The 221,789-nt window shown below is 28.8% G+C and carries 210 protein-coding genes and 1 pseudogene; 90 read left to right on the top strand and 121 right to left on the bottom strand.

Annotation, left to right across the window (positions count from 1 at the left end; translation table 11 throughout):
• Positions 1-34: 34 nt before the first annotated feature.
• Genes fabV through DS884_RS15170 form a run of 5 tightly spaced genes read right to left on the bottom strand, consistent with a single transcriptional unit; the run spans position 35 to position 4,142 of the window.
• Entirely contained in the window at positions 35-1,222 is a 1,188-nt protein-coding gene (gene fabV, locus DS884_RS15150) for an enoyl-ACP reductase FabV (RefSeq protein WP_113787350.1), read from the bottom strand.
• 19 nt (positions 1,223-1,241) lie between these two features.
• Positions 1,242-1,610, bottom strand: a complete 369-nt coding sequence (locus DS884_RS15155; protein WP_113787351.1) for a glyoxalase — start codon at positions 1,608-1,610, stop codon at positions 1,242-1,244.
• On the bottom strand, positions 1,603-2,550 hold the full coding sequence (locus DS884_RS15160) for a phosphoribosylaminoimidazolesuccinocarboxamide synthase (protein WP_093871609.1): 948 nt from the start codon (positions 2,548-2,550) through the stop codon (positions 1,603-1,605). The genes DS884_RS15155 and DS884_RS15160 overlap by 8 nt, the downstream gene beginning before the upstream one ends.
• A gap of 40 nt (positions 2,551-2,590) precedes the next feature.
• Entirely contained in the window at positions 2,591-3,190 is a 600-nt protein-coding gene (locus DS884_RS15165; protein ID WP_093871610.1) for a hypothetical protein, read from the bottom strand.
• Between the two features lies 1 nt (position 3,191).
• Positions 3,192-4,142: a PhoH family protein gene (locus tag DS884_RS15170; RefSeq protein WP_093871611.1), complete on the bottom strand. Its 951-nt coding sequence runs from the start codon at positions 4,140-4,142 to the stop codon at positions 3,192-3,194.
• Positions 4,143-4,262: 120 nt separating this feature from the next.
• Between DS884_RS15170 and DS884_RS15175 the strand changes: the two genes are divergently transcribed.
• The 5 genes from DS884_RS15175 to gldG are packed head-to-tail and all read left to right on the top strand — an operon-like array spanning position 4,263 to position 8,316.
• On the top strand, positions 4,263-5,129 hold the full coding sequence (locus DS884_RS15175) for an S-adenosyl-l-methionine hydroxide adenosyltransferase family protein (protein WP_113787352.1): 867 nt from the start codon (positions 4,263-4,265) through the stop codon (positions 5,127-5,129).
• A gap of 2 nt (positions 5,130-5,131) precedes the next feature.
• On the top strand, positions 5,132-5,428 hold the full coding sequence (locus tag DS884_RS15180) for a putative quinol monooxygenase (RefSeq protein ID WP_113787353.1): 297 nt from the start codon (positions 5,132-5,134) through the stop codon (positions 5,426-5,428).
• Positions 5,428-5,970: a GNAT family N-acetyltransferase gene (locus tag DS884_RS15185; RefSeq protein ID WP_113787354.1), complete on the top strand. Its 543-nt coding sequence runs from the start codon at positions 5,428-5,430 to the stop codon at positions 5,968-5,970. The genes DS884_RS15180 and DS884_RS15185 overlap by 1 nt, the downstream gene beginning before the upstream one ends.
• Entirely contained in the window at positions 5,964-6,683 is a 720-nt protein-coding gene (gene gldF / locus DS884_RS15190) for a gliding motility-associated ABC transporter permease subunit GldF (RefSeq protein ID WP_113787355.1), read from the top strand. The genes DS884_RS15185 and gldF overlap by 7 nt, the downstream gene beginning before the upstream one ends.
• Positions 6,676-8,316 carry a gliding motility-associated ABC transporter substrate-binding protein GldG gene (gene gldG / locus DS884_RS15195; protein WP_113787356.1) on the top strand — a complete coding sequence of 547 codons (1,641 nt, stop codon included), beginning with the start codon at positions 6,676-6,678 and terminating at the stop codon, positions 8,314-8,316. Before gldF ends, gldG begins: the two co-directional genes overlap by 8 nt.
• Here gldG and DS884_RS15200 read toward each other — a convergent pair.
• Positions 8,313-9,071, bottom strand: coding sequence for an NAD(P)-binding domain-containing protein (locus DS884_RS15200; protein ID WP_113787357.1), 759 nt, complete (start codon positions 9,069-9,071; stop codon positions 8,313-8,315). The genes gldG and DS884_RS15200 overlap by 4 nt on opposite strands.
• Entirely contained in the window at positions 9,058-9,723 is a 666-nt protein-coding gene (locus tag DS884_RS15205) for an aquaporin (protein ID WP_113787358.1), read from the bottom strand. Before DS884_RS15205 ends, DS884_RS15200 begins: the two co-directional genes overlap by 14 nt.
• 102 nt (positions 9,724-9,825) lie before the next feature.
• On the opposite strand from DS884_RS15205, the gene DS884_RS15210 reads away from it, so the two are divergent.
• A complete protein-coding gene (locus DS884_RS15210) occupies positions 9,826-10,668 on the top strand; it encodes a DUF2911 domain-containing protein (protein ID WP_113787359.1) in 843 nt (280 codons plus the stop codon).
• A 90-nt stretch (positions 10,669-10,758) separates the two neighbouring features.
• Here DS884_RS15210 and DS884_RS15215 read toward each other — a convergent pair whose 3' ends face one another.
• From DS884_RS15215 to DS884_RS15230, 4 genes are all read right to left on the bottom strand, one after another.
• Positions 10,759-11,226, bottom strand: a complete 468-nt coding sequence (locus DS884_RS15215; RefSeq protein WP_113787360.1) for a GNAT family N-acetyltransferase — start codon at positions 11,224-11,226, stop codon at positions 10,759-10,761.
• Positions 11,213-13,018, bottom strand: coding sequence for a sodium:solute symporter (locus DS884_RS15220; protein ID WP_113787361.1), 1,806 nt, complete (start codon positions 13,016-13,018; stop codon positions 11,213-11,215). Before DS884_RS15220 ends, DS884_RS15215 begins: the two co-directional genes overlap by 14 nt.
• 120 nt (positions 13,019-13,138) lie before the next feature.
• A complete protein-coding gene (locus DS884_RS15225; RefSeq protein WP_113787362.1) occupies positions 13,139-13,882 on the bottom strand; it encodes a DUF6503 family protein in 744 nt (247 codons plus the stop codon).
• Positions 13,883-13,994: 112 nt separating this feature from the next.
• A complete protein-coding gene (locus tag DS884_RS15230) occupies positions 13,995-14,345 on the bottom strand; it encodes a 4Fe-4S dicluster domain-containing protein (RefSeq protein WP_093871623.1) in 351 nt (116 codons plus the stop codon).
• A 71-nt stretch (positions 14,346-14,416) separates the two neighbouring features.
• Between DS884_RS15230 and DS884_RS15235 the strand changes: the two genes are divergently transcribed.
• From DS884_RS15235 to DS884_RS15260, 6 genes are all read left to right on the top strand, one after another.
• Positions 14,417-15,478, top strand: a complete 1,062-nt coding sequence (locus tag DS884_RS15235; protein WP_113787363.1) for an acyl-CoA reductase — start codon at positions 14,417-14,419, stop codon at positions 15,476-15,478.
• 52 nt (positions 15,479-15,530) lie between these two features.
• The gene (serC, locus tag DS884_RS15240) at positions 15,531-16,595 is read left to right on the top strand and encodes a 3-phosphoserine/phosphohydroxythreonine transaminase (RefSeq protein WP_113787364.1); all 1,065 of its coding nucleotides are present in this window, start codon (positions 15,531-15,533) and stop codon (positions 16,593-16,595) included.
• A 70-nt stretch (positions 16,596-16,665) separates the two neighbouring features.
• Positions 16,666-17,619: an NAD(P)-dependent oxidoreductase gene (locus DS884_RS15245; RefSeq protein ID WP_113787365.1), complete on the top strand. Its 954-nt coding sequence runs from the start codon at positions 16,666-16,668 to the stop codon at positions 17,617-17,619.
• A 3-nt stretch (positions 17,620-17,622) separates the two neighbouring features.
• On the top strand, positions 17,623-18,861 hold the full coding sequence (locus tag DS884_RS15250) for a DUF1015 domain-containing protein (RefSeq protein ID WP_113787366.1): 1,239 nt from the start codon (positions 17,623-17,625) through the stop codon (positions 18,859-18,861).
• Positions 18,862-18,875: 14 nt separating this feature from the next.
• Positions 18,876-19,535 carry a YggS family pyridoxal phosphate-dependent enzyme gene (locus DS884_RS15255; RefSeq protein WP_410529733.1) on the top strand — a complete coding sequence of 220 codons (660 nt, stop codon included), beginning with the start codon at positions 18,876-18,878 and terminating at the stop codon, positions 19,533-19,535.
• Between the two features lie 29 nt (positions 19,536-19,564).
• Positions 19,565-20,662: a PolC-type DNA polymerase III gene (locus DS884_RS15260; protein ID WP_113787368.1), complete on the top strand. Its 1,098-nt coding sequence runs from the start codon at positions 19,565-19,567 to the stop codon at positions 20,660-20,662.
• A 48-nt stretch (positions 20,663-20,710) separates the two neighbouring features.
• Here the strand turns inward: DS884_RS15260 and carB are convergent, their stop codons facing one another.
• A complete protein-coding gene (gene carB, locus DS884_RS15265) occupies positions 20,711-23,560 on the bottom strand; it encodes a carbamoyl-phosphate synthase large subunit (protein WP_093871630.1) in 2,850 nt (949 codons plus the stop codon).
• Positions 23,561-23,666: 106 nt separating this feature from the next.
• A complete protein-coding gene (rpmH, locus tag DS884_RS15270) occupies positions 23,667-23,828 on the bottom strand; it encodes a 50S ribosomal protein L34 (protein ID WP_093871631.1) in 162 nt (53 codons plus the stop codon).
• A gap of 219 nt (positions 23,829-24,047) precedes the next feature.
• Here rpmH and DS884_RS15280 point away from each other — a divergent pair, with 219 nt between their 5' ends.
• The 3 genes from DS884_RS15280 to DS884_RS18480 all read left to right on the top strand — a co-directional run bounded on the left by DS884_RS15280 (position 24,048) and on the right by DS884_RS18480 (position 28,072).
• Positions 24,048-25,661 (top strand): CTP synthase, encoded by a 1,614-nt coding sequence (locus tag DS884_RS15280; RefSeq protein ID WP_093871633.1) that lies wholly within the window; start codon positions 24,048-24,050, stop codon positions 25,659-25,661.
• Positions 25,662-25,851: 190 nt separating this feature from the next.
• Positions 25,852-27,735 (top strand): membrane protein insertase YidC, encoded by a 1,884-nt coding sequence (gene yidC / locus DS884_RS15285; protein WP_113787370.1) that lies wholly within the window; start codon positions 25,852-25,854, stop codon positions 27,733-27,735.
• 163 nt (positions 27,736-27,898) lie between these two features.
• The gene (locus tag DS884_RS18480) at positions 27,899-28,072 is read left to right on the top strand and encodes a hypothetical protein (protein ID WP_158530854.1); all 174 of its coding nucleotides are present in this window, start codon (positions 27,899-27,901) and stop codon (positions 28,070-28,072) included.
• A gap of 60 nt (positions 28,073-28,132) precedes the next feature.
• On the opposite strand, the gene DS884_RS15290 is transcribed toward DS884_RS18480, so the two are convergent.
• A complete protein-coding gene (locus DS884_RS15290; RefSeq protein WP_158530855.1) occupies positions 28,133-29,779 on the bottom strand; it encodes a T9SS type A sorting domain-containing protein in 1,647 nt (548 codons plus the stop codon).
• Between the two features lie 870 nt (positions 29,780-30,649).
• On the opposite strand from DS884_RS15290, the gene DS884_RS15295 reads away from it, so the two are divergent.
• Positions 30,650-31,915, top strand: coding sequence for a S8 family serine peptidase (locus DS884_RS15295; RefSeq protein ID WP_093871636.1), 1,266 nt, complete (start codon positions 30,650-30,652; stop codon positions 31,913-31,915).
• 452 nt (positions 31,916-32,367) lie between these two features.
• Here DS884_RS15295 and DS884_RS15300 read toward each other — a convergent pair whose 3' ends face one another.
• Both DS884_RS15300 and DS884_RS15305 read right to left on the bottom strand, forming a co-directional pair.
• Positions 32,368-32,727 carry a hypothetical protein gene (locus DS884_RS15300; RefSeq protein WP_113787372.1) on the bottom strand — a complete coding sequence of 120 codons (360 nt, stop codon included), beginning with the start codon at positions 32,725-32,727 and terminating at the stop codon, positions 32,368-32,370.
• A gap of 51 nt (positions 32,728-32,778) precedes the next feature.
• Positions 32,779-33,051 (bottom strand): hypothetical protein, encoded by a 273-nt coding sequence (locus DS884_RS15305; RefSeq protein WP_113787373.1) that lies wholly within the window; start codon positions 33,049-33,051, stop codon positions 32,779-32,781.
• A gap of 533 nt (positions 33,052-33,584) precedes the next feature.
• Here DS884_RS15305 and DS884_RS15310 point away from each other — a divergent pair.
• Complete coding sequence (locus DS884_RS15310; protein ID WP_113787374.1) at positions 33,585-36,059, top strand: outer membrane beta-barrel family protein; 2,475 nt, start codon at positions 33,585-33,587, stop codon at positions 36,057-36,059.
• Positions 36,060-36,267: 208 nt separating this feature from the next.
• Positions 36,268-36,723, top strand: a complete 456-nt coding sequence (locus DS884_RS15315; protein ID WP_113787375.1) for a helix-turn-helix domain-containing protein — start codon at positions 36,268-36,270, stop codon at positions 36,721-36,723.
• Between the two features lie 95 nt (positions 36,724-36,818).
• On the opposite strand, the gene DS884_RS18590 is transcribed toward DS884_RS15315, so the two are convergent.
• Complete coding sequence (locus DS884_RS18590; protein ID WP_176974425.1) at positions 36,819-36,992, bottom strand: hypothetical protein; 174 nt, start codon at positions 36,990-36,992, stop codon at positions 36,819-36,821.
• A gap of 149 nt (positions 36,993-37,141) precedes the next feature.
• Between DS884_RS18590 and fumC the strand changes: the two genes are divergently transcribed.
• From fumC to DS884_RS15340, 4 genes are all read left to right on the top strand, one after another.
• A complete protein-coding gene (gene fumC / locus DS884_RS15325) occupies positions 37,142-38,539 on the top strand; it encodes a class II fumarate hydratase (RefSeq protein WP_093871640.1) in 1,398 nt (465 codons plus the stop codon).
• An 85-nt stretch (positions 38,540-38,624) separates the two neighbouring features.
• Entirely contained in the window at positions 38,625-39,098 is a 474-nt protein-coding gene (locus DS884_RS15330; protein WP_093871641.1) for a nucleoside deaminase, read from the top strand.
• A 249-nt stretch (positions 39,099-39,347) separates the two neighbouring features.
• A complete protein-coding gene (locus tag DS884_RS15335; protein ID WP_158530856.1) occupies positions 39,348-42,536 on the top strand; it encodes a LodA/GoxA family CTQ-dependent oxidase in 3,189 nt (1,062 codons plus the stop codon).
• A 98-nt stretch (positions 42,537-42,634) separates the two neighbouring features.
• Positions 42,635-43,756 (top strand): NAD(P)/FAD-dependent oxidoreductase, encoded by a 1,122-nt coding sequence (locus tag DS884_RS15340; RefSeq protein WP_113787376.1) that lies wholly within the window; start codon positions 42,635-42,637, stop codon positions 43,754-43,756.
• Positions 43,757-43,797: 41 nt separating this feature from the next.
• Here the strand turns inward: DS884_RS15340 and DS884_RS15345 are convergent, their stop codons facing one another.
• The 4 genes from DS884_RS15345 to DS884_RS15360 all read right to left on the bottom strand — a co-directional run bounded on the left by DS884_RS15345 (position 43,798) and on the right by DS884_RS15360 (position 47,399).
• Positions 43,798-44,559 (bottom strand): trypsin-like serine peptidase, encoded by a 762-nt coding sequence (locus tag DS884_RS15345; protein WP_113787377.1) that lies wholly within the window; start codon positions 44,557-44,559, stop codon positions 43,798-43,800.
• A gap of 174 nt (positions 44,560-44,733) precedes the next feature.
• The gene (locus tag DS884_RS15350; RefSeq protein WP_113787378.1) at positions 44,734-46,233 is read right to left on the bottom strand and encodes a hypothetical protein; all 1,500 of its coding nucleotides are present in this window, start codon (positions 46,231-46,233) and stop codon (positions 44,734-44,736) included.
• 229 nt (positions 46,234-46,462) lie between these two features.
• Entirely contained in the window at positions 46,463-46,846 is a 384-nt protein-coding gene (locus DS884_RS15355; protein WP_317047343.1) for a DUF6768 family protein, read from the bottom strand.
• Complete coding sequence (locus DS884_RS15360; RefSeq protein ID WP_113787380.1) at positions 46,839-47,399, bottom strand: RNA polymerase sigma factor; 561 nt, start codon at positions 47,397-47,399, stop codon at positions 46,839-46,841. Before DS884_RS15360 ends, DS884_RS15355 begins: the two co-directional genes overlap by 8 nt.
• A 133-nt stretch (positions 47,400-47,532) precedes the next feature.
• Between DS884_RS15360 and rlmD the strand changes: the two genes are divergently transcribed.
• The 10 genes from rlmD (at position 47,533) to DS884_RS15405 (ending at position 54,885) form a co-directional block, all read left to right on the top strand.
• Positions 47,533-48,984 (top strand): 23S rRNA (uracil(1939)-C(5))-methyltransferase RlmD, encoded by a 1,452-nt coding sequence (rlmD, locus tag DS884_RS15365; RefSeq protein ID WP_093872072.1) that lies wholly within the window; start codon positions 47,533-47,535, stop codon positions 48,982-48,984.
• 6 nt (positions 48,985-48,990) lie between these two features.
• A complete protein-coding gene (locus DS884_RS15370) occupies positions 48,991-49,476 on the top strand; it encodes a DUF6452 family protein (RefSeq protein WP_093871647.1) in 486 nt (161 codons plus the stop codon).
• Entirely contained in the window at positions 49,457-50,167 is a 711-nt protein-coding gene (locus DS884_RS15375) for a DUF6048 family protein (RefSeq protein ID WP_113787381.1), read from the top strand. The genes DS884_RS15370 and DS884_RS15375 overlap by 20 nt, the downstream gene beginning before the upstream one ends.
• A gap of 61 nt (positions 50,168-50,228) precedes the next feature.
• Positions 50,229-51,176, top strand: a complete 948-nt coding sequence (locus DS884_RS15380; RefSeq protein ID WP_113787382.1) for an isopenicillin N synthase family dioxygenase — start codon at positions 50,229-50,231, stop codon at positions 51,174-51,176.
• A 2-nt stretch (positions 51,177-51,178) separates the two neighbouring features.
• A complete protein-coding gene (locus tag DS884_RS15385) occupies positions 51,179-51,502 on the top strand; it encodes a translation initiation factor (protein ID WP_093871650.1) in 324 nt (107 codons plus the stop codon).
• Positions 51,503-51,660: 158 nt separating this feature from the next.
• Positions 51,661-52,605, top strand: a complete 945-nt coding sequence (locus DS884_RS15390; RefSeq protein WP_113787383.1) for a DUF1835 domain-containing protein — start codon at positions 51,661-51,663, stop codon at positions 52,603-52,605.
• Positions 52,606-53,475 carry a nucleoside phosphorylase gene (locus tag DS884_RS15395; protein ID WP_113787384.1) on the top strand — a complete coding sequence of 290 codons (870 nt, stop codon included), beginning with the start codon at positions 52,606-52,608 and terminating at the stop codon, positions 53,473-53,475. It abuts the gene before it with no gap.
• Positions 53,476-54,336: a substrate-binding domain-containing protein gene (locus DS884_RS15400; RefSeq protein ID WP_113787385.1), complete on the top strand. Its 861-nt coding sequence runs from the start codon at positions 53,476-53,478 to the stop codon at positions 54,334-54,336.
• 17 nt (positions 54,337-54,353) lie between these two features.
• A complete protein-coding gene (locus DS884_RS18485; protein ID WP_158530857.1) occupies positions 54,354-54,509 on the top strand; it encodes a hypothetical protein in 156 nt (51 codons plus the stop codon).
• Between the two features lie 73 nt (positions 54,510-54,582).
• The gene (locus DS884_RS15405) at positions 54,583-54,885 is read left to right on the top strand and encodes a hypothetical protein (protein WP_113787386.1); all 303 of its coding nucleotides are present in this window, start codon (positions 54,583-54,585) and stop codon (positions 54,883-54,885) included.
• Positions 54,886-55,306: 421 nt separating this feature from the next.
• Here DS884_RS15405 and DS884_RS15410 read toward each other — a convergent pair whose 3' ends face one another.
• The gene (locus tag DS884_RS15410) at positions 55,307-55,948 is read right to left on the bottom strand and encodes a protein-L-isoaspartate(D-aspartate) O-methyltransferase (RefSeq protein WP_093871654.1); all 642 of its coding nucleotides are present in this window, start codon (positions 55,946-55,948) and stop codon (positions 55,307-55,309) included.
• 187 nt (positions 55,949-56,135) lie between these two features.
• On the opposite strand from DS884_RS15410, the gene DS884_RS15415 reads away from it, so the two are divergent.
• The 3 genes from DS884_RS15415 to DS884_RS15425 all read left to right on the top strand — a co-directional run bounded on the left by DS884_RS15415 (position 56,136) and on the right by DS884_RS15425 (position 59,868).
• Positions 56,136-57,095 (top strand): Gfo/Idh/MocA family protein, encoded by a 960-nt coding sequence (locus tag DS884_RS15415; RefSeq protein WP_113787387.1) that lies wholly within the window; start codon positions 56,136-56,138, stop codon positions 57,093-57,095.
• 84 nt (positions 57,096-57,179) lie between these two features.
• A complete protein-coding gene (locus DS884_RS15420; protein WP_113787388.1) occupies positions 57,180-58,067 on the top strand; it encodes a 3-hydroxybutyryl-CoA dehydrogenase in 888 nt (295 codons plus the stop codon).
• Positions 58,068-58,083: 16 nt separating this feature from the next.
• Complete coding sequence (locus DS884_RS15425) at positions 58,084-59,868, top strand: aminopeptidase P family protein (RefSeq protein WP_113787389.1); 1,785 nt, start codon at positions 58,084-58,086, stop codon at positions 59,866-59,868.
• A 31-nt stretch (positions 59,869-59,899) separates the two neighbouring features.
• On the opposite strand, the gene DS884_RS15430 is transcribed toward DS884_RS15425, so the two are convergent.
• From DS884_RS15430 to DS884_RS15545, 24 genes are all read right to left on the bottom strand, one after another.
• Positions 59,900-60,355 carry an HAD domain-containing protein gene (locus DS884_RS15430; RefSeq protein WP_113787390.1) on the bottom strand — a complete coding sequence of 152 codons (456 nt, stop codon included), beginning with the start codon at positions 60,353-60,355 and terminating at the stop codon, positions 59,900-59,902.
• Positions 60,356-60,445: 90 nt separating this feature from the next.
• Entirely contained in the window at positions 60,446-61,003 is a 558-nt protein-coding gene (locus DS884_RS15435; protein ID WP_113787391.1) for a YbhB/YbcL family Raf kinase inhibitor-like protein, read from the bottom strand.
• Between the two features lie 97 nt (positions 61,004-61,100).
• Entirely contained in the window at positions 61,101-61,931 is an 831-nt protein-coding gene (locus DS884_RS15440; protein ID WP_113787392.1) for a helix-turn-helix domain-containing protein, read from the bottom strand.
• A 30-nt stretch (positions 61,932-61,961) separates the two neighbouring features.
• Positions 61,962-62,357 (bottom strand): ACT domain-containing protein, encoded by a 396-nt coding sequence (locus tag DS884_RS15445; RefSeq protein WP_113787393.1) that lies wholly within the window; start codon positions 62,355-62,357, stop codon positions 61,962-61,964.
• Between the two features lie 3 nt (positions 62,358-62,360).
• Entirely contained in the window at positions 62,361-62,615 is a 255-nt protein-coding gene (locus DS884_RS18810; protein WP_113787394.1) for a DUF3781 domain-containing protein, read from the bottom strand.
• A gap of 32 nt (positions 62,616-62,647) precedes the next feature.
• Positions 62,648-63,151, bottom strand: a complete 504-nt coding sequence (locus DS884_RS15455) for a GNAT family N-acetyltransferase (protein WP_113787395.1) — start codon at positions 63,149-63,151, stop codon at positions 62,648-62,650.
• Between the two features lie 109 nt (positions 63,152-63,260).
• Entirely contained in the window at positions 63,261-64,262 is a 1,002-nt protein-coding gene (locus DS884_RS15460) for an NAD-dependent epimerase/dehydratase family protein (RefSeq protein WP_113787396.1), read from the bottom strand.
• A 62-nt stretch (positions 64,263-64,324) separates the two neighbouring features.
• On the bottom strand, positions 64,325-64,894 hold the full coding sequence (locus DS884_RS15465; protein WP_113787397.1) for a Crp/Fnr family transcriptional regulator: 570 nt from the start codon (positions 64,892-64,894) through the stop codon (positions 64,325-64,327).
• Between the two features lie 20 nt (positions 64,895-64,914).
• Positions 64,915-65,313, bottom strand: coding sequence for an NUDIX hydrolase (locus DS884_RS15470; RefSeq protein ID WP_093871666.1), 399 nt, complete (start codon positions 65,311-65,313; stop codon positions 64,915-64,917).
• 142 nt (positions 65,314-65,455) lie between these two features.
• On the bottom strand, positions 65,456-65,872 hold the full coding sequence (locus tag DS884_RS15475) for a hypothetical protein (RefSeq protein WP_113787398.1): 417 nt from the start codon (positions 65,870-65,872) through the stop codon (positions 65,456-65,458).
• A complete protein-coding gene (locus DS884_RS15480) occupies positions 65,865-66,257 on the bottom strand; it encodes a hypothetical protein (RefSeq protein WP_113787399.1) in 393 nt (130 codons plus the stop codon). The genes DS884_RS15475 and DS884_RS15480 overlap by 8 nt, the downstream gene beginning before the upstream one ends.
• A gap of 4 nt (positions 66,258-66,261) precedes the next feature.
• A complete protein-coding gene (locus DS884_RS15485) occupies positions 66,262-66,813 on the bottom strand; it encodes a TetR/AcrR family transcriptional regulator (RefSeq protein WP_093871669.1) in 552 nt (183 codons plus the stop codon).
• A gap of 261 nt (positions 66,814-67,074) precedes the next feature.
• A complete protein-coding gene (locus tag DS884_RS15490; protein WP_113787400.1) occupies positions 67,075-67,737 on the bottom strand; it encodes an acyloxyacyl hydrolase in 663 nt (220 codons plus the stop codon).
• A 119-nt stretch (positions 67,738-67,856) separates the two neighbouring features.
• Complete coding sequence (locus DS884_RS15495) at positions 67,857-68,879, bottom strand: UDP-glucose--hexose-1-phosphate uridylyltransferase (protein ID WP_113787401.1); 1,023 nt, start codon at positions 68,877-68,879, stop codon at positions 67,857-67,859.
• A gap of 9 nt (positions 68,880-68,888) precedes the next feature.
• Positions 68,889-69,332, bottom strand: a complete 444-nt coding sequence (locus DS884_RS15500) for a YybH family protein (protein WP_113787402.1) — start codon at positions 69,330-69,332, stop codon at positions 68,889-68,891.
• 10 nt (positions 69,333-69,342) lie between these two features.
• A complete protein-coding gene (gene galK, locus DS884_RS15505) occupies positions 69,343-70,488 on the bottom strand; it encodes a galactokinase (RefSeq protein WP_093871673.1) in 1,146 nt (381 codons plus the stop codon).
• Between the two features lies 1 nt (position 70,489).
• Positions 70,490-72,073 (bottom strand): solute:sodium symporter family transporter, encoded by a 1,584-nt coding sequence (locus DS884_RS15510; protein WP_113787403.1) that lies wholly within the window; start codon positions 72,071-72,073, stop codon positions 70,490-70,492.
• 2 nt (positions 72,074-72,075) lie between these two features.
• Positions 72,076-75,228 carry a glycoside hydrolase family 2 TIM barrel-domain containing protein gene (locus DS884_RS15515; protein WP_113787404.1) on the bottom strand — a complete coding sequence of 1,051 codons (3,153 nt, stop codon included), beginning with the start codon at positions 75,226-75,228 and terminating at the stop codon, positions 72,076-72,078.
• The gene (locus DS884_RS15520) at positions 75,225-78,263 is read right to left on the bottom strand and encodes an aminotransferase class III-fold pyridoxal phosphate-dependent enzyme (RefSeq protein WP_113787405.1); all 3,039 of its coding nucleotides are present in this window, start codon (positions 78,261-78,263) and stop codon (positions 75,225-75,227) included. The genes DS884_RS15515 and DS884_RS15520 overlap by 4 nt, the downstream gene beginning before the upstream one ends.
• Before the next feature lies 1 nt (position 78,264).
• On the bottom strand, positions 78,265-80,265 hold the full coding sequence (locus tag DS884_RS15525; RefSeq protein WP_113787406.1) for an MGH1-like glycoside hydrolase domain-containing protein: 2,001 nt from the start codon (positions 80,263-80,265) through the stop codon (positions 78,265-78,267).
• Positions 80,258-81,133 carry an aldose 1-epimerase gene (locus tag DS884_RS15530; protein WP_158530858.1) on the bottom strand — a complete coding sequence of 292 codons (876 nt, stop codon included), beginning with the start codon at positions 81,131-81,133 and terminating at the stop codon, positions 80,258-80,260. The genes DS884_RS15525 and DS884_RS15530 overlap by 8 nt, the downstream gene beginning before the upstream one ends.
• 3 nt (positions 81,134-81,136) lie before the next feature.
• A complete protein-coding gene (locus tag DS884_RS15535; protein ID WP_093871679.1) occupies positions 81,137-82,132 on the bottom strand; it encodes a GntR family transcriptional regulator in 996 nt (331 codons plus the stop codon).
• Between the two features lie 78 nt (positions 82,133-82,210).
• Positions 82,211-83,278, bottom strand: coding sequence for a proline racemase family protein (locus DS884_RS15540; protein ID WP_113787408.1), 1,068 nt, complete (start codon positions 83,276-83,278; stop codon positions 82,211-82,213).
• Positions 83,271-84,230, bottom strand: a complete 960-nt coding sequence (locus tag DS884_RS15545; protein ID WP_113787409.1) for an ornithine cyclodeaminase family protein — start codon at positions 84,228-84,230, stop codon at positions 83,271-83,273. Before DS884_RS15545 ends, DS884_RS15540 begins: the two co-directional genes overlap by 8 nt.
• Before the next feature lie 137 nt (positions 84,231-84,367).
• Here DS884_RS15545 and DS884_RS15550 point away from each other — a divergent pair, with 137 nt between their 5' ends.
• On the top strand, positions 84,368-85,693 hold the full coding sequence (locus tag DS884_RS15550) for a S28 family serine protease (RefSeq protein WP_113787410.1): 1,326 nt from the start codon (positions 84,368-84,370) through the stop codon (positions 85,691-85,693).
• 12 nt (positions 85,694-85,705) lie between these two features.
• Positions 85,706-86,914 (top strand): M24 family metallopeptidase, encoded by a 1,209-nt coding sequence (locus DS884_RS15555; RefSeq protein ID WP_113787411.1) that lies wholly within the window; start codon positions 85,706-85,708, stop codon positions 86,912-86,914.
• Positions 86,915-86,980: 66 nt separating this feature from the next.
• Here the strand turns inward: DS884_RS15555 and DS884_RS15560 are convergent, their stop codons facing one another.
• Positions 86,981-88,627 (bottom strand): DUF6029 family protein, encoded by a 1,647-nt coding sequence (locus DS884_RS15560; protein WP_113787412.1) that lies wholly within the window; start codon positions 88,625-88,627, stop codon positions 86,981-86,983.
• 4 nt (positions 88,628-88,631) lie between these two features.
• On the bottom strand, positions 88,632-89,114 hold the full coding sequence (locus DS884_RS15565; RefSeq protein ID WP_093872073.1) for a TlpA family protein disulfide reductase: 483 nt from the start codon (positions 89,112-89,114) through the stop codon (positions 88,632-88,634).
• Between the two features lie 238 nt (positions 89,115-89,352).
• Here DS884_RS15565 and DS884_RS15570 point away from each other — a divergent pair, with 238 nt between their 5' ends.
• On the top strand, positions 89,353-90,414 hold the full coding sequence (locus DS884_RS15570; protein ID WP_093871685.1) for an Omp28-related outer membrane protein: 1,062 nt from the start codon (positions 89,353-89,355) through the stop codon (positions 90,412-90,414).
• An 84-nt stretch (positions 90,415-90,498) separates the two neighbouring features.
• Here DS884_RS15570 and DS884_RS15575 read toward each other — a convergent pair whose 3' ends face one another.
• From DS884_RS15575 to DS884_RS15585, 3 genes are read right to left on the bottom strand one after another with little or no spacing between them, the layout of a single operon-like run.
• Positions 90,499-90,945 (bottom strand): GNAT family N-acetyltransferase, encoded by a 447-nt coding sequence (locus DS884_RS15575; protein WP_113787413.1) that lies wholly within the window; start codon positions 90,943-90,945, stop codon positions 90,499-90,501.
• An 11-nt stretch (positions 90,946-90,956) separates the two neighbouring features.
• Positions 90,957-91,358 carry a rhodanese-like domain-containing protein gene (locus DS884_RS15580; protein ID WP_113787414.1) on the bottom strand — a complete coding sequence of 134 codons (402 nt, stop codon included), beginning with the start codon at positions 91,356-91,358 and terminating at the stop codon, positions 90,957-90,959.
• Positions 91,333-91,659, bottom strand: a complete 327-nt coding sequence (locus tag DS884_RS15585; protein ID WP_113787415.1) for an NIPSNAP family protein — start codon at positions 91,657-91,659, stop codon at positions 91,333-91,335. The genes DS884_RS15580 and DS884_RS15585 overlap by 26 nt, the downstream gene beginning before the upstream one ends.
• 75 nt (positions 91,660-91,734) lie before the next feature.
• Here DS884_RS15585 and DS884_RS15590 point away from each other — a divergent pair, with 75 nt between their 5' ends.
• A complete protein-coding gene (locus DS884_RS15590) occupies positions 91,735-92,679 on the top strand; it encodes a LysR family transcriptional regulator (RefSeq protein WP_233487168.1) in 945 nt (314 codons plus the stop codon).
• A 31-nt stretch (positions 92,680-92,710) separates the two neighbouring features.
• On the opposite strand, the gene DS884_RS15595 is transcribed toward DS884_RS15590, so the two are convergent.
• The 8 genes from DS884_RS15595 to DS884_RS15630 form a co-directional block, all read right to left on the bottom strand.
• Positions 92,711-93,100, bottom strand: a complete 390-nt coding sequence (locus DS884_RS15595) for a DUF4345 domain-containing protein (protein WP_093871688.1) — start codon at positions 93,098-93,100, stop codon at positions 92,711-92,713.
• 36 nt (positions 93,101-93,136) lie between these two features.
• Positions 93,137-93,550 (bottom strand): GNAT family N-acetyltransferase, encoded by a 414-nt coding sequence (locus DS884_RS15600; protein WP_176974429.1) that lies wholly within the window; start codon positions 93,548-93,550, stop codon positions 93,137-93,139.
• A 28-nt stretch (positions 93,551-93,578) separates the two neighbouring features.
• A complete protein-coding gene (locus DS884_RS15605) occupies positions 93,579-94,166 on the bottom strand; it encodes a 2OG-Fe(II) oxygenase (RefSeq protein WP_093871689.1) in 588 nt (195 codons plus the stop codon).
• A 155-nt stretch (positions 94,167-94,321) separates the two neighbouring features.
• On the bottom strand, positions 94,322-95,275 hold the full coding sequence (locus tag DS884_RS15610; protein ID WP_113787416.1) for an AAA family ATPase: 954 nt from the start codon (positions 95,273-95,275) through the stop codon (positions 94,322-94,324).
• Between the two features lie 84 nt (positions 95,276-95,359).
• Positions 95,360-96,736 carry a peptidylprolyl isomerase gene (locus tag DS884_RS15615; protein ID WP_233487169.1) on the bottom strand — a complete coding sequence of 459 codons (1,377 nt, stop codon included), beginning with the start codon at positions 96,734-96,736 and terminating at the stop codon, positions 95,360-95,362.
• A complete protein-coding gene (locus DS884_RS15620) occupies positions 96,699-97,505 on the bottom strand; it encodes a hypothetical protein (RefSeq protein ID WP_233487170.1) in 807 nt (268 codons plus the stop codon). The genes DS884_RS15615 and DS884_RS15620 overlap by 38 nt, the downstream gene beginning before the upstream one ends.
• A 60-nt stretch (positions 97,506-97,565) precedes the next feature.
• The gene (locus tag DS884_RS15625; RefSeq protein WP_113787418.1) at positions 97,566-99,176 is read right to left on the bottom strand and encodes a peptidylprolyl isomerase; all 1,611 of its coding nucleotides are present in this window, start codon (positions 99,174-99,176) and stop codon (positions 97,566-97,568) included.
• Between the two features lie 10 nt (positions 99,177-99,186).
• Positions 99,187-99,486 (bottom strand): DUF493 family protein, encoded by a 300-nt coding sequence (locus DS884_RS15630; protein ID WP_233487171.1) that lies wholly within the window; start codon positions 99,484-99,486, stop codon positions 99,187-99,189.
• 89 nt (positions 99,487-99,575) lie between these two features.
• Between DS884_RS15630 and DS884_RS15635 the strand changes: the two genes are divergently transcribed.
• The 5 genes from DS884_RS15635 (at position 99,576) to DS884_RS15655 (ending at position 104,305) form a co-directional block, all read left to right on the top strand.
• Positions 99,576-100,118, top strand: a complete 543-nt coding sequence (locus tag DS884_RS15635) for an AAA family ATPase (protein ID WP_093871693.1) — start codon at positions 99,576-99,578, stop codon at positions 100,116-100,118.
• Positions 100,111-102,003, top strand: a complete 1,893-nt coding sequence (locus DS884_RS15640; RefSeq protein ID WP_113787419.1) for an ATP-dependent DNA helicase RecQ — start codon at positions 100,111-100,113, stop codon at positions 102,001-102,003. The genes DS884_RS15635 and DS884_RS15640 overlap by 8 nt, the downstream gene beginning before the upstream one ends.
• A complete protein-coding gene (gene fmt, locus DS884_RS15645) occupies positions 102,003-102,947 on the top strand; it encodes a methionyl-tRNA formyltransferase (protein WP_199488221.1) in 945 nt (314 codons plus the stop codon). Before DS884_RS15640 ends, fmt begins: the two co-directional genes overlap by 1 nt.
• Before the next feature lie 187 nt (positions 102,948-103,134).
• Positions 103,135-103,407 carry an HU family DNA-binding protein gene (locus DS884_RS15650; protein WP_093871695.1) on the top strand — a complete coding sequence of 91 codons (273 nt, stop codon included), beginning with the start codon at positions 103,135-103,137 and terminating at the stop codon, positions 103,405-103,407.
• Positions 103,408-103,528: 121 nt separating this feature from the next.
• The gene (locus DS884_RS15655; RefSeq protein ID WP_113787420.1) at positions 103,529-104,305 is read left to right on the top strand and encodes a pentapeptide repeat-containing protein; all 777 of its coding nucleotides are present in this window, start codon (positions 103,529-103,531) and stop codon (positions 104,303-104,305) included.
• A 58-nt stretch (positions 104,306-104,363) separates the two neighbouring features.
• Here the strand turns inward: DS884_RS15655 and DS884_RS15660 are convergent, their stop codons facing one another.
• On the bottom strand, positions 104,364-105,539 hold the full coding sequence (locus tag DS884_RS15660) for a class I SAM-dependent RNA methyltransferase (RefSeq protein ID WP_093871697.1): 1,176 nt from the start codon (positions 105,537-105,539) through the stop codon (positions 104,364-104,366).
• Positions 105,540-105,652: 113 nt separating this feature from the next.
• On the opposite strand from DS884_RS15660, the gene DS884_RS15665 reads away from it, so the two are divergent.
• From DS884_RS15665 to DS884_RS15700, 8 genes are all read left to right on the top strand, one after another.
• Positions 105,653-106,381, top strand: a complete 729-nt coding sequence (locus DS884_RS15665; protein ID WP_113787421.1) for a class I SAM-dependent methyltransferase — start codon at positions 105,653-105,655, stop codon at positions 106,379-106,381.
• Positions 106,378-107,064, top strand: coding sequence for a ZIP family metal transporter (locus DS884_RS15670; protein WP_113787422.1), 687 nt, complete (start codon positions 106,378-106,380; stop codon positions 107,062-107,064). The genes DS884_RS15665 and DS884_RS15670 overlap by 4 nt, the downstream gene beginning before the upstream one ends.
• Before the next feature lie 104 nt (positions 107,065-107,168).
• Positions 107,169-107,720 (top strand): hypothetical protein, encoded by a 552-nt coding sequence (locus DS884_RS15675; protein WP_113787423.1) that lies wholly within the window; start codon positions 107,169-107,171, stop codon positions 107,718-107,720.
• A 5-nt stretch (positions 107,721-107,725) separates the two neighbouring features.
• Positions 107,726-109,435, top strand: coding sequence for a sensor histidine kinase (locus DS884_RS15680; RefSeq protein ID WP_113787424.1), 1,710 nt, complete (start codon positions 107,726-107,728; stop codon positions 109,433-109,435).
• 56 nt (positions 109,436-109,491) lie between these two features.
• Positions 109,492-110,133: a response regulator gene (locus DS884_RS15685; RefSeq protein WP_199488222.1), complete on the top strand. Its 642-nt coding sequence runs from the start codon at positions 109,492-109,494 to the stop codon at positions 110,131-110,133.
• 73 nt (positions 110,134-110,206) lie between these two features.
• On the top strand, positions 110,207-110,605 hold the full coding sequence (locus tag DS884_RS15690; protein WP_113787425.1) for a hypothetical protein: 399 nt from the start codon (positions 110,207-110,209) through the stop codon (positions 110,603-110,605).
• Between the two features lie 19 nt (positions 110,606-110,624).
• The gene (locus tag DS884_RS15695) at positions 110,625-111,518 is read left to right on the top strand and encodes a hypothetical protein (protein WP_113787426.1); all 894 of its coding nucleotides are present in this window, start codon (positions 110,625-110,627) and stop codon (positions 111,516-111,518) included.
• Between the two features lie 12 nt (positions 111,519-111,530).
• Positions 111,531-111,872 (top strand): hypothetical protein, encoded by a 342-nt coding sequence (locus DS884_RS15700; RefSeq protein WP_113787427.1) that lies wholly within the window; start codon positions 111,531-111,533, stop codon positions 111,870-111,872.
• Positions 111,873-111,923: 51 nt separating this feature from the next.
• Here DS884_RS15700 and DS884_RS15705 read toward each other — a convergent pair whose 3' ends face one another.
• Genes DS884_RS15705 through DS884_RS15715 form a run of 3 tightly spaced genes read right to left on the bottom strand, consistent with a single transcriptional unit; the run spans position 111,924 to position 114,463 of the window.
• Entirely contained in the window at positions 111,924-112,292 is a 369-nt protein-coding gene (locus tag DS884_RS15705; protein ID WP_093871706.1) for a cupin domain-containing protein, read from the bottom strand.
• 44 nt (positions 112,293-112,336) lie between these two features.
• Positions 112,337-112,897, bottom strand: a complete 561-nt coding sequence (locus tag DS884_RS15710) for a hypothetical protein (protein ID WP_093871707.1) — start codon at positions 112,895-112,897, stop codon at positions 112,337-112,339.
• A gap of 48 nt (positions 112,898-112,945) precedes the next feature.
• Positions 112,946-114,463, bottom strand: a complete 1,518-nt coding sequence (locus DS884_RS15715; protein WP_113787428.1) for a helicase HerA-like domain-containing protein — start codon at positions 114,461-114,463, stop codon at positions 112,946-112,948.
• An 86-nt stretch (positions 114,464-114,549) separates the two neighbouring features.
• Here DS884_RS15715 and DS884_RS15720 point away from each other — a divergent pair, with 86 nt between their 5' ends.
• The 5 genes from DS884_RS15720 (at position 114,550) to DS884_RS18595 (ending at position 120,172) form a co-directional block, all read left to right on the top strand.
• Positions 114,550-115,182 (top strand): 7-carboxy-7-deazaguanine synthase QueE, encoded by a 633-nt coding sequence (locus DS884_RS15720; protein ID WP_093871709.1) that lies wholly within the window; start codon positions 114,550-114,552, stop codon positions 115,180-115,182.
• A gap of 185 nt (positions 115,183-115,367) precedes the next feature.
• Positions 115,368-116,048: a carboxypeptidase-like regulatory domain-containing protein gene (locus DS884_RS15725; RefSeq protein WP_113787429.1), complete on the top strand. Its 681-nt coding sequence runs from the start codon at positions 115,368-115,370 to the stop codon at positions 116,046-116,048.
• A 12-nt stretch (positions 116,049-116,060) separates the two neighbouring features.
• Positions 116,061-117,065, top strand: a complete 1,005-nt coding sequence (locus DS884_RS15730) for a transglutaminase domain-containing protein (RefSeq protein ID WP_113787430.1) — start codon at positions 116,061-116,063, stop codon at positions 117,063-117,065.
• A gap of 49 nt (positions 117,066-117,114) precedes the next feature.
• On the top strand, positions 117,115-118,914 hold the full coding sequence (locus DS884_RS15735) for a DUF885 domain-containing protein (RefSeq protein WP_113787431.1): 1,800 nt from the start codon (positions 117,115-117,117) through the stop codon (positions 118,912-118,914).
• A gap of 85 nt (positions 118,915-118,999) precedes the next feature.
• Positions 119,000-120,172 carry a nuclear transport factor 2 family protein gene (locus DS884_RS18595; RefSeq protein ID WP_199488223.1) on the top strand — a complete coding sequence of 391 codons (1,173 nt, stop codon included), beginning with the start codon at positions 119,000-119,002 and terminating at the stop codon, positions 120,170-120,172.
• On the opposite strand, the gene DS884_RS15745 is transcribed toward DS884_RS18595, so the two are convergent.
• Positions 120,173-120,586 carry a hypothetical protein gene (locus tag DS884_RS15745; protein WP_093871713.1) on the bottom strand — a complete coding sequence of 138 codons (414 nt, stop codon included), beginning with the start codon at positions 120,584-120,586 and terminating at the stop codon, positions 120,173-120,175.
• Complete coding sequence (locus DS884_RS15750; protein ID WP_093871714.1) at positions 120,573-121,157, bottom strand: RNA polymerase sigma factor; 585 nt, start codon at positions 121,155-121,157, stop codon at positions 120,573-120,575. Before DS884_RS15750 ends, DS884_RS15745 begins: the two co-directional genes overlap by 14 nt.
• 143 nt (positions 121,158-121,300) lie before the next feature.
• On the opposite strand from DS884_RS15750, the gene DS884_RS15755 reads away from it, so the two are divergent.
• The 5 genes from DS884_RS15755 (at position 121,301) to DS884_RS15775 (ending at position 125,883) form a co-directional block, all read left to right on the top strand.
• Positions 121,301-121,684 carry a DUF6249 domain-containing protein gene (locus DS884_RS15755; protein ID WP_113787432.1) on the top strand — a complete coding sequence of 128 codons (384 nt, stop codon included), beginning with the start codon at positions 121,301-121,303 and terminating at the stop codon, positions 121,682-121,684.
• 94 nt (positions 121,685-121,778) lie between these two features.
• A complete protein-coding gene (locus DS884_RS15760; RefSeq protein WP_113787433.1) occupies positions 121,779-123,104 on the top strand; it encodes a hypothetical protein in 1,326 nt (441 codons plus the stop codon).
• A 3-nt stretch (positions 123,105-123,107) separates the two neighbouring features.
• The gene (locus tag DS884_RS15765; protein WP_113787434.1) at positions 123,108-124,442 is read left to right on the top strand and encodes a M28 family peptidase; all 1,335 of its coding nucleotides are present in this window, start codon (positions 123,108-123,110) and stop codon (positions 124,440-124,442) included.
• Positions 124,436-125,002: a YdeI/OmpD-associated family protein gene (locus DS884_RS15770; RefSeq protein ID WP_093871718.1), complete on the top strand. Its 567-nt coding sequence runs from the start codon at positions 124,436-124,438 to the stop codon at positions 125,000-125,002. The genes DS884_RS15765 and DS884_RS15770 overlap by 7 nt, the downstream gene beginning before the upstream one ends.
• Positions 125,002-125,883 (top strand): TIGR01777 family oxidoreductase, encoded by an 882-nt coding sequence (locus DS884_RS15775; RefSeq protein ID WP_093871719.1) that lies wholly within the window; start codon positions 125,002-125,004, stop codon positions 125,881-125,883. The genes DS884_RS15770 and DS884_RS15775 overlap by 1 nt, the downstream gene beginning before the upstream one ends.
• A 12-nt stretch (positions 125,884-125,895) precedes the next feature.
• Here DS884_RS15775 and DS884_RS15780 read toward each other — a convergent pair whose 3' ends face one another.
• The 8 genes from DS884_RS15780 to DS884_RS15815 form a co-directional block, all read right to left on the bottom strand.
• A complete protein-coding gene (locus DS884_RS15780) occupies positions 125,896-126,099 on the bottom strand; it encodes a YwbE family protein (protein WP_093871720.1) in 204 nt (67 codons plus the stop codon).
• A 55-nt stretch (positions 126,100-126,154) separates the two neighbouring features.
• On the bottom strand, positions 126,155-126,604 hold the full coding sequence (locus DS884_RS15785) for a YybH family protein (RefSeq protein ID WP_093871721.1): 450 nt from the start codon (positions 126,602-126,604) through the stop codon (positions 126,155-126,157).
• Between the two features lie 5 nt (positions 126,605-126,609).
• Positions 126,610-127,038, bottom strand: a complete 429-nt coding sequence (locus DS884_RS15790; RefSeq protein ID WP_113787435.1) for a nuclear transport factor 2 family protein — start codon at positions 127,036-127,038, stop codon at positions 126,610-126,612.
• Between the two features lie 32 nt (positions 127,039-127,070).
• Positions 127,071-127,817, bottom strand: a complete 747-nt coding sequence (locus DS884_RS15795) for a type 1 glutamine amidotransferase domain-containing protein (protein ID WP_113787436.1) — start codon at positions 127,815-127,817, stop codon at positions 127,071-127,073.
• Positions 127,818-127,907: 90 nt separating this feature from the next.
• Positions 127,908-128,948, bottom strand: a complete 1,041-nt coding sequence (locus tag DS884_RS15800) for a helix-turn-helix domain-containing protein (protein WP_093871724.1) — start codon at positions 128,946-128,948, stop codon at positions 127,908-127,910.
• 136 nt (positions 128,949-129,084) lie between these two features.
• A complete protein-coding gene (locus DS884_RS15805; protein WP_113787437.1) occupies positions 129,085-130,203 on the bottom strand; it encodes a nuclear transport factor 2 family protein in 1,119 nt (372 codons plus the stop codon).
• Positions 130,204-130,304: 101 nt separating this feature from the next.
• Positions 130,305-131,261: a helix-turn-helix domain-containing protein gene (locus DS884_RS15810; protein WP_158530859.1), complete on the bottom strand. Its 957-nt coding sequence runs from the start codon at positions 131,259-131,261 to the stop codon at positions 130,305-130,307.
• A gap of 163 nt (positions 131,262-131,424) precedes the next feature.
• Positions 131,425-133,584 carry a DUF5916 domain-containing protein gene (locus DS884_RS15815; RefSeq protein ID WP_113787438.1) on the bottom strand — a complete coding sequence of 720 codons (2,160 nt, stop codon included), beginning with the start codon at positions 133,582-133,584 and terminating at the stop codon, positions 131,425-131,427.
• Positions 133,585-134,060: 476 nt separating this feature from the next.
• On the opposite strand from DS884_RS15815, the gene DS884_RS15820 reads away from it, so the two are divergent.
• A complete protein-coding gene (locus tag DS884_RS15820) occupies positions 134,061-134,864 on the top strand; it encodes a sensor histidine kinase (RefSeq protein WP_158530860.1) in 804 nt (267 codons plus the stop codon).
• Entirely contained in the window at positions 134,864-135,565 is a 702-nt protein-coding gene (locus tag DS884_RS15825; RefSeq protein ID WP_093871729.1) for a LytR/AlgR family response regulator transcription factor, read from the top strand. Before DS884_RS15820 ends, DS884_RS15825 begins: the two co-directional genes overlap by 1 nt.
• A gap of 51 nt (positions 135,566-135,616) precedes the next feature.
• Here the strand turns inward: DS884_RS15825 and DS884_RS15830 are convergent, their stop codons facing one another.
• Positions 135,617-136,351 carry a DUF6263 family protein gene (locus DS884_RS15830; protein WP_093871730.1) on the bottom strand — a complete coding sequence of 245 codons (735 nt, stop codon included), beginning with the start codon at positions 136,349-136,351 and terminating at the stop codon, positions 135,617-135,619.
• Between the two features lie 208 nt (positions 136,352-136,559).
• Here DS884_RS15830 and DS884_RS15835 point away from each other — a divergent pair, with 208 nt between their 5' ends.
• Positions 136,560-138,560: a thiamine pyrophosphate-dependent enzyme gene (locus DS884_RS15835; RefSeq protein WP_199488224.1), complete on the top strand. Its 2,001-nt coding sequence runs from the start codon at positions 136,560-136,562 to the stop codon at positions 138,558-138,560.
• Positions 138,561-138,636: 76 nt separating this feature from the next.
• Here DS884_RS15835 and DS884_RS15840 read toward each other — a convergent pair whose 3' ends face one another.
• The 4 genes from DS884_RS15840 to DS884_RS15855 all read right to left on the bottom strand — a co-directional run bounded on the left by DS884_RS15840 (position 138,637) and on the right by DS884_RS15855 (position 142,990).
• The gene (locus DS884_RS15840; RefSeq protein ID WP_113787440.1) at positions 138,637-139,938 is read right to left on the bottom strand and encodes a dihydrolipoamide acetyltransferase family protein; all 1,302 of its coding nucleotides are present in this window, start codon (positions 139,936-139,938) and stop codon (positions 138,637-138,639) included.
• A gap of 295 nt (positions 139,939-140,233) precedes the next feature.
• Positions 140,234-140,791, bottom strand: coding sequence for a hypothetical protein (locus DS884_RS15845; protein WP_113787441.1), 558 nt, complete (start codon positions 140,789-140,791; stop codon positions 140,234-140,236).
• 106 nt (positions 140,792-140,897) lie between these two features.
• Entirely contained in the window at positions 140,898-141,599 is a 702-nt protein-coding gene (locus DS884_RS15850; RefSeq protein WP_093871734.1) for a response regulator transcription factor, read from the bottom strand.
• A 2-nt stretch (positions 141,600-141,601) separates the two neighbouring features.
• Positions 141,602-142,990 carry a sensor histidine kinase gene (locus DS884_RS15855; RefSeq protein WP_113787442.1) on the bottom strand — a complete coding sequence of 463 codons (1,389 nt, stop codon included), beginning with the start codon at positions 142,988-142,990 and terminating at the stop codon, positions 141,602-141,604.
• 294 nt (positions 142,991-143,284) lie between these two features.
• Between DS884_RS15855 and DS884_RS15860 the strand changes: the two genes are divergently transcribed.
• Positions 143,285-145,684, top strand: a complete 2,400-nt coding sequence (locus DS884_RS15860; RefSeq protein WP_113787443.1) for a DUF5916 domain-containing protein — start codon at positions 143,285-143,287, stop codon at positions 145,682-145,684.
• A gap of 38 nt (positions 145,685-145,722) precedes the next feature.
• Here the strand turns inward: DS884_RS15860 and hemF are convergent, their stop codons facing one another.
• The 8 genes from hemF to hemA all read right to left on the bottom strand — a co-directional run bounded on the left by hemF (position 145,723) and on the right by hemA (position 154,506).
• Positions 145,723-146,628 (bottom strand): oxygen-dependent coproporphyrinogen oxidase, encoded by a 906-nt coding sequence (gene hemF, locus DS884_RS15865; protein WP_113787444.1) that lies wholly within the window; start codon positions 146,626-146,628, stop codon positions 145,723-145,725.
• A 27-nt stretch (positions 146,629-146,655) separates the two neighbouring features.
• The gene (locus tag DS884_RS15870; RefSeq protein ID WP_113787445.1) at positions 146,656-147,402 is read right to left on the bottom strand and encodes an EI24 domain-containing protein; all 747 of its coding nucleotides are present in this window, start codon (positions 147,400-147,402) and stop codon (positions 146,656-146,658) included.
• A gap of 83 nt (positions 147,403-147,485) precedes the next feature.
• Positions 147,486-148,103 carry a TlpA family protein disulfide reductase gene (locus DS884_RS15875; protein ID WP_093871739.1) on the bottom strand — a complete coding sequence of 206 codons (618 nt, stop codon included), beginning with the start codon at positions 148,101-148,103 and terminating at the stop codon, positions 147,486-147,488.
• Between the two features lie 39 nt (positions 148,104-148,142).
• Positions 148,143-149,168, bottom strand: a complete 1,026-nt coding sequence (hemE, locus tag DS884_RS15880) for a uroporphyrinogen decarboxylase (protein WP_113787446.1) — start codon at positions 149,166-149,168, stop codon at positions 148,143-148,145.
• A gap of 91 nt (positions 149,169-149,259) precedes the next feature.
• Positions 149,260-150,549 carry a glutamate-1-semialdehyde 2,1-aminomutase gene (hemL, locus tag DS884_RS15885; RefSeq protein WP_093871741.1) on the bottom strand — a complete coding sequence of 430 codons (1,290 nt, stop codon included), beginning with the start codon at positions 150,547-150,549 and terminating at the stop codon, positions 149,260-149,262.
• Between the two features lie 81 nt (positions 150,550-150,630).
• Positions 150,631-151,596: a porphobilinogen synthase gene (gene hemB / locus DS884_RS15890; protein ID WP_113787447.1), complete on the bottom strand. Its 966-nt coding sequence runs from the start codon at positions 151,594-151,596 to the stop codon at positions 150,631-150,633.
• A 74-nt stretch (positions 151,597-151,670) separates the two neighbouring features.
• On the bottom strand, positions 151,671-153,257 hold the full coding sequence (hemC, locus tag DS884_RS15895; RefSeq protein WP_113787448.1) for a hydroxymethylbilane synthase: 1,587 nt from the start codon (positions 153,255-153,257) through the stop codon (positions 151,671-151,673).
• Complete coding sequence (hemA, locus tag DS884_RS15900; RefSeq protein ID WP_093871744.1) at positions 153,241-154,506, bottom strand: glutamyl-tRNA reductase; 1,266 nt, start codon at positions 154,504-154,506, stop codon at positions 153,241-153,243. Before hemA ends, hemC begins: the two co-directional genes overlap by 17 nt.
• 210 nt (positions 154,507-154,716) lie before the next feature.
• Here hemA and DS884_RS15905 point away from each other — a divergent pair, with 210 nt between their 5' ends.
• From DS884_RS15905 to DS884_RS15925, 5 genes are read left to right on the top strand one after another with little or no spacing between them, the layout of a single operon-like run.
• Entirely contained in the window at positions 154,717-155,607 is an 891-nt protein-coding gene (locus DS884_RS15905) for a helix-turn-helix domain-containing protein (protein WP_113787449.1), read from the top strand.
• 10 nt (positions 155,608-155,617) lie between these two features.
• Positions 155,618-156,466, top strand: a complete 849-nt coding sequence (locus DS884_RS15910; RefSeq protein ID WP_158530861.1) for an alpha/beta fold hydrolase — start codon at positions 155,618-155,620, stop codon at positions 156,464-156,466.
• On the top strand, positions 156,467-156,982 hold the full coding sequence (locus tag DS884_RS15915) for a TrmH family RNA methyltransferase (protein ID WP_093871747.1): 516 nt from the start codon (positions 156,467-156,469) through the stop codon (positions 156,980-156,982). It abuts the gene before it with no gap.
• Positions 156,983-156,988: 6 nt separating this feature from the next.
• Positions 156,989-158,011, top strand: a complete 1,023-nt coding sequence (hemH, locus tag DS884_RS15920; protein WP_113787451.1) for a ferrochelatase — start codon at positions 156,989-156,991, stop codon at positions 158,009-158,011.
• Between the two features lie 2 nt (positions 158,012-158,013).
• Positions 158,014-158,610: a CopD family protein gene (locus tag DS884_RS15925; protein ID WP_113787452.1), complete on the top strand. Its 597-nt coding sequence runs from the start codon at positions 158,014-158,016 to the stop codon at positions 158,608-158,610.
• A gap of 3 nt (positions 158,611-158,613) precedes the next feature.
• On the opposite strand, the gene DS884_RS15930 is transcribed toward DS884_RS15925, so the two are convergent.
• The gene (locus DS884_RS15930; RefSeq protein ID WP_113787453.1) at positions 158,614-159,279 is read right to left on the bottom strand and encodes a class I SAM-dependent methyltransferase; all 666 of its coding nucleotides are present in this window, start codon (positions 159,277-159,279) and stop codon (positions 158,614-158,616) included.
• Between the two features lie 304 nt (positions 159,280-159,583).
• Between DS884_RS15930 and DS884_RS15935 the strand changes: the two genes are divergently transcribed.
• The 6 genes from DS884_RS15935 (at position 159,584) to DS884_RS15965 (ending at position 163,681) form a co-directional block, all read left to right on the top strand.
• Positions 159,584-160,120 carry a hypothetical protein gene (locus DS884_RS15935; protein WP_147239417.1) on the top strand — a complete coding sequence of 179 codons (537 nt, stop codon included), beginning with the start codon at positions 159,584-159,586 and terminating at the stop codon, positions 160,118-160,120.
• 228 nt (positions 160,121-160,348) lie between these two features.
• A complete protein-coding gene (locus DS884_RS15940) occupies positions 160,349-160,903 on the top strand; it encodes a VOC family protein (protein ID WP_233487172.1) in 555 nt (184 codons plus the stop codon).
• A 179-nt stretch (positions 160,904-161,082) separates the two neighbouring features.
• A complete protein-coding gene (locus tag DS884_RS15945; protein ID WP_113787455.1) occupies positions 161,083-161,391 on the top strand; it encodes a hypothetical protein in 309 nt (102 codons plus the stop codon).
• Positions 161,392-161,572: 181 nt separating this feature from the next.
• The gene (locus tag DS884_RS15950) at positions 161,573-162,247 is read left to right on the top strand and encodes a DUF4386 domain-containing protein (RefSeq protein ID WP_113787456.1); all 675 of its coding nucleotides are present in this window, start codon (positions 161,573-161,575) and stop codon (positions 162,245-162,247) included.
• A 343-nt stretch (positions 162,248-162,590) separates the two neighbouring features.
• Positions 162,591-163,007 (top strand): hypothetical protein, encoded by a 417-nt coding sequence (locus tag DS884_RS15955; protein WP_233487173.1) that lies wholly within the window; start codon positions 162,591-162,593, stop codon positions 163,005-163,007.
• Between the two features lie 257 nt (positions 163,008-163,264).
• Positions 163,265-163,681 (top strand): hypothetical protein, encoded by a 417-nt coding sequence (locus tag DS884_RS15965; protein WP_199488225.1) that lies wholly within the window; start codon positions 163,265-163,267, stop codon positions 163,679-163,681.
• Here the strand turns inward: DS884_RS15965 and recR are convergent.
• Entirely contained in the window at positions 163,670-164,287 is a 618-nt protein-coding gene (gene recR / locus DS884_RS15970) for a recombination mediator RecR (RefSeq protein ID WP_093871798.1), read from the bottom strand. The genes DS884_RS15965 and recR overlap by 12 nt on opposite strands.
• 93 nt (positions 164,288-164,380) lie before the next feature.
• On the opposite strand from recR, the gene DS884_RS15975 reads away from it, so the two are divergent.
• The 4 genes from DS884_RS15975 (at position 164,381) to DS884_RS15990 (ending at position 169,064) form a co-directional block, all read left to right on the top strand.
• Positions 164,381-165,844: an aminoacyl-histidine dipeptidase gene (locus tag DS884_RS15975; protein ID WP_113787459.1), complete on the top strand. Its 1,464-nt coding sequence runs from the start codon at positions 164,381-164,383 to the stop codon at positions 165,842-165,844.
• Positions 165,845-165,910: 66 nt separating this feature from the next.
• Positions 165,911-166,495, top strand: a complete 585-nt coding sequence (locus tag DS884_RS15980; protein ID WP_113787460.1) for an ACP phosphodiesterase — start codon at positions 165,911-165,913, stop codon at positions 166,493-166,495.
• Positions 166,496-168,184 carry a gamma-glutamyltransferase gene (gene ggt / locus DS884_RS15985; protein ID WP_113787461.1) on the top strand — a complete coding sequence of 563 codons (1,689 nt, stop codon included), beginning with the start codon at positions 166,496-166,498 and terminating at the stop codon, positions 168,182-168,184.
• Between the two features lie 7 nt (positions 168,185-168,191).
• The gene (locus tag DS884_RS15990; protein ID WP_158530862.1) at positions 168,192-169,064 is read left to right on the top strand and encodes an MBL fold metallo-hydrolase; all 873 of its coding nucleotides are present in this window, start codon (positions 168,192-168,194) and stop codon (positions 169,062-169,064) included.
• A 247-nt stretch (positions 169,065-169,311) separates the two neighbouring features.
• Here DS884_RS15990 and DS884_RS15995 read toward each other — a convergent pair whose 3' ends face one another.
• The 30 genes from DS884_RS15995 to DS884_RS16135 all read right to left on the bottom strand — a co-directional run bounded on the left by DS884_RS15995 (position 169,312) and on the right by DS884_RS16135 (position 209,107).
• Positions 169,312-171,081 carry an FAD-binding oxidoreductase gene (locus tag DS884_RS15995; RefSeq protein ID WP_113787463.1) on the bottom strand — a complete coding sequence of 590 codons (1,770 nt, stop codon included), beginning with the start codon at positions 171,079-171,081 and terminating at the stop codon, positions 169,312-169,314.
• Between the two features lie 44 nt (positions 171,082-171,125).
• A complete protein-coding gene (locus tag DS884_RS16000) occupies positions 171,126-172,220 on the bottom strand; it encodes a hypothetical protein (RefSeq protein WP_113787464.1) in 1,095 nt (364 codons plus the stop codon).
• Positions 172,221-172,423: 203 nt separating this feature from the next.
• The gene (gene lodB / locus DS884_RS16005) at positions 172,424-173,530 is read right to left on the bottom strand and encodes a lysine-epsilon-oxidase maturase LodB (protein ID WP_113787465.1); all 1,107 of its coding nucleotides are present in this window, start codon (positions 173,528-173,530) and stop codon (positions 172,424-172,426) included.
• Positions 173,530-175,662 (bottom strand): CTQ-dependent lysine 6-oxidase LodA, encoded by a 2,133-nt coding sequence (gene lodA / locus DS884_RS16010; protein ID WP_113787466.1) that lies wholly within the window; start codon positions 175,660-175,662, stop codon positions 173,530-173,532. The genes lodB and lodA overlap by 1 nt, the downstream gene beginning before the upstream one ends.
• Positions 175,663-175,864: 202 nt before the next feature.
• Positions 175,865-178,123 carry an IPT/TIG domain-containing protein gene (locus DS884_RS16015; RefSeq protein WP_113787467.1) on the bottom strand — a complete coding sequence of 753 codons (2,259 nt, stop codon included), beginning with the start codon at positions 178,121-178,123 and terminating at the stop codon, positions 175,865-175,867.
• Positions 178,124-178,186: 63 nt separating this feature from the next.
• Positions 178,187-179,203, bottom strand: coding sequence for a glycosyl hydrolase family 17 protein (locus tag DS884_RS16020; RefSeq protein ID WP_113787468.1), 1,017 nt, complete (start codon positions 179,201-179,203; stop codon positions 178,187-178,189).
• 465 nt (positions 179,204-179,668) lie between these two features.
• Positions 179,669-179,857 (bottom strand): hypothetical protein, encoded by a 189-nt coding sequence (locus DS884_RS16025; protein WP_113787469.1) that lies wholly within the window; start codon positions 179,855-179,857, stop codon positions 179,669-179,671.
• 61 nt (positions 179,858-179,918) lie between these two features.
• Positions 179,919-181,343, bottom strand: a complete 1,425-nt coding sequence (locus DS884_RS16030; protein ID WP_199488226.1) for a DUF4157 domain-containing protein — start codon at positions 181,341-181,343, stop codon at positions 179,919-179,921.
• A 67-nt stretch (positions 181,344-181,410) separates the two neighbouring features.
• Complete coding sequence (locus DS884_RS16035; protein WP_113787471.1) at positions 181,411-181,911, bottom strand: SET domain-containing protein-lysine N-methyltransferase; 501 nt, start codon at positions 181,909-181,911, stop codon at positions 181,411-181,413.
• Positions 181,912-181,927: 16 nt separating this feature from the next.
• Positions 181,928-182,344 carry a hypothetical protein gene (locus DS884_RS16040; protein WP_113787472.1) on the bottom strand — a complete coding sequence of 139 codons (417 nt, stop codon included), beginning with the start codon at positions 182,342-182,344 and terminating at the stop codon, positions 181,928-181,930.
• Between the two features lie 49 nt (positions 182,345-182,393).
• Positions 182,394-182,903, bottom strand: a complete 510-nt coding sequence (locus DS884_RS16045; RefSeq protein WP_113787473.1) for a hypothetical protein — start codon at positions 182,901-182,903, stop codon at positions 182,394-182,396.
• A 178-nt stretch (positions 182,904-183,081) separates the two neighbouring features.
• Positions 183,082-184,434: an ATP-binding protein gene (locus DS884_RS16050; protein WP_113787474.1), complete on the bottom strand. Its 1,353-nt coding sequence runs from the start codon at positions 184,432-184,434 to the stop codon at positions 183,082-183,084.
• Positions 184,424-185,347, bottom strand: coding sequence for a hypothetical protein (locus DS884_RS16055; RefSeq protein ID WP_113787475.1), 924 nt, complete (start codon positions 185,345-185,347; stop codon positions 184,424-184,426). The genes DS884_RS16050 and DS884_RS16055 overlap by 11 nt, the downstream gene beginning before the upstream one ends.
• A 3-nt stretch (positions 185,348-185,350) precedes the next feature.
• Positions 185,351-186,127 (bottom strand): hypothetical protein, encoded by a 777-nt coding sequence (locus DS884_RS16060; RefSeq protein ID WP_147239418.1) that lies wholly within the window; start codon positions 186,125-186,127, stop codon positions 185,351-185,353.
• 88 nt (positions 186,128-186,215) lie between these two features.
• Positions 186,216-187,100 (bottom strand): hypothetical protein, encoded by an 885-nt coding sequence (locus tag DS884_RS16065; protein WP_093871817.1) that lies wholly within the window; start codon positions 187,098-187,100, stop codon positions 186,216-186,218.
• A gap of 6 nt (positions 187,101-187,106) precedes the next feature.
• Entirely contained in the window at positions 187,107-189,065 is a 1,959-nt protein-coding gene (locus tag DS884_RS16070) for a hypothetical protein (RefSeq protein ID WP_113787477.1), read from the bottom strand.
• Positions 189,066-189,117: 52 nt separating this feature from the next.
• Positions 189,118-193,278 (bottom strand): contractile injection system tape measure protein, encoded by a 4,161-nt coding sequence (locus tag DS884_RS16075; RefSeq protein WP_113787478.1) that lies wholly within the window; start codon positions 193,276-193,278, stop codon positions 189,118-189,120.
• On the bottom strand, positions 193,272-196,130 hold the full coding sequence (locus DS884_RS16080) for a hypothetical protein (RefSeq protein WP_113787479.1): 2,859 nt from the start codon (positions 196,128-196,130) through the stop codon (positions 193,272-193,274). The genes DS884_RS16075 and DS884_RS16080 overlap by 7 nt, the downstream gene beginning before the upstream one ends.
• Entirely contained in the window at positions 196,130-200,641 is a 4,512-nt protein-coding gene (locus DS884_RS16085) for a hypothetical protein (protein WP_113787480.1), read from the bottom strand. Before DS884_RS16085 ends, DS884_RS16080 begins: the two co-directional genes overlap by 1 nt.
• 3 nt (positions 200,642-200,644) lie before the next feature.
• Positions 200,645-201,076 (bottom strand): GPW/gp25 family protein, encoded by a 432-nt coding sequence (locus tag DS884_RS16090; RefSeq protein WP_093871822.1) that lies wholly within the window; start codon positions 201,074-201,076, stop codon positions 200,645-200,647.
• A complete protein-coding gene (locus DS884_RS16095) occupies positions 201,069-201,371 on the bottom strand; it encodes a PAAR domain-containing protein (RefSeq protein WP_093871823.1) in 303 nt (100 codons plus the stop codon). The genes DS884_RS16090 and DS884_RS16095 overlap by 8 nt, the downstream gene beginning before the upstream one ends.
• 27 nt (positions 201,372-201,398) lie before the next feature.
• On the bottom strand, positions 201,399-203,195 hold the full coding sequence (gene vgrG, locus DS884_RS16100; protein ID WP_113787481.1) for a type VI secretion system tip protein VgrG: 1,797 nt from the start codon (positions 203,193-203,195) through the stop codon (positions 201,399-201,401).
• Positions 203,192-203,869: a hypothetical protein gene (locus DS884_RS16105; RefSeq protein WP_113787482.1), complete on the bottom strand. Its 678-nt coding sequence runs from the start codon at positions 203,867-203,869 to the stop codon at positions 203,192-203,194. Before DS884_RS16105 ends, vgrG begins: the two co-directional genes overlap by 4 nt.
• Position 203,870: 1 nt before the next feature.
• Positions 203,871-204,038 (bottom strand): DUF5908 family protein, encoded by a 168-nt coding sequence (locus DS884_RS18490; RefSeq protein ID WP_158530863.1) that lies wholly within the window; start codon positions 204,036-204,038, stop codon positions 203,871-203,873.
• A 13-nt stretch (positions 204,039-204,051) separates the two neighbouring features.
• Complete coding sequence (locus DS884_RS16110; RefSeq protein ID WP_093871826.1) at positions 204,052-204,525, bottom strand: phage tail protein; 474 nt, start codon at positions 204,523-204,525, stop codon at positions 204,052-204,054.
• Positions 204,518-204,982, bottom strand: coding sequence for a phage tail protein (locus DS884_RS16115; RefSeq protein WP_093871827.1), 465 nt, complete (start codon positions 204,980-204,982; stop codon positions 204,518-204,520). Before DS884_RS16115 ends, DS884_RS16110 begins: the two co-directional genes overlap by 8 nt.
• Positions 204,983-205,038: 56 nt before the next feature.
• On the bottom strand, positions 205,039-206,622 hold the full coding sequence (locus DS884_RS16120; protein WP_093871828.1) for a phage tail sheath family protein: 1,584 nt from the start codon (positions 206,620-206,622) through the stop codon (positions 205,039-205,041).
• A 40-nt stretch (positions 206,623-206,662) separates the two neighbouring features.
• Positions 206,663-207,490, bottom strand: a complete 828-nt coding sequence (locus DS884_RS16125; protein WP_113787483.1) for a hypothetical protein — start codon at positions 207,488-207,490, stop codon at positions 206,663-206,665.
• Positions 207,483-208,058, bottom strand: a complete 576-nt coding sequence (locus DS884_RS16130) for a DUF4255 domain-containing protein (RefSeq protein WP_113787484.1) — start codon at positions 208,056-208,058, stop codon at positions 207,483-207,485. Before DS884_RS16130 ends, DS884_RS16125 begins: the two co-directional genes overlap by 8 nt.
• Before the next feature lie 209 nt (positions 208,059-208,267).
• Positions 208,268-209,107: a helix-turn-helix transcriptional regulator gene (locus tag DS884_RS16135; protein WP_113787485.1), complete on the bottom strand. Its 840-nt coding sequence runs from the start codon at positions 209,105-209,107 to the stop codon at positions 208,268-208,270.
• Positions 209,108-209,370: 263 nt separating this feature from the next.
• Here DS884_RS16135 and DS884_RS16140 point away from each other — a divergent pair, with 263 nt between their 5' ends.
• The 3 genes from DS884_RS16140 to DS884_RS16150 are packed head-to-tail and all read left to right on the top strand — an operon-like array spanning position 209,371 to position 212,468.
• The gene (locus DS884_RS16140; protein WP_113787486.1) at positions 209,371-210,231 is read left to right on the top strand and encodes an RluA family pseudouridine synthase; all 861 of its coding nucleotides are present in this window, start codon (positions 209,371-209,373) and stop codon (positions 210,229-210,231) included.
• Between the two features lie 29 nt (positions 210,232-210,260).
• Positions 210,261-210,938 carry a tRNA (guanosine(37)-N1)-methyltransferase TrmD gene (gene trmD / locus DS884_RS16145; protein WP_113787487.1) on the top strand — a complete coding sequence of 226 codons (678 nt, stop codon included), beginning with the start codon at positions 210,261-210,263 and terminating at the stop codon, positions 210,936-210,938.
• A 51-nt stretch (positions 210,939-210,989) separates the two neighbouring features.
• On the top strand, positions 210,990-212,468 hold the full coding sequence (locus tag DS884_RS16150) for a glycosyltransferase family 39 protein (RefSeq protein ID WP_233487174.1): 1,479 nt from the start codon (positions 210,990-210,992) through the stop codon (positions 212,466-212,468).
• On the opposite strand, the gene DS884_RS16155 is transcribed toward DS884_RS16150, so the two are convergent.
• A complete protein-coding gene (locus DS884_RS16155) occupies positions 212,458-213,963 on the bottom strand; it encodes an ArnT family glycosyltransferase (protein ID WP_093871834.1) in 1,506 nt (501 codons plus the stop codon). The genes DS884_RS16150 and DS884_RS16155 overlap by 11 nt on opposite strands.
• Complete coding sequence (locus DS884_RS16160; protein ID WP_113787488.1) at positions 213,964-214,653, bottom strand: phosphatase PAP2 family protein; 690 nt, start codon at positions 214,651-214,653, stop codon at positions 213,964-213,966.
• Positions 214,654-214,920: 267 nt separating this feature from the next.
• On the opposite strand from DS884_RS16160, the gene rplS reads away from it, so the two are divergent.
• Positions 214,921-215,271 carry a 50S ribosomal protein L19 gene (rplS, locus tag DS884_RS16165; RefSeq protein ID WP_093871836.1) on the top strand — a complete coding sequence of 117 codons (351 nt, stop codon included), beginning with the start codon at positions 214,921-214,923 and terminating at the stop codon, positions 215,269-215,271.
• 399 nt (positions 215,272-215,670) lie between these two features.
• Positions 215,671-217,896: an NADP-dependent isocitrate dehydrogenase gene (locus DS884_RS16170; protein ID WP_113787489.1), complete on the top strand. Its 2,226-nt coding sequence runs from the start codon at positions 215,671-215,673 to the stop codon at positions 217,894-217,896.
• A 73-nt stretch (positions 217,897-217,969) separates the two neighbouring features.
• On the opposite strand, the gene DS884_RS16175 is transcribed toward DS884_RS16170, so the two are convergent.
• Entirely contained in the window at positions 217,970-218,800 is an 831-nt protein-coding gene (locus DS884_RS16175; protein WP_113787490.1) for a mechanosensitive ion channel family protein, read from the bottom strand.
• A gap of 108 nt (positions 218,801-218,908) precedes the next feature.
• On the opposite strand from DS884_RS16175, the gene murQ reads away from it, so the two are divergent.
• From murQ to DS884_RS16195, 4 genes and pseudogenes are all read left to right on the top strand, one after another.
• A complete protein-coding gene (gene murQ, locus DS884_RS16180) occupies positions 218,909-219,724 on the top strand; it encodes an N-acetylmuramic acid 6-phosphate etherase (RefSeq protein WP_093871839.1) in 816 nt (271 codons plus the stop codon).
• On the top strand, positions 219,717-219,956 hold the full coding sequence (locus DS884_RS16185) for a DUF6095 family protein (RefSeq protein ID WP_093871840.1): 240 nt from the start codon (positions 219,717-219,719) through the stop codon (positions 219,954-219,956). Before murQ ends, DS884_RS16185 begins: the two co-directional genes overlap by 8 nt.
• Positions 219,957-219,959: 3 nt before the next feature.
• On the top strand, positions 219,960-221,009 hold the full coding sequence (locus DS884_RS16190; RefSeq protein WP_143032814.1) for a D-alanine--D-alanine ligase: 1,050 nt from the start codon (positions 219,960-219,962) through the stop codon (positions 221,007-221,009).
• Positions 221,010-221,112: 103 nt separating this feature from the next.
• Positions 221,113-221,789 (top strand): annotated as a pseudogene (locus tag DS884_RS16195) (hypothetical protein); the annotation flags it as partial.

Below are 221,789 nucleotides of genomic sequence, written 5' to 3' on the forward strand. Positions count from 1 at the left end.
ATCTATGAGGTTTTTATTTATCTATATTTTTTATCTATGAAATACTAGGCACTTTTACTACTTCATTTACATCTGCATTATAATCAACTCCTTCAACTTTAAATCCGAATAAATTAAAGAAATCATTACTATACCCTTCTAAATCTCCTATTTCTGATAAGTTTTCAGAAGTTGCTGTTTTCCATAATTCAGCGATTTCAGATTGAACATCTTCTCGCATTTCCCAATCATCAATACGAATTCTACCTTTATCATCTAGAGCTATATCTCCTCCATATAGTCTTTCACTATATAAACGTTGAATTTGCTCAATACAACCTTCATGAATTCCTTTTTCTTTCATTACTTTAAACAACAATGAAATATATAATGGAATTACTGGAATAGCAGAACTAGCCTGTGTTACTAAAGCCTTATTTACAGAAACATAAGCTTTACCTCCTATAGATTTTAAATCATCTGAAATTGTAAAAGCAGTTGCTTCTAAATGATCTTTAGCAGCTCCAATTGTACCTTTTCTATAAACAGCCTCTGTTAAAGATGGCCCTATATATGAATAGGCTACTGTTGTTGCTCCTTCAGATAATAAGTTTTCTGCTTTTAAAGCATCCATCCACATTTTCCAATCTTCTCCTCCCATTACAGTTACTGTATTTTCAATATCATCACCCTCAGCTGGCTTTATAGATATTTCAGATACCTTACCTGTATGGAAATCTACTGTTTTATTTGAAAACTCTCCACCTATCGGTTTTAATACCGATTTAAATCTTTTTCCACTAACTGGATGTGTTCTTACCGGAGATGCTAAACTATAAATAACCAAATCAATTTGACCTAAATCTTCTTTTATCAAATTAATAACTTCTTCTTTTATTTCATTTGAAAAAGCATCTCCATTTATACTTTTTGCATACAAACCGGCAGCATGGGCTTCTTTTTCAAAAGCTGCTGTATTATAAAACCCTGGTGAACCTGGTCTACCTTCAGTTCCTGGCTTATCAAAAAACACTCCAATTGTAGCTGCATCTGATCCAAATGCACTTGTTATTCTTGACGCTAAACCAAAACCAGTTGAAGAACCTATTACTAATACTTTTTTAGCTCCTTCTATTTTACCTTTTGACTTTATATATTCAATTTGATTTTTTACATTCTCCTCACAACCTGATGGGTGTGATGTTAAACAAATAAACCCTCTTGTTCTTGGTTCTATAATCATTATTGTTTGTTTTAAAATTTTATATTTCTGATTGGTTATCTTTTATTCTTTGACCAATCATTGTTAAAATTCGTTTGTTTACTTCTGAATCATTTTCTTTATAAAACTCAAATTCTTTTACTGTAAATTGACCAATAATTAAACCTAATAACTGATTTCTTAAAGTTATATTTTTTCTAGTTATTGTATTTACTGTATTATTGAACTTTTCTCTTTTTATGTTTAAAATATCTATTTTTTGTTTAGCACAAAAAAACATAAATAGTTCTACTATTAATTCATTTTGTAATTTTAAGATTGGACGTACAGTTCTATTTTGAAAATCTTCAATAGGAATTGATGATGACAAATTTAAAACGGGTCTAATACTTATTTTTTTACTATCCATTTAAGAAATCAACTACATTATCATTTATACGCTTTAATACATTATCTGTATTTGCTTTGATAAAAGTTTCTCCAGTAATTTGCTCAAATAACTCTATATATCTATTAGATATTTCAATAATTTTATCATCTGACATTTCAGGAATTTGTTGTCCTTCTTTTCCTTGAAAACCATTTTCAATTAACCATTGACGTACAAATTCTTTAGATAATTGCTTTTGCTTTTCACCTTTTTCTTGACGCTCAGCATACCCTTCTTCATAAAAATAACGAGATGAATCTGGAGTATGAATTTCATCAATCAGTACAATTTTTCCTTCTTTAGTTTTTCCAAATTCATATTTAGTATCAACTAATATCAATCCACGTTTTTTAGCTATTTCAGTACCTCTTTGAAATAATTTACGTGTATAATCTTCTAATACTAAATAATCTTCTTCAGAAACAATTCCTTTAGCTAAAATATCTTCTCTTGAAATATCTTCGTCATGTTCTCCATTATCAGCTTTTGTAGAAGGTGTTATAATTGCTGAAGGAAACTTATCGTTTTCTTTCATCCCTTCAGGCATATCTACACCACAAAGTGTTCTTTTACCAGTGTTATATTCACGAGCTGCATGACCTGACAAATATCCTCGGATTACCATTTCAACCTTAAAAGGTTCACATAAATGACCAACAGCTACATTTTCATCAGGGTTTGCTATCAACCAGTTTGGAACAATATCCGCAGTATCATTCATCATTTTAGTTGCAATCTGATTCAATATTTGCCCTTTAAAAGGAATTTGACGTGGTAAAATAACATCAAATGCTGATAATCTATCTGAAGCTATCATCACTAATAAATCATTATTAATGTTGTATACCTCTCTTACTTTACCTTTATAAACTGCTTTTTGATTAGGAAACTGAAAACTAGTTTCGTTAATTGTATTCATTATAGTTATTGTTGTGTTGTAGTGTGCAAATGTAAGTTTTTTACTTTTCTTTTTTTATTCTTTTTATTTGTTTAATATTATCTAAAATTGGTGTTGCAGTTACAACACTATCTTTTTCTTCCACATAAAAGATATAAGCACTGTTCTGACCTATTTTCTTAACCTTTAATTTACTATTATCTTTAAAAATTAATAAGCAATCACTTTTAAATTTAATATTGGTCAATTTCTTTTTATAATTAATTCCTGCACCTAATCTAAACCCTAAAAGTAAAGCAAACAAAAAGTACAAAACAACAAATACAAAACCACTTTTCTTACTTACCTTAATTCCTTTTTTATTAGCATCTTCTTTATATAATTTACGATACCATTTTTTATCTTTATTTTTTTCATGAATTTTAGGAAATCTAACAATCCAGAAAAAGGTTAATAACATAAAAAAAATAAAAACTCCAAATAACAATTTATTATTAATTAATAAGGAAATAGGAGAAAAAAGAGCATCTAAAATAGATACATATTCTAAATAATTAATATCTAAAAACCCATAAAAAATCGCTTCAGAAACAAGACCTAAAACAACTAAAAATAAGTATCCTAAAGATAAATGTTCTTGAAAACTTAATTTATTTAACATCTTATTCTGTTTCTATACTTTTATAAGCCTTAATAATTTTCTTTATTAAACGATGACGTACAACATCTTTATCATCTAGGTATACTTGCGCTATTCCATTAATATCTTTTAAAGCCAATAATGCTTGCTTTAAACCTGATATCTGCTTACGGGGTAAATCTATTTGTCCAGGATCTCCAGTAATAATAAACTTAGCATGCACTCCCATTCTTGTTAAAAACATTTTCATTTGGGCATGTGTAGTATTTTGTGCTTCATCTAATATAACAAAAGCATTATCTAATGTTCTTCCACGCATAAAGGCCAAAGGTGCAATTTGAATTATTCCTTTTTCTAAATGAGACTCTAATCGTTCATGCGGAATCATATCCCTTAATGCATCATATAACGGTTGCATATAAGGGTCTAGTTTCTCTTTTAAATCACCTGGAAGAAATCCTAAATTCTCACCAGATTCTACCGCTGGTCTTGTTAAAATTATTCTACGAACTTCTTTCTCCTTTAATGCTCTAACAGCTAATGCTACTGCTGTATACGTTTTTCCTGTTCCTGCTGGACCAACAGCAAACAACATGTCATTTTTCGTCATTAACGAAACCATTTTACGTTGATTTTCTGTTTGAGCTTTAATTTGTTTACCACTAACTCCATGTACCAATACATCAGATACTTTTCCTGACTGTGGCTTATCTTCTTTTCCTGTAGAGGTTATTAAACGTTCTATAACATTTTCATCAAGTTTGTTATACTTCATATAGTATTTGATTAGCATACCAACACGCTTTTCAAATTCATCTAAAATTTCGGGTTCTCCATAAATTTTTAATTTATTTCCTCTAGCAACAATTTTTATTTTTGGGAAGTATGTTTTTAATTGACTTATGGTGCTGTTTTGAGCTCCAAAAAAGTCGTTTGGATTAATTTCTGTTAATTCAATAATACGTTCGTTCAAATGATATAAGTTTTAATATTATTCACACTAAAAATAATGATTATTTTTATTGAATTGCTTAGTTTTGCTATAATTTTCAATATAATTTTTCACAATTTAATTAACAAGTAACTAATATTAATGTCTCTTATTACATTAACTACTGATTTTGGAACTAAAGACCACTTTGTAGGGGCTGTAAAAGGAGCTATTTATTCAGAGCTACCAAATGCTATTATAGTAGATATAACTCACGACATATCTCCTTTTAACATTACTGAAACTGCATATATTTTAAAAAATGCTTACAAGAGTTTCCCTGACAACACCATACATATTATTGGTGTAGATTCAGAGCTAAGTATTGATAATAAACATATAGCTATTGAATTAGATAATCAGTTTTTTATTTGTCCTGATAATGGATTAATTTCCATGATTGCATCAGAAGTAAACCCTACTCGAATTGTTGAAATAAACATCCATAATCATACAAATAGTAGCTTTCCTGTTTTAGATATATTTGTTAAAGTAGCTTCACATATTGCTCGTGGTGGTAATTTAAATGTTATAGGTAAAGAAATTTCAAACTATAAAAAGATTACTGAAATTCAACCAAAAGTAAATCAACAACAAACTATTATTAAAGGTGGTGTTATTTATATTGATAATTATGGTAATGCAATTACAAATATTAATAAGAAGTTATTTAGCTCAATTGGTAAGGGGCGTAACTTTATTATAAACGCTAGTAGGTATCAATTTAAAAAAGTACTTAATGGTTATAATGAAATTGTTGACTATACATTACCTGAAGAAAAAAGACAATATGATGGAGACAAGCTAGCTCTTTTTAATTCAGCTGACTTTCTTGAAATTGCTATTTATAGAAGTAACTTAAAAACTGTTGGAGGAGCCTCTACCCTACTTGGTTTAAAGTATCGAGATACTATTACTATTGAATTTGAAGATATTGTTAAGCCTGAATTTGTAACAATAAACCAATAATTATGTTTGTACGTATTGTGAAAATGAGTTTCCACTCAGAAAAAACTGAAGAATTTCTTGCTAATTTTAATGAAAAGAAAGAATACATACGAAAATCATCAGGTTGTCGTTTATTAGAGTTGTATAGAGACAAAACGAACCCTAATATATTTTTTACCTATAGTTACTGGGAAACAGAAGAAGATTTAGAAAATTACAGAAACTCTGAACTGTTTAAAGGAGTTTGGGCAAAAACTAAAATTCTTTTTAATGATAAACCAGTTGCATGGAGTGTTGATAAATTAGCATCTTTGCTTTAATGAAAGAATTATTTAATCCTTTTCCTATTTTAAAAACCGAACGTTTAGTTTTAAGGAAGCTTGTTGATAGTGATCAAAAAGCTACTTTTGAGATACGTTCTAACAAAGAAGTAAATAAATTTATTGACAGACCTGTTCCTAAAAGGATTTCGGATATAGAAGACTTTATAAAAATGATTGACCAATTAATTAACGCCAACAAAGGTGTGTATTGGGCTATTGAGTACAATAATATTTTAATAGGCTCTATTGGGTTGCGTCATTTTAATGAAGTCTTTACATATGCCGAAGTTGGATATGAATTACATACTGATTTTCAAGGAAAAGGCTTTATGAGTGAAGCTTTAAAAGAAGTTTTAAACTATGGTTTCAACAAACTCCTTTTAAATGAAATTGAAGCTTATACGCACAAAAAAAACAAGAACTCTATAAGCTTATTAAAGAAACATAATTTTAACATTCGATCTGAAAAAAAAGATGTAGATTTTGAAAATAATATTATTTTAGGATTAATAAAAACAGATTATAATCATATATGTTAGCCATACTTAAAAAAGAATTTAACTCATTTTTTTCCTCACCCATAGCTTATTTAGTTATTGGTGTATTTTTACTTGTAAACGGATTGTTTTTATGGGTGTTTAATGACAATTTAAATATTTTAAATGCTGGCTTTGCTGATCTTAACAGCTTTTTTTACTTGGCTCCCTGGTTACTATTGTTTTTAATTCCTGCTATCACCATGAAAAGTTTTGCAGATGAATTTAGCAACGGAACTATTGAAATATTAAAAACAAGACCTTTGACAGACTGGCAAATTGTACTTGGAAAATTCTTTGCTTCTTTATTATTAGTTAGTATTGCTTTAATACCTACAATAACGTATGTATACACAATTCACAACCTAGGCAAACCTATTGGTAATATCGATATGGGTAGCACACTAGGTTCCTATATTGGAATATTCTTTTTAGCAGCTACATACACTTCAATTGGTTTATTTACCTCAACACTTTCAAAAAATCAAATAGTAGCTTTTATCATAAGTGTATTTATCACTTTTATTTTATTTTTTGGGTTTGAATCTATAAGTAGTTCTATAGGAAAATCTGGATACACGCTAAAACAATTCGGAATTAATGAACACTATAAAAGTATTAGTCGCGGTGTAATAGACACTCGTGATATTATTTACTTTATTTGTGTTACTTTTTTCTTTTTATTCATTACTAAACAACAATTAAAAAATGAGTAAAAAAATTCAACACATACTATTCGTTTTTATAGGTATATTAGTTATAAACTATATAAGTAAAAGTGTATATAAACGTTTTGACATCACTCACAACAAACGTTATTCTTTATCAAAAGTAAGTACAACACTAATCAATAAATTTGAAAATCCTTTATTAATAAATGTATATTTAGAAGGTAATTTTCCTTCAGAATTTAAACGTTTACAAATAGAAACTCGTCAGTTTTTAGAAGAGCTACAAGCTGAAAACTCAAACATACGATTTCGTTTTATTAATCCTGATAATATCAGAGAGGAACTTATTAAAAAAGGAATGCTTCCTAGCAGACTAACTGTTGATGAAAATGGAAACTTATCTGAAGCTATTATTTTTCCTTGGGCTGAAATAAGTTATGGTAACAAAACAGAATTAGTTTCTTTATTACCAGATTCAGCTTTAAAAACTCAAGAAGCTCAATTACAAAATGCTATTGAAAAACTAGAATATTCGTTTGCTAGTGCTTTTAGTTTAATTTCTAAAAAAGCTAAACAAAAAATAGCTGTTATTTCTGGAAATGGAGAATTGAGTGATATGTATTTGTATAGTATTCTATCTAAACTGAAAAACAAATACAGACTTGCTAAATTCACATTAGACAGTACCGAAAATAATCCTCAAAAAACATTAACTGATTTAACTAAATACGACTTAGCTTTTATAGCTAAACCTACTCAACGTTTTACTGAAAAAGAAAAATTAGTTTTAGATCAATACATTAATAATGGAGGTAGAAGTTTATGGATGGTAGACACAAACTATGCTGACACTGATAGTTTATACAATGAAGGTAAAATGTTAGCTTTTCCTCGTGATTTAAATTTAACCGACTTACTTTTTAGCTACCAAGTTAGAATTAACAATAAACTTATTCAAGATTTATATAGCGCTAAAATCCCGCTAGCTACAGGAAACATAGGTAATCAAGCACAATTTCAACATCTCAATTGGTTTTATCACCCATTAGTTAATGGAAACCCTAATCATCCAATCACAAAAAACATTGCACCAGTTCGTTTTCAATTTACCACTCAAATTGACACTTTAAAAGGAAATATTAAAAAAACACCTTTATTTATATCATCAGTACTAACAAAAAAAATTGGTACACCTAATTTTGTTGAACTACAAAGTATTAGTAAACAACCAAAACAGAATGAATATAATGGTGGTCCACAATTATTAGCTGTTTTATTAGAAGGGAAATTTACTTCTGCTTATAAAAATCGTGTCAAACCATTTAACACTCCAAGCTTTTCTTCTGATACCAAAGAAAATAAAATGATTGTGATAGCAGATGGTGATATCGCTAAAAATCAACTTTTAAAAGGAAAACCTTATGATTTATCAAAAGACAAATGGACAGGTGCATATTACGGAAACAAAGAGTTTTTATTAAATGCCGTTGATTACTTATTAGATGACACAGGACTCATTCAACTTAGAAATAAAACTATCCAAATTAATCTTTTAGATAAACAAAGAGCCTATACAGAAAAACGTTTTTGGCAATTTTTAAACATTGGAATTCCACTTATACTATTAACATTTTTTGGTTTTTCTTTTAATTATTGGAGAAAGAAAAAATATAGTTAAATACTCAATAAGTTATCATGAGTAAAAGTATATTTTAATACTTTTTGTATTTTTTCTGAATTTATAATTTTGTACTGTAAAGGCATAGAGTTATCAAAAACTGGTGGCTCTTTTCCCAATATCTTTCTTGCATTTTTATAAAATTCTTCACGAGTTGGATGATGATTTGAACAAACATTAAATACCTCACCAAAGGCATCTTGAATTATCACCTCCTTTATAACTGATATACAATCGTCTTGATGTACCATATTCACAAAACCTTTAGAGTATGGTATTGCTTTGTTTTTAAACCAATTTCCTGGTTGCCTATCATAACCAAAAAGACCTGCAAATCGAATAATAGTAGTTTTAAAACTTCTGTTTTTTAAAAATAGCCCCTCTATTTCAACTAAAGGAGAATTAACAGTTTTATCTTCTTCAGTCATTTCTTTATTTAAACTAGGATACACAGAAGTAGAACTAATAAACAACACCTTTTTCACAGGTGATTTCTCTATCCTTGAAATCAAATTACTAAAGTCTTCTATATTTTTAGAGGTAATAGCTATAATTAGAATTTCAGAATTTAAAAAATCACTAATATCATTATCTAAAGAAATATCTACTAAAAAAGGAATGATTTTTAAAGCTCTAAAAACATCCATTTTTTGTTCAGAAGTAGTTGACCCTTTTACTCCGTATCCATTATTTATTAAATCAATTGCTAATGGTTTTCCTAACCATCCGCATCCCAAAATACTAACACGCTCCATCACAACAACTATCGTCTTTTACCAATTTGCATGAAACTACTGCTAGTAATGCACCTAAGATTGGTGCTAAAATATATAACCATAAATGCTCAAAATGTCCAGATACTATAGCAGGAGCTATAGAACGAACTGGGTTCATAGATGCTTTAGTCATAGGACCTGCAAACATAGCTTCTAATAAAACCACTCCTCCAATTGCTATACCGGCCATTACTCCTACTTCTTTACTTCCTGTAGAAACATTAATAATCGTAAGCATTAAAAAGAACGTTAATAATAGCTCTAATACAAAAGCTCTCCAAGGCTCTAAAACAGGTATTGTTGCTCCATAATATTCACTATCTGGAAATATAATCCATAATAGTATACTTGCCAATAAAGCCCCCAATAATTGAGCTATAATATACTTAGGAACTTCTTTCCATGAAAACTTTTTAGCATACGCAAAAGCAATAGTTACCGCTGGATTAAAATGTGCTCCTGAAATTTCTCCAAAAGCATAAATCATAGCCATTACTATCAACCCCCAAGTTATTGCAACACCAACATGAGTTAAATCAGTTCCACCGGTTATTTCGTTTACAGTCATTGCTCCTGTTCCACAAAAAACAAGTGAAAACGTACCTATTAATTCAGAAATATATTTTTTCATGACTGCAAATATACGCTTCGTTATTTTAAGCTTTTGTTAACATTTTCCATTTATTTTCGTTGTAATTTTAGCAAACTAATTAAAAACAAACCCATTCATATCATGAAAAAAATATTATTAAGTTTGTTTGTTGTGGCTTTATCAACAAACATAAATGCTCAAGTAAAAACTCCAGCTCCGAGTCCTTCTTCAAAACTTGAACAAAAAGTAGGTTTATCTGATGTTTCTGTAGAGTATTCTAGACCAGGAATGAGAGGTAGAACTATTTTTGGAGACTTAGTTCCTTATGGTAAATTATGGAGAACTGGTGCTAATGCTAATACAAAAGTTACATTTAGTGATAATGTTACTATTGACGGAAAAGAATTAAAAAAAGGTACCTATGCACTATACACTAAACCAGGTAAAACTTCTTGGGAAGTGATTTTTTATGCTGACTCTAATAATTGGGGAACTCCTCAAAAGTGGGACGATAAAAAAGCTGCGCTTACAACTACTGCTAAAGTAGTGCCAATGCCAATGAAAATAGAATCATTTACAATTACTATTGATGATCTTACTAACAATTCTGCAGTTTTAGGTATGTTATGGGAAAACGTTTATGTAGGTGTTAAATTTAATACTCCTACTGACAAAGGTGTTGAAGCTAGTATTGCTAAAGTTATGCAAGGTCCTAGTGCTGGTGACTATTTTTCTTCTGCTGTATATTACTTACAAGAAGGTAAAGATATAAACAAAGCTAGAACATGGATTAACAAAGCAATCGATATGACTAAAGATCAACCTCGTTTTTGGTATTTACGTCAACAATCATTAATCTTAGCAAAAGCAGGAGATAAAAAAGGAGCTATTAAAGCTGCTAAAGCTTCTTTAGCTGGTGCTGAAAAAAGAGGGAATGCTGACTATATTAAAATGAACAAAGACTTTTTAGCTAAAATGAAATAATTTCATTTTAAAACAATAAAAAAGCCTGGAAATTTAATTATTTCCAGGCTTTTTTATTTGTTAACTTTAATTAATTTTCTTGATACTTAATTACAATACATTTCTTAAATCAACTCGCATGTTTAACAAATTCTTTTTAAAACCTGCTTTTTCATAAGCTTTAATAGCCCCTATATTTTCAGTATAAACATCAAGCCGTACTTCATGAATTTTTTTTGACTTAATCCAGTCAAATAAAGTCTGTACAACAATTTTATTTATTCCTCTTCCTCTATGTGATGGAATTGTATACATAAAACCTAAATAAGCAAACTTATCAAACTTGAAATATTTTTTTGGAGTTACAATACTTGCATAACCTGAACTTACAGGCATATCATTATCAACAACTACTATCACTTCAATATCATCAGCTAAAATCATTGCTTTAATGTTATAATAAGATATTTTTTCTTCCTTTAAAGTTACATCAAAAGGACGTTCAGCCTTAATTATCTCTTGTTCAAACTCTAATAACACTGGTAAATCTTCCAATGTTGCTTTTCTAGTCGTTATCATTTATAAATATATTCTTATCTAATATTTGAATTAAAACAGCTATTAACATTACCAATCCGCAACCTAAAGCGTTTAACCACAAATATGGTAACCAATCTAGATACCATACAGTAACAATCAATATTTGAGTTATAATCGCAGCTATAAACACTGCATTTCCTTTTACAGCTTTTATAAAAAAGGCTAACAAAAACACTCCTAAAACATTCCCATAAAATATAGAACCGATAATATTTACCAATTGTATAAGGTTATCAAATAAATTAGCTACACAGGCTACTATAATAGCTAAAATACCCCAACCTAAAGTAAACCATTTAGACATTTTTACATAATGAGCATCAGAATATTCTTTAGTAACATTTCTTTTATATAAATCCATCGCTGTTGTTGAAGCTAAGGCATTTAATTCAGAGGCTGTAGACGACATAGCAGCTGATAATATTACAGCTAACAATAAACCAATTAATCCTTTTGGTAAATTATTTAATATGAATTGAATAAATACATAATCCTTATCATTGGTTTCTTTGTGCTTAGCTGCATCCTTATAAAGATCTTTTAACTCATTAGTTAAAAGATCATGTTCTACCTTTGATTTATATTCATTTCTATTAACTTTTTTAGATAACTTTTCATATTTAAAGGCATAAGCTGAGTCCACTAATTTTCTTATTAAAAATTGAGTTTGTAAACGGTAAGATTCTTGTTTTAAATTTAATACGGATAATTTTTTCTTTAATTCTAAATCACTTGAAACAATCATTCTTTCACTTAGCTTTTTCTTTTCTAAAAAAAGAAGTTTATTTCTGTTTTCAATATCCCTATACTCTTTAGAATATTTTGACTCTAATAATTTATTAATCGATTTCTCATTAAAATTTAATGGAGAACTATTAAACTGGTAAAATACAAATACCATTACCCCAACCAACAAAATAAAAAACTGCATAGGCACTTTTAACAATCCGTTAAAAATTAATCCTAACTGACTTTCTCTTACTGATTTCCCAGATAAATACCTTTGAACCTGACTTTGATCAGTTCCAAAATACGAAAGCATTAAAAATGTTCCTCCTAAAATACCTGTCCAAACTGTATATCTATTATTTAAATCCCAAGAAAAATCTAGCACTTTCATTTTATCACTTGCACCGGCTATTTCAAGAGCTTTTGTAAACGTTATTCCGTCTGGTAAGTAATCTAAAATAATATAAAAAGCAATAAACATCCCTGCAAAAATGACCCCCATCTGTTGCTTTTGAGTTACACTTACTGCTTTAGTTCCACCAGAAACTGTATAAATAATAACTAATAACCCAATTATTACGTTTAAAGTAATCAAATCCCAACCTAAAACAGCCGATAATATAATAGCAGGTGCAAAAATGGTAATTCCAGCTGCTAAACCTCTTTGAATAAGAAATAATATTGCTGTTAACGTTCTTGTTTTTTTATCAAATCGCCCTTCTAAAAACTCATAAGCAGTATATACTTTTAATTTATGGTAAATAGGAATAAAAACTAAACAGATAATTACCATTGCTATAGGTAACCCAAAATAAAATTGAACAAACCCCATTCCACTATGAAAAGCTTGTCCTGGTGTGGATAAAAAAGTTATCGCGCTTGCTTGTGTTGCCATTACTGACAACCCAATGGTCCACCATTTACTATCATTGCCCCCTTTTATATACTCTTCAACATTTTTACTACCTTTAGTTTTCCATGCTCCATAAATTACAATAAACGCTAACGTTAACGAAAGAACTATCCAATCAATACTTTGCATACTCTAGTTATTAAAAATATTAGTAATTATATAAAACAGTACTAAGTACACTAAATTGGCTACTAAAACAAGTGTGTATTCACGTTTCCATGTATATTTTTGGGGACTCATAATATTATTTTATTGTTTTGGTTTTTCAAAAAAACTATCAGCTAATGGTGCTTTACTTAACAATGCTGAAGAAAATTGAGTAGGTTCTCTAGTAGGTTCTAGTGGATTACCTTCTTCATTTTTCTTGTACCAAGTTATTGATTTTGGCAATACTAAACCGTTAACATTTTCCCAATCATTATATCTAATAATATTAAATTTACTAGATGGTTTTTTAGAAAAATAAGTAACAGTGTACCCTAACCATTCCATTTGATATGTTTCTGGATGGTAATATATAAAATAATTATCATCAGGAGAAGTTCCTACATTTGCTTTATATGATATTTTTATACCTGGATAAGATACTCCCTCAAATTCTAGAGGTTTAGTTTCTGAATATGTTATTCCATCATCTGCCAATACAAAAGGCATTGCATAGAAATAAAAATACAAATTATAATAAAATTCAGGATTCCCTTTAAAAGCAGCAGAATCTTGTTCTTTCAACCAAACATTTTCTCCATCAAATCCTAATGAATATTTATCTGTACTCACAACTGCTTTTCTTGAATTTAATTCAGTGGTATGTTCTTCATTTTTTACAGCAAAAGATAATGTTTTATAGCTTTTCCAAACATCAATTCCTCCATGCTTTTCTATAACCTTATCTAAACTCTCTGGATAACTTTTTTTGATTTTTTGTTTTTTAACAGACTTATTACACGATATGAATACTACTAAAACTAGTATTACTAAAATTATTTTTTTCATTTTATAAAACGGTTTATAAGTTTTTGTCGAAAATATTTTTTGAAATTACGATTTTTTAAAACAAAAAAATCCTGAGCTAAAACTCAGGATTTAAATTTATTTTCAAAAAAAATTATTCGTTATGCATAAAACGTTGTTTTCCTAACAACTCTTCTTCAGTTTCAACATTATCATCATCAGGCACACAACAATCAACAGGACAAACAGCCGCACACTGAGGCTCTTCATGAAATCCTTTACATTCTGTACACTTATCTGCAACAATATAATAAATTTCATCTGAAATTGGCTCTTGCTCTTCTTCAGCATTTGCGTTATTTCCGTTTGGTAATACAATATCACCCTCTAAATCGGTACCATCAGCATAACGCCAATCATCAGCACCTTCATATATAGCTGTATTTGGGCACTCAGGTTCACAAGCACCACAATTTATACATTCATCTGTTATTATAATTGCCATAATAAATCACTTTCAGTTTTGTAACTTTGCAATCGCAAAAATAGTTCCAATTTAATTTAGAACCAAAATAAATGGATAACATAAAAGGTAGAATAAAAGCTTTTAGTGAATTAGGGAGCTTTTTAAGTCAGTTTTCTTCAGAAAAAATGGCACAAAAAGAAAATGTACTTCATAATGATTTATTTTTTGAAGGCTTCAAGCATCAGTTAAAAATAGCAGGTGAAAACAATACATGGTTTACTAGTGATAATTTATTTTTTGCAACTCAAAGTTGGGCAGAAGCATTGACTTTTGATAACTTAACTCAATGGACTAAAAATGAACAACTAGGCAAAGGGATCTCTAAAAATGTAGCAGTAATAATGGCAGGAAATATTCCTTTAGTTGGGTTTCATGATTTTTTATCTGTACTTATTGCTGGTCACTCTATAACAGTAAAACAATCGTCAAATGACAAACATTTACTTCCTTTTTTAGCTAAATATCTAGAGTACGTTTCTCCTGAGCTAAAAGGAAAAATAGTTTTTACAAATGAAAAACTAACTACTTTTGATGCTGTAATTGCTACTGGAAGTAATAATACTGCTAGATATTTTGAGTATTATTTTAAAAACAAGCCTAATATTATTAGAAAAAGCAGAAATTCTGTTGCTGTTATTACTGGAAACGAAACTGAAAGTGATTTAGAAAGTTTAAGTGATGATATTTTTAAATATTTTGGTTTAGGTTGTCGTTCAGTTTCTAAGCTTTTTGTTCCTAAAAATTATAATTTTGACAGTTTTTTTAAAGGAATGTATAAGCGTCATGAAATTATCAATAATGCAAAATATGCTAATAACTATGATTATAATAAAGCAGTATATTTAATGAGCGAATTTGATATTCTTGAAAACGGTTTTTTAATGATTAAAGAAGATAAAAGCTATGCTTCACCAATTGCTTCTGTTTTTTATGAATATTATGATAATTCAGATGATTTGAAAATAAAATTATTTCAAGATAAAGAACAAATACAATGTATTACTTCTAATAATTTTATTGAAAATGAAATACCTTTTGGACATACTCAAAAGCCTAAGTTATGGGACTATGCTGATGGAATTAACACTCTAGACTTTTTAACTAATTTATAAGGTTTAAATTCGTATAATTTGCATCTTTGCTTAACAACACACAAGTAAAAAAATGAAAAAACATAACTTTAGCGCAGGTCCATGTATTTTACCTGAAGAAGTACTTCAAAAAGCTTCTGAAGCTGTTATTAATTTTAACAATGACAATTTATCATTAATTGAAATTTCACACAGAAGTAAACCTTTTGTTGATGTTATTGAAAATGCTAGAAGTTTAGCTTTAGAATTATTAGGCTTACAAAACAAAGGATATAAAGCTCTTTTTTTACACGGAGGAGCTAGCTCTCAATTTTTAATGACAGCGTATAATTTATTAAATAAAAAAGCAGCTTATTTAAATACAGGAACATGGAGTAGTAAAGCTATAAAAGAAGCTAAATTATTTGGAGAATTAGACGAAGTAGCTTCTTCGATAGATAAAAACTTTAATTATATTCCAAAAAATTATAAAATCCCTAGCGACGCTGATTATTTTCACTGTACAAGTAACAACACTATTTACGGAACTCAAATGAAAAGTTTTCCTGAAACTACAGTTCCAATGATATGCGATATGAGTTCTGATATTTTTTCTCGTCAATTGGATTTTTCTCAATTTGACTTAATTTACGCAGGAGCTCAAAAAAATATGGGGCCTGCAGGAACAACATTGGTTATTGTTAAAGAAGACATATTAGGAAAAGTTGAACGAGTAATTCCATCTATGCTCAACTACCAAACTCATATAGAAAAAGATAGTATGTTTAATACACCTGCTGTTTTTCCTATATATGTATCTATGCTAACATTAGAGTGGTTAAAAGATTTAGGAGGAATAGACTTTATAGAAAGTGTTAATAAACAAAAATCAGCACTTTTATACAATGAAATAGATAGAAACCCTTTATTTAAAGGACTTGTTGAAGAAGATGATAGAAGTCATATGAACGCTACTTTTACATTAACTAATAAAGACTTAAAAGAAAAGTTTGATTTCATGTGGCAAGAAGCTAACATTAATGGATTACACGGTCATAGAAGTGTTGGAGGATATAGAGCAAGCATGTACAATGCATTACCACTATATAGCGTTCAAGCTTTAGTTGATGTAATGCAAGAATTAGAAAGAAAAGCATAAAAATAACGTCATCATTCATTTAAAAAAAGCTTCTCTTTTTCAGATGAATGATGTCAAACTGAATTAAAAAATGAAAATATTAGCAAACGATGGTATTTCTCAAAGCGGAATTGACGCTTTAGAAGAAAAAGGTTTTGAAGTTTTGACTGTTAAAGTAGCACAAGAGCAACTTATAAACTATATAAATGATAACAATATAGATGCAATACTAGTTAGAGGAATTACACAAATACAAGAAGAATTAATTGAAGCTTGCCCTAGTATTAAATTAATTGGTTGTGGTGGTGTAGATATGGACTCTATTGATGTTGATTTTGCAAAAGAAAATGGAGTGCATGTTATTAATACTCCTGAAGCTACTTCACAAGCTATAGCCGAACTTGTTTTTGCTCACTTATTTGGTATGGTTCGTTTTTTACATCAAGCCAACAGAGAAATGCCACTAGAAGGAGAAACAAGATTTAATGCGTTAAGAAGAGAGTTTGCTGCTGGAACTGAACTTAAAGGTAAAACATTAGGTATTATTGGTAATGACCCTTCAGGTAAAGATGTAGCTAAAATAGCGCTTGCAACAGGTATGAAAGTCATATTTTCAGGAAATTATTCAGATGAAAACACTATAACTGTACCTTTTTACAACGGTCAATCTATAGATATTGAAGTAGAAACTGAGCCCTTAAAGGAATTATTAAAAAGTGCCGATTTCATTACTTTTCATACTACTTCTAATGAAGGATATGTCATAGGTAATGATCAATTTAAAGACATGAAAGATGGTGTAGGTATAGTTAATACTTCACAAGGAGGTGTTTTAGATGAAGTTGCTTTGGTTAATTACATTGAAAGTGGCAAAGTGAAATATGCTGCTTTAGATGTTTTTGAAAATGAACCAACACCTGAAATTCAACTATTAATGAATACTGACTTGTCATTATCTCCACATATTGGCTCATCTACTCTTGAAGCTCAAAATAGAATAGGTACTGAATTAGCAAAACAAATTATTGAACTACTTTCTGAATAATATATGGCAATTGTAAAACCTTTTAAAGCTGTTAGGGCTACACGTGATAAAATAGCATTGGTATCTTCAAAATCTTATGAAGCTTATCCTGCAGAACAATTAGATGCTAAATTAGCATTTAACCCTTTTTCATTTTTACATGTTGTAAATCCTGGCTACAAATATCACCAACAAGAAATATCTGGTGATCAACGCTTTAAACTGGTTCATAATCGTTACCTTGAATTTAAAGAGGATGGTTATTTTACTCAAGATGAAATTCCAGCTTTTTATATTTATAAAAAGATAACCCCCACTGATTCTTTTTGTGGGATTATTTCAGCTACTTCTGTTAATGATTATCATAATGATGTAATAAAAAAACATGAAGGTACTTTACGAAAAAGAGAATTACTGTTTGAAGATTACCTTAGAAACACTGGATTCAATGCTGAACCTGTTTTATTAACTTATCCTGATAATGATGAAATTACTTCTATAATAAATAAATATCAAAAAAACAGAGCTGAATATGAATTCACTACAACTGATAAAGAAACTCACTTACTTTGGATTATAAGTAATAAAGTTGATATTAAAAAAATTACATCAGCATTTGAAAAAGTAGATACTTTATATATTGCAGACGGGCACCACCGCTCTACTTCTTCGTGCATGCTTGCTGAACATTTAGCTAAAGAAAATCCAGATCATACAGGTAATGAAAATTATAACTTTTTTATGAGTTATTTATTACCAGAAAGTCAACTAAATATTTATGAATTTAATCGATTTATAAAGGACTTAAACGGATTAACTGTTGATGGTTTTCTAATTGAATTAGATACTATTTTCAAAATAGAGAATAAAGGCTTAGAATTATACAAACCAAAAGAAAAGTATAATTTTAGCATGTACTTAAATGGTGATTTCTATTCTTTAAGTTTACGTAAATCTGCTTATGAATTCACTAATGAATTAAGTAAATTAGATGCTCAAATTTTATATCAAACAGTGTTAAAGCCTATTCTAGGTATTGATGATATTAGAAATGATTCTAAAATAATTTACTCACAAAACAAATCTGGAGGGTTAGAATTGAAAACTAAAGTAGATGAAGGTTCTTTTAAAGTATCTTTCGGAATGTTACCTACCAATATTGACGAATTAAAAGGGATTGTTGATATCGGCTTATTAATGCCTCCTAAAACTACATACATTGAACCTAAACTAAGAAGTGCATTAACCATTTATGAGTTTTAAATTATATCGTTATAATGATAAAAGAAAGTTTACAGAAAATAAAAAACTTATTACCTAAACATGTTACGCTAGTGGCTGTTTCTAAAACTAAGCCTATTTCAGATATTCAAGAAGCATATGATACTGGTCAAAGAATATTTGGAGAAAATAAAATTCAAGAAATGGCTTCCAAATTTGAGGCACTTCCTAAAGATATTGAATGGCACATGATTGGGCATTTACAAAGAAACAAAGTAAAATACATGGCTCATTTTGTAAACTTAATTCATGGTGTTGATAGCTTAAAAACTTTACAAGAAATAAACAAACAAGCAAAAAAACACCATAGAATAATTAATTGTTTACTTCAAATAAAAATTGCCAAGGAAGATTCTAAATTTGGTTTATCATTTGATCAAGCAAAAGAAATAATAGCCTCAGAAGAATTTAAAAGTTTACAGAACATAAAAATTACTGGACTTATGGGAATGGCAACATTTACTGATAATGAACAACAGTTATCTGAGGAATTTTCATCACTACATACATTCTTTTTACAAGAAAGAATAAATAAATCAGAGCTAACTACACTTTCAATGGGAATGAGTGGTGATTATGAACTAGCTATAAAAAATGGTAGTAATATGGTTAGGATTGGTAGCTCTATATTTGGTCATAGAAATTATATTGCTTAGATTTACATTAACCGCTTAAAGAGAAAGAATTGTACGCAGTTGTAGATATTGAAACCACAGGAGGAAAATTTAACGAAGAAGGTATTACTGAAATAGCCATTTATAAATATGATGGCCATCAAATTGTAGATCAATTTATTAGTTTAGTTAATCCTGAAAGAGAAATTCAAGAATTTGTTGCCAAACTTACAGGTATTAACAATAAAATGCTTAAAAACGCTCCTAAATTTTATGAAGTAGCCAAACGTATCATAGAAATAACTCAAGATTGTATTTTAATTGCTCATAATGCTAATTTTGATTACAGAATTTTACGAACAGAATTTGGTCGTTTAGGCTATGACTACAATAAAAATACTTTATGTACAGTTGCACTTAGTAAAAAATTAATTATTGATTCTCCTTCTTATAGCTTAGGAAAACTTTGTAGACATCTAGGAATACCTGTTACTGATAGGCATAGAGCTAATGGTGATGCGCTTGCTACCGTTAAACTTTTTAAACTTTTATTAGATAAAGATATTGATAAAGAGATCATACAACAATCTGTAAAATACTTTGATAACAGGCATGAAAAACAACGTATTTTAAACATATTAAACAAACTTCCTGAAACACAAGGTGTTTTTTATATTCACAACCAAGAAGGAACTATTATCTTTATAGGTAGAGGTAATAACATAAAGCTAGAAGTTAATAAACAGTTTTTAAAAAAAACCTCTAAAGCTGAAAAAGTGTTTAAGAGAGTACATGAAGTAACTTATGAAGAAACTGGAAACTCTTTGCTTACTCGCTTAAAATATCATTTAGATTTAGACAGTGTACGTCCGAAATACAATATTATTCGTAAACGTAAAAAAAACAATACGAATTTTAATAACAATACTTTTTTAATAATTGATAAAGGAAGAATTCCTGAAGAACATGCTGTAATTTTAATAGAAAATAATACTGTACTTGGTTATGCATTTACCAATTTGGCTTTTCAAGAAAACCAAATAAGTATTTTAAAATCAATGCTAACACCTATTGAAAACAAAGAACTAGCTAAAACAATTATTAAAAATTATTTATTAAGAAATAAAGTTCAAAAAATCGTTCGATTAGAAACTGAAGAAAATATTTAATATTTATTTTCTAAAAAAAAGCCGAAGTTTAAACTTCGGCTTTTTTTATTATTTACTTAAATACATTTTTCTACGTGAATATAAATCGTAAAATTGATCATCTCGTAAATTATCTATAAATAAAATGCTTTCTCCTGTACTCTTCATTTCTGGTCCTAACTTTTTGTTCACATTAGGAAACTTATTGAAAGAAAAAACTGGTTGTTTGATAGCAAAACCTTCTAATTGAGGATTAAAATTAAAGTCAGTTACTTTATTTTTACCTAACATTATTTTTGTAGCATAATTTACATATGGTTCTTTATAAGCTTTGGCTATAAAAGGCACAGTACGTGATGCACGTGGATTAGCTTCAATTATATAAACTTTATCATCTTTAATAGCAAATTGAATATTTATTAATCCAACTGTATTTAATGCTAAAGCTATTTTTTTAGTATACTCTCTAATTTGTTCAAGAATTAACTCTCCTAAATTAAACGGTGGTAAGGTTGAATTTGAATCACCTGAATGAATTCCACATGGTTCAATATGTTCCATAATACCTATTATATAAACATTTTCACCATCACATATTGCATCAGCTTCAGCTTCTATTGCTCCTTCTAAATAATGATCTAATAATAATTGGTTTCCTGGCATTTGGCTTAATAAAGAAACTACATGTTTTTCTAACTCTTCTTTATTAATTACAATTTTCATTCCCTGCCCTCCAAGTACATATGAAGGTCTTACTAAAATTGGAAAGTCTAATACCTCTGCTATTGCAGCTGCTTCATCTGCAGTAGTTGCAATATCAAATTGTGGATAAGGAATATCATTTTCTTTTAATAAGTTAGAAAACAACCCTCTATCTTCAGCTAAATCTAAAGCTTCATAACTAGTACCTAAAATCTTAATTCCATATCTAGATAATTTTTCAGCTAACTTTAATGCAGTTTGTCCACCTAATTGAACAATAACACCTTCAGGTTTCTCGTGCTTAATAATATCGTAAATATGCTCCCAAAAAACAGGTTCAAAATATAACTTATCAGCTGTATCAAAATCAGTAGAAACTGTTTCCGGATTACAGTTAATCATAATAGTTTCATAATCGCATTCAGCTGCAGCTAAAACACCATGAACACAACAGTAATCAAACTCAATTCCTTGTCCAATTCTATTTGGTCCAGAACCTAAAACTATAACTTTTTTCTTATCAGATACTACACTTTCATTTCCTGTAAAGCGTTCACCATTAACCTCCATGTCACTTTCAAATGTTGAATAGTAATATGGTGTTTTTGCTTCGAATTCAGCAGCACAAGTATCTACTAATTTGTATACACGGTTGATACCTAATTCTTCACGTTTATTATATACTTGACTTTCTAAACAACCTAGCATATGAGCTATCTGACGATCTCCATATCCTTTTTGTTTAGCTTCTAACAATAACTCTCTATCTAAATTCTCTATAGTATAAGTAGAAATCTCATTTTTAAGCAAGTGTAATTCTTCATATTGCTTTAAGAACCACATATCAATTTTTGTGATTTCATGAATTCTACTTAATGGAATTCCCATTGCAATTGCATCGTAAATAATAAATACACGATCCCAAGAAGCATTTGTTAACTTCTCAATAATTTCATCGTAATTTTTATTCTCTTTTGCATCAGCTCCTAATCCATTACGTTTAATTTCTAACGATTGAGTGGCTTTATGTAAAGCTTCTTGGAACGAACGTCCAATTCCCATAACCTCTCCTACCGATTTCATTTGTAAACCTAAGGTACGATCAGATCCTTCAAATTTATCAAAGTTCCAACGTGGTATCTTCACGATTACATAATCTAATGTAGGCTCAAATAAAGCTGAAGTTGATTTTGTAATTTGGTTTTGTAACTCATCTAAATGATACCCCATAGCTAACTTAGCAGCAACTTTTGCAATAGGATACCCAGTTGCTTTACTTGCTAATGCTGATGAACGAGATACACGTGGATTAATTTCAATTGCTATGATCTCTTCTTTTTCATCTGGGCTCACAGCAAACTGTACATTACAACCTCCTGCAAAATCACCTATAGAACGCATCATATGTATAGCCATATCACGCATTTTTTGATATGTCTTATCACTTAATGTCATTGCAGGTGCAACAGTAATAGAATCACCAGTATGAATTCCAATTGGGTCCATATTTTCAATAGAACAAATAATAACTACATTATCATTTGAATCTCTCAATAACTCTAACTCATATTCTTTCCAACCAATTAACGCTTTATCAATCATTACTTCATGAACTGGCGAAACCTCTAATCCACGTCTTAATAATTCGTCAAAATCTTCTTCTTTATATACAAAAGATGCTCCTTCACCTCCTAAAGTAAATGAAGCTCTAATAATTAAAGGAAATCCAAATTCTTGAGCAATTTCTTTACCTTTTAAGAAAGAAGTTGCTGCAGCTTGAGGTGCCATAGGAATACCTATGTCATCCATTAAAAGTCTAAACTTATCACGATCTTCAGTAATATTAATGGCATCAATATTAACCCCAATAATATCTACATTAAAATCATCCCAAATACCTTTCTCATCAGCTTCAATACATAAATTTAATGCTGTTTGTCCACCCATTGTAGGTAAAACAGCATCAATATGAGGATGTTCTTTTAATATTTGAACAATAGACTTTGTATTTAATGGTAATAAATACACGTGATCCGCCATTGACGGGTCTGTCATAATTGTTGCTGGATTAGAATTGATTAAAATTGTTTCAATTCCATCTTCTCTAAGCGATCTTAATGCTTGTGTTCCTGAATAATCAAACTCACATGCTTGACCAATAACGATAGGCCCAGATCCGATAATTAAAATTGACTTAAGGTCTTGTCTTTTAGGCATTACTTATTTTGTTGTATAGTTGTGTGTAAAAATAATAAATTACTTGGGTACAAAAAAAGGCGTTACTAATAAAAAGTAACACCTCTATATGAATGACATTATATCATTATTTTTTTGGTCTTGGAGCTGAAGAAACAGTTAAACTTTTTCTTCCTTTAGCTCTTCTTCTTGCTAATACTTTTCTACCATTAGCAGAAGCCATTCTTTCTCTGAAACCGTGTTTGTTTCTTCTCTTTCTCTTCGATGGTTGGTACGTTCTTTTTGGCATTACTTATATTTTTAAAATATCTTCTTTAAATTATGTCTTGCTTTTGTGAAATTCCGTCTGCTAAAAGCGTGGGCAAATATACAATAGTTTTTTTGTCTGACAAATCCATTTTTTGTTTTTTTAAAAATATTTATCACTTTATGGAAAGTATATCTTTTTACACTTTTTTGTTTGCTAAAATTATTAGACTTCTTACTTTTGCCCAAACCTAACAATACCATGAATAACACTAAATACGTTTTTGTAACAGGAGGCGTAACTTCATCACTTGGAAAAGGAATTATAGCTGCTTCTTTGGCTAAACTAGTACAAGAAAGAGGTTTTTCTGTAACCATACAAAAACTTGATCCATATATCAATATTGACCCAGGAACATTAAACCCGTACGAACACGGAGAATGTTATGTTACTGATGATGGAGCTGAAACTGACTTAGACTTAGGACACTATGAACGTTTTTTAAACATTCCTACTTCACAAGCTAACAATGTTACTACAGGTAGAATATACCAATCTGTAATTAACAAAGAAAGAAAAGGAGAGTTTTTAGGTAAAACTGTTCAAGTGATACCTCATATTACTGATGAAATTAAACATCGTATTCAAATTTTAGGAAATACAGGTGATTATGATATCGTTATCACTGAAATAGGTGGAACAATTGGAGATATAGAATCTTTACCATACATAGAAGCTGTTCGTCAATTACAATGGGAATTAGGTGAAGAAAACGTAATTGTTGTTCACTTAACATTGGTTCCTTATTTAGCTGCTGCTGGTGAACTAAAAACAAAACCTACACAACACTCTGTAAAAATGTTAATGCAAAGTGGTGTAAGTCCTGATATTTTAGTGTGTCGTTCTGAACACGAAATAAATGATACTATAAAACGTAAATTAGCTTTGTTTTGTAATGTAAAGCAACAAGATGTTATTCAATCTTTAGATGCTGAAACTATTTACGATGTTCCTAATTTAATGTTTGCTGAAGGTTTAGATTATGTTGTTTTAGAAAAACTACGTTTATCTACAAGAAAACAACCTAAATTAAAAGCTTGGAATAAATTTTTAGAAAAACATAAAAATCCAACCTCTACAATAGAAATAGGTTTAGTTGGTAAATATGTTGAACTTCATGATTCATATAAATCAATAACTGAAGGATTTATTCATGCTGGTGCAGCTAATAAAACAAAAGTAAATGTTCGTTGGATACACTCTGAAGAACTAACTCCTGAAAATGCAGCTTCTCAACTAGAAGGATTAAATGGTGTTTTAGTAGCTCCTGGTTTTGGTGATAGAGGTATTGAAGGTAAAATTTCTGCTGTTCAATATGTTCGTGAAAACAACATTCCTTTTTTAGGTATATGCTTAGGTATGCAAATGGCTGTTATTGAATTTGCAAGAAATATTTTAAACTTAAAAGAAGCAAATTCTACTGAAATGAATCCTTCAACCAAGCATCCTGTTATTAATTTAATGGAAGACCAAAAAGAGGTTACTGAAAAAGGTGGAACTATGCGTTTAGGAGCTTGGGATTGTCAATTAAATCAAGATTCGAAAGTTTTTAATGCATATAAAGAAGAAATAATTAGCGAACGTCATCGTCACCGCTTTGAATTCAATAATAAATATAAAGAGCAAATTGAAAATGCTGGTATGCAAACCACAGGTATTAATCCTAAAACTGGCTTAGTTGAAATAGTTGAAATACCTTCACACCCTTGGTTTGTTGGTGTTCAATACCATCCAGAATATAAAAGTACAGTGTTAAATCCTCATCCTTTATTTGTCGATTTTATTAAAGCTGCACTTAAGCAATCAAAAAAATAACTTTTAAATCCTGCAAAATTGACTTGCAGGATTTTTTATTTAAAAATGGAATAGCATTTGTGCTATACTGTATATCAAAATTAATCAACGTAAAACTCTTTATAATAGATAGGGTTTTACTACATTTGTCGGGTTTTTCTTTGTACAAGAAAAACATTAACTGACAGGTTGACATTTATAAAATATATCAATGGAACAAAAGAAATTCGATTTTAATTCCTTTATAGGAATGCTTTTATTAGGAGGTATTTTACTTTGGTGGATGAGTACTCAAAAACCAGAAGAAACTCCTGAAACTACTACTGGTACTCAAACAGAACAAGTTTCTGAAACTACTCCAGCACAAGATAACACAAGTACTGTTGTTTTAAACGACTCTTTAAAACAAATTGCTTTACAAAATAAATTAGGTGCTTTTTCTTACGGTGCTTTAACTAGTAAAGAAGGTGCCTCTATCATAGAAAATAGTTTATTAAAACTTACTATTGATAACAAAGGAGGTCAAATTACTGAAGCTCTAATTAAAAACTTTAAAACTCACGATTCTCTACCGTTATATTTAATTAAAAACAAGAATGCTTCTTTTAATGTTAATTTCGGGACTAATGATAATCGTATTTTAAATACTAAAGATTTATTATTTACTCCTGTTCTTACCAAAAATGGAGACACACAAGTGCTTTCTATGAAATTAAAAGTAGCGGAAGATAAATTTTTAGAGTACCGTTATGAAATAAAGAAAGACGATTACAGAATTAACTTTGCTATTCGTTCGCAAGGTTTAAGTAACGTAATTAATGCTTCTCAACAAATTAATTTAGATTGGAACTTAAAAGCTTTTAGTCAAGAAAAAAGTTTAAAAACAGAGAATACCATGTATTCTTGGTTTTATTATAAAGCCGATAGTGAAGTTGATTATTTAAGTCCAGGAAATTCTGAAGTTGTAAATGATGTAAATTGGGTTTCTTATAAACAACACTTTTTCTCTTCAGCTTTACTTAGTGAAACAGCTTTTAATAATGCTACACTTACTTCTACTGATTTGGTTAAAGACCAAAAGAAAGATACCATTTTCACTAAAGCTTATGAATTAAAAGCTCCTTTAGCTTTGAAAAATGGAGAATTAAATTATAACATGCAATGGTTTTATGGACCTACAGATTATAATTTACTTAAAACCTATAAAGGAACGGATTTAGATCAAACAGCAGATTTAGGTTGGGGTATATTCGGTACATTAAACCGTTATGTATTTTATCCAGTATTTAATATGCTTAAAGGTTTCATTGGTAACTATGGTCTAATCATTATTTTAATGACAATAGTAGTTAGAATTATAATGTCTCCTGTATTATACAAGTCATATTTATCAAGTGCTAAGATGAAAGTGATTCGTCCAGAGATGGAAGAAATCAACAAAAAGTATCCAGGTAAAGAAAATGCAATGAAGCGTCAACAAGAAATTATGGCTGTTCAGCGGAAAGCTGGAGTAAGTATGATGTCTGGTTGTATTCCTGCATTAATGCAAATGCCTGTTTTCTTTGCTTTATTTAAGTTTTTCCCAACCAACATTGACTTTAGACAAAAAAGTTTCTTATGGGCAAACGATTTATCATCTTATGATACTATTTATAAGTTACCTTTTGATATTCCTTGGTATGGTAATCATGTTAGTTTATTCCCTATACTAGCCTCAATAGCTATTTTCTTTTATATGAGAATGAACCAAAGTCAACAAGCAAACATGCAAGCTCCTCCACAAGAAGGGATGCCTGATATGAGTAAAATGATGAAGTATATGATTTACTTCTCTCCTATTATGATGTTGTTTTTCTTTAATAACTATGCTAGTGGATTAAGTTTATATTACTTCATTTCTAACTTATTAACTATTGCAATTATGTTTGTAATTAAAAACTTTGTAATAGATGAAGCTAAGATTCATGCAAAAATTGAAGAAAACAAAAAACGTCCTGAAAAGAAAAAAAGTAAATTCCGTGAACGTTTAGATACAGCGATGAAGCAAGCTCAAGAACAACAAGCTGCTCAACAAAGAGGTAAAAACAAAAAATAATAATAGTTTATAACTACACTATAATTTTACTATAAACCAGAAGATATTTAATTCTTCTGGTTTTTTTTATGATTATAATATAAAAATCACCCATAAAGGGTGAGTAAGCTGAACAAAAAATAATGTAGTTTTAAGAATAATAATCTTTTAAAAATAAAATACCATGCTAGAAATCTTAAAACTTAACGGAGTTCAAAAATTAGAAAGAAAACAACAAAAGAGTATTAATGGTGGAGTTTGCCCTCAACAAGGAGAATATTGTGTTCCAGGAATACCAATTCATTGTATTACAGCTGATCCTTATCTTTGTATCAACAATAAATGGGTGAAATTATAAGCCAAAAAAGCCGATTAGAATTTATATACTAATCGGCTTACTATTTTTCAAATAAAATATCTATTCAATTACTAATTTTTTAGATATTCTTTCTTTTAATGTTTTAATCAATACAATATAAACACCTTTGTCTAAAGCTTTAACATTAATAGAACTTTCTTTTTTCCATCTAGTTCTATAAACTATTTTACCATATTTATTAGTTATCTCTACCTCTGCTCCTTCTAAACTTAAATTACTCTTTAAATACACCTTTTCTCTTGAAGGATTAGGATAAAGCTGTACTAACTGAATTTTATCAGTGTTTAAATCCATCTCTTTTATCTTTTTCATATTTTCATTATGATTGTCATCAGAAACTTCATATTTTTTTTCTGCTATAAAATTATATTTCAACTTAGTTTTATCTTCACTCAACATGCTTTCCTCTTCATATATAAAGAAAACTTTATCTGTATAACTAATTTGAGAACAGTTAGTTCTTGATATATGCCTTACTAAATAATACATTCCATGCTGTACGTTTGGCACACTATAATTATGAGTTGGCGTAGTAGAATTTACTATTGTATGTAAACTCCAAGAAGAAAGGTTAGGATATGTATTTACAGTATTTTTAAAAACAATCCAATTACTTACAGCATTTGTAGATACTGTTGCACTTACATTAAGACTAGGTGATCCATTAGTAGGTGAATTAATAGACCCGCTGAAATTAGAATTTACTACTCCGTTAAATGTATACGGTATTTTAAATACTTTCCTTTGTTCCTTCCAACTACAAGTAGAGGTCCATACACCATGCTTTACCATATAATATTTACCTCCAATATTAGGAACATTATACGAACCAGATATTGCATTTACATACCCCACTACACTAACAACATTAGCATCTGCAGTACTAAAACTATTCATTTCCGATATTTCATACTGATGCGCTGTTCCATTTGGATTTACCCCACTATTAACAACATTAATAGACACTGTATTAGATGATTCATTACATGTAATACTTGTTGTAAATGCTGAATTCAAATTACACACTACTTTAGAAATACTTACATCATCAATTAAAATGGCTCTAGCATTATTGTTTCCCATCTTTTCAATAGGCCACATCTTTAATCTAATTTCAACTTTATCATAAATACTTGCTTCTCCTTGGCTTATTACAAATGTAGTTTTATACTCTTTCCATTGAAAATTAGTTACGCTTGGTGATGTATAAATAACCTTACTTTGCGTACAAGAATTACCTTTACGTAGCACCACTTCTACATTATAATAATTAACAGGATCAAAGAGTGGATTAGAAAGCATATAAAAGTTTTTAGCTCTTGCTAAATATAAAGACAAGTCATAACCTCCAGCTTGTAATGAGTTTTTTAATGTTCCTCTTATCCTCTCTTCACTTGCTGGGCTAGGTGGATAAATCGCTGTATATATTCCTGCATATCTATTTCTCCCTGATCTTTCCGGTAGTCCTGCTGATGTAGTAAATTTATTATTTGGTACCTTCATTTGAGCTGAAGGACTGTTTTTATCAAATAAATCTGAACTCGGAAATGTACTTTGAATATTAGAATTATAAGGAATACACTCCCCTTTATAATGACTCCAATAAGTTGCACGCTGAAGCTGCCCTTGATTATTAGGTATTGACCCTAGTTCAAAACTGGGATTTTCAACTAGATTTTGTGACATTCCTAATTGGGTAAAAAATATAGTTATTAAAAAGCATAAAATGCTTGACCTTTTATTGTTTTGATTCTTCATCTTTTAATTGTTTTTTTTGGGATTAATCGTTAAATAGCACCTACTCTTTTTAGTAAAGGATTTTCGGTTTCCTCCATAATAATTAAAAATGATAATTACTCTAAAACTGAAATATTTACTTACAGCATAGTAATTACACATTGTGTTTCCTAAAAATAGCCTTTGAAAAAATGAGGAAATAGTATAATTTCTTTGAAAAATTATTAATAACAACTAGTAGTTTTAAAGTTTTATTTCAAAAACTAGCAGTACATTCATTAGTAGTAGGAATCTCCTTTTTATTGTTTAATCATAAATATGAGTTCTCGAATGTAAAAACTTTAGTGTATCATTTGGTTAACTAGTTTCCCTATTAAGTGTTTTTCTTTCCAAATGAAACAAATACTCTTATAGTTTATATATAAAATGCTGATTTAAATAAACTAGAAAGGGCTTTAAAATAAACTCTCTCTATTTTTTTTAAAAAAAACTTCGAAATCATCATTTTTAACGTAATTAAAAAAATAAAAAACTTTATTTTTTTTAAAATTCTCTACTACAGAAAAACTATTCTAATGTTAAGTAATTGTTAATTTAACAACATAAGCACTCTTAATTTACATTTAAAATAGTAATCTTTTTTTAACTTCTAAAACTCTCTTTTTCTCAATGTTTTCAATAGCAACACAGTTGCTTTAATAAATATAAGCACTTATTTTATACAATATAAAAACCTAAAAAACAAATACTTATAAACATTTTTAACATTTAATATTTTAGAAGATTTTATACTTTTGATTCAAATTAAAACCCTTCATTATGAAAAAATTAAACAATTTTTTTGTGAGTGCACTTTCAATTGCATTCTTAATTACTTCTTGTCAGAACGAAAATGTTTCTGACCAAAGCACACAAAATGTAGAACCTATAGCGAGTGAGGGAAAAATCATTCCAGGCCAATACATTGTTGTATTTAAAAACTCAACCATTAATCCAGCCTCAAGGGTATTGTCAAAATCACCTATTGTCGGTAGAAAAGCGAAAGCTAGTTCGGTAAGAAAAATTTCAGAAAACTCAATTTCAGAAATCAACCGTATACTTACAGATCATAAGGTTGATCAATCAAGAGTTTTGAATTATTACACTACCAAAATTTCTGGTATTGCCGTGAAATTAAACAAAGAAGAAGCTCTTGCTTTCTCGAAAGATGAAAACGTTGCTTCAATCGAGTTTGATCGTATTGTTGAAATACCAAAATTCGAAATTGAAGAAACTACTTCTTCAAATGGTTCACAAAGAATGGCTCAACAAACCCCTTGTGGTGTAAGTAGAGCTGGTGGTTTTGCAGATGGATCTGGAAAAAACCAATGGATTTGGGTAATTGATAGTGGTATTGACTTAGATCACCCAGATTTAAATGTTGTTACCAACACAACTTATGCAAAATCTTTTGTAGGTGGATCTGCAAATGACTGTAATGGACATGGTACACACGTAGCAGGAACTGCAGCTGCTAAAAACAATGGATTTGGTGTTGTTGGAGTTTCTGCAGGTGCTGCGGTAGTACCAGTACGTGTATTTGGTTGTAGCGGTGGTAGTAGTACATCTACCATTCTTGCAGGTATTAACCATGTTGGACAATATGACATTCCTGGTGATGTTGTAAACCTAAGTTTAGGTGGTTATTATGGTAGTGGCTGTTCTAATAGTTCTGCTTACAAAAGCGCTTTATTATCACTTTCAAACTCTGGAAGTTATATAGCTATTGCAGCAGGAAATGATAGTGATAATGCTGCTTATTACAATCCTGCTTGTATAAGCGGAAGTAATATTTACACAGTTGCTTCTATGACTTGTAATCGTGGCTTTTCATCATTTTCTAATTACAACATGAATCCTATTGACGCTATTGCAACTGGAAGTAGTGTACGAAGCACTTATTTAAATGGTGGTTACGCTACCTTAAGTGGTACTTCAATGGCTTCTCCTCATGTTGCTGGTATTATGCATGCTAGAGGAAGAGGACCAAGATTTTCAGGTTCTGTAAGACATAGAGGTGAAAACTATCCTATTGCAGTAAGGTAATTTGTTACTAAGTTTATTTTGAATTAAATCCCACCTTTGAAGAAGAGCAAAGGTGGGTTTTTAATAATATCTCTTTCTATTAAAACAACACGCTAACTTTAAAAACCTCTTCATTAAATAGTTTTACATCTTTTCTTATTTAACAAAGCTTTAACTAAAGTGTATTAAACCATTATAGACCTTCGTTGTCTAAAGTTTTTATAAACTAATTCAATGAAAAAAATTACAATACTCTCACCTACCGCTAGTATTTATTAGTAGAAATTAAGACTGTCTCATTCTAAAAAAGTAAACTCCTTCTTAAACAAAAAACTACCCTAATTCTTAAATTAAGGTAGCTTATATTATTTTTAATTTCTATTTGTTATCCCTTAATTAGTACCGCCACTAATTTTGAAAACAAGAGATAGCTAGGGATTGAATATAATTCAATTAATTTTTATTTTAATTAATTAATTAATTAATTCATAAATTCTTTTTCCTCTTTTATAAGTATTATACCTGCCCAAATTAATATCATTATTTGAAGGATCTAATCTTGAATATATAATTTTAAATTCTTCCCCTATACAACCATCAACACCATTTTCACACTTAAAAGAATAGACGTTGCATTCGCTTACATATTTTTTATTTTTCACCCTAAAAGAATACTTTAAATAATATTTACCACCAGCTTTATAATAATCTATAATTTTTGCTTTAGCTTCTACTTTATTATTTACAAGTTCTTTATCTCGATATGTTAAATACAATACTGTAAATATGAAAAATAAAAAAGCTACTAAGGTTGCTATTTGATCTCTATTCATTTAACTACTATTTTTCTAATTATTATTTAATAGACTATCTATAAACGGTTTTCAAACATCTTTATCACAATAATTAGAGTTGTCCAATTCTTCTAAAAGTTTTGACAATTTATTTTCAATTATTAGAACATCTCTTTTACCAATTACTTTTTTATTTTGGTAGTTTACGCTTATAAGATGACTTATGAAACCTTCTTCAAGTTTGAAATTTGGATATTTCTTGAGATAATATGGTAAATAGGATGGGCAAATAAAAACACCATCAGTATAATACGAATCAGGAAAGATCAATTCATCATTTTCAAAATTGATAAAATACCCCATCCAACCAAGAACAAATGTTCCTGCTTCAAGAAAATTTATAATTTCATTAATTTGAGGATCAACAAAACTTTCTCTAATTCAATCCTTCAGGGAAATTCCCTGCCTGATGTTATTATATTCTTTTAAAAAACCAACTAAATTCAAAACTTTATAAATTTTCCTTTAACATATATAATTAAAACTTCAATAAAAATTGCTATTTTCATGATTCTTTCACCTCTACTCCACCCTATATTTACTATCGATTACAAAAAATGAGTATTTTATTAAAAAAACACTCTACAAATTAATATAAAATAGCTTAAATATTATTGTTTTATCGCTAAAACCTTACTCATAAATTCCACTAATTATAAAAAATAACAGAATCTATGGTTTTTTAATAATATCTCTTTACATTAAAACAACACGCTAACTTTAAAAACCTCTTCATTAAATAGTTTTACATCTTTTCTTATTTAACAAAGCTTTAACTAACCCCTATTAAACCATTATAGAACTTCGCAGTCTAAAGTTTTCATATAACTAATTCAATGAAGAAAATTACATTACTCTTAGTTTTTTTAAGCATCTCCCTTTATGCTCAAAAACCTAAAACAAAACGAAATATTCCTAAAGTAAGATTAACAGGAAAAATTATAGAAACAAAATCTAAGCAACCATTAGAATATGCCACAGTTGTTTTAACACACTTAAAAAACAAAAGAGTTACCGGTGGTGTAACTGATGTTAAAGGTAATTTTGATATTCAAATACCTAAAGGAATGTATGCTATAAAAATTGAATTTATAGGCTTTAAAACTAAATCTCTTCCTAATAAAGAATTAACTCAAAATGTAAATTTAGGTACTATTACACTTAATGAAGATGCTGAAACTTTAGAAGAAGTTGAAATTATCGCTGAGAAATCTACTGTAGAAATACGCTTAGACAAAAAAATATACAATGTTGGAAAAGACATGACTGTGAAAGGTGGTAACGCTAGTGATGTTTTAGATAATGTACCATCAGTAAATGTTGATGTAGCTGGAGCTGTTAGCCTTCGTGGAAATGAAAATGTCCGTATTTTAATAGATGGTAAACCTTCTGCTTTAGTAGGCTTAAATGGAACAGATGCTTTACGTAATCTTCCTGCAGATGCTATTGAAAAAGTAGAAGTTATTACATCTCCTTCCGCTAGATATGATGCTGAAGGAACCGCGGGTATTTTAAATATTATTTTACGCAAAGGAAAAATAACCGGTTTTAATGGTTCTGTGAACTTAACAGTAGGAAATCCTGACATGCTTAGAATATCTCCTAATTTAAATTTCAGAACAAAAAAATTAAACATCTTTTCAAACTTAGGATACTCTTATAGAAAAGGTCCTGGAAATTCTCAAAGTTTTTTCACAAATTTTGAAAGTGACGGAACTGTTAAAGATTACAGGAATGAAGACAGGGTTTTTGACCGAAAAAATAACAACTACAATGGTTCATTAGGTCTTGAATACTACATATCTCAAAATAGCTCCATAACCGGTACTTATTTCTATAGAAAATCAAAAGGAGAAGATATAGCTACTAATATCACAAAAAACTTTGATGTTAATAGAAATTTGATTTCTACAGAAAATAGAATTGAAAATGAAAATGAGGATGGTAAAGACAATCAATTTTCTATAAATTACACGAATAACTTTGATGGTAATGGTAAAAAACTAATTATGGATTTTCAGTATGGAGATAGCAAAGAAATAGAGGATTCTCCTGTGACAATCAACGATGTTTTATCTGAACAAAATTCACAAATTACAGAATCAAAAGACAAACTTTTTCAAATAGACTATATATTACCTATCGGTGAAAACAGCCAAGTTGAACTTGGACATAAAACCACTTTACAAGATTTATATTCTGACTTTAAAGTTAGACTAAGACAACCAGATGGTTCTTTTGCTGAGAGTAGCTCTTCAAATGCAATAGATTTTAAACAAAATATATATGCCTTTTACGCACAGTACGGAAATAAAATTAACAAATTCTCTTATTTATTAGGTTTGCGTTCAGAAATTACAGACATTGATTTAAGAGTATTAACGACAAATCAGTTTTCTGATAAAAACTATACAGAATGGTTTCCTACTGTTAACCTTGGTTATGAATTAAATGACTCTGACAATCTTACCTTAGGATATAGTAGAAGGTTAAGAAGACCTCGTCATTGGTTTTTAAATCCTTTTGAATCTCGTAGTTCTGCTACAAATGTATTTAGAGGTAACCCTGATATCAATCCTACTTTTACTAGCTCTTTCGATTTAGGATACACAACAAAAATTAGAAAGTTAACTTTAAACTCTTCTATTTATTACCAATACTCAACAGATATAATGCAAGGTGTATCAATTATTGAGGAACGAATTATTAATGGTACACCTACAAATGTTTTTGTTCGACAACCTGTAAATCTTAGTGACCAAAGTCGCTACGGTTTTGAACTAACAACCAACTATTCTCCTGCTAAATGGGCAAAATTATCAGCTACTTTTAACTATTTCAAATTTAAAACTGATGCCTTTTCTTATGTATATACAGCTCCAAACGGAAGTAAAATTACAACCAATTTAGAAGAAGTTAATAACAGCAGTTGGTTTACACGTTTTAATGCTCGAATTACATTACCTGCAAAAATTCAATGGCAAACACGTATCATGTTCCGTGGTCCACAAGAAACTGCTCAAAGTGAAAGAAAAGGTATGTTTGTAGCCAACCTATCATTTAGTAAAGATATTTTTAAAGAAAAAGCTTCTTTAGTTTTAAATGCAAGTGATTTATTTAATACTCGTAAGAGAGAAACAACTACCTATAATGGAGACAGAGCCAATCCTAGTAATATAATTGATGGTAGCTTTCAATGGAGAGAACGTCAAATATCTTTAAGTTTTACATATCGTTTTAATCAAAAGAAAAAACGAGAACGTTCACAAAGAGGTAACGATAATGGCGGTAGTGGTGAATTTGGAGGATAATTTTTTTTAAAATCTAGCACTAAAAAGAAACACGGGGAAATTATTTTTTTCCGTGTTTTTTTTTAATAGTTGAAAACATTTAACCACTAAAAAAATAGGTGTCTTACATCTGACACTAAACTGTCACCCTCATGTCTACTGTATTTCATTTAAAAAAATACTCATTCGTTATCTTTGCAGTACAATTAATCTTAGAATCAAAACAACAATGGAGTACGAAGCTATCAATTTAAAAGACATCAAAAAAATGCGGTTAAAACGCCATTGGTCACAAGATCAACTAGCAGAAATGAGTGGCTTAAGCAAACGAACAATTCAACGAATTGAAAGCGGAGAAAATGCAGGGTTAGAATCAATAAAGTCATTAGCTGCTGTTTTTGAAATTAACATTACTAATTCTAATAAAAAAATTGAACAAATTAAACTAGAAGAAGAATACATTCAAAAAGTAAAAGGTTTTTATAAGCTTTTTTTTATTTCACTTTTAAGTTTAGTTGTGCCTTTTATAATTGCAATTAATGATTCAAGCAATTGGCCTCTATTTTTATGGATACTCGCTTCTTGGTTAATTGTTTTAGGAATATACTCACTTAATTCTTTTGATTTTTTTGGAGAAGAATGGAAAAAGAAAATAATTAGTAAAAAGTTTAATAAGAACCAATAAAAGCTTAATTCAATTGTATACTAAAATTCTATCTATACCAATTAAAAAAGCTCGTTCATGATGAACGAGCTTTTTTTATATTTTATAAAAACTACCTACTTACCTTCAGCAGCTTTTTTAGCTTCTCTTTTTAATTTTATGTTTTCCCAGATAGTTCCACCAATCCAATAAGGAACTACAAATGTTAATAAGAAAATTAACAACCAAAATCCAGCTGTAAAAATAAACATAAATAAAACTAAACCTGAGAATTCTGAAAAATCTAACATTTGTTTTTTATTAAAATTGTTACGAGCTACAAAATTATAACTATTTTTCGTTACTAGCAATAAAATCTGATAAAAATCAACTACTAAATCTATTAGAATTTGTAATTTTGGTCATCATTAATTTTTAGCATTTTAAAAATCATTTACAAATGAAATACAGAATCGAAAAAGATACTATGGGACAGGTAGAAGTGCCTGCTGATAAATATTGGGGAGCTCAAACCGAGCGTTCTCGTAATAATTTTAAAATCGGTCCTGCTGCATCTATGCCTTTAGAAGTGGTATACGGATTTGCTTACTTAAAAAAAGCCGCAGCTTTTACAAACTGTGAATTAGGTGTATTGGCTCAAGAAAAAAGAGATTTAATAGCACAAGTATGTGATGAAATTTTAGAAGGTAAGCACGACGATCAATTTCCTTTAGTAATTTGGCAAACAGGTTCAGGTACACAATCTAACATGAATGTGAATGAAGTTGTTGCTAATAGAGCGCATGAAATTGCAGGAAAAGTAATTGGTGAAGGAGAAAAAACAATTCAACCTAATGATGATGTAAATAAATCACAATCATCTAACGATACTTTCCCTACAGGAATGCATATCGCAGCTTACAAAAAGATTGTAGAAGTTACCATTCCTGGAGTAGAGCAATTACGTGATACTTTACAAGCAAAATCAGAGGCTTTTAAAGATGTTGTAAAAATTGGCCGTACTCACTTAATGGATGCTACTCCCCTAACTTTAGGACAAGAGTTTTCAGGGTATGTTGCTCAATTAAACTTTGGTTTAAAAGCATTAAAAAACTCATTAGCACATTTAGCTCAGTTAGCTTTAGGTGGAACTGCTGTAGGTACAGGTTTAAATACTCCTGCTGGATACGATGTATTAGTAGCTAAATATATTGCCGAGTTTACCAAACTTCCTTTTATTACTGCTGAAAATAAGTTTGAGGCTTTGGCTGCACATGATGCTTTAGTTGAAACTCACGGATCTTTAAAACAATTAGCTGTTTCTTTAAACAAAATAGCAAATGATATTCGCTTAATGGCATCTGGACCTCGTTCAGGTATTGGAGAATTAATTATTCCTGCTAATGAACCTGGTTCTTCTATTATGCCTGGAAAAGTAAATCCAACCCAAGCTGAAGCTATAACAATGGTTTGTGCGCAAGTTATGGGGAATGATGTTGCTGTTACAGTTGGTGGAACTCAAGGTCATTACGAATTAAATGTTTTTAAACCAATGATGGCTGCTAACGTATTACAATCTGCTCAATTAATTGGAGATGCTTGTGTCTCTTTTGATGTTAATTGTGCTGCTGGTATTGAACCAAATCATTCTAGAATTACTGAATTAGTGAATAATTCATTAATGTTAGTTACTGCTTTAAATACAAAAATCGGGTATTATAAAGCTGCTGAAATCGCTAATACAGCACATCAAAATGGTACTACTTTAAAAGAAGAAGCTGTTCGTTTAGGATATGTAACCCCTGAACAATATGACGAATGGGTAAAACCTGAAGACATGACTGGAAGTTTAAAATAAACTTTTTAATAAACATATAAGTTTAAAAAGGTTGTAAATAAATTACAACCTTTTTTCATCTCTACTATTTAAATAATTTCAAAAAATGAATAAACACGAAGAATTTATGAGTGAAGCTGTAAAAGCAGCTTTAAGAGGAATGCAAAACAACGAAGGAGGACCATTTGGGTGTATTATTGTAAAAGACGGAGAAATTATAGGTCGTGGTAATAATAAAGTTACCTCAACAAATGACCCTACTGCTCATGCAGAAGTTACTGCTATTAGAAATGCATGTAAAAATTTAAGCTCTTTTCAACTAGAAGGCTGTATTATTTATACATCTTGTGAACCATGCCCTATGTGTTTAGGTGCTATTTATTGGGCTAGGCCTGAAAAAGTTTTTTATGGAAGTAATCAAGTAGATGCTGCAAACATTGGTTTTGATGATGAGTTTATTTACAAAGAAATTCCTTTACCTTATGAAAAACGTAGTATTCCGTTTGAACAAGTAGGCCGTGAAATAGCGCTAGAGCCTTTTGAAAAATGGACTGAAAAGCAAGATAAAACAGAATATTAAATTATGCTTTATCTAAAAACTCCACAACAAAATGTTGTGGAGTTTTTCATTTATAAAAATCATGTGTATTTTTTACTTAGTCTTTTCTTATTTCGCAACTCTGACAAATTTCTTAATAGACATAGTTTTACTACATTTTCTTCTATACCCAAAATTAAAACGTTCATGATTTTTTTAAATTAACTACGCCATTTATTCCCTATTTTTAAAGGTATTTAACAATTTCACTAAGTAATAAACTAACTAACAATGACAAAACCTCTAAATGAAAAGTCATCTTCTTGCTGGAACTGCGATGGAGATATTACCTTAGTTACACAACGTCTTAAAGAGATGTTTGTAGAAATGGGACAAAAAACTAGAATTGAAAACGGTCAAAAACCTGCTGAAAGAGCTGTTTTCAGAAAGCAACATGGTATAGCCTATGGTCGTTTTGAAATAAATAAAAATATAGACGAGAAATTTAAAGTTGGAATATTTGCAGGAGATACTTATGAATGTGCCGTTCGCTTTTCAAGTGACACAGGACCAACATCTCCAGATTTACATTCTACCTTAGGGGTAGGTTTAAAATTATTTGGTGTTGACGGACCAAAATTACTAGGTGATGGAACTAATGCTGATTTCATTTTTCAAAATATTGATCGATTTTTTGCTCGTGATGCTAGTCAAATGTGCAGTTTTACTACTGCTGGTGTTATTGATCGTGACTATAGCTCTTATATTGGAAAACACCCTGAACTTGCTAGCATTTTACAAGCCATGACTAAAGAAGAAGCTAGTGTATTAAGCGCAAGTTATTGGGCAATTCTCCCTTTTAAATTAGGTGACTCTCAAATTGTAAAATATCGTTTGGTTCCTGATGATACTTATAAAGGAACCCCTTTTAATGATACAAATTATTTAGGCTTAGACCTGCAACAACGTTTAGTAAAAAAAGAAGCTACTTTTCGTTTTGAAATACAACTAAGAACCAATGACGCTACTATGCCATTGGATGATGCGCAAGTAGTTTGGAGTACAGAAGAGAGTCCATATATATGTATTGCTAAACTACATTTACCTCAGCAAGATGTTTCAAGTATTGGTCAAGCTGAATTTGGAAGTAATTTAGCGTTTAATATTTGGAGAACGTTACCACAACATGAACCATTAGGTTCTATTGCACAAGCAAGAAAAGTAGTATATGCTGCAAGTGCTGAAGCAAGACACCAAGCGAACGGACAGCAATTACACGAACCAAAAAGCATCAATCCAAATTTTGAAGGAAATACTGATGAAAACAGTGACTGCATTGTAAAAGCAGGTATCTATCCTCCTATTGGAGTTATGAGAGTTGGAAATAGCAAAGATGAATACTTTCTTGGGCCTTTAGTTGACAATCCTGAGCCACAAACCGATTCGTATGCGTATAGAGATAAAACTGGTGCTTTAAAAAGACAAGCTGCTCAATTTAGAATTTATGGATTCAATGCAGCTGGTAAAGCTGTAAAAGAATTAACTGCAGAAAACTCTAACATTACATGGCATAGTCATTTATCAAATCAAAAATCTTCATGGTATCAATTCAACATTGCTTTAGATATTCCAGAAGCTGCAGATAGTCCTCCTTCTTTATTACGTAACATAGATGTAAAAGACAGAAACTCTTTATTAATAGATGGTGGTGCTAAATCTATTTCTGGAACAAACATTAAGGATGGTCCTTTTTTTGAAGGAGAATTTTTATCTAAAAAAGTGTATTTAGGGGAAATGCATACCGATGAAAAAGGTCGTTTAATTATGCTAGGTGGACATGGGAAATCAGAAAATATAAATGGAGATATTGCTATTACTTTTGCTAACAATGAAGGTTGGTATGATGACATTTCTGACGGACCTGTTACTGCCGAAGTTGAATATAATGGAAACAAGCTTATAGTAGATCCTGCTTGGGTTATTTGTGCACCACCTGATTATGCACCGATGCAAAAGTCAGTACGTACTATGTGGGATTTAATGCGTGATGTAGCTGTAAAATCTAAAATGTTAGTTCGTCCTACAAGACCGTCTTTCACTAAAGATATTTTACCTATTTTTCAACGTATGACTGATTTACAATGGGTAAATGCAGGTTTTGCCGGTGCTTTTGGATTTGGAGGACAATTTAACTACACCACTAACGAATGGATTAAACGATTAGGAAACCCATCTTCTGCATATATGGAAATGCGTAGAACAATTTCAAATAATTTCCGTCGATTTGATGTTACAGGTGCTGAAGCACCTCAATTATGGCCTTGGTTATATGGTGATGCTATTAGTATTCCGTCAACAGGTTCTGTTCGTCAACATGCCACATTATCAAATTTACAGTTAGAGTTTTTAGACCAATGGGTTAAAGGAGATTTTGATGCCGATTATATAGATATGACTGGATGCCCACACACACCAAAAGCTCAATCAATAGATGACTTACCTATAACTGAACAACCAGATATGCTTACCAAAGCTGCAATGGAGTTTTGTTTAGCTGATGCTTTTCATCCTGGATGTGAAATGACCTGGCCTATGCGTTCTTCAGGAATGTACATGGCTCCTTTTAGAATAAAACATGCTCCAAAAACACCTCCAGTTAATACTATGTATTATGGACCTATCATGAATAATGAAGTACTCCCGTTAGCAAAAGGACCTATTTTAGGGGGACAAGTAGCTGGTAGTATTACTCGTTGGATGGCTATTCCTTGGCAAACTGATACTGCAAGTTGTAGAGATGGTTATACCAGTGAATATGACCCATATTTACCAACATTTTGGCCTGCCAGAGTACCTAATAATATTTTAAATGAAGAACGTTATGAAGAAGCTGTTGACACTAATCTATCTGAAGAAACTCGTATCCAAGCTTTTAATTACCGTACTGAATGGCTAGATAATCTTCCTTTAGATGGTGCAGCTCCAACCTATACGAATCAAATTAACAGTATGGTTAAATATTTTGATAAACTAGCAGTTGTTCAAAAACGTCCTGGAGTAACTCATGATCCTAATTTCCCTAAAGAAATGCAAGTTGGAATTACACCTACTACTGAGCAAGAAGCTACATTATTAAAAGCTACTTTAGCAGATTTAGATACTATTTTAAATAGTAGTCATACTTTAAATGATGCTACTAAAAATATACTAAACGCAGCAGTAGATAAACTTTCTCATGACAACCTTTTAAACGAACAATTCTTATTAGAAGGAGCTAAAGGTGAATTACTAACGTTAGTAGAAGATGAATTAACAAAAGATTTTACTCCATCTTCAAACGTTACTAACACCATTCATCTTATTGCTTCTAAATTACATACAATGAAACAATCAGACTCACATCAGCAAGAAGTTTCTAAAAAAGTAGAAGTAGGTATTCCTGAAAAAATGACACGTTTTTCAAGATATACTCCTAAATAAATTACTTTTATAAGTATTCAATAAACACAATCTTGTAAAAGTATTACAAGGTTGTGTTTAAAAGTAAATTAAATATTAACTCTTTTAACACTCACTTTGTGAGAAAAACAGATATACTTATTATTGGCGGAGGTATTGCGGGTTGCATTGCTGCTATCTCCTTAGCTAAGGATTATAATGTTACTTTAATAGACAAACAAATAACTCCTTCTGATCGAATTGGTGAATCATTAGCTCCTGCTGCCCAAAGAATTTTAAAGAAACTAGATCTTTTAGAAAATGAATCAGATGAATTTAAACAAACATTATTTAGTAATAACCTTGGTATGCAATCATACTGGGGAAGCAATCAACTTCATATTGTAGATCATCTTAAAAATCCTGATGGGTTTTCTAAAAGCTTAGATAGGGCAAAATTTGAAACATACCTCAGAAAAAAAGCATCAGACAGAGGTGTTCTTTGTTTATGGGGAATACGTCTTTTTAATAGCGTTTACGAAGAAAATATATGGAGAGTAACCGGTAAATCTGATAATTTAAAAAACAGAACTACTCATGCTATTGAAGCAAGTTTTGTTATAGATGCTACAGGAAGACAATCTCACTTTGCAAAAAGTATAGGAATTAAACGAATTCAATGTGATAAATTAATTTCATGTTGGATAAGTATGCCAAATACAAATATAAATACTATGAGTACTATTGTTGCTGAGCAACAAGGTTGGTTGTATAGTGCAGTGTTACCTAATAACACCAGAATTATTTCTTTTCAAACTGATTCAGATATCATAGATAAAGCGATACTTAAAAATTCTGAATCTTTTTTAGCACTTCTTAAAACGAATCAAGTAATACATTCGTTAATACCTAAAAATAAAAAAGATATTACTTTTCATGGAACTGTTAGTGCTAATTCAACACGTTTAGAACAGGTTGCTGGTAAACAATGGATTGCTTTAGGAGATGCAGCTATTAGCTTTGACCCTTTATCTTCTCAAGGTATGTTTAATGCAATGGCTAATGCTATGCAAGTTAAGGAACTACTAACAAATTTTAATATTATTAATGATTTTAGCTTAGCTAAAATGGAAAACTTCAACAATACTTATTCAAATCAAATAGAACATGTGTGGAGTCACTATTTAAAGCATAAAAATTTATTTTATAAAGCAGAAGCAAGATGGAAAGAAAGTATTTTTTGGAAAAGGAGAAACTCCTAACCTTTTATTAAATTAAAACTAGGCCTTTAAAAAAAGAAAGTTTAATTAGAATGTTTATTTAGCCATGAGATTACATTTTTATTAAAAAAAGCTGCGACATTTAACTTTTGTTCAACAAAACCAATAATGTTTTCATTTCCTCCATGATGAACTCCAATAACAAAATATCCATCTTCATCTTTATACCATAAAGGAGCTCCGCTATCTCCTTGACAAGTATACATTGGATACCCAATAATTGTATTTCTATCATTAATTTTTATAGTAGAATACAATGCATTTTTCTCTATTAATTCTCCTTTAGAATCACATGGGAATCCTGTTAAGTGTAACCTTTTATTATTTAATTCGTAATTATTTAAATACTTAAAAAAAGTTACATTCCTAACATATTTATTAGGGTTTGTAATTTTAATAATTGCAATATCATTTTCAACTCCCTTATTTTTTTCTTTATATAAAAAAAACTTAAAATCTTTTTTCTTTAAAACAATATTTTCTCCTCCTATACTATAAGATATTTTAGTAATACCTTTATTAATGATATTATGTTTAGCTGTTACAATGATATTTTCTTTAATAAAAGAACCTGTTCCACTAAATCCGTCATGAAAAAAATGATACCATCTCTTAACAGTAAACTTTATAATTGAGTTATAAGGATCTGTTTTTTTTACATTACTATCCAATATCACTCTATTTCCTTTCCACTCCTCTTCACCAGTACAAATACAATTTTGAGCTGTTAAACTTGTATTTATACAAAACACTATAAATACCAATAAATAAAAATTTACCTTCATTTGTTTACTCTATTATAAAAATTTACAATGCAATTTATTTATTATTATTTACTTTTAAATACTTAGTACTAGCGATATTTCAAAAGCCAGTAACTTTAAACATTATAACAAAAAACAAACCTCCTCAACCATGTATTTAGTTGGGGAGGTTTTGTAAAGTCAATCTTAAAAACTTTACTTCAATCTATTCTCTATAAACTCTTTTACTTCCTGTTTCGCTTTTAGCATTTCAACTTCATCAGATGTTTTTCCTTCTGCTCTTTTTATAAATGAATCGAACAGGTGACTCATATAAATTGGTGAAGTATCACTAGTATAACTTACAGCATTATGACAGCTAAAGCAATTAGCTAATGTATTTACATTAACATCTTTTAAACTACTTTTAAAAGTTTGTGTGTAAGTTTCCATTGTAACATTTGCACAATTTAAAGAACCTCTCGCTACTGATCCAGGTGTCCCGCTTCCTACACTATATTTTAACTTCACTAATAATTCAGCTTGTTGTTTTGATGATAATCCATCAGTATCAACCCAAATAGAACCGTTATAAAAATAATTTGCCCATACATCTTTTAAATTCTTTTTTACACAATTGTTAATATTTACTATGTTTTCGAAATTTACAGGCTCTTCTTGACTTGTTTTCATAAATCCTCCTGTAGAATCTCTAGGTACACCAAACTTAAAAATATCGTATACTTTATATAATGTTGATGCTTGTTTTTTAATCGTATCCCAATAAATACCATTAATTCCTGTGGTACTACCTTTAGCAAATAATAACTTATCTGAAGATGAACTTGCTTTATCTTCTTTCCAATTATAATTTGGTGCTAAATCATAATTCTCAAAAGTTGCCCAAATAAATTCAGGATGGTTTTCTACTACTCCAACAACATGCATTCCTAATAAAGCCACTTCTTTATTGGTAAAATTCCCTTTTCCATCATCTACAGCTCCAACCGTTGTAAAATAATTAGCACGTTTATTTACAGGAATTGCATCAATCGAAGTCCAAGAAACTTTTAACTCTAATGATCCAACTGGAAAAGAAGATAAATTATCTTTAACTAATGTTCCATTTAAAATAGAGTCTTTAAATTTTTCAGCTGCGTTTTTTAATGTTGGTGAAACATGAATTGAATAAAATACTGTCTCTTCTTTGTTATGTGCATTATTATATGCTGGATTTGTTCTTAAAATTCCTGATGAACCAGCTTGTGCAGTATCTTCTAAAACCACAGATGCTCCAGGCACTGGTGTTACACTTCCCAAGTGAGAATCTACTTGATACATTTTTTTTGGGTTTAAAAATAATGGTAAAGTATCTCCAACATACAATGGAACTTCCTTTCCATCTAATTTTACTAGCAATTTCTCTATTTGATATTCAGGTTTTGTTACCCATAAAAACTTTTGCCATGACCATTGATGAAAAATAGCATTTGTAGTACTTATTGTATCAAACGGACTGCCTATTCCCTCTTCTGGAGCAGGTGTTTGAGAATGTGGAAACCAATTGCTTTCACACAAGCTTTCTATTTCTAACTTATTATAAGCTACTTCAGTTTTTGCTTTTATTTGTTCTTTTTCTTTCTTTTTACAAGAGTTTAAAAACACCAAGCTCAAAATGAGCATAGTTCCTAAAGCTAGTTTAAATGATAATTTCATGATTGATTAGTTTTTGATTGTTAAACAAAGTTCTAAATTTTAACAATCATTTATTAAAAAAATGTCATGAAACCCTAAATTACAGTTATAAAAAGAGTTATTTTAATATCAAGTGTATAAATAGTCACCTTTTGAAAGTAAAAAAGTTGCTTACATAGTATCATAAGCAACTCTCTTAGTATTACATAACTTTATAAAATCGATTTTAATTATTCATATAAAAAATATTTCATTGATCTAGTTTTCCTGATAATGATGACACCTGTAATTCCAATCTTTTTATTTCTCTTAATACCGCATTTTTATCCATTTGTAACCATGCAAAAATTTTCAACATGCTAACTCCTAATAAGAACACAACTGAACCTAACGCCCATTTTATTAACTCTTTTGTTACTTCTGATTCAAAAAAATGAATAGTACAATACACAAACAACCCAAAAAACACAAGAGTCATAATGTTCATCAAATACATAATCCATTTATTTTTTCCTTGAAAAAGCCCTCCCACCATTTGAAACATATTTTGTTCCTCTAACTCTTCATAAAATTTAGCTTCTTCTTCTGATAATGTTTCCTTTATTAATTTATCTATATCTTCTATATTATTCATAATTTATATGTTTTAAAATTGTTTTTAATTTCTCTCTTGCATGAAACAATCTAGATTTAGCAGTTCCTACAGAGATATTTATTAATTCGCTAATTTCATTTAAAGAATAATTTTGTGTGTAAAAAAGTTGTATCACTATTTTTTGATTTTCGGGTAACTTTTGAATCCCTTCTCTTAATCTTTTCTTATAAATAGATTCTTTGTTTTCAGCTCCCTCAGTACAAATATTTACCGTATTATCTTTATAATATTTCTCTAATTTTAACTTTCTTTTTTTATTTAAACGTAAATAATCTATAGCTTTTCTTTTTACAATACTAATAGCCCAGCTTTTAAACTTATCTGGTTCCTCTAAATTTTCTATTTTCTTTAAAATCACCTTCCAACTTTCTTGAGCTATATCTTTTGCTACATCAGCATCTTTAACATACCAAAAAGCTAGTTTACAAAATTGTAAATGCCATTTTTTGACCAAAAAAGAAAATGCTTCTTTCTTTCCTGATTTATAGGCCAACACTAACTCTTTATCTGATGAATTATTATTATTTTTCATAATCGATTACAATACATAGACGCCCAAAAAGTTAAAAGGTTCAATTTAATTTTAAAAATAATAATTAATGTTTATGTTTAAAGTACTTCAAACAATATCTTTTCCTAATTTTGCAAACCATAAAATATTTACAATGCCACGTAGAGAACGAAATAAATTTGTTAAAAAAAATCAGGATTTAGAAATATTAATTGAAGATTATGCTTTTGGAGGAAAAGGAATTGGTCGAATTCGTTCTGATGAAGGAGTTTTTGTAGTCTTTATTCCTAATACCTTGCCTGGTCAATTGGTAAAAGCACGTGTTGTGAAATCTAAAAAAAACTATGCGGAATGTAAGTTAATTGAAGTTTTAAAACCTTCAGATAATGAAATAGAAGTTCCATATCAAGATATTCCTGGGGCTCCTTACATTCAATTACCTATAAATTTACAACACCAGTACAAAAAAGAAAGTACACTATCTCTTTTTAAACGTATTGGTAAAGTTTCTAACATAGAAGATTTATTTGATGAATTTATAGCTTCTCCAAATGTATTTCATTACCGTAACAAAATGGAATATGGTTTTTCTGCTATTGGTTATGATCGAAAAAACAAAACTGATATAGATGAATTTACATTAGGTTTTAAACGTCGTGGTACTTGGTGGATGGGTGATAATTTAGACAAAGATTCTGGCTTATTCGATAAACTGGTTGAAGACAATCTAAAAAGTATTAGAGAATATTGCCAAGAAACTAATTTAGCTCCTTGGCATGGCCCAAAAAAAGAAGGTTTTTTCAGATACTTTGTAGTTCGAAAATCATACAAAACTGATGAATTGCTATTTAACTTAGTTACTACATCTTACGATTTACCCAAATTTGATTTGCAAAAATTCGCTCAATTTTTAAAAGATATTTTCGGAGAACGTTTAGCTGGATTATTACATACAATAAATGATGAAGTTGGAGATAGAACAATTGCCACTTCTGGAAGTATTGACTTGGTATATGGAAAAGAGAAAATAGTAGAAGAGTTGCTTGGATTAAATTTTGAAATTAGCATGAAAAGCTTTTTTCAAACAAATCCAAAATCTGCTGAAAAATTATATACTAAAGTAGTTGATTATGCTTTAGAAAACAAAGAAGCTATTGACAATACTGTGGTTATGGATTTATTTTGTGGTACAGGTACCATAGGACAAATTATAGCTTCAAATTCTAAAAATGCAAAAATTGTAGGAGTTGATATTGTAGCTTCTGCAATTGAAGATGCTAAAAAGAATGCTAAAAGAAATAACATAGAAGGCTTACAGTTTTATGCTGCTGATGTTGGTAAATTCTTATACGAACATCCTCAATATAAAAATAAAATAAGAACCATTATTTTAGATCCTGCACGTGCTGGAATTGCACCAAAAACACTTAAAAAAATCATAAATTTAAATGCAGAAAGAATGGTTTATGTATCTTGTAACCCAGCAACACAAGCTCGTGATACTGAAGAACTAATGAAAGCTGGATACCAGCTTAAAAAAATTAGTTTGGTAGATCAGTTTCCACACACAGCACATATAGAAACTGTTGTTTTATTTGAAAAATAAATTTAAATGAAAAAATACATCTACATTATAATTATAAGTTTTATGGGACTTTCTTCTTGTGAAAAAGATGATTTCTGTACTCAAAATCCTGTAACGCCTAGTTTAATATTACGTTTTCATGATAAAGATGATGTTACAAAGAAAAAAAGTGTAGAACGTTTTTCTATAATTGCTGTTGGAAAAACCGATAGTCTTTTTGTAGACAGAAATACTGATTCTATTGCTATTCCTTTAAATGGACTAGATACCAAAACGGTATATACTTTAAAAATGAATGATGTAGATAATATAAAAACAAACAATAAAATAGCTACTTTAACTATTAATTATACTACAGAAGAAGAATACATTTCTCGTTCATGTGGTTATCGATTTATTTTTAAAGATATTACTTTAACGAGCTCAACACCTTCTTGGATAAATAGTTTATCTACTAAAGATGTTTCTATTATAAACAATCAAATTAAAGCACATGTACAAGTATTTCATTAGTTTTTGTTTAGTTTTTGTTTTTACGAATACCTACTCTCAAAAAAAACAAAAAAAAACAGTAAAAAAAGATACTATAACGTACAAAACTGGGTATGGATTACGTATTGGTGTAGATTTAAGCAAACCAACACTCTCTTTCGTTGATAAAAGCTATAGCGGATTAGAACTTGTTGGTGATTATAGAATTACAAAAAAATGGTATGTTGCTACAGAATTAGGGTATGAAAAAGAAATTAGTTTTGAAGATTTTACAAACTCTACCTCTAAAGGAAGCTATATAAAAATTGGCGCAAATTATAATGCTTATCAAAATTGGCTGGATATGAATAATGAAATTTATATTGGAGCTAGATACGGATTTGCTTTATTTGATCAAACTTTAAATAGTTACACCCCAAATGTTACTAATGGTTCAACTACTCCATATTTTCCTGCAAATACAATAAACACTCCAGTAACTGATACTGGTTTAACAGCGCATTGGACAGAAATTCAGTTAGGAATAAAAGTAGAAACTTTTAAAAATTTATTTTTTAGTGCAGGTTTTTCTTATAAAATTTTACTTAGCATTGATGATCAAAAGAATTTCAAAACATTATATGCTCCTGGTTTCAATAGAGTTTTTGAAAATAATACAGGTTTTGGTTTTAACTATACAATTTCTTACTTAATACCTTTTGTTAATAAGTAATTTATTAGCATACGCTTGATTTTACTACCTTTACAAAGTAAAAAAGTTAAACTTATTAACAATGAATAAAATCCCTAGCGTAAATTTAGAAGACTTTTTATCTAACGATGAAACTCGTAAACAAAAGTTTATTGATGAAATAGGACACGCTTATGAAAATATTGGTTTTGTAGCCTTAAAAGGACACTTTTTAAATGACAAACTAGTAGAAGATTTATATACAGAAATTAAAAACTTCTTTGAACTACCAGTAGCAACAAAACAAAAATACGAAGTACCTGGAATTGGAGGTCAAAGAGGCTATGTTTCTTTTGGAAAAGAATCTGCTAAAGGAAAAAAAGAAGGTGATTTAAAAGAGTTTTGGCATTTTGGTCAATATGTTGAAGACAATCCAAAATTAGAAAAAGAATATCCTGAAAATGTTAATGTAGAAGAGCTTCCTAACTTTAATGAAGTAGGAAAAAAAACATATCAAATGCTTGAAAAAACAGCTAAATATGTACTTCGTTCATTAGCTTTACATTTAGGACTTGAAGAAACGTATTTTGATCAATATATCAAAAACGGGAACAGTATTTTACGTCCAATACACTACCCTCCTATCCAAGAAGAGCCAAAAGGAGCTGTTAGAGCTGCTGCTCATGGTGACATTAATTTAATTACATTATTAATGGGATCTCATGGTAAAGGCTTACAAGTACAAAATCACAAAGGAGAATGGATTGACGCTATTGCAGAACCAAATGAATTAATGATTAATGTTGGTGACATGTTATCTCGACATAGTAATAATAAATTAAAATCAACCATTCACCGTGTTGTAAATCCGCCAAAAGAAATGTGGGGTACTTCTCGTTATTCGATACCATTTTTTATGCATCCTATTTCAGAGATGAAACTAGATGTATTAGATAACTGTATTGATGATAACAATCCAAAACAATTTGAAGATATTACTGCTGGTGATTTTTTAAACGAACGTTTGCGTGAGTTAGGATTAATAAAGTAATAATGGATATACAAGATCAACTTAAAAACCTGTTTCCTGATCATAAATTTGAGGAAAAACCTGTTGAAGAAAAACCTGATGTTTGGCTACAAGAAGAACCCATACTTTGTAAATATGAAAAACGTAAAGGTAAACCTATTACTATTTTAGATGGTTATAATGGAGCTACAAGCGACTTTAAAAAACTAGCTAAAGAAATTAAAACTAAACTAAGTGTTGGTGGTAGTTATAAGGATGATAAAATAATAATCCAAGGAGATTACAGGAATGAAATAATGGAAATTTTAAAAGCCAAAGGCTTTAAAGTAAAAAGAGTTGGAGGTTAAACAAAAATGCTGAGAAAAAAAGTTTCTCAGCATTTTTGTTTTTACATTTTTTGTTATATCATTACAAAGTGTTAAAACTCATTTAATTAATAATAACGGCAAAAAATAAACGTTTATTATATATTATTAAGAAATATTATCAATTATCCCCAATAATTATGGCATCTTCTATATTACACATTACAAACGGAGACAGTACTACCCAAGTATTAAATAAACTAAATTTTAATGGATCAATAATTACATGGCGTGAGATGTTATGTGAAGGAAAAACATCTATTGACGTTGGTAGTGAGAACTTTTGGAAAACTCGCTTTGATTTTTTAAAATCTTCTTATAAAGTTTCAAAAAAAACTTTTATTGATTACACCTTAAAAGAATACAGAAATCTTTGTAATCAAAAACAACAAGATGAAATTGTATTATGGTTTGAATATGATTTATTCTGCCAAGTAAATATGCTTGCTGTTATAAGTTGGTTAAAACGTTACAGAAAAGGAAGAAAAATATCATTAGTTTGTAGTGGTGAAATAGAAGGTAAAAAAGGATTATTTGGTTTAGGTCAATTAACAAATACTGAATTAAAAGAACATTATAATAAAAGAGTAGTATTAACTCAAGATGATATTGAGTATGCTGATTATATTTGGCAATTATATTGTTCAGATAGTCCCCTACGTTTAGAAACAGTTCATCAATACAACCCTATGTCACCTTTTGTATATCTTGAAGCTGCTATTAAAGCACATATTCAAAGGTTTCCTTCAATTAAAAATGGATTAAATAAAATTGAAAACTCTATTTTAGAAATTGCCAATCAGCAACATTTTAAAAATAAAAATGAATTAGTTGGCTCAATTTTGGCTTCACAAGAAGTATATGGATTTGGTGATACTCAATACTTTAACAAACTGCAACACTTAAAAAAACTGTTCACTTCCTTTGACCCCGTTAAACTAAGTAAAATGGGAAAAAAAGTATTAAACGACCAAGTAAATTACTATGGTCAAATACGTTCTGATTTTTCGTATCTTGGCGGTTCTAAAAAATATAGCTACTTGTATATAAACAATACCAACAAGCTATTAAAAATAACATCATAAATGAGCATACAACATTCTGAACTAATATTAAATTCAGACGGAAGTATTTATCACTTAAATTTAAGACCCGAACATATTGCTACTGACATTATTTTTGTTGGTGATCAATATAGAGTAGATAAAGTAACAAAACATTTTGACAGTATTGAATTCACTACTCAAAAACGTGAATTCAAAACAACTACTGGAACCTATAAAAATAAACGTTTAACAGTTATTTCAACAGGTATTGGTCCTGATAATATTGATATTGTTTTAAATGAGTTAGACGCTATCGTTAATATAGATTTAGAAACACGTCAAATAAAAAAAGAACATACTTCTTTAAATATAACTCGAATAGGAACCTCTGGGTCTTTACAAAAAGACATACCTGTTGATAGTATTTTATTAAGTTCTCATGCTTTGGATTTAAATGGTATGTTACATTCTTATCAAATTGATAAAATTACAACACCAGAAATAGAGAAAGCTTTTATTAACCATACCAATTGGTCTGATAAAAAAGCAACACCTATTATTATTGAAAATGGGAAGTTATTAGAACAAAAACTATATTCTAATTCTATTTATAAAGGAATCACTGCAACTGCAGGTGGATTTTATGGACCTCAAGGAAGAGTCCTTAGGTTAGGTTTACAAGACGCTAATTTAAATACTAAAATTGATAGCTTTAACTATAACAATAATAGAATTACAAACCTAGAAATGGAAACCTCAGCAATTTACGGATTATCGAAGTTGTTAGGTCATAACGCTATTTCTATGAATGCAATTATAGCAAATAGAGCTACCGGTACTTTTAGTAAAAACCCTAGCCAAATAATTGAAGATTTAATTATCTATACGTTAAACAAATTAGTAGAGTAAATGCTTAATTTAAAAGTTGGTGGTGTACCGGAACATTTTAATTACCCATGGTACATTACATTAAAAAATAAAGAATACACAAAGCATAATATAAATTTGCGTTGGAAAGACTATCCAGGTGGTACTGGAGAAATGTGTAAAGCTTTACGTTCTGGAGAAGTTGATATTGCAATTGTACTTACTGAAGGAATCATTAAAGATATTATAAATGGTAATCCTTCTAAAATTACCCAAACTTATGTAAAAAGCCCTTTGATTTGGGGAATTCATGTTGGCGCAAAATCTAATTTTAAAGAAATTCGAGATTTAGAACACGCTACCGTTGCTATAAGTCGATTCGGATCTGGCTCTCACTTAATGGCAATTGTGAATGCACATAACAATGGGTGGGATATTGATAAATTAAAATTTAAAGTAGTTGGAAACTTACAAGGAGGTATTGATGCTTTAACCAATAAAGAGGCTGATTATTTTATGTGGGAACATTTTACTACAAAACCTTTGGTTGACAGTAATATTTTTAGGCGCTTAGGAGATTGTCCAACACCTTGGCCTTGTTTTGTTATTGCTGTTCGTGATGAAATTTTAGAAAACAATTTTGAAGAAGTAAAAAAAGTTTTAAATATTATAAACTCTTGTACTGAAGACTTCAAAAGCATCCAGAATATTGACAAAACACTAGCTATCAGATACGAACAACAAGAAAAAGACATAAAAGAGTGGCTTTCTATAACTGAATGGAATGATGGAAAACCTGCTTCAAAAAACTTAATTACACGTATACAAAATAAAATGGTAGCCTTTAACGTTATTGAAACGAAAGAAGATTCTGGTAAATTAATCAAAAATATGTATATTTGATTTTTAAAATATTAAAAATGAAAAAAGTAGTATTTATTGCAATTTGTATAGTTAGTTTATTAGGTTTTTCTTCTTGTGGTAGCACAAGCCCTTGTGGTTTAGCTAAAACTGATCAAACAAAACAAAACTCTCATCAACAAGAGGTTGTAGTTGCTGAAGCAACTGCCGAATAGTTGATTTCTTTATTCAAATTCAATAAATCCGCTTAAAAAGCGGATTTTTTATTTTTAGTCTTATATTCACGCTATGAAAAAGACATTAAAAAAAATTGTATTTACTACTCTAATACTATTTTTTACTTTTTATTTAACAGACCTGTATTTACTGCGAGGGTATTTTACACCAGCAATTATATATTCATTTTATAAAGAAAATGCAGAGATTGGAAAAGAAGTTAAAAATAAAAACTGCTCTCTGTCTATTGAAAAAAAAGACAACTCCTTTCTCATAAATTTTGAAAATAGAAGTATAAATCCTTATTTAGTTTGGACTTATAGATACGACAAACTATTTTATGAAGTTAATGATTCAATTTTTTTTTTCATTTAAGAAATAAATTTAATTTTCCACAATACAATAATGACTATGAATACGGTCTTGAATGTGGAGCAGGAGAATTTTCTATCAACCCTTTAGAATCCTTTAAAATAAAAAAATCATACAAAGAGTTCGTAAATTCAATTTATTGGAGTGGCGTACACCAATATAATTCAAATCATGATACCGTCAAAGATCTAATTTATAATAAACCTTTATTATTAACCGATCGTAAGAAAAAGTTCAAAACTTTTAAAAGAAATGATTTAAAACCAACAGATTCAACAGAAGTCTCTTTGTATATCCCATTATTTAGTTTCGATCATAAAGAACTTTTTTATGTCAAATCAAATTCAGTGCGAATCTCTTATTTAGACATTATTGAGAATCTAACAATACACGAAAAGAAAATACATAAAGATTTTCGAGAATTTTAATTCTTCTTCTTTAACATTGGAACGAACTTAAAATCTCCTAATTCATGTTTTTCAAACTCTTTAGGTGATTTACGTATAAACAATGTCATTACTTGTTCAGTATCACCAACAGGAATTAGCAGCATTCCTCCTACTTTAATTTGTCCTAATAAAGCTTTAGGTACAAAAGGAGCCCCTGCTGTAACAATAATTTTATCAAAAGGAGCTTGTTCTGGTAATCCCTTATAACCATCTCCAAAAATAAATCGTTTAGGTCTATACCCTAATTTAGGTAAAAATAATGATGTTTTTTTAAACAATTCGTGTTGACGTTCTATAGAATACACCTCAGCTTTTAACTCTAATAAAACAGCAGTTTGATAACCTGACCCTGTACCAATCTCTAATACTTTGTCACCTTCTTTAATTGCTAACGTTTGTGATTGAAAAGCAACTGTATATGGATGAGAAATAGTTTGTTCAGCTGCTATTGGAAATGCTTTATCTTGATACGCATGCGCTTCAAAGCTACTATCTATAAATAAGTGCCTAGGAATTTTACGAACAGCCTTTAAAACTTTTTCGTCTGTAATTCCTTTTGCTTCTAAAACGTTTGCTAATTGGTTTCTAAGTCCTTGGTGTTTGGTAGTATCTCTCACTAATATCCTAATTTCAGTGGGCTAAAAATAGTAATAAATATCTTTAAAAGTGTATCTTTGTTAGCGTTGATTTTTTTCCAAAAATCACTAACTAAAAATAACACTTTCATTACGAGGATACAACCCATAAAAATAATTATTAAAAAGATTGTTTTTATCTTCTAAGTAATAAAAATAAATATAAAATATGTTAAAAGCTGGAGTTTTAGGAGCAGGTCATTTAGGTAAAATACACTTGCGTTTATTACAACAATCAGAGAAATATGAATTAATAGGATTTTATGATCCTTTTACTGAAAATGCACAAAAAGTTGCTAAAGAATTTGGATATACCCTATTCAACTCTATAGCTGAACTTATAGATGCTGTAGATGTTGTAGATATTGTAACACCTACTCTTTCACATTTTGACTGCGCACGACAAGCCATTGAAAAAGGAAAACATATTTTTATTGAAAAACCTATAACCAATACAGTATTGGAAGCTGAATCTATAAGAACTTTAGCTAGTCAATTTCATGTAAAAGGACAAGTGGGTCATGTTGAACGTTTCAATCCTGCATTTACTGCTGTAAAAGACATGATTGATACTCCAATGTTTATTGAAACTCATAGATTAGCTGAATTTAACCCAAGAGGTACTGATGTTCCTGTTGTTTTAGATTTAATGATTCATGATATTGATGTTATTTTATCTGTTGTAAAATCAACTGTAAAAAATGTGCATGCAAGTGGTGTTTCTGTAATTTCAGACACTCCAGATATAGCAAATGCTCGAATTGAATTTGAGAGTGGATGTGTTGCTAATTTAACTGCTAGTAGAATATCTATGAAAAACATGCGTAAATCTCGCTTTTTTCAAAAAGACGCTTATATTTCTGTTAATTTTTTAGAGAAAAAGTCTGAAGTAGTTAGAATGAAAGATGTACCAGAAAAACCAGATGAGTTTGCTATGATTTTACAAAACGCAGAAGGTGTTAAAAAGCAAATTTATTTTGATAACCCTGAAGTAACAGAAAATAACGCGATTTTAGATGAGTTAGAGTCTTTTGCTGATGCTATTAACAATAACACTACCCCTATTGTTTCTTTACGTCAAGGTACTGAAGCTTTACGTGTAGCACAAATGATTATTGACTGCTTTTAATCCCTCATACTAAGTAAAAACATTCAAGACAAACAAACGAAATTAAAATAAATTATTCAACTGAATAAAAACAAACTACAACACATGAAAAACATAGCCGTAATTGGAGCTGGAACAATGGGAAATGGAATTGCACATACTTTTGCGCAATTTGGATATAATGTACAATTAATTGATATTTCACAAACTGCTTTAGATAAAGGTTTAGCAACTATTACTAAGAATTTAGATAGAATGGTAGCTAAAGAAAGAATTTCAGAAGATGATAAAAATAATACATTAAACAACATCACTACTTTTACAAGTATACAAGATGGTGTTAAAAATGTAGATTTAGTAGTTGAAGCTGCCACTGAAAACGTTGATTTAAAATTAAAAATTTTCAAAGACATTGACGTAGCTTGTGGTTCTAACACTATTTTAGCTACAAATACTTCTTCTATTTCTATTACACAAATAGCAGCTGTAACTAGCAGGCCAGAAAAAGTTATTGGTATGCACTTTATGAATCCTGTACCAATTATGAAGTTAGTTGAAATTATAAGAGGATATAATACAACTAATGAGGTTATGGAGATTATTGTTGATTTAACTAAAAAAATCAAAAAAGTTCCTGTTGAAGTTAATGATTATCCTGGTTTTGTAGCTAATCGTATATTAATGCCAATGATTAATGAATCAATTGAAACTCTTTATAATGGAGTTGCTGGTGTTTCTGAAATTGATACTGTAATGAAACTTGGAATGGCTCATCCTATGGGACCTTTACAATTGGCTGATTTTATTGGTTTAGATGTATGTTTATCTATTTTAAATGTAATGTACGATGGGTTTAAGAATCCTAAATATGCCCCTTGCCCACTATTGGTAAATATGGTTATGGCTGGAAAACTAGGTATTAAATCTGGAGAAGGTTTCTATGACTATAGTGAAAGTAGAAAAGCTGAAAAAGTAGCAAAGCAATTTTCATAATTCATAACTTATTTTTATGATATCTCAAAGATTAAAAGCTTTAAGAAACTATATGGCGTCTAAGAAATTAGACGCTTTTATAATTCCATCAACAGATCCTCATCAATCTGAATATGTGGCTAACCACTGGAAGTTACGTGAATATTTTTCAGGTTTTACAGGATCAGCAGGTACACTAGTGGTAACTAAAGATATTGCTGGTTTATGGACGGATTCTCGTTATTTTTTACAATTTGAAGATGAATGTAATAATAGTGAAGTAATACTTTGTAAACAGTCTATTCCTCATGCTCCAGAACATGTTGAATGGCTTTGTAACCTACTTAATGAAAACACCATAATTGGTGTTGACTATCGTCAATTTTCAAAGTCTCAAATAGATTACATACTAAGCTTTACCTCTACTAAAAATATTCAGCTACAAAACGAACCAAAATTCACTGATGGTATTTGGACAGACAGGCTGGCTTTACCTAATTTCCCTGTAGATGTCCATCCTTTAGAGTTTTCAGGAGAAACTACTGCTTCGAAAATTGATAAAGTTCAAACTGAAATAAAAAATCAAGATGCGCAATACTATCTATTTTCTTCTTTAGATGAAATAGCTTGGCTATTTAATATTCGCTCAAGCGATGTAGGTTTTACACCATTAGTAACAGCTTATGCTTTGGTAGGTGCAAATACTTCTATTTTATTCTGTAATAAATCTCGTTTTTCGCAAAGTGCTATCGCCACTTTTGACGAATTAAATATTTCTGTTCAAGAATATGATACTGTAGTTTCTTTACTTAATGAAGTACCTAAAGAAAAAACTATTATTACTGATCCTTCTACCTTAAACTATTCATGTTTTAATGCTGTTAGTGGTCGTTTTATTTATCAGAACTCTATTGTTAAAGAATTAAAAGCTATTAAAAATGAAATAGAAATTGAAGGTGCTAAAAACTGTATGTTAAAAGACGGTGTGGCACTTACCAAGTTTTTTATTTGGTTAGAACAGGAGTTAGAAAATAGAGAAATTTCCGAGTATGAAATTGGTAGAAAACTAGATAACTTTAGACAACAACAAGAATACTATACTGGTGAATCATTTGCTGCAATTGTTGGTTACAAAGGAAATGGAGCTATTATTCATTACACAGCACCAGAAGAAAATTCTGCAATGGTTAAAAATGAAGGGATATTACTAGTTGATAGTGGAGCACAATATAAAGATGGAACTACAGATATCACTCGTACTGTTTGGTTAGGAGACACTCCTTCAACAGAACTCAAAACAGCGTATACTAGTGTTTTAAAAGGATATATTGAATTAGAACAATTACAGTTCCCTATAGGAACTACTGGTGCTCAAATAGATGCTTTTGCTCGTATGCATTTATGGAAAAACGGATTAGATTATCCACATGGTACAGGTCATGGTATTGGAAGCTATGGTATGGTACATGAACCCGCACAAGGTTTTGCAACTGGAGCAACTACAGCAAGAGGTACAACATCTCATTTATCTCACCAACTAACCACTATTGAACCTGGATGTTATGTAACTAATCAATTTGGTATTAGGACCGAAAACATTGTTGTTTCAAAAGTTGTAAAGGAAACAGCATTTGGAAAATTTTTAGGTTTCGAAGCGTTAACCTTATGCTATATAGATACTAACTTATTAAACTTAGAACAATTAAGTACTTCTGAAATTAATTGGTTAAATAACTATCATCAATTAGTTTCTGATAAACTATCTCCTCTTTTAAATGAGAAAGAAAAACAATGGTTACAACAGAAATGTAAAGCGTTATAATCAAAAAAACAGCCTATTAAAGGCTGTTTTTTTATCTAAATTTACTAAATGCTTCTTCTAATTTACTTTTATCAAAACCTTTTAAATAGCTAGTTAATATTAATTTTTGTTTATACATTAACTCTAGTCCATTTAATGATTTATCATCATCAATTATCAAAAAATCAGAAACTTTAGTTTCTTTAATAAATTTTAAAACTTCATCCTTTCTATTCTTACAATTATCATAAGTAGGCAAAAAACCTTTTATCGAACTTTTAATATTTCTATTTTTAAAAATTAAATTAAATTCCTCTAATTTTTTCACCGTTCTTCTTGTTGAACTTAGCCAAATCTCAAATTCAGCCATTGATAAAAGAATATTTAAATTATTAATACAATCTTTATTAAATTTAGAATAACCATCAGTATCTATCTCATCAGCTTTCCACATTGGAGTAGTTATTAAAACTCCATCTAAATCTAAAATCAAAGTTATTTTTGGCATTACTTATTTTAATAATTATATATAATCAAATATAACTATTAGTGTCTAGATATTTATTTTAAAAATATACTTAAATAAATTATGGCCCCTCTATTTTTTGTCTCTTTTATAATATGCTATTATACTAGCTTTGGCTAATGAATTATTCCATAAATAATAACCAACTACTGCAGGATTTGTATTTTTATTTAACCCTAATGATTCAGTTTTTAAAGCATATACTGTAATTATATATTGATGTGTTCCATGGCCTTTAGGAGGACAGGGTCCACCATATCCAGTAACTCCATAATCAGTAACACTTTGTACGGCTTTCTTTGGTGTGAGTTTTAATTTTAAATTACCAGCTCCAGAAACTAATTCACTAGTAGTGTTAGGAATATCAAATACAAGCCAATGCCACCAACCACTGCCTGTTGGTGCATCAGGATCATACATAGTTACCGCAAAACTTTTCGTTCCTTCAGGTGCATTTGTCCATGCTAACTGAGGTGATTGATTTTTACCTGTACAACCAAAACCATTAAACTCTTCTTTTTTTGTTGCTTCTCCTCCTAAATCTTTACTTGTTAAGGTAAATGTATTTTGAGAAAAAGTAGTTGTGGATAATCCAAGTAGTACTAATAAAATAAAATTTAGTTTCTTCATAATATTTGTTTTTAATTATATCTACAAAATTATGAGCAAATTGACTAAATAGTATATTTAGTATAGTTCAAAAAGTGTTGTTAAAAGTTCAACTTAATTAATATTGTTTTGGGGTCACTCCAAACTTTCCTTTAAAAGCCTGAATGAAACTCGATAAACTTTCATATCCAACCTCTTCAAAAATCTCTGTTGGTCTTTTAGATTCATTTTTTAATAAAAAGGCGGCATGTTCAAGCCTTTTATCTTGAAACCATTTACTTGGTGAAGTATGAAAGTATTTTTCAAATTCTCTTTTAAAAGTTGAAACACTCATATTTGTTAAAAAAGAAAGCTCTTTAATAGTTAGTTTATTTAACTTATTCATTTCAACTGTTTGAATGAATTTTTCATATTGACTATCAACTTCATTTACTAATGAATGTAAAAAACTCACTCCCTTGATTTCTACAAGGTAAAGAAGTACTTCTTCAAACTTCACCTCTAACATCTTTTTTTGCAGAGATATTGATAGTTTTGATATATCTACTAGACTATCAACAAACCTATTTAAAAAAGAATCATAATCAAATGAATTTGTAGAGTACCTAGTAGTTTTCTTTGTTAAATTAAACTCAAATTTTCTAATAAATTTTAATACATCTTCATTAGAAAAAAACAACAATATACTTCTATAAGATTCAGAAACATTAGAAAGTTTTTCTGTCATCAAACAGTTTCCTGATTTCATTAATAGAAATTGCGAATTATTTATAGTACAAGAAGAATCATCAAAGAAAACTTCCTTTGTTCCCTCTTGAAGAAAGCTAAAAGTATTTTTATTCAATACTATTTGTTGTTTAGATATCTCCTTGTTACTATTATAGTCATAAATACTGACAGACATAGAAGAATTCAAATTTAGCTCATCAGGTAAAATGATTGTATTCATTCTAGTTTATATAAAGGTTTGGAATCATTTTTACTTTTTCGATATTTTCTTTAAAACATCAATTGCTTTATCTGCATCATTTTTATCTACAAAAATATGATCGTGATAATACCCAGCTATTACATTACAACTAATGTTATTTTTTGCTAATTCTGTTGAGAAGATTGCTGTTAAACCAACTGCATCAAGCGATGAGTGAATTGTAAGAGTTATCCATGAAGCTATATAATCATACTTCAATTTTAACTCATCAGCTTTTTTCTTTTCTATAACAATAGTTGTTCCTTCTTTTTCTTTAAATTCACAAATAGTATCCTTTCTTTTAATAAAACTTTCATCTTTTATTGTTGAAAAAACATAATCTCCTTTATTTAATTCTGGAGTCATTCCTTGTATTAATTTAGATAAATTTTTCTCTCCTGACATTTCTTATTTTACTATGCTATTAACTGTAATTACACTAAATGTATTTGAATTCACTGTTATTCTAATATTTCCTTCACTATTTGTTACGTAATAATTTTTCCCTTTTTTTTCAAAAAACATTAAGTCTGTCTTTTTTAAAGTTTTAAGAATATAAGATTCAATTTCTTTTTTTGACAACTTACTGTTTAACTTTTTATTTATTCTATTATAAACAAGTTCAGTATAACAAATGTTCTTTATTATTTTCTCTTTAATCATTATAATATAGCACTAAAATTTACTTACCACAACTATTTCAAAAGATTAAGTACCATTAAATAATCTTCTGAACTCTCTTTAAGTATTTCAAATCCTAATTTAGCATACATTTTAAATGCATAATTTTTCTTTTGAACACTCAAAGATGCTTGCTTATACCCTTTATTTACCAAACAAGAAATCATTTCCTTCATTAATAATGTTCCTATTCCTTTCTTTCTATATTCCTTGAACAAGGAAATAGCAAATTCAGGGGTCTTATCATTAATATTGCCAAACCCTTTAATTTTATCAGCCAATATTCTAACCCAAACTGCTCCTATAATTTTACTATCAATAATAGCTACTAAACAAAAGTCATCTTCTTTTTCTTTAAAATTATCAATGTAAACACTAACTTCAGGAAGCTTAATTACCTCTCTTGGTATAAGATTAAGTTCATCAGGCTGATAAATAGACTCATATAGCATGTTTTCAAGAATTGCTATTTCCTCAGGTTTTATTTCTCTTATAACTAATTTACTTTTCCCTATCATTCACTATTTATTTATTAAAATCTAACGTTGTTTTCACTAAACATCATCAATAAAAATAGTAACTATTTTGTATATATTACAACCGTTTGTTTTTCTTGTTATTCTATGCTTACTTCTCCCAATCATTTTTTAAATACTCTAACGCATTTTCAAATACTATTTTTGGTGGCTTAGGGTTAAAATCTAACTCTTTCCTTGACTTACTAATATCATAGTCTTGCTTTAACCCATAAAACATATCTAAATAATGTCTCTGTAGTAGAGGTTCTTTCTTAGTAATTTTACTACTAAACTCCATTAGGCTTGCTATGATGTATAATAACCATTTTGGAAGTTTATGAGGAACTTTTAAGTTTAATTCTGGATATAAATTAGATGCTATTTTTACACTTTCTTGCAAAGTAGTATGTTTTTCATTTGACAGTATATATCGTTCACCATTTCTACCTTTTATCATTGCATTATAAAGTCCTTGTGCAACATCTTTTACATCTACCCAATTTAAAGTTATACCAGTATCAACCAGTACCTTTCCTTTTAAAACTTGTAATACAAGATTATTGGAATAACTTAATTTAAATGCCTCTGACCCAATCATTGCAGATGGTAAAACTAAAACTGTTCTTATACCATATTTTTTCCCTAATTCTAATGCTAGTTTGTCTGAGTCATTTTTAGAATTATAATACCAATTTCTACGATCTTTATTATACCCATTATTTACATTCGCGGGTAAATTAGTAAAGTCTAAAGAAGCTACCGAACTAACATAAACAATGTTTTGAACTCCGCTTTCTTTTGCTATATCAAATACATTTTGAGTTCCTTCTAGGTTAGTGTCATAAATTTCAACTTTCGGGTTTATAGCCCACATATTAAAATTTGCAGCTACAGCATATACATTTGTAACTCCTACAAACGCTTTTTTTAATGAACTTTTATCTGTAATATCAGCTCCTACAATTTCACAATCTAAACCTTTAAACGGTTCCTTTTTATGAATATCTCTAACTGTCGTTCTTACTTTTTTATTTTCTGAAAGTAACAGCCTTATTAAGTTATTTCCTAAATGTCCGTTTCCACCTGTTACTAATGAAATTTCATTACTCATTTTCTATACTTTTATATTTAGGTAAATTTCCCAAGCTTTTGAATAAGAAAAAATAACATTTGTTAGAAAGTGATTTGTTTTCGAATACGGCTTAAAGATTGTGGTTGTACTCCGAGAAAAGATGCAATATTATCAACAGACACTTGCAATGCTAATCTTGGATAGTTCTTAACAAATTTTATGTAGCGTTCTTTAGCTGTTAACATTTGAAAATCTTTAACTCGTTCAAGCTTGCATTTTAAATGTTCATTAGTAATATCTTTCACTAAAGGAATCCAAAAACTAGCTTCTTTTTCTAAAACGTCATAATGCACTTTAGATATTTTAACTAATTTACAACTTGTTATAGTTTCATAATAATCATTAGAAGGTGTTTGGGTTATAAAACTATCTAAAGATGTAAAAAAGTCAAACTCAGAAACCAAATGTTGTACAACTACTTTTCCATCAATATTTTGATATCCTTTTACAACTCCTTCACTTAAAAAATAAATATAATTCTCTACTTTACCTTCTTTTAAAAGAATGGTTTCTCCAGAAACTTCTTCATAAATGAAATACTTTTTAACTAAATCAATATCTTTTTTAGTCAAAGTTGTTTTTGATTGTAAAAATTCTAATAAGTTTTCCATTTTATATATCAATGAAATTTTTATTTCAATTCTCCATTTTTTTTAAGAAAAGAAAATATTTTTTTATCAACTTCAGAAATAATTTCAAAATCATTATAACTTAGCCATCTAATTTCTTCAATTTCGTTACTTGCTTTTAATGTACCTGAATATTTAGCTTTATAACATCTCATTACGACATTTACACCTTTTTTTGCTCCATCAGATTGAGCTGAAAAAGCACCTATATATTCTGCTGTATCAGGTAATACAATGACACTTAATTCTTCAAACACCTCCCTGCTTAAAGTTTCTAGATCACTTTCACCAATTTCTCTTTTTCCTCCAGGAATGTAATACTTAGTTTTTCCTTTTGATTTTGTGCTTAAGATTTTTCCTTCTTGAATTTCAATAAAAGCTATTTTGTCTATTTCTTTCATACTTCATAAAGCTTATTTAAATTTATTGCAACAGTGCCACATATAAATACTACAGTTTTGTACGCGAATATTTTTCAAAAAAACTACACAGCCTATATATCAAGAACGAATTTAGTGTTATTCCTATACATTTTTGTTATGTCTAATTTTCTTTTTTTAGTTTCCATTTTTGGAGTCCTCCAAACAAGAATAGAAGCCCTATAATTAATGCTATAATAGATTGAATGGTTTCAAGCTGTGTTGTAGTTCCTTTAATAATGTTATATGATTGTTCTCCAATTCCTCGAAATAGATATATCAATGCAATAGTAAACACACCTAATTTTAAATATGGCAGCTTTCTAATTTTACCACTTGCAGAAAGTCCATAAGTTCCAAAAATAAAAAAGATGATAGCTACAAAGAATGTCAGTAAATATGGGTAAGAAAAATGAATTTGAGTAAGCTTAGCCATTTCTTTAGTTACGCCTGTTCTCTCAAACATTTGCTCTGCCCAAAATAGCCCTATCAAATGCCCAAAAGCAATTACTATATTTATGTATCCTCCAATTTTAAGCATTTTTTTTTAGTTTTTTAAGTCCAATAATTCCTAATACTCCTATTGGGAAAAGTAAGATCCATTGTGGTGCAAGCGTTGATAGTATTATACTCGAAAAAATAAATGCAAATGAAAAGGATATATATAAAAAGCTAATAAAACGAATCAACTCAACATTGTATACTTCTTTTTTATTGAAACCTCTTTTTAAAAAAATAATAGAAGAAGCAAATAAAATAATTGTAACCATATGCCAAACACCTAACATCTCAGTCTGCACTTGAGTTTCTATATCACTTTTTAGTAATGGGTTTATGAGATCAACTTGACCACCAATTAAATGTAAAAATGTGGTAAACAGGTTTAATATTCCTGCAATAATCCAATATGTATTTTTTGTTTTCATTTTTTTAAAACTTTATAAATTGATTCAGTTCTATTTTTACTTTATATACATAATCATTACACTGTTTTTTGTAGCGAATCATTTCGTGATACCCTATTAGATATTTATAGAATAATATAGCTTTTACAGAGGCATCATTTATAGAAAATCCTATTTCAATAAGTATGTTTTTGACATAATCAATCCTTTGGTTATCTATTTCATCAACTAGTAATTGAATTTTCTTGTCTTTAAGTCCATATCTTTTTAGAAAGAAAATAAAATCTAAATATGGTTCTTTCTTAAATACTATCTCTATTAATTTTTCAAATTTCTCTTTACCTGACTCTTCGCTTTCTATAGATGATATAATTTTATTAGTATCTGTAGTAATCCAAAATGAAATTATTTCATTTATAAAATCTTTTTTCGTTTTGAAATGCCAGTAAAAACTTGATTTGTTTACTTTTAATTTTAAAGCCATTTTTTCAACGACAATACCCGATACTCCCTGTTCTGAAAACAATTTGTACCCTAAAAATATCCAATCTTGTTTTTTTGCTATTATTTTAGGCATTTATTTTAGGTATTTATTTAGACGTTTACGTTTAATTAAACAAATATAGGAATGTTTTTTAATAAACGCTATCGTTTATTAAAGCTTTATCTGATAAAAAATGTAATTTGTTTTGAGTAAAGTTTGATATTATTTAATATCCTAACCAATAAAACTATGGTTTTGTGATTAAAATCATTAAATTTTCAGTTCAAATAAAGGATGAATATATTAAGAATTTTGCTTCCTTTCTTATGTCAACTTATTCTTTAGATACAGTTTTTATTTTATTTCAAATGAAACCCCCGATTCAAAACCAATACTATTGTGTCCTTTATTAGGGAAATATAAATTTGCATTAGAATTGTGTCTAAGCGTTAAACGAAAATCAAATAATAGTTCTTTTTGTTTATATGAAAATCCAACCCCTAAAACATCAGAAAAAGCAAAACCTTTTTTTAACCTTTCTGTATCTACTGCTGAAATCATTGGACCAATACTTCCTAAAAAATAAGTGCTAAAATTATTTAAAAGTCTATATCTTACAACAATCCCCACATTAATTGCATATTCTTTAAATAACTTTCTTTTTGTAAACCGTTCTCTTTTTTCAATATAATTCGGCCCAGGAGTTACGAAGTATTTATTTAATAGTTGATGTTCAGAAAAATACAAACTAGGTTCAACAAGTAATTCATAACTAAAATTTCTATTTTGCTTTAAGAGATAATTGATTTGAATTTTTAAAAATTGATTTTTATATAGATAATCAGGATCATTAAAAGGAAATATGTCTTGAAAAGATTTCCCATAATTTAAACCTATTAATATAGTAGCATCTTTTTTTTCTTCATCTTGAGATCTTACTTTTAAAATCAAAAAAACACTAAAAAAGAAAAAGAAATATAATTTCATAGTTAGTTTAATTGTTCTGTTAATTCTCATTTATAAACTTAATATGCTTATAAAAATCCACAACAGAACATGTGTTTCTTATTCGTATAATAAGGTTGCTAAAAATAAGAAAAAGATTTGTGTTTAAACATAAAAAATGAAAGCTACTATTAGTATAATACATTTTTTAATCTCTCAAAAGCCTCTTCAGCAGTAATATCACGTTGAGGCATTCCAAACATTTCATACCCCACCATAAATTTTTTAATTGAAGCACTTCTTAATAAAGGAGGATAAAAACTCATGTGCCATTGCCAATATTCATTAGTATCGGCACTAATTGGAGCTTGATGTATACCACTAGAATAAGGGAACGAACATTGAAATAGTTTATCATATCCTTTTGTTATTTTTAATAACACCTCTGCTAAATCTGTTTGCTCTATATTTGTTAAATCAGCTATGGTAGATTGATGCTTTTTAGGTATAATCATAGTTTCAAATGGCCATACTGCCCAAAAAGGTACGAGTAACACAAAACTTTGATTTTCATATAAAATACGTTTGTTTTCTTTTAACTCTTGGCTTAAATAATCTACCAATAATATCCTGTTGTTTTCTTTGAAATACTTAAACTGTTCTCTATTTTTTTTAACTACTTCGTTAGGTATTGTAGCTTGACCCCATATTTGACCATGAGGATGAGAATTACTACAGCCCATTACTTCACCTTTGTTTTCAAATATTTGAATATAATTTATTCCTTTCTTTTTACTTAAATTGACAAATTCTTCTTGCCACAATCTTATAACCCTAACAATTTCTTCAATCTCCATATTAGCCAAGGTCTTGGAATGATCAGGACTAAAACAAACTACTTTACAAATTCCTTGTTCTAACTCAGCTTTTAAAAGTCCTTTAGATATTAGTTTTTTAGGTGTTGAACTTTGTAAAGCTCCAAAATCATTAGTAAACACAAATACATCCTTGTAGTCTGGATTTTTTTCACCATTAATCCTCGTATTTCCAGTGCATAAATAACAATTAGAATCATGTATTATCTTTTCTTTCTCAACAATAGTCTCTTCCTTTCCTTGCCATGGACGTTTTGCTCGGTGAGGTGAAACCAACACCCATTCACCAGTTAGAATATTATAACGTTTATGTGAATACTTTTCTAAATCTGACTCCATTTTTATCTTTTAACAAGATGTATCAGCTATTATTTTCCATTCACCATCTATCTTTTTAAAGATGATCATAAAAACTCCATTAGCATTACCTACTTTTCTAGTTAAATAATACTCACCCATTACAAAATATGCTTCCTCTTTTATTTTTGAAATATCATTTATTTTGAATTTTAATGTTCCAGAATGATCTTTTGTTGGATATCCTTTCTTATAATTTTCTAATGTTTTTTTCCACCCATATGTCAGTCCATTACTTCCATAAAATTTTAAAGAATCATTTTTCCAATACCCATTCATAAAACCTTCTAAATCATGTTTAGACCATGATTTTTCTTGTTCTTTAATTATAGCTAAAATTTCATTTCTATCTGTTTCTTCAGATAGATTTTCTGCTTGAGGTACATTACAAGCTACTATAGTAATAACTAAAATCAAATAAAATATTTTTCTCATTTTTATGTCTTTATATTAATCTTGTTCCATTTTCTAAAGTTACTTCATAAACACTACAATTATGGTTAAATTGCTCTTGATATGCTCTTGTAATTTCTTCTACACATTGTTCTTTTTTATTTTTTTCAATTATATTAATTGTACAACCTCCAAATCCTCCTCCCATCATTCTAGCACCTATTATTGCCTTAGATTTTTTCGCTTCCTTTACTAAAAAATCTAACTCATCACAACTAACCTTGTATTGTTCAGACAACCCTTTATGGGATTCATACAATAAAGCACCTATACTTTCTACATCCTCATCTAAAAGCGCTTTAGTAAACTGAACAGTTCTTTCATTTTCTTCTAAAACATATAATCCTTTTTGATACTCTTCTTCAGTAATTTTACTTTTTAAAACATCTAAATCTTTTTTACAAACATCTCTTAGCGATTTAGTATTTAATAGTTTTGCTATTTTCTCGCATACAGAACGTCTTTCATTATAAGCGCTATTTACCAATGAATGTTTAACATTACTATTGATTAATAATAACTGAAATTCTTTTAAATTAATAGTATAAAAAACTGACTCCATACTTTTACAATCAAGGTGAAAAGCCATTCCTAGCTTTCCAAACATAGAAGCATATTGGTCCATAATACCACATTTCACTCCTACATAATTATGTTCTGCTTGTTGAGAAATTAATATTAATTCCTCTTTTGTAAATTTTAAATTAAAAATTTCATTTAATCCAAAAGCAACCCCATTTTCTAATGCTGCAGATGATGATAATCCAGCTCCAATTGGGATATCTCCAGAAAAAATTAAATTAAACTCAGGAATTATTATGTTTCTTTTTTTTAACTCTGCTATTACCCCTAATACATAATTCTCCCATTTACTTTCTTTAAGTGGTTTTATATTTTCAATACTAAACTCATAAGTTTCTTCTCTATCTATAGCTGTAATACTACTTTTAGCTAACGAAGACTCTTGAATAGCAATGTAAATTCCTTTGTTTATAGCTGCTGGAAAAACAAATCCCTCGTTATAATCAGTATGTTCACCTATTAGATTAATTCTTCCCGGTGAAAAAACGAGTAATGGTTCTTTTTTAAACGCCTCTATAAATTTTTCTTTTATTTTCTTAATCAATTCCAAATTCATTTTAAGAAAAGTAGATATATGAATAAACAACTAGTACACTAATAACTACACCAGCTATAGTTACATATTTCCATGGAGTTATATTAACATGTTTTGTGTACACTAAATTAAAAGAGTTTTTCCTTGGCTGTAGCTTTCCTATAACCAACATGATTATTATATTAAGTACAAATAAAATGGCCATTACATGTAAAAAATGCGGATAATTCTCTTTCCCAAAAACATATGGTTTAAGTACAAATTGACTAATAATGTATAATAATGAACCAGAAATAATTCCAACTTTTGCAGCTTTAGCTGGTACATACTTTGTAAAATATCCAACAACAACAATTGTTAAAATAGGAATTGAATAAATTCCATTAGCTTCTTGTAAATAACTAAATATACCACCTGCATACAGAAGTAAAGGGGCTACACACATTGCTATAATAGTTAATATAATCCCAAAACTTTTCCCAGCTTTTATAAGATCTATCTCAGAAGCATTAGTTTTAATGTGCGATTTATAAATATCAACACTATATAAAGTTATTGAAGAATTCAACGTCGAATTAAACGATGATAAAATAGCTCCGAATAATACGGCAGCAAAAAAACCCACTAATTCATTTGGCAATACTTTTTTTACCAACTCTGGATAAGCCTCATCTGGACTCTCAAGAGTATTTCCAAAAATGTAAAAGGCAATAATTCCAGGTAATACAACAATTAAAGGTCCTAAAATTTTTATAAAAGCAGCATATATTAATCCTTTTTGGCCTTCTTTTAAATTTTTTGCTCCTAGTGCTCTTTGAATTATGGCTTGATTTGTTCCCCAGTAAAATAGCTGCACTAACATCATTCCTGTGAAAATAGTTCCAAAAGGAATCGAAGATCTTTCATTTCCAATAACTTTGAATTTTTCAGGTGCCTTTTCAGTTAAAATAATAACTCCATCAATAATACTATCATTTCCTATTAAAAGTAATCCAAAATAAGGAATTAACAACCCTCCTATTAATAATCCAACTGCATTAATTGTATCAGATATTGCTACTGCTTTCAAACCACCTAAAACTGCATACATAGCACCTATTAATCCTATACCCCAAATTGTTATCCATAAAGCAACTGTTTTATTTACTCCTAATAATTGAGGTATATCAAACATACTGTTCAAGGCAAGAGCTCCTGTATATAAAACAATAGGTAATAATACAATAACATAACCTGATAAAAACAGCCCAGATGCTATTGTTTTTGTCATTTTATCATATCGTGTTTCTAAAAATTGAGGCACGGTTGTTATACCTTCTTTTAAATATTTAGGTAATAATACAATTGCTGTAACTACCATGGCTATTGCTGCTAGTGTTTCCCAAGCCATTACTAATATCCCCTCTTTAAAAGCAGCTCCATTTAGTCCAACAATTTGCTCTGTCGATAAATTGGTTAATAAAAGTGATCCAGCAATTACCCAACCTGTTAAACTTCTTCCTCCTAAAAAATACCCATCAGATGTTATTTTTTTTGTTTGTTTACTTTTATAATAAGATATTACAGCAACTATCGCTGTGAAAGTTAGAAACGTAACAAATTGCATAACTATAATTTTTTAGGTTGTATTATAAATGAATATTTATAAGGTAATTTTGCTGGTATGGTATATTCTGGATGCACTAATCTTCCCCAAGAAGTGTCTCCTCCTACTCCCATTTGTAAAAAATCAATATTCCATTGAATTGTATTTCCTATTTGAATATCGGCTCCATGTTTTTTAGTTACTGGCACCAATCCAGAGGCTGAAACACTAGCTTCTTCGCTAGAAAAATCTATTTCTTTCATACGAAAGGGCCATATACTTGTATTTAATAGGTTCTGATTTAACCCAGTAACTTTCAAAGACAACTTTTTTGATACTACTTTTACCCAACGAACATCTGTTTTATTTCCTGTTTCTTGAGGTCTTGAATATCTATGAAATTGTTTTAAAATTTCACTTGAATATACACCAGTTTTTTGACCAGTTTTTCTATCCCAATAAGTTTCTTCTGGTCCTTTACCATACCATGAAATTACTTCGAAATCATTAGGTAATGTAACATACATCCCTATTTTTGGGATATTTGGTAATTCTTTTTTTAATGGATTAAATCTATATTGAATACTTAAACTACCGTTGTTATTTAAACTATAAAATACTTTTACTATTGCTATGTTATCGGGTAAATAATATTCTACTTCATAAAAGACTCCTTCATCAGTTACTATTGGTTTTTTTACTAATTTAGAAGTATAATCATAAGTAGCATTTTGCCAAATCTTAGCCCATTTATCCATTCCATTCCCAAGGTCATTATCGGTGGGTGGTCTCCAAAAGTTAGGACGAATCGCTTCTTTTGTTATTTCTTCTCCTTCAAAAACCCACGAATTTATTTCTCCAGAAATAGCATTAATTTTTAAAATTACTTTATCATTTTTAACTTCTAAAGTATTTTCTCCTGAATTAATCGTTAGCCTATTTCCTTTATTTTCATTTTCGTCTAAGAGATTTCTTTTTTGAAGCACAAATTCATCCCAAGCCACTTCATGATTAGCTGGAATTAAATTCATTTTATTTTTTTGACACAAACTAACTTGGAAAATATACTCTTTTAATGAATGAAACTTAGGTAAACTTCCAATATTTAAAACTACACTCTCTTGAGGTTTTATATCAATATTTTCTTCCTTCATTTTTAAAATTTCTTTTCCATTTTCTAATAATTTCCATGATATAATTTTATCAGATAAATCAGTAAAAGAATTCTTGTTTGTTACCTTTATTTTACCATTTCCTATATACTCAAAATGTACTGGCTCGTATACTTTTTTAACTTCTGAAAGATGTGGATGAGGATTTCTATAGGGGTCTACTAATCCATTATTTAAAAAATTACCATCTGTTGGTAAATCAGGATGATAATCGTGTCCATAAGCCAAATAAGGTTTTCCTTTTTCATCTTTATATTCTAGGCTTTGATCTACCCAATCCCATATATAACCTCCTTGCAAATTAGGATACTTTTCTATAATATTCCAATAGTCTTGTAAATTCCCTACTGAATTCCCCATTGCATGTGCATATTCAATCATTACAGATGGTTTCTTAGATTTAGATTCCCCGTGCTTAATTAAGTATTCAGGCTTAGGGTACATTGGACAATACACATCTGTATAATCTTCTTTCCCTGCTGGCTCATACTGTACTATTCTATTTTTATCATGGTCTTTTAACCATTTATAAGTGGCTTTGAAAATCTTTCCTTCTCCTGCTTCATTTCCTAATGACCATGAATAAATAGACACATGATTTCTATCTCTATAATACATTCGTTTTGTACGCATTAAATGTGCAGGTAACCAACTCATTTCATTACCTATTTGTGTTTTTTCACTTATTGCCAACGGATGACTTTCAATATTTGCTTCATCAATTACATATAATCCATAAGTATCACACAAATCTAACCAATATGGAGAATTAGGGTAATGAGAGCTACGTACTGCATTAATATTATTTTGTTTCATCAAAGTAATATCTTTTAACATTGATTCCTTAGAAATTACGTGACCTGTATATGGGTCGGTTTCGTGTCTATCTACCCCTTTAAAATAAATTGCTTTGCCATTAATTAATACCTGTGCATTTTTAATTTCAACTCTTTTAAATCCTATCTTTTTAGTTACGTATTGATTTTCTTCTTTCCTATTTTCATCTTCTAATAAAATTTTTAAAGTATAAAGATTTGGTTCTTCAGCAGACCATGATTTTACAGCTTTCAAATTATTATGGGCAACAACTTTAATTGTTGTATTTGCAGGGATACTTATTTCTTTTTTTTCTAAAATAACTACAGAATCATTATCAATTACTTGTGTAGTTATTTTTTTGCTTTTTAAACTATTTGTTGAATTAGTTATTAAAATTGTTCCTTCAAATACTCCATTTTTATAAGAGTCATCCAAATTAGTTTTAATATTAAAATCTTCTATAAAAACCTTGGGCCTAGTATACAAATAAACATCTCTTTCAATTCCGCTCATTCTAAGCATATCTTGACTTTCTAAATAACTTGCGTCTGACCAACGAAACATTTGAAGAGCTATTATATTGGAACCTTTAGTTAGATAAGAAGAAATATTGAACTCAGCAGGTGTCTTACTTCCTTGTGAATATCCAACATAGTTTCCATTCACATATACGTACATTGCAGATTTAGCTCCAGAGAAGTGTAAAATAACATCCTCTAATAAAAAATCACTTCTTAGGTCTATTTTTTTTCTATAGGTTCCTACTGGATTATAATCTTCTGGAGCATTCGGCCACTTAGTAGTAAAAGGAAAACGTTCATCTAAATATATTGGATACCCATAGCCTTCCACTTCCCAATTTGCTGGAACAGGAATTGTTTTCCAATCAGTATCATCAAAATTGATGTTTTGAAATGTTTTTGGTCTTTTTTTAGGATCTTTAGTCCAATGAAACTTCCATTTCCCGTTCAGGTTTATAAATCTTTTAGATTCTTCTTTTTTTTGAAGGTTAGAAGTTTCATAACCAAAAAAAGAAGCTCTTGGTGCTAGCTTATTTTCTTCAAAAACTTTATGGTTATAATGATTTACTTGTTTAGAAACTTCAATTAATGATTTGGTTTTACAACTATTAATTAATAATAATACACTAATACTAAAAGTAACTATGTTCAGTTTCCTTTTCATTCTATATTACTTTTTTGCATAAAATCTTCTTTAAATATTTTCTTTAAATAGAATAATAGCTCATTCGCATTATCTTTAGAAAACACCATAGGAGGCTTTATTTTTAAAACATTATTGTCTACACCATCAGTACTCATTAAAATTTTATGATCCTTCATTCTGTTTGCTAAATACGAAGCTTCTTCTGCTAAGGGATTCATATTCTTAGTAACTAATTCTATTCCTAGAAATAAGCCTTGGCCACGAATATCACCTATAATAGGGTAATCTCTTGCAAGCTTCTTTAACTCGTCCTTTAAATAATTACCTACTTCTAGCGCATTTTTCTGTAGTCCTTCATTTTTTACAGTTTCCAAAACTGCTTTACCAACTGCACATGAAACAGGATTACCCCCAAACGTATTAAAATACTCCATTCCGTTTGCAAATCTATCAGCTACTTTTTGAGTACAAGCAACAGCAGCTAATGGATGTCCATTTCCTAAAGGTTTACCTATTGTTACAATATCTGGAACTACATTATGTAATTGAAATCCCCAAAATGTTTTTCCCATTCGTCCACAACCAGTTTGTACTTCATCAGATATACATAAGCCTCCTTCATTACGTACATATTCATATACCTTAGTTAGAAAACCTTCTGGTAATTCTACTTGTCCACCACAAGAAATAATAGGTTCAATTATAAAAGCCCCTACGTTTCTACCTTTCTCTTTTATTTTGACTATCTGTTTTAATACTTCTTTTGCATATTTATTAGTAGCATCCTTATCTGTATATTTCCCTCTAAAAGTATCTGGTAATGGTATAATATGTGTATGTTCAGGTGCACCTGATCCTCCTTTACCATCAAATTTATACGAAGAAATATCTATGCATATATTTGCATTTCCATGATACCCAACTTCAGAAGCAATTATATCACGTTGCCCTGTATTTGCTTTTACCATTCTAATTGCCAACTCATTGGCTTCAGAACCTGAATTAACAAAATGCAAAACATTTAATTCTTCTGGTAATGTTTCTATTAATTCTTTTGCTAGTTGATTTATATTTTCATGTAAATACCTAGAGTTCGTATTTAGCAATGCCATTTGTTGTTGTCCAGCTTTTACAACCTGCTTATGTTCATGACCTACATGTGCTACGTTATTTACTGTATCTATGTATTTATTTCCAAACTGATCAATTAAATATATTCCTTGACCACGTACCATTTTAACAGGCACTTTATATTGTAAACTAAGACTCTTACCTAAGTGTTGTTTTCTATACTTAATTATTTCTTGGTTGCTCTTCGTTTCTAGATTATTTAAAACTTCAGACTTAAATAATAAATTTGGATCAGGGCAAATACTTTTCCATACTTCAACTTCTGAATGTAAAGCTACTCCCGGAAAATCATTTTCAAAGTGTAGCATTGATAATAATACTTGAAAATGTAAATGTGAAGCCCAACTTCCGTTTTCCTCTGAATTTCCTAAAAACCCTATACAGTCTCCTTTTTTAACTGGATTACCAACTTTAGCACCTTCTAAACTATCCATTGATAAATGACCATACAGGGTATAGAATTCAATATTATTTTCTTTATGTTTTACAATAATTAAACCTCCATATTCTTTAAACTTATTATTGTTTGTTACAGTAACAATTACACCGTTAACAGGAACATGTACTGGTGTTTTTGAAGGCAACCAAAAATCAATTCCTAAATGAATTGTTCTCTCTTCTCTTCCGCTATTTCCAATAACACTAAAATCTTCTGAAGTATATAATGACCTAGCTTCTAAATATCCTCCTGCTATTAACTTTTCTTGTTGGCTTTTTTGTAATTGATTAATTTTAAATTGAAACAGTTCTAAATCATTAAATTCTGAACTATGACCTAACCATAAACTTTCAACACTTAAATCTAATGGATAAATGATTTCCTTTTTTATTGTAGGAAATACATCGGTGAATGTTATTTCTTCTTCTTCTACCCACTTTTCAAATACTTCTTGATTAGGGTGTGCTTTATATCCACAAGCTTCTCTAAATGAATATTCTGAAAACTCTGCTGAAATGTTTCTCCATTTTTTTAAAACCTCCCAAGCTGGTTTTTCTGAGATTAGCAAGTACGTGTTGTCAGGTTCCTTTTCCTTATTAATAGCCGATTTAGTAACTGAAATTACTAATCGCATAGCAATAGCGTTGTATAAGTGTTTTAATTCTATTTCTTCTAAAGGAAATTCAAAATGATATCCTTTTATTATTGGTAAAGAAGCATCTAAAGGATTATTATGATGCATAATAGCATATGCACAGGTAATAGCTAAATCATTTATAATCTGAGTATAAATAGCATCACCATAGTCAATTGCAGCCTTTACTTTTGGAGCAATCAAACTTTCCGAAACAATTACATTATTATCATTTGCATCATTATGAACTACAGCTTTTCTAAGCATATCATACGACTCTTTACTGAATTCAAATCGTTCTTGAAAAAAAGATAAAATTTTCTTTTCTTCAGAAGAAAATAAATTGAGATACTCTTTTGTCCATAAAGACTGAGCAACGTCCCATTCAAAATAACGATGGGCTTCCGTATGATCAAACCCTTGTAAAGCTTTAGTTAATATACCACACTGTTTTCCTAAACTAAAGCGTAAATCATTTAACTGAGGATTTACACTACTCCATACTCTACCTGAAATCCATGTTAACAAGCGTACTTTTCTTATGTTTCCATTTTCATCAATAATTTCAGAAACAACTCTTCCTTTTTTATCAGTTATAACTTTAGGCGCTTCAAAATCACTTCCTTTTTTTTCTATAAAGCGTAATAATGATTGCTGAAAATCTAAATAACCAGCGTCTTCATTTAAACGAGAGATCTTTAAAATATACCCTTCTTCATTTTTAATTTTTATCCTAAAATTAAAATCAACTTCCCCTGGTAACTCTGAAACTTCCCCTTTTATATTAAAGAGGTCAAATAAAATTTCTTCAGCTTCTTTTTTATTAATTTTTATTTCTGTGTAATTCATTTTAATCTTTTTGTAATAACATTATAATATGTGCTGCACTCCAACTAAAATTTTGAGCATTCAATCCTTTTCCAGTAATTGGATGATAGTTTTCTCTTATGGATTTACCTTTTACTAAAACACCATTTGCTCCTTCTAAAATTTGCTTTGTTGCCTTATTAGCTTCATTTATAAACCCATAATTATGAAGCCCTTTTACTCCAAAATAAGCTTGATCTAACCAATTAGGCCCTCTCCAATACCCTTTTAAAGGATTAAATTTTTCATGGTCTGCACTCATAGTTTGAAATGGTACTTTTGTATAAAATTTTGCAGGATTCATCATTTTATCCTTTACCTTTTCTGCTTGTTTTTGGGATGCTACTTTAGCCCAAAGCGGAGTCCACCCTTCACTTCCTTCACCTTTTATAAATTTTTCACCATCAATACTAGTATCATAAAACCATCCTTCTTTTTCATCAAAAAATTGTTGCTGTATCATCGCTTTTAACTTTTCTGCTTCTTTTAAAAAAATCGCTCTATCATCTTCTTTTTCACTAATTTTTGCTAGTAATGCTAAATATTTTTTTTCTGCATATAAGTAAGCATTTAAATCAACACTTTCTTGATTTAAAGAATAAGCTCCTTCAGAATTTTTAAGAATTTTTGAGTTATCAAACCGAATTGCATTATCCATTCCACTTTCCCATTTCGCTGCTACTAATGAACCATCAGTTGAACCATACTCGCAAAGTCTATCTTTATCATGATCTCTTTTGTTGTACCACCATTCATGGTATTTTTTAAGCTTTGGATACATTTCTTTTACAAACGCTATATCCTTTTCTTTTTCGTATATTTTTACAACAGCCCAAGCAGCTAATGGTGGTTTTGTATCTCTATAATTATGTTTTTCTATAAGTGTATCTCTATATACGCAGTCAGCTACAAATCCATCATCATTTTGAAAATCAAACATTAATTTTATTTGTTTTTTAGCTAATTCAGTATTGTAATATGAAAGTCCTACTGCATGTTTCCATGAATCCCAAGACCAAAATCCATTAAACCATTTATAGTGATAACTAGGAAACAATCCTTCATGTTTTATTTCGCCAGCAGGTATACGCCAATTATTTTGTAATGTTAACTGCGCTTTTGCTAAAACTTGGGTATATTTACCTTCTTTAAAAGTTGTTTTCTTGTTAGCTATTAAGCTTTTTAACTCCTTTAACTTCTCACTTTTCCTTTCTTTTAATATAGTATCGAAGTCTATTTTTTTAATTGACTTTAGTTCATTATTCCAATTATATTCAGGAAAAATAAATGTTTGAGAAATGCTATATTCTTTCACCTCTTTTGGCTTAATACTCACCACATTTTTTGCCTGATAGTGTAAACTATCAACTAATTTTACAATAACCTTATCAGGAAATTTCAAATAACCTTTTGCTTTAGATTTTACTGAATTAATTTTTAAAATTTCATCTTCTAATTCAAAAGACAATCCATTTGCAAAAACTGGAGAATGCCCCCAAATAAGTTCTAGTTTAATATTTTTATTCGAGATGTTTTTTATAGAAGTTTTAATAAGTGCCGTATGACCATTTTTATACACCAGTTTTTGAGAAATTTCAAGACTCTTATTTTTAAAATCTTGTTCTAAATGACTAGCATAGCTTTTTGAGTTTATTTTTTGTAGAGCAATAGGAAAATCATTTTTTTCAATAATACTTAAATCTACAAACGAAGTAGTTAACCAAACACCATTTTGTTGTGTCATTAAAAAAGGGCCTGAAAAACCTATTGACTCACCTACGCTTTCATGAAAACTATATCCAAACCATGCCCCTTGATCAGAAAAAACTAATCCTTTTTTATCAAATTTTTCTTGAGGTGAAAAAGTATAATCAAGAATATTTGAATACTCTTTTAACTTTATTCCCTTTCCATTATTACTGTTTTGTTTACAGCTAAACAACACAATAGATAAAACTAATATTATATTTATTTTTTTAACCATTCTGTAATTGAATTGTCCATTTAATATTAAATGTTTCTTGTGAACTGAGTTCTTTTAAACCTATTTTGTTATTAAAACTATTTGCAATTCCTGTTACAGGTTCAATAGCAATATAATTTTCTATTTCAGAAGTATACACTTGTAAAAAATTATTGGTATTGGACGATTTAACATCTATACTATAGTTGGATGTTATCAAGGATGCCTTTCCATTTTTAAGTTCATAGCAATTATCCCTATTTTGATTACCTATCAAAAAATTTTGTTTACCATCTAAATCTTTCATAGCAATTGGTATCATTTTTTCATTGTGTACTATTATGCTTTTACTATCAAACTTCAATAAACTATCTTTTCTGTTTTCTGTATAAAAATAAGGATGCCATCCAATTGTAAAAGGAAAAGATTTATCGTCCTCATTTTTTACATAAACATCTAATGTTATTTTATCTTTATAAAGTGTATATATAAGTTCAACTGAATAATCATAAGGAAACCCTATTACTTTTTCTTTACTGATGTACAGGAGTTTTACACTTACATTATCAGCCGTTGTTCTCCTCTTGATTTCAGTAAATTTTTTATTATATAACAATCCATGTATGGCTTCTGAACCATGACTATTATCAAACGTATACTTTTCTTTTTTATAAATATATTCACCTTTAAAAATTCTATTCACAAAAGGAAATAAAACAGCTGAAGCATAAGACTTAAGATAGGGTTCTTCCTTTGAAAAATCATTAATTATTTCTTTTCCATTAAGTAATAACTTCGTTAAAGCACCTCCATTACACAGTGAAATATCTGCTTTAGAATTACCAAGTTCTAAGTGAATTAAATTTGTATTGTTATTTTTTAACTCCAATATTTATAAAGATTTTCTAAGTATTAAATTATAAGGGTTTGCTATTTTTACTTTTTCATTATTAATTATCATTGATGCTAATCTTTCTCCCATACCTTCAAAATCTGTAGATATAGTTGTAATACCACCTTCTACAATCTCTTTTAATAATGTATCATTATATGAAATAACCCCAATATCTTTAGATATTTCAAATTGACTTTCTTTGCACTCTTTTATTATTCTAATTAAATTTCTATCATCAGGAATTATATATACATCTCCATTGCAAATTTTGTAATCATTTAAAGTTTTAATACACTTACCAGTAACATTATAATCATTACAGAATTTTTGAAAACCAAGTAGCAACCCATCTGGTTGTTTTTCTTTGTCAAAAAGAAAAATTAATTGCTTATACTTTTTAAGTAAATGTTTACATCCTACCAATCCTTTATAAATATCCTTTTCAAAATCTTGAAATATTGAAGGATATTCCGAAATCTCTTCTTTTGTTTGATCTAAAATATATACTTTATCTTTTGGTAACCTTTCCAAAACACTATTAAGATTATTTAACTTAGCAGGCATCACAACATAATAATTATACTTTCCTAGATTATCAAAAATTAGCTTTTGAAAAACATCATAATTAAAATGATGAAAGAAAATATCTACCTCAATGTTATTTCCTAATTTGTTTAAAAAGGAATTATATAAATCTTCTTTAAAAGCATTTAACTCATCGAAAAGTAAAAATATTTTTTGACGAATATTAATACTCTCACTATTTATATAATACCCCTTACCTGGTATTGATTGTACTATCCCTCTTGCTTTTAAATCACCGTAAGCCAACAATACTGTATCTCTTGAAACTGAAAGCTCTTTTTTAGTTTCTCCTATAGAAGGAAGTTTATCTCCTTTTTTATAAGTACCATTAAGTATAGCCTCTTCAATAGACTTTATAATTTGTTTATACTTTGGTAATCCTACTTTATCTTTTATACTAATCTTCACTCTACGAATATATTAAATAAAACACCAACTGGTAGGTACTAGTTGGTGTTTTATAAAAAAAATACACTCAACAATATGTTACCTAAATACAAATCCTTTTTTCATAGGGTCTTGAGGGTCAATAATAAAATTTTGTTTTCCAGTTATATGTGCAGTTCCTTCTACTTGAGGTATTACAGCTTTAAAAGTTCCATAATCTTCTTCTGAAACTACCGATCCTTTAAATACTGAACCAGTTATACTTTCAATACTCATAGTATCACCAAAACCTATTTCTTTTCTTTTTTTATGTATAGCCATCCTCCCTGACACTCCTGAACCTGTAGGGCAACGATCTACTTCACCTTCTGCAAAAATGCAAACGTTTTTACTATCAACTCCTGAAGATTGTTTCGTATTATCTATAAAAATGGTTCCGTATAAAAAACTTAAATCACTTTCAAACGGATGTAAAATTTCTTTATCAACTTCCATTACAGCATGCTTTATATCCATTCCTTTTGCTATTAATTGTCGATATGATTTTGGAGTTAAATCAAAGTCAAAATTATTTTTAGCCATATCAACATAAGCATAAAATGCACCACCGTAAGCTAAATCATAAGTCACTTGTCCTATTCCGTCTAAAATCACCTCTCTATCCAAACCAACTACAAAGCTTGGAACACAATGGAAGCGTACTCCAGTTACTTTTCCGTTTTTAACATTTGCATAAGATGTTATTCTTCCACAAGGAGCATCTATTTTTAAAATGTTATCTCCCTCCTTTATGGGTATCCAATTCATTTCTATTGCTAATGTTGAAATTGCAATAATTGCATGTCCACACATAGTAGAATATCCTTCATTATGTAAAAAAATCACACCAAAATCGCCATCATCATCATTTGGTGGTAACAAAATACAACCATACATATCGGCATGTCCTCTAGGTTCAAACATCAATGCTGTACGCAAATAATCATAATTATCTTTACAATAACGTCTATATTCTAATACATTGTCCCCTTTCAATTCAGGAAAACCATCTACAATTACCCGTAAAGGTTCACCTCCAGTATGCATATCAATAGTTTTAATTTGCATCCAATTTTCTGGTACACTAAATTCAGTATTTTTTAAAATATTTTGATATGTTTTACTCATTGGTATATTTTTTATAATAATAATTAGCAGCTGTTAAATCTTCTAACGCATGACCTACAGATTTGAAAAAAGTAATTTCACTTGAAGATACTCTACCTTCTTTTTTATCTGTACATAATTCAAATAAATCAGCCTTCACCTCTTCTTCTTTTAGAATACCTCTCTGTAATGGAATTAATATATCTCCACTTTCTTTTAACCCTCCTTGATAAGTATCTACATAAATTAATGACTTTTTAACCGCCTCATCATCAGCTTCTCTTGTATCCTTTTTATAAGCACCTACCAAATCTACATGCTGACCTTCTTTTAAGTATTTTCCTAAAACCAAAGGCTTAGGAGATAATGTTGCACTAGATATGATATCAACTTCTGAAATTTTATCTTCTATATTTTTAACAGGAACACTTATGTAATCCTCTCCTTTTAATTGGTCACAAATTCTTATTGCTTTTTCATAATTACGCCCCCAAACATAAACTTTTTCAATAGCACGTACCGATGCGTGCGCTTTAATCAAATTCACAGATAATGCACCAGTACCTATCATCAATAAACTTTTAGAATCTTTTCTTGACAGAAATGATGACGCTAAAGCTGAAGCTGCTGCTGTTCTTTTAACCGTTAAACTCTTGGCTTCTAAAATAGCTTTTATGCTTCCTTTTATGGCATCTAAATAAATATAAGTTCCTTGTATTGATGGCATATTAAACTGTCCATTTTCTGGACTTACTGTTACTATTTTAACTCCTGCATTCTTACTGGGGTTCCAAGCAGGCATTAATAATAATGTTGAGTCAGATTTCAATTCAGGATTTGGAAAATCATGATGGTGCCTCATAGGCACTATTATCTCATTACAAGAAAACATTTTTTTTAACTCGTTTACTAACTCTAAAAACACTGTATTTTGCTCAATAAACGTGTCTGATATTTGTAGAATTTCATTCATGATACTAAAAGTATTAAATTCTTAAAAACTACATTCAATATTACCATAATAAAGAATAATATTATACAAACTATAGCTAAAATAGTATCACTAGCTATTTCTGAGAGCTAGTATCTTTATGTTATAAATTATTTTTTATGAAACATCTTAGAAATACAATTGTATTCGTTTTTTTAGCCTTTATTGGTTTAGCATGTAAATCTTCAAAAGAAGATATTAAAGTTCAAAATTTTAAAACTCAATTACAAACTTTATTTCCAAAAGCTGAAATTGATTCTATAGCAAGTAAAGATCATTTTAGTGAATCATATAGAGTTATTTTAGATCAAAACCTCAATCCTAAAAATCCTTCAGAAGGGACTTTTAAGCATTATATATATGTTTCACATAGTGCTTATGCTAATCCTACTGTTTTAATCACTGATGGTTATGCTTCATATAATAGAACTAGTGAAATAAGTAAAGTATTTAAAGGAAATCAAATTATTGTAGAGTATCGTATGTATGGTAAATCAAGACCAGAACCACTTCCTTGGAAACACTTAACAAACGATAATGCTATTGAAGATTACCATAATCTTGTTACCAAACTTAAAACTTTGTACAAAGGCAAATGGATTTCTTCAGGAATTAGTAAAGGAGGAGAAACTACGTTAATTTACAAATCAAAATATCCAAACGATATTGATGTTGCTGTTCCTTATGTTGCTCCTATGATTAATGGATTAGAAGACCAACGTACTACTAATTTAATTAACTCTGTTGGAAGCTCTGAATGTAGAGACAAGATTAAAAACCTACAAAGAAAAGTTTTAAAAAATAGAACAAAAGCACTTGATGCTTTTAAGGAAATTGCAGCTAAGAATAATTTACAATTTAACGAGGTTCCACATGAAGAAGCTTTAGAATATGCTGTTTTAGAGTTTCCTTTTTCATTCTGGCAATGGAGAGGCGGTAACTGTGAAGAAATTCCTTCAATTGATGCGCCTATTAAAGATTTAGTAAACTACATACATAAAGCTGTGGGTATTGGATTTTATTCAGATAAAGGTTATAAGAAATATCTTCCTTCATTTTATCAGCACATGAGAGAATTAGGATATTATGGGTTTGATTTTGCCCCTGTAAAAGATTTACTAAAAGTAGTTACAAGTACCTCTAACAAAAGATTTGCTCCTAAAGATGTAGATCTAACTTACAATTCAAAATATATTAAGGATGTTAGAAACTATGCTGAAAATAAAGGTAATAATATTTTATATATTTATGGAGCATACGACCCTTGGGGTGCATGTGCACCAACTCCAAAGCCAGAAGTTGATGCCCTTAAAATGGTTTTAGCTAACTCAGATCATAGCACTAGAATTAAACATTTTTCTAAAAAAGATCAAGATAAAATATATGCTAAACTTCAAAGTTGGTTAGGTGAAAAAACACAGATTTATAAATTATACAATAATTAAACAACAAACCAAATGATTGGAATTGGAGGTTCAACAATAGCTGAAGAATTAGCAAAAATAAAACCCAATATTAATGATATTCAACCAATACAAAAGGAAGAATTTCAACAACGTATACAAAAAGCTTCAAGCTTATTAAAGAAGATGAATGCCCAAGCCATGTATTTACATGCTGGTACTAACTTATTTTATTTCACTGGTACTAAATGGAACTCTAGTGAACGTATGGTAGGTGCTATTTTATTTTCAAATGGAGATATAGAATATATAGCTCCTAAATTTGAAGAGGGTACTATTCTAGACTTTATGCTTATTCAAGGAAAAGTACAATGCTGGGAGGAACATGAAAGCCCATATGAGCTATTTATAGCTTTATTGGAAAAAAGAAATATTAACGGTGGAACAGTTTTTATAGACGAAGCTACTCCTTTTTTTGTTTCTAATGGTATTTCTAAACTTACAACAAGTTACAATTTTGAAGATGCTAAAACTATTACTGCTTCTTGTAGAATGGTAAAATCTAAAGCCGAAATAGCTATTATTCAACGTGCAATGGATATAACTTTAGAAGTTCAAAAAGCAACTGCACGAATTTTACATATAGGAATCAGTACAAAAGAAGTTACAGAGTTTATCCACGAGGCACATAAGCGCTACGGCATACCTTCTGGTTCTTATTTTTGTATAGTTCTTTTTGGAGTAGATTCTTCTTTTCCTCATGGTGTAAAAGCCCCGAAAGATTTAGAAGAAAATGAAATTGTTTTAGTGGATACTGGATGCCAATTACATGATTACATTTCAGACATTACTAGAACATATGTTTTTGGAACTCCTACTAACAAACAACGTGAAATATGGAATATTGAAAAAGAAACTCAACTAGCAGCTTTTAATGCCGCTCAAATTGGTAATTCTTGCGCTTCTATTGACAAAGCTTCCAGAGCTGTGTTAGAAAATAATAAATTAGGTCCAAATTACAAGTTACCTGGACTTCCACATAGAACGGGACATGGAATTGGTCTAGATATTCATGAATGGCCATATATTGTTAGTAACGATTCAACTATTTTAGAACCAGGAATGTGCTTTAGTAATGAACCTATGATTTGTGTTCCTAGAGAGTTTGGAATTCGACATGAAGATCATATTTACATGACAGAAAGTGGTCCTAAATGGTTTACAAAACCAATGCTTTCTATAGATAATCCGTTTGGAGAGTAATAACACTTATATAAAAAAGGCTACCCTCTATGGGTAGCCTTTTTAATTTAAATCACATTTATATGATTAGAAACTCATACTTATGTTTACAGTAACTCCCGTACTTTCAGGAACATTTCTACAAACACCTCCTACGCAAACTAAACCTCCACGCTGTCTTCCATAATTCAAAGCAAACCTATGTGATTTGTATGTATAACTTCCTCCTAAATTGTAATAATGGATTTTTTTAGACACATCTGTACTTCCATAATTATATATATCACTAACATAAAAAGCTAAATTTGATGAAGTATTAAACTCTACAGTACCTCCAGTCCAATTCTTTCTATCATCTTTAGTCCATAAATGTTGAGCTTCAAAACGAATAGACTTTCCATTTCCTATTTTAAATGTTGATTCACCAACTAAAATATCAGCTCTCACTTCACCAGCCTGCTCTTCTATAAAACGCTTATTATAATATTGATTTACATAATAAAAAATACTACTCCATTTTTTTGACCACTTTTTACGAACTTCTAAACTAACCTCAGAAAAATATTTTTCACCAAAACCCAAAAGAGAAGTATCATAATCAAAATTATTAAAATCTACATCTCCTTTTAATCCTGCCCAATAAGAAGCATTTACAGCAATTTTGGTTCCGTACTTACCTCCTAAAAGAGTTTTCTTCTTTATTTTATAATACAAATCCATTTGACCTCCTATTTCTCCTAACTTAACTAAAGTAGGATCTATAAAGGAAATTTGAGGTTGCGCTTGATATACATATATATTCGTTAACAGATAATCATGTTGTTTAGTAAGCCCAGGAATGTAATTTATAATATTTTGATTAAAATTTTCCTTTACTGCATCTCTTTCTGAATAGAAATTAGCATTTTCCATTCTTCTTAAAGTAACATCGATACCTAAACCTTTTTTAGCATATCCTAAGTTTAATAAAAAAGAGTTTCCTTTTTTAGCATTTCTTACATTTCCAAAAACATAAATAGCATCTTCTCCTTTCGTTACATATTCAGCGTTAGAATAGAAATTACCTGAAGAAAAATCTACTCTCCCAGAAAAGCTATTTGTTAATGAATTAAATTTAGGTGTCAAGATTTCATTCTTTTGGTTTCTTCCAAGATAACTAACTCCGAAAACCAAATTAGAATTTTCAAAACTCAATAATTGTGATAAATCTATATTAGAGTCAAAACCAAAAATTGTTCCATCTGAATATTTAAAACCGGCTCTCTGTTGTCCAAAAACAGCTGTTACATCGATATAATCTGTTGGGAAATATTTTACACGAGCTCCCCTTAAAGCATTGTTAATCCCTAATTGTCTATTCTCCCATGTTCTAAAAATCAATCCACTTCCAAATTGTTCATAAAAATGACCAACTGTAAGATTTATTTTTTCTGATTTGTAACCAGCATAATAAAGACCTAAATTAGTTTTTTCAAAACCTGGATAATAATTTAACAAAGCCATTGGTGAATAACTTTCTACCTGTAATCCTGCATAAAAATTTTTATATCCATATTCAACAGTTAAATAATTATTAGATCTAAATCTATTTGGAGCAACAAAATCCCCAGTTTTTGAATCATCCATATAATATTGTGAGTTAGATTCAAACCCTATTGATAAGTAATCGTTTTCTTGAGCATTTAATAAAAAGCTTAAAAAAACAAAGCAAAGTGTTAGTAGGTTGTTTTTCATGATCTTAATCTACATTCTTTTTAATTATTTCATAAAGTTCATCTTCAAACCCAGGTGAATACCCCGAATGCCTGTATATAATTTTATTATTCTTTACAACTAACAACTCAGGCACAGTATTGATATTTAAAGCTCTTTGTAATTCTTGATTTTTATCTAAAAGAATTTTATAATCCCAAGCTTTTCCATTCGCTAGAGCTTTTACTCTTTTTTGAGATCTAGAATCATCGGTTGAAATAGCTATTAATTCTACATTTGTTTCCTCTTGCCATTCGTCATATACATCATTAATTGCATCTAACTCATTTAAACAAGGTACACACCAGGTAGCCCAAAAACTAAGAATGGTTATTTTGTCTTTCGAAATTTCATCAGAAATATTAACAGAAATCCCTTTTAAATTATGAAGTCTCTTGTTTGGTACAGTTTTTTGTGAATAGCTCATTATAGTAGTTAATAACAAGCAGAATAAAATAATTTTTTTCATTTTTAAGTTTTTCATTTAACATTATGTTTACATCTATTATGTAACAAAAAGAAAGATGTTTTCCCTACAAATATTTTAATATTTAGGCTAAAAAAGTGTGAAAGTATGTTAATTATTTCGGTTAAGTTTAAATTTTTAACTAAAAAAAAATAGAGTTATCAAAAAAAACGTAAAAAAAATGTAGGGTAAATTAGTTTTTTGTTGTTTTATAGTCAACAAATTAAGAACTATATAAATTATGAAAACAACAAAATTATTTTTAAGCTCTATTGTTTGCGCTTTAACTTTTACTCTTTTTATGGCATGTTCTGCTTCTTCTGATGCCGATCCTGGTAATGAAGAAACTGTAAAAAGTGTTGAAATAAAAAAAGACAAAGACGGTGATATTATTTTTACTGGTGAGGTTGTAAAATTTACTGTTATTGCTAACGGAGGTATAAATGTTACAACAAGTGCTACTATTTATGTAAATGGTGATAAAATTAGTGGTGACTCATTTAAACCAACAACTGCTAAAGCATATGAAGTAAAAGCTATTTACAAAAATGTAACAAGTAAAAACAAACTTAACTTAACTTGTGAGGCTAAAGGAGCTACTTTTCAAAAGAATGTTGTAGTTGAAGACTATACAGGTGCTTGGTGTGGTTGGTGTCCAAGAGTTTCACATGCATTGAAACTAGTAAGCGATAAAACAAGCAACATGATTCCTATTGCCGCACATATTGGTGATAACATGGAGAATAAATATTCAAAAGAATTAGCTAAAGCTTTTGATGTTAAAGGATACCCTACTGCTTATGTTGATAGAGCTAAATTATGGTCAAGTCCTGAACCACAAAACACTGCAGAAATTTTAAATTTAATAAAAGACAATGCTGTTTTAGGTATTAAAATGGAATCTACTTTAAATGGTACAGACATGAACCTTAAAGTTAGTGTTAAGTTTGGAAACACTTATGCAGGAAAACTAAAACTAACTGTTTTTGCTCTTGAAGACGGTATTGTATTAAGTCAGAAAAACTATACAAGTTATTATGGTGGAGCTTCAGATATTGCTGACTTTAAACACAACTATATTTTAAGACATTCTTTTACAAGCGTTCTAGGAGATGAAATTGACTCTAAAGAAACAGTAAAAGATAATGTTTACACGAAAGAATTTAAAGGAAGTGTACCAAGTACAATCAAAGATTCTAGTAAAATGAGTTTTGTTGCTATCGTTTCTAATGGAGACACTAAGGCTGCTATAAATTCAAGAAGTGCTAAAGTAAGTACTTCTAATAATTTTGAAGTAAAATAATTAGTAAGTATAAACTAATAATAAGAAGTGACTGTCTTGTAAAACAGTCACTTTTTTTATTCTACTAACATAAAGTTATATTCATTAAATGCCACTCCATAAAAACCTTTCTTTAGTTTTATATTTAGCACCTACTTTTTGGTAAAACTGAATTGCTTCTTTATTAAAACTAGGAGTTTGCCATTGTATACTTGTACAATTTTCAGATTTTGCATGCATCTTTATCTTGTTCATCATTTTAACTCCTACGCCTTTCCCTCTTATTTTTTCCATTAAAAACAAACAATCTAAATACATATAAAATTCTGCATCCCAAGTAGAGAATTGTTTCATAAATGTAGAGTATCCAACTATTTCATCTTTATCTTCTACCACCAGACAGTTAACAGTTAAAGGTTTTTTAAAAAAACATTCTAAGAACAACTTTTCTTTACCTTTACTATTAAAATCTGATTTTTCATAAATAGCATGCAACTTACATAGTTCTAATAACTCTTTTACATCTTTTTTTTGAATAAACCGTATATTCATTTTTCAGATTTTTAACAAGCACATTCAAATTCCGAGCCCTTTGTAGGTTTAGTGCCATTTGTTGCATATCCATCAAATTTCCACCATTCAATTCCTCCTATGAGTTCCTTCACTTTAAAACCTAATTTAGTCATTTTTAATGCCCCTTTTGTTGATGCATTACAGCCAATACCATCACAATAACAAACATAAGTTTTAGTTTTATCTAAGCTTTTAGTGCTTTCTTCTGTAATTTCTATATATGGAATGTTTATAGCTGTTGGAATATGTTCTTTATCAAACCCAAACTTTCTCCTTGCATCTAAAGCAATATAATCAGTACCTTTTTCAAAAGCTTCATATAAATCTGAAGGATCCATTTCATAATTTAATTTGTTTTCGTAAAATTCAATTTGTTTTTGTGCTTGTTTCATCTAATATTGGTTTTAAAAAATTTCGTTCATAACTAATAATACATTTAGTTTTATATGCAAATTCATATGCCTTTTTACAAGCTGTATCTGTTTCACTATCTATTCTATATTTTTCATACATTGAAAGTGATTTAAAACTAAATAAAGCTACTGCAATATTATTTGCACTTTCATGAGGTAAAAAATATCCGTGGTGTATCCCTTCAAACTTTTCTACTAAAGGAATCCACATTTTTGCATACTTTTCAAACTCTTTTACTTTAAATGGATCAATTGTATATTTTAAGTAACAGGTTATCATTTTCTTGATTTATATGGACAAATATATAATCACATTTGTTGTCTATTAAAAAATTAAAATGAGCATTATGCATCTATGATTGATTTTTTTTCAACTAAAGTATATTCATATTATTGTAACTTTGATTTTATGGAAATAAAGTATTTTAGGTTGATTAAAACTATAGCTGAAGAAGGAAGTATTGCTAATTCAAGTGAAAAGTTATTTTTAACGCAATCTGCCTTAAGTCATCAACTAAAAGATTTAGAAGAACAACTAGGGTTTAAGGTATTTCATCGTACTAGAAACAAATGGTCGTTAACTGAGGAAGGTATTGAACTTTACAACTTAGGGAATTCAATTTTAAAAAGTATCGATTCTAGTTTCAAAAATATTGAAAACATAAGAGCTGGTTCTACAGGTACAATTAAAGTAAGTACTGAGTGTTATTCATTTTATCAGACTTTACCTCGTTTTATTCAAAAAATGGGAATCTTATACCCTGATATTAATCTAGATTTAATTCTTGAGGCTACACATCAACCAATTACAAAATTACTATCCAATGAAATTGACATAGCCATAGTTACTTCTAAACCTAAAAATAATTTACTAACTAGCATTGATATTTATGAAGATAAAATTTTTGCTATAATGCACAAAGAAAATGAACTAAGTAAGTTAGACTATCTTACTGTAAGTGATTTTTCAAATGTACATTTAATAATACATTCTTATCCTTTAGAAACTGTTTCAATTTATGAGAAATTATTAAAGCCAAACAAAATTATTCCTGCTAAAATTTCTGCCATACCACTTACAGAAGTCGCTTTAAAAATGGTTGAAGCAAATTTTGGAATAATGTGCCTTCCTAAATGGACTTTAAAATCGTTTAACATCTCCAATGATATTGTTTTTAAAAAAATAGAAAAAAAAGGATTAAAAAGGAATCATTATTTAGTAATTAGAAAGGCGGATACTTCAAAAAAATATATTCAAGATTTTATTTCAAATTTTATTGATGAGTTTCCTATAATTTAAAATAAACTAATGAAAATCCTCCAATATTTAGTTAACTATATTTTCTTAATTGGTAAACTGAAAACAACCCAATAACAAGCTCAGCTATAACTCCAAAAACATATCCACTAGTTGGAGTGCCATCTATAATAATACTTAATATTCGCCCAGTAGCTAAAGTCAACATAAATAAAATATTTAGTTCTGTAGCACTTTTCCAGTAATTTTCTTTAATAATACCTACTAACCAAATACAAGAAATCCCGATATATAAACACATAATTGCTTTAAGTAAATTAGAAAGATCTATCGTACTTACTTCTATGTTTAAATTGGTAGATAATATTGACGGTGTTCCATAAATAATCGCAGTTGGTACTACAATCAATAAAGAAATAACAAGATGCAAATTTTTAAAAAATAGAATTCCTTTATAATTCATTTAAATAGTATGTTTTCTTTAATTAGTACATAGCTCTTAATCTATAATATTTTCCATAATCACATACTCTATTCCTCCTTTGTTAAATTTATTCGTTGTAGCTTTTAAATCAAATTTTTTATAAAATTTTTCTTTTTCAACTCGAGCATTACACCATATTCTTTTAGCTCCTTCTTTTTTAATAACATTTATAATGTTTTTTAATAAAACTGTACCATGTCCTAACCCTTGATATTCAATTAATGTTGCAAATTTTCTAAATTGAACTTCATTATTCTTAGTAAACAGTGATATTATTGAGGTTATTTTACCATTTACAAATAAACCAAAATGCCTTGCATTCATATCTCCTTCTAATTTAACATAGGATATTGGCATATTAGGCCACATAACTTTATGCCGAATAGGTAAAACATCAGAGGAATTTATTTGTCTAACTTCTGTAGCCATAGTGTTTACTTATTTTTTTTCTTTTGTGTTATCTAAATGGTGGTCCAGATACCCAGCCAACAATAGATTGTCGTGTTCCTTTTGTTATTGGTGTAACTCTATGCATAATAAATGATGGAAATATTACAATAGTTCCTTTTTCTCTTGGAGCAGTAACTATTTCTTTATTAACCATAAATTCTAAATCACCTCCTTCATAATCATTCGGATCAGATAATTGAATGGTCATACTTAACTTTCTTGCAGAAATTTCACCAGCTCCAAAATCTAAATGCCAATCAAAAAAATCTCCTTCAGAATACCTAGTAAGTTGTAACTCTTGATGAAACCCTAATAAATCAAACCAATATCTTTCATTATTAGTATTGATAGCTAAAGAAGCTAATTTGCTATATATCCAATCATTTTCAGGAATATTATCAATAAACATAACCGAACTTTTTCGCAAGTCATCGTTATATTTTTCATCTCCACTTATAGTAGCTTTGATAGTTGATTCATCACTCCAAAAACTAATTATCTTTTCAATTTCATGAGGTAAAAATAGACCTTGGTAATAAACAAATTCTGCAAAATTATGTTTAAGTGGCAATCCAAAAGGATAATTAATTGACATAGTACAAACTGATTAAACGTTATGATATTAATTTCAAATGAGTTTACAAGATAGTATTAATTTAAAAAATTAATACTTTTTTATAACAAGTAATTCATAATAATGAAACACCACTAACACTAAATCTATAAAACCGGTAAGTAGTTTTAAAATACCTAAAACAATGAAGTAATAATATCTTTAATGGTAATACTTTCTGCCTCTGCTTTATAGTTTTTTACCATTCTATGAGAAAGTATTGGAACAGCAACAGCCTGTACATCTTCAATATCTGGTGAATATTTTCCAGAAACAGCTGCGTAAGCTTTAGCTGCTAAAATTAAATTTTGTGATGCACGTGGCCCTGCTCCCCAATCAATATATTTTCTTACAAAATCAGTTGCTTTTTCAGATTTAGGTCTTGTTTTACCTACTAATCCAACAGCATACTCAATAACATTATCTGCTACAGGGATTTTACGAATTAACTTTTGAACTTCAATTATTTCATTCGCAGAAAAAATAGAATTTACAGTTTGATTAATTATAGATGTAGTGCTTTTTACAACTTCTACCTCTTCTTCAAAAGTTGGGTATTCTAAGTTAATAGAAAACATAAACCTGTCTAACTGTGCTTCAGGTAATGGATATGTACCTTCTTGCTCTATTGGATTTTGAGTTGCTAACACAAAAAAAGGTAAATCTAATTTATAATGCTGTCCAGCAACTGTTACTGAACGTTCTTGCATTGCTTCTAATAAAGCTGCTTGAGTTTTAGGAGGTGTTCTATTAATCTCATCTGCTAAGATTATATTTGAGAAAATTGGCCCTTTTATAAACTTAAATTGACGATTCTCATCTAAAATTTCGCTTCCTAAAATATCAGAAGGCATTAAATCTGGAGTAAACTGAATTCTTTTAAAGTTAAGCCCTAAAACATCTGAAATTGTATTTACTAATAAAGTTTTAGCTAATCCAGGAACACCAATTAATAGTGAATGTCCTCCACAAAAAACAGATAAAAGTGTAAAGTTAACAGCCTCTTGCTGTCCTATAATTACCTTTCCAATTTCTTGTTGTAATTGTGTGTATTTTTTAACTAAATTATTTACAGCAGTTACGTCAGACATTTTACTATTATTTTTATATAAGTATCCGCTCAAAAGTAAGGTTTCATCTTTAAACTATTGAGCGGATATCTATGAGTTATTTTATTATTTATTTTCTTTCTTCCAATCTTTTTTAAATGTACATTTTTTATACTCGTTCCCTAATTTAATATAGGTTTCTTGTATTTTTTCTTTTGACCATTTGGTAACAGTTTCTTCTTTTTTCTTAGCTAAAGCAAATTGTTGCATTCTAACATAATCTTCTACAATATCAGCTTTATGAGTATCAGTTCTATTTTTTACGAAAATAACCTTATACATTTTCTCTCCACCTCTAGTTTCATCGTAAAAAACATCAGATAATTGACCTTGCTTTAACTCACTAATTCTAGCAAATAAATCTGGTGGCATTCTTGTTAATTCAAATGTTGGCTCTTGTGTATATGGATTAACTAATAAACCTCCGCTATTTTTCGTATCATCATCTTCAGAATATTTTTTTACAGCCTCATCAAAAGTAATTTTACCTTCTTTTACTTCAGCTACAATTCTTTCAATCTCATCTTTTGTTTCCTTTAATTTTTCATCAGAAATTTCTGGTTGCATTAAAATATGAGATACTTCTCTACCTTTACCTTTTATTTTATGTAACTGAATAATATGATATCCAAAAATAGTTTTAAAAGGCTCAGAAATTTGACCTTCATCTAAAGAAAAAGCTACTTCCTTAAACTCTTTAATAAATTGAGTTTCTTTAGTTATTACTCCCATGTTCCCCTGATTACGAGTTACACTAGGATCATCAGAATTAATAATAGCTTTTAATTTAAAACTAGAACCTTCTTCAACTTCTTTTTTTATTTTGTTTAATTTCTCAACAACTCTATCGCTTTCCTCTTTTGTTGCTTCAGCATATAAAACCAGTTGAGCTAAACCTACTTCTGCAGGAATTTCAGGTAATTCATTTTTTTCTTTCAAACCATTAAAATACACACGTACTTCTTCAGGAGTTACATCAATTTTTTCTGTTATTTTTTGCTGTTCTTTTTCTATGAGTGTATTTTCTCTCTGAACTTTAACTAATTCCCTTCTCATTTCATCGACACTATTAAAATTATAAACTTTAAGCATCTTTTCTTTACTACCATATTGATTCAAAAAATAATCAATACTTCTTTTAACTTTACTATCAATTTCACTTTGAGAAACTGTTATACTATCAACAACAGCATGATGTGCCAAAAGTTTTTGTTGCATTAATTCTTCTAACATTTCACAATCAGTAATAGTAATTTTACCTTCACTTCTAAGTTCTATTTCTTGTTTAAATTTATCAATATCAGAATCTAAAACAATATTTTTACCAACAACAACAGCTACTCCATCAATCTTGTTTTGTTGTGCTTTTAAGGTTAGTACAGTTAAAAATAAAGTTAGTAAAAGGCTAGTATTCTTTAAAGTTTTTGTTTTGAATAGCATCATTTATCAGCGTTTTTTCAATCTCTCTTATTAATTCTAATTTTCGTTTATGTAAAATAATTTGTTTTATTCTAATATTTACATGACTCAAAGGAGCTGTTTCATTTTTTTTCAAAATATTTTTTACAGCGACCAAATATACTCCTAAACTATCTTCTTTTTGTATGAATTTTGATATTTTTAACAGTTTTTCTTTTAATTCACTACGAAATGGAGGTATTTTTCGTTTTAAATAATCAATAGTTACCCAAGAAGTATCTTGCAAACGATATGATTTAAAACTTAACAAATATTTTTCTAAATCTTCTTTATCTTCTTCTTTTTCAGATTTAAAATTTTTAACAATTTTATCTTTATCTAAATGGTCATTTCCAAAAAACAAATAATCAAATTGTAATAGTTCATCATTCAATCTAAAATTATCTTTATTTTTTTCATAATAAGATCTCACTTCACTTTCAGAAACTATTGTATCTAACTGTTGTTTTATTAGTTTTTCTTTATACCCATTTATGTATAAACCAGCTTTGTAATCATTAACTAATTTCTCAATTTCAAGACTACTTATTTCAGATATATTTTCTTCAGCCTTATTTAAAAAAAGTTGTTGTTTAGCCCATGAGTTTATTAACCCCTTTACAACAACAATACTATCTTGTTTTGATAAATTTTTTGGCAGTAGATTTTTAATATCTTTTTTATAAAGATGGGTGTTATATACTGAAGCTATTAATTTTCCTTCTTTTGTTCTTTGTTTTTTTAAAGTGATCAAATCACAAGAAATAAAAAAAAATGTGCTTAGTAATAGTAGTAGAAAATAATTTTTCACTTTTTATTGATTATATATTTGTTTTAATTTTTTAAGTTCTCTTTTTCTAATTCTTATAACATTATTCTTTCTTAGGGCTTTTATCCAATCATCTTCTAGTTTTTTTTGATAATCACTTATTACCTCTCCTTTAATATCTTCTAGTTTCTTTTGCTTATAGTTTCCTTTTGTTTTATTAAAAAAACGTTGCAAACCAATAGAATCATTAGCTGATTTTTTCCATATTTTTTGTTGCATTAACTCAAATAAAAGTAACCCCTCTTTATATTCAGTTAGTGTATATTTATACTCTGGTTCTTTGTTTACTAAATCTTCTTTAAAGTAATTAAAAATCTCTTCATTTTTAAATCCCTCAAATAATAATCCAATATCCTCTTTTCTTCTATATCTAATATAATCAAAAAAAGCTTTTTGTTTAATTTTTTTATTATTTATAGAAAGTAAGTTATCATGTGTTAATTGCATTTTAGACAATTCTTTTATTGATTTATTTGTAAAAATTTCAAAATTTTTATCATAAATACTTATATCATATTCCTTTTTTAATTTGTCTAGAACTGCCTTCTGAGATACTCTTAACCTATCAGAACTTTTAACTTTTTTCTCAATAGTTACTTTCATCTTATCAAAAGAGTTAATAGGGTAAGTTTTTAATAGTTTTACAATATGCCACCCAAACTTAGTTTTAAAAGGTTTACTAACTTCATTTATTTTTTTTAAAGCTAATACATTTACCTCAAAATCTTCAACCATTTTACCAGTTCCAAACTTTGGAAGTTTACCACCTAATTGTGCAGTTCCAACATCTTCTGAATATTTTTGAGCAATTTCTTCAAAAGATTCACCTTTTTTAATCTTCTTATACAATGAATCTATTTTTGCTTTTCCTACTATAGATCTATCTCTAGCTAAAATATGAGCTACTTCAAATTCACCTTTTGACTCTCTTTTTCCTGTTACTTTTAAAATATGATAACCGAATCTTGTTTTAAACGGATTTGATACTCCTTGCAAGTCTGTTTTATAAGCGTTATCTTCAAAAGGATATACCATTTTAAATGCTGAAAAGTACCCTAAATTACCTCCATTAAACTGCGCTGAAGGGTCTTCTGACATTTCTCTTGCTACCTTAGCAAATGATTCTCCAGACACAACTCTATTTCTAATTTCTATAATTTTATTATACGCTTTTAATGTATCTGCACTTGTTGCTTTTTTAGGTAATCTAACTAATATATGACTTGCTTTTACTTCATTTTTAATTCGTGAGTAAGCCTCTTTTACCATTTTATTAATTGACTCTTGATCTTGTAAATAAGGAGCAATCAATTGTTTTTTATACCCTTCTAATTCTCTCTTATAAGCTCTTACAGTATCTAAACCTAATGAATACGCCTCATTTACTTTTAACTTATAATTTATATATAAATCAAGATATTTATCAATATTTTTAGAATCTTCATCAACAACAAGTCCTAAGTTTTTTTCATAAACCCTTTTAAACTCTGAAACTGATACAGGTTTTTTATTAACACTAAACAATTCTTTTTTACTTTGTGCAACAATTGTTAAACAACAAAATAAAATAGCTATACTTAAAACTTGTTTTTTCATAAATTGCTTTTTATAAAGAAATAATACCTTTTATTAATTCTGCTTTTTTATAATACGAAATTACTTCATCAGAACTTTTAACCGTTAAATGTATAGAAACACTAACATATTTACCTGTTCTTGAATTTTTTGTGCTTATTACTGCTCCCCCACTATTAAATAAACTTTGTACTTCATCTACTTGTTTACCGTCTGTAGGAACGATAAATTTATATAAATATTTTGTAGGAAAACTACTTGTATCCTCTAATTGTGATTTTAATTTACTGTAAAACGCTTCTCTATCTGACATAATTATTTCATTTATCATATTTTTTATCAGAAAAAATATTTAAACTGATAAAGCACAAAATTACACTATTTATTAAATTTATAAATTGAAACTTTTATTTTTGCACGATGCAACAAAAAATAGTTCTAATTGGTGGACCTGGTACAGGGAAGTCATCTATCTTAAAAGAGTTTATTAAAAGAGGTTACGAATGTATGCCTGAAATTTCAAGAGAAGTTACCTTAACCGCTCAAAAAGAAGGAATTGACCAACTTTTTCTTGACCAACCTTTACTTTTTAGCCAGATGCTTCTTGAAGGAAGAGAGAAACAATATTTAGATGCTACTCAATCTGAAAAAGAAATTATTTTTTTTGATAGAGGAGTTCCAGATGTTCATGCTTATATGAATTATTTAGGTACTGATTACCCTGATACTTATATTAAAAAAAGTAATCAGTGCACTTACGACAAAGTTTTTATGTTAGCTCCGTGGGAAGAAATTTACAAATCTGACAACGAACGGTATGAAACTTTTGAACAAGCTGTAAAAATAGATCGTTACTTAAGAGAAACTTACGAAGAAGTTGGATATACTATAATTGATGTTCCTTTTGGCTCAGTAAAAGAACGTTGTGATTTTATTTTACACTCGTTGAAAAACGATGTCTAGCAAAGCTTTACATATACTTAATCAATATTGGGGGTATACTTCTTTTAGACATCCACAAGAAGAAATTATAAACGCAGTTTTAAATTATAAAGATACAATTGCTTTATTACCAACAGGAGGAGGAAAATCTATTTGCTTTCAAATTCCGGCACTAATAAACGAAGGTGTTTGCATTGTGATTTCTCCATTACTTGCTCTTATACAAGATCAAGTTGAAAGCTTAACAAAAAGAGGTATTAAAGCTACTACAATCCCTTCTGGTAGTTCTCAAGATGAAATAATTACATTGTTTGATAATATTCGTTTTGGAAATTACAAGTTTCTATATTTATCGCCCGAACGTTTACAATCTAGGTTTATTCAAGAAAAAATTAAACAATTAACAGTTAATTTAATTGCTATTGACGAGGCGCATTGTATTTCTGAATGGGGTCATGATTTCCGTCCTTCATATACTAACATTTCTATTTTAAGAGAGCTACACCCTAATATTAACATTATAGCTTTAACAGCATCTGCTACTAATAAAGTAATAGATGATATTAAATCTTACCTTGAATTAAAGTCTTGTAATCTTTTTAAAAAATCTTTTAACAGACAAAATTTAGCATATCAAATTTTTAACACAGAAGATAAGCTATATAAAATCACTCAAATATTCACTAAAATAAAAGCACCGGCTATTGTATATGTTTCTTCTAGAAATAGAACTAAAGAAATTAGTGCTTATTTAAATGCTAAGGGGTTTAAAAGTAGTTTTTATCACGGAGGACTTTCTACTCTTGAAAAACAAATCTCTTTTGATAATTGGATGTCAGAATCAACCCCCATAATGGTAGCTACAAATGCGTTTGGCATGGGAATAGATAAATCTAATGTACGTGTAGTTATTCATTTAAATCTACCTTCATCATTAGAAAACTATATTCAAGAAGCAGGTAGAGGTGGACGAGATGGTAAAAAAGCCTTTTCAGTTATATTAACTAATAAAAGTGATGTTAATTCGTTAAAAGAACTTCAACAAAAGCAGTACCCAACTATAAACGAAATTAAAATTATTCATAAAAAACTATATCAACATTTTCAAATATCAAAAGGAGAGCATATCGAATCTTCATTTGACTTTGATTTTTTAGCTTTTTCTAATAAATATAACTTCATCCCCAACAAAGTTTCTAATGCTCTTCAACTATTAAATAATAATGGAGTTATAACACTCAACTCAAGCTTTAAGCAAAAATCCACCATTCAGTTTATTGCTTCTAGTAAACAAATTATTAATTATTCAAAACATAATTCAACTACTAAAACGTTTATTCAAGCTTTATTAAGAATTTATGGAGGTGTATTTGAACAACCTGTTAAAATAAATGAGTTTTACATTGCAAAAAAAGCTAGTATTACCTCTACAAAAGTTGTACAGCTTTTAGATGACTTAGTAGAAAAGGGATATTTAGAATATAAAAAGTCTACTAAAAACACTGAATTATTTTTTTTACTTCCAAGAGAAGATGATTATATTATTAATCGTATTTCAAAAAACATAAAAGCGTTTTACAAACAAAAAAAACAAAAGGTTAACGATATTACTTTTTTTGTTGAAAATAACACGGTTTGCAGAAGCATTCAGTTATTAAATTACTTTGATGAAGAAACTACTAAAAAATGTGGTATTTGTGACGTTTGTTTAAGGGATAAAAAAGGAATTAAAAATAATATAGAAATTCTTATACTTAACATAATAAAAGAACACAAAGAATTATCCTCTAAAGAAATCTGTACCTTAGTAAAAGTAAAAGAAGGAGACATTTTAATACATTTGCGAAAATTACTAGCCAATGAAATAATTGGTATTACAAACTACAATAAATATTTTATAAAATAATGAGAGATTTACGTATCGTTTTTATGGGAACTCCTGATTTTGCTGTAACTATACTAGAACACTTAGTTACTAACAATTATACTATTGCAGGAGTTATAACTGCAGTTGACAAACCAGCTGGTCGTGGTAGAAAATTAAATCAATCTGCAGTAAAAAAATACGCGCTATCTCAAAACTTACCGGTTCTACAACCTAAAAACCTAAAAAGTGAAGAATTTCAAGCTGAGCTAAAAGATTTAAATGCAAATTTACAAATTGTAGTAGCTTTTAGAATGTTACCAAAATCTGTTTGGGCAATGCCTAAGTATGGTACATTTAACTTACACGCATCACTATTACCAGAATATAGAGGTGCTGCTCCAATTAATTGGGCTATAATGAATGGTGAATCTAAAACTGGAGTTACCACTTTCTTTATTGACGATAAAATTGATACTGGTGAAATTATACTTCAAAATGAAACTTCTATAAGAGAAGATGAAACAGTAGGTGAATTGCATGATAAATTAATGCATTTAGGTGCTAATTTAGTTAAAGAAACTGTTGACTTAATTGCAAAAGGTGATGTTAAAACAACTAAACAACCTGAATTAGAGGAAAAGTCAGCATACAAACTATACCCTCATAACTGTAAAATAGATTGGTCTAAATCATTAAATGATATATATAACCACATAAGAGGACTAAACCCATACCCTGCTGCCTGGACAACAATTAATAATAATGAAGAAGAAATTACAGCTAAAATTTATTCCGTTTCCAAAGAATTTTTGTCGCATGATTATAATAATGGAAAAATAATCACAACAAAATCAACATTAAAAATTGCAGTTAAAGATGGTTTTTTAATAATAAATGAAATTAAGCTTTCAGGAAAAAAACTAATGGACTCAAGAAGTTTGCTAAATGGTTATCAATTTTCTAACGAAGCAATAGCCCTGTAGCCCTTTACTTATAAGGTAATTACAGTTTTCAACAAATAAACAAGTAGGGTTATTAACAATTAGACCCTTTTTATTAACAAAACACCTTTTTTTTTGCATCAAATGTTGCACAATACCGCATTCCGTCTATATTTGTTGAGCTTATTAAGCAAAAAACATTAATTAATTTTTAAAATCCATTTAAATTATGAACAAATCAGATTTAATCGATGCTATGGCTGCTGACGCAGGAATTTCAAAAGCTGCTGCTAAAGCTGCATTAGATTCTTTAACTTCTAACGTAACTAAATCTTTGAAATCAGGAAATAAAGTTGCTTTAGTTGGATGGGGAACTTGGTCTGTATCTGAAAGAGCTGCTAGAACAGGAAGAAACCCTCAAACTGGTAAAGAAATTCAAATCGCTGCTAAAAACGTTGTTAAGTTTAAAGCAGGTGCTGGTTTAAGCGACTCAGTGAACTAAGATTTTTAAAAAATCATATCTATATAACAGTATTTAGGCAACTAAATGCTGTTTTTTTTTATAATGTGTCACGTTTTAAAAAAGACACTGTCTTTAAAATATAAACATTAAAACAACACTTATGAAAAATATACTTACAATCATAGCCGTTTTATTTTCTACTACATTCATTTTTAGTCAAAAAACAGTCAATGCTTCAGATATAATGAGAGATATAAAAAATGGTAAGACCATTGAATACTCTAACACTATTATTAAAGGTGAATTAGATTTTACTTTTATGGATAAAGCTTTACCTAAATTACCTAAAAGACGTAAATGGTGGAATAATGGAGGCTCAAATACTATAGAAAAACAAATTAGTAATAAAATTGTTTTTAAAAACTGTACTTTCAAAGATGATGTACTAGCATACATTCCTCATGAAGATAGTGGTTATACATTCATCGCTAATTTTGAAAATATTACTGTTTTTAAGAATTGTAATTTTGAGCAAAAGGCAATGTTTAAATACTCTGATTTTGAAAGAGATGCAGATTTCTCTGGCTCTAAATTTAATAGTGATACAACTTTTAAGTATGCTAAATTTGACAGAGGTATCTCATTCAAAAACACCTATTTTGATGAACCAGCTACCTTTAAATATTCTGATTTCAATGAATTTGTAAGTTTTGAAAACTCTGTTTTTAATGAAACCGCAACTTTTAAATATACAGAATTTAATGATGGGGTTTCTTTTAATAATGTGAAATTTAAAGAAGATTTAAACCTTAAATACACTAAAGTTACTGGAGAATTTGATATAACAAATATGGAAGTTTCCTATGATATAAACTCTAAATACACCGATATAAACGGAAAAAGTTTCAGTAAATACTTATTGAAAAGTAGACAATAAATTCTGTAACAATAACAAAAAAAAGCTGTTGTAAATTTACAACAGCTTTTTTTTGTTATTATTCCTCTTCATACGAGGTATTCTTTTTTGCTTTTTTACTTCCTTCGTATAATTCGTATTTTACAAAACGACAATCTAAATCTGCATTTTTAAGAGGCACTCGTTTTGACGTTCTTAAACCAACATGTTTTAATGCTTGTATATCTGAGGTTATTAACCAAGCAGTAGAATTACCATAATTATGCTTTAAAGTATCCCCTATCTTCCCATAAAACTCTTCTACATCAATATTTAACCGCTCTCCATAAGGTGGATTAAATAAAATGGTAGTTTTACCAAACACTTCTTTTTTAGAGTTAAAGAAATTTACATGGTGTACCCCTATAAATTCATCTAAATTAGCATTAATTATATTTTGTTCAGCTTTTCTTACAGCAGACGGAGCCTTATCAAAGCCCATAATTTTAAAGTGTGAGCTTCTTATTTTCTTTAATAATGAATCTTGAATTACAAAATACAAATCTTCATCGTAGTCTTTCCAATTTTCAAAAGCAAAGTGCTTACGATTAATATTTGCAGGTATTTGATTAGCAATCATTGCTGCTTCAATCAAAATAGTTCCAGAACCACACATAGGATCAATAAAATTCTCTTCACCTTTATATCCAGATAACAATACTAAACCAGCTGCTAAAACTTCATTAATCGGGGCAATATTAGTAGCACTCCTATACCCTCTTTTATGCAAAGAATCTCCAGAAGAATCTAATGAAATTGTTAACCATTCTTTATGAATATGGATATGAATTTTTACATCTGGATATTTTAAGTCTACATTTGGGCGCTTTTTATACTTATGCATGAAATAATCAGCAATAGCATCTTTCGATTTTAAGCTAATATAATGTGAGTTAGTAGTAAAATTTCTAGAATTCACAACAGCTCCAATAGCAAAGGTTCCTTCTACATCTAAAAAGCGTTCCCATTTTATACGTTGTATAGCTTCATATAAATCTTCTTCATCAAAAATTTTACTCCTTTTTATAGGTTTTAAAATCCTAATAGCTGTTCTTAAAGCAATATTTGCTTTATACATAAACCCTTTATCTCCTCTAAAAGAAACATTTCTTATTCCTTCTTTTACTTCTTGAGCACCTAGTTTACGAAGTTCATCTGCTAAAACACCTTCTAAACCTGCCATAGTTATGGCTGTCATTTTAAAATCTTTCTCCATGTATACCTGTAAAATTTCGTTACAAAAGTACTGCTAATTTATCTACTTATGAATTTTTATTCTTTCATCTTATAAAACGTAAGATTTCATTATTTTTGCTGACTCTTATTATTATGGATACAAAAAAAGATTGGTTTACTTCGTGGTTTGATACACCTTACTATCATATTTTATATAAGCATAGAAATGATACTGATGCGCAATTTTTTATGCGTAACATTACTTCTTTCTTAAAACTAAAGAAAAACAGCTCAATTGCTGATGTTCCTTGCGGTAAGGGAAGGCATTCTGTTTATCTAAATTCTTTAGGGTACAATGTTAGCGGTGGTGATTTAAGTGCTAATAGTATTCAACATGCTAAAGAATTTGAAAATGATTCTTTAGAGTTTGAAGTATGGGATATGCGTAAACCTATTGAGAATAAATACGACGCTATTTTTAACTTATTTACTAGTTTTGGATATTTTGAAGATGACAATGATGATATTTTAATTTTACAGAACTTCAAAAACGGGCTAAAAAAAGATGGTGTTTTAGTTGTAGATTTTTTAAATGTTGAAAAAGCAAAAGCTAATTTAATACCTGAAGAAGCAAAAACTATTGACGGAATTAAATTTAATATAAAAAAAGAGATCAAAAATGGTTTTATTTTAAAGCATATTTCATTTTTTGCAGACAATAAGGAACATACCTATACCGAACAAGTAAAACTTTTAACTTTAAAAAAAATGCATAATTATTTTGAGAGTGCTGGATTAAAAGTTCAACATGTTTTTGGTAATTATGCTTTACAAAATTTTAACAAAGAGACTTCTGACAGATTAATACTGATTGCTGAATGAGTTATATTTTATTAATACTTTCTGTTTTATTAGGTTCTTTAATTGTTTTATTTATAAAACCTAGTAACACCTTTGTTAGGTTATTACTTGCTTTTAGTGGTGCCTATTTACTATCTGTTACAGTTTTGCATTTACTTCCAGAAGTATATACACAAAATACTAACATTAAATTAATTGGTATCCTTATCTTAGGAGGTATCTTAATACAATCTGTATTAGAATCATTTTCAAAAGGTGCCGAACATGGACATGTTCATGTTCGTTCAGATAAAGACAAGTTTCCTTGGTTATTGTTTATTAGCTTATGTATTCATGCTTTTTCAGAAGGACTTCCTATTCATGACCATGAAGGTCATCAACATAATCTTTTATGGGCTATTTTTATTCATAAAATACCAATTGCAGTTGTTTTAACTACTTTTTTAATAAAAACTAAATACACTAAAAAAACAATGGTTCTTTTTTTAGGTTTGTTTGCATTAATGAGTCCGTTAGGTATTTTTATTTCAGAAAAAATTACTTTTTTCACAAAATACCACTCAGAAATTACTGCTTTTACCATTGGTATATTTTTACACATTTCTACTATTATCCTATTTGAGGGTTCAGAAAACCATAAATTTAACTTTCAAAAATTCACTGCTATTTTACTAGGAATCATACTTACTATTATTACTGTATAAGATTTTGTTTATATTTAAGTATTTTAAAATACTTAATTGTAGGTATATAATACTCTATATTTTTTTCGAGTTTTGGAGTAAATTAACAATCAAATTTATTTATTATGAAACTCAAATTCGAAAAAATTAAACCTCATCATTTAGGTAATTATTCAGATGATTTTAAAAATTTTGACATCACTAAAAAAGAAAATATGGTTAGTTATTATGATTTTGATGAAAAAACTATACATATTGAAACTCCTTTACCTAATAAAAAGTTTATTCTAAAGAATGTTTTTAATATCTCTAATATATTTTACGCTATGATTGTAATACATATAACAGATACTAAAAACATACCAAGAAGAAATGACCATAAAGAATATATTGGAGAAATTGATATAAATTTTGATGAACTCATAAATGTTACAGAACCATCTTTTAAAATCACAAAAGGAGAAGAGGTTTATGTTTTAGTTTTTAATGACAATGACATTATTAATAATAATAATATTATTATGAAAGTTAAGGAGCATTTACCTAAATATAAATTTATTTCATTTGAGAAAGAAAAAAACAGAACTATTGACTCACTTAAAAACAATAAAAGACTTTACTCCCTTTTTGAAGAACCTAAAGAAGCTGGAGGTGGTGTAATTGTTTCTGGCCCATAAACTTCATGTTAAAAACTCTATTAAAATATTTTATAAATACTGTTATATATTTTTTTATTATAACAGTATTTTCTATTAATGAAGTTAAAAAAGATTCTTCATATATATTTTTTACCAAAGGAATAAAATCTATTAAACTAAATAAAGCTTATTTAGCTTACAAGTATATTTTAAAATCAAAAAAACTATACTTAAATAGCAAAAAAATTGACAGTGTTTTTATTTGTAACATAAAATTATTCGATATTGTTAGTTCTCAGAAAAAAATAAATAAAGATCCATTACAATACTTAAAAGAAAACCAGCAATATAAAATAACAGATACCGTATGGGTTATTGCTTTAAAAAACAGATTCGCTTCCTATTTTTTTAATCAAAACTCCCCTGTAACTTCAGCAAAATATTATAAAGAATCTTTAAAGTTATGTTTTAAGATTAATAGAAAAGATTATGCTCAGAATACTTATACTAATCTTGGTTTGTTATACTCTATTAAAAAGCCAGATTCTGCAAGTTATTTCTTAAATAAGGCTATAAAAATAAATTCCACCAGTAATCCTGATGAATTAATTAGTATATACATCAATCTAATCAATTTATATCAAAAACAAAAAAACTACCGTAAAGCTATAGAAATTCTTGAAAAAACTAAAAACTTAAAACTTTCTCAATATGAAGTAAAATATCAAAAAATAATTTATCAAAAATTAGCTGACTGTTACCAACAAATAGGCAATTATCAAAGAGCATATAAATATCAACAAAATTATATTTTATATAAAGATAGTTTAAATACAAGCCAACAAAATATAGCAATTGCTGACCTAGATAAAAAGTACAAAGTAGCAGAAAAAGAAAAGGAGAATTTACAGTTAAAGCAAGATAACTTAATCAATGAACAACAAATAAAACATGGTGAAAATTTATTTTATGGTGCTTTAGTTTTTTTAATACTTGGCGGAATAATTGGTTTTCTTTCTTTAAAAAACTCTCGTAGAAAACGCTTATTAGCAGAACAACAAAATCAACTAGAGCAACAAAAAAACCTTACTTTACTAAAAGAACAAGAAATAAATACCATTAATGCTATGATTGATGGGCAAGAAAAAGAGCGAATACGGATTGCTGAAGATTTACATGATAATATAGGTAGCGTTCTCGCTACTTTAAAACTTCATTTTGAGAACTTACAGCTAAATAGAGACAATAAACACTTTAATCAAGATGAATTATACCAAAAAACAGAAAAACTAATTGATGAAGCCTATTTAAAAATAAGAAGTATTGCTCATGCTAAAAACTCTGGCGTAATTGCCAATAAAGGATTACTAGTTGCTGTTAAAATAATGGCTGAAAAAATTTCTGATGCAAACAAGATAAGTATTGATGTTATTGATTATGGTTTAAACAAACGCCTTGAAAACAGCTTAGAAATAACCGTTTTTAGAATTATACAAGAATTGACTACCAATATTATAAAACACTCAAAAGCTACACATACAAGTATTAATATTTCTCAATTTGAAAATACTTTAAATATTATTGTGGAAGATAATGGGAAAGGTTTTGATTATAAGAAAATAGCTATAAATAAGGGCATGGGAATTGGATCTATTCAAACTCGTATTAAACACCTTAACGGAACCTTTGAAATTGACTCTACAAAAAACAAAGGAACTTCAATTATTATTGATATTCCTATAAACTTTACCTAATTCTAGGTACATCTAATAGAACTTAATTTTAATATCTTTGAGTAAAACTTAGTTTTATGATTACTATAGCTATGGCAGAAGACCATCAAATGCTAATTGATGGAGTTAAATCTTTTTTTGAATACAATGAAGACATAACTATTATAGGTACTGTAAATAATGGTAAAGATTTAATTAAACTAGTATCTTTAAAACAACCAAAAGTTGTTATTACTGATATTAGAATGCCAATAATGGATGGTATAGAAGCTACAAAAACTATAAAATCTCAATTTCCTCATATACGTGTTTTAGCTATGACTATGTTTGATCAGCCAGAAGCTATAAAACAAATGTTAGATGCTGGTGCTACCGGTTACTTATTAAAAAATTCTGGTATTAAAATGCTTTTAAAAGCAATTGTAGCCGTTGCAAATGGTGAAACTTTTTTTGATCCTAATGTAGCTTTTAATTTTATGAACAATTACATCGATAAAAATGTAATTATAGGTAAAACAGAAAAAGTGACACTCTCTAACAGAGAAAAAGAAATTTTACAGCTAATTGCAACCGGAAAAACTTCAAAAGAAATAGCTGATGTTCTATTTATTGCTAAAACTACTGTAGACACACATAGGAAAAATATGATCCGTAAACTAAATTTATCTAATGGAAATGAATTAATAAAATACGCCATTGATAAAAAGTATCAATTTTAAATTACTTATTCATAGGTATATTACAACATCTAACTATAGCATAATTTTGAGTATCTAATCAAACTCATTTATTATGCTATTTATCAGCTTGAAATTATTACTTCCTAGCTTTCTTGGAGCTGTTGGACAAGAGGTTTTACATTGGTATAACCTTAGTAAGTCATTAGGAAATAATGTAAAATTATTTTCATCCAAATCCTACTGGATTATCACAACCATATCAATTATCTTTTTTGGTTTAACAGCCAGTTATTTATCCGAGTTTATTAATATTCCAAAAATTGAAGAAAACACTAAACTCTTTATAACTGGCCTGTTTTACCCACTAATAGCTAAACAATTATTAAAGATAGTAACCATAATGAAACCTAATAGAATTGACCAGAATGAACATAGAGAATCCGATGTTCTTATAAAATCATTAAAAAAGAAAAATAGCTTTAACCCAAAAGATTATATAACTAAATATTAAAAACTTAACATCTATTTAAATGAAAAAAATACTTTTTTTGAGCATAACGATTATAATTTGTAGTTGTGCCACACTAACCGATACACAAATAAATGCAGTTAATAATTTTGCTACAACAACTTCTAGTTATTCAAATTACCCAAGCAAAATAACGAAAGAACTAAATAACATACGTTTAAAAAGAGGAATAACTTATGTAACAACCATTAAAAACCGTATAGATCGCAAAAAAAAACTTGATAGCATATATAGTAGTTTAAAAACAGGTAATCTTCTGACTCAAAATGTCGATTTATCACTTAAAATTATAGATAAATACGCACAATCATTAGCCCTATTATCTTCAGATAAAATTACTTCAAATTTAAAAGAACAGGCTAGTAAATTTGGTATAGGAATAGATTCTTTAGTTACTTTATATAATAAAGTTGAAAATAAAAACCTACCATCGAACATTGGAGAGGCTTTAGGCAAAATTATAACAACAATTGGGAAACAGTATGTAAAATACAAACAAGCCAAAGAAATTAAAAAATTTGTTAAAAAGGCTGATATTATTATTGATACTATGACTGACAATTTAATAGACTTCTTAGACTCTGAATCTATCCATGACATCATAAAAACAGAAGAACGTCTTCTAAACATTGATTATTCAGCATATTTAAATTTAAACTCTAAAGTTGATAAAAATAATTTGGAGGAATATTTAACATTAAAGAATAATCTTGAAATAACAAAAAAATTAAGAGATCAAGTTTCAAAATCAACTTGTAACTTAAGATTAGCACATAAAAAACTATGCAAAATTATAAAAGAGAAGCAAAATTTAAAATTTGCTATTAAAGAATTTCAATCTCTTTACACAGAATTAAAAGAAATAAAAAATACAATTTCCCAAATTAAAAAATAAAAACAATCTATTATGAACACTGAAAAAATTAAAACACTTGACCAAATTCTAGACTCTATAGAAATTATTGAAAATGCAAGATCCATAAACGATTTATCTCAAGAAGATAGATTAAGATTAGAAAAAGCTTCTCTACAACTAAGAAACTTAGTCACTACTATCATACGTGAAAAAACAAAAAAATTAATAGAAATTTTAAATAGAGATACTAATAAAATGAAAAGTCTAATAGAAAAAATGCAAATTTCAAACAAAAAACTAGCTGGCGTAGCTAAATCACTTGAAAAAGTAACTAATATTATCGAATCTTTAGTCAATATTACCTCTCAAGCATTACTTTCTGGTTTGGTATAAAATTAATTTACTCTATAAATTAATCAAAGAATAAACTAATACTTTATTAGTTTATTCTTTTTCTCTATTAACCAAATTCATAGAAAATGCAGGTAAACAAATAGCTAAGTACTCACATTCACTATCAAAAGGATTTGAATATTGAACACGAACATTTTTCTCAATCTTTATAGATTGACCAGCTTTAAGAACAACTATATCTCCATCAATATTAAATTGTTTTTTCCCTTTAATCACATAGGTATACTCTTCAAATTTTGGGGTTTGAAAAGGTTCACTCCAACCAGCTGGTGCCACCATATGTGCAATGCTTACTTCAGAGTTTTTATCAGTAGCATTCCCAAAGTGCTCTTCTATTAATTTACCATCTGTAGTTGGCACTACAAAAGGACTTGTTTGAATTGTATATTTTTTACTCATAAAAAAAACAAAAGTCGAAACTAAGTTTCGACTTTTTTAAATTTTTAGTTAAACCAAATGGTTAATGATTTAATTTTAGCTAAATCAGGAATTTGTTCAATACTTACTTTTTGTGTACTAAATTCTTTCAATCCTAAATCTTCTTTATCTATTGCAACAGTAGCGTTAAGTTCATCTATAAATAAGGTTGCTGATGAAAAAGACGATTCAACTTTACTAATTTTATTATTAGCATTTATTTCTTGAAAAGTTGAGTTAATATTTAAACCTGTTTTTGTTTTAAACCTGTCATCAAAAATTTCAATACTTTTTATTGTTGATGTTGAATCTAGTTGTTCTTTAGGAATAATAGTAAGTAAATGCTTCCCTCCTTTTTCATAAACTAAGTATTTATCATCATCTTGAAAGAAATTATTCCCTTTAGCTCCTTCACTCAATATCTTTACTACAGAGTCTTTAGCAAAAAGATTATCAACTTCTTGTATCGTAGTTTTAACTGTAAGCTTTCCTACTTTTCCTTTAGCAATATCATATTTATTGTTGCTACATTGTATAAAAACAATAGAAATTAATGCTATAGCTAATGGTTTATATAGTTTTATCATGTAATTTATTTTAATTATAACGTTTTTTCCTTTTAAGAAATTATATTTCTACATTACTTTTTTTAATATTCCAAAAACACTCCTAATAAACGTTGCACTTGTTAGTACTTTAATAATAGGATTCATACGTGTACTTCTACTTCTAGAAGATGATTTTCTTCTTGTTTTTTCTCTTTCCTTATAATCGTCTTCTTCTGTTTTTTCTTTATTTATTCTTTTTATTTTTTCATTTAATAACTCATAAGCACTTTCTCTATCAACAGTTTTATTGTATTTAGAAATTAATTTAGAGTTATCTATAACTTCATCAATTTCTTTTTCAGTTAATATATCCATTCTGCTCATTGGTGCTCGTAACATAGTCCTAGCCAATGGTGTAGGAATTCCTTTTTCATTTAATACAGATACTAAGGCCTCACCAATTCCTAATTGAGTTAGCACTTCTTTCGTGTCATAATATTCAGAATCTGGATAATTCTCTGCTGCTAATTTAATAGCTTTTCTATCTTTAGCTGTAAAAGCACGCAAAGCATGCTGTATTTTCATACCTAACTGCGCTAAAACATCTTCAGGAACATCTTTTGGGTTCTGTGTTACAAAATATAATCCAATTCCTTTTGATCGAATTAACTTTATAATACTTTCAATTTGACTTAATAAAGCCTTTGAAGCTTCATCAAATACTAGATGAGCTTCATCTATAAAAATAACTAACTCAGGCTGACCACTATCTCCTTGCTCTGGAAATGTTTCATAAACCTCAGCCAACAACTGTAACATAAATGTTGAAAATAGTTTTGGCTTATCTTGAATATCTGTTAAACGCAATACAGAAATTACACCTTTTCCATTTTCATCAATACGAGTTAAATCATCAACTTCAAATGATTTTTCTCCGAAAAACAAATCTCCACCCTGCTGCTCTATTTCAATAACTTTACGTAAAATTGCTCCAGTACTTGCTGTTGAAATTCGACCATACTCTTCTTTAATTTCTTCTTTTCCTTCATTTGTTACATATTGAAGAATTTTTTTAAAGTCTTTTAAATCTAATAACGGTAACTGGTTGTCATCACAATATTTAAAAATAATGGCAACAATACCAGACTGAGTTTCTGTTAAGTCTAAAATTCTAGAAAGTAAAACGGGGCCAAATTCAGAGATCGTAGCACGCAATTTAACTCCTTTTTGCTCTGAAATTGTTAAAATTTCAATTGGGAATTTTTGTGCATCAAATGGAATACCAATTTTTTCATGACGTTCATCTATTTTTGTATGTCCAGGACTAGCTTGAGCCAATCCACTTAAATCTCCTTTTACATCCATCAATAATACAGGAATTCCTTTTTCTGACATATTTTCAGCCAAAACTTGCAATGTTTTGGTTTTTCCTGTACCTGTAGCACCAGCAATTAATCCATGGCGATTTAACATTTTCAAAGGAATGTTAACCAATGCATTCGTTACTGTTTCTTCTCCTAACATTCCAGCTCCCAAGGTGATAAAATCTCCTTTGCTCTTATAACCGTCATTTATATACTTATAAAATTCTTCTGTTTTACTCATATTTTTTTGAAGTTCATTCGTAAAAAACACGTAAAAATAACAAAAAACATTCATTAATTTTTAATGTTGCCTATCTTTGCACACTTATGTTGAAAAAAGAGATTCAAGAGTTGATAGATAAAGGTGAAATGCTTCCACTAATGGAAGAGTTTTACACCATTCAAGGAGAGGGGGCACATACAGGTACTGCAGCTTATTTTATTCGTATTGGAGGTTGTGATGTTGGTTGTCATTGGTGTGACGTTAAAGAAAGTTGGGATGCTAATTTACACCCTCCTACTCATACAGATACAATAGTTGAAAATACTAGTAAGTATGCAAAAACTGTTGTTATTACAGGTGGTGAACCTTTAATGTGGAGTTTAGACTATATAACTAATCAGCTTCAAGAAAAAGGTATTAAAACACATATTGAAACTTCTGGTGCTTATGATTTTTCTGGAACTTGGGATTGGTTTTGCTTGTCTCCAAAGAAAAACAAACTACCTTTAAAACGTTCATATGAAGAAGCAAATGAATTAAAAATGATCATTCATAATAAAAATGATTTTCAATTTGCTGAAGAACAAGCTAAAAAAGTTGGAGAAAAATGTAATCTTTTTTTACAACCAGAGTGGAGTAAAAAAGAAAAAATGACTCCTTTAATTATCGATTATGTAATGAATAACCCTAAATGGCGTATTTCTTTACAAACTCATAAGTACTTGAACATACCGTAAATTATTTTTATAAATAAAACTAAAAAGCCTCTTTGATTTATTTTCAAAGAGGTTTTTTGGGTTAAAAAAGTTTACTCTTCAAAACTTACACTTCACTCATTAAGAAGTATCGTTTCCTAATTATTGGTTTTAAATATTTAGAATAAAATATAGGTTTGATCAAAAATCAATTAAAATTAAAAATTATGAAAAATCAATTTACATTAGGAATTAACAAGCCTTGCTCTGAAGACTTTAATCAATTTACACCTACTAATTCTGGAGGGTTTTGTGGTTCTTGTGAAAAAAACGTTATCGATTTTACTAAAATGAATTCCAAAGAAATCATTAGCTACTTTAAAAATAATGATTCTAAAAAAACTTGTGGAAGATTTAAAAAACATCAATTAAAAACATATTCTGAAACTACATATTTACATAAAAAACAAAGTTTAATTGGAGGGCTAGCTCTAACAATTATATCATTATTTATTCCAAATACGGCAAACGCTCAAAAATGTAAACAGCCAACAGAAATAGTAATTCAAAAAAACAAAAAACTAAAACTTAAATCACACAATAAGGAAGTTACTATAAAAGGGTTTGTTAAAGATGAGTCAGGCCCATTACCTGGTGTTAGTGTTCTTTTAAAAGGTACAACAATAGGCACAGAAACAGATTTTGATGGTAATTTTGAGTTTCCTAAACAACTAAAAAAAGGAGATATTTTAATTTTTAGTTTCGTAGGAATGAAAACAGAAGAAGTTATTATTACTGATAAAAACTTTACTTCAAAGAAAAAAATTGATGTTACTATTAAAAGTGAAGCATGTATATTAATGGGAGAAGTTGCTATAAAGAAAACTTATTCATCAAAAAGGAAATAAAACTAAATTGCTATGAAGAAAATTTTGCTCTTTATTTTTCTAAACTTAACTTATTTTGCAAACTCCCAAGTTTCTGATTTTAAAAACATCAACTTTAAAAAGGTTGAAAATATTGTTAAAACATACAAATACGAAAGATTAAATAATTTACCTCAACTATCTTTTAAACTTACTTCTAAATTAAATAGTGATGTAGAAAAGTTTAGAGCTATTTACCTTTGGGTTACATCAAACATTAAAGGTGACTATACCCTTTCTCGTAAAATAATAAGGAAAAGAAAACGACTCAAAAACGATAGTATCGCTCTTTACAATTGGAATAAATCCATAACATCAAAAGTTTTTAAAACACTACGAGAAAAACAAAAAACAATATGTACTGGGTATGCTTATTTAATTAAAGAACTTGCTTCACTTTCCAATATAGAATGTAAAATTATTAATGGCTATAATAGAACATCAACATCTAATGTTAATTCTTTTGAGCTTATAAATCATTCATGGAATGCAGTAAAATTAAATAACAAATGGTATTTATGTGACCCTTCTTTATCTAGTAGTTATACAAATGAATTTTATACATTTATATTTGATTATAATGATGGGTATTTTTTAACTGAGCCTTCTTTATTTTCTAAAAATCATTATCCTCAAAATAAAAAATGGCTCTTGAACTCCAATATTTCAAAACAGGACTTTATCACTTCTCCTCTTATTTATGATGACGCTTTTAAGTATAAAATAACTCCTATTACTCCTTCAAAAATGAATATTGAAATAAAGAAAGGAGAAGAGGTAACTTTTAAATTTAAAACATTAAAAAAAATTACTACAAAAAATATAACATTAGTATCATATATTGGAGTAAATGAGAAACATCATAAAATTTATAATCTTAGAAATGTAGATAACATTATTACTTTTAAGATTAAAGTCAATAAAAAAAGGAATTATGATCTTCACTTAAAAATTGATAATGACGTAGTCATGACATACACAATGAAGCTAGTTCGCTAAAATAAAATTTCTTTTTTGGTATATTTGTTGGCAATCAAAGAACATTATCATGAAAAATATATTTGTATCAGTAATTACTGCTACGCTACTTTTTTATTCTTGTAAACAAGAAAAAAAAGAAACCACAAATTTAGTTACTAAAACTCAAAAAGTAAATACTGATTTTGACAACTTGTTAAAGGAGTACAATGAACGAAAACTACGTTTGTTTCCTATAAGTGCTACACAAGCTGGAGATGCAAGATATAATGATAAGTTCCCTAATAGTTTATTAACGGAATATACTTACAAAACTGAATCTTTTTATGACTATTTTAAAAGTAAACTTGAATCTTATAAAAATAGTGATTTATCAGAAAGTCAACAAATGAGTAAAGCTGTACTTGCATGGGATTGTGATATTGCTCTTGCTCAAAATAGCTTTAAAAACGATTTATTGATGCCTATTAATCAAATGTGGACTATTAATCTTACCATCGGACAATTTGCAAGTGGAAGTAGTTCACAGCCATTTAAAACAGTGGTAGATTATAAAAATTGGTTACTTAGGTTAGATAGCTATAATAATTGGTTAAAATCTGCTAAAGATAGAATGCAAGAAGGAATTAAAGAAGGTTATGTTTTACCAAAATCTTTAATAGAAAAAGTAATTCCTCAATTTAAAGTATTAGCAAATACTACCCTAAAAGATCATTTATTTTATACTCCTATTAAAAACTTTCCTTCTAAATTCTCAAATGAAGAGAAAGAAGAGTTATCAAAAAAGTATACTAACGTCTTAAATGAAAAATTAATACCTTCTTTTAAAAGTTTATATAATTTCTTAAAAACAGATTATTTAAAAGCAGGAAGAAAGGATAGTGGTATTGATGGAGTTCCTCAAGGGAAGGAATATTATCAACATGCTATTAAAAAGTACACCACAACTACTATGACTGCTGATGAAATTCATAACCTTGGCTTAAATGAAGTCGGTCGTATTTTATCTGAAATGGAAAAAGTTAAAGAGCAAGTTGGTTTTAAAGGGAGTTTAAAAGACTTTTTTAACTATGTGCGTGAAAACAAAGAGTTAATGCCATATACTACTCCTAAACAAATCATTGACAATTTTAATGCAATTCATAAAAAAATGAAGCCGCAATTAGAAAAGTTATTTGGAAACAAACCAAAAACTGGATTCATAGTTAAACAAACTGAAAAGTTTAGAGAAGCTTCTGCAAGCGCAGAATATAACCCTGGATCTTTAGATGGAACTAGACCTGGTGTTTTCTATACTCCTATTCCGAATGCAACAAAGTATAATGTATTTTCTGATGAAGCGCTATTTTTACATGAAGCTATTCCAGGGCATCATTATCAAATATCTTTAACACAAGAAAATAAAAACTTACCTGATTTTAGAAAAACTTTATGGTACAGTGCTTATGGTGAAGGTTGGGCACTATATACTGAAAACTTAGGTAAAGAATTAGGTTTATACACTGACCCCTACCAATATTTTGGAATGTTAGGAATGGAAATGCATCGTGCGATTCGTTTAGTTGTTGATACTGGGATGCACGCTAAAGGATGGAGTAGAGAAAAAGCGATTGAGTATTCATTAAATAATGAAGCAGAATCTGAAGCTAGTATTATTTCAGAAATTGAACGTTATATGGCAAATCCTGGGCAAGCTTTATCTTATAAAATTGGACAATTAAAAATTAGAGAGTTACGTGCTAAAGCCAAAAAAGTACTAGGTGATAAATTTGATATTCGTGAATTTCACAATCAAATTCTAGAAACTGGTTGTATTCCCCTAGCTTTACTTGAAAACAAAATAAATAAATGGATTACTTCTTTAAAGTAATTTTCTTATTCATAAATTTTAAAAATCCACTTTTGTTAACTCAAAGTGGATTTTTTAGTACTTTGGTAGTTTAATAAACTACATCATGAAAAATTTATTTGCTTTTTTATTTATATCCTCTATTTCATTTGCACAAACAAATACAGAAATTCATTTATTTGATATAAAGGAATTAAATGGAAATTGGATTGCTACAAATGCGAAAAACATTTCAAATAATGATGGTTATGATAGTCAACCTCACTTTTACAATAATAATACTATTTTATTTTCTTCTAATAGAAATGGAGAAATTGACATTGCTAAATACGATGTGATTTCTGGTAGTAAAACTTTTATCAGCAATACCCCAAACGGAGGTGAATATTCACCTCAACGAATTCCTTATTCAAAAAACATTTCAGCTGTTAGATTAGACAAAAATGGTAAGCAACGTTTTTATAAGTATGATATTAATACTGGAGAAAACTCAGAATTAATCAAAGATTTAGTAATCGCTTATCCAGTTTGGTTTGATAAAAACACGTTGATTTCATCTGTTATTGTAAATGATACCCTTGAACTTTTTATAAGTGATTTAAAAACTAAAACAAATCATTCTATCACAAAACAAGTTGGACGCTCACTTCATAAAATACCAAACTCTAATTTGGTTAGTTTTATGAAAAAAAACAAAGATAAATGGGAAGCTTGGTCATTAGATCCAAAAACAAAAGAAACAAAAAAAATCACAAATACTGGAACTACTGAAGATGTATGCTGGTTACCTGATGGTACACTATTAATACCTTACCAAAAAGCTATTTATAAATTCAATCCTAAAAAAGATAAAAGAGGTTCTTTGTTTTATAAATTCAAAGATGAAAATATTAATAACATTTCAAGAATTACAGTAAATAAAAATGGTACAAAACTAGCTATTGTTGCTGAAGTATCACCTAGAGCATTGGCACAAGAACAACTAGAAGGGTATAACAAAAGAGATATTGAAGCTTTTTTAAAACCCTATGCAAAAAACGTTAAGGTATACACATACCCTAATAAACTAAGCTATGAAGGAATAGATGAAATGCGAAAAAGGTATGCTCCAATGTTTGAAAAAACAAAAGACTTACATTGTAAAATAACAAGTAGAATTGTAAAAGGGAATGTAGTTATTGATGAAGAACTAGTTACTGCTAATGGAAATACTTTTAAAGCATTAGCAATTTATGAAATAAAAAATGGCAAGATTAGCATTGTTCGCTTTATTAGATAACTACATATTTATTTTTCTGGTAAAATACCCTTTTAGAAAATAAATTTGAACAAAAATCATTAATGTAAATAAGAAACATGTATACAAAATTGTATTTGAAATTGTAATTCCTTCAAATAATTTAGGTAATTGAATTGCATCTGTAAAATTCAAATTTACTTTCGGCATTTTAACCCAACCTAATGATGTTCCCCTTGAAACATACAGTATAGAAGTTACCAAAACAGCACTTAAAAGAAACCACACTTTTTTAGATATTAAAGGCGTTGCTTTATAGATATCTGCCTTTTTAGTTTCTAAAATAGCATTCATTATATTTGCCGTAAAATCAGTTGAAGGAGATTCTTCCTTTATTTCTTTAATATATTTTTTCGCAAATATATCTAACTCTTCTATATGCTTATTTTCTCCCATAATGATTTATTAATTCTGGTTCAACTCTTTTTTCTACTATAGTTAATAACCTTTTTCTTGCTCTATGTAATTTAACCTTCACATTTGCTTCTGATAAGTCAGTAATATCTATAATCTCTTTCAAACTTAATTCTTCAAAATAAAACAACCAAATAACTGAACGTTCATCTTCAGGTAGCTCAATCAAACATTTATTAATAATTTCGGCACGTTCTTTTCTTTCAATTGAATCTAAAACTCCTTCTGTTGATTTTATTTTATTAATTGTTATTTCATCAATCGTTCCAGTTTGATACTTTTTACTATTCTTTTTAATACTATCCAAACATGTTCTATATGCTATCTTATACAACCATGTTGAAAATTTAGCATCTCCTTTAAACTTGTCTATATTTTTATATGCCTTTATAAAAGTATCTTGAGAAATTTCTTCTGCCTCTTCTCTACTCTTCAGCATTTTTAATGCCAAAGTAAATACCATTATTTTATACTTTTCTACTAAAAAAGCAAAAGCATTTGCATCTCCTTTGAGAATTTGATTAATATAGATTTGGTCGTTTTTAATAGTCATTATATCTTTTGACTGTACCTTTCAAAAAAAGGTTACAGTTTTTTTGAAAAAATATTTTTTTTATTTTTTTGTAACCTTTTTTAAAACATCACAGTCATACCTTTCAAACACATTAAAAATAATCATTTAAATATAATAATAGTATGGAAGCAGCAATAGTATTTATGTTCTTATTCGCAGTAATTTTTGGAATTTTTTATTTATTCTATTCAACAAGAAATAAAGAACGTTTAGCATTAATAGAAAAAGGTGTAGATGCCAAAATTTTTATGCAAGGAGAAAGAAAACGTTCAACCTTAACTGGTAGAGTTATTATTTTAAATTTAGCCTTATTAGCTATGGGAATTGGTGTTGGTGTGCTATTAGGAGCCATTTTAAGTTCTACTTTTGGTTATAGTGGTTCATGGGCAAACCGTCCAAGTAATGCAATTGATTCAGAAGTATTCTTTATTTCTTCAATTTTCCTTTGTGCTGGAGCTGCATTATTTATTGGATTTAACTTAACTAAAAAAATAGAAAACGAATAAAATAATTTCATGTAGTAAAAACGCAACCACTTCCTTTTGAAGTGGTTTTTTTCTTTTAAAAAAGGCTGTATATTTATAACATAAATAACAAGCTATGAGTAGAGACTATAAGAGTTCTGTTTTTAAAGATTTACTAGATCGTTTACAACAAGATAGCTGGCAATTAGAGTTATTAATTTCTGGTTTTGCTATTTTTGGTTTGTTTACTGCTTTTCCTCATGTAAAAACTGCTTTAGAAATAGCAGAGAACGACAAGAACATTTATTCTTTTATAATTCTAATTGTTGCTTTAGTAGCTTGCTATATTCTTATATTTAACCTACTTGTTCATGTAATATTAAGAGGTTTATGGATTGGAGCTTTAGGCTTACGGTATATTTCTGGAGATATTGATTTTGAAGAATTAAACTACCATAATCGTTTCACTAAATATTTAAAAAAGAAAATCATTTCTTTTGATAAATATGTCGCTTCATTAGAAAATTATTGTAGTGTATTATTTGCTGCTTCTTTTTTATTGATTTTTTATGTAATCTCAATTACAATAATTGTAGTATCATTTATTCTTGTTGCAACCTATATAATTTCTAACGATAGTTTACCTAAGGATCTTAGAACTTTTATTGGGGCTACCTTAATGATAATTCTAAGTATTGGATCAATTTTAATGTTTATTGATTTTATTACCCAAGGATATTTAAAAAAGAAAAAATGGTTATCTAAAATATATTTCCCATTTTATTGGGTATTCAGTTTTCTAACTCTTTCTTTCCTATATAGGCCTTTAGTTTATAATTTTTTAGATAACAAATTCACTAAAAGACTTAGCATTTTTCTAATTCCAATATATATAGTAATATCTATATTTAATTCAGTAAAATATCAAAAATCAAATTATATAAACAGTACTAAATACAACTCCAATTTATATATTGACGATAGAGAATATGAAAATTTAAGAATTAAGGAAAATGATTTTGTAAGAGTTGCAAGTGTTCAATCGAAAGTAATAACAGATCCATTCATTAAGTTTTTTAAAGTTTTTAATGATAATGTTGAAGATAGAATTTATGCTTTCAACCCTACTTTAAAACCTTTAGAAGATAATAGAGGTTTTAAAACTGGTATTCGTATTTATAATAACAAATCTATTTCAAGAAAAAAAAGAGATAGTTTGGCTATTAAATATATAGAAACAATTAATAAAATGTATATCATTAAAATAGATACTACAGAATATAAACCTGATTTTTTAATAAGCCGTAACAAGCAAAATCAAGTTGGTTTTGAAACTTACTTACCTACTAAAGAACTTAATGAAGGTAAACATATTTTAAGACTGAAACGAAAGCTAATAAAAAAACAAGATACTTTAAAAATTTTAGAGTTAACTATACCTTTTTGGTATTTTAAACAATAAATCATGAAAAAAATAGTACTCATATTAATATTTCTATCAACAACTATTAACGCACAAACTGATTCTAAAATTTACGACATCATTAATAATGTTTCTGCAAATAGAATAAAAAAAGACATAAAAACTCTTACGGAATTTGGAACTAGAAATACTTTTAGTGATACTATTTCAAATACTCGTGGTATAGGAGCTGCTCGTCGTTGGATAAAAGCACAGTTTGAAACTATTTCAAAAAACTGTAATAATTGCTTAACCACTTTTTATCAAAAAGATTTCGTTACTAAAAAAGGAAACAGACGTGTACCGCATGATGCTTGGGTAGTAAATGTTGTAGCTATACAAAAAGGAACAAAGTTTCCTAATAGGTATATTATTATGAGTGGAGATATTGATTCACGTGCAAGTAACACAATGGATTTCACTACTGATGCTCCAGGTGCTAATGATAATGCTTCAGGTATGGCTGGAACTATTGAAGCCGCGAGGGTATTATCTAACTATCAATTTGAAAGTAGTATTGTTTATGTAGGTTTATCAGGTGAAGAACAAGGGCTATTTGGAGGTGCTGGATTAGCTAAATATGCTAAAGAGAAACAATGGGATATTATAGGTGTTTTAAATAATGATATGATTGGTAATATTAAAGGTGTTGATGGTATTATTGATAATCGAAGTTTTAGAATATTTTCAGAACCAGTACCTGCAAATGAAACAGAAAGACAACGTAGAGCTAGACGTTTTTATGGTGGCGAAGTAGATGGGATTTCAAGACAATTAGCAAGATATATTTATAAAACTACTAAAACATATATGCCAGAAATGAACCCTATGATGATTTATCGCCTAGATAGATTTGGTAGAGGAGGTCATCACAGACCTTTTAACGATTTAGGCTTTGCTGGAATTAGAATTATGGAGGCTCATGAAAACTATACGCAACAACATCAAGATATAAGAACTGAAAACGGAATTAAATATGGTGATACTTTTGAACATGTTAATTTTGAGTATGCTAAAAAACTAACAGCTGTAAATGCAATTACTATGGCTAGTTTGGCCTTGTCTCCTCCTAGTCCAAAAAATGTAGGAATTGGTGGTATTGTAGAAGCCTCAGTAAAATTACAATGGGATAAAGTAGAAGGAGCTAAAGGTTATAAAATTTATTGGAGAGACACTACTTCACCTACTTGGGATCATAGTAGGTATGTAGGTAATGTTAATCGGTTTTTATTAGAAGGGATTGTTATTGATAATTTTTTATTTGGAATTGTAGCAGTTGGTAAAAATGGACATGAAAGTATTGTTTCATTTCCTTCAAAGATTTTTAGAAAATGGTAGAAAAACCATTATTATATTTTAAAACTGACTCCGAATGGCGTAGTTGGTTATTTGAAAACCATACTAAAAGTACCGGTATATATCTCATTTTATATAAAATAGAAACTAAAATACCAAGTATGCGCTGGGAAGAAGCCGTAAAAGTTGCCCTATGTTTTGGTTGGATTGATTCTACCGTTAAAAGTTTAGGCAATGGTAAGAGACAGCAATACTTTTGCCCTAGGAAACCCAAAAGTGTTTGGAGTAAACTAAATAAATCTTACATAAAGGAACTGGTTAATAATAATCAAATGCACTCATCTGGGTTACAAAAAATCAAAATTGCAAAAAGTAACGGATCCTGGGAAGCACTAGATGATATTGATAATTTAATTATTCCTACTGATTTACAAATTGAGTTTGATAAAAATAATAAAGCCTTTAATAATTATCTAAACTTCGCTCCTTCTTATAAAAAAAACTATTTATATTGGTTACATCAAGCTAAAAGAGAAATAACACGTCAAAAAAGAATTACGGAGATAATACAATTTTGTGAAGCTAACAAAAAGCAACGATAATGACTAAAATATTGATAACTGGTGGTACTGGTTTAGTAGGTAAACATTTACAAGAAGTTTTAAAAAAGAATAATCATGAAGTTTCAATACTAACTAGAACTCCTAAAAAGAGTAATGAATTTCGTTGGAATATAAAAGAAGGGTATATTGATGAAAAAGCTTTTGAAAATATTACACATATTATTCATTTAGCCGGCGCAGGAATTGCTGATAAAAGATGGTCAAAAAAACGTAAAGAAGAATTAATTGATAGTAGAATTCAATCTGCTAATTTACTATTTGAATATAGTAAAAAGTTGAATATTCAATTAGAAGGATTTATTTCAGCTTCTGGTATCGGTTATTATGGAGCTATAACTTCTCAATCTATTTTTAAAGAAACTGATGCTCCTGAAAACGATTTCATTTCAAAAATTTGTATTCAATGGGAAAAAGCTGCCTTACAATTTAAAACTCTTGAAATACCTGTTACTATTTTACGTACCAGTATTGTCTTAACAAAAACTGGAGGCGCTTTAAATAAAATAAACACACCACTATTTTTAGCCGAATTAGGTAACGGAAAACAATATATGCCTTGGATTCATATTGAAGATTTATGTGCTCTATATGTAAAAGCAGTTAATAATAATACCTTTACTGGTATATTTAATGCGTCTGCTCCTGAGCATCATACTAATACTTCTTTTACAAAAACATTAGCAAAAGTAACTCGTAAACTATTATTACCTTTTAGTATTCCTTCTTTTATTTTGAACCTTATTTTGGGCGAACTTTCTGTCATTCTTTTAAAAGGAAGTAAAATTTCTACCGAAAAAACATCACAATTTTATTCGTTTAAATTTGAAAAATTGAACAATGCTTTAGATGATTTATTATAAAGAAGAAAGTTATTACTCTTCTTCTATAACATTTTTAACTCTTCCAACAATACCAGATTCTAACTGTACTTTTATTCCGTGTGGATGATTTGGTGATTTTGTTAATAATCTACTTACAATACCTTCCGTTAACTCTCCAGTTCTTTGATGATTTTTCTGTACTACTTCAACAATACTACCAATCTGAATATTTTTTCTATTTCTACCGTCTTTCATATGATTCTTTTACTTTACAAAAGTAAAAGAATCAGTGACAAACTATTAAATAAAGTTATAAACTATTCCAAATATCAAGATATATCTTCCAATTTCCCGCTACTTTTTTCCAAACGATTACATATTTTCCTTTCCAGCTAGTTTTCTTTCCATCTTTTTTAACTGTAGTTCCTTCATATATACCATAATCATATGCTGTATTTTTAACTATTCGTATTTCATGTTGCGTTATCTTATGTTGTATTGTTTTAATACCTTCTGGAAGTGTCCAATACTTTACTATTGCTTTTTTCCCTTCTAATATGTTACCCCTTTGAGGAAATATTTTTGCATCTGTAGTATAGCACTCTCCAATCATTTTGTAATTAGACGTATTTACATATTTAGAAAAGTTTTTAGTGTTTTCTAAAATTTGTTTAATCTGTTTTTCTTTTCCAATATATGTTTGGCTATTTGCTACGTTGATAGAAAGAAAAAGTAAGAATATATATATTAATAGTCGCATTGTATTTATTTATTTGATGTTTTTGGCTTTCTATTAAATATCTTATTTACTACTTTCCATTCCCCATCTATCTTTAATAAATTCATATAATCTATAAATGTAAATGATGGATATTCAATTTCTAATTTTGCATTTGCTGTATTTCCAGAAACATTTATATAGGAAATTTGTGTTTTTCTATTTTGCTTAGGCCCTTTTTTTGTTACTCTTTTAAAAAAACTTAGTGCATTTACTTCTTTATATATTCCCTTTGAAACAAATTTCATAGTTGCATCTTCATGAAATGCTTTTTTTAAAGTTTCAAAATCGTTATTTGTTCCTCCTTCTAAATAATAAGAAACTGTCTTTTCTACAAGCTTGTAATCCGATTCTTGTGCAAAGCTATTCATTGAACAGATGGTACAAAGTACTATTATGATAATTCTTTTTTTCATATTTAAATTGTTTTAATTTTTATTAAAGTATATTATTTTTCTAATAATTCTATCACTTTTTGAGCTACCGATACTGTAGCCGAAGGATCTTGACCTGTAATTAATCTTCCATCAACTACATAATTATTATCCCATCCTTTTTTAGAATATGTAAATCTCCCTCCATTTGCAACTATACTTTCTTCTATAGAAAAAGGAAATGTTTTATAATAAAAAGCTGTTTTATTTTCAAAAATTTCAGGAAAACCGTTTACTTCTTTCCCTGCGTACAAAAACGTTCCATTAGATAATTTTAAATTTACAATTCCGGCAGTGCCATGACAAATTGCAGATACAATACCTTTCTTTTCATAAATAGTTCTTGAAAGGTTTTGAATTCCTTTATTTTCGGGTACTCCAAACATAGCTGAACCACCACCACTATAATAAACAGCCTTATAGTTGATTTCAACAACACCTTCTGGAACTAATGTGTTCTTAAGTAAATTCATGAAATCTGAATCATATAAATACTTTTTTTGAATAGAATCAGATGTCTTTATATAACCGATAGGAATCGCACCTCCTTTAGGGCTTACAAAATCTACTTTATAACCTTTCTTCTTAAAAACATCATATGCCAAAACAATTTCAGAGAAATGATTAGCAGTATTTAATTTTGTATTTCCATATGTATGTTGATTTGATACTATAAAAAGTATTTTCCCTTTTTCATTTGTTGATGTTTTACACCCTAGTAAAACCAGAATGATTAATAACGAAAAGATTGTTTTTTGCATACTACCTTAATTTATCGCAATATGCATTCTTTCCTATAAAAAAAGGTTTTCAATTATAAATCCGAACTACCACTATGCAAACAAGAACTTTTAATTTTTACTATTTTCTTTTTTATATTTAGCTGGTGTAGTTCCTGTTACCTTTTTAAAAGTCGTGAAAAAGGTAGATTTAGAGTTAAATCCGCAATCATATCCAATTGTTTCAATTGTATATATTTTCTCAGATACTAATAACTGTTTTGCTTCTTCTATTCTAAGTTCATTTATAAATAAAGAAAATGATTTTCCTAAATTATCATTTAGAAGTTGTGACAATTGATGAGTTGGGATTTTTAGTTTTTTAGCAATCTCTGATATTTTTAAATCAGGATTTTTAAACAATTTTTCTTCTTTAATAACTGCTAATTTTTTAATTATTGGTTTAACTTCTTCTTCATCAAACTTTTTATTTTCATATTTAATTTTTTCTTCAAAAAACAAAGTGCTTTTATTTCTTTTAAATACCCATAATAATAGTAAAAGATAAAAAACAAATGAAAATGACAATGCCCCTACAATGTATGATGTAAAAGATCCTATATTATAGGATAACCATATTACTAATACGCCTATAAAAATACTTAATAACCATATTTCAATTTCTTTAAGTTTAATCGACTTATTAAATACATTTTTTATAATATACTTTAATTCTATTCCTGTTAAAAGAATATAAATTAACCATTGTATATAAATAATTTTAACAATAAATCGTGACCATAATTTTCTATGCTCTAAATAAGGATACAGTACTCCTAAAACTATTAAAACAATAGTAAATGGAATAATATGCAACCTCCATTTTTTAGTTTTGCTTTCTTTTATTAAGGAAGTTATATACAAATACAAAGCAGGACCAATTAAAACACATGCTGAGAGCCCTATTTGTATAAAAACACTTGACAGATTTGGATTAAAATATAAAAAAACCGATTTGATAATTCGTATACTTAAAACAAATAATAATAATGATAAAAAGTAATTTGAAAACTTCTTGTGTTTTGTTGAATACGCAAAATAAACACTTAATAGAAATCCATTAAATGCTCCTAAAGCACTAAAAAAGAATAATAATTGACGTTCAAAATCCATTAATGCTAAAGTAAAAAACGTTTGGTATTTACCATAGTATTCCTACAATTAAAATTGAACTAGTATATTAATACACTCTATTTTATTTAAACTATAACATAAATAAAATAGAGCGTTGATTAAAGTAATACCAAGACTATTTCATAGTTGCATTTATTATTTCAATTGTTTTTAATGAAACTCCCTTTGACGATAAATAATTTTGCCCAGTTATTAACCTTCCGTCTACTTCAACATGAGCTTTCCCTGGTTTAGAAAATTGAAATTTCCCACCTCTTTTCTCAATCGTTTGTTTAATTAAAAAAGGAAAGGTTTTAAAATAATCTTTAGTTTTATTTTCATAATCGTCTGGATATCCGCTAACATTTTTACCATCTACTAAATATTTCCCATCTTTAGTTTTTAAATTAATAATACCTGCTGTACCATGGCATACTGAAGAAACAATTCCTTTATGCTTTTCATAAATTTCCATTACAATACTTTGTATCTCTTTATTTTCTGGAACACCAAACATAGCACCACCTCCTCCGATGTATTGAACCGCTTTATATTTTGAAGCATTAATTTCTGAAGGTGATTTTGTGTTTTTTAAAGCATTCATAAAATTAGAATCGTATAAATATTTTTTACTCTCACTATCTGAAGTATTAATATATGCTAAAGGGACTGCTCCTCCTTTTGGACTTAAAAAATCAACAGTGTATCCAGCTTTTTTAAAAACATCATAGGCATTTACAATTTCTGAAAAACTATTTCCCGTTTTTAATTTTGTATTTCCGTAAAAATGAGCGTTTGAAACAACAAATAAAACGGCTTTTTCTTCTGGATCATCAACCTTTGTTGCTGTTTTACTAATAATTTTCCAATTACCATTAGTTTTCTTTAGCAAGAATAAATCAATATAAACCCATTTCCTTCCTGGCCCAGCTATTTCAACTTTAGCTGTTGCTATATCTTTCACTACCTCTACAGATAATATTTTACCATCACGTCCATTAAATTTTCCTTTTATTGAGTTTTTAAAAAAACCAGTATACTCCTTTGGAGTATAAACCTTAAAACCATCTCTTCCTGTAAGGTATAAAGTTGCATTTTCAGCAAAAGCACTTTCTAATAACTTTAATTTATTATAAGAACTTCCTTCAATATAGTTTTGTAATGTTTTCTTTACAAGTAAATTTTCTGTTTCTGTTTGCGCTTGTAGTATTTGAAATACTAAAAATAATACTACTAACAAGGTGTATTTTTTCATGACTCTAATTTTAGATTTTCAACAAACCTAAATAGAGAACCCTAAAAATTGGTTATAAGTTATAATTCAAGTGTCCAGAATTATAATTTTGGAATAAAAAATCACAAAAATTCCTTTTTATATTCTGATGGTGTTTTACCGGTAACCCTTTTAAACGTTGCGTAAAAAGTAGATTTAGAACTAAATCCAGCTTCAAAGCCTATGGCTTCTAAAGTTATTTTAGTTTCTTCTTTCAATAACTTTTTGGCTTCCTTAATTCGGTATTCATTTATGAATAATGCAAAGCTTTTTCCTAAATTATCATTCAACAATTGTGATAATTTATGTGAAGTAATATTCAATTCTTTTGCTATATCTTTTAATTTAATATTACTATTCTTATAAAATTGTTTTTTCTTTATTACCTCATGTAACTCTATAATCAGGCTTTCAGCTTCATTATTATCAATTTTCTTTGATACATATTTCTTAGGAATATCTTTGAAAATAGTCTCTCTATTTTTTTTTGACATAAAAAAGAAAAGCAGTCCATAAAAAACTAACGAGAAAACTAATGTTCCCAAAAAATACATCCAAAAATAACCAATTAAATAAGCTAAATAAATTAATACATTCCCTAGAAAAACAGCAACCAACCATAATTCAGAAGTGGAATATTTTAAACTTTTACTGAATATTTTTTTATAGATATTTTTTAAAACAAACCCAGAAAACAATATATATATTCCCCAAATCGTGTAAATAACTGTTACAAAATCTCTCCAAAACTCTATGTTTGTCCTATAAGGTTTAAGCAACCCAATAATAACGACAATAAAAAAGAGACTAAAAACATGTACTTTCCATGCAGTAGGTATTTTCTTTTTGTTTTCTACAGAGGATTTTAAATAATAAAATAACGAAACTCCAATTAAAAAACATGCTGAAAGACCTATTTGCATTATTAATAAATCTTTGGTTTCACTAAAAAGAGAGTATACTGATTTTCCTATCCTAATAGATAACATTAAAACTAGAAATCCAAATAATGTATTTTGTGTTCGCTTTGGTTTCCCCAAAAACAAAAAATATACACTTACAAGAAATCCATTAAAAACTCCTAGTGAGCATAAAAAAAACAAGATTGAATTATCAAAAGTCATTTAATGTTATTTATTATGCTTTCAAAAATAACAAAAACACTTGATGCTCTCAAGTGTTTTATTAACCTAAAATTTTTAATTAAAAATCAAATCTATAATTCATTTTAAAAGCTACTCCCCAATTGGTTCTAGTAATAGTTTTATTAAAATTATCGGTTACTACCAAATACACATACGATAATGGTTTATACTCCCATTGTAACCTGCTGCTCACATTAAAATTATCTCGCTGTGTGTTATACTGAACATACGTTGTCCAATTTAACCGATTATTAAAAAATACTTCACCTGTAAATCGAGTTAAATGAAAGGTTTCTTTTCCTAATAAATCTAAATCTATTTTATTAACATCGTAGTTGAATTGTAAATTTGCAAAAGGTAGTAGTTGATAGTTTAAATAGGCACCTGCAGCTACTCTACTTCCTGTATAGTAATTTCCTTTTTGTACATTAAAACGATATCTAAATCTTTGATTATTTGCTGAATTATACCCTATCTTTAGAATACCGTAATTATATGTACCTGGTATTAATGCATTTCCATTACCTAATGGATCAAAACCGTATTTTAAATCAACATAATCATGTTTAAAAACATAATATAAAGCTGATAAGTTTTTAAAAAATAGAGCCCCATTTAAAAAGTGTGATGACTGACTTACAGTTCCACTTTCATTAAAATAAGTATTGTTATTATAATTTAAATAACGAATGGAATTTAACGCTTTAGAGTTTTCATAAAATTTTTCAAACCTAACACTTCCTGTTGTCTGGGTATATCCTTCTCTAATTACTATATTATTTACCGCATCAAAATTATATAACCTTGGAGTAAATCCAACATCAGTAATATAATTTTTACCTACATTTTTCATTGCTGCACTCCAACTAAAACCTCTTTTATTAAACCATATCCCAGCATTATAAAAGTTATTATCTCCAGAAACATCATCATTAAAACTCTTCCCAAAATTTGCTATTCCAGTCCATTTATTATTATCTGATTTATAATTCACATTAACTCCTGCAACTCGATTATAATCGTCTATAAATTCAAAACCTGCTGTTTCTTGTCTATTAATAAAAAAACCTGTAGCTGTAAAATTTTTAGACAATTGTTGTTCAGCTACAATAGCCCCATAGTTTTGAGATTGAACACTATTTTCTTTTTCAGTTTGAACATTTAAAACTCCAATTCTTGTTTTAGATGAAACATTACCAGATAATTTTAATCCAAATTGAATTGGACTTTTTGAGCCTATACGCCTTGAATAAAAAGGATTAACCCCACTTACCCCCAAATTTGAAAACAAATCAGCATTCTCAAGGAAAAAGTTACGTCTTTCAGGGAAATTCACTGCAAAACGAGTAAAATTTGTTACCTGCTGATCTACATCGATTTGGGAAAAATCAGGATTTATAGTAGCATCAAATTTTAGTGATGAAGTTATATTATACTGTACATCTAAACTTGGCTTATATGTAGTATTACTAGTATTATTTTTAACATCATTTTGATTATTGATTGTTAAAGAAGGTGTAACAGTAAAGCGTGATGGAGATATTTTCGGCAAGTGTTCAATGGTAAATTTTTCAGTAAATCGTAAATCAAATAAACGATAATTCCTTTTCACATTTTTTAAAATAGTCCATGAATTAATTTTAATATCTCTCACATAAAATTGAATTCCAAAAACAGTATTATTTTTATTAAAATTTAAAGACTTCAAGGGGATTGCTATCTCATATTGCTTTTGTTTTCCATTCATAAAAGCTTTTGCTTTCCATACAGTACTCCAACTTGTACTAAAATCATACCCTTCATTTACACGTTCAACAATTCCATCAATTTGTGTACTGTAGCTATTTACTGAAAAATAATATGCGTTTTGTTGTTGATTTTGTGTATCTAAAACCATAGCAAATCCATCACTCAAACCTATAGGAGTATCGCGTTTTAATGAACTTACTTGTGTTTTTGGTGTACTATCATTATAAATTAAACTCACAAATAAATATTCTCCATTATGAAACATTTTTACTGATGTTTGATTCTTTGCTAAACCAACATCAGTAGGCGCATAATTATAAAATCCTGTATATGCAGTCAATTTATTCCAAGTTTTCTCATTTAATTTACCATCAATTTTAATTTTAGTATCTATAAATTTAATAATTGGCTGTTGAGAAAAACTATTTACTATGAAGCTTAATAGTAATAAAGTTAGAAAATTTTTCATTTTTATATTTTAAGTTTCATCAAAAGTATTATTGTTACTAACATCTCATAAAATAAGTAGACAAACTCAGCTTTAACGCAACTAGAAAGTGCTTTTAGTTTCAAATTTTATTTTATCCTCATAAACTACCTATACAACATCTTCAAACCCTATTTCGGCAATTTTAATGGTGAAATAGAAGCTATAATTGTATTTTAGCTAACTGTATGATTATTTTTAAAAACAAATATCTTTTTTCTAGTACCGTATTTTTTAAACATATATTGTTTTGGTTATGTGTGCTCTTTTATTTTATGTTCTCCTCAAACATTACCAACTTTGGCGGAGGATATATCCAATTATTTCATTCTACATTAAAAATTTTAATTCCTCAAATAATTACTGCTTATACTTGTTTGTTTGTTTTAGTTCCTAGGTTTTTGAACACAAAAAAAACAACACTTTTTATAATTTGGGTGGTACTTTTATTAATATTTATGTATGGGTTTTATCTGTTTTTACATATGTTTTTGTATGAACCTAAATACATACAGTTTTATAATGAAATTGCTAAAAAATATGCTGAAGAAACATACTTTGAACGGCTTTTAAGTTTTTCAGCTTTTTTAAGTAAGTCTATAAAATTCTTAACTCCTGCTACATTATTATTAATGGCTAGTTTTTATAAGAATCAACAAAAACTATTAATTTTAAATGAACAAAAAAAGACTGCTGAATTAACAGCCTTAAAACATCAATTAAACCCGCATTTTTTATTCAACACATTAAATAATCTATATACTTTAGCTTTAAAAAAATCAGATCAAACCCCTGAAGTTATTGAACGATTATCTGATATTTTAGACTATATGTTATATCGTTGTAATGATACTTTTGTCTCGCTTCAAAAAGAAATTGAACTTATTGAAAATTACCTGTCTTTAGAAAAAGTTAGGTATGGAAAACGAGTACAAATTTCTTTTGAAAGAAATATTCAGCAAGATGTTAAAATTGCTCCATTGTTATTACTTACTTTTATTGAAAACTCCTTTAAACATGGCGTAAGTCAAGAGCTAAATGAAGCTTTCATTACAATTAATATCAGTCTTAAAAACAATCAAATTATTTTTAACATTAAAAATTCTAAACCAACTGTTAGTTTAGAAAAAAACACTGAACATTGTATTGGATTAAAAAATATAAAAAAGCAATTAGAATTGATTTATCCTGATAATTTCGATTTAGATATAGAAAATACTACAAAATTTTATACCGTAACATTAAAACTACTAGCTAAATAATGATTTATAAATGTTTAATTATTGATGATGAAGAATTAGCTAGAGAATTAATAGAAACTCACATATCTCAGTTAACAGATTTTGAATTAGTTACTTCTTGTGCAAGTGCTATTGAAGCAAGTAGTATTTTACAACAAGAAACTATCGATTTGCTTTTTTTAGATATAGAAATGCCAGTTTTAAAAGGAACTGATTTTTTTAAAAACCTAATACAAAAGCCTAAAGTAATTTTCACTACTGCATATCGAGATTATGCTCTAGATGGTTTTGAATTAAACGCCGTTGATTATTTATTAAAACCTATTACTTTTTCTCGTTTTTTTAAAGCTATTGAAAAGTTTAAATCAATACATTCTACTGGTAAACAAACATCTATAAATATTTCACCATCAACAACTAATGACTATATTTTTGTTACTAAAAACAGAAAAAAAATAAAAATTATTTTTACTGATATATTATACATAGAAAGTTTAAAAGATTATGTGAAAATTCATTTAGAAAATGAGTTTCATACTGTAAAATTTAGTATTTCAGCTTTTGAAAAAGAACTAGACAATAGATTTGTTCGTATTCATCGTTCTTATATTGTAAACCGTAATAAAATTACTGCTTATACAAAAAACGATGTTGAAATTAATGCTATTGAAATTCCTATTAGTGATAATTATAAAGAAAACATACTCGATATTTTAAAATAAAAAACTCAGGATATTCTCCTGAGTTTTTTTAATATTTTATAATTTGCCCTACTAGTTCTTAGTCATTGTTAAAACCATAGTAGTTTTAAGATCTTGCCCTTGTACTTTCATTGTCATATCAATTTTAGACTCTGTAGGTACTCCAGATTTTTTATCAACAGTCATTGTTCCTATAATATCTCCTAATGCCATTCCTTTAACTTTACCCGTTACATCTAATAATACAGTTTTACTTGTAATAGATTTCACTTTATAAACAAAGTTAAAATCCATTCCCTTACTATTTTTAGACATATTCCAAGTATCACCAACAGCAACTGCATTTTCAGGATATACAACATTACTTGATTGATTCGCTAAATCACTTGTTCCTGGAATATTAGGCTCTACTTTTGATTCTAATACTTTTCCTAAGTTATTACCTTTCATAGTTATAACTGCCTGCAACATAGGATCCATTTGAGACTTCATCATTTTACCAGTATCATCTAAGTCTTCTGCTTTTTTTGAAGAATCATAAGACATTGGCATACCTTGCTGTATCATATTCATTACCACTTTGGTAATTTTCATTTCACTAGTATATTCAGAATTAGAAACACTTTTTATGTCTTGCTTCATTTCAATATTCATGTTCATTGACATTACTGTTCCCATATTTTGAGACATTTTCATGTCCATAACATAGCTATCTCCTTTTTCATAATTTAAACGCAGTAATACTTTCTCTTGCGCTAATGTTATTGTGCTTACAAACAATAATAAAGCGATAATTTTTTTAGTCATTTTAATAGTTTTTTGTGGTGTACGAATATACGTAAATAATATTTTTTTCAAACGAGTATCAAATCGTAAATCACTATTTTTTAATCATTATTTTTAACAGTGTCATAAAAAAAACTATTTAAATTTAAAAAATTCTCAAATAAGCCTTTGATTCTATCTTTTTTTTAGTCACTTTTGACTATTCCTTAATCTATTTTAAATTTTTAAAATGAATACTAATACTAAAACCACAATGCTTTATAATAAAGGTGCACTTCAAAACGAAACATTGATTGACCTTTACAAAAGAATGTTATTACCTAGAATGATAGAAGAGAAAATGTTAATTCTTTTACGTCAAGGGAAAATATCAAAATGGTTTAGTGGTATTGGGCAAGAAGCCATTTCTGTTGGGGTAACTTATTCTTTAAATAAAGATGAATATATTTTACCAATGCATAGAAATTTAGGCGTTTTCACCACTCGGGATATACCTTTAAATAGATTATTTTCTCAATGGCAAGGTAAAGCAAATGGTTTTACAAAAGGAAGAGATCGAAGTTTTCATTTTGGTACTCAAGAATATAATATTATTGGAATGATTTCTCATTTAGGGCCTCAATTAGGAGTTGCTGATGGAATAGCTTTAGCCAATAAACTGAAAAATAACAATCATGCTTGTGCCGTTTTTTGTGGTGATGGAGGTACAAGTGAAGGTGATTTTCATGAAGCTTTAAACGTTGCTTCTGTATGGAGTTTACCCGTTTTATTTTGTATTGAAAATAATGGTTATGGGCTTTCTACTCCTACTTCAGAGCAGTATAATTGTGAACATATAGCTGATAAAGGTATTGGTTATGGTATGGAATCACATATTATAGATGGTAATAATATTTTAGAGGTTTATATTAAAGTTTCTGAATTAGCAGAAAGTATTAGAAATAACCCAAGACCAATTTTATTAGAATTCAAAACTTTTAGAATGCGAGGTCATGAAGAAGCTAGTGGTACCAAATATGTTCCTACAGAATTAATGGACGCATGGGCTGTTAAAGACCCTTTAGATAACTATAGAGAATATTTAATTACTAATGGTATTTTAACTAATACTATAGATGAAGAATTTAGAAATGAAATAAAAAACAACATCAATGAAAATCTTAAGGCTACTTTTGAAGAAGATGTTATTTCATCAACAATAGAAAAAGAATTAAATGATGTTTACCAAAAAACTGAATACAAGCATGTTTCTGAAAACTCAGAAACTGAAAACATACGTTTAATAGATGCCATTTCAAAAGGGTTAAAACAGGCTATGGAACAAAACGATTCCATTGTTGTTATGGGGCAAGATGTTGCTGAATATGGTGGTGTTTTTAAAATTACAGAAGGTTTTATTGAGCTTTTTGGTAAAGCACGAGTTCGAAATACTCCTATTTGTGAATCTGCTATAGTCTCTGCTGCATATGGATTAGCTATTAATGGAATGAAAGCTGTAATGGAAATGCAATTTGCAGATTTTGTTTCTACTGGATTTAATCCAATAGTAAACTTATTAGCTAAATCTCACTATCGCTGGAATCAAAAAGCCGATGTTGTTATACGAATGCCTTGTGGAGCTGGTGTAGGTGCAGGTCCTTTTCATTCACAATCAAATGAAGCTTGGTTTACAAAAACACCTGGTTTAAAAGTTGTTTACCCAGCTTTTCCTTATGATGCAAAAGGTTTATTAACAACCGCTATTAACGATCCAAATCCTGTATTATTTTTTGAACACAAAGGTTTATATAGAACTATTTACCAAGACGTTCCTACTGATTATTACACACTTCCTATTGGCAAAGCTTCTTTATTAAAAGAAGGTAAAGATGTTACTATTATTGCTTTTGGACTTGCAGTACATTGGGCTTTAGAAACATTAAAAAAGGATCAAAATATTTCAGCAGATTTAATTGATTTAAGGTCTTTACAACCATTAGATACTGATACAATTTTTACTTCTGTTAAGAAAACTGGTAAAGTAATTATTCTTCAAGAAGATTCTTTATTTGGAAGTTTATCTGGAGAAATTTCTTCTCTAATTACAGAAAATTGTTTCAAATATTTAGATGCTCCGGTTAAACGTGTTGCTAGTTTAGACACTCCTATTCCTTTTGCTGGAAACCTAGAAAAAGAATACTTGCCAAAACATCGATTTGAAAATGAGCTTTCAGAATTATTAGCTTATTAGAATTCTTTTAAAAAATAATAATAAAAAAAGCTTAGTAATAATTACTAAGCTTTTTTTATTATTCCTGTATGAAGTATTATAAATCTTGATTCACATCCCAAGACTCTAATATTTCTTTTAATGTTTTTATAAACATACCACCTAAAGCTCCGTTAACTACTCTATGATCATAAGAATGTGATACAATCATTTTTTGACGAATACCAATGAAGTCTCCTTCAGGTGTTTCAACTACTGAAGGCATTTTTCTAATTGCTCCAAGTGCTAAAATAGCTACTTGAGGTTGATTAATAATTGGTGTTCCCATAATTGAACCAAAACCACCAACATTAGTTACAGTATAAGTTCCTCCTTGAATTTCATCTGGCTTTAACTTATTCGCTCTTGCTCTATTTGCTAAATCATTAACTTGTTTAGTCATTCCAACTAAATTTAATTGATCTGCATTTTTAATTACTGGTACAATTAAATTTCCATCAGGTAAAGCAGCAGCCATTCCTAAATTAACATTCCCTCTTTTTATAATTTTATCACCATCAACAGCGATATTAATCATAGGATGTTTTTTTATAGTTTGAGCTACAGCTTGCATAAATATTGGAGTAAAGGTTAACTTTTCACCTTCTCTTTTTAAATAAGCATCTTTAACCTTATTTCTCCATTTTACAATATTAGTAACATCAATTTCAATAAAAGATTGGACATGAGCAGAAGTTTGAACTGAATCAACCATATGTTTAGCAATTAGCTTACCCATACGACTCATTTCAATAATTTGATCTTCTCCACTCATTGTTACTGGAGTAGAAGGAGTTTTCACTTCTTTAACTGCTACTGGTGCAGCTTCTTTGTTTTCAACTTTTTTAGGCTGATTTCCTCTATTTTCTAAATAAGACAGTATATCATTCTTTGTAACTCTCCCATCTTTTCCAGAACCGTTAATAGTATCAAGCTCATCGATAAGAATTCCTTCCTTTTGTGCTATATTTTTAACTAAAGGTGAGTAAAAACGGTCACTTGAAGTTGTATCTAAAGAAGTTGTTACAACTTCTTTTGCTACTTCTATACTCTTTTCAACTTCAACAACAGCTGCTTTTACATCTTCTTTAACTTCAGAATCAGATTCTCCACCATCACCTTCTGTTTCTATAATTGCAATTGTTTCTCCAACTTGAACAACTGTATCTTTGTCAAATAAAATTTCAATTAATTTACCTTCAACTTCACTTGGTACTTCACTGTCTACTTTATCGGTAGCTACTTCAACAACGGTATCATCTATTTCAATCGTTTCTCCTACTTCTTTTACCCAAGAGGTAATAGTTGCTTCGGCAACACTTTCGCCCATTTTAGGCAACTTCAATTCGTATTTAGCCATTGTTTGTCTATTTTGTGGATTGCGAAAGTACTAAAAATCGATGGTTTTTCATCATAAAAAATGCTAAAAAACAATTCTTAAGGATTAATTCATATTACATTATTACCAACAAAACAAACAAATTCAAACACATTCTATCTTCAAACACTTAAAAAAACTACTAATTTTACCATATTCTCAAAATAAAAACAACTATCGTTTTAATCCTTTATTCGTTTAATTTATGACGAATTTTATTTACAATAACATAAAAAACATCTTCATTCTGTTTATGATAAAACAACTTTTTATGCTATTATTGATTATTATTACGTTGAATCATACGTAATCTCTCTTCTGCTCTTTCTAATTCTCTTTTAGCTCGTCTTACATTTTCTCTTGCGTGTTCCATACCATTAAATCCATTTCTTGATCTTGAATGCTTAGTTATTAACTTTTGTAAATCATTTCCTAAAGCTTTTATTTTCTTATACGAATATTGAGAAACCTCATTTTTGTATAAAAATATTTTCATTGTCTTTTTTCTAAGCGTACATTCAAAAACTAAAGAACCATTACTTTTTTTTGACCAAACATAATTACTTCCCTGTACTTTTAATTTATATCCTTTTAATTTTTCTTTTAAAAGATTTTGAATTTCATTTCTTTTAGATTTTTGAAATTTGGCTGTGAAATCGTAAGAATCATCAGAATTAGAAATACTTGTAGAGTTACTAATTGTTGTTGTAACATCTGTATGTCTATTTCCTGAATAACTACTATTTGATGGTGTAGGTGGCGTAGGAGGTGTTTGTGCAATTGTTGTAAATACGCTAGTAAACATGAACAAAAAAACTAAATGTGTAATCTTCATAATATGTTATTTTATAATTAATTAGATTACAAATGTAGATAGTGTTTTTAATCAAAAAGAATAAATAGTAACCATTAACCTATGATTAACCTTAAACACAGAAGCATTAACTTATCTTGAATTCTAACCCAATTCCTCTTGAACTTTCAATAGTAATGTTTGGATCCTTTTTAAAATATTTACGTAGTCTACTTATAAAAACGTCCATACTTCTACCAGAGAAAAAATCATCGTTTTTCCAAACAGCATTTAAAATTGCTTCTCTTTTTAAAAGTTGATTTTTGTGCTTAAATAAAAACAATATTAATTCAGTTTCTTTTTCTGTTAATTTTTGTATAGAATCATTAAAAGTCAATTCTAATCTTTGTGTATCAAAAGTATAAAAACCTATAAGCATTTTAGACTCGATATCTTTTTTTACTACTTTAGTATTTGTTCTTTTTAAGATATTATGTAATCGTAATACTAACTCATCTGCTTCAAAAGGTTTTACGATATAATCATCTGCCCCTAATTTTAATCCTTTTAGCTTATCTTCTTTCAACTTTCTTGCTGTTAAAAAAACAAAAGGTAACTCTGGAAACAACTTGGTAATATTTTCGGCTAAAGTAAAGCCATCCATTTTAGGCATCATTACATCTAATACACATATATTATAGATATTAGATTTGATATTGTTTAATGCCTCTTCTCCATCTTTAAACCAAGTAACATTATATCCAGTAATTTCTAAATACTGTTTTAAAATATTTCCAAAATCGATATCATCTTCAACCAATAATACATGGTGCTTATTCTCTTCTTTCATTTTTAAACTGGAATTTTAATTGTAAATGTAGTTCCTTTACCCTTTTCACTTTCAACAAGAATAGTTCCTTTATGAGCTTTAATAATTTGATTACTATAATAAAGCCCTAACCCTAAACCTTTAACATCATGTATTTCATTAGTATCAACTCGATAAAATTTATCAAACAACAATTCTTGATTTTTCTTTGATATTCCAATTCCATTATCAACTATTGAAATACATAAATTCTTATTATTTTCTATCCTGCAACTTACATTAATTTTTGTCCCCCCATATTTAACAGCGTTTTCTAAAATATTAAATAAGGCAGTTGTTACAAAAAACTTATCAAGAGCAATTTTGTTTTTTAAACTACAATCTCTTTCAAAGCTAATTTTTTCACTTTCAACTGATAATAAAAAATCATTCAACACTGTATTTAAATACTGATCTATAACTATTGTTTGCTTATTTAAGCTTATTTCATGATAACCTAAACTATTATTTAACACTTGATCTATTAATTTCTGTAAACGAGTATTTTGCCTCTCAATTGTATTTATTACTGAGTCGATGACTACTGGCTTATTTTTCACTTCTTCTTTTTTCAGCATTTTTGTTGCTAACGATAATGTTGCTAGCGGTGTTTTTAATTCATGGGTTATATTATTAATGAAATCTGTTTTTATATCTGCATTTTTCTTCTGAGTGATTAATGATTTAATTGAATAATATAACAATGCTATAACCACTAAAAATATTAACAACGATAAAATCAATATTAATTTCATTTTACCCAAAACTATAACTTCCCACTTATCAATATTTATATAGTCTCTACTTTCAAAATGAAGTTCATAACTAACACTTAGCTCTTTTTTATTTATTTCTCTAGAAAAAGAACGCTCAGTGTGCCAATAAGAATTACTTACTTGTAACTCTTTCACGTTTTCGAATTCTGAACCTAACAACTTAAAATCTGGGTTGTTTTTTCCTTTAAAAATTGTATCTTTTTTTCTTTCTGTAACTAAAGTGATATTTTTTAAAACTTTATGAAACTTTAGATTATATCCTAATTTTTTTTTCTTTAGTTCTTCATTATATGCTTCTATATACAAAGGGTTTATTGAATCTGTTATTCTTCTTAACTCATTAACAACTTCTTTTTTTGTTAAGTTATTTATGCTGTATTCATCCAATTTATCCATCAAGAATGTCTTCCATTTTATATTTAATGAATCTAAACCTGGAGTATAATCATCAATTTTAGAGATAGCTTCTTTAGCTTTATTTATAAAATTCTCTTTCTTTAAATCATAAGTGTTCTTTATAAGTGTACCTTGAATTACTGATAAAGCAAGTAAACTTATAATTGAAACTATAATTAATCTGGTTATTTTATTTTTCATTTATTACTCTATACATCTGGAATTTTTCACTAATCTTTTACTCGATTACAATGTGTATCCCTTTTTAATCTACATCAAAAATATCAATAAACAAGTAACTGTATAAATAAAACTTCTTTATTAACCGTTCATTAACCTTGAAACTATTACTAGATAAGGGTTTATGTAAAAAGAGAGTAAATATTAACAAAACTTCTATATATCAATAAAACATTAACCTTCTCTTTAACCCTGTATTAACCAGCTTACTTATAGATCCTTCACATCTTTGCTTCATAATTAAAAGCTACAATTATGAATTTTAAAATGCTCACGTTTGTTTTTCTATTATACTCTTTAGGAATATATGCTCAAAAATCAATTACTACAAATACCATTTCACAACATATAAAAATAGATGGCTTATTAAACGAGGATACTTGGAAAACTCATCTAAAAAAAGTTCAATTAAAACAACTAAGTCCTAATAACGGAAATTTACATTCAAATGCTTCAAAAATTGCCATTACAAATGATGATTCTTTTTTTTATATCGCTGCAGAATTATCATCTCCATCGATTACCAATATATTAACTTCTAGAGATGATGTTGGTACCTCTGATTACTTTGGGTTTATGATAGATTTATTTGGTGCCAACAGAGAAGCTTGGGCATTTTTAGTAACTCCAGCAAATGTACAAACAGATATTAAACTAACTCCTAATGGAAATTACGGAGAATGGAATGCAGTATGGGAAAGTGCTGTAAAAATATATGATGATAAATGGACTATAGAACTTAAAATTCCTTTTAATAGTTTACGTTTCCCTAAAAAAGACTTTTCAAACATTACAATTAATTTTGAACGTTTTGATGCAGTTAACAATGAAAATTCTTTTTGGAATTACATTAATCCAAACATTAATGGCCTTTTAAATCAGTTTGGTGACCTTAAAGGTTTAAAAAACGTAAGTCCTCCTATAAATTTATCATTTAACCCTTTTGTTTCAATGATTAATGAGAAAACCCCTAACAAACTAAATACCTACACTTTTACTGGAGGACTTGATTTAAAATATGTACATAATAATGCATATACTATTGATGTTTCTTTAATTCCTGATTTTAGTCAAGCCTTGTCCGATAATCAGGTTTTTAACCTTTCACCTTTCGAAATTAGATTTAATGAAAACAGACAGTTTTTTGTTGAAGGAGCTGAAATTTTTGATAAAGGAGGCTATTTATATACACGAAGAATTGGAGGAACTCCAGTCAATAAAAATAATTTTAATATTGAAAAAAATGAAGAAATAATAAACAATCCTATATCTTCAAATATCATAAACTTATTAAAATTTACTGGGAAAACTGAAAAAGGGTTATCTATTGGTATATTAAATGGTATTACAAGTAAAAGTGAGGCAACTGTTAAGAATACAGTAACCAATAAAACTATGAATATTGAAACCAATCCGTTAACTAACTATAATTCAATTGTAATTGATAAAACTTTAAAAAACAATTCGTTTTTAACTTTTATAAACAATTCAGTAATTAGAAATGGAAATACTTATGATTCAAATTTAAGTGCGTTACTATACAGATGGTATAATAAAAAAAGGACGTATTCTATGTACTTTAAAAAAGCCCTTTCTCAAAAATATTATGCTAATTTAGAGAATCAATTTGGTCATGAATATTATGCTTCATTATCAAAAATAAGTGGAAAATGGACAGGAAACATTTCTTTTTATTTCTTAGATGATACTTTTGATAATAATGACTTTGGATATCTTCCTAGAAACAACCAATTAACAATAAGATCAAATATAACTTACACTAATAATAATCCTAAAAAAACATTTTCTCAATATCGAATTAATTTACAGCATTCTCGTAAATATTATTATACTTTATTAGAAAATGAACAAACATATTATAAATTAAATACGAGTGCTACTTTTAAAAAAAATAATCATAAAGCCTATGCTGTATTTACCTATGCTGAAAAAGGTAAAAACTTTTACGAACCACGTGTTAAAGATAGATATTTCAACAAACCTGCTTTTACTGAAACGGTGTTAGAATATCAAACTAATAGAAATAAAAACTTATATTTTGCTGCTTATTTTGTTGCTGTGAATTATTTGAATTCTGATATATACACCAATGAAATTGTAACAGGATATGGGCTAAGATGTCGTTTAGGACAACACTTATTTTTTAAATTAGAACAAGATTTAACAAAAAACCCAAGTAGTGCCGGATACATAACTCAACAAGGAAGTGATATTATTTTTGGTAAGCGTAGTATTAAAGAACTTACAAACTCATTACATATAAACTATGCTATAAACGCTAAACTAAACATATCAACAAGGTTACGTCATTATTGGATTCAGGTAGATTATGACAAACAATTTACATTATTAAATGATGGAAACTTAATTACCAATAATTACACTATTAATCCAAATAACTATGATGAAAACTACAATAACTTTACTATTGATTTTATCGCTAAATGGCAATTTGCTCCTGCTAGTGAAATTAGTTTAGGGTACAAATTAGGTTCAAATTTTTATAATAATGATGTAAAGTCTTCTTATTTCAGTAATTTAAAATCAACCTTAAAAGAAGACAATAGTAATACTATGTCATTAAAAATGACTTACTTTTTAGATTTCAATAAAATAAAAGAAAAACTTTTTTAACTAAAAAAACTCATTAACTATAGTTAATGAGCTTTTTTTTATTGTATCCATTGTTTAGGAGTCGCTAAAACTGACAAAAGTTTAGCTTCTTCTGAATTTTCTTCAGGATGATGATTATATTTCCATTGAACTACTGGTGGTAAACTCATTAAAATACTTTCAATACGACCATTAGTTTTTAAACCAAACAATGTTCCTCTATCATGTACTAAATTAAACTCTACATAACGTCCTCTCCTTACCTCTTGCCAATCTTTATGTTCCTTTTGATATTCTATAGCCTTTCTTTTCTCAACAATTGGCACATATGAATTCAAAAAACTATTTCCAACTTCAGTTACAAACTTATATCTGTCTTGAATAGAAAACTCTTCATTTTCCTTTAAATAATCAAAAAATAATCCTCCAATACCTCTTGCTTCATTTCTATGAGCATTCCAAAAATAATTATCACAAGTTTCTTTAAACTTAGGATAAAAAGATTCATCATGCTTATCACAAGCCTCTTTACATACTGAATGAAAATGAACAGCATCTTCATCGAATAAATAATAAGGAGTTAAATCTTGTCCACCTCCAAACCATTGAGTTACTATTTCTCCTTTCGAATCATACATCTCAAAATAACGCCAATTAGCATGAACAGTAGGTACAAATGGGTTTATTGGATGTAGTACTAAACTTAAACCACATGCAAAAAAATTTCCTTCTTCTACTCCAAACTGTTTTCTTAAAACTTCCGGTAATTCACCATGTACGGCAGATATGTTTACACCTCCTTTTTCAAAAACGTTTCCGTTTTCAATTACACGAGTTCTACCTCCACCGCCTTCTGCTCTTTTCCATAAATCTTCTTGAAACTTAGCTTTTCCATCTACTTCCTCTAATTTAGAAGTTATAGTATCTTGTAACCTTTCTATATATGCGTAAAAAGTATCTTTCATTTTTGTAATCTTAAAAGGCAAAAATAACTATTCTGTTAATTCCTTTACTCTAATTTCTTTAATAGTTTCAGTGGTTGCTGCTGTAACTGATAATGGTAACACCAATATAACACCTACTATTGGGATTAATAAAAAAAGTATAAATACAATTCCATTACCTATTGCTAGTCCTTTATGTTTTTTTACAAACTCAATACTCTCTTTGTATTTGAAATGACGTTCAAGTGTGTAATCCATATTTCCAAACCCAGCATAATAAGCCTGCATTAAAAACAGAATAACTGTAGAAAATATACCTATTATTGGTATTAAGCTTAATAATAAAATTGGTATTGTTAATAATAACTCCTTAGTTAAATTTCTTACATTAATTCTTACCCCCCTTACAAGTTGTTCTTGAAATGATGTTTTTCTATGCGAATGATTTTTTCCTTTATAATACTCTTCAATTTTTTCAGAAACTGGACTCATAAATGGTGCTGAAAGTGCCATAACAACATGTTTATACAAAACAAGGCCGACTACTAAAATCAATAACCCGCTAAAAAAAGTACTAATAACTTCAAATGCTCCCTTTCCAAATTCCCATTGCCAAATATTTGAAATATAATGGCCTATATTATCTGATAAAGAATAGGCTAGGAAGCCAATTAAACTAGCAGTTAAAACACTAATAATTATAGGAATAGTAAAAAACCTCCATAGCTTTAGTTTTGATATTAATTGAAAAGCTCCAAAGTATGCTCTTACCCCTCTAAATATATTTTGAATCATAACCACAATTTATTTTGATATAAAAATACAAACCTCTTTCTAAATATAGAAAGAGGTTTGTATTTTTTGTAAAAAATTTACTATTACTGTAAAACAGGCTTAAGAAATTCTTCTAATTGCTTTTCATTTATTTTGTTTACTTCATCCCATCCCATTTTTTTAGACGGCGATGCAGCTCCCCTTTTAAAGTTAATTATTTGCTTATCTTTTGAAATTAAATATGCAGTAGGATAATCTAACTTATGGATAAATCCATTAATTGTTACTGTAGATTTATCTGAATTCTCTTCTGAAGAAGCTACTAACTGTATTCTTTTATCTAATTTTTTAGCCATTCTTTCAGCTCCTTTTTTCTGATCCCAGAAAAGCATAACGAACTCCATTTGTCCATTATATTTCTCAACCATTTTATTAAGAGCAGGTATTTCTCCCCAACAAGGAGCACACCAGGTTGCAGCAACTATTAATAAAATTGGTTTATCAACTTTATCAGTGCTTATAACTTTTCCATCAATTGTAGTAAAATCGTAATTAGATACATATTTACCTTTTACACAATTTTCAACAATGTCATTTAGCATAGCTGCATCTTTACTAGGGCTAACTATACAATCATTAACTGCATCTTTATAAAACTCTTTTGCTTGGGAAAAGCTAATTTGAACAGTTAAGGTTAATAATACAAGTAATAATTTCTTCATGATTAATTATTTAAGGGGCTGTAATATATTAAATAATATTTAAATTTTATATTCTTTTACCGCGTCAATAAATGCTTTTGCATTTTCTAACGGAATATTAGGTAAAATTCCATGCCCCAAGTTAACAATATATTTGTCTTTACCAAACTCATTTATCATTTGGTTTACCATTTTTTTTATTTCAGCCGGTGGAGACAGTAATCTAGAGGGGTCAAAATTACCTTGCAATGTAATATTTCCACCTGTTAAATAACGAGCATTTCTTGCAGAACATGTCCAATCTACTCCTAGGGCTGACGCGTTTGACTTGGCCATTTTATCTAACGCAAACCAACATCCTTTACCAAAAGCAATCACTGGAGCATCATCTTTTAATGCTTCTATTATTTGATTAATGTATTGCCATGAAAATTCTTGATAATCAGTTGGAGATAACATTCCTCCCCATGAATCAAAAACCTGTAAAGCATTTACACCTGCCTTTACCTTTGCTTTTAAATAAGCTATTGTGGTCTCTGTTATCTTAGTAAGCAATTCATGTGCCAAAATTGGTTGCGTAAAACAAAACTCTTTTGCTTTATCGAAGTTTTTAGAACCCTGACCTTGTACCATATAACATAAAATTGTCCATGGAGAGCCCGCAAACCCTATCAAAGGTATTTCGTCGTTTAATTTTTCTTTAGTTGCCTTAATAGCCTCCATAACATACCCTAATTCTTCATTTACATCTGGCACAATTACCTGATCTAAACTTTTTCGGTCTCTAATTGGGTTTGGTAAATATGGTCCAAAATCTGGTTTCATTTGAACCTCTACATTCATTGCTTGAGGCACAACTAAAATATCTGAAAATAAGATAGCGGCATCCATTCCGTATCTTCTAATTGGCTGTACTGTTATTTCTGAAGCTAGCTCAGGAGTTCTACAACGCGTAAAGAAATCATACTTTTTTCTAATCTCAATAAACTCTGGTAAATATCTCCCCGCTTGACGCATCATCCATACCGGTGGACGATCAACTGTTTCACCTTTTAAGGCTCTTAAAAATAAATCGTTTTTTATCATTTTATATCTCTACGTCATTACGAATATAATAAAGTATTTTTATTTTTATAGATATACTTTTGTTTGCTTTATTGGTAACAACTATTTTTTATTACATTTTTGACACTGCTTCCATTGATTTATCAATGGCTTGAGTTATTTTTTGAATATCTTTTTCTGAAATTGCTGAAGATAAAAACCAAGCTTCAAATTGAGAAGGTGGTAAAAACACCCCATTTTTTATCATTTCCCAAAAGAATACTGCAAACTTTTTAGTATCTGAAGTTTGTGCTTCTTCAAAATTTGTTACTTTTTTAGAAGAAAAGAATGGATTTATCATAGATCCAAATCTATTTACGGTAATTTCAACACCATATTTCTTTGCTGATTCTAATAAGAAAACTTCAATAATCTGTGCTATTTCATTAAACTTCTCGTATGGGTTTTGCTTTTTTAACTCTGTTAAAGTTGAAATTCCTGCAGCCATAGCAATTGGGTTTCCACTCAAAGTTCCTGCTTGATACATTCCTCCTAGTGGTGCCACCATTTCCATGATTTCATTTCGAGCGCCATATGCTCCTACTGGGAAACCTCCTCCTATTACTTTTCCTAAACAAGTAATATCAGCTTCTACATCAAATAACTCTTGTGCTCCTCCGAATTTAGAACGGAAACCAGTCATAACCTCATCTACAATTAATAAAGCTCCTTTACTTTCTAAATATTCTTTTAATTCTTTTAAAAAGTTATTTTGAGGAGTTACTACTCCCATATTACCAGCAACAGGTTCTAAAATAACTCCTGCAATATCATCATGAGCTTCAAAATGTGCTTTCACACTTTCGATATCATTATAATTAGCTATTAAAGTATTTTTAACTGCTCCTTCTGGTACGCCTTTACTTCCTGGTAAACTTAATGTAGCTAAACCAGAACCAGCTGCTACTAATAAAGCATCTTGATGCCCATGATAACAACCTGCAAATTTGATCACTTTGTCTTTACCTGTAAAAGCTCTTGCTAAACGTATTCCACTTAATACCGCTTCGGTTCCTGAATTTACAAAACGAACTTTATCCATTCCTGGAAAAGCATCACAAACAATTTTAGCTAATTTAATTTCGTTACTTGTTGAAGCTCCAAACGAGTATCCGTTTTTTAATGCCTTTGTTATTGATTTTTGTACTTTTTTATGACGATGTCCTAAAATCATAGGTCCGTACGATAATACTAAATCAACATATGTATTGCCATCAACATCTATTATTTTACTTCCTTTTGCTTTTTTTATGAATAAAGGGTTTCCTCCTACTGAAGAAAATGCACGAACAGGAGAATTTACAGCTCCTACTAAATTTTCTAATCCTTTATTATATAGTTTTTGTGATTTTTTAAATTTCATCTTTAATATTTTTAGTCGCTACTTAATGAATTAAGTAATCTTTACATAAAGATTACTTTGTCATTCTTCCTTGTAATGACATTATTTTTTCAGTAATAATCTTGCAGCTTCCTTAGCAAAATAAGTAATAATAATATCAGCACCTGCTCTTTTCATTGACAGTAAACTTTCCATCATTACTCGTTCACCATCAATCCAGCCTTTTTCAGCAGCTGCTTTTACCATGGCATACTCACCACTTACATTATAACAAGCAATTGGTCTGTCAAAATTATTTTTTAAATCTCTAATTATATCTAAATACGATAATGCTGGTTTCACCATTAAAATATCAGCTCCTTCTTGATCATCAAAAGTAGCTTCTCGCATTCCTTCATCTCTGTTTGAAGGATCCATTTGGTAAGTTCTTCTGTCTCCAAATGAAGGTGATGAATCTACAGCTTCTCTAAACGGACCATAAAATGCTGAAGAATATTTTACCGAATATCCCATTATTGGTAAATTTGGAAAACCTGTATTATCTAGAGATTCACGCATCATTGCAATAGTACCATCCATCATTCCTGATGGTGCTACCATATCTGCACCTGCCCTTGCATGAGAAACAGTTTGCTTTGCTAGATTTACTAATGTTGCATCATTATCTACATCATTATTATGAATCACACCACAATGACCATGTGATGTATACTCACAAAAACACACATCTGTAATTACATATAAACTTGGATAGTTTTTTTTGATAAACCGGATTGCTTGTTGCATAATTCCGTTATCATTCCAAGTTTCTGTTCCTACATCATCTTTCTTTGAAGGTATTCCAAATAATAATACTGCTGGAATATTCAAAGTAACTACTTCTTCTAATTCTTTTGAAATAGTATCTAGTGAATACCTTTTAATTCCTGGCATTGATGGAATTTCAGATTCTATACCAGTTCCTTCTTCAATAAATAGAGGATAAATAAAATCATCAACAGACAATTTAGTTTCTCTAACTAATCTACGAATCCCCTCTGATTTCCTAAGTCTTCTAGTTCTAAACATTATAAATCTAGTTATAAAAACACAAAAAAGATAAAAGAAGCATGTACTCTTTTATCTTTTTAATGTTTGTTTTATTATTTTTTTGCGAAGTGTAAATTTACAAGTTCCAAAACACTTTCTACTGTTGGTAATTTAGCTACTTGTACTTCTTCAAAATATTTTTGTGCTTCCTTAGCTGTAGTTTCGCCTATACAAAATGCCACTTTATTTGGTTCATTTTTTTCCATATAGCTCTCTACGGTTGATGGACTATAGAACAATACTCCATTTACTTTACTATCTACCTTAACCGAACTATATGTTGTTTTATAAGCTTCTACTTCGTTTACTTTTATATCATTTGCATTTAGAATAGCTGTTAAGGTATCTAAACGTAAATTACTACAGAAATAAGTAACCTCCTCTATTTTTAAAAAACCTGCTAAATATTCAGCTAATTTTTTAGCATTTTTTTCAACATGTGTAACTTTACCTATTCGTTGTTCAATTAGTTTTTTAGTTCTTCTTCCAACACAGTAAATATTTTTAAACTGTAGTTCTTCTTTTGTAAAATTGTGTAAAATTGCTTCTACTCCATTTTTACTTGTTATAACTACATTTTCAATTTCTTTTTTAATTACTTTAGGAGCAATACGATTAAATCTAATTTTTATAAAATCACTATCCTCAGTACTAACTGTAGTTGGTAATAGTTTTTTTTGTATTTCAGATAGTTTTTTAGTTGAATAAATTGAAAACTCCTTTTCAATTCCTTCATCTTCTAGCATTATTAACTTCCCTCCTTTTTCAATAATATGAGTAGCACAATCTTTTGCTAAAAACTTATGTCTTCCTAATGGAACTTTTTTGCTTATTTCTATTTTCTTACTACCATCTCTACTTAATAAAACTCCTTTGAAATTTATTTCTTTTTCTACTTCATTTATATAAGCTAAAGCACCAATAGGCGCAGTACAACCACCTTCTAAACGGTTTAAAAACTCACGTTCAATTGTTGTACAAGTTTCAGTATCTCTATCATTAATTTGTTCACACGCATCTTTTGAAAAAGTATCCTCATCTAAAACAGTAACCATAATAGCTCCTTGAGCTGGTGCGGGTACCATCCATGATAATGAAATAGCTCCTTGCGGTCTTTTTCCTAAACGTTCAAGCCCGGCAGCAGCAAAAACTGCTCCATTCCATTCATTAGCATCTACCTTTTCTAAACGAGTATTTACGTTTCCTCTTAAATCAACAACATTATGAGTAGGATAACGATTTAACCATTGTGCTTTTCTTCGTAAACTTCCAGTAGCAATGGTACCTTCTTTTTGTCCCATAAATTCTTCAGTATCTTTTAATACTAAAACATCATTATGGTTTGCTCGTTTTAAAACAGCTACTTGCACTATTCCTTCTGGTAAAACAGTAGGTACATCTTTCATTGAATGTACAGCTATATCTATATCTCCATTCAACATAGCTATATCAAGGTTTTTTGTAAAAATACCTGTAATACCTAATTCATATAAAGGTTTATCAAGAATGATATCTCCTGTTGATTTTATAGGTACTATTTGGGTTTGGTATCCTAATTCCTCTAACTCTTTTCTTACTTTGTTAGCTTGCCATAAGGCTAGTTCACTTTCTCGTGTACCTATTCTAATTATCTTCTGCATCTACTTGTTGTAAAGTTGTTCCAAAAACCCTTGACATTACTTCTATACTTTGGTTAATTGAAGTTTTTTCGTCTTTTAAGTGTTTTACGAATTGTGTAGTTATTTTTTGTATAAATCTTGATGTTATTACTTCAGCTTGAGTTTCATCAAAATCTTGAATTTTTTTCTTGTGAAAATTAATTTCATCTTTTTGAATAGTTAACAATGATTGTTTTAATGCATTAATAGCTGGTGTAAACCTTCTATGATTTAACCATTCGTTAAACTCTTCTTTATAAATTTCTATGATATTCTCCGCTACAGGTACTTCTTGCTGACGAACAGCCAATGTTTCATCTGTTATTTTAGAAAGTTCATCAACATTAACTAAAGTAACATTACTTAAACTTGCAACTTCATCAGATACATTAGCTGGCATTGATAAATCTAGAATCAATAACTTTTTATCAGAAACGTGGTTCTTTGTTATAGTAGGTATATCTGCCCCGGTAGAAACTACTAAAACATCTGTATTACTAACCTCTTCTGTTAAATTTTCATATTTTGCTTGCCTAATTAAAGGATGCTCTTTAACAAAGTCTTCTGTTTTTTGAGCTGTTCTATTAATTAAACTAACTGTTTTGTTTCGGGTATACTCTGCTAAGTTTTTACAGGTATGCTTACCCATTTTACCTAAACCAAATACTAAAATATTTTTAGTGTTATAATCTGGTAGATTTTTTATTAAATATTGAACAGCAGCATAAGATACAGAAGTAGTACCTGAACTTAACTTAGTTTCATTTTTAACTCGCTTGCTTGCTTGCATTACACAATTTAACAAACGTTCTAAATAAGCATTTGTAGTTCCAGCTTCTTTAGCTTGTTTAAAAGCTTGACGTAATTGGCCAACTATTTCATAGTCACCCAAAATTTGACTATCCAAACCCGTTCCCATTCTAAACAAATGCTGAATTGCATCTTGGTTCTTGTTTACATAAGAAACTTTAGCAAAATCTTCAACTGATCCGTTTGAGTGCTTACATAACATACTTATTAATTGAAAAGGATGTTCTGCAAATCCTGTTATTTCAGTTCTGTTACATGTAGAAAGCACAAAAAGTTCACCTAAGCCTCTTTCTTTTGCGTCTTGCAAAAGAGCTAGTTGATTTTCTTTTGACAGTGAAAACTTTCCTCGTGTATTAGCGTCTGCTTTTACATAGCTAACGCCGATATTATAAAATTTAGTAGGTCTATTATCTGTATCCATTAAAATCTTCTTCCAAAAAACATTCAAAAATATAAAGTTTAACTCGTTAAAAGTATCGCTAAAAGAACTTTTAATGTCGTTTCAAGATTTTTAAGTATTTATTCACTAAAACTTCCCAAAAATGCTTAATTTTGCAGTAATTCCTACTATTCAGAGTGTTGCAATATAGAACCATTCTAAATAGATTTAATTTAAATAAACTTCTTGCATATGTCAAAAAACGTCGCAGAAAGTACTTTTAGAGAAATTACTCTTGAAAACGGTTTTTTTGTTTTAAAATTTCAAAATAACTCAGACAAAACTGAGCTTTACAAAAGAGATATAGACAACTCTTATATACAGTTACATTATTGTGTAAAAGGTAATTGCAAGTTTCATTTTAACAATAACAACTACACCTTTAATGTACTTGATAAGCATTCTATATTCTTATACAACCCACAACAAAAATTACCTATAAATTTAGAAATATTACCAAAAACTTCTTTAGTTTCAGTTTTAATATCTATTGAAAAATTTCATTCATTTTTTTCAAAAGAAGCTGGGTACATTCCTTTTTTAAGCGATGATAATAAGAATAAAAAATACTATGATAACACACAAATTAATAATAATGTACTACTAGTTTTACAGCAAATTTTCGCTGCAAAAAATCACAGTTCAATGAGAGATCTTTATATAAAAGGAAAAACTTATGAACTACTAAGTTTACATTTTGATAGTGGCAAAAATACCGACGATGAATATTGTCCTTTTTTGGTTGATGATCGTGAAGTACTGAAAATTAGAAAAGCTAAAGACATTATAATTTCTCGAATGAGTGAGCCGCCTAGTTTACAAGAACTATCAAATGAGGTTGGTTTAAATTTAAAAAAACTAAAAGAAGGTTTTAAACAAATATATGGAGATACCGTTTATAGTTTTTTATTCGATTATAAAATGGAGCATGCCCGTAAACTTTTAGAGAGCAACCAATACAATGTTAATGAAGTTGGTTTACAAGTTGGTTACAGTACATCTAGCCATTTTATAGCTGCTTTTAAAAAGAAGTTTGGTACCACACCCAAACAATATGTAATGAACCTAAATCAACTAAACTAATTTTTTAATATTGAATACTTCTAAGCAGTTTAATTTAAATACACCTCTTGGACATCAGATTACTATTACTGAGTTTCCTACTATTAATAGTAACAACATTGTTATTATTTTATCTGCTACTGGAGTATTACAAACATATTACTATAAGTTTTCTAAATTTTTACAAACAAACAACCATACAGTTTACACCTTTGATTATAGTGGTATTGGTCAATCAAAAACCAAACCTCTTACTCAATTTAACACAACCGTTTCTAATTGGGCGACTAACGATATCGAAACCGTTTTTCAACATATTAAAAAACAACATCCTACAAAAAACATTAAATGCATAGGCCATAGTTTAGGAGGTCAATTATTAGGCTTAGTTCCTTCTAATAAAATTTTGGATACCGTTATATTAGTCGCATCACAAACAAATCATTATTCTTTTTGGAATAATTTTAATAAAGCAAGAGTCTTTTTTAACTGGTTTGTGATTTTTCCTTTTTTTACTACTTTTTTCAAGTATTTCCCCAGTAAATCTTTCATTAAAATGGAGAATTTACCAAGAAATGTAGCTCGTGAGTTTAGTAAATGGTCTCAACAGAAAAATTATTATTTTGATTTAAAAGTAAGTAATGAACTTTTTCATCACCAAATTTCATCTAAATTAATTGGCTACAGTTGTACAAATGATAAGTTTGCACCAAAGCGAGCTGTAGATTGGATGATGTTAAAATACAAAAACGCAAAACTTACACGTAAACACTTAATTCCAAGTGATTATGATGTACAAAAAATAGGTCATTTTGGTTTTTTTAGATCACATTTTAAAAACTCTATTTGGCAAGAATTCTTAACAGATTTAAAAACATAAATGAAACAACTAACTCATTACGACATAACTAATACGGAAAAGAATTTTCCAATTACCATTGTATGTGACGCTATACGTACTCCTGAAAATATTGGTATGTGTTTTAGAATCGCTGAAAGTTTTGGTGTTTCTAAAATTTATTTACATGAAAGTTCTCCTACTTCAGAAAACAGAATTGTAAAAAAAACTGCCAGAAATACAATTGAACAAATTGATTATGAATCATACACTAATTTTTCTTCTTTAATTAGTGATTTAAAAAACCAAGGGAATACTATTATTGGTATTGAAATTACCGATGAAAGTATAAATATTAGCGATTATGATTTTAAATCTCATCAAAAAATTGTGTTACTTTTGGGTAGTGAAAGACATGGCATTAAAGATATTGACATTGCCGATGCTACAGTAGCCATACCGATGTATGGAAGAAATTCTTCTATGAATGTAATACATAGCTTGTCTATTACTTTATATGAAGTAACGAATCAATTAACAAAAACTACAAACTCATAAACTCAAATAATGAAAGGAGTATTATTAGTAAATTTAGGATCACCAGAAAGTACAGACCCAAAGGATGTAAAAAAATATTTAGGTGAATTTTTAATGGATGAACGTGTTATTGATGTTCCGTATTGGTTTCGTTCATTCTTAGTAAAAGGAATTATATTAAATACTAGACCAAAAAAATCAGCTGCAGCATATCAAAAAATATGGTGGAAAGAAGGATCTCCTTTAATTGTTTTATCTGAAAGATTACAAGAAAAGGTTCAAGAAAAAACAACACTTCCTGTTGGTTTAGCAATGCGATATGGTAGCATGTCTATAAAAAAAGGCTTGCAAGAATTATATGATAAAGGTGTTAGAGATGTACAGCTAATTCCTCTATACCCACAATTTGCAATGGCAACTACCGAAACTATTGTTGTATTAGCCGAAGAATTACGTGCTGAATTTTTTCCTGACATGAAAATCACTGATGTTCCTGCTTTTTATCAAAAACCAGAATACATTAAAGCACTTTCTAATAGCATCAAAGAATATTTAGCTGATAAAGATTATGATCATTTATTATTTTCTTACCATGGTGTACCTGAACGTCATATTAGAAAATCTGACATAACAAAATCTCATTGTAAAATTGATGGTAGCTGTTGTAATAAACCCTCTCCTGCTCATGAATTTTGTTACAGACATCAATGTTTCCAAACTACAAAAAATGTAATTTCAGAACTAGGATTAGATGAAAATACGGTTTCTACATCTTTTCAATCTCGCTTAGGTGTTGATCCTTGGTTACAACCATATACTGACAGAACTATAGTTAAGAAAGCTGAAAAAGATGGTATCAAAAAATTAGCTATTGTTACTCCTGCATTTGTTTCTGATTGCTTAGAGACTCTAGAAGAAATAGCTATGGAGGGTAAACATGAGTTTTTAGAAGCCGGAGGAGAAGAATTTTATACAGTTCCCTGTATTAATGATAACGATGAATGGGTAGATGTACTTAGTGGCTGGATTAATGATTTTAATAATAATTAATTATGGACTTCTATTACGTAAAAGCATTACATATTATCTTTGTAGTAACTTGGTTTTCAGGACTTTTTTATATTGTTCGTTTATTCATTTACCACACTGAGGCAGAAAAAAAAGAAGAACCTGCAAAAGAAATACTTCAAACCCAATACCAATTAATGGAAAAACGTTTATGGTACATCATAACATGGCCTTCGGCTATATTGGCCAGTTTTTTTGCTTTTTGGATGCTATACAAAAACCCTAGTTACCTTGAAATGCCTTGGATGCATGTAAAACTTTCGTTTGTATTGGCTTTATATGCTTACCACTGGGGCTGCCAAAGAATATACAAACAATTACAAAAAAATGTAATTAAGCACTCTTCTTTAAAACTTAGAATTTGGAATGAAGTAGCAACTATTATTCTATTTGCTGTTGTTTTTTTAGTTGTATTACAAAATGCTATCAACTGGATTTGGGGAGTTATTGGTATTGTTTTAGTATCAGTTTTATTAATGTTAGCTGTTCGTTTATATAAAAAAATTAGAGCTAAAAAAAGCTGGGATAAACACGAGGAAAAACTTATTAAAGAAGATACAGACTTGAATAATGAATCTTAAAAACTAACTTATAACATATAAATTTGTAACTATTTCCCCTTTACAATTATCTAAGGTAATAGATAGCATCTCTTTTTTTTCTTTTATTTTAAAGTTGAAAGGGAATGCTAGTAAATCAACCCCGCTTTTCTTTTTTAAACGAATACCTTGACCTGAAATAATATCTTTATTAGGTTCAAAATCTCCTTTCGGTAAGTGTTCTGTTAAAATAACATATTTATACTTAGTTAATTGTTTAACTACTTTCTGTATTTCACTATTTGATATATGCTGTAATACTTGTCTAACTATAGCACAATCTGCATCTGGTAATTCTTCTACAGCAATATCTTTACAGTGAAACTCTAAATTCTCCTGTTTGAATTTTTCTTTATTGTATTTTATAAGATTACCTACTATATCTATAGCAATATACTTTTTAGAGTATTGCACCAATTCTTTACCAACATTAAAATCTCCACACCCTAAATCACATACTATTAAAGGCTTTTCAAAAGATGCTAAAAAAAACGCAACCGTTTTTATATAAGGTTGTACTATTTCATCTTTATGAGAACCTTCTCCGGAATAAAAATCAAAATCATTACTACCCCATAAATTCATTTCATACACCTGTTCCATTGCTTCTTTTGTAGGCCATGGCATTTTTATTTTTTTACCTTTCTGCATAAAATCAACTTTGAAAACATTAAATTATCACTTTTCTTAATGGTTACTAAAATACTATTTTTACATCTTGCAAAAAGCAATTATATTTCTTAGGTTAGCTATTGTAAAAAATTGTTAGAATACTCAATTGCTATATCAAAATTTTTTAGACTATTTATTTATCAAAAATAAGGGTCTATAGAATATCTAGGCAACCTAAGTACTTCTTTATATATTTACCTAAAGTTCCTTTTATCCGGAACTACACCCCAATAAACGAGAACTTTGTTCTCTATATAACGAGTTGGGTATAATGCAAAATAGCATGTTGGAAAGAGAAAGTTTAAATGATTACTCAGCGAAAGTATTTGATTATTTGAAAAAAAATCATCCCGAATTATTAGAGTTTTCAAAAATTTATAAATCGGATTTTGGAAAAAATTATTTATCCATAGAGATTGAAACACCAAATAAAGAATCCGCTTCGAATTTAATATTAGATACCGAAGACGATCAAATTACTATTGGATTTCATTGTTTTCATTCACATTTTGACAATTTTAATGAATTGGATTTTGAAAACGAAATAAAATCTGCTACAAACATATTTAACAAAATACTTAACGAAGAACTCTTAATTGTAAGCGGAGAGTTAATGACGGTAACGGAGGTAGACAATTTGGAGAAAGGAGAATTAGTTGGGAAAACTAATCGAGAAAAAATAAATTATTATGTAGTATCATGGAGTGGAAAATATGACAAGGAATTTGAAAATTTAAATTTTATAAATTATTCCATGAAAAGAATGAAGTCGGAAAAATCTATTGGAATATTAACGAGAATAAAAAAAATGTTCAGTTAGATCACTATACCCAACACCGTATAAAATTAATGTGGGTTTTTATGGTTTTCCCAAAGTTTTGGTTTATTTATAAAGTCCGCTTAAACTTATTTATCTATTTTTAGGTCGACAAAGATAAAAACACAAAATAAGTATAAGCTCAGTGGCTCGGCTGACAATTCACGAATTGTCTACTTCCCACACTAATCTTATACAAAAACGTTGGCAGTAAATAGAAGAAAAACTCATATGAGCATAAGAACTACAATATCAATAGTATTACTTGCAATGACTTTCTTAAGTTGCTCTAATAATAAAAACGAGAAGAATAATCTGAACGAAATCAAGCTACTGCAAGCCGAAAAAGATAGTTTAACAGCTATAATAACACAAAACAAGACTATTATGAAAAATCAAATGATAAGGTCATTAACTTTTCAAGATGGAAATGCAGAAAATGCAATGAATTTTTATTTGAACATATTTGATAATTCTAAAATTATTAATGTAAATCGTTGGGGAAAAGATGCACCAACTGATGAGGAGAAAATCATGCAAGCTACTTTCGAATTAGACGGAAATTTATTTATGTGTAGTGATAGTCCACCTATTCACGATTGGAATTTCACACCAGCTGTTGCGAATTACATAGAATGCGAAAGCGAAAGTGAACTTGAAATGTTATTCACAAAACTGTCCGAAAATGGAAAGGTTATGATGCCTTTAAACAACTATGGATTTAGTCAAAAATTTGGATTTATTGAAGACCAATTCGGAGTTTCTTGGCAATTGAATTTGAAATAGAAAAATGACTACTGCCAACAAAATGTATAATTAATTACTTTCGGATTTATTCCTTTGGATAAATCTCGTAGACAATTAATTTCATTTATTTTAATTATTTTACGCTAAAATTGCGTTATAACTCTTATACTAGAACATTAGCTTTCATTAAGAAAAAATGATTTGATTTAGTTTTAAAAGTGTTTAAAGATGAAATCTCTATTGAATATGAAAAAATTATATATTCAAATTCTGCTTTTATTGAACCTGTAATTGATGGAAATAATCTAACTACTGAAAGTACAGACCGTAAAGGAATAGTTGTATGGAATGAAGTAAAAAAAACTATTAGCAAATCAGGTCAATTTTTAATTTTAACTTGTGTTTGTGGAATTGCTGACGACGGAGGATTTGATTTAGTAGACGTAAAAAGAAAAGAAAAATCAGTATTGTGGAAATTCAAGGATGAATCTAATTGGATATGGGAGTTTGATAAATTTCCTGAGTAAAGAAAAAATTTGTATTAAACTGCTTAATGGAAAATTTAGTTTCTTTTAATCCCATACTAACCATAACCGATACGTTGTATTCAATTAAAAAAATATAAAACCCAGGCAACCATTTACGAAAAATTTGCGTCTTTATATTTAGAGGCTATCTCTAAATATAAAACTAATCAAAAAACTATACATGAATTCAAATAAAAAAACAGGTAGAATTACTGGTGTATTATTATTATTCGTTTTTATTTCTGGCATCATAATTTTTCAATTCTTACAAGGACCAATACTTTTTTCAGATAATTTTCTTACTTCCACTTCAGAAAACTCAAATAAAATTATAGGTTCTGTTGTTCTTGGAATATTTAGCGGAATAGTATCTATAGTCGTCGCAATAGTACTATTACCAATTTTTAAAAAACATAATATGCTTTTAGCTTATTTATACTTTGCTTTTTGTATTTTAAACTTTATTGCCATTATGATTGATAATGTAAGTGTCATATCAATGTTGGAATTGAGTAAAGAATATGTCGGTAACGAAAGTAATAATTCCTTAAACATTTTGGAGACTCTCATTTATAAGAAACATTTTTGGACACACTATTTTTATCTATTAATTTCTTGCTTTCCAGTTTTTGTATTGTACTATATGTTTTTTTTATCAAAACTTCTCCCAAGGATAATTTCTATTTTTGGTATAATTGCTGTAATTCTTATGTTCATTGAGGAGTTATCATCAATTTTCGGACATAGTATAAGCATGAATATGCTTTTACCAATTGGAATAATTCAACTAATTCTTCCATTTTGGTTAATTTTCAAAGGAATGAATTCATCAACGCTAAAAAATAAAATCATATAACTTTATAAAATAAAAACTGAATACAGCATAGTAGAAAGCTCATTGCGTATGAAATTCCCTTCGGAATTTCTTCGCTCCCAAACAATGAGTTTTTCTTTATTTACTATCTTAGTCTAAACGTAACCAATACCATACACAAATTCGTTAGCTGCAAGCACAAAAAACAAATTATTTGAAAGGGAAAAAGACATATTTAAGAGGGAAATCTGTTTTTACAGTTTCTTTATTTGTAATTGGAATTACAACTCTGACCGTTTACTTGACTGGAGAAAATTATAATCGAACAATTACTTCGAATCTATACCTATCATTATCTATAATAGGAACTTCATTTTTCCTCTTTATGACATACGGGCTTTACAAAGGGATTGAATTAAGAAATGACTTTCCTAAATTTAAGAAGTTTAAAACTGGAGATATATTCTCATCCACTGGTGAATTTCCAGACTGGGATGATATACCAAGTATTGATACTGATGATTTTATTAGTGGATTAATTATATCTGTCTTACTTTGGATTGGAATGACTATAATATTTTTCTTTCTTTTAATCATACTAGAAGCTGTATTTTGGATTTCTATTTTTATAATATTAGCAATGTTATATTGGATATTCTTTAGAGCTTTAAAATTTGTGTTTTCAAAATTTAAGGAAACAAAAGGAAAACTCGGAATTTCGGCATTGTATTCATTGAATTACACATTATTATATTTAGGTTGGATATTTGGAATAGTATATCTGACAGAAATATTGAGATAAAAAAACCAGTGGCTAACAATGGTAATATTCAATACACGTTTTGATGTTTAACCCTAAGTTTATTGTATTTTTATAATGTCCACCAAATCTTTTTAGATTACCCGTTAGAGAAATATGAAATAAATTTGACTTTAGAGCAGAAAAAACAAAATGAAAATTTTTGGCTAAGTGCTTAATCGGTAATTCAGGAATTTTAATTCCTATACTAACCATAGCTGTAGCATTTTGTGCAAGTATAGATAATAAAAAAATAAAAATTGACACTCAGGAACCTTATAAATAAAGCTGGATTAAATCCACAAAAACTCTTCCTAATTGACGGACTTGGAGCAATATTATCAGCTTTTTTACTGGGAGTTGTACTTACTAGATTTGAGCAAGTCTTTGGAATTCCTTCTAAAACACTATACTTCCTAGCTATAATACCAATCTTTTTTGCGATATACGATTTATATAGTTATCAGAAAAAACATCAAAAGGTTGGGCTATTATTAAAAGGAATAGCAATACTGAATTTAATATATTGTTTAATATCAGTAGCTCTAATAGGTCTTCATTTAAATACGATTACGATTTTCGGTTGTATATATTTCTTAATCGAAATAGTAATAGTATTAATCCTTATGTCAATTGAATTTAAAGTTGCAAAAAAAATGAAAACCCTAACTCTTTAAAGATTGCGCAAAAGGTATACGGTTAACAATACTTCTCCCTAGGGTAATTTCATCTGCAAACTCTAATTCATCACCCACTGAAATACCTCTTGCAATTGTTGATGTTTTAATAGCATACTTTTCAATTTGTTTATAAATATAAAAGTTTGTAGTATCTCCTTCCATCGTAGAACTTAATGCAAAAATAAGCTCTTTAATCTCTCCTTCTTTTACTTTTTCAACTAACGATTCTATCTGTAAATTTTGAGGTCCTACTCCTTCAATAGGTGATATTTTACCTCCTAATACATGATACAAACCTCTATACTGAGCTGTATTTTCAATAGCCATAACATCTCTTATATCTTCAACAACACAAACAATTTCAGCATTTCTATTAGAACTTGCACAAATATCACACAAAACTGTATCTGAAATATTATGACATTTTCTACATGATTTTACATCATTTCTTAATGAGGCTAATGCTTCAGTTAAGTATTTAGTATTCTCAGTAGGTTGCTTTAATAAATGCAATACTAATCGTAAGGCAGTTCTTTTACCAATACCTGGTAATCTGCTTACTTCATTTACCGCATTTTCTAATAATTTTGAAGAAAAATCCATGTGGCAAATTTACAATTTTTCAACGATGCTTCACCATCTTATTTCACATTAAAAACCTATCTTCGTGCTTTAAAACTAAACAAATAATTCACAATGAATTCAGAGATAAGAAACTTAGAACCTAAAACTGTTTGGAATCATTTTTCTGATCTAAACGCTGTACCACGTCCTTCTAAAAAAGAAGAAAGAGTAATTCAATTTATGGTTGATTTTGGGAAGAAATTAAACCTTGAAACCATGGTTGATAATGTAGGTAATGTAATTATTCGTAAACCTGCTTCTGCTGGAATGGAAAATAGAAAAACAATCGTTATGCAAAGCCATTTAGATATGGTTCATCAAAAAAATGCAGATACTGTTTTCGATTTCGATACTGAAGGTATAAAAATGATTGTTGAAGGTGACTGGGTAAAAGCTGACGGAACTACATTAGGTGCTGATAATGGATTAGGTGTTGCATCAATTATGGCTGTTTTATCTTCTTCAGATATTGCTCACCCTGCAATTGAAGCTTTATTTACCATTGATGAAGAAACTGGAATGACAGGTGCAATGGGACTTGAAGGTGGTATTTTAAAAGGTGAAATATTATTAAACTTAGATACCGAGGAAGACGATGAAATTGGTATGGGATGTGCTGGTGGTGTAGACATCACTGCTACAAGAAACTATACTGAAGAAGCTACTCCTGAAAACACAACATCTTTTGAAATTTCTGTTACTGGTTTAAATGGTGGTCATTCAGGAATGGATATTCATAAAGGTTTAGGAAATGCTAATAAAATAATGAATAGATTATTATTTGATGGCTTTACAAACTTTGGCTTACGTGTATCTGAAATTAACGGTGGTAGTTTACGCAATGCTATTCCTCGTGAAAGTTTTGCTACTGTTGTAATTGACAGTGTTTCAAAAGAACCGTTTTTATATGAATTAAACGAACTTATTAATAATATTAAAGCTGAATTTTCTAGTTTAGAGAAAAACCTTTCTATTGAATTAAAAGAAGTGACTTCTCCTAAAAACGTTATGGATTTAGGAGTACAAGAAGGACTTATTAAATCAGTATATGCTTCTTTAAATGGTGTATACAGAATGAGTCCAGATATAGAAAACTTAGTAGAAACATCAAATAATGTAGCTCGTATTATTGTAAAAGATGGGGCTATTAAAATTGGATCTTTAACACGTTCTTCCTCAGAAACTAATAAATGGGATTTAGCAAACTCTTTACGTGCTACTTTTGAACTTGCAGGTTTTGATGTTGAACTTTCTGGTTCTTACCCTGGATGGTTGCCAAATGTTAATTCTGAAATATTAAAAATAGTTACTGATTTATACATAAAACTACATAATGAGAAACCTCATGTGGCTGCTTGTCACGCTGGTTTAGAATGTGGTATTTTAGGTCAGAACTATCCTGAAATGGACATGGTTTCTTTTGGTCCTAATATAAGAGGTGCACACTCTCCAGATGAGCGCGCTCAAATTTCATCTACTCAAAAATATTGGGCTTTTTTACTAGAAATATTAAAAAATATTCCTGCCAGAAATTAAATGTAAGAACATTTTTTATAAAGCCACAACTTTTATAGTTGTGGTTTTTTTGTTTACATTTATAAAATGAATTTTTTAGCTCATTTATACCTTTCAAATAATAAAAAAAACATCATGATTGGCAACTTTATAGCCGATCATATTCGAGGAAATAAATTTTCTCACTACACTGAAGAAATACAAAAAGGCATATTTTTACATCGTGAGATAGATACTTTTACTGATACTCATAAAATTGTTAGACAAAGTAAACGCAGACTTCATGAACGTTACGGACATTATGATGGTGTTATTATAGATATTTTTTACGATCACTTTTTAGCTATTAACTGGAACAAATATTCACAAATACCTCTAAATATTTATGTGAAATCTGTCTATAATTTACTAGAAGAAAACATAGAAATTCTGCCTGAAAAAACACAAGAATTACTTCCTTATATGATTAAATATAATTGGTTATATAACTATCAATTCGCTAAGGGTATTCAAGAGGTTTTAAATGGAATGAATAAACGAACAAAAGGAAAATCTCAAATGAATTTAGCTTCAGAAGACTTGTTAATTAACTATCATTTATTTGAGGATGACTTCACCTTATTTTTTGAAGACTTACGAATTTTTTGCACAGAAAAATTAAAGACTATCTAAATGAAAAATTTATATATTTTAATTCTATTTATATTTATTACCAACTGTAAAACTACTATTAAAAAGGAAAATAAAATTGGCTTAATAACAAATAAAGCAATGGTAGTTTCTGCTAGGAAAGAAGCTTCTAAAATTGGTGTAGATATTTTAAAAAAAGGAGGTAATGCTTTCGATGCAATGGTTGCCACTGAGCTAGCCTTAGCTGTTTCTTATCCGTATGCAGGAAACATTGGAGGCGGTGGTTTTATGGTTTACAGGAAAAACACCGGTGAAATTGGCGCTCTAGATTATAGAGAAAAAGCCCCATTAGCTTCTGAAAGAGACATGTATTTAGATTCTTTAGGTGTAATTATTGAAAACAAAAGTACTTTAGGTGCTACTGCTGTAGGTGTACCAGGAACCGTTGCTGGTGTTTTTGAAGTTCATCGAAAATTTGGCTCTTTATCAATTAAAGAAATTATTCAACCCGTAATTGAATTAGCTAAAAATGGAGTTATTGTTACCGAAAAACAAGAAAAAAGACTTCAAAAGCATCGTTCTAACTTTTTTAAAGCTAATAAAGATAGTATTCATTTAACAAGAGAATGGAAAAAAGGAGATACTATAAAATATAACGCTTTGGCAGAAACTTTAACTAGAATTCAAAAAAATGGTAGAGATGAATTTTATAAAGGAGAAACTGCAAAAAAACTTGCTGCTTTTTTGCAAGAAAATGGTGGTTATATTACAGAAGAAGATTTAGCTAAATATGAAGCTAAATGGCGAACTCCAATTACTTTTCAGTATGATGATTTACGAATTATTTCAATGTCTCCACCTTCAAGTGGTGGAATTTGTTTAGCGCAAATCATGAATAGTATTGAACCTTATGATTTACATAACTTTGGACATAACTCAACTAAATCAATTCAATTAATTACAGAAGCTGAACGAAGAGCTTATGCCGACAGAAGTTATTTTTTAGGTGATCCTGATTTTGTTTCTATTCCACAAAAAGAGTTAATAAGTAAAAAATATGCAACTAAACGAATGAGTAACTTTTCATTTGAAAAACCTACTTCTTCCAAAGATATTTCACATGGTAACATTGAAATAATTGAAAGTAATGAAACCACTCATTACTCTATTGTTGATCAGTTTGGGAACGCTGTTTCTGTTACTACTACAATTAATGCTGGCTATGGATCTAAATTATATTGTTCAGAGCTAGGTTTTTTCTTGAACAATGAAATGGATGATTTTAGCAGCAAACCAGGTGTACCTAATATGTTTGGTTTGTTAGGAGCTGAAGCCAATAAAATTGTTCCTGAAAAGCGCATGTTAAGCTCTATGACACCTACTATCGTAGAAAAAAACGGAAATCTATTTATGGTCGTTGGAACTCCAGGAGGATCTACCATTATCACCTCAGTTTTACAAACTATTTTAAATGTTCATGAATATAAAATGGGAATGCAAGAAGCAGTAAATCAACCAAGATTTCATCATCAATGGTTTCCTGATGATATTAAAATGGAACCTAATGGATTTTCTACTGATGTTAAAAATAAATTACAACAAATTGGCTACAATTTAAATGAGAAAAACTCTCTTGTTATTGGAAAAGTAGATGCTATTTTAGTACTACCTAATGGTAAATTAGAAGGAGGTGCTGATCAAAGAGGAGATGATAAAGCTGAAGGGTTTTAAAAAATGTATGATGAGAAAACAAAAGATTATTATACTTATTAATTTAATATTTGTTTTTGCTGCCTGCGGTGATTCAGAGAATTCATCTACTCCGCAACCTACCATAAAAGAGAACTGGTATACTACTACTAAAGTTACCAAAAACACATATAGTATTGCTGAACCCAAAAGTTCTCAGAGAAATGTAAGTTATTTAATAGTTGGAGATGAAAAAGCGATTATGTTTGACACTGGATCCGGAGAAAATTCAGGTCAAGATGGTACAAAAATGATTTACAAACTTAAAGAATTAACTTCCCTTCCTATTACTTTGCTACTTTCTCATTTTCATTTTGATCATAATCAAAATATAGGTGAGTTTAAAAAGGTAGCTTTTCCTGATGTACCCTTTTTAAAACAAAAGGTTGTAAATAGTACATATTCTTTTACTGGTGAAGATTTATTCATTGGTAATTACCCTAAAAACGTTACAGTTAATGAATGGTTACCAATTAAAACTGATATTGATTTAGGAAACAAAAAAATTCAAATTATAAATATTCCAGGACATACTTCTGAATCAGTAGCTATTATTGATACCACAGATAAAGTTGCTTTTCTAGGTGATTACTTATACAATGGGGAACTATTTTTATTTAATGTTGATGATATAAAGAAATATAAAGAAAGTGTTGATTATTTACTTTCGATTTTAGATATCAATTACAGATTATTTGGTGCCCACGGTACTCCTGAAGTAAGTTTTAATAAACTAAAAGACCTTCAAGAATTTTTAAAATGTATTCAAGAAAGTATATGTACTAGGGTAAAAGAAAAGTATTCAGGATATAATACGCTCCTATATAAAAACAATGACTTATCTATTAGAATTTTTATATAACTAAAAATTAATTAGTTACTATCTTTCTAACATTCTACACTTATTAAAAAACTTCAATTCTAAAACAAGGATAGGAAGTACATAAAAAGGTGTAGCCTGTTTTATATTTAACTTTTAAGAGCCCCCTCAAAAGAATCAAAAACATTTTACAGTCCCCCGTACATTCCTATCCAAATTCAATAATACTTTTTTAACTTGTTTTAATAATTGTTTATGAAACTAGAAACATTAAAAAAACGGTTAATACTTATAAAATTGTTTTTCTTGATTTAAAAAGGCACTTTTTATCTTCACTATAATCTAATTTTATAGTCATTAACTTTTCATAATTATCTACAAAATAATTTTTAGTTGGAACTGAAGCGTCTTTAAAACTAATAAAAGAACCATCAGTTTCGTTTATTTTATAATCACGACATTCTTCCATCCAATCTAAGGCTCTGTTTGAATAGAATCGTGTTGGGATTACTTTGTCTAAAGTATAGGAGTCCATTTTACATTTACAATCGGTTTTACTTTGTGTAGGCATGTCCCACCATGTTTGATACTGAATCGTAAAAGCTCTATCTTGATATGGAAAAGCACACTTTAAAGCAGATCGACTTTTTGCTATACTAGTTTTATAAAAGTTTCCCTGAATAGCACCCAAAGTAATATATGATGAAATATTTGTTTTCTCTATTCCCTGTAATAATGTTGACTGCAAAGAGCAAACTAACTGTTCTCTACTCTTTTTATTCCAGTCAGTAGTAGGCATTCTTGAAGTTATTTTATGTGGAGCAGGGCAATCGGTTTCTAAACTCAAACCATTTTCTTTTGCACTAACAGAATATCTATCCCATGATTCAAAAGTATAAGGATATCCATTAGTAACTCCTTTAATAAAAGTTGAAATATGTGCTTCATTAGTTAATTCATCAAATTTAACCTTTAACCCATCAATAACAGACATAGTCATTTCTAATTTTTCTTCTTTAGTAAAATCAGGGTCCTTTTCTATTAATTCAACTAAATACCCTCCCCATTCAATCATCATAATTTTCAGCTCTTTACGAGTACCTCCAAAATGTCCATTTAGCGTCCAATCCAAAACTGCATCTTTAGATACCTCATTTTTATATGAAACCTGTTTTGCAACAACTTTTAAGTTCGTTCCTATAAGTTGGTTATTTTTTCCTGGTGAAGTAATACTTTCCCATGCTTCAATAACTGCTGTTGCTTTTATTTTTTTGAATACAGCTAACATATCATAAGAAATATGAAAACTAGAAGCTATTTCAGGTAGTTCAAAAGGCTCAAAGAAAAACTCTGTTATAATTCCATAGCTTAATCCGCCTCCTCCACGAATTGCCCACAACAATCTACTACACATTCCTTCTGTATTAAAGTCGTTAACTTTTTCTTTATTATAAAAAGCGCTCGTTCCTAAATATTTCACAGTACCATTACCCAGAACAATGGTTGCTCCCATTAATCGTTCACATCCCATTCCATATTTACGAGTCCAAGGCCCCCAACCACCTCCCATCGTATACCCTGCGATGGCTACACTTTGACATGTTCCGTGTGGAATTCCTAAATGTTCTCTATCTAAAACTTCCTTTATATTTTTAAATTTTGCTCCAGGCTGAATACTTATTTGCCTCACCTCAACTTTATCTTGAGGGTAATTTTTTAAAGACACATCTGTTTTATTCATTAAAGCAAAATCAATTAATACTTTTCCTGTAGCTACACATTCACCTTCATGATCATGCCCTCCAGATTTTACTGTAATTTGTATATTATTATCCGTAGCATACTTTGTAGCAATAGCTACATGCTCTGTATTATAAGGTTGAATAATTAAGGAAGGCATAAAATCAAACCTTCGATTAAAAACTTTTCTTAATTGATTATAAGAGTCCTCTTCTGAAGGGCTCCAAAAATTAGGTTTTAAAGGACAATCATCAAAAGCTTTTTTAAATTTTTCTATGACTTCTTGATTCTTATCTATTGCATATATATCGTTTTCCATAAAGTTGGGGGATAATTTGAGTTCTTTTTTAGTTAATTATATTCTTATATTTTTTTTAAACTATTCAAAATTTTGTCTTTTTCCTCTCCTTCTATATTTTCTAAAAAGTTAAACAACTTATTATGTTCTTCTTTTTTAATTGTTTCCTCAGTTACTTTAATGATTTCATTTTCTACATCTTTTTTTAGAGTATTTAACCCAACTTTAAAAGGTGTTCCATCATAATATCTTGCAATTGTACCTGGACCTTCAGGAGAACCATGATCGGCATCAATAGACTCTCTCCATTTCCTTGCGTGACTTGCCCATTCATCTTGATCAACTAATTCAGGTGGAGTAAACCATACATTCCATGTAAGTATATTATCTTTCTGCAACATATTTCCTGAGCCTAAATTGAAAATATCCATAATAAATTTATTAAACTCATCTACTACTGGATATCCTGTTTTTTTAATCGCTCCAATTTGTACATTTAAATTACCAACAGTCCATGCTTCTTCTTCATGTTTAGCAAAATCAGGGATAGGAAAACCAGTACTTTGCCCTTTACTTAAAGGAAATATTGGTTGTTCAGGATTCCCTACTATACTTGTAAAAACAACTATTGCCTGTGATTTTTTTGAAGGAAAAGGTAAATAACTTTTTTCAAAATGATCCCACAATTGTTTTACTATAAAGTTTTGTTTTGCACCTGGGCTGAACCAAATTTTACCAACTACTCCCATATCGGCAGCTAACTCTTTATTATCTTCATTTACCCAACCTCTAGTTCCAGTAACCGTAACCTCAACATTTAAAGTACCTAAAGAGGGTGAACTAATACCTTGTTGAGGACAAATGATAGAATAAACTTTACCTGTATCTGTATATCCAATTCTTGAAATATCAGGAGCAAACATTTGGTAACATCGTTTCGGGTCTGGTTGTCCCTTTTGTGTTTCCCAACTAAACTCTGGCCATTTTACAGCTTGCTGACGTTGAAGTTTATCAATATTCAACATATTATCGGGCATTGGTAATGATGTTAGATCTGGATTTGGATATGCAAAAGCTGGATTTGACGCTGCAAATCCTCCAATCCAACCTGCTGGTATATTTTCTGATATTGACTTTTCTGCTTTAGATGTAGTTTCCATTGTGTTATATTTTTAAGTTTTTTAAATGACTGGTATATTAATTTCTCACTTTCTAATTTAAATACTAAAAACGTTACTTTTCTTCGAACTTCTCTAAGCGTATATTAAACAGGTGCGAGTGCTTTATTTTTTGATGTAAAAACAAAACGTTCTTGTTTAATATTATTTTTACCTCTGATTATTAATCTTTTAAAAAAACTTTATTAACTTCTACGTTGCCAAAAAACAGCCCTTGGCCATCGTTTTTCTTCTTGGTAGTACCTTTTTTTTATATCATGGTACTGTTTATAATTCTTTAAAATATCTTCTTGATATATGTCAATTGATGAAGAACCTTCTTCTATTTTATGAGCAATGTATTTCGCAGCAAAACAAGCTGAACTAATAGAAAAACCTATTCCCATTGAAGAAATTGGGTCAAATGAAACTGCTGCATCTCCAATCGCTATAAAATTTTCTAAATTTCTTACATCGCTTATTTGCGTATGAGCATTTCTGACCCATAATTTATTTGAAAGAGCCTCAGTATTATTGAGAAGATGCTTTATGTGATTCGTTTCTTGTAACAAACTTTCCCAAACGTCAAGCTGATGTAATTTTTTTTCAGAAATAATATCAGCATCAGAAAAAAAAGTAATTACCATTTTATTATCTGGCAAACAAGCAGCATACCACCAACCTAACTCTACTGATTCTAATGTTTGTTCAAACTTTTTAGAGACATTATTCAATTCCAAAAACAATCCTACTCCCATAAGTGAATCGTCTTTTTTCGAACTTCCTCCTACTTTTCTACACACATTAGCTGACCTACCTGAAGCATCTACCAAATAATTAGCTTTGATTGTAAATTTCCCTTCCGTAGGATGACTAAGAAATACCCGCCAGCTTTTATCTTCTAACTGTTCATAATCTAAACACTTAGTTCTGGGGTAAATAGTAGCTCCTCTTTCCGCAGCTGTTTCTATTAATTTAAAATCAAACTTTTCTCTATCTAATTGAAAAGTAGCCTCATCAGTAGTAAAAATAGCATTCGTAGTGCTTACCTTGTCGCTTCCCCAATAAGATTTACTAGCATATGCTGGTATAAAACTATTTTCCTCGAAATCACTTTTATTTAATTTTAAATAGTTTATCAAATCAAAAATACTTGCAGAAACATGTTCACCTACTCTTGTTTTATTAAAATCGGATTGCTCAATAAGGGTAACATCGCATTTAGAATAGTTTAATAAACTTAATGCGGCAGAGGCTCCACTTGGACCTCCACCAACAATAAGCACATCGGTATGTTTTATAGCATTTGACATTAGCGTCTCATTCTTGTTCCTGAACGAGGCGTGCCTAGTCCATTTTTACTTACACTTATTTTCTTAAAAGCACGTTTTTCAAGGAAAGAGACTAATTTTTTTGCTCTTTCATTTTTTTCTCCAATACGCTTTAAATCATCTTCTATATAAAATACTGGAATTGTAGTTTCATTATCGTCTCCATTACCACTTACTTGTCCTACTCCATATTCTACAAATGAAAATAATTCATTTGTGCGTTCTGTTTCTGTGAAATAAGGAAATCCTTTATCTTGAGAGTTTGTGTTTCTAATAAAAGCCATGGAAGACCAATGCTCAACCATTTGAACAAAACTATTAATTCCACGAGCATAATTCATTTGCTGTCCAGCTGGTAAATGAGAATGCATTTGACCTTCTAATGTTGTTTCACCAGTTAATACATCCCATGGACTCTGTGGTGGCCACCAATATGAATAATAAGTAGGTGGTAACGGTTCTTTAACTGGATCTTTTTCTATAGTTTGTTCGTCTTTAAAAACAGTATTAGAACCTACCCAAACATTTTCAGTCTTTTCTTCTGTAGTTGTTACTCTTGTATCTTTATTAAAATTAGGGTTTGTAAAATTAACAGGTTGCACAGTACATTGAAAAAAATCTGCTTGCCAAGGACATGCCATTCTTTTTGTTAAATCGCCTGGCTCACAACCACCTCCTTCACATTCATCTCTTGATGGTGTTAAACCTGTAGTATTATAACCTCCAATACCTTTTTGATTTGAAATTACAAAAGGAGCTGCATATATTTTTGAATTTTGCACACTCCAAGTTACCTCAATACCTGGACACATTGGTAAACCAACACAGTTTCCTACACTTGCTTGATCTTCTTTACTAATAGGAAAAGGTTCATAATTTGGATTGTTCTCAAAATTACCATTTGCCCATTGTTTAAGCATAAAATATTGTGTATCGTTTAATGATAAAAACTTCACAATAGTTTCATTACTCACCGAGTTACTTCCCGAATTTAAAGGCATCATTGGAAAAGAATCATCTCCATTAGTTTTAAATAACTGAGATTGTGGTTCATTAGGAACTGAATTCAATTTATCATTTGGACGTCTGAAATAAGAAAAATAATTCTCTCTATTAGCCTTATTCTCTTCGCTAGGATCAGAAAAATCAAATATATTGGAAGAAAAGGCAATCATTGATTGTACATTAGCTACCCATTGATAGCCAGCAAATCGTTTTATAATTGGTAAAATATCTCTCTGATAATTCACTTTATACGAGGCATTAAATATACCATGTTGACACATACCTGGCACAAGATTAAAACTACGTACTCCAACATCAAACATACTATCACTCAAATTAGAAATATTTACAATTTCTGGAGCAAAATCTGGAGAACCAACAATTACCCATGCTTCTAGAGTAGCAGGTGGTGTACCGTCATTAAAAATAATGCTACAATAAACCGGACCATCAGCAATATCATCATGCCAAGTATTTGACCCTCCATAACTAGTAAGAGGCTCATTTCCTCCTGCATTTCCATACCCTCCTAAAACAATTAATCTTCCGTCATCATCAGTTTTAAGATCACCTAATGTTTTAATTGCTGTACCAGAAGTAACTTCTTCAGGTGGATACTGAGATGGATACCCTGGAGGCACATTGCTCTTATCGAAACCAATCTCTTGATTAGGTCCACTCACACTTCTTGGTCCTGGATCAATAATTAATGTTTGCCTTTCTTTTTCTGTTTTTAATGATGGGTTTCTAAATTCTACCCCTCGGTTTTTATAACTATTCTCTTCTCCATAAAGAAGGTTTCCTTCTAATTCGCTGTACTGATACCAAGCAGCTTTTTTATTTGCTAAATGCACAGTCCATTCCATTAAAGAAACATTTGATGAGTTAGCGGTTAATTCTTTACCATCAGCATCAAACACCTTAAAAAGTTGCCCTTGCCTTCTTACTTGACTTTCGTCATCTTTAAAATTTTTAATGGGTCCTAATTTATTACCAGATGCATCTGCTTCATAAGGAAGACCACCAATTTCATCAGGAGAAAGGCAAAACTGCTTCCTACTATTCCCTAATCGAGCAACCCCTACGGAAGGGCTAATTTTTAGTTCCATAATTTTAGTATTTAGTTCGATAATTTATTTTACTCTCTAAGTTAAACACTAATCATTATGCTATTCTTCTTCTTTCTTTAAACGTATGTTAAATGAGTAAGAGTGTTTTATTTTTTGATATAAAAAACACTCTTACCCTTTTAATAAAATTATAATTAAATGCTATACAACCAGTATTTTAAAAAATTATTGATTTTTTTATTTATTTCCAAGAACCTAATATTAATTTTAATTGAGTAGTTCCTTTAGGAAATGACCCTGGGAATTCTGAAGGAACTTGTGCTCCACCTTTACCTCCTATTGGGTTTTCATCGTAAGCGAAACCATATGCTCTTCCCATATAATCCCCTCTTGATGATTTTGTTTTATTTACTATTGGTAAAGTAAATATATTAGTGCCGCCTACTTTAGTTGTGTGTAAAAAGTAAGAGAAGTAATTTTGAGGTTGGTTTTTAGGATACCAACTTGTTTCTTTTCCCCAATTTGTGGTTGTATAACCAGCTGTTTTTGCTGTTTTATAATCTACAATAGCAATTCCTCTATTTAACGCAGTACTTATTTGATTTTCCAACCCGTTAATTACAGTCTGGTTATTGATTGCTTTATTTGATTTACCTGGATATCTAAAAGATCCATCTGCAAATAAACCAATTCCTGCAAATGTCATTTGACCAGAAGAGTAATAATATTGTGTTGGTGCTTTCGCAAATTTATACTGAAAAGAAGCACTATATGCATTACTAGTGTTTAATGTAACCGATACAATTCCTTTTTTAGATTTATTAATTTTAGTAATTCGTGTAATTCCATCTGAAGAACCTCCTCCTGGACTTACATACATACCTACTTTTAATCCTGTATTTAACGGTAAGGGCGTTTTAAAAATTAATTCGTTTCTCTTATTTATACTTCCCATAATTGGAGCTCTTTTATTTCCTTGTTGATAAGAAACTACCGAAAAACCTACAGGATTAAATGCATATAATGTTTCTGCACCACTAGCTGTAAATTTTAAAGCACCGTGTTTATTTGTTGTTCCAGGAAAAGTTATCGCTGATACAGGTGTTACTGTATAGTTTGCAGAAAATTTATTTGTTCCATTTTGCCATATATTCATTTTTAAACTAGTATCTGTAAACAATTTATTTAAAGCTTCATCAAATACTGTTTCTAACATACTTGTTTCTTTTTCTAAGTATAACCCTGGATTTAATAAGGCTGTTAAATCTTTATTAACGGAATAACTAAGAGGGGTATAATAAGCTGCTGTTGGCTCACCTGCCTTTATTAGTTTTTTCATAAATGGTTTGTAAGCTGCTGTAATATTTTTAGCTGTAATATTATGAGGCTGCCCTATTCTATCAAGTTCATTTCCACTTTTATCTTCAGCAATAATAGATAATGGAAAGAAAAATCCATCAACTGTAGAAATATCAATAAACAATCCTTTGTCTTTCTTAAAGGTGGCTTCAATATAATTATACTGTGGGAAAGCATTTTGTGGTGGATTATTTACTTGAAAAACACTTGCCCCAAATTTCTTGTATTTAAACCCTAAATTATTATTACTTGTTTTTGTTGAATTATCTTTATAAGTGACAGTAGTGTCTTTAATAAAAAAATAAATTCTTGCCCCAACTAAAGGATTTTTGTTAGATACTTTAATAGTTTTTAGCTCTTTTACTAATTCATAAGATTTTACATAACCACTATCAGAAGGCATTTTTTTAAAAGTTCCTTGTGAAGTTGCCCCATTTAGAGTTAACATTTTTTGTGAACTTGTACTATACCCTAAAACATATATTTTATATTTTTTATCTAAGCCTGTTAAATTATCTAAAGAAATAACATAAGTACTATCAGGTTTATCACTTTTATAAGTAAATTTAGAAGCTTCAGTTATTCTTGAAAAGTTTGATTGCACCTCAACCTGAACACCTATTTCTTTAGATACATGAGGAGGGTTCGCAACTGTAACTATTGTATCTGTAACTGATAAAGGTACATTTCCTGCAGATCCAAATTTCACATACGTTGTACCAGAAAGGTACTTCCCTTTAATAGTTATTTTTTTCTTTCCTTTTACAGAAGTTGAATTTGGACTTACGGTGCTTATCTCTGGTAGTTTGTATTCATAAACTATAGAGCTATATACTTTTTTTGCGTCCTTTTTAAATTCAATGTATACTTTATCAATAGAAGGTGAACTAATAGCTGTTGTTTTGAATGTGATAAGAGTTTCAGAAACAACATTATATTCTTTTACTGCTCCATGTTTTTTAAAATAAACACCAACAATATTATCTTTAATAAATCCTGTTCCTTTAATTGATACAACTGTATTCCCTCCTAAAGACCCTGAAGTAGGGCTCAATGAAGTTATTGTTTGCGCTTTTAAATTGACCGTTACTAATAATAAGACAACTATTAATAGTAGGTATTTGTAGGTTGTTATTTTCATGTTGATTTCCCGAAGGGTTAATTTTTAGTAATTAATAATTATTTACCTATAAAAACACAACTATTACAAATTCAAAGTATATTTTGCTTTGTAATCATTATTCTTTGTATCATATTCATAAACACCCCAATGATGCTCATAAGTACCTGCTCCAATTGGTTTAGTATCTTCATCATACATTTCGAAAATAAAACAAGGAATTTTAATACCTGGTTTACGTGGTGTTCCATTACCACTTTTACAATGATTAATTAAATTTTGATTAAACGTTTGTGCATTAGAATTTGTTGCAGAAGGATATGTGGCTACTGGTCCTGTTGGCCAACCTGCTTCTCCTATTACAATTGGTAAATCACCATAATTGTTATTACCTAAAGCTACATACAAAGCATCATACATTGCATCAAAAATATTTTTGTAGGTATAATTTCCATCTGTAACCCATACACTTGGATCATTATTAGCGGTAAAAAGACAATACTCTAAAGAAATAGTTCTTTGATTGTTTTGAGTGATAAAAGGATATACATTTATCATAAACACTGAATCATCTGCTTTTAAAATAGCACATACATCTAATATGATGCTTTTAAGTCCGCTATTAAATGATCCTGCTGAAGGTGGATACGAATTCCCCATAATGGCATAATTAAAAGGAACCGTTACTTTAGTAGAAAGTCCTTTTGCTTTAATTGCCGCTTTAATATTTGTTAATGCATCTACCAAATATGGAGAATATGCATTATTCCACCAACTTCCTAAAGGTTCATTTCCAACACAAATCATTGGAATTGTAGCTGAGTTGTCTGATAACACCTTTATTATAGCATTTATAGTAGTTGTATCATTATTTGCACATAGTTCTAAATCACCGTTAGGTACATCTACTAAAACTTGCAATCCTTGTGCGGCAAAAGCGCTAATGCAAGTTGCTTGATTGTAGGTAAACATTTTAACAGCTCCAACTCCTGTTGCTTTTATTTGTGAAGCTGCCGTAGCTGCACTTACTTGTTTTCCTGAACTTTGAAATGTATTACTAAAGTTGACCCCTACCGTAGTATTAAAAATTGAATTACTCATAAATAATTAGCTTTTTGAATTTTGCCTACTCTACATAGTTTTCAGCTTCCCCCTAGATTCAATAATCACATTTTATAATGACTTGTTATCAAATTTAAATACTAATCATATCACTTTCTTTTTAATTTCTTTAAGCGTATAGAAAATGGGTAGGAGTGTTTTATTTTTTAATGTTATAATAATTCACATTAAAATTTGTATTTAATTAGGAGTTCATGACCTACATTTGATATACTAGTATTTAAAGCGCTATCTGCTGCTTTTGGTAATTGTTGTATAAAACCTGCAACGGTATAATATTAAAATTAAAGTTTTTAAAAACAAGTAGTTACACCATATCTTTCTCTGTACTTGTATTTTTAAAATAATGAGGATAGCCTTGTGGTAAAAAACCACATCATTTGTATTAAATTCTGATTTCACCAACTTTGATCCTATTGGTTCATTTTGTGTAGAAGGACTCGGTTATACAATTCCAACTTCACCAGAACCGCTTAAAAAAATAGTTGTTTCATTAGTATCTGGGTGTAAATGTGGTGTTAGTAATTCATTAGAACCAATAATTACACGTTGCATTCCTGTGGGGAATCCGTCTTGTAATTTAGGTAAATCAGGAAAACTAGTTGTCGATAAATTTTTTTTGTATGTGTACAATATTATTTTTTAAAATTTTTATTTTACACAGATAAAGTTCTAACTAATCCACTATCAATTACTACTTTTTTTTTCTCCAACTATCCTTAGCTTCTTTATTTTTTCTACCTCCTCCAAATTGTCTTCTTTCTCCAAATTGTCTTCTTTGATATTCTTCTTGTCTTCTTTCTTCATCTCTTTCTCTTCTGTTTCTTAACGTTTCTCGTATTTGATCTTGTTTCTCTTCATTAACTTGTAAACTAAGTTCCATTCTTCCATCTTCTCCTAATTGTGAGGGCTGAAACCCAGCATCCAATAAATCTCTAATTTCCTGTCTTGTTCCATCATATTCTCTATTTTCTCTTGGAGCAAAATTATCCTGTACAAATTGATCAAATGTTTCATTTCCTCTCCAATTTCTTGCCATATTATGGTTTAGTGACACCCTATAATCTTCTCTTCCTTCTTCTCCTTCTCCTGGAATACCATCTATAAAACCTCCAATGAACTCTCTATTTCTTTCTGGTGTAAACTCTTCTGCTTGGTTATATAGATCTCCTGTTAAAAAAGTAGGAAGTACTCTCTCTGCATCTCTTTCTCCTCTTAAAATTGGGGTTACCAAATCTTGAAAATTATTATCTGTTCCTATAGCTAAATGCTGTGGATTCATATCTAACTCTGGATGATCATCATCTACTAAATCATTAATATAACGTCCTGTGTGAGTATTTAATAAGTTCTCTAAATTTATACCTCGTTCATTCAAGTCTTCTTCAATTACAGGTAAATCCTCTTCTTGATGTGCAGGAACTTCTTCAATTACAGGTAAACCCTCTTCTTGATGTGTAAAGTCCTCTTCTTCGTCTCTAAATAAATTATCCCCATAATTCCCTCCAAAAGCCCCTCCTAACATTGCTAATCCTAAACCTAATAGAGGGTTTGCTCCTGCAAGAATAAAACCCGCTAATCCTCCAAAAGCTGCAACTCCTTTATTAAACATTTGAATAGGAACTTCGTTTACACTTTCTTTTTTGACTAATTGACTGGTTTCGTTTATTCCAGTATTTAAAGCCTTCCTTCCCATTACATCAGCTTCTGTTTCTAACCCTTCATTATCATTTATTTGCGCACCTCCCACAGAAGTAGTTGGCTGAACTCTACCCTGCTTTTGTTGTACTACATGCCATGCTTCATGAGGTAAATGCTTCTCTTGCCCAGAACTTAAATGAATATCGGTTCCTTGTGCATACGCATGTGCATTTAATTGGGCTGGTTTAGCCGAATTATAATGTACATTAACATCATCCATTGAATAACCTGACATATTTTCTATTCCTGATTTTAAATTATCAGGTAAACCTGTATTGTTTTCTTTTTTTTGAATTAAAGAACTTAAACGATTATCTACCAAAAACTGTCCTTTAGAAGTAGCTTCTTTTCTTTGACCAATATGTTCACTAGCTGATACATCAGTCTTGTTTTTTGAAATATGAGTTTGGTGTCCCATTCTATTCTCTTTTTTTAAAATTTCATTATTTTGAAAGTATTTATCTTCATATAATTTTTTAATTAATCTATATTTTTTTATAAGTAGATTTACTTTTTTCGAAATAAGGATCAGCATTGTCGTAATCTGTGGTTATTTCTTCCCCAACATCTATTGATTTATTCATCTTAAGGATAAAGTTATTTCCCTCCTTCTCCAAACTTGCGTTCGCTTTCTTATCGGATTGGTGGTTAATTAAAGAGCCAAAATCTGAAGTTATATCAACCCCATTTTTATTCAAGGAAGCTACCTTACCTAATTCTTCTTCTCTATTTAAACTTTTACCTGCCATAACTCCTTTTCCGTGTATAGGTGACTTATCAATAAACCATGACTTTTTGTTTCTATTTTCATTCTCGTGAAAAGATTTATTTTGAATAACATCTTTATGCGCTAAAAAACCTTTTTCAATACTCTTTTTAGATCTATTATCATTAAAACAAACCCCTTGACTACGACTACTTTTCTTTTGTAAAATCGTAGATAGCTTTGTTTTTACTGTTTCTAATTTATTTTTTTCGATTTGCATAAAAGATTAGTCTATTTTATTCTTTACTTCCAAAACTAAATAGGTTTTTAAATCCATTATAAAAACGATGTGCAGATATTCCTGTATCACCTAATCTACTTTTTGACCCTTCATAAGGAAATTTTGAAGCAAATTCATTTTCCTGATGAAATGTTTTTACTGGACATTGATCTTCTGGTATTTTATCTAGTAACTCTTTATGTCTTTGATCTCTATATTGTCCATCAAATTGAGCTCCCATAAATGGTATAAACCCTTTTCCTGGACCAGAAACCCAGAAAGGCTTAGAAGTTTTTTCAACTAATTGAGTAACATTATTAGACCTATTATCTTTTAGTTGCAATGTAGACTTAGTATCCATAGCTTTTTTTTGAATACTATCTGATACCGATTTTTTTTGACCTTGACTCCATTTATTTACATGTTCTTTCATTTTATCTTTTTAAATTTATATTTAGTTAAGTAAAAACTTTACATACGTATCAGTTTATTTGAACAATTACAGGCCCAATTGCTCCACTATAATCTATAGCTGAACAATAGTTGTAATTATTTATCTCATCTTTTAATCGAACTAAATGCGGGTTATAGTAAGGGAACATTACTTTTTTACCTGTTATTAACTTTATGATATATTGATTGTATAACGGAAATTTATAAAAAAGCTCATTAAAAATAATTGAATTCATATCTGAAGCTAAAAATTCATTATTCAATTTATTATATTCATGAATCTCTTTTAAAATTTGTTTTGCAAAAACATTTAAAACATAATTTAATTTACTTGGTATACTTTCTATAATTAAATACAACCGTTTTTCTTTTAACCAATAACCTTTTATTATTAATCCTTCTTTTACAACACAATAATTAAGTGCTTCTGCAATAATAATGTGTTGCCAGTTTAAAGGAATCTGTTTTCCCCATGACTTTGTTACCAATACGAAATGATATATACTTTTAGATTTCTTGACTAATTTAGTTTCATTCATTTTTTATTAGTTATTTTTAAAATCATAGTTCTCAATACCTTTTTTAATCTAAAAACCACTTCATTGCATAAACTCTATTTGTTATAACAATGTCATAGATAGCAGAAACAATTCGTTAAACATTTACCTTAGCCTAAAGATTACCTCACTTTATAAACTGTACTTGTAATGACGTACTTTAAAAAGTAGTGATCGTTTTATTTTCTTTCTTAAATTCTTTACGAATACCTTCTAATAACTCTTCTTTAGTCACTACTGTATCTCCTCTTGAAACTACTGCCAATGCACAAAAACGTAAAACATTAATAATTGCACCACCTGCTAACTCGTATTCTTCAGCTACTTTCCAAACATCAATATCTGGATGTAGTTTACATATACCTGAAAAAGCTTTATTCCATAATTGATAACGTTCATTAACTTCTGGCATACTAAAGTGAATCATCGCTTGAAATCTTCTTGTAAAAGCCGCATCCATATTTCCTTTTAAATTAGAGGCAAGAATTACCACTCCTGGAAAATCTTCAATACGCTGCAACAAATACGATGTTTGCTGGTTTGCATGCCTATCATTAGAACTATTGGCTTCTGTTCTTTTTCCGAATAAAGCATCCGCTTCATCAAAAAATAAAATCCAATCCTTATACTGGGCAATGTCAAAAATTCTTGATAAGTTCTTTTCTGTTTCTCCAATATATTTAGAAACAATCATTGATAAATCTACACGATATACTTCTCGGTTAGATACTTTTCCTAATAAAGAAACTGTTAGTGTTTTTCCTGTTCCTGGGGGGCCATAAAACAAAGCTCGATACCCTGGTTTTATTTTTTTATACAATTCCCATTCATTCATTAAAGTATTACTGTGTTGTAACCAAGCTTTTAAAGCTAATACTTCATCCATTACAAAATCATTTAACACTACATCTTCCCAATTTAAATTTGTTGATATTTTTTGGGCAGGAAACGTATTGCTTTGCTCTATATTGGGTTCTTCACCTGTTAAAAAGTAATGAAACCATCGCTTACTTAAACTTAAAATCCCATTATATTTTGGTATGAATAACTCTGTATCTTCTAATGATAAAACTTGTTCTTTTACTAAAATATTTTCTTTTTTGAAAATGTTAAATATCTCCTCTCTAATTTCAGGATTTGTTGCTGAGATTAAAAAGATTAAAGTTTGACCTGTTGGTAAAAAACCACTATGATTTTTATCAATAATACCTCCGAACTCTGTAAATCCACGATCATAAATTTTATTTCTTCCAAAGAAAACATCTAATACTTCAGGTTTCAACTGCGATGCCAATGTTAAGGCAATAGCTAAACGTTCATAAATATTTAATTTCCAATCTATCAGACATTTTGCATAAGTTGCCTCACTGTTTTTTATTTCTTGTACAGGAATGTCTATCCAATGAGGTCTTTCACCTTCATGCTCTAAATACGTACTTATCACATTATGAATTACCTTTTGCAACCAATATATCTCATTGTATAAAAACGGTATGTTTACATTAGTATGCATAATTTATAAACATTTTTGCTATATCATCTAAATTCGCATTTGCCCATTTAAAATATTGTAATGCCGTATTAGGTGTTAATTGATTGGCTTGTAACATATCTAAAACACAAGTTTGAGAATTATAAGCTGATTGATTAGGTGTAAATACCTGTTCAGACTTATAATCGTATTTAAAAAAGTTATTTGCCCAATCAATAACTCCAGTTCTTGCTGTTATTAATTCACTTATAAATACTTCTAATTTTTCTGGTTGTACAATTAATTTTTTGGCTTTAAAAAAACATGGGCGCTTTTTTTCTTCCTTTTGATAAAACTCTATATCTCTTGCCTGAATAGTTTTTGAATTTGCTTGTCCGAATAACTCTATTAAGCCAGCACTTTCTGTTTCTGATGCTATTTCTAATTCACCCTGATCTGATCCTGAAATAACCAAACTCCAGTTTTCTGTAGTTACACTTTCAGTTACTACATATACTTCTCTAAAAGAATATAAAACTTGTGTTAACTTAATTATAAGTTCGTCAGCAATCATATTCCAGTTTACAATTCTTACAGCTTCTGGATTATTACTTGTAAAAAAGAAACTTCCAAATTCTTTAAATGCCAATATTTGTTTACTATACCCAAAGTTACCTTCAATAATATTTTGCCCTGTATCTCTACCTGCATAAGGTTTGGTTACACCATTACTAAAATTCCAATTATACTCGTTTTGTTTTACTCCATATTCAAAAACCACTTCATCTATATCTACTACATTGTTTTTAAATATATTTCCTAAAACAACCACTTCTCCTTTTTGAATTTGAAAAAAATCACCCGGATATATATTTTGATTTAATGGCTTAGATGGAATAAAACCATTGGTTCTATTATAAAAATCTGTATAAAACTTTTTAGTAATGTTTTCCATATTTTATAGATTTAACTTTTTCTTTCTTGATAATTTTCTTCGTATAGCAAGCCTTCTTTTAGCATCAGGACTTGCTTTAAAATCTGCTCTTTTTGCTTTAACCATTTTTTTTGCTTCTTTTCTTATAGTTTTCGTCACAGTATCTCTTGTATATCTCTTTTTACCCTTGTGTTCATTTTTTGATAAAATCTCTAAATTACTTTCATCGTTATATAAAAAGTTTTTGTATTCCTCGGTTTCATCAGACGACATGTCACTTTCATCATATTTATCTACTTCATCATCAATTGCTATATAATCAATCATATGATCTATATCTGGTTGTTTGTCTTTTGCTCCTTTAGTTTTATGTTTTCTAATTTCTCTTCCCATACCATCAAGTTTAATAACCTCTCCTTTACCATCAAATCCTGAATGTAATTTCCCACTGGAATCTGTTTGTCTTTCCATCAAACTTTTTCTAATATCTCTATGTTTTCCTTTATAGAATGAACGAGAGCCTCTATAAGATGTACCAGGAGCTCTATATATTTCTTCAGGATCAATATAACCATCATCTGATTCTGGCTCGTAAGTTTCGCCATCAGATTCTTCTATATTCATTTCTTCATCTTCAGAACCGCCTTCATATCCTTCATCATCACTATCTACACGTTGTACTATATTTTTATTACTTTTTCTATTATCTATTAATTGAAAAGGGTTGTTTTTTGTGCTATTTTGATGTATTAAATTAGCTGCTGATTGATGTGCTTTATTTTCATTTTTATGAGTATACATAACTAACTTGGTTAAATACATTAATAAAAAAGAGATTGTTTAAAATGAATGCTTAAGTTAAATTTAAACAATCTCTTTTTTTTTAATTTTAAGAGGCTAATGCTGCTGCATTGGCTGCTGCTAAACCAGCTTCTAAAGAATTTAATTTTATAGTTGCTTTACTTAACCTTGTTTCAGCTTCATTTAATTGTTCTGAAGCTTTTTTATTTGCTCTTAAAGTGCTGTTATATTTTACAACTGCATTATCATATGCTAAATAAATTAATGATGTTAAATTAGCTTCATCTGAAAATGACGTAGCATTGATAATTTCCTTTTTATAATCATAAAGTCTATTAATAAATGAATTTATTTCTTCTTCATTTTGATGCTCAAAAACATACCCTGTAATAAATTCAAATAAACGAATAGCTTGTAAAAATTCTAAAGCCATTACACCTTGAGATTCTATTGTGGTTGTTTGAGATGCTACCACTGAATTTAAAGCTGTAAGTGTTAGTGCTACTGCATTATTTGCACTAGTACCTGCATTGGTTACCATAGTAACTAATTCATCAGATATTAATGGGTTTTGTGCTTTTTTACGAATTACTAAGTTGGATAATTTATTAACTACTTCAGCCGAATAAATCAGCTTGTTAATTACTACCTCAATACTCTGTGCTACTTCTTTTATTTTTACATCAGATTTTAAAATACCCTTAAAAGTTATTTTAGAGTTTATTAGTACATCGAATACATTATCTATAATTTGATTTAACGATTCTTTATTAGCTAATGCTGTATTTTTATTTTGCATATCAACAGCTAATAGAGAATCTAAATTATTTGATTTTTCTGTTAGAGAATTTACAATTGCTTGTAATTGTTCAACTTCATTTTGGGCTATTAATACTTCATTAGATAAAGCATCTAACTCAGCCTTTTTCTTTTCGGTTATTCCGTATTTTTTATTTAAAGTAAGCGTTGTCATAATATTTTATTTTTTATTGATTGTATATTGAAATACTGATGTTTCTTGAATATTTGATAAAGCTCCTATAAACTGAACTTCCTCATCTTTCTTTTTTGGCATTGCCAATACAACTGGTATATACTCACTACCAGCTATTAAACTATTACCAAAGCTATCTGTTGTTGATACATTAATATCAAAAGAATATTTCTTTGAAGGAGCTGTAGGAACTGTTGCAATACCATAACTTTCTACTTCCAATCCTTTTGCAATAGTATAATTGAAGAAAAAACCTGGTTTTTTTAAGTCTTTTTCTAGTTTTTTAATTTCTTCTTCAATTTTTTTGAGTTTATCTATTAACTCTTGTTTTTCTTTTTCTAAAGTTTCTAATATAGCATTCGTTGATTCTTCTTTTTCATTACTTATCGAAATAGATATTTTTGACTTTATCTGTTCCAGTAATAGTTTTAAACCTTGTTTCTCTTTATTTTTTTTATAATATTCATCTAATTCACTTGCTACTTTTTCTAATTTTTCTAGCTCTTTTGCTGTTAATAATCCTTTTGTTAACTTAGGGTTGAATAATAAAAATATACAACGATATTCTACATTAAAATCACCATTCTGTTTTGCTGTAAAAGTCATTTTATTAGTATCAACAGCTATTTTTTTTGCCGCAGTTAATCTGTTTTTTAAAGTAAAACACGCTGATGGTACTGTTAAATAATCATCAAAAGTGTTAATTATTTTTTTGTAGCCATTATCAAAAACAGCTAAAACATATACTACATAGTTTTCTCCTATTTTAATATCTGCTCCATTAACATCTCTTAAATATTTTTGTTTTGGGACTTTATTTTCTTTGTCTTTTTTTAAATCTGAAGCATCCTCTTCTACAACCATTAATTCTGGTCGAATACTAATTGTTTCTTCATATAAATAGTTTTTCTTTGATTTTGCTGGAGAAACACTTGGTATTTTTATATACAACTCTTTGTCTTTGTCTTCTGTGATTAATCCTTCGGCATCAGATAATGAGAAAAATTCTTTATCTTTATTCTTCACTAAAAATATGTAATAGTTCTTTACAGGATATCCTTCATCATTACTCCCCGCACTAACACCTTTTTCTTTACTATCTTCAAACGGACTTTTATAGTTATTAAAACTTACTTTATAGTTTGTTGGCCTTCCTTCTTCAACAGGTATCGTTACTTTTAAGTCTAAGTTTAATTGTTTGTTACTTAGCTCATAAGCATCTTGAGTAGATTTATATACAACTCCGGTATCTTCAAGAGTTCCTTCAGCTTTTTTTTCTGCAGAATTTGCTGTAGCCAAAGCTTCTGTATCTGTCATCACAGCAGTTGAAGCTGTATTAAAATCAGTATTAACAACCTCTAATAAACCTTTTATTGAAGTATCAGTTGATGCAGTTTTTTCTGCTAAACTTGAAACGGGTACTTCTGCTACATCTGCAGAAGCTTCCATACTTAATTGCGAGGTTTTTTCTGCTAAATAAGCAGTTCCTTTTTTTGTAGGTGAACTTCCATTCATTAAATCATTAGCATACTTACTTTGATCGTAAATTTCAGTATCAAAATCAGCTGCGTTCACAATGCTAAAAATACTTCCAACATCACTTGCTAACTTTAAAATAGCATTGGCAGCAATTTGAACATTTGCTGCTGCTACTGAAGTGTTTTTCACCGTCTCAGGTATAAATGTATTTGCTAAATTAACCGACGACAAAACATTATTAGACAAATCACTATCTATTACTGCTTGCTCTAAAATTTCTTGTTGAAATTTATAATTATTATTTGCTATAATTAATTCTTCCGCAGCAGAAATACGAGCTCCTTCAGCATAGTATAACGAAAACATAGACGCATCTAAATTTGCTTTTGATTTTTGTAATTTTAACTCTTGCTCACTTAGCGTTTCTAAAACGCTAGTGTGCAAATTTTCATTGTAAGAATTCATAAAATTTGGTTTAGATTATTATTTATTTTAATACTCTTTTTAGAGTTACTTTTTAAAATGACCATGTTACATGCAAGGGTTTTACCATCCATGGAAGTTTTATAATTGAAAAAGAAAAAGGCGATTTTATCAACAAAACATCATAAGGTCTTTTTTCTATAATCAACTCCCATCTATCATCTTCTTCTCTTAATAAACCATCTCTTACTAGCCAGTTCCCTCTGAATCCGTTTACTGTAGTATTTCCTATAGCTGGCCAATATGATATTGCCGCTGTTATTAGTCCGTTTATTAAATCTTCTTCTTTTACTGTTATTTCTATACGATCAGTTATTGGTTCATTTAGTGGTATTCCGCACAATAATTTATTTAAGCTTAAAAGTGACTCTTCTGTTTGTGCCATACCAGTAACTGTATATTGCAAATAGTGCACTGCTTTTAATTGATCTTCTTTCGAATTAATTTTTTCATTTGTTATTAAATTTAACCGGTCTAAAAGCATTAAATAATAACTATTTAACAATACCAAACCTGCATTGTGTATTGGTATACCTACTCCGTTTATTTTTTCTTTTTCTACTGACATGTTATATGTATTTAATTTCTTGTTTTTATTTATTTCTTCTGTTCGTTCAAAAGCTATTTTTAAAGGAGTTGGTAATTGATCTTTAATAGCACTAATTGCTTGTATAAATTTTTCTTCTTGTATATTTCTTTTTACACTTAACTCCCATAACAATTCTCTCCATATTGAAGTTGTTGCTAGTAACCTCCAATTACTATTCGTCCAAGATTTTATTAATTTTTCTAATAAAATCTCTCTAATTGTTATAGGTGAAACTTCTTTTATTACATTATTATCTAAAACAATAAACAAACGTTGTAATTCAGTAAACTGATTTTGTTGCGTTGGATATAATTGCTTTAATGCTGATAAAAATTGTGTTGTATCTATTACACTTAACAAATTTGTTATTTGTGTTTTTGATAGATTATTTCTTCTTAATATTGATAATATTACTAATGGATACTCTTGTAATACTTGACTTATTAATGCTTTAACTGTTATACTTTTAGAAAAAGTAAACCAAGAAGGTATTTTTGTTTCTAAAAACAACGATTTGCTTAAAGAAGTTAATTTGTTTTTTTGATAACATTCTTCCAACTCTTTAAAAATAGTCTTCGTTCTTTTTTCATTGATTAATAGATCAAATGTGCTATTTTTAGTTATCAAAATTTCTTTTAATAATTGAGGTACAAAAATATTTTCTTCTTTAAGAATGTTTAAAATATTTATTGCAGCAAGTTCATTTAAAATTACTTCTATTAAACTTTCTAATGTGTTAATAGCATTCGTATTCTGTTTAAGGATAACTAAAGTACTTTTCCAAAATTCATTTTCTACTTTACTTCCTATCGCCTCCTTTTTAACGTGTAACAGTAAATCATGTAATGATGCTATTGCATTTATAACTAAATTAAGTGTGCTTTTTTCTTTTGATATTAAAACTGTAAATTGTTTAAATGGTATATTCTTTTTTAATATTCTTATTAATTTTTCAGTCGGAAACTTCCTTATTAAAAGACATATTTCTTCTGGATATTCTTCTAAACAAAACAGCAATAAATTATTTAACGGAATATTATTTTTATATAACCTAATTTCATCTTTACCTTTTTCATCATTTTCAAAAACTTCCCTTAAACAACTAACTAAATGCTCCTTAGGCATTACATATAAATTACTTATCGTTGTTTCTTTAATTTCATTATTAGGTGTTAACTCATATCTTATTTCATCATTACTTTTATAAGCATCTTCATCTAAGGTATATGAAATGGCTTTTTTTAATAATTCTTGAAACGTTGCTTTATTACCTCTATAACCTGAATAATCTGCAATACACAACCAAAAATGTTCATTAATTATTTTTTTTAGTACTGTTACTGTATGTTTTTTTTCAAAAATGTTCTTTTTTCTAAGGTATGCTAGTGTAATTTCTTTTTTAATCTTAAAAGCATCTGGCAATAAATAATTAGCTATTATTTGTTCATTTTTTATAAAAGTATTGCTGTTATATTTCTTCTCATATACTATATTCCTTAATAAATTTGCTACTTGTTGATGTTTATACTTAAAGTCTTTAATATATTTTAAAACTAAATCTAGTGTGCTGGTTTGCTTAACTTCATTAACCAATAGTTTTAACTCATCCTTATTAAATAATAATTCTTTCTTTGTTTTTTTATATAACTCTTTTAAAATATAATTTAAAGTATTTTCAAAATTTTTAACGTCAGATAAATCTTCTTTTACTTTTAATTTTTTAAAAAGCAAGCTTATAAATGATGTTAAGTTTTGACTCTTATTAAAACTTAAAACCCCTATGCTTTCTGTTAATATGCTTTGTTGAATTTTGCTAAGTATTTTATATGATTCTTTGTTTACATTTACCTTACCAATACTTCTTTTTATTTTTTTAATTAACTGATAATGATTTGGATATATTTTTTTTAACAATATTCTAATAATTCCTTCATCATTAAAAAGTTCTGGAATTATTTTTTGAATAACTGCCTGGTTATTATGTTCTTTTAAAAGATTCCATACTATAATTGGCTGTTTTTTAAACCAAACACGAATGGTTTTATAATAACTTTCAGTAAGGGTATTATCTAATTTAAATAACGAGTTATTGGTAAATTCTTTTAATACTTTAACAACCTTATCCTCAGAAAAAACAGGTAGGCCTTTTATTATTTCTCTCCTATGTATTTTATTTAGGTGCTTAAATAAGTATATTGTTTTTGTGTTTTTTTGATCGCTCTTAAGTGTTGTTTTTGTAAGCTTTTCTATTACTTTAATCTTCGTTAGGTTTTTTAAAGCTGCAATTTCATTTAATAAAAAACCTAAAAATTTTGTTTTGGTATGTGTTACCGAATCATACTCTTTTAAAAACTGAAAACTTTTTACTAAAACCCAAGTTTCTTTTAAATTAAAATGCTTGTGTAAAGCTATTTTGTTAATTGAAATAACCTCATCATAAATTATATCTCCCTTATGAGGTGATAGTGTATTTAAAAGTATTTTTATGGCTACTACATCTAAATCATTAACGATAGACCTCCAATTAAATACTTTATTTTTTACTGTATTTAAAATATTTTTAAACCTAGAAGGTGTTACTTCAGATAATGTATGAATTAACTCTTTAAAATGTTGTTTTTGAAAAGTAGTTACTCGGGTATTTGGTGATTGAAAGTAATTATGTAATGTTTGCCAATATTTCTCTAACTGCTTTTCATTAGAGAACTCTGTATTTAAAGTTTTAGACTCTTTTTGAGATATAATTGAAAGAATGAGTATTAAGTTTGTTTTTACATAAGAGTTTTCATTTACCTTATAAACAGCATCTTCAATTAAAGCAAATAGTTCTTTATACTCAATATTAAAATGATTTGCCATTTGCTCAATATTACTTTTTACAAATGCTATTTTATTAAACATAGTACCACGCTCTTCAAAAAGATAATTCAAAATCCAAAACCATAGATTTTTCTTGAAATCATGAATTCCTGATTTCACAATTGTTTCTCTTTCTTGAATTTTTATAAATTCATCTGAAAAATCTATGATATAACTATGATTGCTTTGTTCTAAACTTTCAATAATTTTTTTAATACTTACTTCTTTAAATTGCCAAGAAATTCTTCGTCTTACATATTCTTTAGTACCTACAGCCTGAATCATATTAATAACCTCTTGACGATTATTAGATAACTGATCAGTAAATATTTGATGAATGGTTCCTTTTACTTCTTGATAATTCCAAGACATTATACCTTGTAATAAAAAATATTTTATAATATTAACATCGGTATTTTCTTCTCTTAGAATTTGAATACTTTGTCCGTGTTTATCCGGGTACATTAAAATATCTTGTAACTGTAACCTTAACTGTTCTCTTATTTTTAAGGCTAGTTCTTCTGTTAGATTATCGTAGTTAACAACACCTAAATCAAGTTTTAATGTTTTTATTTTAAGCGTTTGTCCATTTGCACAAATACTATTAAAAACAGCGTTTACTTCTTTAGGCATATGATGTTCACTCCAAACACTTAATTTATTTTGTAGTTCAACACCTTTTTCTTTTTCATCGAAAAAAGTATTCCAAGAGCAACGTGCTATGATATGATTGCTAGTACTTAACATCTTTTATTAGTATTAAGTTCAACAATTAATTTTACTAGCTCTTCTGCATTTTTTTTAAGTTTTGGATTATATATTTTTTTTTCATTTTGGTTAAAACGTAAACTATTATACCAATTACTATAAGCAACTATTAGCTTTTTAAGCATCCCATTATTTACAAAGTAGTTTTCTGGTACTACTTGAACAGGTAAATCATTTTCTAAGAAAAAATTAAACCTATTTTTGAAATCTGATATTTTAAAACTTCTGTTTTTTTTATCTTTTTTGCCACATTTATTTTTATCAACAAAAAAATCAGGAAATATAAAAATTAGTGAATTATTAAAAAATGAATTTGATAAATGCATTAATGTATCGTTCCAAAATGCATTTACCGAACATAAAAAAGGTGTGCTTTCTATAACTTTAAAATCTTCCTTTATATAAATACTATTAATAATTTCTACATTATATCTATCTTTTACTTTTGCTAAACCATCTTTCTTTTTTAATAAGTATTCAATTAATAATACATCGTTATATTTTAATGAAGATTGATGATCGGCATTATCTTTAATAACTATTTTATTTGTTATTTTTTTTAATTTCTTTTCATTATCCTTTTCTGTAATAATAATTTCAAAGTCAGCAGATTCTTTTAATAAATTCGTTTCAATACATAAAAAACCTTTTCGTTGGGTTATTAACCAATAGGCACAAAAATCAACATGATCTATTAAATAATCTTGGTAATATGTATTTAAAGCAAAGAGTAAGTTTATCTTTAGCTCTACTGCAGAAAAATTAATAAAATCGTTTTCAGTAATACGTTGCTCTTCATTAACTTTAACGGTATTAAAAATAAAATCCTTTTGATTGCCTTGTAACCACTCCTCTCTTTTTCCTTTTATTAATTTTCTTATTTTTTTAAACTCAAAAATTTTATTCTTCTTTGTTTTTTGAATGTTTAAATTACCTCCTTCGCATATCTTTTTTAAAGGCATTGCACCTATATAATCATATGCTTTCATACGGTAATATGATAAGAGTCCTAAATTTTGTAAATACAAACTTTTAAGAATTACCTTATCTTTTTGAGAATTACCAGAGTATACAGTACCTTCAATTATTATATCGATAACTGAAGGAGATTCTCCGTGACGGGCTAAAAGATTATCTAAAAGATTATTCCTCCTTTCTAAGTTTACCGTTTCATCTTCCATGAAAGATAATAACCCCCATATGTATGAGTTATACGGATCTATTTGGTATTTTGCCCAACCATTATCTCCTTCTTCAAAAGGAAACAAACCATAAACAAAATCGTGTTTTTGAAAATTTTTTAATAAAGGTCGTATATGAGGTACTTCTTTATATAATGATTGATAATAATAAGTAGGCGAAAAAGAAATGTATGGTACTGGGTATTTTAAATGATGCTTTTCATAAGCCGTTTTTACACTATAAAACTGCTCTCTATCAGTTGGATCTCCAGTTACAGCATTTTCAAATGAAAATAAACCTCCAATATTAGATAATTGCATAAATTGATTGGTTAAAACCTGATCAAAAAGCGTTAGATATCCTTTTAATTGTCTTGACTGTGCTATTTCAAAATCTGAAGCATTAGCACTTACTCCTTTTATACCTACTTTATATGCATCTGGAAATGTATTTTGAATAGAAAAATAACTGCTAATATCTCGGTATTTTCCTTCTGGTAAACTAGGAGCTAATCTTACTCTTGATACTTTACATATTTGTCCGTAAGATTCTTCTAAAAAAGAAAGTTCTTTTAATGAGGAAGTTTTTATTGTTGTGTTTATATATCTTCCTTTTAAATTAACTTTTAAATTTGATTCTAAACCATCTATTTTAGGTAAAAAAACAAACACTAATATTTCATCTTCGTCACATTTTACTTCATATTTTGTTACTTCATCTACTAAAAAAACAACATCAGTTATTGAAACAACACCTTCTACATTTTTAATTATTTCAGTAATTTCATAAACCTGAATTCTATTACGTTTCGCCTGCATGTTATCATCAGAAATCCATCCATTTTTAAGCTTAGGTCCATTAAATATTTCATTCGTAGTTAATTCTTCTTTCTTTATTTCTTCATAACCTTTTTGTAATAATTTAGGATATACATAGTTATTAATTGCCTTTTCTATTGCTATTAAAACTGTATTTAAATCAGCCCCATTCGCTAGTTCTAAATTTCCTTTTATAGAATATTCAACTGGATTTAAAATTGTAGGAAATAAAAATAATTCTCCTAAGTTTCTACACTTGTTTAAAATAAAAAAGGTGTTTTCTAAAATAATATCACTCAGTGTTTTTACTCCTTTTTCTTCAATTACCTCTTCAACCTCTTTTCCTTCAGTATTTTTTTTCTTTACTTTTTTATAATTGGTAACTTCTATTTTTTTTGTCTTATCAATAGTTCTATCAATTAAAATCGAAGTTTTATAAACCGCTTCAGAAGCATTTATACTCGTTTTTACAGGTGAAATTTGAACATTAGCAATGTTTTTTGTATTATCTATTACAAATTTTCTAAAATCATCAATAGATAAAGGTGAAGTTGTTAAAATGTTTTCTGGTAAATAAAACTGATTTTTTACTTTTAATTTACCTTCTTTGTTTGTTAAAACATCTTTAATTGGAAAATTATTACAATATCCTAATTCGGTAAGCGCATAACACAGCTGATCTAGGATTGTAACTCCTGGGTCACTTTGATTTAAATTTGTCCAAGTACCTTTATTATTTCTTTGAATATAAGTAAGTGCCTTATCTTTAAGTAACGCAAAGTTTAACTCTAAAGGTAATGCTGTATCTTCTATGTAATTAAATTTCTCCATTACTTATAATCAATTTTATGGTTATTTAATGAAGGCACTAATAATGCAAACGCTTGTAAACTTGCTGGAGTTATATTTTTATGTAGTTCTTTTTCATATACAATACGTCCTGTAGTTGCTTCTTTTTTACCTAATTTAATTGCTAAGTTTATAATACTATCAATACAATTATAGGTACTCATTATAAATTCTGATATTTGAGCAATACTTACTCCATTATCTATTACTATTTGAGATTGGTTAGTACTAATCCAAGGAGATAAAAAAATATTTATACCATTATTTACCAACTTAGCAACTCCTGAGGGCTTGTTACCTGTCTTTATTGTTATTTCTCCAATTAATTTTATATAGGTAAAATGAAAATTATTTACTTTAATATTTGCAAAATGAGATGCTATTGGCTTTAAAAAACTAGTTACGTTTTGTTGTAAGCATGAACTAACAATTGGTAAAAAAGCATTAGAATCTTTCCAACTTTTTATTGCTTGTGCTAAATAAACTTCGGTGCTTTTAGTCTTTTTATTAAAACACACTTTGATATAATATATCTCTGTATAAGCTTCTTTAATTACTCTATAATAATCTTGTGATGTTACTACTCTATCTTTTGTTTTTAAGCGAACACTTACACGCTTATTCATTTTCTCTTCCGTTTCTGCTGCTCTTCCCCCAAAAGAAACAAAAGGTTGCATAATTGTTCCTATTTCAGGAATAGCTTCATATGTACTTTCTATTACATTGGCTTCAATAAATGGTATTTTAGGTGAAGTTTCAAATCCTTTTTTTATTCTTTGTAATTTTATACCATTCGTATTTAAAAAAGTTGTTGGAGCATACCAATCAGGATTATTTTTTACATAAATCTTAATCCAATACTTATAATTTGGCATAGTCCAATGCACATTGGTAATATCACTAGGGAAATTAAATGTAATAATACCTGAACAACTAAACTCGTTTGTTGTATCTGATATTACTGTAAGGTTTTCCCAACCCGTTTTACCCAAATACTCATATACAATACTACTAACTTCTTTTTTTACTGTTTTGTAATCTTGTGCCAACTCAAAGTAAAAACTAATTTCTGCTGGTGCAATTACCTCTTCTAACCCTAAAATTAATTGCCCTTTACCATCATATTTTGGCGTTATAGAAGGAAAATTATTTTTTATTTTTAAATTTTCTTTCGTTGTTAAATTACTATCATAAACTTTATAATTTTTAAAAGCATTGTAATAAAAACATTCAATAGGATAATTAGGATACATTACACTTTTAAAACCATCTGTATCACTATTATATTCGTAGGTACAACTGCTTCTGTAATTTCCTTTAAAAAAACCAACTATTGGAGTGAAAGGCTCATTAGCTGGCTCTTCAAGTGGATAAATATCGATACCTTTTTTAATATTTAAAGCCAATAATTCAGCATTATACATTGCTATAGCACCTACTACTTTAGGATATAATAATGTTCCAAACCCTTCTTTAGGGTTTTTAAGTTGCATTCTTATAAAACCTGATGAAGTTTCTTGAGTTAATTCTAAAGGTACATTTTGAATATTTGGATCTATATCATTTTGTAATCTTAGTATTTCTGAAGAGCCAAAAAAACTATAATTAAACATTTTTTTATAAGTAGTACTTAAAAACTCTTTCCTACTAGTGTTTATTGTTATTATTTCAAAAAAGTATCGTGAATAATCTATATTTAAAATAGCTGTTAACTCTAAATCATTAAGTAAACTTATCGTTCCTGAAAGGGGAATTTTCACAACCTCATCCAATTCATTTTCATATGAAAGAGCACCTTTTAAATCTATATTTATATTTTCATTTTTTTGAGTATAATTCCACTTAAATAAATCTCCTATCTTTATTTCTTTCTTTACCTTTATTAAATCTCCAATAGTTTTTGAAAAAGCCTCTTCTAATAATAAATCTTCATTAAAACTTAATAAATCACATACTTTTAAAGATGTATTCAGTTGAAGTTCATCACTTAATTTTAAATCGGTTTTTAAAGAATTTTCTTTGTAAAATATTTTATGTTCTTTTTTAAAAAAATTTTCTATTTCTAAAAAACTCTTTATTTTTAATTCATTCGCTATTAAAAATAATTCAGAAACTTTTAAATGTTGGTTAACTTCAAAAACATCGACAAACTTTATTGTTGATTCATTTTCATTTATGTATAAAAAATCTACATCTTTTATCTTAATGATATCACTAATTTGAGCTCTAGATTCTATTTTTAGTAAACTATCTATTTGTAAATGATCTTTCATTTCTAAAACATCACCTATTTTTAAATCTATAAAAACATTCAATTGATCTTCAATTTTTAAAAATCTGTTTATTTCAAACACATTTTTAATTAGAATAATGTCTGATACTTGTAGTTGTTCGATAGCTACAATTTCTGGAACTCCTTGAAATAAATTATTTGAAAACGTTTCTTTAAGCACTTTATATTCAAAAAAAACATATTGCAATCCAAAAAGCATATTCATATCTAAAGGTTTCCATAATTTATCTTGAAGTAATTGAAAATCTACCTTAAAAGCCATATCATTAAAAGGCTCTGTAGGTATTATATTTTTTGGGGAATCTATATTTTTTTCTTCATTTGAAAATAAACCATGTATCTTTTTCCAAATACTTTTTAATATTGAAGTAACTTCTTTTATAGGTGGATTTCTATAACAATTATCTTTATACTTATTATATTGGTAATAGTAACTTATAAAGTTATTTGGAAGATTATTCCAATCCATTTTTATAGAAAACAGTCTTACAGGTTTACTAAAAACTTCAGCATTACCTATAATAAAACCTTGATCTTTTTCTGGAGTTGGCCCTAAAGGTTGAAATGGTTTTTCTGTTTCTAATAAGCCAAAATCATTATATAATTGAAAACTTTGTAATTCTTTTACATCTACAGCTATTTTTAATGATTTAATAACTGGTGGATTTTTTAATAGTTCGGTAAAACTCATTTTAAATATTGGCCAAGAGCTCTCTATCCCATCTATGTTTTCTAAAAAAGAAACAATTGCTGGTGCAGATATATCTAAATTTATAACTAACTTTATTTTATTACTCTGTTCAGTAATGTTTAAAATAGTATTATCATTTGGTATTAAAAACCATTCTGTAGCAGTACTTAAGTAATAACTTCCTTTTTTAAAAAAATTTAAATCGGCTGTTTCTGAAAATGTGAATATTATTGTTAACTTTCTAACACCTTCTTTTAATAATAGCATCGGTGATGCAAAAGCAAAACCTAATTTTATTTTTTTTCCTTCTTTACTGTTTTGATTGCCAAATGTTTTCCATTGTTTTACTTTACCTTCTTCATCTTCTTGTAAAGTGTTTACATCTTTTTCTTCCTTTTTATAGTATGTTATTAACCCTTTTTTTTCTTCTCTTTGAGACAGTGTATAAGTGTTAGATATTCTAGCAGGATTTAACGATACTTTTTCTTTAGTTTCATATAAAATTGGTGATTTATCTTCATACTCTCCTCCGTTAAACAAGGTGGCTATAGGTAATTCAAATACAGATGTTAACTCAGATAATTCAGTACTTATATAAACTTTATCTACTACTGCAAGTTTCTTTTTTTGCAATAAAATATCTTTATAGTAAAAATTTAAATGTTTTTTTGATAAACCATTTAATTGTTGTTTATATACCTTCATTAACTTTGTAAAGGTTTTTAACAATAATGTATCAGGGTAAATATCTTCCCGATTTTGAAAAGCTTTAAAATCTACTGAAGCATACTCAACAATGCTATTAAAAAAAGAAAACAATAAGTCTCCAGTATACTTTAAAGAATTAAAAAAATCTTCAACCTTATTTTCTTCTATTGGATTTTTTAGCTCTAATAATTTTAAATAAGGTATTTTTCCATCTAACTCTTTCCAAACTCTAGCATCGTAAGACTTGTATATATATTTATTTATAGATTTTATACCTTCTATACCATCTATAGATTTAATATGTAGTTCTTCTCTTAACCATAATATCGCCCATAAAAACCGACTGTGTTTTTCTTTTATTTCTTTAAGTATATAAGTTTTTAAATTATACTCAATACTAGATTGGGTCATATATTTTACCCAACCTTGTAAAATATGAAAAATGCCAATTATTTGATCAAACAATTGATTAATAGAATTTGTAATTACGTCCTTTAAATCCTCTACTTTATTTGATGTTAAAACCTCTTTTAATTTTAAACAAGTTTGCACATATAATGCATGCATTTTATTAAAGGGTGTTTTAGCTATAGAAGCCAATAAAAAAACAGGGTCTTTTAATAAAAAAGGGCTCCAATCTCCATTAATAGTATTTGTTTGATCGTAAAAATTAATTAATGAAGCAAAATCAACCAAAAAACTTAAATCATCTTTCTCTGTTCTACCATCTATCAAACAAGAATGATTTTCTAGGCTATTGCCTAAAGATAAAAGTGCTTTATTTTGGTCTATTAAATTCATTAATTAATTAGCTAAATTGGTTCCTTCTTTTAAATAAAAAGGGTATACATAATTATGTCTTGTATTTGTTTGATTGTACTCATAATCTATTCCAACCTCTACTAAACCATTCGTCATATCAGTATATTCAACTGTTACGTTTAGTACATTAATTCTTGGTTCATTTAATAATAAACTAGAGGTTATAACATCTTTTATTTCTGATTTTAATGTTTCATTCATTTCTTGGAAGAAAAATTGTTGTAAACCAGATCCGAATTGTGGAGTCATAGGTCTTTCTCCAAAATTGGTTTCCATTATTACATCTATAGAATCTTTTATATTATTCTCATAACGAGTTATTGATAATTGGTGATTTCCAACAAAAAATGTTACCGGAAAAGCCCAACCAGACCCTAAGAAATCTTTTTGCTTATTTGTTAATAAATTATCCACCTATTATTACATTTAAAGCTCCTAAAACAATTTTGCCTCCATGCGCTGTTGCATCTCCAACCCTTGCTGCTGGCATACCTCCTATTTTTACCGTAGCAGAACCTTTAACAATTACATCTGGAGGTCCTACACAAACCAACATATCTCCTACTTTTGCTGCTGGTAATTTTCCTATTAATACATTGGGTTGTCCAGGACCAATTATCGGTCCACCTACATGTGGTATTGGTGCTGGAACTGCTGGTGTTTGCATTGGACATTGATGAAAGTCTGTTAATCTTGCTGCTGGTGGCATATTTAAATTTTATTAGTTTGTTTAAGTTTAGTTTATCATAACCATAGCTCCTTTTATGGTAGTTTGTGCTCCTCCTGTAAGTTCAGCTTGTGCACTTCCTTTTGCAGAATACTTTACACTTGCTATTTCTTTTATATTAGTTCCTTTAATTGTTACATCTCCAGGAGAACTATCTATTGTTACACCTTGTTTTCCTTTAAGGGTTAACTTTTGATTAGCCTCTATGTTTATATTTTTAGCACTCTTAATAGTAATCCCACTAGAAGACATGACGATACTATTACTGTTCTGATCTTTAATCGTTATTTCTTTACTCTTATCATCAAAAATTGCAGTGTTTTTACTAGGTGTTTCAATAGTAAACTTCTTGTTTTCATCATCAAACTCTATAAAAATTCCTTGCTTAGAAACAATTGCTTTTTTTGTGTTTTTTTTGTCTGGAATGAGCCCTTTATAAGGTTTGTTTTTTGTGCTACTATATAAACTTCCTAAAATAATAGGATAACGTGGATCTTCATTTAAAAACCCAACAACAACCTCATCTCCTACTTCTGGTAAAAAAAATGCCCCTGCACCCGAAGTTGAATAAAAATTAGCAAGTCTTGCCCAAATACCTTCACCTTTGCTATCAAATAATGGAATATCAATTAATATTCTAAATTGATTATCAGGATCTTCATACATTTTTTTTACCGTTGCATTAAAAAGTCCTTGTACTCCAGGTAATAAACCTGATGCTGGTGGTGCCATTACATCTGGTTCTTCTGTAAACCAAACTGGAGATAAACCTATAGTTACGGTAGTTACCCAGTTACCATGAGCTACTTCATGTTTTACATTTGACATAAAATGATCGCCATTAAAACGATCTCCTAACCCATCTAAGGTTAGATATTTTCCTGGGTTTACTTTATTACTTCCTTGAAATTTAACTTCTCCTCTAATTTTAGAAAACTCACTTTTTATTAAAGTAGCTTTAGACCAATTGGTTAAATCTGTTGCTTCTAAAGGAGCCGTTGTTTGTACTTGGAAATCTTTTAACCCTACAACTTCTGATAATTTTTTTGTTGATAAATTACCAGCACCAGCATAATTGTTATTTGCAGAAGCTGTAGTTATTTTTTGAGTAGGATACCCCCATGAATTCCCTTTTACAGATGCTAATTGTGTTATTGCATCTAAATCGGCATTAAACTCCAATAAGTTATTTCCATATTCAATCTTTAAAACTGATTTTTTGTCTTTATCTGGTGGAAATACTGAAACCTTTCCACCTAGTGTTGTAATTATCATACCATTAGACTCGGCTCTTGCCATAATAAAATCCCAGTCAGTTGTATAATACTGTACTTGTTCTTGCCATTTCGTTTGTGTTGCTGTTACATTAGCTCTTAAACCTTTGTAAGTACTTATTATAGAATTTATAATATCACTATCTTTTTTCTTAGCATAAGTAGCACTTTTACGTCCAACAATCATACGAATAGCCTCATCTCTACATTCTACTTCTAAGGTAGGACCAGCTGCTCCGTTTACTTTTACACTTTGTTTTGTTATAATACCTTCAAAAACCAACTCGTTTACAGATTCATACCCCAGCTCTATACTTACTTTATTTCCGGGTACAAACGTTGCTGAAGAACTTACTGTAAATCCCTCTTCTGATGGATTACCATCAAGAATTACTATTATTGCTTTTGATATTCTATTAACCGACTTATCTATAACAACATTTTCTACTTCTATAATATCTGGTATAAAACTTCCGTTTACTTTTACATCAAATGTGACTAAACCGCCACTATCAATTCCTGAACAACTCATGCTTCAATTGGTTTTATTATTGGAGGAAAAATCAATTCTTTTCCTCCTTCTAGTTTTCTAAACTTATTAAGTCCATTATAATTTGCTACTTGTATGTAATGAAAAGGAGAATTCCACATTTTTGTACATAACTGAGGCAACGATTCTCCTTCAACTACTTCTACCAAATGTGTAATATCTGGGGATTCTTTTTTTTCTTCTTTACATTTTCTTTTTGGCGAAACATATTCTCCAAAACTTAAAGAAACTTTTGCTCTAAGAGGACTCCCATCGGGCCTAAAAAGCGTGTAATTTGTATTAAATGTTTTTAAAACACTTTTAAAAGACATGTTATTCCCCCACTGTATTTTAACATAATTTGGTCTGTGAATTTTTCCATTATAGGTATAAACAATATCTTCCAAGGTTTTAATTTCTGTAGCCATATCTATTCGTTTAGAAAATACAACTCCAGTACAATCAATAACTATATCAAAACTTAATTCATCACTTGCGGTGTTTTTATATTTCTGAGAAGGTTTGCTAGAATCTATAGGTTGTTGTTCATTGTAAAGAATTTTACGATTCCATTTTATCTCATTAGGGTTAATCATCACCTTATAGGGATCTCCTGGTATTGGCGTGTTAAAATCGCCATCTAAATAACCTGTTATTTTCATTAACTCTAAGCCCATTCTACCTTCTGTAATTTATTTTCTTTACACCTTCTGTTAACATTCTTTTACAGGTTTCTAAAATTTCTTCTTTAAAAACAAGGAACTCATTTTCTTTAAGTGATATATTTTCATCACTTTTTGTTTTTATTTCTGTTTTAATAATCAATTCTCTTATTTCTACTGGCATTCTTTCTTATTTTTTAAGATGATGTAAAATGGATATAAGCCAACTCTATAGTATCTATTAAAACTTCTCCTGTTTGAGATTTTAAATCTGAAAACGAATACTTTACAGGATATGCTTTATAAAAATTCCATTTCATTGAAACCTGACCTTCACTGTTTAGTAGATTTACAGAAACTGTTTTTGTTTTTATTGGCTTAGCTAAACCACCATCAATACTATCTTTACACCAATTAGTTAATGCATCTCCTTTTAATATTACAGCTCTTTTAAGTATTAAGTTTTTACTTATAGAAACAGATGGAAGACGATATTTAAATCTATTTTCGCCTCCACCTGCTACTTCTTCTATTGTTTGCTCTCTAGTTAAACCCGAAACTTCTTGAAAATCGATGCCTTCACTACTATCAAATGAAACAGAAAAATAAAAATTAACAGGATATATACCTGTTACATTTTCTTCTTTTGCCTTTGATTTTTTTTTAGCCATTTGTTATAATTAGCTCTTCATGTGCAATTTCTATCGTATCTACAGCTACTTCATTTCCATCAGATTTTAAATCGGTACTGGTAATTTTAGTTGGCCAAGCATTATTTAACTGCCATTGCATAGTTACATTACCTCCTTCATCTAAAAGTTTTATTAAAACTGTTCTACGCTTGATTGTATTCATTTTAATTTCTTCATGCCAATCCCAAAAAGTATTGTCATTTACAAAAACTCCACGCTTCATAGTTACGTTTCCGTACTTAACAATTCCTGGCATTTTTTCGGTAGAAAACAGTTTACTATTACTTTTTCGATATTCTATTATTTGGTTTTCTACATCCATTCCAGAAACTTCTTGAAATGCAACTCCAGTTAATTCAGTCCCTAAATCTACTTCAAATCGGAACTTTGGCATGGGCCATGTTGCGCCTTGTACGCTTCCATCATCTGTTGCCATAATATTATTTTTTATATTAGTTTTTTATTCGGTTATCTTTTTTAATACACTTCTAATTAGCTAGATGTAGCCATTTGTTGTTGAAATGTCAATACAATGAATTCTGCAGGTCTTACAATTGCAACTTTTACAGTAACATTCATAAATCCATTTAAAATATCTTCAGAAGTCATAGTAGCTCCTAAGCCACATTCTACAGAAAAAGCATCTGAAGCACTTGCTCCTTGTAAGCCTCCTTGCTTCCAAATATCATTTAAGAAACTAGAAATCATTGCTTTTACAGCTTCCCATGTATTTTTATCATTAGGTGCAAAAACATATGCATTTGCAGCGAGTTTACATGATTGCTCTAAAAAAATCATTGTTCTTCTTACTGATAAGTACCTCCAATCTTGACTATTACCATCCAGTGTTCTTGCTCCCCAAACTAAAATTCCTAATCCATTAAAAAATCGAATTGCATTAATAGATTTACCTGAAACTGCATCAACATTTAAATCTGCTTGTTGTGTTTCTGATAGTTTGATAGGTAAATTAACAACGTCAACCATTGATGTGTTTGCTGGAGCTTGCCATGGACCTACCTGATTATCTGTAGTTGTTATTACTCCTGCCATACCACCACTTGGAGGTAATAAATTTGCATCTTGTAACACATGTGCTATAATAGTACTGTAAGTAGGACTCGCCACTAATAACGAATTATTATATTGACTTACGGTTAATGCTTCTCCATCTGGTGGATTTTGAATATTTGCTATAATGGTATTTACAGTTTCATTAGGATTATCTGCAGGACTCAATATTGCTTGTAATTGAGTAACATCTCCTCCAAATAAATTTGTATAATCTATATCTGAAGCTTGCATTACTGTAGTATCTACAAATGGATAATAAGCTGCTCCATAATCTAATCCGTTTGATCCTGTGGAATTTCTAAAAGTTGTAATATCTTCTGTATAATTAATAGGATCTGGTGTATTACCTCCAATAATATCAAAAATACATACTGTTGTTTGCATTTCTGTAGATTGCAATAACATTGATTGCATTAAAGAAGCATTATCATCTACTGATAATAAAGTAGCTTCAGGACAGATATACATAGTTGGTTCTTGTTCTTGTTTTAACAAGTCTAAACCATTTGTTAAATCGTTTTTTTGTACGTTCGGATTTACTATTTGTGCACCAACTGCTGCAGGTGTATTTGAAGGTTCTCCATAAGGTCCTATAGATACAATATAGGCATCTCCTCCACCATTATCATAAAACAACTTAATACTATTGTATAAATAATAAATTGTATTCGGATCTGGAAGAATGGCATAAAAATCGCTTCCTATCATCATATAGTCTCCTGATGTTGGTTGGCTATCTTGTTTTACTAAATAATACTCAGGATCATATTGTTTAGCAGGATCTGCTGGTGCAGGTGGGTTTGGCAAACAAAAAATAGCTTGAAAATCTGCGAATGATGTAATTTTTTTAGGCACATTCGTGTACGATTTCCCTTCGTACATAGCTTGAGGTGTATATCCAATAAATGCTGGTATCGCAGTAGCAACGGGTACTACTGAATTACCAAAAGCATTTACTTCATTGATATAAACCCCTGGAGATTTAATGGTTGATAAATTCATAAAACATTTTTATTATATTCATTATTAGTTAATTTGACCTTTATACATATATATACATCAATGAAGCTACAAGAGGTGCTAATTGATTTGTATTTACTTCTATTACACTCGGGTTTGGGTTTGGTAAACCCTTAAATATGATTTTGGTTCTATCCAATCCATTTTTTTTGGTTAAACTGATTAAATCAAAACTATATTTAGGTATTTCAGTAAGCTTTAATAGTTCTTTATCTGTAGTAAATCGTTGTGCTTTCTCTCCGTTTTGAAGATTTACCTCAACGGGGCCTTTAAATTTTATATTTGATTTACTTTCAATGGAAAGACTTCCTAAATTTTGACGACTTCTATTCATCACCAAATAATTCCATTGTGTTGCTCTTGCTTTAAATTTTATTTGATAAAGAGGTGTTATATTATTTTCAAATTGTGATATAATATCTTTAAATTCAATAGAAACCTTGAAAACCACATTTGCTTCTTTAGTAGGTATAAAATTTGATTTCAATACGATTGGTGCTGCTTTTGAGCTAGGAATCACCCAATTGCTTTTATAAATTATTACTCCTATTTTATTAATGGGCAAATCTGTTATTTGATAAAACTGTGGATTTAATGTATTTGCTTCAAAATGAAATGATGTTTCTCCAGTTACTTCCGTTAAATAATTTAAAAAAAACGCTATACTCCTTTTTGTATCGGTATATAACCCAAAACCTGTGTCAGTAATTCTTGGCTTAAAAAAAAACTTGTTAATAATGATTTGTGTTTCTTTTGTTGGTTTATACACTAAACCTTTACATATATTATTTTCATAATAGGTATGAGTAACCTCTATATTAAATATCGTTTGAAAACTACTTCTAATCATCTATTGTTCTATTTGAAGTTACATTAACACTAGATTCAAATGCATTAATTTCATCAGATACTATAGTAACTAATCGCATTTTGTAAATTACACTTGGTTGGTATTTAGCTCCTAATGCACTCCATAAATTATGCATTTGTAAATAACCATCTCCCTTTTCAAACTCAAACTCTAAACGAGAAATACCTTTAGGGATTTTTGAAGATGTGTTTGCATCTAATACTCCATTTATTTGAAAAAACTGAATTGTTGCATTTAAAAACTTTAAAGTTTCATTATACTGTTCAAAATTTGGAGCCACTAAAAGGTATAAATTGTATCTTTCATCTAATGGTTTATTTTCATAATTACCATCATTTAGTTGTTTATTTTTTCTGTAAAAAGACTTTACTGTTTCTTGTTCTACATGAATTAAAGTAATAATTACTTTATTTTGATTCTCTATAGGAACAGTTCCGTTTTGATCTATAATTTTATTGGTTACAACAACATCGTCACTTAATCCGAATTTGTTTTTTAAAAACTGATTTAAAGTTCTGTTTGTAAATTGTAATGCTTTTAAAATCATTATAAATAGTAGTTACAGTTTGGTTATTCCAAAATTAACTACTTCACTTAAAGCTTCCTAAAAATGACAGTCTACAAATCGTAGACATATTTTTTTCATTATTTTTAATCGTATACAAAACATAGACATCTTATATTCTGTGTGCTTTTAGTATAAAAAAAGAGTGACCTATACAGACCACTCTTTTTTAAACTTACTTGTGTGTGTTTTTAAAAAGAACTTATATAACTTTTTAAATCTTGTCCTTTTTCTAGAATCATTTTTTTCTTTAAGCGATATTTGTGGGTACGAACACTTTCTTTATTTATACCTAAAATGTATCGAATATCTTCATTAGACATGTTCATTTTTAAATAACAACAGTACTTAATATCTTTTGAGGTTAAACAAGGATATTTTGAACACAAATGAGTAATAAAACCTGGATTTATATTTTCAAAATATACTTTAAAATCATCCCAATGAGTTGTAGAATTATCTAACTTTATGTTATTTATAATTGAATTTAATCTGTTTTTCGTATTCTGGTCAACAGAAACGTATACTTCTTTTATTTTTTCTGTCATTCTTTTTAATAACTCTTTTTTTTGATCTAATTCTAAAACATAACGAGCTAAATTCTTATTTTCAGTAACAAAACTTAATTGCTTTTCTTTTTTTATTTTTGAGACTCTTCCATCTATTTTTATTGATAATATACTTCTTATATTATTTAATAAATATTTATTGTCTAAGCTATTTTCTAAAGACTGTACAATTACTGGAACTTTTTCAAAAATAAAATTAAGTTTTTCATACCTGTTATTTAGACATAAAATTGGAGGTAAAAAATTAGTATTTAATTTAAATAATTGATCAATTTGTTTCTTATTATTCTTAAAACTAAGAATAATAAGTTTGGGGGAAATTGAAATTAATAATTGTTTTAATAACGATACTGAGTTTACAGTTACATTACTAAATCCTTGTAACTCATCAATTTCTTTTACTATTCTTGAGAGAGTAGAATTATGATCAGACCCAACTATTATGTAGTTATCTGTTTTCAAAAGTTAGTTGATATTATTAGGGGGTTAGTTTGGTTATAAAAGCATTTCTTTTAGTATCTTAAAATTAATTACTAATAAATTCTTTTTATCTATAATTTCTTTTAGTGATAAAAAAACATACATGAACGTTCTTTTATTGATAACAAGGTTTTCATTATTACTTTTTTCCTTAAACTCATATTCAGTTGTTTTTAAGAATAGTTTATTTAACTTAACCTTAGATTGTTTAACTTTGACTCAACAACTTTTTAAAATCTTATTTTTTGAAAATTTCTGAAACACATAAAGTTCCTTTATTAGAAAAATCTATTCGTTTACAAGAATATGGTGTTGGAATTTTTAATACAGTTTCAACCAAATCAAGCTTAAAAAAAGCTATTAAAAAAGAATTGATTCTTGTTAACCGAACTGTTGCATCTACTGCTTTATTTATAAAAGGAAATGAAACAATAGAACTATTAGAATCTGAAAAAGAAATAAATGCTAAAAAATTCATTTTCCCTTTAGAAATTCTTTTTGAAGACGATTATTTAGCCATTATATATAAACCATCAGGAATTTTAGTTAGTGGAAATTCATTCGCAACTATTGATAATGCGTTATCTCAAAATTTACAAAAAAGCTTACAAATAGACGGTGTTCGGCCAAGACCAGTGCATCGACTAGATTACCCCACAAGTGGTTTACTTTTAATTGGCAAAACAAAATCCAGTATTATTGCTTTAAATAAATTATTTGAAAATAAAACTATTCAAAAAACATACCATGCAATTAGTATCGGTAAGATGAAAAAAGCAGGTGAAATAAATATATCTATAGATTCTAAAAATGCCTTTACAAGCTATGAAGTATCTAATACAGTTACTTCAAAACGATTTGGTTATTTGAATTTAGTTTCTCTTAAACCAAAGACTGGAAGAAAACATCAATTAAGAAAACATTTATTAGCTTTAGGTAATCCTATTTTAGGAGATAAAGAATACTATATTAATGATCTTGTCCTTAAAGGAAAAGGGCTGTACTTACATGCTTCTTCTTTAGACTTTATACATCCGTTTACTAAAGAATGGATTTTTATAACTAAAGAACTCCCATCCAAATTCAATAAAATATTCCCTCTATAATTTTCTTTAAAAGATATATCTTTGCGCTTATGCGAATAGATATTATTACTGTAGCTCCAGAACTACTAAAAAGCCCGTTTGAACACTCAATGATGAAACGTGCCATTGATAAAGGATTAGCCGAAGTTCATTTTCATAACTTACGTGAATATGGTTTAGGTAATTATCGCCAATTAGACGATACACAGTTCGGTGGTGGAGCTGGAATGGTTTTAATGATAGAACCTATTGCTAAATGTATTGAAAAACTACAATCAGAAAGAAAATATGATGAAATCATATACATGACTCCTGATGCCAAAACATTAAATCAAACTACAGCTAATACACTTTCTTTAAAAGAAAATATTATTATTTTAACTGGTCATTATAAAGGCGTAGATCAACGTGTACGTGATAAGTTTATTACTAGAGAAATATCTATAGGTGACTATGTTTTAACAGGTGGTGAATTAGCAGCTGCAATTTTATGTGATGCTGTAATTCGATTAATCCCTGGAGTTTTAGGTGATGAACAATCTGCCTTAACTGATTCTTTTCAAGATAATTTATTATCGCCTCCTGTATACACAAGACCTTCTGAATATGATGGCTTAAAAGTTCCTGATGTTTTATTATCAGGTAATTTTCCTAAAATAGAGGAATGGAGAAGTGAAAAAGCATATGAACGAACTCAACAAATTCGACCAGACTTACTTGATGAATAAATATAACACATCTAGTTTAAAATAATTGATTATTGAGTAAAAACAACAAACTTGGATACACTAAAAGCATTTTTTCAAAAATACCCAGCAATAAGTATTGTTATTGCTTTTCAACTTTTTAGATTTGTTTTACTTCCTTTCATGGGACTTATGCCTCAAGATGCATATTACCATTTTTATGGAGAAAATCTATCTTTATCTTACTTTGATCATCCAGGAATGATTGGATATATTTTAAGAGGGTTTACTTTAGTCTTTGGAAAAACTGTTTTTGTAGTTAAATGTGCCGATTTTATTGTTACCTCTCTTACCATATTTAGTTTTTACAAATTAGCTTCTTGCTTTTTATCTAAACAAAAATTACAAAGAGCTATTTTATTAATAACATCTACCCTATTCATCTCTATTTTATCATTTAATTCAACACCAGATGTTCCATTACTACTGTTTTGGACCTTGAGTATTTTATTTTTATATAGAGCTATTTTTGAAGAAAAAAAATGGTTTTGGATTTATGGTGGTATTGCAATGGGTTTAGCCTTTAACAGTAAATACACTGCTTTATTATTACAATTTGGACTTATAGCTTTTATTCTTTTTTCTAATAAATATAGAAAATTAATAATCTCACCATGGCTATGGTTTGGTATCGTTATCTCTGTAGCAATTACGTTTCCTGTTTGGTGGTGGAATTACCAACATGATTTTGCTTCTTTCTTATTTCAATCTTCAAATAGAACTGGTTCTATATCTGGTTTTAATATTAATCCAAAGTATTTCTTTGGAGCTATAGGCCATCAATTATTTTTACTATTACCCGTTTTATTTTGTATTTTTATTGTTTTTACCTTTAAATATATTAAAAGAGCTTTAACCAAATTTAAACTTCCAAGTTCAAAAACATTATTCTTACTTGCTTTTTTTATTCCAACTTTTGTAGGTTTTTTCTCTTTAACACCTGTTTATTGGGTTAAATTAAATTGGTTAATGCCTTCGTATATTACAGGTATTATTTTAGCAGGAATGTTTATTAATAAAAAACTATTAAAAGCTCAATTAATAACATCAATAGTGTTTCATTTTTTAATTAGTTTGCAAGTACTGTTTTATTTAGCACCAATAAAAAGTGATGATACTTGGGTAGGCTGGGAAAATTTAGCTATTGAAACTAAAAAGCTTCAAAATCAATATCCAAATACTTTTGTTTTTTCTGATGATAAATATAAAACATCAGCTGTTCTAAATTTTTACATGGAAAACAAAGTATATGCGCAAAATATTATTGGTAAACATGCACTTCATTTTGATTATTTAGGAGATGATTTAAGCATGCTAAATGGAAAAAATGCTATTTTTATAGATTCTGACACGCGGTTTAAAACAAGGAATAAAAAAGGAAATACTATTCCTGAATTAAACCAGTACTTTTCAAAAGTAACTGAATTAAAACCAATTATTGTATCTAAAAAAGGAAAAGAAATCCGTAAATTCTGGATTTTTTACTGCGAAAATTATACAACTAATCCTTAATTAATAAATACAAGAAAACATATTTAACTATTTTATCATTCCTTTTAATTGGAATCGTTTTCAATAAATTATATTGATTAAAACTTTTTCCATAAACACTGTTAGGGCTTCTATAATTCCTACTGTCTGTTAGGTATAAAACATCTTTGGAGGTAAGTTTCTTTTTTTTCTTATTTATCCAATAATACTTATGTATGTTCGTTAATTCTCCTATTCCATAAACATCCATTTTATTTGGCCTTGCTATATAATAATCTATATGTGCTAAAGGAAACCATTTGTCTGAAATAATTGGTATACTTTTCAAGTTTTTGGTCTCTAATAGTGGTGTTATTTTAGCTGATAATTGTTTCCATCCATACATATCCATCAAAGCATCCTTATTATTAAACTCTTCTTTATTAATATTTTTTCCAATAGGTAAAAACCATCCTTTGTTAATTTCAATAGAAGTAAAAACCATTAACATCATTAAAACTACCCCTCCTCTAATTAAATTTCTTTCTATTTTTTTATTCTTATGAATATATACAGCTAGTAATGGCAATAATGTTACATAAGATATTCCTGACCAATGTGGTAGAGTATCTTTATATAGAGACAAATAAATTGTCGTGAATATTAATGGAAATGAAAAAAATATAAATAACCATAACTGTTTTTTCTCAAATATGAATTTCTTCCTGATTAAAGCTACAGTCATTATATGTATTGAAAAAAAAATATACGGATTATTGTATACCATTTGACCTAATACTTCTCTTAAAAATGAGTCTTTATTAAAAGAAAGACTAAACAATGAAACTCTATTATTATGAAATTTATAACTAATAAAATCATACTGATAATTCCAATATACAATCAACGAAACTGTAATTAATGGAAAAATAAATGATAGATAAAAAGACCAATCTTTTAACCAAGTCCTATTTATAAAAACAATATATAATACAACTCCTACTAATAAAAATACTGCTTGATATTTTGAATAAATAGCGCACGCAATAAAAAAGAAAGCTATAAAAAGTTTTTTTCTTGTATCTTTTGAAGGCTCTAAAGGCAATGCTTCTATCAAAAAATAAAAACTTAGTAACCAGAAAAAAAGTAATGGTGCATCTGGTAAAATAAATGTTCCAGCTATTATTAAAGCGTATATATTTAAATTATATAATATAACTGATAAAAAACCTACCAACTCGTTTTTTATTTTACAGCCAATTAAAAATAATAAATACATATTAATACTTCCAGGTATGATAGCTGCTAATCGAATAGCTAATTCACTATCAAAAAACAAATCAAAAGTAAATAACTGAATAAAAAAACCTACAAATGGCGGATGGTCAAAATGACTAATATCAGGATACTTAGCATACAACCAATAATATACTTCATCATTACCAAACTCTAATTGGCTTGCAAAAAAAACTCTTAATAATGTACTAACAACAATTAATACATAAACTACTCTTTTATAAGATATTTTATACTTCACTTAAATACTTCTTTCATACTTGTAGAATAACCCCATACTTATAAAACCTATTACAATACCAATAAAAGACCCTACAAAAACATCTATTAAAAAGTGTTGCGATAAATACACTCTAGATAAACCAGCTATGATAGCTAAAGAAATCCATAAATATTGAGACTTGCATTTAGCAAAATACAAACATAATATTGTAAAAATAGCAAAAGCTGTTGTTGTATGGCCAGAAGGAAAAGAATTCCATAATGCCATTTTAACTCCGTTAACTAAATACAATGAATCTTCTCCAAAAACTCCAACTGGTCGTGGTATACCTTTAAAAATAATTTTCTTAAAAAAGTGTGTAACTAATAATGTTAGCAAACCACTAATAAGAAAAACCAGTGCTATTCTACGTTTAACAAATACAAAAAGTAATACTAATACCCCAAACATTACTCCATCACCTAAAAAAGTACTGTACTTAAAAAACGCATCTAGAAATGAAGTATGAAATTGATTTATTTTTAAATGAAGAAAAAACTTATTAAATAAAATTACTAATAAAAATGAAACAATAAAAAACACTCCGTAAACAAAATACGTTTGTCTTTTAATTCTTAAGCATAAAAGAACAAGTACATTCTTAACTCCATCAAGCCAAATATTGGCTTTACTTTTATTTCTAAATCTTACAGCAATACTTTTACTCATAATAAAATATATCTTTTATTTATATTGTAAAACTACCTACTGATTGTTTAAAAAACTTTAATTCCATTTTAATTTAGCATAACTAATCTACCCCTAATTAACTTTAAAAGAACATTTTATTAAAATAACTATGAAAAATAATAACATAAAAATAAATTACTCTTTACCTTTTTATATCAGAAAAAAAACATAAATTTGCACCCACAAAAAATAACCTCTGACGAGAATCGTGTACGTTGTTTTAGTAAACTATAAAAAATATTTAAGATGGAATCTTTAATTAAATTTGTACAAGACGAATTTGTAACAAAAAACGATTTTCCAGAATTTGGAGCTGGAGACACTATTACTGTATACTACGAAATTAGAGAAGGTGAGAAAGTACGTACTCAGTTTTTTAGAGGTGTAGTTATTCAAAAAAGAGGTAGCGGAAGCTCTGAAACATTTACTATTAGAAAAATGTCTGGTACTATAGGTGTTGAGCGTATCTTCCCTATTAATTTACCTGCTATTCAAAAAATAGAAATAAACAAAAAAGGTAAAATCCGTAGAGCTCGTATTTACTATTTCAGAGGTCTTACTGGTAAAAAAGCAAGAATTAAAGAAAAAAGATTTTAATCTTAATTTCTTAAAAATTAAAAAGCACCATATAAGTTATATGGTGCTTTTTTTTGAATATTATCATTAATAACTCATTCTATCTTTCCATTAATACTTATCTAACAAACTAAGAATAACAAAAAAGACAAGTTTTAACCACTATTCTATTTAATATATAAAATTTACTTAAATATCCTTGAACAACTACTTTTTAGTAATCTTTTTATTCAAAAAAAAACATCCTTGGATAAAACTAGCTAATACCCTTCTATTTTCAATAATAAAATCTCTAAAAACAACTATATAATTATTAATTTGATAATCAAAACAGCTAATTAATAAGAATTTTTCACTAAAAATTTCACGATATATTCATAAATTTGCCTGACTTCAAAATAATTAATTTAATTTTTACTTATGAATAAAACGGCTAAAATCATGTATACAAAAACGGATGAAGCTCCTGCGTTAGCTACTCGTTCGTTTTTACCTATAGTAAAAGCATTTACTAAATCTTCAAATATAGAAATTGAAACTAAAGATATTTCTCTTGCTGGTCGTATTCTTGCCAATTTCTCTAGTTATTTAACAGAAGAGCAACGCGTTGAAGACGCTTTAGCTTTTTTAGGAGAATTAGCAAAAAAACCAGAAGCAAACATTATAAAGCTACCTAATATTTCAGCTTCAGTTCCTCAATTAAAAGCAGCAATAACAGAGTTACAAGCTTTAGGATATGCTTTACCTAATTATCCAGAAGAAATAAACTCTGATGAAGACAAAAATGTTTTAGCCCTATATAACAAAGTAAAAGGATCTGCTGTAAACCCTGTTTTACGTGAAGGAAACTCAGACCGTCGAGCCCCTAAAGCAGTTAAAAACTACGCAAAGAAAAACCCACATAGAATGGGCGCTTGGTCTTCTGACTCTAAAACACATGTAGCAACAATGACTGAAGGCGACTTTGCTCATAATGAAAAATCGGTTACGGTTCCTTCTGCTACAAATGTTAAAATAGAACACACAGATACTAAAGGAAATATTACTGTATTAAAAGAAAAAGTATCTTTATTAGCGGATGAAGTTATTGATGCAACAGTAATGAACAAAAAGGCATTATTAAGCTTTTTAGAAACTCAAGTACTTGATGCTAAAAATAAAAATGTTTTGTTTTCATTACACATGAAAGCTACAATGATGAAAGTTTCTGACCCTATTATTTTTGGTCATGCTGTAAGAGTTTTCTTTAAAGATTTATATACAAAACATTCAGAAACATTTAATGAAATTGGTGTAAATGTGAACAATGGTTTTGGTAATTTATTAGGTAATCTTAATGAATTATCTGAAGAAAAAAGAAATGAAATTTTAGCGGATATTGAAGCTGTTTACTCAAACAGACCTGATGTAGCTATGGTTGATTCTGATAAAGGCATCACCAATCTACATGTTCCTTCTGATGTTATTATTGATGCTTCTATGCCGGCTATGATTCGTACTTCTGGTCAAATGTGGAACAAAGAAGGCAAACAACAAGATACAAAAGCAGTAATTCCAGATAGTTCATATGCTAGCTTATATCAAGCAACAATTGACTTCTGTAAAGAGAATGGAGCTTTTGACCCAACAACTATGGGAACTGTTCCTAATGTTGGTTTAATGGCACAAAAAGCTGAAGAATACGGATCACATGATAAAACTTTTGAAATAGCCTCAAACGGAGCTATTAAAGTAATTGACGATAATGGAACTGTATTATTAGAACATTCTGTTGAAGAAGGTGATATTTGGAGAATGTGTCAAGTAAAAGACGCTCCAATCCAAGACTGGGTAAAATTAGCAGTAACTCGTGCTAAAGCAACTCAAACCCCTGCAGTTTTCTGGTTAGATGAAAACCGTTCTCATGATGCCGAAATCATAACAAAAGTAAAGAAGTATCTACAAGATCATGATACCAATGGATTAGAAATCCTTATTAAATCAGTTGCTGAAGCTACAGAATACACTTTAAAAAGAGTTAAAGCTGGTTTAGATACTATTTCTGTTACTGGAAATGTTTTACGTGATTATTTAACCGATTTATTTCCAATTTTAGAGCTTGGTACTTCAGCTAAAATGCTTTCTATTGTTCCATTAATGAACGGTGGTGGATTGTTTGAAACTGGAGCTGGAGGTTCAGCACCTAAACATGTTCAACAATTAGTTGAAGAAAATCATTTACGCTGGGATTCTTTAGGAGAATTTTTAGCTTTAGCTGTTTCTCTAGAACATTTAGGTGAAACTAACAACAACTCTAAAGCTAAAATTTTAGCAGAGACTCTTGACGACGCTACTGATAAATTACTAGAAAACAAAAAAGGACCTTCAAGAAAAACAGGAGAATTAGACAATAGAGGGTCTCATTTTTACTTAGCAATGTATTGGGCTGAAGCATTAGCTTCTCAAAATAAAGACAGTGAATTAAAAGTTCAATTTACTTCTTTAGCTGAAAAAATGATTGCTAATGAATCTGTTATAGTAAACGAACTAAACACTGTTCAAGGAAAAGCAGTAAATATTGATGGATACTACGAACCAAATGATAAATTGGCTGACGATATCATGAAACCTAGCCAAACATTAAATACTATTTTAGAAAGCTTTTAATAGTATTTATACATAAAATTCAAAAGCAGGTGAAATATCACCTGCTTTTTTGTTACTCAATAACCAAAACAAATTATGAAACCATAGTAACAATTCTTTGAGGTAAAGGAGCATCAAAGCCAGCTATTCCTAATTCTTCAACTATTTTTTGCCTTGTATCCCAATACACATCCCAATAATTCTCACAACTTACATAAGGCAATGCTAATAGTTCTATACTATTCTCTCCTAAATTATTAACTGCAACTCTTGGTTGCTTATCCTTATCTTTTAACACATTTACATCACTAACTAATACATTCATTACAATCTCTTTCGCTTTCTTTATATCTGACCCATAACGAATCGCAAACGGCATGTCCACACGTAAACTTCCAACTTTCGTTAAGTTTGTAATCTTTCCAGAAGTTATGGCAGAGTTTGGTATAATTTCTGTTTCATTCTGGAAGGTTTCAATAACTGTTACAAAAACAGATATCTCTTTAACAAAACCAAAAGCACCATTAGTTTTAATTAAGTCTCCTACTATAAAAGGTCTAAAAACAAGCAGCATAATTCCCGAAGCCAAATGCCCTAATGAACCATTAAAAGCAGCTCCAATTGCAATCCCTACTCCTGCTATAAGGGCAGCAAAAGTTGCTGTAGGCACTCCAACTATTCCTGCTATAGAAATAATCAACAAAGCTTTTAAAACAAAACCAATTAGTGTAATTAAAAAAGGTCGTAAAGTTTCATCTATATGTTTAGATTCAAAGACTTTTGAAACTCCTTTAACTAAAATTCTAATAATCCATAGTCCGATTATTAAAGCTGCTAAAGCTCCAATTAATTTTAAACCCCAACCTCCCATTCCAGATGCTATTGAATTATAAAAATTAGTCAATGCATTTTGTATTGTTTCCATGTTTATTTAATTTTTTGTTAATCTATATTTTAAGACACCTCTTTTTTTAAAGCGTCACTTATAATTATTTTTTGTTGAGTTTACTTTCAAAGTTTGTAACTTTGATGTATGAACTTCACTAAAACAACAGAACAAGATTCGAATTATAATAACTTAGAAAAAATGAAACTTTCAAAGTTATTAACCAATATCAACAATGAAGATAAAACAGTACCTCTTGCTATTGAGAAAGAACTAATTTCAATTGAAAACTTAATTGAACAAATAGTTATTAAACTAAAAAAAGGTGGTAGACTGTTTTATATTGGAGCAGGTACTAGTGGAAGGTTAGGTATTGTTGATGCTAGTGAATGCCCACCTACCTTTGGGGTTTCACATGATTTAGTTGTTGGGTTAATTGCAGGTGGAGATATAGCTATAAGAAAAGCCGTTGAATTTGCAGAAGACTCAAAAGAACAAGGATGGATTGATTTACAAAAACACAATATAAATCAAAAAGATGTTGTAATTGGAATTGCTGCTTCAGGAACAACTCCTTATGTTATTGCTGCTTTGGAAAAATGCAACTCTGAAGGAATTACTACTGGTTGTATAACATGTAATAAAAAAAGTCCTTTAGCATTAACCGCATCCTACCCTATTGTAATAGTAGTAGGGCCAGAAGTTGTTACAGGTAGCTCAAGGATGAAAGCTGGTACAGCACAAAAATTAGTACTTAATATGATCTCTACTGCAACAATGATTCAACTAGGAAAAGTTAAAGGGAATAAAATGGTAGACATGCAACTTTCAAATAATAAATTAGTAGAAAGAGGTATAAAAATGTTAGTTTCCGAATTACATATCGACCAACAAACTGCTAGTCACCTAATAAAAAAGTATGGTAATGTTAGAAACGCTATAAAAAATTATAGAAATGAGTAAAGACACGTCTTTTGATAAAAACATAAAAAATTTATTTATTTTACTAGGTCTATTAATACTATCTCCTATAGTACTTAATGTTTCTTTTAAGGCATTAAAAGTTTTTACTGAACAACCTAAGATAATAATAGCATACACTTTATTAGTAATTGGCATTTTATTAATTCTTTACACTGTTTACTTTGGATTTAAAACTTTTAAGAATATATTAGACTCACTTTTTAATCAATAAAATTTGAACATTAAAAACAAGTTCTATAAAATATTTAATTGGGAGTATTGGCCATCTTCAATGCTTTACATACCCAATCTACCTTATGCTTTTTATTTAGCTTATAAGGCAAAGCACCTTGCGTTTTTTACAGCAGCCAATCCAAGCATTAAAAGCTCTGGAAACGGAACTGAAAGTAAATTCGCAACGATGAACCTTATACCTAAACACTTCAGACCGAATTCAATTCTAATACTTCCTAAAACAAAAATTGAACTTGTAATTCAAGAAATTGAAAATGCAAATATCTCATATCCTTTAATAGCCAAACCTGATGTTGGTTTTAGAGGTCTACTTGTAAAAAAAATAAATTCGCCCCAAGAACTTCAGTTATATTTAAAAAAATACCCGATCAATATAATAATTCAAGAATATATTGATTACAAAAACGAGTGCGGTATATTCTATCACCGAAATCCAAATGAAGCTACTGGAAAAATAACATCTATAACTTTAAAAAAGTTTTTATCTGTTACAGGAAATGGATATTCTACCCTAAAAGATTTAGTTATAAAAGATGATAGAGCTCAATTATACATTGATATAATTAATGAGACACATCCTTTAAAATTAAATACCATTCCTAAAAAAAATGAAATAATTAAACTTTCTGTTATTGGAAATCATTGTAAAGGAACCCAATTTATTAATGGGAATCACCTAATAAGTAAAGAGCTACATAAAACGTTCGACGAAATAAACAAATCAATTAATGGGTGGTATTATGGAAGGCTCGATATTAAATATAACACCTTTGATGAACTACAAAAAGGAATAAATTTAAAAATATTAGAAATAAATGGTATATTAGCTGAACCCACTCATATATATGACAGTAAAAACTACAACTATCTAAAAGCTTTAAAAGAGATACGTTTACATTGGAATAATTTATACCAAATTGCAACTACAAATCATACACAATTCAATGTACCCTATAAAAGCTCTAAGCTGTTTATTAATGAGATGTTGAATTTAAAAAATTACGTTACAAATATTAAAAATCTAAATTAATTTTTTTATTTTTGTGACCTAGCAGAGTAAATAAGTGTCTAATTATTAGTACTCTTAAACAAGACTAATGATTAAAGCACGCAACTTAAATCCCCTAAGTATTATGAAGATATTTTTGTCTTTATTTTTTGTTATACTTGTACATCAATCCTTTTACGCTCAAGTAAAAATAGGAAATAATCCAAATGTAATAAATACTAACTCTATTTTAGAGTTAGAAAGTAATAGCAAAGCCCTTGTTATTACAAGAGTTAATGACACTCAAATGAATAGTATCCTTCCTCTAGAAGGTGCTATTGTATATAATACAGATCATAAATGTATTTTTCAATATACAGGATTAACATGGAATAGCTTGTGTACTACTCAAACAAATCAACAGTTAACTTTTAATCCTTTAACTCAAGAGTTAACCTTACAAAATGGTGGTACTGTTGATTTAAGTTCTCTTATCAATGATAATGATAATGATCCCTTAAACGAAACGAACACTTCTTTTAGAATACAAAATGACAATATCGAGATAACTGATCGCAATGGAACGTTATCTATACCTCTATCTGATTTAGCAGATGCAATAGTCACTAATACTCCTGGCCTTAACGGTGCTGATGGAGCAACAGGGGCTACTGGTGCAACAGGAGCCGCTGGTACAAATGGAACCAACGGTACGAACGGAACAAATGGTGCAACGGGTGCTACTGGAGCAACAGGGGCCGCTGGTACAAATGGAACCAACGGTACAAACGGAACAAATGGTGCAACGGGTGCTACTGGAGC

Origin of the sequence: Tenacibaculum sp. E3R01 (genome assembly GCF_003318185.1) — a bacterium.
Lineage (GTDB): Bacteria > Bacteroidota > Bacteroidia > Flavobacteriales > Flavobacteriaceae > Polaribacter > Polaribacter halocynthiae.

Bases quoted from the DNA above. Each gene is read 5' to 3' on its own strand.
- fabV (WP_113787350.1), bottom strand. From the start codon at position 1,222: ATGATTATAGAACCAAGAACAAGAGGGTTTATTTGTTTAACATCACAC.
- DS884_RS15155 (WP_113787351.1), bottom strand. From the start codon at position 1,610: ATGGATAGTAAAAAAATAAGTATTAGACCCGTTTTAAATTTGTCATCA.
- DS884_RS15160 (WP_093871609.1), bottom strand. From the start codon at position 2,550: ATGAATACAATTAACGAAACTAGTTTTCAGTTTCCTAATCAAAAAGCA.
- DS884_RS15165 (WP_093871610.1), bottom strand. From the start codon at position 3,190: ATGTTAAATAAATTAAGTTTTCAAGAACATTTATCTTTAGGATACTTA.
- DS884_RS15175 (WP_113787352.1), top strand. From the start codon at position 4,263: ATGTCTCTTATTACATTAACTACTGATTTTGGAACTAAAGACCACTTT.
- DS884_RS15180 (WP_113787353.1), top strand. From the start codon at position 5,132: ATGTTTGTACGTATTGTGAAAATGAGTTTCCACTCAGAAAAAACTGAA.
- DS884_RS15185 (WP_113787354.1), top strand. From the start codon at position 5,428: ATGAAAGAATTATTTAATCCTTTTCCTATTTTAAAAACCGAACGTTTA.
- gldF (WP_113787355.1), top strand. From the start codon at position 5,964: ATGTTAGCCATACTTAAAAAAGAATTTAACTCATTTTTTTCCTCACCC.
- gldG (WP_113787356.1), top strand. From the start codon at position 6,676: ATGAGTAAAAAAATTCAACACATACTATTCGTTTTTATAGGTATATTA.
- DS884_RS15200 (WP_113787357.1), bottom strand. From the start codon at position 9,071: ATGGAGCGTGTTAGTATTTTGGGATGCGGATGGTTAGGAAAACCATTA.
- DS884_RS15205 (WP_113787358.1), bottom strand. From the start codon at position 9,723: ATGAAAAAATATATTTCTGAATTAATAGGTACGTTTTCACTTGTTTTT.
- DS884_RS15210 (WP_113787359.1), top strand. From the start codon at position 9,826: ATGAAAAAAATATTATTAAGTTTGTTTGTTGTGGCTTTATCAACAAAC.
- DS884_RS15215 (WP_113787360.1), bottom strand. From the start codon at position 11,226: ATGATAACGACTAGAAAAGCAACATTGGAAGATTTACCAGTGTTATTA.
- DS884_RS15220 (WP_113787361.1), bottom strand. From the start codon at position 13,018: ATGCAAAGTATTGATTGGATAGTTCTTTCGTTAACGTTAGCGTTTATT.
- DS884_RS15225 (WP_113787362.1), bottom strand. From the start codon at position 13,882: ATGAAAAAAATAATTTTAGTAATACTAGTTTTAGTAGTATTCATATCG.
- DS884_RS15230 (WP_093871623.1), bottom strand. From the start codon at position 14,345: ATGGCAATTATAATAACAGATGAATGTATAAATTGTGGTGCTTGTGAA.
- DS884_RS15235 (WP_113787363.1), top strand. From the start codon at position 14,417: ATGGATAACATAAAAGGTAGAATAAAAGCTTTTAGTGAATTAGGGAGC.
- serC (WP_113787364.1), top strand. From the start codon at position 15,531: ATGAAAAAACATAACTTTAGCGCAGGTCCATGTATTTTACCTGAAGAA.
- DS884_RS15245 (WP_113787365.1), top strand. From the start codon at position 16,666: ATGAAAATATTAGCAAACGATGGTATTTCTCAAAGCGGAATTGACGCT.
- DS884_RS15250 (WP_113787366.1), top strand. From the start codon at position 17,623: ATGGCAATTGTAAAACCTTTTAAAGCTGTTAGGGCTACACGTGATAAA.
- DS884_RS15255 (WP_410529733.1), top strand. From the start codon at position 18,876: ATGATAAAAGAAAGTTTACAGAAAATAAAAAACTTATTACCTAAACAT.
- carB (WP_093871630.1), bottom strand. From the start codon at position 23,560: ATGCCTAAAAGACAAGACCTTAAGTCAATTTTAATTATCGGATCTGGG.
- rpmH (WP_093871631.1), bottom strand. From the start codon at position 23,828: ATGCCAAAAAGAACGTACCAACCATCGAAGAGAAAGAGAAGAAACAAA.
- DS884_RS15280 (WP_093871633.1), top strand. From the start codon at position 24,048: ATGAATAACACTAAATACGTTTTTGTAACAGGAGGCGTAACTTCATCA.
- yidC (WP_113787370.1), top strand. From the start codon at position 25,852: ATGGAACAAAAGAAATTCGATTTTAATTCCTTTATAGGAATGCTTTTA.
- DS884_RS18480 (WP_158530854.1), top strand. From the start codon at position 27,899: ATGCTAGAAATCTTAAAACTTAACGGAGTTCAAAAATTAGAAAGAAAA.
- DS884_RS15290 (WP_158530855.1), bottom strand. From the start codon at position 29,779: ATGTCACAAAATCTAGTTGAAAATCCCAGTTTTGAACTAGGGTCAATA.
- DS884_RS15295 (WP_093871636.1), top strand. From the start codon at position 30,650: ATGAAAAAATTAAACAATTTTTTTGTGAGTGCACTTTCAATTGCATTC.
- DS884_RS15300 (WP_113787372.1), bottom strand. From the start codon at position 32,727: ATGAATAGAGATCAAATAGCAACCTTAGTAGCTTTTTTATTTTTCATA.
- DS884_RS15305 (WP_113787373.1), bottom strand. From the start codon at position 33,051: ATGGGGTATTTTATCAATTTTGAAAATGATGAATTGATCTTTCCTGAT.
- DS884_RS15310 (WP_113787374.1), top strand. From the start codon at position 33,585: ATGAAGAAAATTACATTACTCTTAGTTTTTTTAAGCATCTCCCTTTAT.
- DS884_RS15315 (WP_113787375.1), top strand. From the start codon at position 36,268: ATGGAGTACGAAGCTATCAATTTAAAAGACATCAAAAAAATGCGGTTA.
- DS884_RS18590 (WP_176974425.1), bottom strand. From the start codon at position 36,992: ATGTTAGATTTTTCAGAATTCTCAGGTTTAGTTTTATTTATGTTTATT.
- fumC (WP_093871640.1), top strand. From the start codon at position 37,142: ATGAAATACAGAATCGAAAAAGATACTATGGGACAGGTAGAAGTGCCT.
- DS884_RS15330 (WP_093871641.1), top strand. From the start codon at position 38,625: ATGAATAAACACGAAGAATTTATGAGTGAAGCTGTAAAAGCAGCTTTA.
- DS884_RS15335 (WP_158530856.1), top strand. From the start codon at position 39,348: ATGACAAAACCTCTAAATGAAAAGTCATCTTCTTGCTGGAACTGCGAT.
- DS884_RS15345 (WP_113787377.1), bottom strand. From the start codon at position 44,559: ATGAAGGTAAATTTTTATTTATTGGTATTTATAGTGTTTTGTATAAAT.
- DS884_RS15350 (WP_113787378.1), bottom strand. From the start codon at position 46,233: ATGAAATTATCATTTAAACTAGCTTTAGGAACTATGCTCATTTTGAGC.
- DS884_RS15355 (WP_317047343.1), bottom strand. From the start codon at position 46,846: ATGAATAATATAGAAGATATAGATAAATTAATAAAGGAAACATTATCA.
- DS884_RS15360 (WP_113787380.1), bottom strand. From the start codon at position 47,399: ATGAAAAATAATAATAATTCATCAGATAAAGAGTTAGTGTTGGCCTAT.
- rlmD (WP_093872072.1), top strand. From the start codon at position 47,533: ATGCCACGTAGAGAACGAAATAAATTTGTTAAAAAAAATCAGGATTTA.
- DS884_RS15370 (WP_093871647.1), top strand. From the start codon at position 48,991: ATGAAAAAATACATCTACATTATAATTATAAGTTTTATGGGACTTTCT.
- DS884_RS15375 (WP_113787381.1), top strand. From the start codon at position 49,457: ATGTACAAGTATTTCATTAGTTTTTGTTTAGTTTTTGTTTTTACGAAT.
- DS884_RS15380 (WP_113787382.1), top strand. From the start codon at position 50,229: ATGAATAAAATCCCTAGCGTAAATTTAGAAGACTTTTTATCTAACGAT.
- DS884_RS15385 (WP_093871650.1), top strand. From the start codon at position 51,179: ATGGATATACAAGATCAACTTAAAAACCTGTTTCCTGATCATAAATTT.
- DS884_RS15390 (WP_113787383.1), top strand. From the start codon at position 51,661: ATGGCATCTTCTATATTACACATTACAAACGGAGACAGTACTACCCAA.
- DS884_RS15395 (WP_113787384.1), top strand. From the start codon at position 52,606: ATGAGCATACAACATTCTGAACTAATATTAAATTCAGACGGAAGTATT.
- DS884_RS15400 (WP_113787385.1), top strand. From the start codon at position 53,476: ATGCTTAATTTAAAAGTTGGTGGTGTACCGGAACATTTTAATTACCCA.
- DS884_RS18485 (WP_158530857.1), top strand. From the start codon at position 54,354: ATGAAAAAAGTAGTATTTATTGCAATTTGTATAGTTAGTTTATTAGGT.
- DS884_RS15405 (WP_113787386.1), top strand. From the start codon at position 54,583: ATGAAAAAGACATTAAAAAAAATTGTATTTACTACTCTAATACTATTT.
- DS884_RS15415 (WP_113787387.1), top strand. From the start codon at position 56,136: ATGTTAAAAGCTGGAGTTTTAGGAGCAGGTCATTTAGGTAAAATACAC.
- DS884_RS15420 (WP_113787388.1), top strand. From the start codon at position 57,180: ATGAAAAACATAGCCGTAATTGGAGCTGGAACAATGGGAAATGGAATT.
- DS884_RS15425 (WP_113787389.1), top strand. From the start codon at position 58,084: ATGATATCTCAAAGATTAAAAGCTTTAAGAAACTATATGGCGTCTAAG.
- DS884_RS15430 (WP_113787390.1), bottom strand. From the start codon at position 60,355: ATGCCAAAAATAACTTTGATTTTAGATTTAGATGGAGTTTTAATAACT.
- DS884_RS15435 (WP_113787391.1), bottom strand. From the start codon at position 61,003: ATGAAGAAACTAAATTTTATTTTATTAGTACTACTTGGATTATCCACA.
- DS884_RS15440 (WP_113787392.1), bottom strand. From the start codon at position 61,931: ATGAATACAATCATTTTACCTGATGAGCTAAATTTGAATTCTTCTATG.
- DS884_RS15445 (WP_113787393.1), bottom strand. From the start codon at position 62,357: ATGTCAGGAGAGAAAAATTTATCTAAATTAATACAAGGAATGACTCCA.
- DS884_RS18810 (WP_113787394.1), bottom strand. From the start codon at position 62,615: ATGATTAAAGAGAAAATAATAAAGAACATTTGTTATACTGAACTTGTT.
- DS884_RS15455 (WP_113787395.1), bottom strand. From the start codon at position 63,151: ATGATAGGGAAAAGTAAATTAGTTATAAGAGAAATAAAACCTGAGGAA.
- DS884_RS15460 (WP_113787396.1), bottom strand. From the start codon at position 64,262: ATGAGTAATGAAATTTCATTAGTAACAGGTGGAAACGGACATTTAGGA.
- DS884_RS15465 (WP_113787397.1), bottom strand. From the start codon at position 64,894: ATGGAAAACTTATTAGAATTTTTACAATCAAAAACAACTTTGACTAAA.
- DS884_RS15470 (WP_093871666.1), bottom strand. From the start codon at position 65,313: ATGAAAGAAATAGACAAAATAGCTTTTATTGAAATTCAAGAAGGAAAA.
- DS884_RS15475 (WP_113787398.1), bottom strand. From the start codon at position 65,872: ATGCTTAAAATTGGAGGATACATAAATATAGTAATTGCTTTTGGGCAT.
- DS884_RS15480 (WP_113787399.1), bottom strand. From the start codon at position 66,257: ATGAAAACAAAAAATACATATTGGATTATTGCAGGAATATTAAACCTG.
- DS884_RS15485 (WP_093871669.1), bottom strand. From the start codon at position 66,813: ATGCCTAAAATAATAGCAAAAAAACAAGATTGGATATTTTTAGGGTAC.
- DS884_RS15490 (WP_113787400.1), bottom strand. From the start codon at position 67,737: ATGAGAATTAACAGAACAATTAAACTAACTATGAAATTATATTTCTTT.
- DS884_RS15495 (WP_113787401.1), bottom strand. From the start codon at position 68,879: ATGGAGTCAGATTTAGAAAAGTATTCACATAAACGTTATAATATTCTA.
- DS884_RS15500 (WP_113787402.1), bottom strand. From the start codon at position 69,332: ATGAGAAAAATATTTTATTTGATTTTAGTTATTACTATAGTAGCTTGT.
- galK (WP_093871673.1), bottom strand. From the start codon at position 70,488: ATGAATTTGGAATTGATTAAGAAAATAAAAGAAAAATTTATAGAGGCG.
- DS884_RS15510 (WP_113787403.1), bottom strand. From the start codon at position 72,073: ATGCAATTTGTTACGTTTCTAACTTTCACAGCGATAGTTGCTGTAATA.
- DS884_RS15515 (WP_113787404.1), bottom strand. From the start codon at position 75,228: ATGAAAAGGAAACTGAACATAGTTACTTTTAGTATTAGTGTATTATTA.
- DS884_RS15520 (WP_113787405.1), bottom strand. From the start codon at position 78,263: ATGAATTACACAGAAATAAAAATTAATAAAAAAGAAGCTGAAGAAATT.
- DS884_RS15525 (WP_113787406.1), bottom strand. From the start codon at position 80,265: ATGGTTAAAAAAATAAATATAATATTAGTTTTATCTATTGTGTTGTTT.
- DS884_RS15540 (WP_113787408.1), bottom strand. From the start codon at position 83,278: ATGAGTAAAACATATCAAAATATTTTAAAAAATACTGAATTTAGTGTA.
- DS884_RS15545 (WP_113787409.1), bottom strand. From the start codon at position 84,230: ATGAATGAAATTCTACAAATATCAGACACGTTTATTGAGCAAAATACA.
- DS884_RS15550 (WP_113787410.1), top strand. From the start codon at position 84,368: ATGAAACATCTTAGAAATACAATTGTATTCGTTTTTTTAGCCTTTATT.
- DS884_RS15555 (WP_113787411.1), top strand. From the start codon at position 85,706: ATGATTGGAATTGGAGGTTCAACAATAGCTGAAGAATTAGCAAAAATA.
- DS884_RS15560 (WP_113787412.1), bottom strand. From the start codon at position 88,627: ATGAAAAACAACCTACTAACACTTTGCTTTGTTTTTTTAAGCTTTTTA.
- DS884_RS15565 (WP_093872073.1), bottom strand. From the start codon at position 89,114: ATGAAAAAAATTATTTTATTCTGCTTGTTATTAACTACTATAATGAGC.
- DS884_RS15570 (WP_093871685.1), top strand. From the start codon at position 89,353: ATGAAAACAACAAAATTATTTTTAAGCTCTATTGTTTGCGCTTTAACT.
- DS884_RS15575 (WP_113787413.1), bottom strand. From the start codon at position 90,945: ATGAATATACGGTTTATTCAAAAAAAAGATGTAAAAGAGTTATTAGAA.
- DS884_RS15580 (WP_113787414.1), bottom strand. From the start codon at position 91,358: ATGAAACAAGCACAAAAACAAATTGAATTTTACGAAAACAAATTAAAT.
- DS884_RS15585 (WP_113787415.1), bottom strand. From the start codon at position 91,659: ATGATAACCTGTTACTTAAAATATACAATTGATCCATTTAAAGTAAAA.
- DS884_RS15590 (WP_233487168.1), top strand. From the start codon at position 91,735: ATGATTGATTTTTTTTCAACTAAAGTATATTCATATTATTGTAACTTT.
- DS884_RS15595 (WP_093871688.1), bottom strand. From the start codon at position 93,100: ATGAATTATAAAGGAATTCTATTTTTTAAAAATTTGCATCTTGTTATT.
- DS884_RS15600 (WP_176974429.1), bottom strand. From the start codon at position 93,550: ATGGCTACAGAAGTTAGACAAATAAATTCCTCTGATGTTTTACCTATT.
- DS884_RS15605 (WP_093871689.1), bottom strand. From the start codon at position 94,166: ATGTCAATTAATTATCCTTTTGGATTGCCACTTAAACATAATTTTGCA.
- DS884_RS15610 (WP_113787416.1), bottom strand. From the start codon at position 95,275: ATGTCTGACGTAACTGCTGTAAATAATTTAGTTAAAAAATACACACAA.
- DS884_RS15615 (WP_233487169.1), bottom strand. From the start codon at position 96,736: ATGATGCTATTCAAAACAAAAACTTTAAAGAATACTAGCCTTTTACTA.
- DS884_RS15625 (WP_113787418.1), bottom strand. From the start codon at position 99,176: ATGAAAAAACAAGTTTTAAGTATAGCTATTTTATTTTGTTGTTTAACA.
- DS884_RS15630 (WP_233487171.1), bottom strand. From the start codon at position 99,486: ATGATAAATGAAATAATTATGTCAGATAGAGAAGCGTTTTACAGTAAA.
- DS884_RS15635 (WP_093871693.1), top strand. From the start codon at position 99,576: ATGCAACAAAAAATAGTTCTAATTGGTGGACCTGGTACAGGGAAGTCA.
- DS884_RS15640 (WP_113787419.1), top strand. From the start codon at position 100,111: ATGTCTAGCAAAGCTTTACATATACTTAATCAATATTGGGGGTATACT.
- fmt (WP_199488221.1), top strand. From the start codon at position 102,003: ATGAGAGATTTACGTATCGTTTTTATGGGAACTCCTGATTTTGCTGTA.
- DS884_RS15650 (WP_093871695.1), top strand. From the start codon at position 103,135: ATGAACAAATCAGATTTAATCGATGCTATGGCTGCTGACGCAGGAATT.
- DS884_RS15655 (WP_113787420.1), top strand. From the start codon at position 103,529: ATGAAAAATATACTTACAATCATAGCCGTTTTATTTTCTACTACATTC.
- DS884_RS15660 (WP_093871697.1), bottom strand. From the start codon at position 105,539: ATGGAGAAAGATTTTAAAATGACAGCCATAACTATGGCAGGTTTAGAA.
- DS884_RS15665 (WP_113787421.1), top strand. From the start codon at position 105,653: ATGGATACAAAAAAAGATTGGTTTACTTCGTGGTTTGATACACCTTAC.
- DS884_RS15670 (WP_113787422.1), top strand. From the start codon at position 106,378: ATGAGTTATATTTTATTAATACTTTCTGTTTTATTAGGTTCTTTAATT.
- DS884_RS15675 (WP_113787423.1), top strand. From the start codon at position 107,169: ATGAAACTCAAATTCGAAAAAATTAAACCTCATCATTTAGGTAATTAT.
- DS884_RS15680 (WP_113787424.1), top strand. From the start codon at position 107,726: ATGTTAAAAACTCTATTAAAATATTTTATAAATACTGTTATATATTTT.
- DS884_RS15685 (WP_199488222.1), top strand. From the start codon at position 109,492: ATGATTACTATAGCTATGGCAGAAGACCATCAAATGCTAATTGATGGA.
- DS884_RS15690 (WP_113787425.1), top strand. From the start codon at position 110,207: ATGCTATTTATCAGCTTGAAATTATTACTTCCTAGCTTTCTTGGAGCT.
- DS884_RS15695 (WP_113787426.1), top strand. From the start codon at position 110,625: ATGAAAAAAATACTTTTTTTGAGCATAACGATTATAATTTGTAGTTGT.
- DS884_RS15700 (WP_113787427.1), top strand. From the start codon at position 111,531: ATGAACACTGAAAAAATTAAAACACTTGACCAAATTCTAGACTCTATA.
- DS884_RS15705 (WP_093871706.1), bottom strand. From the start codon at position 112,292: ATGAGTAAAAAATATACAATTCAAACAAGTCCTTTTGTAGTGCCAACT.
- DS884_RS15710 (WP_093871707.1), bottom strand. From the start codon at position 112,897: ATGATAAAACTATATAAACCATTAGCTATAGCATTAATTTCTATTGTT.
- DS884_RS15715 (WP_113787428.1), bottom strand. From the start codon at position 114,463: ATGAGTAAAACAGAAGAATTTTATAAGTATATAAATGACGGTTATAAG.
- DS884_RS15720 (WP_093871709.1), top strand. From the start codon at position 114,550: ATGTTGAAAAAAGAGATTCAAGAGTTGATAGATAAAGGTGAAATGCTT.
- DS884_RS15725 (WP_113787429.1), top strand. From the start codon at position 115,368: ATGAAAAATCAATTTACATTAGGAATTAACAAGCCTTGCTCTGAAGAC.
- DS884_RS15730 (WP_113787430.1), top strand. From the start codon at position 116,061: ATGAAGAAAATTTTGCTCTTTATTTTTCTAAACTTAACTTATTTTGCA.
- DS884_RS15735 (WP_113787431.1), top strand. From the start codon at position 117,115: ATGAAAAATATATTTGTATCAGTAATTACTGCTACGCTACTTTTTTAT.
- DS884_RS18595 (WP_199488223.1), top strand. From the start codon at position 119,000: ATGAAAAATTTATTTGCTTTTTTATTTATATCCTCTATTTCATTTGCA.
- DS884_RS15745 (WP_093871713.1), bottom strand. From the start codon at position 120,586: ATGGGAGAAAATAAGCATATAGAAGAGTTAGATATATTTGCGAAAAAA.
- DS884_RS15750 (WP_093871714.1), bottom strand. From the start codon at position 121,157: ATGACTATTAAAAACGACCAAATCTATATTAATCAAATTCTCAAAGGA.
- DS884_RS15755 (WP_113787432.1), top strand. From the start codon at position 121,301: ATGGAAGCAGCAATAGTATTTATGTTCTTATTCGCAGTAATTTTTGGA.
- DS884_RS15760 (WP_113787433.1), top strand. From the start codon at position 121,779: ATGAGTAGAGACTATAAGAGTTCTGTTTTTAAAGATTTACTAGATCGT.
- DS884_RS15765 (WP_113787434.1), top strand. From the start codon at position 123,108: ATGAAAAAAATAGTACTCATATTAATATTTCTATCAACAACTATTAAC.
- DS884_RS15770 (WP_093871718.1), top strand. From the start codon at position 124,436: ATGGTAGAAAAACCATTATTATATTTTAAAACTGACTCCGAATGGCGT.
- DS884_RS15775 (WP_093871719.1), top strand. From the start codon at position 125,002: ATGACTAAAATATTGATAACTGGTGGTACTGGTTTAGTAGGTAAACAT.
- DS884_RS15780 (WP_093871720.1), bottom strand. From the start codon at position 126,099: ATGAAAGACGGTAGAAATAGAAAAAATATTCAGATTGGTAGTATTGTT.
- DS884_RS15785 (WP_093871721.1), bottom strand. From the start codon at position 126,604: ATGCGACTATTAATATATATATTCTTACTTTTTCTTTCTATCAACGTA.
- DS884_RS15790 (WP_113787435.1), bottom strand. From the start codon at position 127,038: ATGAAAAAAAGAATTATCATAATAGTACTTTGTACCATCTGTTCAATG.
- DS884_RS15795 (WP_113787436.1), bottom strand. From the start codon at position 127,817: ATGCAAAAAACAATCTTTTCGTTATTAATCATTCTGGTTTTACTAGGG.
- DS884_RS15800 (WP_093871724.1), bottom strand. From the start codon at position 128,948: ATGGATTTTGAACGTCAATTATTATTCTTTTTTAGTGCTTTAGGAGCA.
- DS884_RS15805 (WP_113787437.1), bottom strand. From the start codon at position 130,203: ATGAAAAAATACACCTTGTTAGTAGTATTATTTTTAGTATTTCAAATA.
- DS884_RS15815 (WP_113787438.1), bottom strand. From the start codon at position 133,584: ATGAAAAATTTTCTAACTTTATTACTATTAAGCTTCATAGTAAATAGT.
- DS884_RS15820 (WP_158530860.1), top strand. From the start codon at position 134,061: ATGTATGGGTTTTATCTGTTTTTACATATGTTTTTGTATGAACCTAAA.
- DS884_RS15825 (WP_093871729.1), top strand. From the start codon at position 134,864: ATGATTTATAAATGTTTAATTATTGATGATGAAGAATTAGCTAGAGAA.
- DS884_RS15830 (WP_093871730.1), bottom strand. From the start codon at position 136,351: ATGACTAAAAAAATTATCGCTTTATTATTGTTTGTAAGCACAATAACA.
- DS884_RS15835 (WP_199488224.1), top strand. From the start codon at position 136,560: ATGAATACTAATACTAAAACCACAATGCTTTATAATAAAGGTGCACTT.
- DS884_RS15840 (WP_113787440.1), bottom strand. From the start codon at position 139,938: ATGGCTAAATACGAATTGAAGTTGCCTAAAATGGGCGAAAGTGTTGCC.
- DS884_RS15845 (WP_113787441.1), bottom strand. From the start codon at position 140,791: ATGAAGATTACACATTTAGTTTTTTTGTTCATGTTTACTAGCGTATTT.
- DS884_RS15850 (WP_093871734.1), bottom strand. From the start codon at position 141,599: ATGAAAGAAGAGAATAAGCACCATGTATTATTGGTTGAAGATGATATC.
- DS884_RS15855 (WP_113787442.1), bottom strand. From the start codon at position 142,990: ATGAAAAATAAAATAACCAGATTAATTATAGTTTCAATTATAAGTTTA.
- DS884_RS15860 (WP_113787443.1), top strand. From the start codon at position 143,285: ATGAATTTTAAAATGCTCACGTTTGTTTTTCTATTATACTCTTTAGGA.
- hemF (WP_113787444.1), bottom strand. From the start codon at position 146,628: ATGAAAGATACTTTTTACGCATATATAGAAAGGTTACAAGATACTATA.
- DS884_RS15870 (WP_113787445.1), bottom strand. From the start codon at position 147,402: ATGATTCAAAATATATTTAGAGGGGTAAGAGCATACTTTGGAGCTTTT.
- DS884_RS15875 (WP_093871739.1), bottom strand. From the start codon at position 148,103: ATGAAGAAATTATTACTTGTATTATTAACCTTAACTGTTCAAATTAGC.
- hemE (WP_113787446.1), bottom strand. From the start codon at position 149,168: ATGATAAAAAACGATTTATTTTTAAGAGCCTTAAAAGGTGAAACAGTT.
- hemL (WP_093871741.1), bottom strand. From the start codon at position 150,549: ATGAAATTTAAAAAATCACAAAAACTATATAATAAAGGATTAGAAAAT.
- hemB (WP_113787447.1), bottom strand. From the start codon at position 151,596: ATGTTTAGAACTAGAAGACTTAGGAAATCAGAGGGGATTCGTAGATTA.
- hemC (WP_113787448.1), bottom strand. From the start codon at position 153,257: ATGCAGAAGATAATTAGAATAGGTACACGAGAAAGTGAACTAGCCTTA.
- hemA (WP_093871744.1), bottom strand. From the start codon at position 154,506: ATGGATACAGATAATAGACCTACTAAATTTTATAATATCGGCGTTAGC.
- DS884_RS15905 (WP_113787449.1), top strand. From the start codon at position 154,717: ATGTCAAAAAACGTCGCAGAAAGTACTTTTAGAGAAATTACTCTTGAA.
- DS884_RS15915 (WP_093871747.1), top strand. From the start codon at position 156,467: ATGAAACAACTAACTCATTACGACATAACTAATACGGAAAAGAATTTT.
- DS884_RS15925 (WP_113787452.1), top strand. From the start codon at position 158,014: ATGGACTTCTATTACGTAAAAGCATTACATATTATCTTTGTAGTAACT.
- DS884_RS15930 (WP_113787453.1), bottom strand. From the start codon at position 159,279: ATGCAGAAAGGTAAAAAAATAAAAATGCCATGGCCTACAAAAGAAGCA.
- DS884_RS15935 (WP_147239417.1), top strand. From the start codon at position 159,584: ATGTTGGAAAGAGAAAGTTTAAATGATTACTCAGCGAAAGTATTTGAT.
- DS884_RS15940 (WP_233487172.1), top strand. From the start codon at position 160,349: ATGAGCATAAGAACTACAATATCAATAGTATTACTTGCAATGACTTTC.
- DS884_RS15950 (WP_113787456.1), top strand. From the start codon at position 161,573: ATGAATTCAAATAAAAAAACAGGTAGAATTACTGGTGTATTATTATTA.
- DS884_RS15955 (WP_233487173.1), top strand. From the start codon at position 162,591: ATGACATACGGGCTTTACAAAGGGATTGAATTAAGAAATGACTTTCCT.
- recR (WP_093871798.1), bottom strand. From the start codon at position 164,287: ATGGATTTTTCTTCAAAATTATTAGAAAATGCGGTAAATGAAGTAAGC.
- DS884_RS15975 (WP_113787459.1), top strand. From the start codon at position 164,381: ATGAATTCAGAGATAAGAAACTTAGAACCTAAAACTGTTTGGAATCAT.
- DS884_RS15980 (WP_113787460.1), top strand. From the start codon at position 165,911: ATGAATTTTTTAGCTCATTTATACCTTTCAAATAATAAAAAAAACATC.
- ggt (WP_113787461.1), top strand. From the start codon at position 166,496: ATGAAAAATTTATATATTTTAATTCTATTTATATTTATTACCAACTGT.
- DS884_RS15990 (WP_158530862.1), top strand. From the start codon at position 168,192: ATGATGAGAAAACAAAAGATTATTATACTTATTAATTTAATATTTGTT.
- DS884_RS15995 (WP_113787463.1), bottom strand. From the start codon at position 171,081: ATGGAAAACGATATATATGCAATAGATAAGAATCAAGAAGTCATAGAA.
- DS884_RS16000 (WP_113787464.1), bottom strand. From the start codon at position 172,220: ATGGAAACTACATCTAAAGCAGAAAAGTCAATATCAGAAAATATACCA.
- lodB (WP_113787465.1), bottom strand. From the start codon at position 173,530: ATGTCAAATGCTATAAAACATACCGATGTGCTTATTGTTGGTGGAGGT.
- lodA (WP_113787466.1), bottom strand. From the start codon at position 175,662: ATGGAACTAAAAATTAGCCCTTCCGTAGGGGTTGCTCGATTAGGGAAT.
- DS884_RS16015 (WP_113787467.1), bottom strand. From the start codon at position 178,123: ATGAAAATAACAACCTACAAATACCTACTATTAATAGTTGTCTTATTA.
- DS884_RS16020 (WP_113787468.1), bottom strand. From the start codon at position 179,203: ATGAGTAATTCAATTTTTAATACTACGGTAGGGGTCAACTTTAGTAAT.
- DS884_RS16030 (WP_199488226.1), bottom strand. From the start codon at position 181,343: ATGGGACACCAAACTCATATTTCAAAAAACAAGACTGATGTATCAGCT.
- DS884_RS16035 (WP_113787471.1), bottom strand. From the start codon at position 181,911: ATGCAAATCGAAAAAAATAAATTAGAAACAGTAAAAACAAAGCTATCT.
- DS884_RS16040 (WP_113787472.1), bottom strand. From the start codon at position 182,344: ATGAAAGAACATGTAAATAAATGGAGTCAAGGTCAAAAAAAATCGGTA.
- DS884_RS16045 (WP_113787473.1), bottom strand. From the start codon at position 182,903: ATGAATGAAACTAAATTAGTCAAGAAATCTAAAAGTATATATCATTTC.
- DS884_RS16050 (WP_113787474.1), bottom strand. From the start codon at position 184,434: ATGCATACTAATGTAAACATACCGTTTTTATACAATGAGATATATTGG.
- DS884_RS16055 (WP_113787475.1), bottom strand. From the start codon at position 185,347: ATGGAAAACATTACTAAAAAGTTTTATACAGATTTTTATAATAGAACC.
- DS884_RS16060 (WP_147239418.1), bottom strand. From the start codon at position 186,127: ATGTATACTCATAAAAATGAAAATAAAGCACATCAATCAGCAGCTAAT.
- DS884_RS16065 (WP_093871817.1), bottom strand. From the start codon at position 187,100: ATGACAACGCTTACTTTAAATAAAAAATACGGAATAACCGAAAAGAAA.
- DS884_RS16070 (WP_113787477.1), bottom strand. From the start codon at position 189,065: ATGAATTCTTACAATGAAAATTTGCACACTAGCGTTTTAGAAACGCTA.
- DS884_RS16075 (WP_113787478.1), bottom strand. From the start codon at position 193,278: ATGTTAAGTACTAGCAATCATATCATAGCACGTTGCTCTTGGAATACT.
- DS884_RS16080 (WP_113787479.1), bottom strand. From the start codon at position 196,130: ATGGAGAAATTTAATTACATAGAAGATACAGCATTACCTTTAGAGTTA.
- DS884_RS16085 (WP_113787480.1), bottom strand. From the start codon at position 200,641: ATGAATTTAATAGACCAAAATAAAGCACTTTTATCTTTAGGCAATAGC.
- DS884_RS16095 (WP_093871823.1), bottom strand. From the start codon at position 201,371: ATGCCACCAGCAGCAAGATTAACAGACTTTCATCAATGTCCAATGCAA.
- vgrG (WP_113787481.1), bottom strand. From the start codon at position 203,195: ATGAGTTGTTCAGGAATTGATAGTGGCGGTTTAGTCACATTTGATGTA.
- DS884_RS16105 (WP_113787482.1), bottom strand. From the start codon at position 203,869: ATGGGCTTAGAGTTAATGAAAATAACAGGTTATTTAGATGGCGATTTT.
- DS884_RS18490 (WP_158530863.1), bottom strand. From the start codon at position 204,038: ATGCCAGTAGAAATAAGAGAATTGATTATTAAAACAGAAATAAAAACA.
- DS884_RS16110 (WP_093871826.1), bottom strand. From the start codon at position 204,525: ATGGCTAAAAAAAAATCAAAGGCAAAAGAAGAAAATGTAACAGGTATA.
- DS884_RS16115 (WP_093871827.1), bottom strand. From the start codon at position 204,982: ATGGCAACAGATGATGGAAGCGTACAAGGCGCAACATGGCCCATGCCA.
- DS884_RS16120 (WP_093871828.1), bottom strand. From the start codon at position 206,622: ATGAATTTATCAACCATTAAATCTCCAGGGGTTTATATCAATGAAGTA.
- DS884_RS16125 (WP_113787483.1), bottom strand. From the start codon at position 207,490: ATGATTAGAAGTAGTTTTCAAACGATATTTAATATAGAGGTTACTCAT.
- DS884_RS16130 (WP_113787484.1), bottom strand. From the start codon at position 208,058: ATGATTTTAAAAGCATTACAATTTACAAACAGAACTTTAAATCAGTTT.
- trmD (WP_113787487.1), top strand. From the start codon at position 210,261: ATGCGAATAGATATTATTACTGTAGCTCCAGAACTACTAAAAAGCCCG.
- DS884_RS16160 (WP_113787488.1), bottom strand. From the start codon at position 214,653: ATGAGTAAAAGTATTGCTGTAAGATTTAGAAATAAAAGTAAAGCCAAT.
- rplS (WP_093871836.1), top strand. From the start codon at position 214,921: ATGGAATCTTTAATTAAATTTGTACAAGACGAATTTGTAACAAAAAAC.
- DS884_RS16170 (WP_113787489.1), top strand. From the start codon at position 215,671: ATGAATAAAACGGCTAAAATCATGTATACAAAAACGGATGAAGCTCCT.
- DS884_RS16175 (WP_113787490.1), bottom strand. From the start codon at position 218,800: ATGGAAACAATACAAAATGCATTGACTAATTTTTATAATTCAATAGCA.
- murQ (WP_093871839.1), top strand. From the start codon at position 218,909: ATGAACTTCACTAAAACAACAGAACAAGATTCGAATTATAATAACTTA.
- DS884_RS16185 (WP_093871840.1), top strand. From the start codon at position 219,717: ATGAGTAAAGACACGTCTTTTGATAAAAACATAAAAAATTTATTTATT.